The 228,146-nt window shown below is 73.1% G+C and carries 199 protein-coding genes, 3 tRNA genes and 2 pseudogenes (2 of these 204 only partly in view); 87 read left to right on the top strand and 117 right to left on the bottom strand.

From position 1 onward, the window contains the following. Together rsfS and nadD are read right to left on the bottom strand one after the other, a co-directional pair. A protein-coding gene (rsfS, locus tag OUQ99_RS07070) for a ribosome silencing factor (RefSeq protein WP_267948629.1) crosses the window boundary here: on the bottom strand, window positions 1-396 show its 5' portion. It extends 3 nt beyond the left edge of the window; only the first 396 of its 399 coding nucleotides appear in the window; its start codon is at window positions 394-396; its stop codon lies off the left edge, out of view. Window positions 397-413: 17 nt separating this feature from the next. After that, a complete protein-coding gene (gene nadD, locus OUQ99_RS07065; protein ID WP_267948628.1) occupies window positions 414-1,067 on the bottom strand; it encodes a nicotinate-nucleotide adenylyltransferase in 654 nt (217 codons plus the stop codon). 233 nt (window positions 1,068-1,300) lie between these two features. On the opposite strand from nadD, the gene OUQ99_RS07060 reads away from it, so the two are divergent. Further along, window positions 1,301-2,374: a M48 family metallopeptidase gene (locus tag OUQ99_RS07060; protein ID WP_267948627.1), complete on the top strand. Its 1,074-nt coding sequence runs from the start codon at window positions 1,301-1,303 to the stop codon at window positions 2,372-2,374. Window positions 2,375-2,492: 118 nt separating this feature from the next. Here OUQ99_RS07060 and OUQ99_RS07055 read toward each other — a convergent pair whose 3' ends face one another. From OUQ99_RS07055 to OUQ99_RS07045, 3 genes are all read right to left on the bottom strand, one after another. Beyond that, on the bottom strand, window positions 2,493-3,230 hold the full coding sequence (locus tag OUQ99_RS07055) for an alpha/beta hydrolase family protein (RefSeq protein ID WP_267948626.1): 738 nt from the start codon (window positions 3,228-3,230) through the stop codon (window positions 2,493-2,495). Between the two features lie 298 nt (window positions 3,231-3,528). Beyond that, entirely contained in the window at window positions 3,529-4,500 is a 972-nt protein-coding gene (locus OUQ99_RS07050) for a hypothetical protein (RefSeq protein ID WP_267948625.1), read from the bottom strand. 262 nt (window positions 4,501-4,762) lie between these two features. Beyond that, window positions 4,763-6,037 (bottom strand): glutamate-5-semialdehyde dehydrogenase, encoded by a 1,275-nt coding sequence (locus OUQ99_RS07045; RefSeq protein ID WP_267948624.1) that lies wholly within the window; start codon window positions 6,035-6,037, stop codon window positions 4,763-4,765. 550 nt (window positions 6,038-6,587) lie between these two features. On the opposite strand from OUQ99_RS07045, the gene OUQ99_RS07040 reads away from it, so the two are divergent. The 3 genes from OUQ99_RS07040 (at window position 6,588) to OUQ99_RS07030 (ending at window position 9,526) form a co-directional block, all read left to right on the top strand. Next, window positions 6,588-7,880 (top strand): AMP-dependent synthetase, encoded by a 1,293-nt coding sequence (locus OUQ99_RS07040; protein ID WP_267948623.1) that lies wholly within the window; start codon window positions 6,588-6,590, stop codon window positions 7,878-7,880. A 107-nt stretch (window positions 7,881-7,987) separates the two neighbouring features. Further along, on the top strand, window positions 7,988-8,950 hold the full coding sequence (locus OUQ99_RS07035) for an aldo/keto reductase (protein WP_267948622.1): 963 nt from the start codon (window positions 7,988-7,990) through the stop codon (window positions 8,948-8,950). Window positions 8,951-9,061: 111 nt separating this feature from the next. Then, complete coding sequence (locus OUQ99_RS07030) at window positions 9,062-9,526, top strand: MarR family winged helix-turn-helix transcriptional regulator (protein WP_267948621.1); 465 nt, start codon at window positions 9,062-9,064, stop codon at window positions 9,524-9,526. A 367-nt stretch (window positions 9,527-9,893) separates the two neighbouring features. On the opposite strand, the gene OUQ99_RS07025 is transcribed toward OUQ99_RS07030, so the two are convergent. The 4 genes from OUQ99_RS07025 to OUQ99_RS07010 all read right to left on the bottom strand — a co-directional run bounded on the left by OUQ99_RS07025 (window position 9,894) and on the right by OUQ99_RS07010 (window position 14,635). Beyond that, on the bottom strand, window positions 9,894-10,949 hold the full coding sequence (locus OUQ99_RS07025; protein ID WP_267948620.1) for a 3-oxoacyl-ACP synthase III family protein: 1,056 nt from the start codon (window positions 10,947-10,949) through the stop codon (window positions 9,894-9,896). 161 nt (window positions 10,950-11,110) lie between these two features. Then, on the bottom strand, window positions 11,111-11,854 hold the full coding sequence (locus OUQ99_RS07020; protein WP_267948619.1) for an HAD family hydrolase: 744 nt from the start codon (window positions 11,852-11,854) through the stop codon (window positions 11,111-11,113). 37 nt (window positions 11,855-11,891) lie between these two features. Then, window positions 11,892-12,989: a ScbA/BarX family gamma-butyrolactone biosynthesis protein gene (locus OUQ99_RS07015; protein WP_267948618.1), complete on the bottom strand. Its 1,098-nt coding sequence runs from the start codon at window positions 12,987-12,989 to the stop codon at window positions 11,892-11,894. Window positions 12,990-13,162: 173 nt separating this feature from the next. Continuing rightward, the gene (locus OUQ99_RS07010; protein ID WP_267948617.1) at window positions 13,163-14,635 is read right to left on the bottom strand and encodes an MFS transporter; all 1,473 of its coding nucleotides are present in this window, start codon (window positions 14,633-14,635) and stop codon (window positions 13,163-13,165) included. Between the two features lie 223 nt (window positions 14,636-14,858). Here OUQ99_RS07010 and OUQ99_RS07005 point away from each other — a divergent pair, with 223 nt between their 5' ends. The 3 genes from OUQ99_RS07005 (at window position 14,859) to OUQ99_RS06995 (ending at window position 20,022) form a co-directional block, all read left to right on the top strand. Continuing rightward, the gene (locus tag OUQ99_RS07005; RefSeq protein WP_267948616.1) at window positions 14,859-16,541 is read left to right on the top strand and encodes an FAD-dependent monooxygenase; all 1,683 of its coding nucleotides are present in this window, start codon (window positions 14,859-14,861) and stop codon (window positions 16,539-16,541) included. Window positions 16,542-17,343: 802 nt separating this feature from the next. After that, entirely contained in the window at window positions 17,344-18,582 is a 1,239-nt protein-coding gene (locus tag OUQ99_RS07000) for an AMP-dependent synthetase (RefSeq protein ID WP_267948615.1), read from the top strand. Window positions 18,583-19,104: 522 nt separating this feature from the next. Continuing rightward, the gene (locus OUQ99_RS06995; protein WP_267948614.1) at window positions 19,105-20,022 is read left to right on the top strand and encodes a cyclase family protein; all 918 of its coding nucleotides are present in this window, start codon (window positions 19,105-19,107) and stop codon (window positions 20,020-20,022) included. Window positions 20,023-20,157: 135 nt separating this feature from the next. Here OUQ99_RS06995 and OUQ99_RS06990 read toward each other — a convergent pair whose 3' ends face one another. Further along, window positions 20,158-20,769, bottom strand: coding sequence for a TetR/AcrR family transcriptional regulator (locus tag OUQ99_RS06990; RefSeq protein WP_267948613.1), 612 nt, complete (start codon window positions 20,767-20,769; stop codon window positions 20,158-20,160). Window positions 20,770-20,824: 55 nt separating this feature from the next. Here OUQ99_RS06990 and OUQ99_RS06985 point away from each other — a divergent pair, with 55 nt between their 5' ends. After that, window positions 20,825-21,586, top strand: a complete 762-nt coding sequence (locus OUQ99_RS06985) for an SDR family NAD(P)-dependent oxidoreductase (protein ID WP_267948612.1) — start codon at window positions 20,825-20,827, stop codon at window positions 21,584-21,586. A 52-nt stretch (window positions 21,587-21,638) separates the two neighbouring features. Here the strand turns inward: OUQ99_RS06985 and OUQ99_RS06980 are convergent, their stop codons facing one another. Further along, window positions 21,639-22,094, bottom strand: coding sequence for a type II toxin-antitoxin system PemK/MazF family toxin (locus OUQ99_RS06980; RefSeq protein ID WP_431061485.1), 456 nt, complete (start codon window positions 22,092-22,094; stop codon window positions 21,639-21,641). A gap of 258 nt (window positions 22,095-22,352) precedes the next feature. On the opposite strand from OUQ99_RS06980, the gene OUQ99_RS06975 reads away from it, so the two are divergent. Next, window positions 22,353-23,102 carry an SDR family oxidoreductase gene (locus OUQ99_RS06975; RefSeq protein ID WP_267948610.1) on the top strand — a complete coding sequence of 250 codons (750 nt, stop codon included), beginning with the start codon at window positions 22,353-22,355 and terminating at the stop codon, window positions 23,100-23,102. 134 nt (window positions 23,103-23,236) lie between these two features. Here OUQ99_RS06975 and OUQ99_RS06970 read toward each other — a convergent pair whose 3' ends face one another. The 17 genes from OUQ99_RS06970 to OUQ99_RS06890 form a co-directional block, all read right to left on the bottom strand. After that, window positions 23,237-24,127 carry an alpha/beta hydrolase fold domain-containing protein gene (locus OUQ99_RS06970; protein WP_267948609.1) on the bottom strand — a complete coding sequence of 297 codons (891 nt, stop codon included), beginning with the start codon at window positions 24,125-24,127 and terminating at the stop codon, window positions 23,237-23,239. 112 nt (window positions 24,128-24,239) lie between these two features. Beyond that, window positions 24,240-25,397, bottom strand: coding sequence for a glutamate 5-kinase (gene proB, locus OUQ99_RS06965; protein WP_267948608.1), 1,158 nt, complete (start codon window positions 25,395-25,397; stop codon window positions 24,240-24,242). Between the two features lie 87 nt (window positions 25,398-25,484). Continuing rightward, the gene (gene obgE / locus OUQ99_RS06960; RefSeq protein ID WP_267948607.1) at window positions 25,485-26,849 is read right to left on the bottom strand and encodes a GTPase ObgE; all 1,365 of its coding nucleotides are present in this window, start codon (window positions 26,847-26,849) and stop codon (window positions 25,485-25,487) included. A 129-nt stretch (window positions 26,850-26,978) separates the two neighbouring features. Further along, window positions 26,979-27,239 carry a 50S ribosomal protein L27 gene (gene rpmA, locus OUQ99_RS06955; RefSeq protein WP_150253013.1) on the bottom strand — a complete coding sequence of 87 codons (261 nt, stop codon included), beginning with the start codon at window positions 27,237-27,239 and terminating at the stop codon, window positions 26,979-26,981. A 13-nt stretch (window positions 27,240-27,252) separates the two neighbouring features. Continuing rightward, the gene (gene rplU / locus OUQ99_RS06950) at window positions 27,253-27,564 is read right to left on the bottom strand and encodes a 50S ribosomal protein L21 (RefSeq protein ID WP_267950280.1); all 312 of its coding nucleotides are present in this window, start codon (window positions 27,562-27,564) and stop codon (window positions 27,253-27,255) included. Window positions 27,565-27,920: 356 nt separating this feature from the next. Further along, complete coding sequence (locus tag OUQ99_RS06945; protein ID WP_267948606.1) at window positions 27,921-30,971, bottom strand: ribonuclease E/G; 3,051 nt, start codon at window positions 30,969-30,971, stop codon at window positions 27,921-27,923. A 60-nt stretch (window positions 30,972-31,031) separates the two neighbouring features. Continuing rightward, window positions 31,032-31,907 carry a TIGR03936 family radical SAM-associated protein gene (locus OUQ99_RS06940; RefSeq protein ID WP_267950279.1) on the bottom strand — a complete coding sequence of 292 codons (876 nt, stop codon included), beginning with the start codon at window positions 31,905-31,907 and terminating at the stop codon, window positions 31,032-31,034. A gap of 588 nt (window positions 31,908-32,495) precedes the next feature. Next, window positions 32,496-33,044, bottom strand: coding sequence for a TetR/AcrR family transcriptional regulator (locus OUQ99_RS06935; protein WP_267948605.1), 549 nt, complete (start codon window positions 33,042-33,044; stop codon window positions 32,496-32,498). Between the two features lie 124 nt (window positions 33,045-33,168). After that, on the bottom strand, window positions 33,169-35,106 hold the full coding sequence (locus tag OUQ99_RS06930) for a TIGR03960 family B12-binding radical SAM protein (RefSeq protein ID WP_267948604.1): 1,938 nt from the start codon (window positions 35,104-35,106) through the stop codon (window positions 33,169-33,171). Window positions 35,107-35,374: 268 nt separating this feature from the next. Further along, a complete protein-coding gene (rodA, locus tag OUQ99_RS06925) occupies window positions 35,375-36,559 on the bottom strand; it encodes a rod shape-determining protein RodA (protein WP_378553311.1) in 1,185 nt (394 codons plus the stop codon). Between the two features lie 3 nt (window positions 36,560-36,562). After that, on the bottom strand, window positions 36,563-38,698 hold the full coding sequence (gene mrdA / locus OUQ99_RS06920; RefSeq protein ID WP_267948603.1) for a penicillin-binding protein 2: 2,136 nt from the start codon (window positions 38,696-38,698) through the stop codon (window positions 36,563-36,565). A 3-nt stretch (window positions 38,699-38,701) separates the two neighbouring features. Next, entirely contained in the window at window positions 38,702-39,262 is a 561-nt protein-coding gene (gene mreD / locus OUQ99_RS06915) for a rod shape-determining protein MreD (protein ID WP_267948602.1), read from the bottom strand. Then, window positions 39,262-40,182 carry a rod shape-determining protein MreC gene (mreC, locus tag OUQ99_RS06910; RefSeq protein WP_267948601.1) on the bottom strand — a complete coding sequence of 307 codons (921 nt, stop codon included), beginning with the start codon at window positions 40,180-40,182 and terminating at the stop codon, window positions 39,262-39,264. Before mreC ends, mreD begins: the two co-directional genes overlap by 1 nt. A 1-nt stretch (window position 40,183) precedes the next feature. Beyond that, complete coding sequence (locus OUQ99_RS06905; protein WP_267948600.1) at window positions 40,184-41,218, bottom strand: rod shape-determining protein; 1,035 nt, start codon at window positions 41,216-41,218, stop codon at window positions 40,184-40,186. 217 nt (window positions 41,219-41,435) lie between these two features. After that, window positions 41,436-41,840: a nucleoside-diphosphate kinase gene (gene ndk / locus OUQ99_RS06900; RefSeq protein ID WP_267948599.1), complete on the bottom strand. Its 405-nt coding sequence runs from the start codon at window positions 41,838-41,840 to the stop codon at window positions 41,436-41,438. A gap of 159 nt (window positions 41,841-41,999) precedes the next feature. After that, window positions 42,000-42,407: a DUF4233 domain-containing protein gene (locus OUQ99_RS06895; protein WP_267948598.1), complete on the bottom strand. Its 408-nt coding sequence runs from the start codon at window positions 42,405-42,407 to the stop codon at window positions 42,000-42,002. 34 nt (window positions 42,408-42,441) lie between these two features. Further along, complete coding sequence (locus tag OUQ99_RS06890) at window positions 42,442-43,794, bottom strand: bifunctional folylpolyglutamate synthase/dihydrofolate synthase (RefSeq protein ID WP_267948597.1); 1,353 nt, start codon at window positions 43,792-43,794, stop codon at window positions 42,442-42,444. A 111-nt stretch (window positions 43,795-43,905) separates the two neighbouring features. On the opposite strand from OUQ99_RS06890, the gene OUQ99_RS06885 reads away from it, so the two are divergent. Further along, window positions 43,906-45,180: a hypothetical protein gene (locus OUQ99_RS06885; RefSeq protein ID WP_267948596.1), complete on the top strand. Its 1,275-nt coding sequence runs from the start codon at window positions 43,906-43,908 to the stop codon at window positions 45,178-45,180. A 96-nt stretch (window positions 45,181-45,276) separates the two neighbouring features. Here the strand turns inward: OUQ99_RS06885 and OUQ99_RS06880 are convergent, their stop codons facing one another. From OUQ99_RS06880 to OUQ99_RS06870, 3 genes are all read right to left on the bottom strand, one after another. Further along, a complete protein-coding gene (locus OUQ99_RS06880) occupies window positions 45,277-46,659 on the bottom strand; it encodes an LVIVD repeat-containing protein (protein ID WP_267948595.1) in 1,383 nt (460 codons plus the stop codon). Between the two features lie 142 nt (window positions 46,660-46,801). Beyond that, window positions 46,802-48,208, bottom strand: coding sequence for an LVIVD repeat-containing protein (locus OUQ99_RS06875; RefSeq protein WP_267948594.1), 1,407 nt, complete (start codon window positions 48,206-48,208; stop codon window positions 46,802-46,804). A 198-nt stretch (window positions 48,209-48,406) separates the two neighbouring features. After that, window positions 48,407-49,786, bottom strand: a complete 1,380-nt coding sequence (locus OUQ99_RS06870; RefSeq protein ID WP_431061484.1) for an LVIVD repeat-containing protein — start codon at window positions 49,784-49,786, stop codon at window positions 48,407-48,409. 312 nt (window positions 49,787-50,098) lie between these two features. Between OUQ99_RS06870 and OUQ99_RS06865 the strand changes: the two genes are divergently transcribed. Then, entirely contained in the window at window positions 50,099-50,809 is a 711-nt protein-coding gene (locus OUQ99_RS06865; RefSeq protein ID WP_267948593.1) for a DUF305 domain-containing protein, read from the top strand. 129 nt (window positions 50,810-50,938) lie between these two features. Here the strand turns inward: OUQ99_RS06865 and clpX are convergent, their stop codons facing one another. The 5 genes from clpX to OUQ99_RS06840 all read right to left on the bottom strand — a co-directional run bounded on the left by clpX (window position 50,939) and on the right by OUQ99_RS06840 (window position 55,784). After that, complete coding sequence (gene clpX / locus OUQ99_RS06860; RefSeq protein ID WP_267948592.1) at window positions 50,939-52,213, bottom strand: ATP-dependent Clp protease ATP-binding subunit ClpX; 1,275 nt, start codon at window positions 52,211-52,213, stop codon at window positions 50,939-50,941. Window positions 52,214-52,492: 279 nt separating this feature from the next. After that, complete coding sequence (locus tag OUQ99_RS06855; protein ID WP_267948591.1) at window positions 52,493-53,149, bottom strand: ATP-dependent Clp protease proteolytic subunit; 657 nt, start codon at window positions 53,147-53,149, stop codon at window positions 52,493-52,495. Window positions 53,150-53,213: 64 nt separating this feature from the next. After that, window positions 53,214-53,738: a ClpP family protease gene (locus tag OUQ99_RS06850; RefSeq protein WP_267948590.1), complete on the bottom strand. Its 525-nt coding sequence runs from the start codon at window positions 53,736-53,738 to the stop codon at window positions 53,214-53,216. Between the two features lie 298 nt (window positions 53,739-54,036). Further along, window positions 54,037-55,482 carry a trigger factor gene (tig, locus tag OUQ99_RS06845; protein ID WP_267948589.1) on the bottom strand — a complete coding sequence of 482 codons (1,446 nt, stop codon included), beginning with the start codon at window positions 55,480-55,482 and terminating at the stop codon, window positions 54,037-54,039. Between the two features lie 227 nt (window positions 55,483-55,709). Beyond that, window positions 55,710-55,784, bottom strand: a tRNA-Pro gene (locus OUQ99_RS06840). A gap of 117 nt (window positions 55,785-55,901) precedes the next feature. Here OUQ99_RS06840 and OUQ99_RS06835 point away from each other — a divergent pair. From OUQ99_RS06835 to OUQ99_RS06825, 3 genes are all read left to right on the top strand, one after another. Then, window positions 55,902-55,975, top strand: a tRNA-Gly gene (locus tag OUQ99_RS06835). 242 nt (window positions 55,976-56,217) lie between these two features. After that, window positions 56,218-56,721 (top strand): adenylyltransferase/cytidyltransferase family protein, encoded by a 504-nt coding sequence (locus OUQ99_RS06830; RefSeq protein ID WP_267948588.1) that lies wholly within the window; start codon window positions 56,218-56,220, stop codon window positions 56,719-56,721. 158 nt (window positions 56,722-56,879) lie between these two features. Then, complete coding sequence (locus tag OUQ99_RS06825) at window positions 56,880-58,745, top strand: ABC transporter ATP-binding protein (protein ID WP_267950276.1); 1,866 nt, start codon at window positions 56,880-56,882, stop codon at window positions 58,743-58,745. 82 nt (window positions 58,746-58,827) lie between these two features. On the opposite strand, the gene OUQ99_RS06820 is transcribed toward OUQ99_RS06825, so the two are convergent. From OUQ99_RS06820 to OUQ99_RS06775, 10 genes are all read right to left on the bottom strand, one after another. Beyond that, complete coding sequence (locus OUQ99_RS06820; protein WP_267948587.1) at window positions 58,828-59,379, bottom strand: (2Fe-2S) ferredoxin domain-containing protein; 552 nt, start codon at window positions 59,377-59,379, stop codon at window positions 58,828-58,830. Window positions 59,380-59,471: 92 nt separating this feature from the next. Beyond that, complete coding sequence (locus OUQ99_RS06815; RefSeq protein ID WP_267948586.1) at window positions 59,472-60,542, bottom strand: M23 family metallopeptidase; 1,071 nt, start codon at window positions 60,540-60,542, stop codon at window positions 59,472-59,474. 120 nt (window positions 60,543-60,662) lie between these two features. After that, a complete protein-coding gene (locus tag OUQ99_RS06810) occupies window positions 60,663-60,860 on the bottom strand; it encodes an antitoxin (protein WP_267948585.1) in 198 nt (65 codons plus the stop codon). Window positions 60,861-60,955: 95 nt separating this feature from the next. Continuing rightward, window positions 60,956-62,299, bottom strand: a complete 1,344-nt coding sequence (gene mgtE, locus OUQ99_RS06805; protein ID WP_267948584.1) for a magnesium transporter — start codon at window positions 62,297-62,299, stop codon at window positions 60,956-60,958. 289 nt (window positions 62,300-62,588) lie between these two features. Next, the gene (locus OUQ99_RS06800; RefSeq protein WP_267948583.1) at window positions 62,589-63,692 is read right to left on the bottom strand and encodes a PP2C family protein-serine/threonine phosphatase; all 1,104 of its coding nucleotides are present in this window, start codon (window positions 63,690-63,692) and stop codon (window positions 62,589-62,591) included. A gap of 584 nt (window positions 63,693-64,276) precedes the next feature. Further along, window positions 64,277-64,744, bottom strand: a complete 468-nt coding sequence (locus OUQ99_RS06795) for a ribose-5-phosphate isomerase (protein WP_267948582.1) — start codon at window positions 64,742-64,744, stop codon at window positions 64,277-64,279. Window positions 64,745-64,836: 92 nt separating this feature from the next. Next, a complete protein-coding gene (locus OUQ99_RS06790) occupies window positions 64,837-64,986 on the bottom strand; it encodes a hypothetical protein (protein WP_267948581.1) in 150 nt (49 codons plus the stop codon). Window positions 64,987-65,133: 147 nt separating this feature from the next. Beyond that, window positions 65,134-66,555, bottom strand: coding sequence for an aldehyde dehydrogenase family protein (locus OUQ99_RS06785; protein ID WP_267948580.1), 1,422 nt, complete (start codon window positions 66,553-66,555; stop codon window positions 65,134-65,136). Between the two features lie 94 nt (window positions 66,556-66,649). Beyond that, the gene (locus OUQ99_RS06780) at window positions 66,650-66,808 is read right to left on the bottom strand and encodes a hypothetical protein (RefSeq protein WP_267948579.1); all 159 of its coding nucleotides are present in this window, start codon (window positions 66,806-66,808) and stop codon (window positions 66,650-66,652) included. A 193-nt stretch (window positions 66,809-67,001) separates the two neighbouring features. Beyond that, on the bottom strand, window positions 67,002-67,637 hold the full coding sequence (locus OUQ99_RS06775) for a DsbA family protein (protein WP_267948578.1): 636 nt from the start codon (window positions 67,635-67,637) through the stop codon (window positions 67,002-67,004). Between the two features lie 210 nt (window positions 67,638-67,847). On the opposite strand from OUQ99_RS06775, the gene pepN reads away from it, so the two are divergent. Continuing rightward, entirely contained in the window at window positions 67,848-70,394 is a 2,547-nt protein-coding gene (pepN, locus tag OUQ99_RS06770; RefSeq protein ID WP_267948577.1) for an aminopeptidase N, read from the top strand. A gap of 245 nt (window positions 70,395-70,639) precedes the next feature. On the opposite strand, the gene malQ is transcribed toward pepN, so the two are convergent. Continuing rightward, window positions 70,640-72,676 carry a 4-alpha-glucanotransferase gene (malQ, locus tag OUQ99_RS06765; RefSeq protein WP_267948576.1) on the bottom strand — a complete coding sequence of 679 codons (2,037 nt, stop codon included), beginning with the start codon at window positions 72,674-72,676 and terminating at the stop codon, window positions 70,640-70,642. Between the two features lie 186 nt (window positions 72,677-72,862). Here malQ and OUQ99_RS06760 point away from each other — a divergent pair, with 186 nt between their 5' ends. After that, a complete protein-coding gene (locus OUQ99_RS06760) occupies window positions 72,863-74,185 on the top strand; it encodes an MFS transporter (RefSeq protein ID WP_267948575.1) in 1,323 nt (440 codons plus the stop codon). Window positions 74,186-74,200: 15 nt separating this feature from the next. On the opposite strand, the gene OUQ99_RS06755 is transcribed toward OUQ99_RS06760, so the two are convergent. Further along, window positions 74,201-75,634 carry an amidase gene (locus OUQ99_RS06755; RefSeq protein WP_267948574.1) on the bottom strand — a complete coding sequence of 478 codons (1,434 nt, stop codon included), beginning with the start codon at window positions 75,632-75,634 and terminating at the stop codon, window positions 74,201-74,203. 192 nt (window positions 75,635-75,826) lie between these two features. Here OUQ99_RS06755 and OUQ99_RS06750 point away from each other — a divergent pair, with 192 nt between their 5' ends. Both OUQ99_RS06750 and ilvD read left to right on the top strand, forming a co-directional pair. Then, a complete protein-coding gene (locus OUQ99_RS06750; RefSeq protein WP_267948573.1) occupies window positions 75,827-76,630 on the top strand; it encodes a nuclease-related domain-containing protein in 804 nt (267 codons plus the stop codon). Between the two features lie 277 nt (window positions 76,631-76,907). Beyond that, window positions 76,908-78,770 carry a dihydroxy-acid dehydratase gene (ilvD, locus tag OUQ99_RS06745; RefSeq protein WP_267948572.1) on the top strand — a complete coding sequence of 621 codons (1,863 nt, stop codon included), beginning with the start codon at window positions 76,908-76,910 and terminating at the stop codon, window positions 78,768-78,770. Window positions 78,771-78,909: 139 nt separating this feature from the next. Here ilvD and OUQ99_RS06740 read toward each other — a convergent pair whose 3' ends face one another. Then, window positions 78,910-79,116, bottom strand: coding sequence for an FmdB family zinc ribbon protein (locus OUQ99_RS06740; RefSeq protein ID WP_267948571.1), 207 nt, complete (start codon window positions 79,114-79,116; stop codon window positions 78,910-78,912). A 269-nt stretch (window positions 79,117-79,385) separates the two neighbouring features. Further along, entirely contained in the window at window positions 79,386-79,886 is a 501-nt protein-coding gene (locus OUQ99_RS06735; protein ID WP_267950275.1) for an HNH endonuclease, read from the bottom strand. A 375-nt stretch (window positions 79,887-80,261) separates the two neighbouring features. On the opposite strand from OUQ99_RS06735, the gene OUQ99_RS06730 reads away from it, so the two are divergent. Both OUQ99_RS06730 and OUQ99_RS06725 read left to right on the top strand, forming a co-directional pair. After that, window positions 80,262-82,355, top strand: coding sequence for a prolyl oligopeptidase family serine peptidase (locus tag OUQ99_RS06730; protein WP_267948570.1), 2,094 nt, complete (start codon window positions 80,262-80,264; stop codon window positions 82,353-82,355). Window positions 82,356-82,491: 136 nt separating this feature from the next. Further along, window positions 82,492-82,932, top strand: a complete 441-nt coding sequence (locus OUQ99_RS06725; protein WP_267948569.1) for an acyl-CoA thioesterase — start codon at window positions 82,492-82,494, stop codon at window positions 82,930-82,932. Window positions 82,933-83,114: 182 nt separating this feature from the next. Here the strand turns inward: OUQ99_RS06725 and OUQ99_RS06720 are convergent, their stop codons facing one another. The 10 genes from OUQ99_RS06720 to cobT all read right to left on the bottom strand — a co-directional run bounded on the left by OUQ99_RS06720 (window position 83,115) and on the right by cobT (window position 99,012). Beyond that, the gene (locus OUQ99_RS06720; protein ID WP_267948568.1) at window positions 83,115-83,687 is read right to left on the bottom strand and encodes a GNAT family N-acetyltransferase; all 573 of its coding nucleotides are present in this window, start codon (window positions 83,685-83,687) and stop codon (window positions 83,115-83,117) included. A gap of 104 nt (window positions 83,688-83,791) precedes the next feature. Beyond that, complete coding sequence (locus OUQ99_RS06715) at window positions 83,792-84,310, bottom strand: globin (protein WP_267948567.1); 519 nt, start codon at window positions 84,308-84,310, stop codon at window positions 83,792-83,794. 140 nt (window positions 84,311-84,450) lie between these two features. After that, complete coding sequence (gene ettA / locus OUQ99_RS06710) at window positions 84,451-86,115, bottom strand: energy-dependent translational throttle protein EttA (RefSeq protein ID WP_267948566.1); 1,665 nt, start codon at window positions 86,113-86,115, stop codon at window positions 84,451-84,453. Window positions 86,116-86,284: 169 nt separating this feature from the next. Next, window positions 86,285-87,490 carry a DUF4192 domain-containing protein gene (locus OUQ99_RS06705; protein ID WP_267948565.1) on the bottom strand — a complete coding sequence of 402 codons (1,206 nt, stop codon included), beginning with the start codon at window positions 87,488-87,490 and terminating at the stop codon, window positions 86,285-86,287. A gap of 85 nt (window positions 87,491-87,575) precedes the next feature. Next, complete coding sequence (locus OUQ99_RS06700) at window positions 87,576-88,958, bottom strand: GGDEF domain-containing protein (protein WP_267948564.1); 1,383 nt, start codon at window positions 88,956-88,958, stop codon at window positions 87,576-87,578. A gap of 566 nt (window positions 88,959-89,524) precedes the next feature. Further along, window positions 89,525-92,062: a GTPase gene (locus tag OUQ99_RS06695; RefSeq protein ID WP_267948563.1), complete on the bottom strand. Its 2,538-nt coding sequence runs from the start codon at window positions 92,060-92,062 to the stop codon at window positions 89,525-89,527. Next, a complete protein-coding gene (locus tag OUQ99_RS06690; RefSeq protein ID WP_267948562.1) occupies window positions 92,059-93,957 on the bottom strand; it encodes a dynamin family protein in 1,899 nt (632 codons plus the stop codon). Before OUQ99_RS06690 ends, OUQ99_RS06695 begins: the two co-directional genes overlap by 4 nt. Before the next feature lie 72 nt (window positions 93,958-94,029). After that, complete coding sequence (gene cobA / locus OUQ99_RS06685) at window positions 94,030-95,310, bottom strand: uroporphyrinogen-III C-methyltransferase (protein ID WP_267948561.1); 1,281 nt, start codon at window positions 95,308-95,310, stop codon at window positions 94,030-94,032. A 200-nt stretch (window positions 95,311-95,510) separates the two neighbouring features. Next, the gene (gene fabI / locus OUQ99_RS06680; RefSeq protein WP_267948560.1) at window positions 95,511-96,284 is read right to left on the bottom strand and encodes an enoyl-ACP reductase FabI; all 774 of its coding nucleotides are present in this window, start codon (window positions 96,282-96,284) and stop codon (window positions 95,511-95,513) included. Between the two features lie 271 nt (window positions 96,285-96,555). Then, the gene (cobT, locus tag OUQ99_RS06675) at window positions 96,556-99,012 is read right to left on the bottom strand and encodes a nicotinate-nucleotide--dimethylbenzimidazole phosphoribosyltransferase (RefSeq protein ID WP_267948559.1); all 2,457 of its coding nucleotides are present in this window, start codon (window positions 99,010-99,012) and stop codon (window positions 96,556-96,558) included. Window positions 99,013-99,593: 581 nt separating this feature from the next. Between cobT and OUQ99_RS06670 the strand changes: the two genes are divergently transcribed. Both OUQ99_RS06670 and OUQ99_RS06665 read left to right on the top strand, forming a co-directional pair. Continuing rightward, on the top strand, window positions 99,594-100,685 hold the full coding sequence (locus tag OUQ99_RS06670; protein WP_267948558.1) for a peptidoglycan recognition protein family protein: 1,092 nt from the start codon (window positions 99,594-99,596) through the stop codon (window positions 100,683-100,685). A 136-nt stretch (window positions 100,686-100,821) separates the two neighbouring features. Further along, window positions 100,822-101,699 (top strand): IS5 family transposase gene (locus tag OUQ99_RS06665; RefSeq protein ID WP_431061483.1). Its coding sequence is split into 2 segments (ribosomal slippage): window positions 100,822-101,203 and window positions 101,203-101,699, totalling 879 coding nucleotides; the frame shifts between segments, so codons are not numbered across the junction. 99 nt (window positions 101,700-101,798) lie between these two features. On the opposite strand, the gene OUQ99_RS06660 is transcribed toward OUQ99_RS06665, so the two are convergent. After that, complete coding sequence (locus OUQ99_RS06660; RefSeq protein WP_267948557.1) at window positions 101,799-102,407, bottom strand: DinB family protein; 609 nt, start codon at window positions 102,405-102,407, stop codon at window positions 101,799-101,801. A gap of 191 nt (window positions 102,408-102,598) precedes the next feature. Here OUQ99_RS06660 and OUQ99_RS06655 point away from each other — a divergent pair, with 191 nt between their 5' ends. Then, window positions 102,599-103,189, top strand: coding sequence for a GNAT family N-acetyltransferase (locus OUQ99_RS06655; RefSeq protein WP_267948556.1), 591 nt, complete (start codon window positions 102,599-102,601; stop codon window positions 103,187-103,189). 164 nt (window positions 103,190-103,353) lie between these two features. Here OUQ99_RS06655 and OUQ99_RS06650 read toward each other — a convergent pair whose 3' ends face one another. Next, a complete protein-coding gene (locus OUQ99_RS06650) occupies window positions 103,354-103,644 on the bottom strand; it encodes a DUF6504 family protein (RefSeq protein WP_378554889.1) in 291 nt (96 codons plus the stop codon). A gap of 384 nt (window positions 103,645-104,028) precedes the next feature. On the opposite strand from OUQ99_RS06650, the gene OUQ99_RS06645 reads away from it, so the two are divergent. Then, the gene (locus OUQ99_RS06645) at window positions 104,029-106,263 is read left to right on the top strand and encodes a serine/threonine-protein kinase (RefSeq protein WP_267948554.1); all 2,235 of its coding nucleotides are present in this window, start codon (window positions 104,029-104,031) and stop codon (window positions 106,261-106,263) included. Between the two features lie 57 nt (window positions 106,264-106,320). Here OUQ99_RS06645 and OUQ99_RS06640 read toward each other — a convergent pair whose 3' ends face one another. From OUQ99_RS06640 to OUQ99_RS06630, 3 genes are all read right to left on the bottom strand, one after another. Continuing rightward, entirely contained in the window at window positions 106,321-107,403 is a 1,083-nt protein-coding gene (locus tag OUQ99_RS06640) for an SPFH domain-containing protein (protein ID WP_267950274.1), read from the bottom strand. 36 nt (window positions 107,404-107,439) lie between these two features. Beyond that, the gene (locus OUQ99_RS06635; RefSeq protein ID WP_267948553.1) at window positions 107,440-107,904 is read right to left on the bottom strand and encodes an NfeD family protein; all 465 of its coding nucleotides are present in this window, start codon (window positions 107,902-107,904) and stop codon (window positions 107,440-107,442) included. 173 nt (window positions 107,905-108,077) lie between these two features. Beyond that, window positions 108,078-111,008, bottom strand: a complete 2,931-nt coding sequence (locus OUQ99_RS06630) for a penicillin acylase family protein (protein ID WP_267948552.1) — start codon at window positions 111,006-111,008, stop codon at window positions 108,078-108,080. 331 nt (window positions 111,009-111,339) lie between these two features. On the opposite strand from OUQ99_RS06630, the gene OUQ99_RS06625 reads away from it, so the two are divergent. After that, the gene (locus tag OUQ99_RS06625) at window positions 111,340-111,852 is read left to right on the top strand and encodes a hypothetical protein (RefSeq protein ID WP_267948551.1); all 513 of its coding nucleotides are present in this window, start codon (window positions 111,340-111,342) and stop codon (window positions 111,850-111,852) included. Here OUQ99_RS06625 and OUQ99_RS06620 read toward each other — a convergent pair. Beyond that, window positions 111,831-112,730 carry a cobalamin biosynthesis protein gene (locus tag OUQ99_RS06620; RefSeq protein WP_431061519.1) on the bottom strand — a complete coding sequence of 300 codons (900 nt, stop codon included), beginning with the start codon at window positions 112,728-112,730 and terminating at the stop codon, window positions 111,831-111,833. The two genes, OUQ99_RS06625 and OUQ99_RS06620, sit on opposite strands and share 22 nt — an antisense overlap. 596 nt (window positions 112,731-113,326) lie before the next feature. Between OUQ99_RS06620 and OUQ99_RS06615 the strand changes: the two genes are divergently transcribed. Continuing rightward, window positions 113,327-113,402 (top strand) — tRNA-Arg (locus OUQ99_RS06615). Window positions 113,403-113,893: 491 nt separating this feature from the next. Here the strand turns inward: OUQ99_RS06615 and OUQ99_RS06610 are convergent. From OUQ99_RS06610 to OUQ99_RS06595, 4 genes are all read right to left on the bottom strand, one after another. Beyond that, window positions 113,894-114,253: a hypothetical protein gene (locus OUQ99_RS06610; RefSeq protein ID WP_267948549.1), complete on the bottom strand. Its 360-nt coding sequence runs from the start codon at window positions 114,251-114,253 to the stop codon at window positions 113,894-113,896. Window positions 114,254-114,267: 14 nt separating this feature from the next. Further along, complete coding sequence (locus OUQ99_RS06605) at window positions 114,268-114,801, bottom strand: hypothetical protein (protein ID WP_267948548.1); 534 nt, start codon at window positions 114,799-114,801, stop codon at window positions 114,268-114,270. 1,235 nt (window positions 114,802-116,036) lie between these two features. Then, window positions 116,037-116,867, bottom strand: coding sequence for a hypothetical protein (locus OUQ99_RS06600; protein ID WP_267948547.1), 831 nt, complete (start codon window positions 116,865-116,867; stop codon window positions 116,037-116,039). 119 nt (window positions 116,868-116,986) lie between these two features. Continuing rightward, window positions 116,987-117,271: a hypothetical protein gene (locus OUQ99_RS06595; protein WP_267948546.1), complete on the bottom strand. Its 285-nt coding sequence runs from the start codon at window positions 117,269-117,271 to the stop codon at window positions 116,987-116,989. A 98-nt stretch (window positions 117,272-117,369) separates the two neighbouring features. Between OUQ99_RS06595 and OUQ99_RS06590 the strand changes: the two genes are divergently transcribed. From OUQ99_RS06590 to OUQ99_RS06495, 20 genes are all read left to right on the top strand, one after another. Next, window positions 117,370-118,131 carry a helix-turn-helix domain-containing protein gene (locus OUQ99_RS06590; protein WP_267948545.1) on the top strand — a complete coding sequence of 254 codons (762 nt, stop codon included), beginning with the start codon at window positions 117,370-117,372 and terminating at the stop codon, window positions 118,129-118,131. Beyond that, a complete protein-coding gene (locus OUQ99_RS06585) occupies window positions 118,128-118,307 on the top strand; it encodes a DUF397 domain-containing protein (protein WP_267948544.1) in 180 nt (59 codons plus the stop codon). Before OUQ99_RS06590 ends, OUQ99_RS06585 begins: the two co-directional genes overlap by 4 nt. Window positions 118,308-118,635: 328 nt before the next feature. Continuing rightward, window positions 118,636-119,337: an AAA family ATPase gene (locus tag OUQ99_RS06580; protein WP_267948543.1), complete on the top strand. Its 702-nt coding sequence runs from the start codon at window positions 118,636-118,638 to the stop codon at window positions 119,335-119,337. A 387-nt stretch (window positions 119,338-119,724) separates the two neighbouring features. Then, entirely contained in the window at window positions 119,725-119,934 is a 210-nt protein-coding gene (locus OUQ99_RS06575; protein ID WP_267948542.1) for a hypothetical protein, read from the top strand. Window positions 119,935-120,153: 219 nt separating this feature from the next. Next, the gene (locus OUQ99_RS06570) at window positions 120,154-121,053 is read left to right on the top strand and encodes an aminoglycoside phosphotransferase family protein (protein ID WP_267948541.1); all 900 of its coding nucleotides are present in this window, start codon (window positions 120,154-120,156) and stop codon (window positions 121,051-121,053) included. 197 nt (window positions 121,054-121,250) lie between these two features. After that, entirely contained in the window at window positions 121,251-121,559 is a 309-nt protein-coding gene (locus OUQ99_RS06565; protein WP_267948540.1) for a gas vesicle protein, read from the top strand. A gap of 72 nt (window positions 121,560-121,631) precedes the next feature. Next, window positions 121,632-122,048 carry a gas vesicle structural protein GvpA gene (locus OUQ99_RS06560; protein ID WP_267948539.1) on the top strand — a complete coding sequence of 139 codons (417 nt, stop codon included), beginning with the start codon at window positions 121,632-121,634 and terminating at the stop codon, window positions 122,046-122,048. Then, window positions 122,045-122,776, top strand: coding sequence for a GvpL/GvpF family gas vesicle protein (locus tag OUQ99_RS06555; RefSeq protein ID WP_267948538.1), 732 nt, complete (start codon window positions 122,045-122,047; stop codon window positions 122,774-122,776). The genes OUQ99_RS06560 and OUQ99_RS06555 overlap by 4 nt, the downstream gene beginning before the upstream one ends. Window positions 122,777-122,817: 41 nt before the next feature. Next, window positions 122,818-123,066 carry a gas vesicle protein GvpG gene (locus OUQ99_RS06550; protein ID WP_267948537.1) on the top strand — a complete coding sequence of 83 codons (249 nt, stop codon included), beginning with the start codon at window positions 122,818-122,820 and terminating at the stop codon, window positions 123,064-123,066. Window positions 123,067-123,087: 21 nt separating this feature from the next. Next, the gene (locus OUQ99_RS06545; protein ID WP_267948536.1) at window positions 123,088-123,681 is read left to right on the top strand and encodes a hypothetical protein; all 594 of its coding nucleotides are present in this window, start codon (window positions 123,088-123,090) and stop codon (window positions 123,679-123,681) included. Then, window positions 123,668-124,888, top strand: coding sequence for an SRPBCC family protein (locus OUQ99_RS06540; protein ID WP_267948535.1), 1,221 nt, complete (start codon window positions 123,668-123,670; stop codon window positions 124,886-124,888). The genes OUQ99_RS06545 and OUQ99_RS06540 overlap by 14 nt, the downstream gene beginning before the upstream one ends. 106 nt (window positions 124,889-124,994) lie before the next feature. Beyond that, window positions 124,995-125,453 carry a gas vesicle protein gene (locus OUQ99_RS06535; RefSeq protein WP_267948534.1) on the top strand — a complete coding sequence of 153 codons (459 nt, stop codon included), beginning with the start codon at window positions 124,995-124,997 and terminating at the stop codon, window positions 125,451-125,453. Continuing rightward, complete coding sequence (locus OUQ99_RS06530) at window positions 125,440-126,231, top strand: GvpL/GvpF family gas vesicle protein (protein ID WP_267948533.1); 792 nt, start codon at window positions 125,440-125,442, stop codon at window positions 126,229-126,231. The genes OUQ99_RS06535 and OUQ99_RS06530 overlap by 14 nt, the downstream gene beginning before the upstream one ends. Beyond that, window positions 126,228-126,533 carry a gas vesicle protein gene (locus OUQ99_RS06525; RefSeq protein WP_267948532.1) on the top strand — a complete coding sequence of 102 codons (306 nt, stop codon included), beginning with the start codon at window positions 126,228-126,230 and terminating at the stop codon, window positions 126,531-126,533. Before OUQ99_RS06530 ends, OUQ99_RS06525 begins: the two co-directional genes overlap by 4 nt. A gap of 27 nt (window positions 126,534-126,560) precedes the next feature. After that, window positions 126,561-127,019 (top strand): gas vesicle protein K, encoded by a 459-nt coding sequence (locus tag OUQ99_RS06520; protein WP_267948531.1) that lies wholly within the window; start codon window positions 126,561-126,563, stop codon window positions 127,017-127,019. Between the two features lie 342 nt (window positions 127,020-127,361). Continuing rightward, entirely contained in the window at window positions 127,362-128,189 is an 828-nt protein-coding gene (locus tag OUQ99_RS06515; protein ID WP_267948530.1) for a MurR/RpiR family transcriptional regulator, read from the top strand. A gap of 78 nt (window positions 128,190-128,267) precedes the next feature. After that, window positions 128,268-129,434, top strand: a complete 1,167-nt coding sequence (locus tag OUQ99_RS06510; RefSeq protein ID WP_267948529.1) for an extracellular solute-binding protein — start codon at window positions 128,268-128,270, stop codon at window positions 129,432-129,434. A gap of 158 nt (window positions 129,435-129,592) precedes the next feature. Further along, complete coding sequence (locus OUQ99_RS06505; protein WP_267948528.1) at window positions 129,593-131,371, top strand: ABC transporter permease; 1,779 nt, start codon at window positions 129,593-129,595, stop codon at window positions 131,369-131,371. Beyond that, window positions 131,368-132,522, top strand: a complete 1,155-nt coding sequence (locus tag OUQ99_RS06500; RefSeq protein WP_267948527.1) for an ABC transporter ATP-binding protein — start codon at window positions 131,368-131,370, stop codon at window positions 132,520-132,522. The genes OUQ99_RS06505 and OUQ99_RS06500 overlap by 4 nt, the downstream gene beginning before the upstream one ends. Further along, entirely contained in the window at window positions 132,519-133,154 is a 636-nt protein-coding gene (locus OUQ99_RS06495) for a histidine phosphatase family protein (protein ID WP_267948526.1), read from the top strand. The genes OUQ99_RS06500 and OUQ99_RS06495 overlap by 4 nt, the downstream gene beginning before the upstream one ends. 327 nt (window positions 133,155-133,481) lie before the next feature. Here OUQ99_RS06495 and OUQ99_RS06490 read toward each other — a convergent pair whose 3' ends face one another. Continuing rightward, window positions 133,482-134,165, bottom strand: coding sequence for a TetR/AcrR family transcriptional regulator C-terminal domain-containing protein (locus OUQ99_RS06490; RefSeq protein WP_267948525.1), 684 nt, complete (start codon window positions 134,163-134,165; stop codon window positions 133,482-133,484). A 39-nt stretch (window positions 134,166-134,204) separates the two neighbouring features. Here OUQ99_RS06490 and OUQ99_RS06485 point away from each other — a divergent pair, with 39 nt between their 5' ends. Next, entirely contained in the window at window positions 134,205-135,089 is an 885-nt protein-coding gene (locus OUQ99_RS06485) for a CPBP family intramembrane glutamic endopeptidase (RefSeq protein ID WP_267948524.1), read from the top strand. Window positions 135,090-135,170: 81 nt separating this feature from the next. Here OUQ99_RS06485 and OUQ99_RS06480 read toward each other — a convergent pair whose 3' ends face one another. The 6 genes from OUQ99_RS06480 to OUQ99_RS06455 form a co-directional block, all read right to left on the bottom strand. Next, on the bottom strand, window positions 135,171-137,564 hold the full coding sequence (locus OUQ99_RS06480; RefSeq protein WP_267948523.1) for an excinuclease ABC subunit UvrA: 2,394 nt from the start codon (window positions 137,562-137,564) through the stop codon (window positions 135,171-135,173). Between the two features lie 182 nt (window positions 137,565-137,746). Beyond that, window positions 137,747-138,154 (bottom strand): VOC family protein, encoded by a 408-nt coding sequence (locus tag OUQ99_RS06475; RefSeq protein WP_267948522.1) that lies wholly within the window; start codon window positions 138,152-138,154, stop codon window positions 137,747-137,749. 270 nt (window positions 138,155-138,424) lie between these two features. Next, window positions 138,425-139,075 carry a class II aldolase/adducin family protein gene (locus OUQ99_RS06470; protein ID WP_267948521.1) on the bottom strand — a complete coding sequence of 217 codons (651 nt, stop codon included), beginning with the start codon at window positions 139,073-139,075 and terminating at the stop codon, window positions 138,425-138,427. Next, the gene (gene otnK / locus OUQ99_RS06465) at window positions 139,072-140,310 is read right to left on the bottom strand and encodes a 3-oxo-tetronate kinase (protein ID WP_267948520.1); all 1,239 of its coding nucleotides are present in this window, start codon (window positions 140,308-140,310) and stop codon (window positions 139,072-139,074) included. Before otnK ends, OUQ99_RS06470 begins: the two co-directional genes overlap by 4 nt. Window positions 140,311-140,410: 100 nt before the next feature. Next, window positions 140,411-141,799, bottom strand: coding sequence for a GntP family permease (locus OUQ99_RS06460; protein ID WP_267948519.1), 1,389 nt, complete (start codon window positions 141,797-141,799; stop codon window positions 140,411-140,413). 18 nt (window positions 141,800-141,817) lie between these two features. Beyond that, window positions 141,818-143,185, bottom strand: a complete 1,368-nt coding sequence (locus OUQ99_RS06455) for a homoserine dehydrogenase (RefSeq protein WP_267948518.1) — start codon at window positions 143,183-143,185, stop codon at window positions 141,818-141,820. A gap of 167 nt (window positions 143,186-143,352) precedes the next feature. Between OUQ99_RS06455 and OUQ99_RS06450 the strand changes: the two genes are divergently transcribed. Then, the gene (locus OUQ99_RS06450; RefSeq protein ID WP_267948517.1) at window positions 143,353-144,192 is read left to right on the top strand and encodes a DeoR/GlpR family DNA-binding transcription regulator; all 840 of its coding nucleotides are present in this window, start codon (window positions 143,353-143,355) and stop codon (window positions 144,190-144,192) included. Between the two features lie 158 nt (window positions 144,193-144,350). Here OUQ99_RS06450 and OUQ99_RS06445 read toward each other — a convergent pair whose 3' ends face one another. After that, the gene (locus OUQ99_RS06445) at window positions 144,351-145,430 is read right to left on the bottom strand and encodes an RNA ligase (ATP) (protein WP_267948516.1); all 1,080 of its coding nucleotides are present in this window, start codon (window positions 145,428-145,430) and stop codon (window positions 144,351-144,353) included. A 459-nt stretch (window positions 145,431-145,889) separates the two neighbouring features. On the opposite strand from OUQ99_RS06445, the gene OUQ99_RS06440 reads away from it, so the two are divergent. The 5 genes from OUQ99_RS06440 to OUQ99_RS06420 all read left to right on the top strand — a co-directional run bounded on the left by OUQ99_RS06440 (window position 145,890) and on the right by OUQ99_RS06420 (window position 151,702). Next, complete coding sequence (locus tag OUQ99_RS06440) at window positions 145,890-147,167, top strand: MFS transporter (RefSeq protein ID WP_267948515.1); 1,278 nt, start codon at window positions 145,890-145,892, stop codon at window positions 147,165-147,167. A gap of 77 nt (window positions 147,168-147,244) precedes the next feature. After that, a complete protein-coding gene (locus OUQ99_RS06435) occupies window positions 147,245-148,579 on the top strand; it encodes a peptide ligase PGM1-related protein (RefSeq protein WP_267948514.1) in 1,335 nt (444 codons plus the stop codon). A gap of 82 nt (window positions 148,580-148,661) precedes the next feature. Further along, window positions 148,662-149,798 carry a glycine amidinotransferase gene (locus OUQ99_RS06430; protein ID WP_267948513.1) on the top strand — a complete coding sequence of 379 codons (1,137 nt, stop codon included), beginning with the start codon at window positions 148,662-148,664 and terminating at the stop codon, window positions 149,796-149,798. A gap of 108 nt (window positions 149,799-149,906) precedes the next feature. Continuing rightward, window positions 149,907-150,902 (top strand): ABC transporter substrate-binding protein, encoded by a 996-nt coding sequence (locus tag OUQ99_RS06425; RefSeq protein ID WP_267948512.1) that lies wholly within the window; start codon window positions 149,907-149,909, stop codon window positions 150,900-150,902. Window positions 150,903-151,153: 251 nt separating this feature from the next. Then, window positions 151,154-151,702, top strand: coding sequence for a M23 family metallopeptidase (locus OUQ99_RS06420; protein ID WP_267948511.1), 549 nt, complete (start codon window positions 151,154-151,156; stop codon window positions 151,700-151,702). Between the two features lie 85 nt (window positions 151,703-151,787). On the opposite strand, the gene OUQ99_RS06415 is transcribed toward OUQ99_RS06420, so the two are convergent. The 3 genes from OUQ99_RS06415 to OUQ99_RS06405 form a co-directional block, all read right to left on the bottom strand. Beyond that, window positions 151,788-153,443: an ABC transporter permease gene (locus OUQ99_RS06415; protein ID WP_267948510.1), complete on the bottom strand. Its 1,656-nt coding sequence runs from the start codon at window positions 153,441-153,443 to the stop codon at window positions 151,788-151,790. Next, window positions 153,437-154,414, bottom strand: a complete 978-nt coding sequence (locus OUQ99_RS06410) for an ABC transporter ATP-binding protein (RefSeq protein WP_267948509.1) — start codon at window positions 154,412-154,414, stop codon at window positions 153,437-153,439. Before OUQ99_RS06410 ends, OUQ99_RS06415 begins: the two co-directional genes overlap by 7 nt. A 209-nt stretch (window positions 154,415-154,623) precedes the next feature. Beyond that, on the bottom strand, window positions 154,624-155,634 hold the full coding sequence (locus OUQ99_RS06405) for a helix-turn-helix transcriptional regulator (RefSeq protein WP_267948508.1): 1,011 nt from the start codon (window positions 155,632-155,634) through the stop codon (window positions 154,624-154,626). Between the two features lie 436 nt (window positions 155,635-156,070). Here OUQ99_RS06405 and OUQ99_RS06400 point away from each other — a divergent pair, with 436 nt between their 5' ends. Beyond that, the gene (locus OUQ99_RS06400; RefSeq protein ID WP_267948507.1) at window positions 156,071-156,475 is read left to right on the top strand and encodes a hypothetical protein; all 405 of its coding nucleotides are present in this window, start codon (window positions 156,071-156,073) and stop codon (window positions 156,473-156,475) included. A gap of 201 nt (window positions 156,476-156,676) precedes the next feature. On the opposite strand, the gene OUQ99_RS06395 is transcribed toward OUQ99_RS06400, so the two are convergent. Further along, window positions 156,677-158,257, bottom strand: coding sequence for an apolipoprotein N-acyltransferase (locus tag OUQ99_RS06395; protein WP_267948506.1), 1,581 nt, complete (start codon window positions 158,255-158,257; stop codon window positions 156,677-156,679). A gap of 311 nt (window positions 158,258-158,568) precedes the next feature. Here OUQ99_RS06395 and OUQ99_RS06390 point away from each other — a divergent pair, with 311 nt between their 5' ends. Together OUQ99_RS06390 and OUQ99_RS06385 are read left to right on the top strand one after the other, a co-directional pair. Next, the gene (locus OUQ99_RS06390; protein WP_267948505.1) at window positions 158,569-159,741 is read left to right on the top strand and encodes a sensor histidine kinase; all 1,173 of its coding nucleotides are present in this window, start codon (window positions 158,569-158,571) and stop codon (window positions 159,739-159,741) included. Next, window positions 159,732-160,376, top strand: a complete 645-nt coding sequence (locus tag OUQ99_RS06385) for a response regulator transcription factor (RefSeq protein WP_267948504.1) — start codon at window positions 159,732-159,734, stop codon at window positions 160,374-160,376. The genes OUQ99_RS06390 and OUQ99_RS06385 overlap by 10 nt, the downstream gene beginning before the upstream one ends. A gap of 241 nt (window positions 160,377-160,617) precedes the next feature. On the opposite strand, the gene OUQ99_RS06380 is transcribed toward OUQ99_RS06385, so the two are convergent. Further along, entirely contained in the window at window positions 160,618-161,292 is a 675-nt protein-coding gene (locus OUQ99_RS06380; RefSeq protein ID WP_267948503.1) for a lytic polysaccharide monooxygenase auxiliary activity family 9 protein, read from the bottom strand. Window positions 161,293-161,395: 103 nt separating this feature from the next. On the opposite strand from OUQ99_RS06380, the gene OUQ99_RS06375 reads away from it, so the two are divergent. The 7 genes and pseudogenes from OUQ99_RS06375 (at window position 161,396) to OUQ99_RS06345 (ending at window position 167,735) form a co-directional block, all read left to right on the top strand. Continuing rightward, window positions 161,396-162,148 carry an MFS transporter gene (locus tag OUQ99_RS06375; RefSeq protein ID WP_267948502.1) on the top strand — a complete coding sequence of 251 codons (753 nt, stop codon included), beginning with the start codon at window positions 161,396-161,398 and terminating at the stop codon, window positions 162,146-162,148. Further along, window positions 162,067-162,663, top strand: a complete 597-nt coding sequence (locus tag OUQ99_RS06370; protein ID WP_267950273.1) for an MFS transporter — start codon at window positions 162,067-162,069, stop codon at window positions 162,661-162,663. The genes OUQ99_RS06375 and OUQ99_RS06370 overlap by 82 nt, the downstream gene beginning before the upstream one ends. Before the next feature lie 554 nt (window positions 162,664-163,217). Continuing rightward, window positions 163,218-164,483 (top strand): annotated as a pseudogene (locus OUQ99_RS06365) (glycoside hydrolase family 6 protein); the annotation flags it as partial. A 194-nt stretch (window positions 164,484-164,677) separates the two neighbouring features. After that, complete coding sequence (gene solA, locus OUQ99_RS06360) at window positions 164,678-165,802, top strand: N-methyl-L-tryptophan oxidase (RefSeq protein WP_431061518.1); 1,125 nt, start codon at window positions 164,678-164,680, stop codon at window positions 165,800-165,802. A gap of 102 nt (window positions 165,803-165,904) precedes the next feature. Then, entirely contained in the window at window positions 165,905-166,711 is an 807-nt protein-coding gene (locus OUQ99_RS06355) for an SDR family oxidoreductase (protein WP_267948500.1), read from the top strand. A gap of 105 nt (window positions 166,712-166,816) precedes the next feature. Then, the gene (locus OUQ99_RS06350) at window positions 166,817-167,248 is read left to right on the top strand and encodes a VOC family protein (RefSeq protein WP_267948499.1); all 432 of its coding nucleotides are present in this window, start codon (window positions 166,817-166,819) and stop codon (window positions 167,246-167,248) included. 124 nt (window positions 167,249-167,372) lie between these two features. Next, complete coding sequence (locus tag OUQ99_RS06345) at window positions 167,373-167,735, top strand: antibiotic biosynthesis monooxygenase family protein (RefSeq protein WP_267948498.1); 363 nt, start codon at window positions 167,373-167,375, stop codon at window positions 167,733-167,735. A 63-nt stretch (window positions 167,736-167,798) separates the two neighbouring features. Here the strand turns inward: OUQ99_RS06345 and OUQ99_RS06340 are convergent, their stop codons facing one another. After that, a complete protein-coding gene (locus OUQ99_RS06340; RefSeq protein WP_267948497.1) occupies window positions 167,799-168,563 on the bottom strand; it encodes a class I SAM-dependent methyltransferase in 765 nt (254 codons plus the stop codon). Window positions 168,564-168,688: 125 nt separating this feature from the next. Between OUQ99_RS06340 and OUQ99_RS06335 the strand changes: the two genes are divergently transcribed. After that, window positions 168,689-169,912 carry a benzoate/H(+) symporter BenE family transporter gene (locus OUQ99_RS06335; protein ID WP_267948496.1) on the top strand — a complete coding sequence of 408 codons (1,224 nt, stop codon included), beginning with the start codon at window positions 168,689-168,691 and terminating at the stop codon, window positions 169,910-169,912. Between the two features lie 36 nt (window positions 169,913-169,948). Here OUQ99_RS06335 and OUQ99_RS06330 read toward each other — a convergent pair whose 3' ends face one another. Continuing rightward, window positions 169,949-170,704 carry a nucleotidyltransferase domain-containing protein gene (locus OUQ99_RS06330; protein ID WP_267948495.1) on the bottom strand — a complete coding sequence of 252 codons (756 nt, stop codon included), beginning with the start codon at window positions 170,702-170,704 and terminating at the stop codon, window positions 169,949-169,951. Window positions 170,705-170,771: 67 nt separating this feature from the next. Next, entirely contained in the window at window positions 170,772-171,983 is a 1,212-nt protein-coding gene (locus tag OUQ99_RS06325; RefSeq protein WP_267948494.1) for a DUF418 domain-containing protein, read from the bottom strand. 285 nt (window positions 171,984-172,268) lie between these two features. Here OUQ99_RS06325 and OUQ99_RS06320 point away from each other — a divergent pair, with 285 nt between their 5' ends. Beyond that, the gene (locus OUQ99_RS06320) at window positions 172,269-172,838 is read left to right on the top strand and encodes a TetR/AcrR family transcriptional regulator (RefSeq protein ID WP_267950272.1); all 570 of its coding nucleotides are present in this window, start codon (window positions 172,269-172,271) and stop codon (window positions 172,836-172,838) included. A 69-nt stretch (window positions 172,839-172,907) separates the two neighbouring features. Here OUQ99_RS06320 and OUQ99_RS06315 read toward each other — a convergent pair whose 3' ends face one another. The 4 genes from OUQ99_RS06315 to OUQ99_RS06300 form a co-directional block, all read right to left on the bottom strand. Further along, entirely contained in the window at window positions 172,908-174,557 is a 1,650-nt protein-coding gene (locus OUQ99_RS06315; protein WP_267948493.1) for a BCCT family transporter, read from the bottom strand. A 406-nt stretch (window positions 174,558-174,963) separates the two neighbouring features. Continuing rightward, window positions 174,964-175,848, bottom strand: a complete 885-nt coding sequence (locus OUQ99_RS06310) for an alpha/beta fold hydrolase (protein ID WP_267948492.1) — start codon at window positions 175,846-175,848, stop codon at window positions 174,964-174,966. A 350-nt stretch (window positions 175,849-176,198) separates the two neighbouring features. Next, entirely contained in the window at window positions 176,199-177,017 is an 819-nt protein-coding gene (locus tag OUQ99_RS06305) for an aldo/keto reductase (RefSeq protein ID WP_267948491.1), read from the bottom strand. Window positions 177,018-177,105: 88 nt separating this feature from the next. Then, window positions 177,106-178,116, bottom strand: coding sequence for an NADP-dependent oxidoreductase (locus OUQ99_RS06300; RefSeq protein WP_267948490.1), 1,011 nt, complete (start codon window positions 178,114-178,116; stop codon window positions 177,106-177,108). Between the two features lie 98 nt (window positions 178,117-178,214). On the opposite strand from OUQ99_RS06300, the gene OUQ99_RS06295 reads away from it, so the two are divergent. The 3 genes from OUQ99_RS06295 to OUQ99_RS06285 all read left to right on the top strand — a co-directional run bounded on the left by OUQ99_RS06295 (window position 178,215) and on the right by OUQ99_RS06285 (window position 181,499). Further along, complete coding sequence (locus tag OUQ99_RS06295; RefSeq protein ID WP_267948489.1) at window positions 178,215-179,147, top strand: LysR family transcriptional regulator; 933 nt, start codon at window positions 178,215-178,217, stop codon at window positions 179,145-179,147. A gap of 368 nt (window positions 179,148-179,515) precedes the next feature. Further along, window positions 179,516-180,565, top strand: a complete 1,050-nt coding sequence (locus OUQ99_RS06290) for an endonuclease/exonuclease/phosphatase family protein (RefSeq protein ID WP_267948488.1) — start codon at window positions 179,516-179,518, stop codon at window positions 180,563-180,565. A 97-nt stretch (window positions 180,566-180,662) separates the two neighbouring features. After that, the gene (locus OUQ99_RS06285; protein WP_267948487.1) at window positions 180,663-181,499 is read left to right on the top strand and encodes a TIGR03619 family F420-dependent LLM class oxidoreductase; all 837 of its coding nucleotides are present in this window, start codon (window positions 180,663-180,665) and stop codon (window positions 181,497-181,499) included. Window positions 181,500-181,520: 21 nt separating this feature from the next. On the opposite strand, the gene OUQ99_RS06280 is transcribed toward OUQ99_RS06285, so the two are convergent. Further along, complete coding sequence (locus tag OUQ99_RS06280) at window positions 181,521-181,757, bottom strand: hypothetical protein (RefSeq protein ID WP_267948486.1); 237 nt, start codon at window positions 181,755-181,757, stop codon at window positions 181,521-181,523. Window positions 181,758-181,889: 132 nt separating this feature from the next. Between OUQ99_RS06280 and OUQ99_RS06275 the strand changes: the two genes are divergently transcribed. After that, window positions 181,890-182,516, top strand: coding sequence for an HAD-IA family hydrolase (locus OUQ99_RS06275; protein ID WP_267948485.1), 627 nt, complete (start codon window positions 181,890-181,892; stop codon window positions 182,514-182,516). A gap of 142 nt (window positions 182,517-182,658) precedes the next feature. After that, complete coding sequence (locus OUQ99_RS06270; protein WP_267948484.1) at window positions 182,659-183,117, top strand: GNAT family N-acetyltransferase; 459 nt, start codon at window positions 182,659-182,661, stop codon at window positions 183,115-183,117. A 142-nt stretch (window positions 183,118-183,259) separates the two neighbouring features. Here OUQ99_RS06270 and OUQ99_RS06265 read toward each other — a convergent pair whose 3' ends face one another. After that, window positions 183,260-184,048, bottom strand: coding sequence for a class I SAM-dependent methyltransferase (locus OUQ99_RS06265; RefSeq protein WP_267950271.1), 789 nt, complete (start codon window positions 184,046-184,048; stop codon window positions 183,260-183,262). A gap of 119 nt (window positions 184,049-184,167) precedes the next feature. After that, window positions 184,168-185,109 carry an AraC family transcriptional regulator gene (locus OUQ99_RS06260; RefSeq protein WP_267948483.1) on the bottom strand — a complete coding sequence of 314 codons (942 nt, stop codon included), beginning with the start codon at window positions 185,107-185,109 and terminating at the stop codon, window positions 184,168-184,170. A 102-nt stretch (window positions 185,110-185,211) separates the two neighbouring features. Here OUQ99_RS06260 and OUQ99_RS06255 point away from each other — a divergent pair, with 102 nt between their 5' ends. Further along, window positions 185,212-186,039: an NmrA family transcriptional regulator gene (locus OUQ99_RS06255; RefSeq protein ID WP_267948482.1), complete on the top strand. Its 828-nt coding sequence runs from the start codon at window positions 185,212-185,214 to the stop codon at window positions 186,037-186,039. 41 nt (window positions 186,040-186,080) lie between these two features. Here OUQ99_RS06255 and OUQ99_RS06250 read toward each other — a convergent pair whose 3' ends face one another. Continuing rightward, the gene (locus tag OUQ99_RS06250) at window positions 186,081-186,479 is read right to left on the bottom strand and encodes a GNAT family N-acetyltransferase (RefSeq protein ID WP_267948481.1); all 399 of its coding nucleotides are present in this window, start codon (window positions 186,477-186,479) and stop codon (window positions 186,081-186,083) included. 109 nt (window positions 186,480-186,588) lie between these two features. On the opposite strand from OUQ99_RS06250, the gene OUQ99_RS06245 reads away from it, so the two are divergent. The 4 genes from OUQ99_RS06245 to OUQ99_RS06230 all read left to right on the top strand — a co-directional run bounded on the left by OUQ99_RS06245 (window position 186,589) and on the right by OUQ99_RS06230 (window position 191,055). After that, a complete protein-coding gene (locus tag OUQ99_RS06245) occupies window positions 186,589-187,557 on the top strand; it encodes an arsenic resistance protein (RefSeq protein WP_267948480.1) in 969 nt (322 codons plus the stop codon). Between the two features lie 263 nt (window positions 187,558-187,820). Continuing rightward, on the top strand, window positions 187,821-189,344 hold the full coding sequence (gene dctA / locus OUQ99_RS06240; RefSeq protein ID WP_267948479.1) for a C4-dicarboxylate transporter DctA: 1,524 nt from the start codon (window positions 187,821-187,823) through the stop codon (window positions 189,342-189,344). A 359-nt stretch (window positions 189,345-189,703) separates the two neighbouring features. Beyond that, window positions 189,704-190,312 (top strand): hypothetical protein, encoded by a 609-nt coding sequence (locus tag OUQ99_RS06235; RefSeq protein WP_267948478.1) that lies wholly within the window; start codon window positions 189,704-189,706, stop codon window positions 190,310-190,312. A 98-nt stretch (window positions 190,313-190,410) separates the two neighbouring features. Next, window positions 190,411-191,055: a hypothetical protein gene (locus OUQ99_RS06230; protein ID WP_267948477.1), complete on the top strand. Its 645-nt coding sequence runs from the start codon at window positions 190,411-190,413 to the stop codon at window positions 191,053-191,055. Window positions 191,056-191,083: 28 nt separating this feature from the next. On the opposite strand, the gene OUQ99_RS06225 is transcribed toward OUQ99_RS06230, so the two are convergent. The 5 genes from OUQ99_RS06225 to OUQ99_RS06205 form a co-directional block, all read right to left on the bottom strand. Further along, complete coding sequence (locus OUQ99_RS06225) at window positions 191,084-191,866, bottom strand: putative hydro-lyase (RefSeq protein ID WP_267948476.1); 783 nt, start codon at window positions 191,864-191,866, stop codon at window positions 191,084-191,086. Between the two features lie 55 nt (window positions 191,867-191,921). After that, complete coding sequence (locus tag OUQ99_RS06220; protein WP_267948475.1) at window positions 191,922-192,782, bottom strand: biotin-dependent carboxyltransferase family protein; 861 nt, start codon at window positions 192,780-192,782, stop codon at window positions 191,922-191,924. Continuing rightward, window positions 192,779-193,435: a 5-oxoprolinase subunit B family protein gene (locus tag OUQ99_RS06215; protein ID WP_267948474.1), complete on the bottom strand. Its 657-nt coding sequence runs from the start codon at window positions 193,433-193,435 to the stop codon at window positions 192,779-192,781. Before OUQ99_RS06215 ends, OUQ99_RS06220 begins: the two co-directional genes overlap by 4 nt. 106 nt (window positions 193,436-193,541) lie before the next feature. Continuing rightward, entirely contained in the window at window positions 193,542-194,327 is a 786-nt protein-coding gene (locus OUQ99_RS06210) for a LamB/YcsF family protein (protein WP_267948473.1), read from the bottom strand. 213 nt (window positions 194,328-194,540) lie between these two features. After that, on the bottom strand, window positions 194,541-195,791 hold the full coding sequence (locus OUQ99_RS06205) for an NRAMP family divalent metal transporter (RefSeq protein ID WP_267948472.1): 1,251 nt from the start codon (window positions 195,789-195,791) through the stop codon (window positions 194,541-194,543). Window positions 195,792-196,089: 298 nt separating this feature from the next. Between OUQ99_RS06205 and OUQ99_RS06200 the strand changes: the two genes are divergently transcribed. After that, window positions 196,090-196,797: a GntR family transcriptional regulator gene (locus tag OUQ99_RS06200; RefSeq protein ID WP_267948471.1), complete on the top strand. Its 708-nt coding sequence runs from the start codon at window positions 196,090-196,092 to the stop codon at window positions 196,795-196,797. 164 nt (window positions 196,798-196,961) lie between these two features. Further along, window positions 196,962-197,753 carry an aminotransferase class IV family protein gene (locus tag OUQ99_RS06195; protein WP_267948470.1) on the top strand — a complete coding sequence of 264 codons (792 nt, stop codon included), beginning with the start codon at window positions 196,962-196,964 and terminating at the stop codon, window positions 197,751-197,753. A gap of 225 nt (window positions 197,754-197,978) precedes the next feature. Here OUQ99_RS06195 and OUQ99_RS06190 read toward each other — a convergent pair whose 3' ends face one another. Next, window positions 197,979-200,162 (bottom strand): MMPL family transporter, encoded by a 2,184-nt coding sequence (locus OUQ99_RS06190; protein ID WP_267948469.1) that lies wholly within the window; start codon window positions 200,160-200,162, stop codon window positions 197,979-197,981. 417 nt (window positions 200,163-200,579) lie between these two features. On the opposite strand from OUQ99_RS06190, the pseudogene OUQ99_RS31635 reads away from it, so the two are divergent. After that, window positions 200,580-200,828: pseudogene (locus OUQ99_RS31635) on the top strand (hypothetical protein); the annotation flags it as partial. 18 nt (window positions 200,829-200,846) lie between these two features. On the opposite strand, the gene OUQ99_RS06185 reads toward OUQ99_RS31635, so the two are convergent. Both OUQ99_RS06185 and OUQ99_RS06180 read right to left on the bottom strand, forming a co-directional pair. Further along, window positions 200,847-202,328, bottom strand: coding sequence for an SDR family oxidoreductase (locus OUQ99_RS06185; protein WP_267948468.1), 1,482 nt, complete (start codon window positions 202,326-202,328; stop codon window positions 200,847-200,849). Beyond that, window positions 202,325-202,879 carry a DUF4383 domain-containing protein gene (locus OUQ99_RS06180; RefSeq protein WP_267948467.1) on the bottom strand — a complete coding sequence of 185 codons (555 nt, stop codon included), beginning with the start codon at window positions 202,877-202,879 and terminating at the stop codon, window positions 202,325-202,327. Before OUQ99_RS06180 ends, OUQ99_RS06185 begins: the two co-directional genes overlap by 4 nt. Before the next feature lie 91 nt (window positions 202,880-202,970). Between OUQ99_RS06180 and OUQ99_RS06175 the strand changes: the two genes are divergently transcribed. After that, window positions 202,971-204,071, top strand: coding sequence for a MerR family transcriptional regulator (locus OUQ99_RS06175; RefSeq protein WP_267948466.1), 1,101 nt, complete (start codon window positions 202,971-202,973; stop codon window positions 204,069-204,071). A gap of 86 nt (window positions 204,072-204,157) precedes the next feature. Here the strand turns inward: OUQ99_RS06175 and OUQ99_RS06170 are convergent, their stop codons facing one another. After that, a complete protein-coding gene (locus OUQ99_RS06170; protein WP_267948465.1) occupies window positions 204,158-205,351 on the bottom strand; it encodes a lycopene cyclase family protein in 1,194 nt (397 codons plus the stop codon). An 88-nt stretch (window positions 205,352-205,439) separates the two neighbouring features. Between OUQ99_RS06170 and OUQ99_RS06165 the strand changes: the two genes are divergently transcribed. Together OUQ99_RS06165 and OUQ99_RS06160 are read left to right on the top strand one after the other, a co-directional pair. Beyond that, on the top strand, window positions 205,440-206,180 hold the full coding sequence (locus tag OUQ99_RS06165) for a class I SAM-dependent methyltransferase (protein ID WP_431061517.1): 741 nt from the start codon (window positions 205,440-205,442) through the stop codon (window positions 206,178-206,180). Next, on the top strand, window positions 206,170-207,732 hold the full coding sequence (locus OUQ99_RS06160; RefSeq protein WP_267948463.1) for an FAD-dependent oxidoreductase: 1,563 nt from the start codon (window positions 206,170-206,172) through the stop codon (window positions 207,730-207,732). The genes OUQ99_RS06165 and OUQ99_RS06160 overlap by 11 nt, the downstream gene beginning before the upstream one ends. Window positions 207,733-207,891: 159 nt before the next feature. Here the strand turns inward: OUQ99_RS06160 and OUQ99_RS06155 are convergent, their stop codons facing one another. Genes OUQ99_RS06155 through OUQ99_RS06140 form a run of 4 tightly spaced genes read right to left on the bottom strand, consistent with a single transcriptional unit; the run spans window position 207,892 to window position 212,488 of the window. After that, on the bottom strand, window positions 207,892-208,902 hold the full coding sequence (locus OUQ99_RS06155) for a DUF5914 domain-containing protein (RefSeq protein WP_267948462.1): 1,011 nt from the start codon (window positions 208,900-208,902) through the stop codon (window positions 207,892-207,894). Window positions 208,903-208,932: 30 nt separating this feature from the next. Next, window positions 208,933-209,889 carry a phytoene/squalene synthase family protein gene (locus tag OUQ99_RS06150; protein WP_267948461.1) on the bottom strand — a complete coding sequence of 319 codons (957 nt, stop codon included), beginning with the start codon at window positions 209,887-209,889 and terminating at the stop codon, window positions 208,933-208,935. Beyond that, window positions 209,886-211,397, bottom strand: coding sequence for a phytoene desaturase family protein (gene crtI / locus OUQ99_RS06145; RefSeq protein WP_267948460.1), 1,512 nt, complete (start codon window positions 211,395-211,397; stop codon window positions 209,886-209,888). The genes OUQ99_RS06150 and crtI overlap by 4 nt, the downstream gene beginning before the upstream one ends. After that, window positions 211,394-212,488 carry a polyprenyl synthetase family protein gene (locus OUQ99_RS06140; RefSeq protein WP_267950270.1) on the bottom strand — a complete coding sequence of 365 codons (1,095 nt, stop codon included), beginning with the start codon at window positions 212,486-212,488 and terminating at the stop codon, window positions 211,394-211,396. The genes crtI and OUQ99_RS06140 overlap by 4 nt, the downstream gene beginning before the upstream one ends. Window positions 212,489-212,708: 220 nt before the next feature. Here OUQ99_RS06140 and OUQ99_RS06135 point away from each other — a divergent pair, with 220 nt between their 5' ends. From OUQ99_RS06135 to OUQ99_RS06115, 5 genes are all read left to right on the top strand, one after another. After that, a complete protein-coding gene (locus OUQ99_RS06135; protein WP_267948459.1) occupies window positions 212,709-213,224 on the top strand; it encodes a MarR family winged helix-turn-helix transcriptional regulator in 516 nt (171 codons plus the stop codon). A 331-nt stretch (window positions 213,225-213,555) separates the two neighbouring features. Further along, a complete protein-coding gene (locus OUQ99_RS06130) occupies window positions 213,556-215,112 on the top strand; it encodes a BCCT family transporter (protein ID WP_267948458.1) in 1,557 nt (518 codons plus the stop codon). A gap of 33 nt (window positions 215,113-215,145) precedes the next feature. Further along, the gene (locus OUQ99_RS06125) at window positions 215,146-215,619 is read left to right on the top strand and encodes an Hsp20/alpha crystallin family protein (RefSeq protein WP_267948457.1); all 474 of its coding nucleotides are present in this window, start codon (window positions 215,146-215,148) and stop codon (window positions 215,617-215,619) included. A gap of 286 nt (window positions 215,620-215,905) precedes the next feature. Continuing rightward, window positions 215,906-216,460, top strand: a complete 555-nt coding sequence (locus tag OUQ99_RS06120) for a copper chaperone PCu(A)C (RefSeq protein ID WP_267948456.1) — start codon at window positions 215,906-215,908, stop codon at window positions 216,458-216,460. Next, the gene (locus OUQ99_RS06115) at window positions 216,460-217,689 is read left to right on the top strand and encodes a Dyp-type peroxidase (protein WP_267948455.1); all 1,230 of its coding nucleotides are present in this window, start codon (window positions 216,460-216,462) and stop codon (window positions 217,687-217,689) included. The genes OUQ99_RS06120 and OUQ99_RS06115 overlap by 1 nt, the downstream gene beginning before the upstream one ends. 60 nt (window positions 217,690-217,749) lie before the next feature. Here OUQ99_RS06115 and OUQ99_RS06110 read toward each other — a convergent pair whose 3' ends face one another. The 6 genes from OUQ99_RS06110 to OUQ99_RS06085 form a co-directional block, all read right to left on the bottom strand. Then, a complete protein-coding gene (locus OUQ99_RS06110) occupies window positions 217,750-219,084 on the bottom strand; it encodes a M16 family metallopeptidase (RefSeq protein ID WP_267948454.1) in 1,335 nt (444 codons plus the stop codon). 119 nt (window positions 219,085-219,203) lie between these two features. Next, window positions 219,204-221,519 carry a polyribonucleotide nucleotidyltransferase gene (locus OUQ99_RS06105; RefSeq protein ID WP_267948453.1) on the bottom strand — a complete coding sequence of 772 codons (2,316 nt, stop codon included), beginning with the start codon at window positions 221,517-221,519 and terminating at the stop codon, window positions 219,204-219,206. 308 nt (window positions 221,520-221,827) lie between these two features. Then, window positions 221,828-222,097, bottom strand: coding sequence for a 30S ribosomal protein S15 (rpsO, locus tag OUQ99_RS06100; protein ID WP_267948452.1), 270 nt, complete (start codon window positions 222,095-222,097; stop codon window positions 221,828-221,830). A gap of 264 nt (window positions 222,098-222,361) precedes the next feature. Then, window positions 222,362-223,309 carry a bifunctional riboflavin kinase/FAD synthetase gene (locus OUQ99_RS06095; RefSeq protein ID WP_267948451.1) on the bottom strand — a complete coding sequence of 316 codons (948 nt, stop codon included), beginning with the start codon at window positions 223,307-223,309 and terminating at the stop codon, window positions 222,362-222,364. A gap of 162 nt (window positions 223,310-223,471) precedes the next feature. Continuing rightward, complete coding sequence (locus tag OUQ99_RS06090; RefSeq protein WP_267948450.1) at window positions 223,472-223,756, bottom strand: hypothetical protein; 285 nt, start codon at window positions 223,754-223,756, stop codon at window positions 223,472-223,474. Next, window positions 223,753-224,043 (bottom strand): type II toxin-antitoxin system Phd/YefM family antitoxin, encoded by a 291-nt coding sequence (locus OUQ99_RS06085; RefSeq protein ID WP_267948449.1) that lies wholly within the window; start codon window positions 224,041-224,043, stop codon window positions 223,753-223,755. Before OUQ99_RS06085 ends, OUQ99_RS06090 begins: the two co-directional genes overlap by 4 nt. A 230-nt stretch (window positions 224,044-224,273) precedes the next feature. Here OUQ99_RS06085 and OUQ99_RS06080 point away from each other — a divergent pair, with 230 nt between their 5' ends. Continuing rightward, window positions 224,274-225,122, top strand: a complete 849-nt coding sequence (locus OUQ99_RS06080; RefSeq protein ID WP_267948448.1) for an alpha/beta fold hydrolase — start codon at window positions 224,274-224,276, stop codon at window positions 225,120-225,122. A 13-nt stretch (window positions 225,123-225,135) separates the two neighbouring features. Here OUQ99_RS06080 and truB read toward each other — a convergent pair whose 3' ends face one another. The 4 genes from truB to infB form a co-directional block, all read right to left on the bottom strand. Beyond that, on the bottom strand, window positions 225,136-226,023 hold the full coding sequence (truB, locus tag OUQ99_RS06075) for a tRNA pseudouridine(55) synthase TruB (protein ID WP_267948447.1): 888 nt from the start codon (window positions 226,021-226,023) through the stop codon (window positions 225,136-225,138). An 84-nt stretch (window positions 226,024-226,107) separates the two neighbouring features. Then, on the bottom strand, window positions 226,108-226,551 hold the full coding sequence (rbfA, locus tag OUQ99_RS06070) for a 30S ribosome-binding factor RbfA (protein WP_267948446.1): 444 nt from the start codon (window positions 226,549-226,551) through the stop codon (window positions 226,108-226,110). 2 nt (window positions 226,552-226,553) lie between these two features. Beyond that, window positions 226,554-226,850, bottom strand: a complete 297-nt coding sequence (locus OUQ99_RS06065) for a DUF503 domain-containing protein (RefSeq protein ID WP_267948445.1) — start codon at window positions 226,848-226,850, stop codon at window positions 226,554-226,556. Between the two features lie 83 nt (window positions 226,851-226,933). Next, window positions 226,934-228,146 carry the 3' end of a translation initiation factor IF-2 gene (gene infB, locus OUQ99_RS06060; RefSeq protein ID WP_267948444.1) on the bottom strand. The gene runs 1,916 nt beyond the window's last position, so only the last 1,213 of its 3,129 coding nucleotides appear in the window; its start codon lies off the right edge, out of view; its stop codon occupies window positions 226,934-226,936.

The following is a 228,146-nucleotide window of genomic DNA, read 5'->3' as shown; positions in this document are numbered from 1 at the left end:
CTGCTCGTCGAGGGCGGTGCGCTCGGCTCCGCGCGCCCCTTCGGGGAGCTCGATCTCGGGGCAGTCCTTCCACAGCCGTTCGAGGCCGTAGTAGCCGCGCTCCTCCTCGTGCTGGACGTGCACGACGATGTCGGCGTAGTCCAGGAGCACCCAGCGGCCGTCCCGCTCGCCCTCGCGCCGGAGCGGCTTGACGCCGCCCTTCAGGCGGAGCTGGTCCTCGACCTCGTCGACGATCGAGCGCACCTGGCGGTCGTTGGGGGCCGAGCAGAGCACGAACGCCTCGGTGATGACCAGCTGCTCGCTGACGTCGTAGGCGATGATCTCCTGGGCGAGCTTGTCGGAGGCGGCCTCGGCCGCCACCCTGACGAGCTCAAGAGCCCTGTCGGTGGCTGTCACGTTGTACTTGCTGCCTTTCAGCTGTCCCGGTAGAGCCCGGTCTTGTGGATGTAGCGAACGATGCCGTCGGGGACCAGGTACCAGATGGGTTCGCCCTTGCGGACCCGCTCCCGGCACTCGGTCGAGGAGATCGCCAGCGCGGGGACCTCCACCAGGGAGACCTTGCCCTCGGGCAGTCCTGAGTCACTGAGATGGTGACCGGGACGGTTACAGCCTACGAAATGCGCGAGATCGAAAAGTTCGTCGACGTTGTGCCAGCTGAGAATGGCGCCCAGCGCGTCGGCCCCGGTGATGAAGTACAGCTCCACCTCGGGACCGTACTTGCAGCGCATCTCGCGGAGGGTGTCGAGGGTGTAGGTGGGCCCCGAGCGGTCGATCTCGACACGGTCCACGCGGAACTGGGGGTTCTCCGCGGTCGCGATGACCGTCATCAGGTAGCGGTCCTCGGAGGGGGTCACCTTGGCCGGGTCCTTCTGCCAGGGCTGCCCCGTGGGCACGAACACCACCTCGTCGAGGCCGAAGAGGTGGGCGACCTCACTGGCGGCCACGAGGTGCCCGTGGTGGATGGGGTCGAAGGTGCCGCCCATGATGCCGACCTTGGTGGGGCCGGCGCCGCTCCGCCGTGGAGGGAGGCCTTCACCTGGGAGGACGCCTGGAGCCTCGTGCGCCACTGTGCGCTCCGTTTCGCCGTGGACGTGGGTCGTGTTTGCCGGGATCGGCCAACCGAGGTTAGCCGACGACGGGCACCTTCGGCGGCCTCTTCCTCCCGTTTTGTTCCCTTCAACGGAACAACCGCGACCTTCTCGGCCTGCTTCCCGGGCGTGTCGGAGCACCCCGGCAATCGCGTCATATCTCGAAGGTCGAAACCGTGGCCAAGCGCCATCGGGCCGCATAGCATGCCGATATGGCCAACACACCAGACCGCGTCCGCGTCCGGCTCTCCGAGATCTCACCCCGCGCCTACGAGCACCCCGCCGACCGTGGGGCCCTGGTGGCGCTGCGCTCGCTGCGCGGGTTCGACGAGGTGTTCAAGCGCATGTCGGGGCTGTTCAACGAACGCGCCCTCAGACTGATGTTCCTGTCCAGCGCCGTCCGGGTCGGCCCCACCCAGTTCCCCCACGTCCACGACTACGTCCGCGACGCCGCCTACGTCCTGGACATGGACGAGGTCCCCGAGCTCTACATCCAGATGAACCCCAAGCCCAACGCCATGGCGATCGGCAGCCAGCGGCCCTTCATCGTGATGACCACGGGCCTGTTCGACCTGCTGGACGACGAGGAGCAGCGCTTCGTCATCGGCCACGAGGTCGGGCACATCCTCAGCGGCCACGCCGTGTACCGCACCATGCTGCTGGCCCTGATCAGGCTGGCGACCCGCGTGGCGTGGGTGCCCCTGGGCTACATCGGCCTCCAGGCCATCGTCGCCGCGCTGGAGGAGTGGTACCGCAAGTCCGAGCTCTCCTGCGACCGCGCGGGTGTCCTGGCCTCCCAGAACCCCGAGGCCGCCAAGCGCGCGCTGATGAAGCTCGCGGGCGGCTCGACCCTGGTCGAGATGAACCCCGACGCGTTCCTGGAGCAGGCGCGCGAGTACGAGTCCGGCGGCGACGCCCGCGACAGCTTCCTCAAGCTGATCAGCCTGATGGGACAGACCCACCCGTTCGCGGTGGTCCGCCTGGCCGAGCTGCACCGGTGGATCGAGGAGGGCTCCTACCAGCGGATCATCGGCGGCGACTACCCCCGCCGCTCCTCCGACCGCGAGGCGAGGGTCGGCGCGGAGGCCCGCAGCGCCGCCAAGTCCTACAAGGAGTCGTGGGAGCGCTCGGGGGACCCGCTCCTGGGCACCCTGCGCGACGTGGCCGGAAGCGCGGCCAGCGCGGGCGGCAAGATCTTCGACAACGTCGCCGACCGGTGGCGCAACGGCTCCGCCCGGTCCGACCAGGGCACGAGCGGGACGAACGGGGCGAACGGGTCCTCCTGACCCTGTGCCCCGCGCCCGGGACCCGCGCGGGGAGGCGGGACGACGGACGGGAGGGGGCGGTCCGTGCCGGGCCGCCCCCTCCCGCGTCCGCGGGCGGCGGGCCGCCCGCCGGCCCGGATCAGCCCGTCCGCGCCAGGTACGCGCGGACCACCTCCCAGGCGGGCCCCCGCGGGTCGATGACGGCGAAGTGGTCGGCCCCGGCGACCTCGTGGTACTCCACGGTGCCGCCCGCCGCGCGCACCGCGTCCGCGTAGGCGCGGCTGTGCTCGACCGGGACGCGCTGGTCGGCGTCCCCGTGCACCACCAGCTGCGGCAGGCCGGTCAGCGGGCGCCGTACCGGCGAGCTGACCCGGTAGAGCTCCGCGGTGGGGTCCGGCCCGAGGAACGGGACGACGGCGCCCTCGCCGAGCCCCGCCAGGGCGGACCGCTCCAGGTCGGTGACGGGGGCCAGGGCGACCACCGAGGTCACCGGGGTCCCACCCTCCGCGAGGCCGTTGAGCAGGGCGAGATGTGCTCCGGCGGAGTGCCCCACGCACACCACGCGTCCGAGGTCGTACCGCTCGGGCTCGCGTGCGGCCGCGTCGGCGAGGTACGCCAGGGCGTCGCCGACGTCGTCTAGGGTCTGCGGCCAGCCGCCGCCGTCGTCCCCGGTACGCCGGTACTCGATGTTCCACACCGCCCACCCGGCGGAGGCGAGGTCGCGGGCCGGCGGATCCATCAGGGCGGCGTCGTGCCTGTCGCGCCACCAGCCGCCGTGCAGCAGGACGGCGACGGGCGCGGGTCCGCCGGCGCCCTCCGGCTCCCAGCGGTGGACGCTCCGGCTGGGGTGGTCGCCGTAGGACACGGTGGTGGGCACGCGCTGCTCCTCGCTGTCGGGGTGGTCGCTCCCGGACGCCGGCAAACGGGCGTCCTGCCCCGCCCGGCGCACCCGCGCCCCGGGGCCGCCGCGCGTGCGGCCCGGGCCCGGGCCGCCGCCCGCACCCACCGGCTGCGGGCCCCGGGCCTCCGGCGGCGGTGCCGTGCGGCGCCGGCGTCCGGATCGCACAGCGGTTCGGGCAGGTCGAACCCCGCGCGGGACCCGGCCCGGGCACGGGACGGCGCCGACGGCCCTGGGCCGTCGGCGCCGTCGCGGTACCTGCGTGGCGTATGCCGCTCTAGAAGGCGGGTCCGGCCGCCATGGCCTCGTCGATCGTCTCGGCGCGGGCCGTCTCGACCTCCTCGACCAGGTTCTCCTCGTGCGCCTCGAACTCCTCGGTCACGGCTGCGGCGAGGCTGCGCAGGGCGACCTCCTCCGTGACGATGCCGCCGCGGACGCGGTTGTTGTCGCCGACCTGGGCGGTCGGGGAGTTGTCGGAGGTGACCAGGTCGCCGCCGACGATGTTGTTGTCGACGTAGACGCCGCCGCCCACACCGGTGACGCTCAGGTCGCCGTCGATGTAGTTGACCGAGGAGCAGAAGCCCCCGGTCTCACCGGCGCCGACCGCGACGGGGCCGGTCCCGCCGGTGTAGGTGGCCGCGCCGATGACCTCGCTGTCGCAGAGGATGCCGCCGGCGGTCGGGCCGGTGACGGTCAGCGCTCCGCGCACCACCGAGTCGTAGATGTCGGCGTACTCGACGCCGTCGGCCGTGACCGCGCCGCCGATCCGGGAACCGGAGACGTAGACGGCCCCGACCTCGGCGTTGACGCTCTTCACGGAGGAGTCGACGACGAAGGCGAAGCCGTCGGTGTTGCCGCCCTCGACCGGGACGGTGCGCAGGGCGGCGCCCGTGGAGCTCTCCTCGAGGTAGGTGCCGAAGGAACCGCGGTTGACCACGCGGTCGCCGACGGTGGTGTCGGAGGCGTCGAAGTAGGCGTTCTTCTGGACGATCACCTCTCCTTCGACCTCCCCGCCGACGATGTGGAGGTTGGCGCCCTGCCGGACGGTGATGTCGCCCTGGATGACGGTGCCGTCCAGGAAGCAGTTCTTGCCGGCCGGGACCGCGAGGTCCGTCGGCAGGGTGACCGCACCGCCGTGACCCGAGCAGAGGGTGACCAGGTCAGCCTGGGCCGGTGAGGCCATCAGGGTGACGCCGCCGACGGCCAGGGCTGTCGTGGCGAGGACCGCGACCTTGCTCCGGAGCTTCATGCGGGGGATTCCTTTCGTCGTGACCGTGGGGGCGGCGCTCCGTGAGGAGAGCGGGGAGAGCGCCGTGAGACACCACTGTGAAATTACCGACCTGCCGTCGCTTTGGGAATACTTCCTTTGAGAAGATTCGCTTCTGTCCAGGTTTCCAGCGGGAAAACATTCCAGATGCCAATGGGTCCCGGACCATATGCGGTCACGCATGGTTTCCGAGCGAACACGGAAGGGCCGCCCGGTCGCCGGGCGGCCCTTCGGAGTCCCCCGGCTACTTCAGGTGGCCGTCGCCGGTGACCACGTACTTGGTGGAGGTCATCTCGGTCAGGCCCATGGGCCCTCTGGCGTGCAGCTTCTGCGTGGAGATGCCGATCTCGGCGCCGAAGCCGAACTCCCCCCCGTCGGTGAACCGCGTGGAGGCGTTGACCATGACCGCGGCGGAGTCGACCCGGGACACGAAGTACCGGGAGGCCTTCAGCGAGTCGGTGACGATCGCCTCGGTGTGCCGGGTGGAGTACCGGCGGATGTGCGCGATCGCCTCGTCGATGGTGGGCACGACGCGCACGGCGAGGTCCATGGACAGGTACTCGGTGGCCCAGTCCTCCTCCGTGGCCTCGACCACGTCCGCGCCGGCGCCGTGGGCAGCCGCGGCCTCCAGCACCCGCCGGTCGCCGTGCACGGTGACCCCGGCCCCGCCCAGGGCGTCCAGCACCCGGGGCAGGAAGGCGTCGGCCACGGCCTCGTGCACCAGGAGGGTCTCGGCGGAGTTGCACACCGAGCAGCGCTGCGCCTTGGCGTTGGTGGCGATGGCCACCGCCTTGGCGAGGTCGGCGTCGGCGTCCACGTAGACGTGGCACAGTCCCTCGCCGGTCTCGATCACGGGAACGGTGGAGTCGCGGACCACGGCCCGGATCAGGGAGCCGCCGCCGCGCGGGATGAGCACGTCCACCAGCCCGCGCGCCCGCATGAGCGCGGTGGAGGACTCGCGGGTGCGGCCGGGCACCATCTGGACGGCGTCCTGCGGGACCCCGGTCCCCGCCAGGGCGTCACGCAGGACGCCGACGATGGCGGTGTTGGAGGCGTAGGCGGAGGACGAGCCCCTCAGCAGCGCGGCGTTGCCGCTCTTGAGGCACAGGGCCGCGGCGTCCACGGTGACGTTGGGGCGGCCCTCGTAGATGATGCCGATGACACCGAGCGGAACCCTGATCTGGCGCAGGTCGAGGCCGTTGGGCAGCACCCCGCCCCGCACGGACTCGCCCACCGGGTCGGGGAGCTCGACGATCTCGCGGACGGCGTCGGCGATCGCCTCGATCCGCTCCGGTGTGAGGGTGAGCCGGTCGACCATGGCGGGGGAGGTGCCGTCCCGGCGCGCCCGCTCGACGTCCTCGGCGTTGGCCGCCGTGATCTCGCCGGCCCGTTTGACCAGCGCGTCGGCGATCGCCACCAGAGCGGCGTCCTTGACCGCGCGGCTGAGCGGGGCGAGCTCGGCCGCCGCGTCCCCGGCCCGCTCGGCTACCGCGTGGACCTCGCGCTCGATGTCACTCATGGTGCTCTCTCTTGGTTGGGAGACCAGCCCGGGGAGCGCTCCGCCCTGCCGCGTCGAAGGGAGCGTGGGGCGCCGTCCGGGGTGAACCCCTCCAGCGTATAGCGCGGGCCCGCCCTCCGGCGGGCCGTCCACAGGCCGCAGTCGGCCGTGCGGGCCGCGCGCGCCCGGTCCGGTCCGCCACCTCGGCGTGTCCGGGGCGGGGGCCCGGGCCCGGGCCCCCGCCCCGGTCACCGAGGGTGACCCCCACGAGGGGGGCGAGTGACGAAGGTCACCTTGTACGGGAAAGTAATCGTCCGACTCCGGAAACGGCCCCGACGACGCACGATGACCAATGGTGTCCGCCCGGTCACAGGGGTCTCCGGCAGTCCCCGGGATATCGTCGCATTCTCCTGACTGGATGCCCTGCGAAGGTAGCCGTGCCCCGCACCGCCGGCGACTGGACGACAAATCCAGAACACTTCTCACTTCTTCGGGTTCTTCAACGGCACCGCCGCCGCACGGACGCACATGTTCGACCGCACCCGAATACACCAGGAACGCGAGTGCGACAATGACGACGAATTTCGGTTCACGGACGTCTCACGGTGAGGCGCCGTCCCCGGCGCGGGCGCTGGACAAGCTGTCCAGGATCCCGGTGCTGCGGGAGAAGTACCTCGGCCACACCGCGGGGGGCTCCGCGCCGGACCTGTTCGACCTCCCCACCCTGGGCAGGGACGAACTGGGCAGGGCGATCGACACCCTGGTGCGCACCGACCCGTCCGCCCTCACCCGAGCCTCCCTGCACGTCATGGGCGGCACGCGGTCGACCATGCGCATGGGAGCGGTGCCGGCGGACCTGTACCTGGACGAGATCGCGCCGCACGTGCGCCCTTTCGAGCCGGGCGACCTGTTCACCACCCTCGGCACCCCCTTCCACATGCGGGCCTGCCAGGACCTGCACAACGGACTCGCCGCCAGGGCCGAGGTGCCCACCCTCTCCATGGACGCGCCGACCGACCAGATGATCGACGCCTACCTCGAACTGTTCGAGCGCCACGGGGTCAACGCCCTGGGCACCACGCTCGACACCTTCCGGAGTCTGCTGCGCTACTGCGCCGCGTCCGGGCGTGACCTGGGTTTCCTGCACAAGGTGCTGTGGAGCGGACCGGCCATGGACGCGGCCACCCGCTCGCTGATCCGGACGTACTTCCCCCACTTGCGCACGTGGTCGCTCTTCGGCTCATCGGAGACCTGGATCATCGGGCACAGCGGCCCGGACTGCGCCAACGACACCCTCCACCCGCTTCCCCACCAGTTCACGGAGATCGTGGACGGGCGGATGCTGGTGACCGTCGTCCACGAGAAGGCGGTCGTCCCGCTGCTGCGCTACGAGACCGGCGTGGAGGCCGAGTGGGCGGCCTGCGCCTGCGGACTGCCCGGTCCCGCGGTGCGCACCCACAGCCGTATAGACGCTCCGATGGGACCGCTCAGCCGCGTGGTCTCCCCCCTCGACCTCGTGCCGCTGGCCCTGCGGCTCGACTCGGTCGAGGCGGCCCAGGTCGTCCTCGTCGACCCCCACACCGAGGACGAGCGGCTCCACCTGCGCGTCAGGCTCCGCCCGGAGACCCAGCCCGACCTCTACACCGGCGAGTGGATCCGGCAGCACGTGCTGTCCGAGTCCCTGGGCCTCTCCGAGGCCACGGAGGAGGCGCCCGAGTCCTTCGAGGTCATCGTCTCCCGGCACATGCTGCGGGAACGTCCGGACGGCACGGCCCCCGACTTCCTGGTGCGCGAAGGGGGACGCCTCCAGACCCCATCGATATCGATTCACGATCAGGGTTCTTATGATACCTTCTCGACATAGATTCAGGGGGACAGGTCGCACGCGCCGTCCGCGGCACCCCGGTCGTATCCCCGAGTGGCACCGTCCCTGAGTCGCGTCGAGCACGAGCACCGACCACAGGAGTGCGCATGCGGACTGTTCCGCTGACCACCGAGGGACCCACCGTCTCCGCCCAGGGACTGGGCTGCATGGGGATGAGCGAGTTCTACGGACCGGGGGACGAGGCCGACTCCCTCGCCACCCTGCACCACGCCCTCGACCTGGGCCTCAACTTCCTGGACACCGCGGACATGTACGGACACGGTGCCAACGAGGAGCTGGTGGGCAAGGTCGTCCGGGAACGGCGGGAGGAGGTCGTCCTCGCCACCAAGTTCGGGATCGTCCGCGACAGGGCCACCGGCGCGCGCAGCCACCGCGGGGACCCGGAATACGTCCGCGCGGCGTGCGACGCCAGCCTCTCCCGCCTCGGCATCGAGACGATCGACCTCTACTACATGCACCGGCGCGACGCCTCCGTCCCCGTCGAGGAGACGGTCGGAGCCATGGCCGAGCTGGTCGCCCAGGGCAAGGTGCGCCACCTCGGGCTGTCCGAGGTGAGCGCCGACGAGCTGCGCGCCGCCCACGCCGTGCACCCGATCGCCGCGGTGCAGACGGAGTGGTCGCTCTGGAGCCGCGACGTGGAGGAGTCCGTGATCGGCGAGTGCGCGCGGCTCGGCGTGGGCTTCGTCCCCTACTCCCCCCTGGGCAGGGGCTTCCTCACCGGGGCGCTGCCCCCGGTGGACGAGCTGCCCGCCGACGACTTCCGCCGCGGCAAGCCGCGCTTCTCCGGCGAGAACGCCGTGCGCAACCAGGAGCTGCTCGCCATCGTGCGGCGCGTGGCCGACGCGCACGGAGCGACCCCGGGACAGGTGGCCCTGGCCTGGGTCCACGCCCAGGCCGGGCGCTGGGGACTGCCCGTCGTCCCCATCCCGGGGACCAAGAGGCGCGAACGCCTGGACGAGAACGTCGGCGGCGCGGACCTGGTGCTCTCCCCGGAGGACATCGCCGAACTCGACACCATCGCCGACGCCACCGCGGGCGCGCGGTACTGATCCTCCCCCAGCCGGGGGCGGCCCTGAGCCGCTCCCGGCGCCGCCCCGACGCCGACCTGACGAACGGCCGACGAGCACGGAGGGACGAGCGCCCTGAGATACGATTCCCAGATGACCCAGCTTCCCATGGACCAGCGGATCGGTCATCACCTGAAGCGCGCCGAGCAGGAGCTGATCTCTGCGAAGCACGCCGTTCTGCGGCAGTTCAACCTCTCGGTCCCCCAGTACACGGTGCTCCTCGTACTCTCCGAGGAGCCGGGGGCCTCAGGCGCGATCCTGGCCCGCCGGTGCCTGGTGACCCCCCAGACGATGTCCTCCGTGCTCGCGACCCTGAGCAGGCGCGAACTCATCGAGCGCAAGCCCCATCCGCTGCACTCCCACATCCTGGAGACACGGCTCTCGCCCAGCGGGCGGGAGCTGCTCGCCAAGGCGGACGAGGTCGCGATCCGGGTGGAGATGCGTCTGAGCGAGGCCTTCAGCCGCGAGGAGGAGGGCGAGTTCGTACGCTTCCTCAGCCGGTGCGCGGAGGTCTCGGCCGAGAGCCGTACCGAACTGGCGGACCTGGGCGAGGAGTGAGGCCGGTCCCCGCCGGCGCCCCCTGGGCATCCCCTCCGGCGCGGGCCGGGCGTGCGGGAGCCGCCGGCCCCGGGTCGGAGCGGTCCGCCGCCCGCTCCCCGGGAGCTCCCGGCGGGCCGACGCGGCGGGGGTCCGCGTCCCGGAACCCCCGCCCCTGACAGCGCGCCGCCGGAGACGGTGCCGGGCGCGTCCGCCGGCCCCGCGCGCGAAGCGACGCGGTGACGCGGTACCACCGCGGTTCCCGCAGGCCGACCCCCGGGTTCGGCCGCCCACGACGGCGGCCTCCCGCACCCGTCGGGCGCGGAAGGCCGGCCGGTCTCCACCGGCGGGTCGCACGACTCCGTCTCCGCCCCCGGGGGCGACGGCGTCACGCCGGGACGTGCACCGGGACCGCCCCTCCGGAACGGGCCGGAGCCAGGACGGAGGACGCCTGCGCGGCCACGGGGCTCCACCTCACGAGTGCCAGCCCCACGCTCATGCCGCCGCCGAACCCCGCGAGCAGGACGAGGTCGTCCCGTTCGAGCAGGCCCGCCCGGTGCACGGTGTCGAGGGCGACGGGCACCGACCCCGACCCGGTGTTGCCCTGGGTCTCCACCGTGAGGTGGAGGCGGGCGCGGTCCAGGCCCAGGGAAGGCCAGACGTCGGCGAGCATCGCGCCGTTGGCCTGGTGGGGCACGAAGTGGCGGATCTCCTCCCGTCCCACGCCCATCCCGTCGAGCATCCGGTGGATCGCCTCGGGCAGGCGCCGGGTGACGTACTCCCGCACGCCGCGCCCCTCCATCGTGAAGAAGTGCTCGCCCTGCTCCAGGGTCGCCGGGGACGCGGGCAGCCGCGACCCGCCGGCCGGGACCTTGATCAGGTGGTGGTGGTCCCCGTCCGTGAGCAGCTGGGTCCCGACGACCCCGCCGCGGTCCCGGGCGGGCCCCAGGAGGACCGCCCCCGCGCCGTCGCCGAACAGGACCGCCGTCTTGCGGTCGCCGTAGTCGAGGATGCGGGAGTAGATGTCGGCGCCGATGACCAGCGCGTAGGCCTCTCCGTGGGGTCGCAGCAGGTGCTCGGCCACGGAGAGCGCGTAGACGAACCCGCTGCACACGGCGTTGACGTCGAACGCCGCCGCGGAGGAGGCGCCCAGCAGGTGCTGGGTGATGCTCGCCGTGGCGGGCTGGGGGTGGTCCGGGGTGGACGTGGCGACGATGACGTAGGCCAGGCGGTCTGCGGGGACGCCCGCCTGGGCCAGGGCCCGGCGGCCGGCCTCGGCCGCGAGGTCGGAGGTGGCCTGGTCCGGTGCCGCGCGCCTGCGCTCACGGATCCCGGTCTTGCGGCGGATCCACTCGTCGGTGACACCGGCGGTCTGAGCGATCGGGTCGTTGCCGACCACTTCGGCCGGCAGGTACGAGCCCGTGCCGAGGATGGCGATGGTCATCGTGCTGTCTCCTTCTTGCTGGACTGCGGGAGGGGTTCGGGGCCGCCGCCGCTCCGGGCGGAGGCGCTTTCCGGAGTCGCCCGGGGCCGCGGGCCCCGGAGGGGGCGCCGGCCCCTGCCGCGGACTGCGCGCGCCGGGCGCGGTCCGCGGGCTTCGCGCGTTCACCGGCGGGAAGGCCGGGGCTCCTCTCCCCCGGAGGCGGGGACCGGGTGTCCGGAGCCGGCGGTGACGCGCTCCCACCCGTGGGCCTCGGCGTGCGCCGCGAGCACGGAGTCCTCGCCGACGACCACCGGGCTGCCGACGGACGAGAGCAGCGCCAGGTCGCTGGAGTGGTCCCCGTAGGCGGTGCAGTCGGACAGGGGGACGTCCCTCACCGCTGCGGCGGCCCTGGCCGCGACGCCCTTCGTCGCTCCGATCATCGGGACGAGGACCTCGCCCGTCAGGAGCCCGTCGCGCACGACGGGCCTCGTGCCCAGCGCCCAATGGGCTCCGGCCGCCTCGGCGATCGGGTCCAGGCAGGCGAAGAAGGAGCCCGACAGCAGGACGACCAGGTCGCCCCCGGCCCTGTGGCGGCGCAGCCGCTCCAGCACCGGGGTGTGCCAGAAGCCCGGCGCCCTCGCGGCCTCGGAGAACCACTTCCGTCCGGCGGCTCTCAGCCCCTCGACGGACTCCCCCGCCATGAGGCGGTAGTAGAGGCGGTTCACGTCCTGGCGGGGCACTCCCCGGGCCGCCGCCGCCCGCAGGTGGGCGACGGCGCGCTCGTAGGAGCCCGGTTCCCTGGAGCCGTGCCCGAAGTGGAACTCCAGGAACGAGAACATGCTCTTCGGTCCGATGAGCGTCTCGTCCACGTCGAAGAACGCGATGCCGCGTCCCCGGGGGCCGGATTCTTCGCTCGGGGTGGTCATGGGGTCTCCTGCCTGTAGGGGGTCCGTGGGGTCCGCGTCATGCGGGGAGGCGGACCAGGCCGACGTCGATCCGGCAGATCGACGCGCCCCGCTGGAGCACGTCCACCTCGACGGAGGCCGGGGACTGCTCCGGGCCGCCGGTGGGCGCGATGAACTCCACGATCCCGCCCTGCGTGTAGTAGACCCCTTCGCCCTCCTCCGCGGTCGCCGGAGCGGTGCGGGCCCGCACCTCGGTCCGGGGCTCCAGTTCGCCGAAGCTGGTGAAGGTGGCGGTGATCTCGGCCGGGTAGGCCTTGGCGGGCGAGGTCCCCTGGACCTCCATGAGCGTGTTCAGGGCCAGCTGGCGCCCGGCCTCGATCAGGACCATGCCGGGCAGGTGGTCCTGGGCGTGGTCGAACAGGCTCGGGTGCTGCGGGAGCACGCGCAGGGAGGCCGACACCGCGTCCCCGTCCCCCGCGAGCCCGGTCAGGACCACGTTGTCGCCGTTGGACCGGCCGACGAGGTAGGGGGCGGGGACCTCCCCGGTGACGGCGAAGTCGAAGGTCTCCGTGGAGGGGACCGGGGCTCCCGAGCGGTTGCTCAGGCGCAGCGCCCCGTAGCTCGCCGGGGACTTGAAGCGCAGGCCGACGACGGCGTTGCCGACCTCGGTGCCGTCGACGAACAGGCGGAACCTGGCGTCGTAGCCGACGACGCGGCCTTCCTTGACCCTCTTGTCCTCGACCGAGCAGAGCATCCGGAGGGCGCACGGGGCGGTCCCCACCGCCATCCGCTCGGGGCGCGTGATGTTGATGCCCAGGGTGGTGAGCACGAACTTGTGGTCGAAGGGGACCCCGTAGTGGGTGTGGGCGATGGCCAGGCCCACCTGCCGGCACGCCTCGAGCAGCAGCACCGGGTCGTGGAGGCGGGGGCGGAGAAGGTGGTCGCCGTAGTAGGCGTGCGACCGGGGGAGCTGGGCGGCGGCCGCGTGGGCGTCGCCGCCCAGGGGCTGGGTGTCGGTGACGAAGACCTCCGCCAGCGACTCCCGGTGGACGACGGTGCGGTCGAGGGTCCGCTCGTAGTCCAGGTTCGGACCGTCCGGGTGGGCTGTCGCGGTGTCGGTGTCGCCGTTGAGGAGGTGGCGCACGGGCATCTGCATGGTCTGTCTCGCATTCCTCGGGCTCGGGGACCTGATCTGGCGGGGAGGCCGCGGAGCGGGGAGTGCCTCCCGGGGAGCGTCGGCGGACGGGGCGGGGTCCGGTGGTGGGGTCCGGCGGGGGTCTGGTGGCGGGGTCCGGCGGGGACCTCCCGGAGGGGGCGGTCCGGGGTCGGCTAGCGGAGTTCGCGTTCCTTGACGACGAGGAAGGTGACCACCGCGCCGGCCAGGGCGAGGAGCGCCAGTCCGAGGAACGTGGTGTGCATCGCCGAGGTGAGGCTGGTCGACACCGCGTCCAGAGCGGTCTGGCGGTCTCCGGCGGCGAACTGGCCCAGTGCCGTCTCGAGCCGGCCCTGGGTGGCCTCACCCGCCAGGGTCCGCTCCTGCTCGGGACTGGCGAAGGAGAGGTCGAGCGTGCTCAGCGAGAGGGTCGCCAGCACCGATCCGGCGCCGGCGATCGCCACGCTCTCCCCGGTGATGCGCATGGTGTTGAAGATGCCCGAGGCCATTCCGGCCCGCTCGACCTCCACGGAGCTGAGCGCGGCGTTGTCCATGACGCCGAAGGCGCTTCCCACGCCCGTGCCGAACAGCGCCAGGGGCGCGGCCAGCGCCGTCCAGTGCTGACCCGGCTGGAGGGTCATCAGCCACAGGGACCCGCCCGCGATGAGCAGGGAACTGGTGGCGAGCATGACCCGCAGGGGGAGCCTGGCGGCCAGCTGCCCGGCCAGCATCGGCAGGGCGAGCACGGGCAGGGTCAGGGGAAGGAGCAGGGCTCCGGCCTCGGCCGCGCCGAACCCTCCCACGCCCTGGAAGAAGGGCGGCAGGTAGACGAGCAGGACCACGAAGCCGAAGGTGATGGTGAAGGGCTGGCAGACCACCACGACGAACGTGGGCCGCTTGAACAGCGAGAGGTCGAACATCGGGCGCCGGACCCGCGACTCCACCAGGACGAAGGCCGCGAGGAAGACGACGAACCCGACCGCGGAACCGATCGCGCTCAGGCTGAGCCAGCCCGCCTCGGCCCCCTGGACGAAGGCCAGGGAGAGCAGGAACAGGCTGGTGCTGAAGGTCATGACACCGCCCCAGTCCACCGAGGTGGAGTTGGGGTCGCTCGACTCCCGGATCGAGCGCACCAGGAGCAGGACGACTGCGGCGAACGCGATGTTCATCAGGAACACCATGCGCCAGTCCGCGAAGTTGACCATCAGTCCGGCGACGAACGGGCCCATGGCCAGGCCGAAGCCGAACGAGGTGCCCAGGAGGCCGAAGGCCCTGGCCCTGGCCACGCCGCGGAAGGAGTCGGCGAGGATCGCCGACCCGCTGGTCATGATGCCCGCGGCGCCGATGCCCTGGACCGCCCTGGCGATGTCGATGACGACGATGTTGGAGGAGAGGCCGATCACCGTGGCCATGGCGGTGAAGACGACGAGGCCGATGACGAGGACCCGGCGCCTGCCGAACCGGTCGGCGAGCCCGCCCGCGGCGAGCATGAACGCCGCGAAGGTCACGTTGTAGGCGTTCTGGACCCACTGGGCCTCGCCGACCGTGGCGTTCAGGTCGGCCGCGAGCTGGGTGAGCGCCACTGCCGGAGCGGTGACGGCGAGCGGCAGCATCACGCTGGACAGGGCGACGGCGACGAGTGTGGCCACCGCCTGCCCTCTGGTCAACGGGGCGGGAGCGAGCTGTGCGCCCGGCCGATCCGTTGCGTCTATCGCCATTCCCACACCTCATGATTCGGATTCTTATGACTATCCATTCGTGGATGAACATAAGGTATCTTATGCTCATCGTCAATCTTATAGACCTGGCCGGGTACGCGGTGGGCGGACCCGGGACGTACCACCGCAACAGGATCGATCGGAGCTCCCCGAGATGCCGTTGACCAGTGACGACACACCTTCCACCCGCACAGCCGCCCCGCCCGCCGACGTGCTCGTCGTCGGCGCCGGACCCGTCGGCCTGACCGCCGCGTGCGAGCTTCTGAGACGAGGAACACGCGTCCGGCTCATCGACCGCGCCGAGACCGCGTCCCCCTTCCCCAAGGCTCTGCTGCTCTGGCCCCGCACCCTCGACCTGCTGGACGACCTGGGGGCCCTGGAGCCGACCCGGCACGCCGGCATCGACATCCGGAGGTTCCGCTACTTCTCCTCCGGCGAGCCCCTGGCCTCGTTCGCCTTCCCCGAGCACCTGGCCCCCGTGTGCCTGCCCCAGAACGAGACCGAGCGCGTGCTCACCGAGCGGCTGCACGCCCTGGGCGGACGCATCGAACGGGGGGTGCGGCTGCTCGCCCTCGACGGGCTGGACTTCTCCGGCGACATCACCGCGACCGAGGGGGTGACGGCGATCCTCGAACACTCCGACGGGACCGTCGAGCGCTACCACGCGCCCTTCGTCATCGGCGCGGACGGCGCGGGCAGCGCGGTGCGCGCCCAGATCGGCACCGGTTTCGTCGGAAGCACCTACGAGTCGGCGTTCGCCCTCGTGGACTGCCGCATCGAGGGGGAGCTGCCGACCGACGAGGCGCTCTACTACCAGTCGCCCCAGGGCGCCCTGGTGATCGTCGCCCTGCCCGACGGCGTCTTCCGGTTCTTCGCGAGCCTCCCGCCCGGGGAGAAGGCCGGCGTCGACCTGCTCCAGCGGATCACCGACGAGCAGGGGCCGGGCGGCGTGCGCCTGGTCGACCCCGTGTGGGAGTCCGTGTTCCGCGTGCACCGCAGGCACGCGGACGACTTCCAGCGGGGCCGGGTCTTCCTCGCGGGGGACGCCGCGCACGTGCACAGCCCCGCCGGGGGCCAGGGGCTCAACACCGGGATGCAGGACGCGCAGAACCTCGCCTGGAAACTGGCCGCGGTGGTCGGGGGCGAGGCCCCTCCGGAACTGCTCGGCACCTACGGCCCGGAGCGCAAGGACGTGGCGCGCCAGGTCGTGCGGGACACCGACATCCAGACGCGCGGGTGGATGCTCCAGCACCCCCTGCAGACCGCGGGCCGGGACGCGGCCTTCCGGCTCCTGGAGCCGGTCATGGAGCGCGGATACCTGCCCGTCATGGCCGGATACCGGTTCCGGTACACACCCGCACGGCTCACACAGGACCCCGCCTGGCCGTCCCTGTGCCGGCTCACCGGGCGGCTGGCGGGCGCCGTCCGCACCGGGCACGCCCTCCCCCGCTCCCTCGCGGTGTCCCTGGGGGTCACCGCGCCGCGGAACACGGAGACGGGGCACGGGCGGGCCGGCGACGGGCCGGAGCTGCCCGGCTGGACGCTCGCCGTCACCCCGGACCGGTCCCGGGCCCGGCCCGGGGAGCCGTTCTCCGCGCTCGCCTCCGACCGGCCGCAGGTGCGGACGGTGACGCTGTCGGCCGCACAGGCCTCGGAGCACCGCCTGTGCTCGGCCCCGGGGTACCACCTGATCCGCCCGGACGGCTACGTCGCCGCCCACGGCCACGCCGGGGACCACGCCCGGCTCCGCGTGGAACTGGCCGCGCACCTGGGCCGGGCCCGCGGCCGCCTCCGCCCGTCCGAGGACGCCGGACGGGCCGCGCCGAGCCTCGCCTGAGGGCCCTTCCAGCGCGGTCGGCCGGCCGCTCCCCGGCCGACCGCGCACCGGGGGCGTCGGCGGCGCCGGTGCCCCCCCCAGAGCTCCGCCGCCCCGGCGGCGCCTCCCCGCGGGCGCACGGCTCGGTGCTCCCCGGCCGCGTCGAGCATTCGCTGAAGCCGCGGCTCCCCGCGGGCGCGCGGCTCGGTGGTGACGGCCGTGCCCGGGAACGGCCCGCCCCTCCGCGGGCGCGGTGACGCGCGGAGGGCGCGCCCTGTCCCGCCGGGTTCACGCAGAACGCGCGAGCGGCCCCCTCCTCGCTCCGGAGGCCGGCCGACGCATGTGCGGAACCGGCCCGCCGCCCCCTCCCGACCGGATGCGCGGCCCTCGCCGCCCCGGGGAGAAGACCCGGCCTCCGTCGGCGCGCCGCGCCCCCGACCCTCTCCGAGTGGTCCCGGAGGGCGTCCGCCGGCCTCCCGGGAACCGGGCGGCTCCGCACAGGTGTTCCCCTTCCGACCGTTCGCGGTGAGCAAGATCACTCGACCACATCCGGCCACGGAGGGACCACGCTCCGAGACATCTCCCAACAAGTGAACATGACCTGCGGTGATCGCGCGCTCACTATCGGCGGAAATCTTCGCCATGTCCCGCCGTGAAGGAATCTGCTTTACTGTCCGAACGGCCACGAACCAGCCATGCCGCCACCGAAGGCATTCCCCGAGAAGACTTAACAAGAATTTCAGATTCATTTACGTCACCGCAGCTGTCCCCGGCGGGCTGAACGCAATCCCTAACACCCAGAGATGCGAGCACGAGAATGACGATGAATATCGGAGGAATGGTGGAGGGGCCACTCCCCCTGGCCCAGGCGCTGCAGCGCCTCACGAGGATCCCGTCCATGCGGCACAAGTACGGCCGCTACCTCGGCCTGGGCAGGCGGCCCCGCCTGGTCGACCTGCCGCCCCTCACCCGCGAGGAGCTCGGCGAGGCCGTCGACGCGATGATGAGGGAGAACCCGGCCGAGCTCTCCCGCGCCTCGCTCCACCTCATGGGCGGCACGACGTCCACGAGCCGCATGGGCGCTCTCCCCTCCGACCTGCACGTGGACGAGATCTTCCCCCACCTTCGCCCCTTCGCCCCGGGCGACCTGCTCGCGAGCCTGAGCACCCCGTTCCACCTGCGCGCGTCGCACGACCTCCACAACGCGCTCGCCGCGCGGGCCGGGATCCCCACGCTGTCGCTCGACGCCCCGACGGACCAGATGATCGAACCGTGCCTCGACCTCTTCGAGCAGCACGGCGTGACCGCCGTCGCCACCACCCTGGACACGGTCCAGCGCATCCTCCGCTTCTGCGCCGCCTCGGGCCGGCGCCTGGACTTCCTGAGCAAGGTGCTCTGGAGCGGACCCGCGATGGACGCGGAGACGCGTTCACTGATCCGCACGTACTTCCCACACCTGCGCACGTGGTCGCTGTTCGGGTCCGCGGAGACCTGGATCATCGGCCACAGCGGCCCCGACTGCGCGGTCGACACCTTCCACCCGCTCCCCTACCAGCACACGGAGATCGTCGGCGGGCGCATGCTCGTGACCGTCACGCACAGGAAGTCGGTCGTCCCCCTGCTGCGCTACGACACCGGCACCGGGGCCGAGTGGACGTCCTGCTCCTGCGGCCGCCCCGGCCGGGCCCTGCGGACCCACAGCCGCATCGACGCACCCTACGGGCCGCTCAGCAACCTGGTCGACCCCGCCGACCTGGCGTCGCTCGCCCTCCAGCTCGACTCGGTGGAGGCCGCCCAGGTGGTCCTGACCTCCCCCCACACCAAGGACGAACGACTGCGCCTGCGCGTCAGGCTCCGCCCGGGGACGGAGGCGGACCTGTACACCGTCGAGTGGATACGGCACCACGTGGTGTCCGGCTGCCTGGCGCTGTCCGAGGTCCTCGCGGAATCACCCGAGACCTTCGAGGTGACCGTCTCGCGGAGGCTGCTGGACCAGTCCTCGGACGGCTCGGCCCCGGCGACGGTCGTCCGGTCCGCGGACCGGAGCCGTCACTCCGCGTGATCCGCGCCGGGCCGTCCGGCCCGGCGGGCGGGGTCGCACGGGAATTCCGGACGCGGGTCGCGTGAATATCCCGTGAAATACCCCGGGGAACCGGGTGTCCCGCGAGGGGAATTCCCTCATTTCGGCGCGGGGGTCGGACGCCGCGGTCCGGCCCGCACGGTACGAGGTGTTTTTCCGAACGAGAACATGAAAGTCCGGAGAAAACCGCGCAAGGTCCGAGCCCGCGCCCCTCACGCCTTCTCACCCGCCCCTCCCGGGCGGCCCGCGCACGCCCGGACGGGGCTGCGCCCGGCCCGTCGGCCCTCCGTCTGCGTGTCCGCCGGATCACCGCCCGCATCGGGAGCGCCCCGGCCCAGCCCTCCCGCGGAGCGACCCCGTCGGCAGAAAAAGATATCTTATGCAAATCAGTCTTCTCTTTTGCATAAGAGATCGTATACTCCTCCTAGCTCGATCAGCCAGACCTGGAAGAGGAACACTACGATGTGCGGACCCCACGTGATCCACAAGGCCCGAAAGACTTTCATGACCGCCTCGGGACACACCCCGGAAACGCCCGGGGGCACGATCACGGCCGAGCGCCCGGACCCGTCCGCACGCCTGGTGAGCAGCGGGGTGAACCGGCGCCGCATGCTGACCGGATCGGCCGCCGTCGGCGCGGTGCTGACGGGGATCGGGGCCCTCGGGGGTCCGGTGGAGTCCGCCCACGCCCAGACCATCGCGGACATCAGCCCCTCGCGGCTGAGGGTCACGGACCTCACCCACGTCCTCCACAACGACTTCCCGATCTACCGGCCCTACATCCTCGACCCCAACATCTTCCAGTTCGCGTCGATCGCGGAGGACGGGTTCAACGCGCTCAAGCTGGAGATCGACGAGCACACCGGGACGCACTTCGACGCGCCGTGGCACTTCAACGACAGCCCCGACGCCCTGCACACGCACGAGGTCGACCCGCGCGACCTGGTCTGCCCCCTCGTCGTCATCCGCATCTCCGACCGCGCCGCACGGGACTTCGACGCGCAGGTGGGCGTGGCCGACCTGCGCCGCTGGGAACGGCGCCACGGACGCATCCCCCAGGGGGCCCTGGTCGCCATGGACTCCGGCTGGAGCGCGCGGGTCCTCCAGAGCGAGGAGGCGATGCTCAACCGCGGCAGCGACGGCATCGCCCACTTCCCCGGGTTCGAGCTCGAGGCGCTCGCCTGGCTGCTGTCCGAGCGGGACATCGCCGGGGTCGCCGTGGACACCCCGAGCTTCGACTACGGGCCCGACTCCGCGTCCAACCCCGAGGGGCACGTGTTCCTGCTCGGCGAGAACAAGTACGCCGTGGAGATGGTCGCCCACCTGGAGACCGCCCCGGAGAACGGGGCGATGGCGGTCGTGGGCGTCGCCAACATCAGGGGCGGTTCGGGCGGCCCCGTCCGCCTGCTGGCCCTCACCTGACGCGACGGTCCGCGCCGGGGCCCTCCGCGGGCCCCGGCCCCGCTCCCCGCGCGCCGACCCGGGGCGTCCCGTCTCCCCGCGCGTTCCGGCGGCCGGCCCGCCCGCGCGCCGGGGCCGGGTCTCCGCAGGGCGCGCTCACCCCCGGGGCCACGCCTCCATGGCCACCCCGACCAGCGCCTCCAGGTCGGCACGGTCCGCCCCGTCCCCGGCCTGGACGGACATCCCCTGGATGAGGGCGCCGAAGTACCGCGCCAGAGCCGCGGTGTCGGCTCCCCGCGGCAGCTCCCCCGTGTCTTTGGCGCGCCCCAGGTAGGCGGCCACCGCCTCCATCGTCCGGGCCCGTCGCGCGGCGACCGCCCGCCCGACCTCCGCGTGCCGTTCGCCCACGGCCAGGGCCGCGGTGGAGATCATGCACCCGTGCGGCCGGTCCGGCTCGGTGAAGTCACGCGCCGCGTTCGCCAGCAGCCGCCTCATGCCGTCACGGGACGCCTCGGGTTCGTCGAGCACCTTCGCCGTGCCCGCTCCCACGCCCCGGGCGTAGTGGTCCAAGCACGCCTCGTACAGCCCCAGCTTGGACCCGAACGCGTTGTAGAGGCTCGGCGGCGTCAGCCCCGTGGCCCGCTGGAGCTCGCTCAGACTCGCCCCCTCGAAACCGTGCCGCCAGAAGACGGTCATCGCCCGGTCCAGGACCCGCTCCTCGTCGAACTCGCGCGGTCGGCCGCGCCCCTCGGCCCGCCTTTTTTCCATAGTGACCACTATAGTAATCTTCATTCTGTAGCGATCACTATGAAATGAGGACGGGATGAGCCGGACAGCACTGGTCACGGGCGGTACCCGCGGCATCGGACGGGCGATAGCACTGGCCCTCGCGGAGGACGGCGCCGCCCTCGTGGGGGTGCAGTACCGCGGTGACGGGGAGTCCGCCGCCCGTACCGCGGAGCTGATCGAGGAGCGGGGCGCGCGAGCGGTCACGATCCGCGCCGACTTCGGGGCCGACACCCTGGACGCGGTGGAGGCCACCGCGGGCGCGTTCCTGGAAGAGGCCGAGAGAACCACGGGCCGGAGGGAGGTGGACGTGCTGGTCAACAACGCGGGCATCGGCGAACCCCAGGAACTGGGAAGGATCGACGCGCCCACCTACCACCGGGTCATGGACGTCAACCTCACCGCGCCGCTGTTCCTCATCCAGCGGCTGGCCCCGAGCATGGGCCGGAACGGTCGCATCGTGAACATCTCCACCGGATACACCCGTGTCGCCGCCCCGACCCACCCCGTCTACTCCGCGTCCAAGGCGGCCCTCAACGCCCTCACCCTGGCGCTCGCGCCGGCCTTCGGGCCACGCGGGGTCACGGTCAACGCGGTCATGCCCGGGGTGGTCGACACCGACATGAACGCGGGCTGGCTCGGCGAACCCGGGGCCCGGGAGAGGGCGGCCGGCCTCTCCGTCTTCGGCAGGGTCGGCGAGGCGGAGGACATCTCGGCCCTGGTCCGCTACCTGGCCTCGCCCGAGGCCGGGTGGACCACCGGACAGGTCATCGACGCAACGGGGGGAAGCGCCCTCTGAGGGCGCCGCCGGTGCGGGCCGCCCGGGACCGGGCCCCGGGCGGCCCCGCGGGTCAGGTCCAGCCGTAGCGGCTGCGCAAGACGTCCGCGACCAGCCAGAACATCTCCTCGTCCATGACCGCGGCCTCACGCCGGATGTCGTCCTCGTCGAACTCGAAGAGCCGGTCCGCGCGGAGGAACGATTCGCGCCCCTCCCGGTCCCAGGGCCCCGAGCCGATCGGCAGCCAGTCCTGGCGCTCCCACTCCTCGGGGCGCTGCGAGGACAGCATCAGGCCGTGCAGGCGCCTGCCCCTGCGGCCGACGACCAGCAGCGGGCGGTCCTTGCCCTGCTTCGGGTCCTCCTCGTAGGGCACCCACGTCCACACGATCTCGCCCGCGTCGGCGAGGCCGTCGCGCTCGGGGGCGTACGCCAGCCGGGTGGCGTTCTCTGAGGTGGGGATCTCGCGGACCTCGCCCCGGTGGGGGTGGTCGTCGCCGTGTCGCATCGTTCGTTCGCTCACGCCCCGCATCCTAGGACCTCGCGACGGGTGTGTCGGCCCAGGAGGACGGCGCCCCGCGCCGGGGCCGTGCCGCGCGGCGCCCGCCCCCTCCCGTGTGGTCCGCGTCCACCCCGGCGCTCCCACGCCCGCGCCGTCGCACGCCGCCCGACGGGACCGTAGTGTCGACGCGGCCGGTCCCGCCCCCTCCGGCCCCCGCGGCGGCCGGTGCCCGGCCACACCCCGCCGGGCACGGGACACCGGAACGACGAACACCACGGAGAAGCAGGTATGAGCAAGGGAACGATCCTGATCAGCGGCGCCAGCGCCGGTCTGGGAGCCGAGATGGCGCGCCAGTTCGCCGCCCTCGGCTACGACCTGGCCCTGTGCGCGCGGCGCGTCGACCGGATGGAGGCGCTGCGCGAGGAGATCACCGCGGCCCACCCCGGACGGCGGGTCGAACTGCGCGCCCTCGACGTCACCGACGCCGACGCCGTGTTCTCGGTGTTCGGCGACCTGGCCGACGCCTTCGGCGGTATGGACCGCGTGATCGTCAACGCCGGCCTCGGCAAGGGCGCGGCCCTCGGGACGGGGCGCCACGACGCCAACCGCCGGACGGCGGAGACCAACTTCATGGGCGCCCTCGCCCAGACCGAGGCCGCCATGGGGATCTTCCGCGCCCAGGGGCACGGCCACCTGGTGCTCATCTCGTCCATGTCGGCCCTGCGCGGCATGCGCAGGTCCATGACCGTGTACGCCGCCACCAAGGCGGGGGTCTCCGCCATCGCCGAGGGCCTGCGCGCGGAGCGTGTGCCCGGCCTGGACGTGTCCGTCGTCCACCCCGGCTACATCCGCACCGGTATGAACGAGCGCGTGGAGCAGAGGACGCGGTTCATGGTGGACACCGTGCCCGGCGTCCGCTCCATGGTGGCCGCCATCGAGCGGCGGCGCGTGAAGGCGTACGTGCCCGCCTGGCCCTGGGTCCCCATCGGCTTCGCGATGCGGGTGCTGCCGCTCTCGGTCGTCAGCAGGCTGGCCTGAGCGCTCCCCGCGGGGCCGGGGGCGGCGTCCGCGCGCGGGGGGGCGGCTCCACCCCGCCCGAGCCCTCCGGCACGGTCTGCTCCGCGGCGTCCGCGCGGGGTGGCGGCCCTGGGTGTCCGCGCCCGCGGACGGTCTCACAGGTCCTGGACGGTACCGATGATCGCCGCACGCGCCCGGCTGCCCTCGGGCACCGGGACCAGTGGATACACGTGGAAGGCGCCCGCCTCCTCGTGCAGCTCCACCTCGCCGCCCGCCTCGGTGACGAGGTCGCGCAGGCGGCGGGTGTCGGGCAGGAACACGTCACGGGTGCCGATGTAGAGGTCGATGGGGGGAAGCCCGGCCAGCCGCCCGTTGATGGGGCTGAGCCTGGGCACGGAGAGGTCGTCGCCGCCCGCCCACGCCTTGGCGGCCTCCCTGAGGCCGACCGGGCTGAGCCACGGGTCCCTCCCCTCCACCTCGGCGATGTCGGGGTTGGACATGGTGAGGTCCGCCCACGGTGAGACGAGGATCAGCCGGGCGGGCCGAGGCAGGTCCTCCCCGGGCAGCGTCTGGGCGAGGGCCAGTGCCAGCCCGGCGCCCGCCGAGTCGCCCGCGAAGACGGTCCGCCCCGGGTCTGCGTGCTCCAGGAGTTCGCGGTAGACCGCGTGGAGGAACCCGAAGGCCTCGCGGTAGGTGTGCTCCGGCGCCAACCCGTAGACGGGCACCTCGACCCGGCACCCCGTGTCGGCCATGCGGGAGATCAGCACCCAGTGCCACGGGGAGATCTCGCTGATGTACGAGCCCCCGTGCAGGTACAGGACGGCCTTGTCCGGTTCGTCCTCCCGCTCACGGGGCAGGACGGTGTAACTCCGGAACCCCCCCACCTCGCGCAGGGTGATCTCGTGCCGCTTGGCGACCCAGTGCGGCGGCTCGGGGTCGTCCTTGGCCTCCTCGATGCGCTCCCGTGCGCCCTCCACGGTCTCCATCGGGCGCTTGCGCGCCACCCGGAACGCCACCGCGAGCATTCTCGCCACCAGGCTAGGCATGGATGTCTTCGCTTCTCTCCTCGGGGATGTCCCCCGACCTTGCCACAGGGGTCTCACAGAACGTGCGGACGGCGCGGGAGGGCCCTCCGGCCCGGCCCTTCCGCCGCACTCCCTAGAGGACGACGAGGTCGTCCCGGTGCACGAGCTCCCGCTCGTAGGAGGGCCCCAGCTCACGGGCGAGCCAGCGCGTGGACCTGCCCATCAGGTCGGGCACCTCGGCCGCGTCGTAGTTGACCAGCCCGCGCGCGACCACGGTGCCCTGCTCGTCGCACAGGTCGACGGGGTCCCCCGCGCTGAACTCCCCCCTCACCCGCACCACACCGGCCGGGAGCAGTGACGCCTTCTCCCGTACGACCGCCGCGACCGCGCCCGGATCCAGCACCAGGCTGCCCCGTCCGGCGGTCGCGTGCGCCAGCCACAGCTGGCGGGCCGAGGGACGGCGCCCGCCCCCCGCGGCGAACAGGGTGCCGACCCTGTCGCCCGCCAGGGCTGCCCGCGCGTTGGCCGCGGAGGTCAGCATCGTGTGCACGCCGGCCTCCGTGGCGATCCGCGCGGAGGCGACCTTGGTGACCATCCCCCCCGTGCCCACGCCGCGCCTGCCGGAGCTGCCGATGTCGATGCCGTCCAGGTCCTCGGGCCCGCGCACCAGGCTGACCACGGACGCCCCCGGGTCGGACGGGTTCCCGTCGTAGAGGGCGTCCACGTCCGACAGCAGGACCAGCGCGTCTGCGCGCATCAGGTGCGCGACCAGGGCCGCGAGCCGGTCGTTGTCGCCGAACCGCAGTTCGTGGGTGGCCACCGTGTCGTTCTCGTTGACGATGGGGACCGCTCCGATGTCCAGCAGGCGGCGCAGCGTGCGCTGCGCGTTGCGGTGCTGGACCCTGCGCATCATGTCCTCGACCGTGAGCAGGACCTGGGCGGCGTTGAGCCCGTGTCCGGCCAGCTCGGCCGTGTACGCGGCGAGCAGCAGCCCCTGGCCGACGCTCGCCGCGGCCTGCTGGGAGGCGAGGTCGCGGGGCCGGCGGGCCATGCCGAGCGGGGTCATCCCGGCGGCGACCGCGCCGGAGGAGACCAGGATCACCTCCTGGCCGAGGGCCCGGCGGGCCGCCAGCACCTCGACCAGGTCGCGGATGCGCCCGGAGTCGATCCGGCCCTCGGGGGTCGTCAAGGACGACGACCCCACCTTCACCACGACCCTGCGGGCCGAGGCCACCGCCGCCCGTCCTGCGGTTTCCGCCCGGTCGGACTTCTCGAGTTCTGCGCTGTGCACCGTGTGGGGCTTTCCATCCAGGGCGCGGCGCCCGGGTCGGGCGCCGCGCACGTTCCTGTTCGGCCGGGCCGTCGGTCCCCGCGCGGGTCAGCCCAGCCGGGCGTCGCTTCCGCGCGGGCCGGACGGGACGACCTCGGCGTCCATGGACGGGTCCCAGTCGAAGACCACGGAGTCCTCCTCGGTGCCGATGTGCACCTCGGCGCCCTCGGTGGCCCCGGCCTTGGCCAGCTGCTCCTCGATGCCGAGGCGGTTGAGCCGTTCGGCCAGGTAGCCGACCGCCTCGTCGTTGCTGAAGTCCGTCTGGGCCACCCAACGGGCGGGCTTGTCCCCGCGCACCTGGAAGGCGTTGTTGCCCAGCGGCACCACCTCGAAGGGGGTGTCCCCGATCATCTTGGGACGGATCACGATCCGGGTGGGCTCGGCGGCGGGGGCGGCCCCGCGTGCGGCCGCGACCTGCTCGCCCAGGGCGAAGGACAGCTCGCGCAGGCCCTCACGGGAGGCGGCGGAGACCTCCATCACCTTGTACCCGCGCTCGACGAGCATCGGGGTGACGAGCTCGGCGAGCTCGCGGGCCTCGGGCACGTCGACCTTGTTCAGGGCGACGATGCGCGGCCGGTCGGACAGGTCCACCCCGGCGCGCTCGCCGTAGGCGGACAGCTCCGCCTCCAGGGCGTCGAGGTCGCTCACGGGGTCTCGGCCCGGCTCGTAGGTGGCGCAGTCCAGGACGTGCAGGAGGGTCGAGCACCGCTCGATGTGGCGCAGGAACTCCAGGCCCAGGCCCTTGCCGTCGCTCGCCCCGGGGATGAGCCCGGGCACGTCGGCGATCACGTACTGGGTCGTGCCCGCCTCCACCACTCCCAGGTTGGGGACGAGCGTGGTGAAGGGGTAGTCGGCGATCTTGGGCCGGGCCGCCGACATGGCGGCGATCAGCGACGACTTGCCGGCGCTGGGGAAGCCCACCAGGCCGACGTCGGCGATGGTCTTCATCTCCAGGCGCACGTCGAAGGCCTCGCCCTCCTCGCCCTTGAGGGCGAAGCCGGGCGCCTTGCGCTTCTTGGAGGCCAGCGAGGCGTTGCCCAGGCCGCCGTGGCCCCCCTGGGCGAGGACCAGGCGGGTGCCGTGTCCCACGAGGTCGGCGATGAACTCGCCGTCCGCGCGGGTGACCACCGTGCCGTCGGGGACGGTGAGGACCAGGTCGTCCCCGTTGGCCCCGGCCCGGTGTCCGCCCTGGCCGGGCGTGCCGTTCTGGGCGTTGCGGTGCGGGCGGCGCTGGTAGTCCAGCAGGGTGGCGGCCTGCGCGTCGACCTCCAGGACGATGTCGCCGCCCCGGCCGCCGTTGCCGCCGTCCGGGCCGCCCAGAGGTTTGAACTTCTCACGGTGCACGGAGGCGCAGCCATGCCCGCCGTTCCCGGCCTTGACGTGCAAGACCGCCTCGTCGACGAAGTCAGGCATAGCTCTCCCCGTTGCTTGTCGGTCCCCGTGCGGGTGACCTGGTGGAACACGCGTGTCACTCAGTGACAACGCGAGAGGCGGGCCAGTGTTCCCTGGCCCGCCTCGAAACCACAACGTCCGTGCGCGAACCTACTCGGCGGCGACAGGGACGATGTTCACGGCCTTGCGGCCGCGGAAGTTGCCGAACTTGACCTGCCCGGCGACCAGAGCGAACAGCGTGTCGTCGCCACCGCGGCCGACGTTGGCGCCGGGGTGGAACTTGGTGCCGCGCTGACGGATGAGGATCTCGCCGGCCGAGACGGACTGACCGCCGAAACGCTTCACGCCGAGGCGCTGGGCATTCGAGTCACGACCGTTACGGCTGGACGAAGCGCCCTTCTTATGTGCCATTTCTCCAGGCCTCCTACTTCGCCGCGATGCCGGTGACGCGCACCTGGGTGTGCTTCTGGCGGTGCCCCTGGCGCTTCTTGTAACCGGTCTTGTTCTTGTACTTCAGGATGTTGATCTTGGGGCCCTTGGTCTCGCCGAGGATCTCGGCGGTGACCGAGTAGCCGCTCAGCTTGTCCGCGTCGCTGATGACGTTGCCGTCGTCAACGACCAGGATGGGCTGCCACGTGATGGTGGCACCGGTCTCATCGGAGACCTTGTCGATGTTCAGGACGTCATCGACAGACACCTTCTCCTGTCGGCCGCCCGCTCGCACGATCGCGTACACCGGGTAACTCTCTTCCTGCTCGCTCAACGAATAATGCTCGGGACCATCCCCGAGACGTGAGTTCCGGGGTCCGGGTCCGGCTGTACCTGTGCCCAGGCCAGCCGGGAGGATCGCCCCCATGTGGTTGGGGAGAAGCCTCGTTCCACGATCCACTGATCGCCTGTAGCGGGGCGCGGGGATCTGAGGGAAACAAACCCTGCGTGGAGAGCACTTCGGTGTCGGGGCGCGCGATTGTGGTGGAACGCGCCGACGCACCGTCCATCAGATTACCATCGGCCCGCTACAGGCCTGCACACGTGCCGTGGTTCGGACGGGGTCTCCCCCGTCCGGACCACGGCCGGTATGTACCGCCTCGGTCAGCCCGCGTCCACGGCGGACGGCGGGGCCGCCGCCGTCTTGGCCCGCCGGGTGCGGCGCCGCTTGGGCCGCTCCGCGGCCTCCTCGTCGCCGTTCTCCGCCGGGGCGGGCGTCTCGCCGACGGCGGTGTCGGCGTCGCCTGCGGCGTCCGCCCCACCGCCGTCCTGCACCGCGGCCTCACCCTTGTCGGCCGCCGCGCGGGCGGCCTTGGTTCCGGTGCGCCGGGTGCGGGTCCTCTTCGCCGGGGCCTTCTCGGGCTCGGCGTCCGCGGCGGGGGCGGGCGCGGAGTCCGCCCCGTCCTCCGCCTGGGCCGCCGTGCCGGTGTCCGCCTGCTCGGCGTCCGCCGCGTCCGCGGCCTTGCGGGAGCGGGTGGCGCGCTTGCGGGTCTTCTTGGCGGGCTCGGCCTGCTCCTCGGCCTGCTCGGGCTTGTCGGCCTCGGCCTCGGGGGCGTCGGCGGTCCGCTCGGGCTCCTGCTCCGGCTCGGCCTGCCCGGCCGCGTCGTCGCCCTCGCCCTCGTCGGAGGGCTTCTCCGCCTTCTCCGCCTTCTCCGCGGGCTGGTCGGTGTCGCCCTTGCCCTTCTTCTTCTTGCGCCCGCCGCCGTTGCCGCCCGCGCCGGCGCCCTTCTCCAGGAGGTCGCCGGACAGCACCAGACCGCGCCCGCTGCAGTGCTCGCACGTGTGCGAGAACGCCTCCAGAAGGCCCTGGCCGACCCGCTTGCGGGTCATCTGCACCAGGCCCAGCGAGGTGACCTCCGCCACCTGGTGCTTGGTGCGGTCGCGCGACAGGCACTCCAGCATGCGGCGCAGCACCAGGTCCCGGTTGGACTCCAGCACCATGTCGATGAAGTCGATGACGATGATGCCGCCGATGTCGCGCAACCGGAGCTGGCGGACGATCTCCTCCGCCGCCTCCAGGTTGTTCTTGGTGACCGTCTCCTCCAGGTTGCCGCCCTGGCCGGTGAACTTGCCGGTGTTGACGTCGACCACGGTCATGGCCTCGGTCCGGTCGATGACCAGGGAACCGCCGCTGGGCAGCCAGACCTTGCGCTCGAGGGCCTTGTTGATCTGCTCGTCGATGCGGTAGGCGGAGAAGACGTCGCGGTCCTCGGACCAGTGCGAGAGCCGTTCGGCGAGGTTGGGCGCCACGTAGTCCACGTACTCGTGGACGGTGGTCCAGGCCTCCTCGCCGGAGACGACCAGGCTGGAGAAGTCCTCGTTGAAGACGTCGCGCACGACCCGGACGGTGAGGTCCGGCTCGCTGTTGAGCAGCGACGGCGCGTTGGCCGACTTGGACTTGCGCTTGATCGAGTCCCACTGCTTGGCCAGGCGCGTGATGTCGCGCTCCAGCTCCTCCTCGCTGGCCCCCTCGGCCGCGGTGCGCACGATCACCCCGGCGCCGGACGGCATGACCTTCTTGAGGATCTGCTTGAGGCGTGCGCGCTCCTTGTCGGGGAGCTTGCGGCTGATGCCCGTCATGGAACCGCCGGGCACGTACACGAGGTAGCGGCCGGGCAGGCTGATCTGGCTGGTCAGGCGGGCGCCCTTGTGGCCGACCGGGTCCTTGGTGACCTGTACCAGGACCGACTGGCCGGACTTGAGCACCGACTCGATGCGCTTGGGCTGGCCGTCCAGGCCGAACGAGTCCCAGTTGACCTCGCCCGCGTACAGGACGGCGTTGCGGCCCTTGCCGATGTCGACGAACGCGGCCTCCATGGACGGCAGCACGTTCTGGACGCGGCCCAGGTAGACGTTGCCGACGTAGGAGCGGTGGGTGGCCCGGTCGACGTAGTGCTCGACCAGGATGTCGTCCTCCAGGACGGCGATCTGGGTGCGGTCGCCGGTACGGCGGACGACGAGGTCGCGCTTGACCGCCTCGCGGCGGGCCAGGAACTCCGACTCGGTGACGATCGGGGCGCGGCGGCGGCCCTGCTCGCGGCCCTCGCGGCGGCGCTGCTTCTTGGCCTCCAGCCGCGTGGAGCCGCGGACGGACTGGACCTCGTCCTCGATCGGCTTCTCGGCTCGCGGCTCGCGCACCCGGACCACGGTGTTGGGCGGGTCGTCGGCGGTGGTCTCGCCGCCCGAGCCCCCGCCGGACCGGCGCCGACGGCGGCGGCGACGGCGGCTGCTGCCGCGTTCGCCGTCCTCCCCCGTGTCCTCGTCGGACTCGGCGTCGACGTCGTTGTCGTCCTCGGCGGTGTCGGCGGCCTCGACCTCGGCCGCGCGGCTCCTGCGCCGCTCGGGCTTCTCCGCGGCGGGCTCGGGGGCCTCGCCCTCGGCCTCGTCACCGGAGCGGGACCGGCCGCGGCCGCGGCCGCCCCGGCGGCGGCGACGGCGGCTCGGACGGTCGTCGGAGGGGTCGCCGGTCTCCTCTGCGTCGGAGGACCGGTCGGCCGTGTCCTCGGCCTCCTCGTCGTCCTCGTCCTCGTCGTCCTCTTCCGCGGAGGGGTCGGCGACGGGCGCCGGGGAGGCACTGGCCACCGGCGGCTGGAACAGCATGGCGGGCGCCTGGAAGACGCTGCCGCCACCCTGCTCGGCGGTCTCCTCGTCCTCCTGGGCGGGGATCGCCTCGGGCGTCTCGGCGGCCTCGGACGCGCGCGTGCGCGCACGGGACCGGCCGCGGGTCCGGGCGGACCCCGCGGTGTCAGGGGTGTCGGCGGCCTTGTCGCCGCGCTCGGCGGAGTCCTCGGCCGCGGTCCGCGCGGTCGCGGGCTCCGTGTCCGCGGTGGCGCGGGTGCGGCTGCGGCGCGGGGCCGGGTCCTCGTCGGGACGGCCCGCGGCGCGCACGGTGCGCCTGCGGGCGGTGGTGGACACCGCCGTCTTGACCGTGCCCCCCTCGCCGGAACCGGCGAGCGAGGTGACGGGCATCGAGGGCGGGGTGAAGACGTCGTCCGGCTCCGGGGGCGGTCCGGCCGCGCGGCGGACGCCGCGTACCGGCGCCGGCGTGGTCACACGCACCTCACCTCCCCCGCCGGGGGGCGCCGCCTTGCGAGCGCTTGCTTCAGTTGTACCCGCGGTGCTCTCGGCACCGTCGTTGGGCTCGTTGTCGAGCATCCGGGCGGTCTCCCGTCAAAGTCCTCGGGCGCGCTGCGGCCTTTCGGTCGCCGGCGCGGCTCACGAGAACTGTCGTCGCTGTGTCACCGCCGACGGCACCGGGGTGCCGTCGGGGCGAAGTCCTGTGGTTTCGCCCATGTTCCCCGCTTCGGGGCCGCACATCCGCGCGGTCCCGTCCATGGGCGTTGACGGCCGTGGTGCGTCGTCGCGCCGCTCGTCCGCGTTGTCGTTCGCGGGTCCGGGGCTCGTGAGAGCTTCGGGCCGGTCCTCGGTGAGCGGGTCCGCGATCGCGCCTGTCGCCTCGTCCAGCGGCCCCTGCGCCAGCCGGGTCATCACGGGTGATGACGGCGGCGCGAGGTCGGCCACTCGGAGGAGTCCGGTCAGCACGTCGTCTGGTCGGACAGCAGGTGTCGTGTGCCGTACAACCATCCGAAGTATGGCATATGCCGTGTCGTGTTCCCCTGGGACGCGCCCGTGGGATCCGCTGCACACGTCGATACGAACCACTGCCGGTCGTGTGTCGAAGCGGCGACGACCCTTCTTCGTCATCCGCTCCACCTCGACACTGTCGGCGGCCGCGTAGGCGGCCACCGCCCTGGCGGCGTCATCGGGGTCGACGCCGTCCATCTCCACCTGCCAAGCGGAGGCCTGGAGCCGATCCGCGAGCCCGGCATGCCGGGCCTCGACGACCTCGACCACGTCGATGCCCTCGGGCATCGCGGCGTCGATGTCGGCTCGGACCCGTTCGGGTTCGCGTGCCTCGGCCAGGACGAGTTCAAGGTACTCCGCCTCGCTGGCGACCCCGGTGGGGGCCGCTCCCGTGTAGGAGACCTTGGGGTGAGGCGAGAAGCCGGCGGAGAACGCCATGGGCACGGAGGCCCTGCGCAGGGCCCGTTCCAACGCCCGGGCGATGTCGCGGTGACTCGCGAACCTCATGCGCCCGCGCTTGGCGTAGCGGACACGAAGCCGCTGTCCCGGCTTGGCGGTGGAGGGTGAGGTGGTGCCCTCGGGTGCGGGGGGCAGCTCAACTCCTTTCCTCATGCCCCCAGGTGTGGTCGGCGGAGCGACCTCGAAGGGGCTGTTCCTCGTCCTGCTCAGCGTACGGTGCGCCGTGGTGCACATGCGCCAGCAGGACTACGCATACCGGTATCTCCCCCACTGACCTGCGGTCGAAAAGTCCCCGAGGTCTCGGAGCGGACACTGAACCGGTGTTCACCACCTGAACGCGGAGCCGCCGAAAAAAAATCCGAAGAAAATCTTCTGGAGATGGCAACCCCCCGCGCACCCCGCGAGTCTTATTACTCGTACGGCCCGGCGCGAGCGGGGCGCCGGGCCGTACACCTTCTCCCCGGGCCACTCCCCTCCACAGGGTCGAGAGAGCGCCCGGAGCGCGAATCCTACTCCTGTAGCCCTGACGCCACTGTGAGCGACCCCGCTCTCCCGTGCCATGAGCACCCCTGTTCTCCGCCGTCCCCCGGCGGAGCAGGGGTTCCCCCGTTCCCGGGGGCGTGCCCGGTACGGCGGTCAGGCGGGCGGACGCAGCCCCGCCAGCACCACGGCCACGGTGCGGCGCCGCGCGGCCTCGTCGGTCCCCCCGCGCTCCCTGGTCATGCACCCCTCCATCAGCGCCTTGACGTCGGCGGCGTCCACGTCGTCGCGGACCTCCCCCGCCTCCTGCGCCGCGGCGAGGAGTTCGCCGAGCGCCGCCACCACGTCGTGGCCGGTGCCGCGGACCGCGGCGGCGACGTCGAACCCGCCGCCTCGGAGCGCCTCGCCGAGCCCGTGGTCGAGCGCTCCCTCGTCGACCACGAACGCGAAGAAGGAGGCGAGGGCGTCGCCCGGCGCCTCCTCCTGCGCGAAGGCCCTCGCCGCGCCCACGAGGCGCTCCATCCGGCTGAGCACGATGGCCCCGTAGAGGGACTCCTTGGTGGGGAAGTGCCTGCTGACGGTTCCGGCCCCCACGCCGGCGCGCCGGGCGATCTCGTGGACGGTGACGGACAGCCCCTCGGAGGCGAAGGCCTCGAAGGCCGCGCGCAGGACCTTCTCGCGGTTGCGTCTCGCGTCGGCTCGCACTGTCGCCCCCAGGGCCCGCGCACGGGCCGTCGACCAACGGGATGCCCGTCCCGGCGCCGCCATGGCAACCGGGACAGTCGTCCGACTCTAGCCGGGTCCTCCCGGCCGGCGGCGGAGCACGCGGCTACTCGACGGTCAGCGGGAGCAGGGGGCGCCCCTCGGCCGGCGCGTTGATCTGGATATTGGTGCCCATACTCGGACAGACCCCACAGTCGTAGCAGGGGGTCCACCGGCAGTCGTCGACCTCCAGCGACTCCTCTCCGTGCAGGGAGTCCTGCCAGTCCTGCCACAGCCACGACCGGTCGAGGCCCGCGTCCAGGTGGTCCCAGGGCAGGACCTCCTCCTCGTCGCGCTCGCGGGTCGTGAACCAGTCGAGGTCCACCGGGAGGCCGGCCAGTCCGGTTACGGCCGCCCGCTCCCAGCGCTCGTACGAGAAGTGCTCGCTCCAGCCGTCGAACCGGCCTCCGGAGCGCCACACCTCCTCGATGACCCGGCCCACCCGGCGGTCGCCCCGGGACAGCAGGCCCTCCACCACGGACGGGCGGCCCTCGTGGTAGCGCAGACCGATGGACTTGCCGTACCTGCGGTCGCCCCGCAGCGCGTCGCGCAGCTTGCGCAGCCGTGCGTCCACGACCTCGTGCGGCGTCTGGGCTGCCCATTGGAAGGGCGTCTGGGGCTTGGGCACGAACCCGCCGATGGAGACCGTGCACCGGATGTCCTTGCGCCCGGTCACCTCCCGGCCGGTCCGGATGACCTCTGCCGCGAGGTCGGCGATGGCGAGGACGTCCTCGTCCTCCTCGGTGGGCAGACCGCACATGAAGTACAGCTTCACCTGCCGCCACCCGGCCGCGTACGCGGCGGTGACGGTCCGGATCAGGTCCTCCTCGGTGACCATCTTGTTGATCACCCGGCGCATCCGCTCGCTGCCGCCCTCGGGCGCGAAGGTCAGCCCCGACCTGCGCCCGTTGCGGGTCAGCTCGTTGGCGAGGTCGATGTTGAACGCGTCGACCCTCGTGGAGGGCAGGGACAGGCCCGTGTTGGTGCCCTCGTACCGGTCCGCGAGCCCCTTGGCGATGTCGCCGATCTCGCTGTGGTCGGCGCTGGAGAGCGACAGGAGCCCCACCTCCTGGAACCCGGACGCGGCCACGCCCTCCTCGACCATGCTCGTGACGGTCTCCCGGCTGCGCTCGCGCACCGGCCGCGTGATCATCCCGGCCTGGCAGAACCTGCAGCCCCGCGTGCAGCCGCGGAAGATCTCCACGCTGTACCGCTCGTGCACGGACTCCGCCGTGGGCACGATCGGCCTCTTGGGGTAGGGCCACCCGTCCAGGTCCATCACGGTGTGCTTCTGGACCGTGCCGGGGACCCCGGGCCGGTTGGGCGTGTACGAGGCGATCCGCCCGTCCCCGTGGTAGGCCACGTCGAAGAAGCGCGGTACGTACACGCCGCCGGACGCGGCCAGCCGCAGCAGCAGCCCGTCGCGCCCGCCCGGCCGGCCCTCGTCCTTGAAGGCGCGGACGGTCTCGGTGACGGCGAGGCTGATCTCCTCCCCGTCGCCCAGGACCACCGCGTCCAGGAAGTCGGCGATCGGCTCGGGGTTGAACGCCGCGTGCCCCCCGGCGAGCACGATCGGGTGGTCGTCGGTGCGGTCGCGGGAGCGCAGCGGGATCCCGGCCAGGTCCAGCGCGGTGAGCATGTTGGTGTAGCCCATCTCGCTGGCGAAGCTGATCCCGAGCACGTCGAAGGCGGCCAGCGGCCGGTGGGCGTCCACGGTGAAGTGCGGGACGCCGTGCTCGCGCATCAGCTCCTCCAGGTCCGGCCACACCGCGTAGGCGCGCTCGGCGAGCACCCCCTCGCGCTCGTTGAGGACCTCGTACAGGATCTGCACGCCCTGGTTGGGCACGCCCACCTCGTAGGCGTCCGGATACATGAGGGCCCAGCGGACCCTGGCCCCGTCCCACTCCTTGACCACGGAGTTGAGTTCGCCCCCGACGTACTGGATGGGCTTGCCCACCTTGGTCAGGAGGGGTTCCAGGCGCGGAAACAGGCTTTCGACGGACATGGTGCGGGCCTTCGTTCGGCGGACATCGTGTCAGAACGCGTGTTGTCCCCCGCCGGGGCGGGAGCGGGCGGCGGAGCCGCTGGAGCGCGACCGCCCGGAGGTTCCCAGGCTACCGGCCCGGAGGGCTCCGGCCCGGGCCGTCCACAGGGCCGGTCGGCGTTCCCCGAGGGGCCCGCCGGGACGCCCGCGGGGTGCGCCGCCGGCCGGGACGGGCGGGGCCCGGGGAGGGCGGCCCCTCCCCGGGCCCCGGTCGCGGGCCGCACGACCGCTACTCGAACCCCCGGTCCCGGGAGTTGATCCCCAGCACCAGGCCCAGCCCCAGCATGTTCGCCATGATCGCGGTGCCGCCGTAGGACACGAACGGCAGCGGCAGGCCGGTCACGGGCATGACCCCCAGCCCCATGCCGATGTTGATGAAGGTCTGGAAGCCGAACCACGCCGCCACCCCCACGCACAGCAGGCGGGGGTAGGGCTGGTCGCATCCCAGGGCGATCCGCAGGATCCGCCAGAGGACCACGGCGAACAGCGCGATGACCAGGGCCGCCCCCGCGAACCCCAGCTCCTCCCCGGCGACCGTGAAGATGAAGTCCGTGTGCTGCTCCGGCACGAACCTGCCGTGCGTCTGCTCCCCCTGGAACAGCCCGGTCCCGTTGAACCCGCCCGAGCCCACCGCGATGAGCGCCTGGTTGGAGTTGTACCCGGCGCCCTGCGGGTCCGCGGACGGGTCCACCAGGGTGGCGAGGCGGTCCAGCTGGTAGGGCTCCAGGAGGTCGAACCAGAACACGCAGAACACCGCGGCGACGCCGCACGCGAGCATGCCGGCCACCCAGACGAACGGCGCGCCCGAGAGCGTGAGCATCCCCAGGAAGATCGCCCCGAGGACCAGCGTCGTGCCCAGGTCGGGCTGGAGCATCACCAGGGCCAGCGGCACCGCCAGGACCAGCAGGCAGAACAGGACGTCCCTGGTCATCGGCCTGCTCTCGCCGTCGCGCGGCTCGCCCAGGAGCGTGGCCAGGACCAGGACGAGCCCGACCTTGGCCAGCTCGCTCGGCTGGAACTGGAACGCCCCGACCACGATCCACCCGCGCGACCCGTTGATCACCGCACCCAGCGGGGTGAGCACCAGGACCAGGGCGACCGCCGTGGCCACGTAGACGATGGGCGCGTACGCCCGCACGGTCCGGAAGTCCACCGAGGCGACGACCAGGCACGCCACCCACGCCACCGCCAGGTGGGCCAGGTGGCGGCGGAGGTGGCCGGTGGAGTCCATCGGGTCCCCGCCGTCGCCGGGCAGGGTCGCCGACCACACCAGCAGTGAGCCGATGGCGCAGAGCACCGCCACCGAGACGATCAGGACCCAGTCCAGGCGGCGCGCCGCCCCGGCCGCCATGACGGCGCCGGAGCCGAAGCCGGTCCGGCGGCCCGACAGCGGCGCGCCCGTGTGTGTGCTCATGGCCTACCGATCCAACACTTCGATGGAACCGTCGGAACGCACCACGGGCAGCTCCGAGTAGGGCTTGCCGCCCGGGAGCGCGGGCTCGCCGCCGCCGGAGTCGTCGTCCTTGTCCTTCTTCCCGGAGAACCCGTAGATGCCCTCGTAGATCTTGCGGGCGATGGGCGCGGACGTCTCACCGCCCGTTCCGCCCTGGGAGACGAAGACGACCACCGCGAACTGCGGGTCGTCGGCCGGCGCGTAGGAGGCGAACCAGGACGACACCTGGCGCTCCTGCGCGTCGGCGCTGCCGGTCTTGCCCGCGATGGACACGTCGTCCTGCGGGAACTCCGCGAAGGCTCCGCGGCCGGTACCGGACTTGGTGACCTCGGTGAGCGCCTTCTGGAGGTACTCGATCGTCTCGTCCTTGACGGGGACCCGCCCGGCCACGACCGGTTCGATCTCCTCGACGGAGCTGCCGTCCGCGGCGACCAGCGCCTTGGCCACGCGGGGCTCGTACAGCGTGCCCCCGTTCGCGATGGCGGCGTAGGCCCGGGTCAGCTGCAACGGGCTGACCAGGACGTCGCCCTGGCCGATCGCGAAGTTCACCGCCTCGCCCGCACGCCACTCGAAGCCCTCCACGCACTGCTCGTGGGCGAGGCGCTTGAGGTAGGAGGCGTGCGACGGGTTGGTCTCGGCGACCTCCGGGTATCCGTGCTCGCCCCGGTAGCAGTTGTTCTCCCGGGTCTGCGCCCAGAAGGTGCGCTTCCACTCGCGGTCGGGGATGCGGCCGCCGGTCTCGTACGGCAGGTCGATGCCGGTCGGCGCCCCGAAGCCGTAGCCCCGCGCCATGGTGGCCATGGCCTCGGTCGGCTCGCCCTCGGGCCTGAGCCCGCCGTCCTTGAGCCACAGCTGGTAGCCGAAGTTGTAGAAGATGGTGTTGCAGGAGACAACGATGGCCTGGTGCAGCGACAGCGCCCCGTGGCCGCCGCCCGCGTAGTTCTGGTAGTTCTGGCCGGCGATGTTGACCGAGCCGGGGCAGGCGTAGGTGCTGCGCAGCGAGAAGCCGTTCTCCACCGCGGCCGACAGGGACGAGATCTTGAACGTGGACCCTGGCGGGTACTGGCCCTGCACGGCACGGGAGAGCATGGGCTCGCCCGCCTCCTCGCTGAGCATCTCGTCGAAGGTCTCCTGGTCGATGCCGCCCTGCCAGACGCCGGGGTCGTAGGTCGGGAGGCTGGCCATCGCGACGATGCCGCCGTTGCGCACGTCCATGACGATCGCGGCGCCGGAGTCCGCCCTGTACCTGGGCCGGGCGGCCTCCATCCCCTCCTTCAGAGCCTCCTCGGCGATCTTCTGCACGCCGACGTCGAGGTGGGTGACCAGGTGCGAGCCGGCCACGGGCAGGCGGTCGGAGATCACGTCCATCACCTCGCCGTGGTTGTTCACCCCCAGTGTCCGCAGGCCCGCGGTCCCCCGCAGCTCGGCGTCGTAGACCGCTTCCAGGCCGTCGCGTCCCACCTGGTCGATACCGGTGAACTGCGTCCGCAGCTCCTCCCGGGCGTCCAGTTCCTCCTGGGTGACGGGCTGCAGGTAGCCGAGGATCTGTCCGGCGTGCGCGCCGTAGGGGTACTCGCGGACGGCGTGCGCCTGGGCGGTGACACCGGGGAAGTCGTCGGCGCTCTCCATGATCTGGAGGGCGATCGAGGGCTCCACGTCCTCGGCGAGCGTGACCGGCTGGTAGGGCGAGCCCGGCCAGCAGGGGCGCTCAACCTCGGGTCCGCACAGGCGCATGCGCTGATGGAGCTCGCGCACCGGGACGTCGAGGACCTCGGACAGGTCGGTCAGGACCTTCTCGCCGGAGTCCTCCATGCCCATGAGCTCGTGGTAGTCGGCCGAGACCACCAGCTCGGTCCGGTTGTTGACCAGGGGCCTACCGGTGGCGTCGAGGATCTGTCCCCGCGTCGCGGGGACGATCAGCTGCTGGTGGTGGTTGGCCACCGCGAGGTCGCGGTAGTGGTCGGACATGGGCACCTGGAGGTACCACAGGCGCGCGGTCAGCACGGCGAACAGGACCAGGACCAGGACCTGGGCGGTGATCAGACCGGCACGGCCGAGCCTGGGCCCCGGGAGCGTCGGGTCGAACGGCGGCTTGCGCACGGCTCACCACCCTCCCGGGGCCATGGGGCCCTGGACGGTGGCGAACTCGCTGTCCGCGAGTGTCTCGCGCACCCACAGGACGGGGAGGGTGACCAGCGGTGCGACGAGCACCGTGAGGGCCGCGCCCACCCCGACGCCGGTCCCGACGGCCGCCGGGGTCATGTGCTGGTCGCCCATGAGGAGGCCGACGGCCGCGTACCCGGCCCCCACCCCCAGCGCGGTGGCGGCGGTGGCGCCGACGGCCGCCCAGCCGGAGGTGCGCGAACCCACCGCGCCCGGGGCCCCGGTGTTGCGGCGCAGCAGGGCGACGAGGTAGGCGGCCAGGCACAGCACGAGGGCGTAGCGGCCGACGGCGTGCTCGGCGGGCGGCAGCAGGTCCATGGCCAGGCCCGCACCGAAACCGCACGCGGCCGCGGCGGCCGGGCTGGTGGTCAGGGCGACCGCGACGACGGCCGCGACCACCAGATCGGGGCCGGGGCCCCACGCGAACGGGAGCCGGTTGACGATCGTGGCCTGGGCGAGGACGGCGGCGGCCACCATGACCAGGGTCGCTGCGGACCTCATCACTGCTCTCCCTCGGGCTTCTCGGACTTCTCGGGCTTCTTCGGCTTGGGCGGCAGCACCGAGTCCCGCGGGTCGTCGTCGGGACCCGCCACGACGACGCCCACCACGTCCAGGGACGCGAAGTCCACGGCCGGGGTGAGGCGGGCGATACGGCTGAGCGCTCCCGGCGCGACCTGCACCTCGTCGACGGTGCCGATGGGCACTCCGGGGACGAAGGGCGCGCCCTCGTGGGATCCGAGCGTCACGATCCGGTCGCCGGCCTCCACCGGCGCCTCCATGTCGAACAGCTCCAGGGTGAGGTCGGCCTCGGGTCCGCCCGGGACGGAGCCGCCGTTGACCACGCCGATCTTGCGGGTGGATTCCAGGCGGGCCCCGACCGCCGACTTGACGTCGGTGGCGAGCATGACGGTGGCGGTGCGGGGGCCGGCCTCGACCACGCGCCCCACCAGGCCGGATCCGTTGACGACGGTCATGTCCGGGCGGACACCGGACTCCGTGCCGGTGTCGATGGTGACCGTGTGCGCGTAACCGCGTGCGGTGGACCGGGTGACCGCCTGGGCGGGGACCACCTCGTAGGCGCCGAGGCCGGACAGGTGCAGGAGGTCGTCGAGCTGGTCGGACCGGTTGCGGTCGATGCGGGCGGCCTGGAGTTCGGCCTCCAGCGCGGCGTTGGCCTCCTCCAGCTCGGCGACGCGCGCGGCGGCCCGGGGCCCCTCGCGCAGGCCGTCGTAGAGGGTGACCGCGGGCGCGGCGGCCCAGCCGACCCCGGCCGCGGCGGGGGCGAACACGAGTTCGCCTCCCGCCCGGGCCACGGAGGTCACGGGATCGGCGCCGGGCCGGGCGTCCAGGACGAGCAGGACCACGGCCGCCGCGACCAGCAGGGCGAGGACCAGCCGGGATCTCGGTGAGTCGCGGAGCATGTCATCGCCGCCGTTCCGGGACGAGGACCTGGTGCAGCCTCTCGTAGTTCTCGACGCAGGTGCCGGATCCGACCGCGACGGAGTCGAGCGCGTTCTCGGCGACGTGGATGGGCATGCCCGTCTCGTGCAGGAGCCGGTCGTCCAGGCCGCGCAGCAGTGCTCCGCCCCCGGTCACGGCCACGCCCCGGTCCATGATGTCGCCGGACAGCTCCGGGGGGCACTTGTCGAGGCTGGTGCGGACCGCGTCGACGATGGCGGTGACGGGTTCCTCGATGGCCTGGCGGACGTCGCCCTCGGAGAGCACGACGGTCTTGGGGAGCCCGCTGACGAGGTCGCGTCCGCGCACCTCGGCGTGGAGCTCCTCGGGTCCGGTCGGGTAGGCGGAGCCGATGGCGATCTTGAGCTCCTCGGCGGTGCGCTCCCCGATCATCAGGGAGTACTCCTTCTTGACGAAGGTCATGATCGCCTGGTCCAGCTCGTCCCCGCCGACGCGGATGGACTGCGAGGTGACGATGCCGCCCATGGAGATGACGGCCACCTCGGTGGTGCCGCCGCCGATGTCCACGACCATGTTGCCGGTGGGCTCGTGCACGGGGAGCCCGGCGCCGATGGCGGCGGCCATGGGCTCCTCGATGATGTAGACCCTGCGGGCGCCCGCCTGGTAGCCCGCCTCCTTGACGGCGCGGTGCTCGACCGAGGTGATGCCGCTGGGGACCGCGACGATGATGCGCGGTTTCGCGAAGTGGCGTCGCCGGTGGATCTTCTGGATGAAGTAGCGCAGCATCCGCTCGGTGATCTCGAAGTCGGCGATGACGCCGTCCTTGAGGGGGCGGATGGCGGTGATGTTGTTCGGCGTTCGGCCGATCATCTGCTTGGCCTCGATGCCGACCGCGACGATCTTTCCCGTGGACGTGTTGAGTGCGACCACCGATGGTTCGTTCAGAACGATGCCGCGTCCGCGCACGTACACGAGCGTGTTGGCGGTTCCCAGGTCGACGGCCATGTCCCGGCCGAGAAAAGCAAGGTTGTTCGGCATGTAACGTCCTCAGAGGCGCCGTGTCGGACGTGGTTGCACGGGGCGACCATACGTAGTCGTTCCGGCACGATAGGTATTCAGTCCCCCGCATCGTAACGGTCAGCACTTACTCCGTTACGCAAACACACCGAATTGATGCCTCGTCACCGGACGAACCATGAGAAGTCGACTACCGGGCCGCGGACCCCATGCCGTAGGGTCCGCGGCCGCCCGGCCCCTACAGGTCGGGGAAGAACAGCTTGATCTCGCGCTCCGCCGAGTAGGTGGAGTCCGAACCGTGCACGATGTTCTGCTGGACCTCCAGCGCGAAGTCGCCGCGGACGGTGCCGGGCGCGGCGGTCACCGGGTCGGTGGCGCCGGCCAGGGCCCGGAAGGCCTCCACGGCGCGCTCGCCCTCGACCACCAGGGCGACCAGGGGACCGCCGGTGATGAACTCCACGAGGGAGCCGAAGAACGGGCGCTCCGCGTGCTCCTCGTAGTGCGTCCGGGCGGTCTCGGCGTCGAGCGTGCGCAGCTCCATCGCGGCGAGCTTCAGGCCCTTGCGCTCGATGCGCGAGATGACCTCGCCGACGATGCTGCGGCGGACGCCGTCCGGCTTGATGAGAACGAGAGTGCGCTCCACGTGCGTGTCAACTCCTCACTGGGACTCCGCGTGGCGCGTGGGCGATCGCCCACGGCGTAGGCCGCACGCGGAGGTTCGGGTGGTGGGTCACGGAAGCGGGGCCGCGAAGGGGGAGAACCCTCCCGAGGGGACCGGCCGCCTGTCCGGACGTGCGTCACACTATCGCGTTTGCCGCGGCGACGCGGTGGTCGCCGAACCCTCCCCGCCCCCGTCCCCGGAGGCGGCCGCCTCGGCCTCGGCGCGGGCCGCGTGCGCGGCCTTCATCTCGTCGGTGCGGCGGCCCATGACCACTCCGGTCACCCACAGGGACACGAACACGACCGCGATGAGCATCGCCCCGGACACCAGGAAGGAGGTGAACAGGAACGCGGCCTGCAGCGCCCAGGCGGCGTAGTGCGCCCAGGTGCGCTTCTGGAGGCCGGAGAGCACCAGGGCGACGGCGGCCATGCCGCCCCACAGGCTCGCGGCTGTGGCCGGCTCCATCCCCTCCAGGGAGATGGCGACGGGGATGAAGAGGCCGATCACGATGGCCTCGAACAGCAGGACGACGGCGCAGACTACGCGCACAGCGGGTTCCCTTCGTAGTGTGTCGCCCCGCCCGTCACTCGCCGGAACCGCGCAGCAGGTGGACGGTGTCACCCGCGGTGACGACCGACCCGGTGACCAGCACACCGGTACCGCCGAGCTCTCCGCCCTCCTCGGCCAGGCCGACGGCCCGGTCGATGGCGTCGTCGAGTCGGGGAACCACGTGCACACGGTCGTCCCCGAAGACCTGTCGGGCGAGGTGGCCCAACTGCTCCGGTCCGAGGGAACGCGGTGAGGAGTTACGGGTGACGACGATCTCGTCAAGCAGTGGTTCGAGGGGGTCGAGGATCCCCTCGACGTCCTTGTCGGCCATGATCGCGACGACGCCCACCAGGCGGGAGAAGCTGAAGGCCTCCCCCACCGCGGCCGCGGTGGCGGTCATCCCGGCGGGGTTGTGCGCCGCGTCGGCGATGACGGTCGGGCTGGTGCGCACGACCTCCATGCGCCCCGGGGAGTCCACTCCGGCCAGGGCCTCGGCGACCATCGCCGGGTCGAGCCCCTCGGCGTCCTCCCCCGCGGACGCGAACGCCTCCACGGCGGCGACGGCCACGGCCGCGTTCCCCGCCTGGTGGGCGCCGAACAGGGGGAGGAACAGGTCCTCGTAGTCCCGGGTGAGGCCCTTGAGGGCGAGCTGCTGGCCGCCGACGGCCACCTCGCGGGAGGTGACGCCGAACTCCAGCCCCTCGCGGGCCACCTGGGCCCCCACCTCGGCGGCGTTGCGGAGGAGGACCTCCGCCGCGGACACCGGCTGCTGGGCCAGGACCGCCACGGAGCCGGGCTTGATGATGCCGGACTTCTCCTCGGCGATGCCGTGCAGGGTGTCGGGCAGGTAGTCGGTGTGGTCGATGCCGATCGGGGTCACCACGGCCACGTCGCCGTCGACGACGTTGGTGGCGTCCCAGCGGCCGCCCATGCCCACCTCGACCACGGCGACGTCCACGGGGCTGTCCGCGAAGGCCGCGTAGGCCATCACGGTGAGGATCTCGAAGAACGACAGGGGCGCGTCGTTCATCTCGTCGGCCATGTCGATGTAGGGGCGGATGTCGTCGTAGGTCTCGACGAACCGCTCCTGGGAGACGGGCTCCCCGTCGACGACGATGCGCTCGCGCACGGTGCGCAGGTGCGGGCTGGTGTAGCGGCCCACGCGCAGGCCCCTGGCGCGCATGAGCGCGTCGATCATGCGCGCGGTGGACGTCTTGCCGTTCGTCCCCGTGACGTGGATGACCCGGAAGTTGCGATGGGGGTCACCCAGCAGATCCAGCAGGGTGCGGACGCGGTCCAGGCGGGGATCGATGTCGGACTCGGGTGCGCGGGAGAGGATCTCGGCGGTCACCTCGGCGTAGCGCTGCTCGGCGCTCACGCCGCTCACGGTGTCTCAGTGGTCGGGGTGTACACCCGCGCCAGTGTACGCGCCCCCACCTGGGCCCGGACTCCGGGTGAGGGGTCCGGCGGCCGATGTCGCACAGACCATACTTGGGGGATGCCGAGCCTTGACCCCTTCTTCACCGAGTGGGCGGAACGCCGCCCCGGACAGACACGCAGCCTGGGACGCGCCTCGGCGCTCCTGGCCGCCCTCGGCCTGGACGCCGACCGCACCCCCGTGCTGGGGGTCGTCGGCTCCAAGGGCAAGGGCAGTACAGCGACGACGGCGGCGGCCGCCCTGTCGGCGGCCGGCCTGCGCACCGTCCTGGTGACGGGGCCGAGCTTCCGCTCCTACCGCGAACGCGTGCGGGTGGACGGGACGTCGGTGGACGACGCGGTTCTGGACGCCCTGGGCGCGCGGATCGACGCCGCGCGCCGTGACCTGCCGACGGTGGAGGAGTCGGGGGGCTACCTGGCGCCGAGCGGCCTGTTCCTGGTCGCCGGGCTCCTGCGTGCGCGGGAGGCGGGCGCCGACGTGTGCGTCCTCGAGGCCGGTATGGGCGGGCGCCGCGACGAGCTGCGCCTGGCGGGCCCGGAGGTCGTCGCGCTCGGGAAGGTCTTCGCCGAGCACGTGGGCGTCCTCGGCGCCGACGTGGTCGAGATCGCCCGGGAGAAGACCCTGGTCGCCGGGGAGCGGACCCGGGCCCTGGTGCGTCTTCCGCAGACCCCCGAGGTGGCCGCCGAGATCGACGCGGCGCTGGCCGACGCGACCGGTGGGAGGGTGGGGGCCGAGGTCGTCGATCCGGAGGCGGAGGGGACGGAGCCGCCGCCCGCGCTGCGGCCGCCGGGCCTGTCGGCGGCCTCCGGGGTCCTGGGCACGGCCGCCGCCGCGCGGATGCTGGAGCACCTCGGGATCCCGGGACCGGACCGGAGGACCCTGCACGGCGTTCTGGCGACCGTCCGCCTCCCGGGGCGGCTGTCCCGGCACACTGTGCCGCTCCCGGCGGGGAGGGCGCCCGGCGGGGAGGCCCCGGACGCGGAGGTGGTGGTGGACTCGGCCATCGACCGCGTCGGCGTCGCGGCGGCCCTGGCCCACGCGCGCGGCCTGTGGGGCGGGGTGGACCACGTGCTGCTGTGCCTGCCGGACCACAAGGACGTCTCCGGCGCCGTGGAGGTCCTGGGCGGCCTGCCCGTGACGGCCGTGCGCCTGCCCGAGGCCCACTTGCGCTTCGAGCACGCCCTGCCCCCGCACTGGGGCCGCATGGACGCCGCGGACCTGACCGCGGCGGCCCTGGCGGCGCTCGGCCGCCGGGTCCTGGCCCTGGGCACGGTGTACTTCACCGGCCGCGTCCTGGAGGCGGTGGACGCCCCCACCGACCGGCTGTTCGGCTGACGCGTCCGGGGGACCCGGCCGGGTCCCCCGGACGCGGAACGGGGGCGGTGCCGGGCACCGCCCCCGCCCGGGGAGCCTCCTCCCAGTCCGGACCGGTCAGCCCCGGCCGGGCCTGTACTCGGGCTGGGACTGCGGGTTGAACTCGTCCATGCGCACGCGCTCGGCGGCCCGCAGGCGCGGGTCGTCCAGCTTCAGCACGTCGATGCCCCGCTCGATGTCGGAGGAGTAGACGTAGCCGTTGTAGTAGTACGCGGACCAGCTGTCGTTGTCCTGGACGCCGTCCTCGACACGGGAGTCGATGTCGAAGTAGCCGATCTCCTCGGGGTTCGCCGCGTCGTTGAAGTCGATGACCGAGACTCCGCCCGTGTACCAGGACTGCACGAAGAAGTCCTGCCCGGGCACCGGGATCAGCGAGCCGTTGTGGGCGACGCAGACCTCCCCGCCCTGGTGGCGGTCGATCTTGAAGTAGCTCTGGAACGACAGGTCGGCTTCGGCTCCGTCACCGTCGAGGGAGTAGACGGCGTCGGCGCCGCGCTCCGGGCCGATCTCCTCGGTGCAGGTGGGGGCCCCGCCTCCGCCGAGCTCGTCGGTGAAGACCACGTTCCTGCCGTCGTTGGTGAACGTCGCCGAGTGCCAGAACGCGAAGTTGGTGTCCTGCACGACCTCGGTCACGACCGGGGCGGCCGGGTCCGAGATGTCCATCAGGATGCCGTCGCCCATGCACGCGCCCGCGGCGATGTCCCTGCTCGGGAAGACCGTGATGTCGTGGCAGCCGGAGGTCCCGGTGTTGCCGCCCTCGGGGAAGAGCACGGGGGCGTCGACGAGCTCCGCCGAGGCCGGGTCGTCGACCGGCACCTCGATGATCGAGATCTTGTCGTGCGGCGGCTGACAGTTGGGGAAGCGCTCGGAGGGCGAGTACGACGACACGTAGACGTACTCGTGCTCGCCGTCCTCGCCGGGCACCAGCGTGTTGGTGTGCGAGCCGCAGTCGGTCGCCACGGCCGCCACGTACTGCGGGTTCGCCTTGTCCGAGATGTCGAAGATCCGAATGCCCTCGAAGCCCTCCGGGTCGGTCGTGGGCACCGAGGCCGCACCGCACTCCGTACCGGCGCGCGGGTAGTCGACCGAGAAGTACAGCAGGTCGCCGCTCACCGACACGTCGCCCTGCCCACCGGGGCAGAGCACCTCGGACACGACCTTCGGGTCCTCGGGCTCGGAGATGTCGTAGACGACGAATCCGTCGTAGTTGCCGCCGATGGCGTAGTCGCCCGTGAACGCCAGGTCCGAGTTGGTGCTGCGCACCGCGTCGGGCTTGGGCACGTGGGCGACATGGGTGACGTTGCTGCTGATCTCGTCGGCGGGCGCCTCGTCCGCGTACGCGGAGGCCGGGCTCAGCAGGCCGACGAGGAGCGTCCCCGCGGCGGCGGAGAGGGCGGCCGTGCGCGCGAGGCGCCGACCGGGGGTGGGTGGTGCGGACATGGGGGTTCTCCTGTGCGCTAGGGGGTTGGCGGGGGCTTGTCCCGGGGCCGCGGCGCGCGCCACGCCGCGGCCCCGACGTCCGTGCGCCGGACCCTCCCGGGGACCGGGAGGGTCGCGCGGCGCTGCCGGACCCGGGGGAGGGTCAGCGCCCCTCGCCCCGGCCGGGCCTGTACTCGGGCTGGGACTGCGGGTTGAACTCGTCCATGCGCACGCGCTCGGCGGCCCGCAGGCGCGGGTCGTCCAGCTTCAGCACGTCGAGTCCGCGGGAGATGTCGGAGGAGTAGACGTAGCCGTTGTAGTAGTACGCCGACCAGGAGCCGCCCAGGACGAGCCGGTCGTCGTCGATCGGGTCGCGGTCGAAGTGGCCGATCTCCCTCGGGTTCTCCGGGTCGTTGAAGTCGATGACCGAGACGCCGCCCTGGTACCAGGACTGCACGAAGAAGTCCTGCCCGGGCACCGGGATCAGCGAGCCGTTGTGGGCGACGCAGTTCTCGGTGGCGGTCTGGTGGCGGTCGATCTTGTAGTAGCTCTGGAATTCGAGCGCGTCGTCGCCGATGGCGTAGATGGCGTTCGCCCCCCGCTCGGGGCCGATGGCCTCGCTGCAGGTGGCCGCGCCCCCGCCGCCGAGCTCGTCGGTGAACGTGACCGTCTCGCCGTTGTTGGTGAACGTCGCCGAGTGCCAGAACGCGAAGTTGGTGTCGCGGACGACCTCGGTCACGACCGGGGCGGCCGGGTCGGAGATGTCCATCAGGATGCCGTCGCCCATGCACGCGCCGGCCGCGATGTCCTTGGTCGGGTAGACCGTGATGTCGTGGCAGCCGGAGGTGCCGGTGTTGCCGCCGTCGGGGAAGAGCACGGGGGCGTCGACGAGCTCGGCCGAGGCCGGGTCGTCGACCGGCACCTCGATGATCGAGATCTTGTCGTGCGGCGGCTGACAGTTGGGGAAGCGCTCGGAGGGCGAGTACGACGACACGTAGACGTACTCGTGCTCGCCGTCCTTGCCGGGGACGAGGGTGTTGGTGTGCGAGCCGCAGTCGGTGGGCACGGCCGCCACGTACTGCGGGTTCGCCTTGTCCGAGATGTCGAAGATCCGGATGCCCTCGAAGCCCTCCGGGTCGGTCGTGGGCACCGAGGCCGCACCGCACTCCGTACCGGCGCGCGGGTAGTCGACCGAGAAGTACAGCAGGTCGCCGCTCACCGACACGTCGCCCTGCCCACCGGGGCAGAGCACCTCGGACACGATCTGCGGGTCCTCGGGCTCGGAGATGTCGTAGACGACGAAGCCGTTGTAGTTGCCGCCGATGGCGTAGTCGCCGGTGAACGCCAGGTCCGAGTTGAAGTCGCTCATCGACTCCGTCTTCGGGACGTTGGTCACATGAGTCACGTTGGAGCTGGTATCGGCGTCGCTGACGAACGCGTCGTCGGCGGAGGCGGAGGCGGGACCGAGGAGTCCGGCCACGAGGGCGGCCGCTCCGGCCAGGGTGAGGCCGGTCAGCCCTCTTCGGGCCGAGGCGTATCTGGGGCGGGGGGTCGGGGGGGATGACGCCATACGAACTCCTGATTCTGATTGGAGCGAAACAGGAAGAACGTACACAGTTCAACATCAACATGTATAGGGGGATACAAAAGAAACATGGTTGTTAACACGGTGTCGGCCTGACCCGATCTGGCTGCACAACGCGACTAGCCGCAGGCGGCTGCGGGGCCCGCCAGGTGGACCCGGCGCGCCCCGCAGCCGTCCGTTCTGTCATCGCGGGGACGGAAAAGACGGTTGTGACTGCGGGTTGAACTCGTCCATCCGCACGTTCTCCGCCTCGGACAAACGCGGGTCCGTCAGTTTGAGCACGTCGAGGCCCCGCTGAATATCGGACGAGTAGACGTGGCCCCTGTAGTAGTACGCCGACCAGGAGCCGGCGGTGCTCAGCGTGTCCGGTTTCCAGGGGCCGCGGTCGAAGTGGCCGATCTCCACGGGCCGGTCGGGATCGGTCAGGTCGATGACCGAGACGCCGCCCTGGTACCAGGACTGCACGAAGAAGTCCTGCCCGGGCACGGGAATGAGAGAACCGTTGTGCGCCACACAGTTCTCGGTTTCGGTCTGATGGCGCGGCAATTTGTAGTAGCTCCTGAACCCGAGTTCGGGGGACGCGCCACCGAGGTCCAGCGAGTAGACGGCGTCGGCGCCCCGCTCGGGGCCGATCTCCTCCGTGCAGGTGGCCGCGCTTCCGCCGCCGAGCTCGTCGGTGAAGACCACGTTCCTGGCGTCGTTGGTGAACGTCGCCGAGTGCCAGAACGCGAAGTTCGGGTCCTGGACGCGGTCCACCACCCGCGGCTCGGCCGGGTCCGACGTGTCGAGCAGCAGGCCGTCGCCCAGGCAGGCCGCCGCGGCGATGTCCCGTTCCGGGTAGACGGTGATGTCGTGGCAGCCCGTGGTCCTCCGGTGCCCGCCGTCCGGGAACAGTTCGGGCTCGTTGACCACCGAGGCAGCGGCGGGATCGGCCAGCGGCACCTCGATGATCGAGACCTTGTCGTGCGGCGGCTGACAGTTGGGGAAGCGCTCGGAGGGCGAGTACGACGACACGTAGACGTACTCGTGCTCGCCGTCCTTGCCGGGCACCAGCGTGTTGGTGTGCGAGCCGCAGTCGGTCGCCACGGCCGCCACGTACTGCGGGTTCGCCTTGTCCGAGATGTCGAAGATCCGAATGCCCTCGAAGCCCTCCGGGTCGGTCGTGGGCACCGACGCCGCACCGCACTCCGTACCGGCGCGCGGGTAGTCGACCGAGAAGTACAGCAGGTCGCCGCTCACCGACACGTCGCCCTGCCCACCGGGACACACGACGGTGGACACCAGCCGGGGCCGGGCCGGGACGGAGATGTCGTAGACGCCGAACCCGTCGTAGTTGCCGCCGATGGCGTAGTCGCCGGTGAACGCCAGGTCCGAGTTGTAGGCGGCGTCGCTGTGCAGCCCCTCGGGCTTGGGCAGGTTGGCCAGGTGCACCACCCCGCCTCCCGTGCTCACGCCGTCGGCGGCGCGCGCCCCGGGGACGGCCAGGAGGCCGACGGCCACCAGGAACCCCGCCCCGATGGCCCCCCAGCGGACCCGGCCACCGCGTCCTCGTCCACGCACCACAGCCCACACCCCCAGGAATTACACAAAGATGCCAATTGACTACTTTGTGTTGTACTCCCTTGAGTCACCACACTCCAGACGAAACGCCGAGACCGGACATCTACTGACCAATCCCCAGGAGGCCGCCCTACAGGCACCGCCCGGCGCGGACCGGACGCGTACCGAAGGAAACCCTGTCCTGCCGACACACCCTCAGGGCTGGACAAAACACCCACCGAGTGAGTAGAAAACCCGCAGGACGTTGCCTCAGGGGCACCGGGCCCCACGACACCGCGGATCCGTCCGCGCCACACCCCCATCGGAGGACACCTCGTGCGTCGCCTGGCACTCGCGACCGGAGCAGCTCTCGCGCTGCTCGGAGCCACAGCCTGTACCGGTGACGAGGAAGGCCGGGAGTCGGCCAACGTCATCGCCCCCGGAGCGCCCGGCGAGTCCTCGTCGCCCGCGACCGCCGACCAGATCGCCGCCCTGGCCGAGGAGCAGGGGCACAACGAGGCCGACGTCACCTACCTGGTGATGATGATCGAGCACCACTCCCAGGCCCTGGAGATGACCGACCTGGTCCCGGAGCGCCACGAGCGCGACGGCATCGAGCGCATCGCCGACCGCATCGCCGCCGCCCAGGGGCCGGAGATCACCGCCATGGAGAGCTGGTTGGAGGAGAACGTCTTCGGCCCCGCCCGGGAGAACCCCGCGCACCAGAACTTCTGCGGCCTGGAGGGGGACGGCACCCACCACGGCGAGGACGCCGACGTGCCCGCCTGCGAGCTGGACGTCGACCACGCCGACATGCCGGGCATGGCCACGCCGGAGGAACTGGAGCAGTTGGCGGAGGCCGAGGGCGACGCGTTCGACCGGCTCTTCGTGGAACTGATGACCACCCACCACGAGGGCGCGGTCACCATGGCCGAGGACGCGATGGCCGAGGGCAGGGACCAGACCGTGCTCAGGATGGCCAACGACGTGATCGCGGAGCAGAACGCGGAGATCGGCCGCATGGCGGAGGTGCTGGAGGACGCGTGACGCCCACCCTCCGGCGCGAATGCCCGGCGGCCCGTCCGAGGACGCGAGAGGGGCGCCCCCGGGCCGGGGGCGCCCCTCTCGCGCGTACCGCCGCCGGCGCGGGCCCCGGGGGGCCGCACCGCGGCGGGATCAGGCGGACTTCTCCTGGTGGTCGGAGTCCAGCTGGGCCCGCGGCACGATCGTGGGGTTCACGTTGTCGATCACCGTCTCCCGACTGATGATCACCTGCCCCACATCCTCACGCGAAGGCACCTCGTACATCACCGACAACAACACCTCCTCGATGATCGCCCGCAACCCACGCGCACCCGTCCCCCGAATAATCCCCTGCTCAGCAATCGCCTCCAAAGCCTCCGGCGTGAACTCCAACCCCACACCGTCCAACTCGAACAACCGCTGATACTGCTTCACCAACGCATTACGCGGCTCCGTCAAAATCCGGATCAACGCCCCACGATCCAGATCATCCACACTCGTGATCACCGGCAACCGACCGATGAACTCCGGAATCATCCCGAACTTCAACAGATCCTCCGGCATCACCTCACCGAACAACCCCGACTCCGCCACCTCACCCCGAGGCCGCAGAACCGCATTGAACCCCATCCCCTGCTGACCCGTCCGCGACTCGATGATCTTCTCCAGACCCGCGAACGCCCCACCACAGATGAACAACACATTCGTCGTATCGATCTGAATGAACTCCTGGTGCGGATGCTTGCGCCCACCCTGGGGCGGCACACTCGCCGTCGTCCCCTCCAAGATCTTCAACAACGCCTGCTGCACACCCTCACCCGACACATCACGCGTGATCGAGGGATTCTCACTCTTACGCGCGACCTTGTCGACCTCATCGATATAGATGATCCCCGTCTCGGCCTTCTTCACATCGTAATCAGCCGCCTGGATCAACTTGAGCAGGATGTTCTCCACATCCTCCCCCACATACCCCGCCTCCGTCAGCGCCGTCGCGTCCGCGATCGCGAACGGCACATTCAGGATCCGCGCCAACGTCTGCGCCAACAGCGTCTTGCCCGACCCCGTCGGACCCAACAGCAAGATGTTGGACTTCGCGATCTCCACGCCCTCCGACCCCGGACGCTCACCCTCCGACCGCACACGCTTGTAGTGGTTGTACACCGCCACCGACAAGGCCTTCTTCGCCTGGTCCTGACCGATCACGTACGAGTCCAGGAACTCGTAGATCTCCCGCGGCTTCGGCAACGAGTCCCACGACAGCTCGGTGGCGTCGGCGAGTTCCTCTTCGATGATCTCGTTGCACAGATCGATGCACTCATCGCAGATGTACACGCCGGGGCCGGCGATGAGCTTCTTCACCTGCTTCTGGCTCTTACCGCAGAATGAGCACTTCAGCAGGTCCCCGCCGTCGCCGATGCGTGCCACCCAGCCACTCCTCAAAACTAAGGCCGCCCCGCCGGTGCCGCTCTGACGCGAAACCGCACGGAAGTCGAATCTCCCGTACCCGTCCACGAAGGTCACGGACGGGGCGATCTGTGTGTCGCTCTCCGCCAGACTAAGCGAAAAACCGGACCGGCTTCACCACCGGGCTCCCCCAGGCGGGTCAAGGGCCGGTCCGGCCCACGCTTCACCACTGCCGAGAATCCCCGGCGGAACACCCCGTTCCCAGGGGGCCGCGGAAGGACTTTCGGCTCCGTCACACCCCTACTTGAGGGAGGCCTTGCGGTACGGCAGCACGAAGTCGATGATGCCGTACTCCTTGGCCTCCTCCGCCGTGAGGATCTTGTCCCGCTCGATGTCCTTGGAGACCTGCTCCGGCGTACGACCGGTGTGGCGGGCCAGGGTGGTCTCCAGCTGCGTACGGATACGGGTGATCTCGTTCGCCTGGATCTCGATGTCGCTGGCCTGGCCGTGCATGCCCTCGGTCGCGGGCTGGTGGATCAGGATCCGGGCGTTGGGGAGCGCGCCGCGCTTCCCGGCCGTGCCTCCCGCGAGCAGGATCGCGGCTGCCGACGCGGCCTGGCCGATGCACACCGTCTGGATGTCGGGGCGCACGAACTGCATCGTGTCGTAGATCGCCATGAGGGACGTGAAAGACCCTCCGGGCGAGTTGATGTACATCTGGATGTCCCGCTCGGAGTCGAGCTGCTCAAGGGTGATGAGCTGGGCCATCAGGTCGTTGGCCGACGTGTCGTCGATCTGCACGCCGACGAAGATGATCCGCTCCTCGAAGAGCTTGTTGTACGGATTCATCTCCTTGACGCCGTACGACGTCCGCTCCACGTAGGACGGCAGGACGTAGCGGCTCTGGGGAGCCATCGAGGCCGCGCCGCCGATGAGACTGGGGTTGTACTCGGTCATTTCACGCCTTCCACGCACTGCGCCGTTCCTGGGACCAGGTCCGACGGGTCAACTCTGGGTACGGTCACCTGGTCACGTCGAGGGTGCCCTCGAGCACCTCGTCGATGAAGCCGTACTCCTTGGCCGCCTGAGCGGTGAACCAGCGGTCGCGGTCGGCGTCCTTCTCGATCTGCTCGACCGTCTGCCCCGTGTGCTCGGAGATCTTCTCGATGAACATCTTCTTCACGTACAGCAGCTGGTCTGCCAGGATCCGGATGTCGGAGGCGGTGCCCCCGATACCACCGGACGGCTGGTGCATCATGACGCGGGTGTGCGGCAGCGCGTAGCGCTTGCCGGGGGCGCCGGCGCACAGGAGCATCTGGCCCATGGACGCGGCCATGCCGATGCCGACGGTACGGACATCGTTGGGGATGTACTGCATGACGTCGTAGATCGCCATGCCCGCGGTCACGGACCCACCCGGCGAGTTGATGTACAGGGTGATGTCCCGCTGGCGGTCCTCGGCGGACAGCAGCAGGAGCTCACCAACCAGGCGGTTGGCGATCTCGTCGTCGACCTGCTGGCCGAGGAAAACGATTCGCTGGCGCAACAGGCGCTGAGGCGTCTGCTCAATAAAAGGGGAAATCTGCGACTCGGACGTACGAGCGTCGAATCGCGGGGACTCATCAAAGGTCGGCGGCACTCTCGTCACCTGCTCCGGAATCGAAACGGTTGCGATACAGCGACACTAACGCCGACGGAAGCCGGGCTCGTCCGGATACCGTCCCTGTTCGCTTTGAGCGCAGGGTGGCGCAGGGCCCGTACAGCACTTTCTTCCACCAGCGAACACATCGGGCCCCGACCGGCCCGAGGGGTCGGTCGGGGCCCGTGCACGCCGGGCGCGAAGCCTACTTGGCTTCCTCGGACTTGTCGTCGCCGGCCTCGTCGGCCGCGGCCGCGGGGGCCCCGGTCTCCTCGGCGTCGTCCTCGATGACCTCGAGGGACTCCTCGGCGGCGACCGCGGCGGCCTTGGCCGCGGTCTCCTCGGCGTTCTCCTGCTCGATGACGTTGCCGTCCTCGTCGGTGACCCGGGCGCCGGCCAGGACCAGGTCCATGGCCTTGCCGCGGACGACCTCGGTGAAGGCGACGCGGATCTGGTTGGACTCGACCAGGTGCTGGGCCAGCTGGTCCGGGCTCACGCCCATGCGCTGGGCCTGCTCGAACACGTACTGGCTGAGCTCGCCCTGGTCGGCGCTCAGGTCTTCCTGGATCGCCAGCTGGTCGAGGATGAACCCGGCCTTGACGGCCGAGCGGGCGCCCGTGGTGAGCTCTTCGTCGAACTCCTCCTCGGTCTTCTCCTGCGACTCCAGGTAGGCCTCCTTGGTGAGACCGCCCTGGGCGAGCTGCTGCTCCAGGCTCTGGCGACGGCGGGTGATCTCCTCGTCGACGACCGCGTCGGGCAGCGGCACGTCGACGGACTCGATCAGCTGCTCCAGGGCCTTGTCACGGGCCGCGGAGAGCTGCTGGAGGCGGCGGACCTCCGACATGCGCTTGCGCACGTCGTCGCGCAGCTCCTCGATCGTGTCGAACTCGGAGGCCAGCTGGGCGAACTCGTCGTCCAGCTCGGGCAGCTCCTTGACCTTCACACTGTGCACGGTGACGGTGACGTCCGCCTCCTTGCCCTCGTGCTCACCACCGACGAGGGTGGTCTTGAAGGTGGCCTCGCCACCGGCCTCCATGCCCACGAGGGTCTCGTCGAGGCCCTCCAGCATGGCGTTGGTGCCGACCTCGTAGGAGTAGCCGCTGACCGCCACGTCGTCGAGCTTCTCGCCGTCGATCGCGGCGGAGAGGTCGATGGACAGGTGGTCACCGGTCTCGACGGGGCGGTCGGCCCCCACGAGGGTGGAGAAGCGCTCGCGCAGCGTGCCGATCTGCTCGTCGATCTGCTCGTCGGTGACCTCGGCGCTGTCGACGGTCACCTCGATGCCCTTGTAGTTCTCGACCTCGAACTTGGGGCGGACGTCGACCTCGGCGGTGAACGCGAGCTCCTCGTTGTCCTCCAGCTTGGTGACCTCCACGTCGGGCTGGCCGAGCGCGAAGAGCTCCTCCTTCTGGATGGCTTCGTTGTAGAGCTCCGGGACGGCGTGGTTGACCGCTTCGCTGATCACCGCGCCGCGGCCGACGTAGCGGTCGATCAGCCGCGCCGGCGCCTTGCCCGGGCGGAAGCCCTTGATCCGGACCTGCTTGGCGAGCGACTTGTACGTCACGTCGAAAGCGTGATCGAGCTCCTCGAAGGGCACCTCGATGGTCAGCTTGACCCGGGTGGGGCTCAGCTCCTCGACATCGGTCTTCACGGGGCGGTACTCCTAGGTTTGCCGGCTGGTGTCCGCGTCGGCCCGCAGGCGCACCACACACAACGGCGAAATGCACGAGCGCACCCCGGGGCCATGACGACCACGTTCACACGGGGTGCCCTGCGACGGGCTGGGACTTACAGTTTCCTGCTGATCGCACCAAGTCTAGGGCAGATACACAGGGGGCCACGGCGTACGGCCGGAGGCCGATGCCACGGATGGTTTCGTCGGGGTGGCGGGATTCGAACCCGCGGCCTCATGCTCCCAAAGCATGCGCGCTAACCAAGCTGCGCTACACCCCGTACACCGCACCAAGGATCGCACTCCCGGGATGGGGGTGCGACCACGGCTCGGGAGACTGTACTCTTGTCTCCGTCGGCTCCACGAGTCTAGAGGAAACTCGAAGGCTCCGGCGCCACGCGGGCGTAGTTCAATGGTAGAACCCCAGCCTTCCAAGCTGGTCATGCGAGTTCGATTCTCGTCGCCCGCTCCACCGCTCCACCCCGGGCCCCGGCCCCTCCTGCCGGGCCCTCGCACCGGGGCGCCCCGTCTCCACGGCACGGCACACCCCCGCGCGAACGCCCCGGCCGTCCCACGGACCCGGCGGACCGGGGAGCCCGGCCCTGCTCCCCGGAGGCGGAATACCCGCCCCGAACGGGTACGTTGACCTTTCGGGCGAACCCGTCGGCGCGGATCGGACACGGGGGCCCTCGCTTCGTTGGGACGGGTGGCTGAATGACGGACACGGACGCGACGCACGGCGCCGACACTCCCCTCGGCGCCCACTGGTTCGAGCGGCCCGAGCTCCTGGAGCGGCCCGCCGTCGTCACCGGAGCCTTCGACGTCCTGCACGTCGGACACGTCCGCTTCCTCCGGTCCATCGCCGAACGCGGCCTGCCCCTCGTCGTCGGCATCGAGTCCGACCGCAGGGTGGGCGCCTGGAAGGGGCCCGGACGCCCCGTGAACCCCGCCGAGGAGCGCGCCGAGACGGTGGCCGCGCTCGCCTGCGTCAGCGGCGCCTTCGTCATCGAGGGCCCGCCCGGGGTCGCCGACTGGTCCGCCTACGCCGAACTCCTGCGCCCGCTCGACCCCGCCGCCCTGGCGTACACCGCCGGGGACCGGTACACGCAGGCCAAGATCCGCGGAGCCGACGCCCTCGGCGCCCAGGCGTGGGAGCTGCCGTTCACCCCCGGCCGCTCCACCACGGCCGCACTGGGCCGGCTCGCCCACTCCCTCTGACCCCCCGAGCCGCCGGAGAGCCCCCTGGCACGGCGGCTTCGGGCGGCCCCGCACCGGCCGCCGGCCGGGCGGCGCGCTCTCCCCGGGAAGCCGTGCACGGGCGCGGGCGTTGACGCATGCGTGGCGAAGCAGCGAGAAGAACGGGGCCGCCCATGTCCATGATGTCGGGAAGACCTTCCTACAGGTCCCTGGTCAACGACGGGAGCGCGAAGGGCAAGCAACTGCCCCCCGGCCTCACCCGCCGGATCGTCTCCTACGCCCGCCCCCACTGGCGGGCGATCCTGTGGTTCCTCCTGGTGACATCGGTCGGCTCCGCCATCGTGGTCGCCAACCCCCTCCTGCTCAGGGCCATCATCGACGAGGGCATCCTCCCGGGGGACACCTCCCTCGTGGTGTGGCTGGCCGTCGCCGCGGCGGGGCTGGCCGTCCTGGAGGGCGGGCTGACGCTGCTCGGCCGGTGGCTGTCCGCGCGGATCGGCGAGGGCGTCATCTACCTGCTGCGCACCCAGGTCTTCACCCACGTGCAGCGGATGCCGCTGTCGTTCTTCACGCGCACCCAGACGGGTTCGCTGATCAGCAGGCTCAACACGGACGTGGTGGGCGCGCAGCGCGCGATCACCTCCGTGCTCCAGTCGGTGCTGTCCAACCTGATCAGCGTGGTGGCGGTGCTCGTCACGATGCTCGCCCTGTCGTGGCAGGTGACACTGCTCGCCCTCGTCCTGGTCCCGCTGTTCGTGGTCCCCGCGAAGCTCATCGGGCGCAGGCTCGCCCACATCTCCCGCGACGCGATGGACAACAACGCGGACATGAGCTCCCTCATGACCGAGCGGTTCAACGTCGGCGGCGCGATGCTGGTCAAGCTGTACGGCCGCCCGGACGAGGAGTCGGCCGGGTTCGCGGACCGGGCGGGCCGGGTCCGCGACCTGGGCGTCCGCCAGGCCGTCCTCGGCTCCCTGCTCTTCAGCATGCTGGGCCTGATCACGGCCCTGGCGATGGCGATGGTGTACGGGGTCGGCGGGGTGCTGGCGATCGGCGGGGCGTTCGAGGTGGGCACCCTGGTCGCGCTCACCACCCTGCTCACACGGCTCTACGGGCCGGTGACGACGCTGTCCAACGTGCACGTGGAGATCATGACCGCGCTGGTCTCCTTCGACCGGGTCTTCGAGGTGCTGGACCTGGAACCGGGCCTCAAGGAGGACCCGGACGCGCGGGACCTCCCCCCGGGGCCCCTGGGCGTCGAGTTCGACCAGGTGTCCTTCCGCTACCCGGGGGCCCGCGAGTCCTCGGTCGCGTCGCTGGAGCTGGCCCCGCACGCCGAGGTCGACGACGACACCCAGGTGCTGAGCGGGGTGTCGTTCCGGGCCGCGCCGGGCACGATGGTGGCCCTCGTGGGGCCGTCCGGCGCCGGCAAGACGACGCTGACCCACCTGGTCTCCCGCCTGTACGACCCCACCGAGGGCGCGGTGCGCGTCGGCGGGCTGGACCTGCGCGGGGTGACCGGGGACTCGCTGCGCGAGGCGGTGGGCGTGGTCACACAGGACGCCCAGCTGTTCCACGACACGGTGGGCGCGAACCTCCGCTACGCGCGCCCCGGGGCGACCGACGCCGAACTGGAGGAGGCGCTGCGCATGGCCCGCCTCGGGACGCTCCTGGACCAGCTGCCGAACGGCCTGGACACGATGGTCGGCGACCGGGGTTACCGGCTCTCCGGCGGTGAGAAGCAGAGGCTGGCGATCGCCCGCCTGTTGTTGAAGGCTCCGTCGGTGGTGGTGCTGGACGAGGCCACCGCGCACCTGGACTCGGAGTCCGAGGCCGCCGTGCAGGAGGCCCTGGCGGTCGCGCTGGAGGGACGGACGTCCCTGGTGATCGCGCACCGGCTGGCCACCGTCCGCGAGGCCGACCAGATCCTGGTGCTGGAGGACGGGCGCATCCTGGAGCGCGGCACGCACGACGAGCTGCTGGGGCGCGAGGGGCTCTACACGGCCCTCTACCGGACCCAGTTCGCGCCGCAGTCGAGGGCCTGAGGCCGGGGCGGGGCCGCGTTCCCGGATCCCCTGCGGGTCCCGGCAGGAGCGCGGGTCCGCGCGACGGCCCGCGGGACACGCCCTAACCGCGTGCGGCCCTCTCGGCCTCCTTGCGGGCCTTCTTCGCCTTCTTCTCGGCCTTCTCGGCCTTGTCCGCCTTCTTCTTGGCCTTCTTGGCCTTCTTCTTCGCCTTGTCGGACTTCTCGGGCCCCGTCCGGCCCTCGTCCGACCCCTTCTCCGGCCGGGACGCCCCCTCGGGCCCCTTCCCCCCGGAACCCTTCCCGGCCTTCCTGCGCTCCTTCTTGGCGGCCTTGGAATGCTTGGGCTTCTTGCCCTTCTTCGGCTTCTTGGCGTCCTTGGAGGTGACGTGGTCGGCCAGGACCGCGGGCAGGGGCGCGAGGCCGGGACCGCCGTCGAAGATCCAGTCGTCGATGGCCTCGAGCAGCTCGTCCTCGGTGACCCGCCCCAGCCAGACGGGCCGGCCCCCGGCTGCGCGCCCCTCCCGGGACGGCTGCACGACCACCACGTCGGCCTCGAAGCAGATGCCCAGGCACTTGCTGGTGCGGACGGGGACGGTACGGCCGGAGTGGTCCTCGATGGCGCCGAGGCGGGCGAGCTGGGCCCTGTGGTCCACGCCGGGGACCTTCTTCCGGGTCCCGCAGCAGCACCCCCGGCAGACCGTCAACTGACAGGGCCGCCCCTCCGCAGCGCTCACACCCACCCCTCTCACCGGTTTCGTGAGGTTCGCCTTACCTCACCAGCGTAATCGTCTCCCCCGGACTCCTGACCAGCGGGTACCTCCTCGACCCCGGGGCCCTCGACCACGACGGGCCGCCAGGTCTCCGGCAGCCCCGCCCCGTCGCCCCGCCCGTTCCAGCCCGGGGCCCACACGATCGGCAGGCCCGCCGCGAACAGGGGTCGCCTGTGGTCCATGAGCTGCACCCGCACCTGCGGTTCGGTGCACGCCCCCGAGTTGCCGCACCTGGCCACCACCTGCCCCGCCCGCACCCTGTCCCCGCGGCCGACCGCCAGGGAGCCCCGCGCCAGGTGGCCGAGGAGCAGGTGGTCGCCGCCCCCGACGTCGATCACGAGGTGGTTGCCGAGCATCCCCGAGGGGCCGCGCAGCTCCCGCAGGGCGTTCTCCACCACCGCTCCGAAGAGCCACGGCCAGGAGTTGCGGCTGCGGTGGTCGCGCCGCCCGTCGTGCGCGGTGACCACCGTGCCGTCGGCGGGGGCGTACACGGCCCTGCCGAACGCCGGGAAGTCCTCCGGCGGGCGGCTGAGCGGACGCCAGGCGATGTCGGGCCGGGCCCCTCCCCCCGGCTCGGCGACCAGGCCGAGCGCATAGGTCTGCCCGTAGGCGTGGCTGCCCTGGCTCGGGGTCCCGTCAACGGGGCTCGTGAGCGCCATCCACCTGCCGCGCACCGGCGGCAGCACCGCCCTGGGCTCGCGCCGCACCGTGCCGAGCCGCAGGTACACGGCCAGGGCCGCGACGAGCAGCCCCGTGCCCGCCCACCACGGCACGCCGGCGTAGGCCGCGAGCAGGAGGAGGGTGGCGGCCCACATCAGCGGCATGCGGACCCTGGCGGCCAGGACCGGCAGGCGTCCGCCTCCCCGTCCCGCCCCGGATCCGACCGGGCGCCGGGGGCCGCCGGAAGCCCTCGGGCCCCCTCCGCGCACCGGTGTGTTCGAGGCGTCCGAAACCACGGTGGGCACACGGCTGTCGGCGGGGTCCTGCTCGGTCTCCCGGTCCGTCGCGCCGGGTTCGGCGGAGAGGGTCGCCGGGGGCCGCGGCACGGTCGGCGCCCCCTTCGGGGCGGCCGGCCCGTCCGGGCCGGGGAAGGGGAACGGGGCGGGTGAGGGCATCCTCCATTGTGGACGCACCCCGCCCGCCCCGCTCACGCACGGCGGCCGGCGCTACTTCCTGTCCTCCCGTGCACGCTTGCGCAGGTACTCCGTCGCGGCTCCGGCCCCCTTGTCGATCCTGTCGTCGTGGGCACCTCCCGTAGCCCTCTTCGCGGCGTCGGCTGCCTTGCCGACCAGCCCCTGGGCCTTCTCGGCGTTGTCGTCGACGGCCTTCTTCAGCCGCTTGAACGCATCTCCGGTACCGGACATGGAATCCCCCCTAGATCCGTCCTGCTCCTGACGCGATACCCGGTTCACACCCTCTTCATGCGGATTGTGCAGTCCGGGCGGTCGGTCCCGGCGGATCAGATGCCCAGGACGAGACGGGCGATGGAGAAGTAGATGATCAGGCCGGTGGCGTCCACGAGGGTCGCCACCATCGGTGAGGACACCACGGCGGGGTCCACGCCGACCTTGCGCGCGAGCAGCGGCATGGCCGATCCGATGACCGCCGCCCACGTGCACACCGCGACCACCGAGCACGCCACCACCGCGGCGACGGCGAACCCGACGAGCAGGGAGCCGATGGCCAGGGCGAGGCCCGCGAGCATGACGCCCAGGAGCAGCCCGACCCGCGCCTCCTTCCAGATGACCCGGGGGAGGTCGCGCACCCGCACCTCGCCCACGGCCAGGGCGCGCACGATGGCGGTGGCCGACTGGGCGCCGACGTTCCCGCCGGTGCCGATGAGCATCGGCACGAACATCGCCAGGGCCGTGACCTCCTCCAGGGTGGCCTCGAACGCCTGCATGACGTTGACCGTCAGCGTGGCCGCGACGATGAGCAGCATCAGCCAGACCGACCTCGCGCCCACGAGCCGCAGCACGCTGACGGAGACGTAGTGGTCGCCGACGGGGCTGGCGCCGGACTGCCGGGCCATGTCCTCGGAGTCGGCGGCCTCGATGACCTCCAGGGCGTCGTCGAAGGTCAGCAGGCCCACGAACCGGTCCTCGGAGTCCACCACGGCCAGGGAGACCAGGTTGGCCTCCTGCATCAGGCGTGCGGCGTCCTCCGCGGACTCCGAGGCGCCGACGCGGGGGGCGAACACGTCGACGATGTCCTTGAGCAGCCGGTCGTCTTCGCTGACGACCAGGTCCCCCAGGGTCACCGTGCCGACCAGTCGGCGGCCGTCGCTCACCACCGGCAGGGTGTAGATGGTCTCGGCGTCCGCCCCCCGGGCGCGCACGACCTCCAGGGCGCGGTGCACCGTCAGGTCACGGTGCAGGATGACGGTCTCCGGGGTCATGAACCGGCCGACGGCGTCCTCGGGATACCCCAGGAGGGCGGCGGTCATCTTGCGCTCGGCGGGACTGAGGCCGGCCAGGGCCCGGGTGGCGATCTTCGCCGGCGCCTCCCCGATGAGGCGGGCCCGGTCGTCCGGGTCCATCTCCTCCAGGATCTCGTGGAAGGCGCTGTCGCGGAGGCCGAGCAGGATGGCCTGCTGCTGGCTGGGGTCGAGTTCCTCGAAGACCTCCAGCTCGCGGTCCTTGTCCAGGAGCCGGAACGGGATGATCGCCTCGCCTCCGGCCATGCGTGAGAGTTCGTCGGCGATCTCGTAGGGCCTGTGCTCGGCCAACCAGAGCCGGATGCCGGTCAGGTCGTTGTTCTCGACCAGATCGGTCAGTTCTTCAGCGCGCTCGCCTTCTGACATGCGAAGCACCCCCTCGCGTCTCCTACGCCCTGCGGGAGGACCCGCGGGCGGCACCAGTCTTCGGATAGCGGTGGGCCTGTGGAGGGGCCCCGCTCCGGTCCCGTCGTCACTGGTGTGGTGGGCCGTGGGAGTTGGCGCCCGGGGGCTGCGGGGGCGGGCACGGCGATCCGGGGACGTGTACGGACTGACCGCCGTACGCGGGGACGGGGAGCATTCCGACCCTACCCTCAGGCCGGCTCGGACGCCGCACCGCACACCCCCGCGGCGCGGCACGCGGGGCCCGGGCGGCTCAGTCGCGCCAGAGGACGACGAGGGCGCAGTCGTCGTTCTTGTCCTTGGACAGGGTGTCGACGAGCTCCCCGGCCCCGGTGGCGAACCCGTGGGGGACGAGTCGCTCGGCCTCGCCGAGGAGCCGGTCGATCCCCGCGTCGAGGTCTTCACCAGGGGTTTCGATGAGGCCGTCGGTGCAGAGCATGATGGCGTCACCGGGGCGGAGCTTGCCCTGGACGGACGTGTAGGTCATCTCGGGGATGACCCCGAGGACCACGCCCTTGGCCTCGGTGGTGCTCCAGAGCCCGCCGCCGCTGTCGTAGTGCAGCGCGGGCGGGTGACCCGCGGAGGCGATCTGGTACTCGCCTGTGTCGAGGTCCACACTGAGGTGCACGGCGGTCACGAAGCCCTCGCCGCCGCTGTTGCGCATCAGGTAGTCGTTGCAGTGGGAGAGGAAGTCTCCCGTGGGCACCGCGCCGATGAGTCCGCTGAAGGCCCCGGAGAGCATGAGCGCCCGGGTCCCCGCGTCCACGCCCTTGCCGGAGACGTCCACCACGGCCACGTCCAGCCGGTCCTCCCTGCGGATGGAGACGACGAAGTCCCCTCCGAAGGAGGAGCCGCCGGCCTGGCGGAGGACGGCGGTCCGCCCCCACCCCTCGGGGAGCCGGGGCATGCGGCCCTGGTGCCGGATCCGGTCGCGCAGGTCCAGCAGCATCATCTCGCCGCTGAGGCCCTGCACCCCCAGGCGTTCGCGCACGCCCGACAGCAGGTAGGAGAGGACCGCGGTGACGCCGATCGTGACCAGCAGGCCGGGGCCGACCTGGCCGAAGTCGAGCATGTAGGCGACGAAGACCAGGACGGCGGCGACCACGCCGAGCAGGAAGGCCAGGCTCTTGCGCTTGAGGAGGAGACCGCCCGCGAGGACGGTGAGGATCGTGGAACTGGGCGGGAACCACCCGGAGGGGCCCCACACGGCGCCGACGCCGATCCCCACGGCCAGGGTGACGAGGGTGATGAGGACGAGCCTGTAGCGGAACAGCACCTTGCGCCGGAGCACCGCGACGAGCCTCTGCGCGGAGGAGCGCAGGAGCCGGGTGGTCTTGGCGGTCGGTGTGGGCTTCATGGATCCTCATCATCGGCGCACCCGCTTCACCAGCGGGGTCGCCCTCTCGGGCGGCGCGGTCGGACGGCACGGTCGGACGGCCGCGGGGGCCGCGTCGCCACCGGGCACCTGTTCGGCGGGCCGGGGCGGTGTGGGGCACTCCCCGGTCGTGGTGGCTGGAGACGCCGATCGACGGGCACCACCGTGCCGCGGACAACGAGGGCCCGCCACTGTGCACGAACTGTAGCGCGCGGAATGTCGCCCTGGCACGTGCAACCAGCGGTGTTCTCCCCCAAACCGAGGGTTTGGGTTCAGCCGATAACCGAGCGTGCGGAGTCGGGCACTTCCCCGGTCCCGGGGAACGGCTCTGTTTTCCGGGGATGTACACCCTTCTCGGACACTGTGCGGTGACCGGACCCGCCCGCGTCCGGGTGGCGGGGCGCGGCGCGCGTCCCGGGGGCGCGGCCGGACCCCAGGGTCTCACAGCGCTCGGCGCCCCACCATGGCCGTGCGGCCCGCGGGCGGGCGGCCGGGGCGGACGCGGCCCGGACGGCGGAACGCCCCCGCGCGGGACCGTGGCGGCCGGGCGGGGGCGTGGGACGGGGTTACGGGAGGGGCGGCAGTTCGCCGGTCTGCTCGTAGCCGGTCAGCATCGCGATGCGGCGGGTGTGCCGCTCCTCGTCGCTGTACGGGGTGGCGAGGAAGACCTCCACGAAGCGGGTCGCCTCCTCCGGGGAGTGCATCCGTCCGCCGATGCCGAGCACGTTGGCGTCGTTGTGCTCGCGCGCCAGGCGGGCGGTCTGCTCGCTCCAGGCCAGGGCGGCGCGGACGCCCCTGACCTTGTTGGCGGCGATCTGCTCGCCGTTCCCGGAACCGCCGATGACGACGCCCAGCGAGCCGGGGTCCGCGGCGACGCCCTCGGCGGCGCGCAGGACGAAGGGCGGGTAGTCGTCGACCGCGTCGTAGACGCGGGGTCCCGCGTCGACCACGTCGTGGCCCCGCTCCTTCAGCCAGGAGACGAGGTGTTCTTTGAGCTCGAAGCCCGCATGATCTGATCCAAGGTAAACACGCACGTGTCCAGTCTGGCAGGTCACGGGGGTGACGGGCACGGCGCCCCGCCCCGCGTCCGGGGACGCGGGCGGGGCGCCGTCGTGCACGGGTCCGCTCAGACCGCGCCGGAGGCGGCGGCGGCCACGCTCAGGCCCAGGACGGCGAAGAGCGCCATCGAGATGACGGCGACGGCGTTGTAGACGATCATCGACTTGATGTCCTTGCCGATGGGGCCTGCCTTGGAGACCGCGGGCTTGCTGCTCAACTCACACCTCATTGGGTTCGACCAGGGATGACCAGACGGAATTTTTCCACACCCCACAACGCGGCCGTCACCGGGGCCGATTCCTCGGAAGGGCGGCCGGGGGCCGTGAGACCGCGCACACCGGACGCGGCCCCGGCACCCCGGGGGTCACATCTGGACGGCCTTGACCTCGCAGAACTCCTCCAGGCCCGCCAGCCCCCACTCACGGCCGTTCCCCGAGCGCTTGTAGCCGCCGAAGGGCGCCCGGGGGTTGAGCGCGCCGCCGTTGAGCTCGACCTGCCCCGCCCTCAGTCTGCGGGCGACGGCCAGCCCGCTCTCGCGGTCGGCGGACCACACGGCGGCGTTGAGCCCGTACACGGTGTCGTTGGCGACGGCGACGGCCTCCTCCAACGTGTCGTAGGGGATCATGACCAGCACCGGGCCGAAGATCTCCTCCTGGGCGATGCGCATGTCGTTGCGCACGTCCGCGAAGACCGTGGGCCTGGCGTAGTAGCCCCGGTCCCGGCCCTCGACGGGCTCGGGACCCCCCGTGACCAGGCGGGCGCCCTCCTCCACGCCGAGCCGGACGTAGCCGCGGACCTTCTCCAGCTGGGCGGCGGAGACGAGCGGGCCCAGGCGGGTGGCCTCGTCCTCCGGGTCGCCGGGCACGTACTTGGCGGCGGACTCGGCCGCGAGGGAGACCGCCTCCTCGTAGCTGTCGCGGTGGACCAGCATGCGGGTGAGCGCGTTGCAGCTCTGGCCCGTGTTGCGCATGACGTCGGCGACGCCGCGCTTGACCGCCTTGGCGAGGTCGGCGCCGGGCAGGATGACGTTCGGCGACTTGCCGCCCAGTTCGAGCGCGACCCTCTTGACGGTCTCGGCGGCCACCTGGCTGACCCGGGTCCCCGCGCGGGTCGAGCCGGTGAAGGACACCATGTCCACGCGCGGGTGGGCTGCGATGGCCTCCCCCACGACCGGTCCGGTGCCGGACACGAGGTTGAACACCCCGGCGGGCAGCCCGGCGTCGTGGAACACCTCGGCGAGGGCGTAGGCGCCGAGCGGGGCGATCTCGCTGGGCTTGAGGACGACGGTGTTGCCCGCCAGGAGGGCGGGGACGACCTTGAGGACGATCTGGTGGAGCGGGTAGTTCCACGGCGTGATGGCGCCGACGACGCCGACCGGCTCGCGCACGACCAGGGAGTTGCCGACGGTCTCACCGCCGAAGTAGCGCTCCCCGGCCTCCTCGACCAGGTCGATGTAGGTCCGGAACATGAGCTCGGGCAGGCCCGCCTGCACCCTGCGTGAGAACACCGCGGGCGCGCCCATGTCCCGGGTGAGCCCGGCGGCGATGTCGTCGATGCGGGCGCCGAACAGCTCGTGGGCCTTGGCCAGGTGGGTGACGCGCTGCCCCGGGGTCAGCGCGGACCAGGCCGGGAAGGCGGCGGCCGCGGCCTCGACCGCGGCCCCGACGTCCTCGGCTGTTCCGGCCGGAACGGTGTCGATGACCTGCTCTGTCGCCGGGTTCACCACGTCCAGGGCCTCGTCGGAGGCGGAGTCGCGCCAGGCGCCGTCGATGTAGAGGGATCGCATGGCCCCACTGTGGCAGAACGTGATTCGGGTTGGCCAGGGCGGGACGGGGGCGGGGCCGCGCACCCGTGGTTCCACGGACGGCTCCGGCCCCGGGTCAGCCCCAGTGCGGGGGGCGGTCGGCGATGAGCCGCGCGGTGGAGTCCTCCTCGGAGTCCTCGCCCCAGCCCACTCCGCGTTCGTCGCTGGTGGTGTCGGGCAGGATGTCGAGGTCGTCGAGGAACTCGACCCTGCGGTCGTCGTCGGGTCCGGGCATGTGCGGTCCTTCGCTCTGCGGTGGGTCCGGGCCCCGGCGTCCGGGGACCGGCGGCGCGGACGGGCGTCCGGAGCCGGGCCGGCCCCCGCCGGGCCCGCTTCCAGTGTGCCGTGTCGCCCCGGCCCCCGGGACCGCTCCCCGCCGCTCCGGGCGGCGGCCCGGAGCGCCCCCCGGCTCACCGGGGCCGGGGCGCTCAGTCGAAGACGGGGTTGCGGGTGCGGGTGCGCTTGAGCTCGAAGAACCCGTCGGTCCCGGCGACCAGGCGGACGCCGTCCCACAGTTTCCCGGCCTCCTCGCCGCGGGGCACGGGCGTGACGACCGGGCCGAAGAAGGCCACGTCCTCCACCCGGACGACGGGGGTGCCGACGTCCTCGCCGACCAGCTTCATGGCCTCCGCGTGCGAGGCGCGCAGGGCCTCGTCGTACCCGGTGCCCTCCGCGGCCTCCACCAGGTCCTCGGGCAGGCCCGCGTCCGCGAGCGCGGCGCGGATCGTGTCGGCGGTCCGCGGTTCGGCGCCGTTGTGGAACCGGGTGCCCAGTGCGGTGTACAGGCCTCCGAGGACCTCCGGGCCGAAGCGCTGCTCGGCCGCGACGCACACGCGCACGGCGGCCCACGCCCCGTCCAAGGACGTCCTGTAGTCCTCCGGCAGGTCCCTGCCCTCGTTGAGGACGCTGAGGCTCATCACGTGCCAGCGGACCCTCACCGGACGGACGCGCTCCACCTCGAGCAGCCAGCGCGACGTGATCCACGCCCACGGGCACGCGGGGTCGAACCACATGTCGGCGTACACGGTCTCGGGCCCGCTGCTCGGGTCGGCGGTCTGCGTCATCGCTGCTCCTCGGATCGGTCGGGGGGACGGAACTTCACGTCGTAGGTAGGCAACCCCGGCCATCGGTTGCGCATTCCGCCCGTGCGCGTGGCAGGATCGATGCCGAGTGAAGACGACCCCCGGCCCGACGACGCTCCACCCACGCGGCGGACTCGCCGTGGTCGGCAACGATCCGGCCGGCGGGGACGGCGGCCGTGGAGGGAGCGTGGCGTGGCAGGGAACCTGACACGGGACGAGGCTCAGGAGCGGGCGCGGATTCTCAGCGTCGACTCCTACGCCGTGGAGCTCGACCTGACCACCGGTGACGAGACCTTCCGGTCCACCACCGTGGTCCGCTTCTCCAGCTCGGAGCCGGGTGCTCGGACGTTCGTCGAGCTGGCCGCCCCGAAGGTGCTCACGGCGACGCTGAACGGCGCCGAGCTCGACCCGGCCGAACTGTTCGACGGCGAGCGCCTCGTGCTTCCCGAGGTGGCGGCCGAGAACGAGCTGACCGTCGTCGCCGACGCGGCGTACATGCGCACGGGCGAGGGCCTGCACCGCTTCGTCGACCCCGTGGACGACTCGGTGTACCTGTACACCCAGTTCGAGACGGCGGACGCGCACCGCATGTTCACGTGCTTCGACCAGCCCGACCTGAAGGCCACCTTCGAGCTGACGGTGTTCGCGCCCCCGTCGTGGGAGGTCGTGTCGAACAGCGCCCCCGACGTGGTGCGCGAGGCCGCCGGCGGGGAGCGGGTGCGCTGGCACTTCCCCGCCACGCCGGTGGTGTCCACCTACATCACCGCGCTCATCGCGGGCCCGTACCACGTGGTGCGCGACGAGCACGACGGCATCCCGCTGGGGCTGTACTGCCGCGCCTCGCTCGCCGAGCACCTGGACTCCGAGGCCCTGTTCGAGGTCACCAAGCAGGGGTTCGACTTCTTCCACGGCCTGTTCGACCTGCGGTACCCGTTCGGCAAGTACGACCAGCTGTTCGTCCCGGAGTTCAACGCGGGCGCCATGGAGAACGCGGGCGCGGTCACCTTCCTGGAGGACTACGTCTTCCGGTCCCGGGTCACCGACGCGCGCTACGAGCGCCGCGCGGAGACGATCCTGCACGAGATGGCGCACATGTGGTTCGGCGACCTGGTCACCATGCGCTGGTGGGACGACCTGTGGCTGAACGAGTCGTTCGCGACCTACGCCAGCGTGTACTGCCAGGCCAACGCCACCAAGTGGACCGACGCCTGGACGACGTTCGCGAACGTGGAGAAGTCCTGGGCGCTGCGCCAGGACCAGCTTCCCTCCACGCACCCGATCGCCGCCGACATGGTCGACATCCAGGCGGTCGAGGTCAACTTCGACGGCATCACGTACGCCAAGGGCGCCTCGGTGCTCAAGCAGCTCGCCGCGTACGTGGGCGTGGACGCGTTCTTCGCCGGAGTGCGCGCCTACTTCAAGGAGAACGCGTTCGGCAACACCGAGCTGAAGGACCTCCTCAAGCACCTGGAGGCCGCCTCCGGGCGGGACCTGTCCGGCTGGTCGCGCGAGTGGCTGGAGACCACGGGCGTCAACACGATGCGCCCGGAGTTCGAGGTGGACGCCGACGGGGCCTTCACGTCGTTCGCCGTGCTCCAGGAGGCCGACCCCGGGCACCCGACGCTGCGCTCGCACCGCCTCGCGATCGGGCTGTACGACCGCACCCCCGAGGGCATCGTGCGGCGCGAACGCGTGGAGCTGGACGTCAGCGGCGCGCGCACCGAGGTCCCCGAGCTGATCGGCAAGGCCCAGCCGGACCTGGTGCTGATCAACGACGACGACCTCACCTTCACCAAGCTGCGCCTCGACGAGCGCTCCCTGCGCACGGTGGTGGAGGGCGCCGGCGAGATCCGCGAGTCGCTGCCGCGGGCCCTGGCCTTCGGCGCCGCCTGGGACATGACCCGTGACGGCGAGATGGCCGCCCGCGACTACGTGGCCCTGGTGATCTCCGGGATCAGCGGCGTCGACGACGTGATGGTGGCCCAGACCCTGCTGCGCCAGGCGTCCTCCGCCCTGCACATGTACGCCGACCCCGCGTGGCGCCCGTTCGGCTTCGAGCAGCTCTCCGACCGGCTGCGCGAGCTGCTGACCTCGGCCGAGCCCGGAGGGGACCTCCAGCTCGCCTACGCCAACGCGCTGGCGGGCACGGCCGCGAGCGACGCCCACCTGTCCCTGGTCCGGGGCCTGCTGGACGGCGCGATCACCGTGGACGGGCTGACCGTGGACACGGACCTGCGGTGGACGCTGCTGCGCCGCCTGGTCGCCGCCGGGGAGGCCGGCGAGGCGGAGATCGCCGCCGAGCTGGAGTCCGACCCGACCGCGGCGGGCCAGCGGCACGCCGCCGGGGCCCGCGCCGCGATCCCCACGGCCGCGGCCAAGGCCGCCGCGTGGGAGCGGATCGTGGGCGAGGAGCTGGCCAACGCCGAGTTCCGCGCGGTCCTGATGGGCTTCACCGAGCCCGGCCAGGCCGAGCTGTACCGGCCCTACACGGAGAAGTACTTCGCGCAGCTGGCCCCGGCGTGGGAGAAGTGGACGGGCGAGTTCGCCCAGACCTTCGCCGAGGTGATGTACCCGAGCGGGCTGGTGGAGGAGGCGACCCTGGAGCGCACGGACGCCTACATCGCGGAGGCCTCCCCCGCCCCGGCGCTCCGCCGGCTGCTGATCGAGGGCCGCGCGGGCGTGGAGCGCGCGCTGCGCGCCCGCGCCGTCGACATCGCCGCGGGCCGGGCCCGCGCCTAGGACGTGGTCCGCGGGTCATTCCGGGCTCGCGTCCGCCGGGCTGCCTCTCGCCGCGCCGACTGCGCTCGGACAGCCAACACCGGGCTGACCTTCGCCACTCGTCTTGCGAGAGATGGCCCGGCGACCGCTCGCGGTGGTCGGCGCAAGCGCCGAGCCGACCGAAAGCACCCACGTACCACGCCCTAGAAGCGGACACAACGGCGGCCCCGGGGGTTCCCCCGGGGCCGCCGCCGCGTCCGGTCCGCCTACAGCGCGCGGCCGTGCCCTCCCCCGACCGGTCCGAGGGTGCGGCGTATGCGCGCCACCATGCGGGGGTCGGCCAGCAGCTCGTCCACGAGCACCGGCTCCCCCTCGGCACTGGTGAGCGGGATGCGCCAGTTCGGGTACTCGGTGGTGGTGCCGGGCTGGTTCTGCATCCGCCGCTCCCCCACCACGTCGGTCAGCGCCACCCCGATCATGCGGGCCGGGGTCGCCACCAGGTAGGCGTGCATGGCCGCCACCACCGCGGCCGGGTCGGCCACGGGGTCCACGTCCTCGTCGAGCAGGCCCAGGTCCACCAGCAGCCGCCGCCAGCGCTCGACCCGGGCCTCCGCCCCGGCCCGCTCCTCCTCCACCGGCCGTCCGAGGAGGCCGAGCCGGTCGCGCAGCTCCACGTGCTCGGCGGAGAGGAACGACGCCACCGGGGGCAGGTCGTGCGTGGCCACCGTGGCGAGGCAGTCGGCGCGCCAGTCCCCGGGCCGGCGCGGCTCCCCGTCGCCGTCCTGCTCGGACCACAGGACGGACGTGCCCAGCACGCCGCGGTCGGCGAGGTGGTCCCGCACCCACGGTTCGACGGTGCCCAGGTCCTCCCCGACGACGACGGCGTCCGCCAGGTGCGCGGCCAGGACGAGCGTTCCCACCATGCCCTCGTGGTCGAACCTGAGGTAGGTGCCCTGGTCGGCGGAGGCGCCCTCGGGCACGCACCACAGCCGGAACATGCCCATGACGTGGTCCATCCGGACCCCGCCCGCGTGGCGCAGGGCCTGGTCGAGGATCTGCCGGAACGGCCCGTAGCCGCGTTCGGCGAGCCGCACCGGGTTCCAGGGCGGCCCGCCCCGGTCCTGGCCCAGCCGGTTGAACTCGTCCGGCGGCGCACCGACGCGCAGCCCGGGGACCAGGGCGTCGCCGTACATCCACGCGTCCGCTCCGCCCGCCTGCACGCCGATGGCGAGGTCGTGCACGATGCCGACGCCCATCCCGCCGGCCCTGGCCGTGGCCTGGGCCTGGGAGAGCTGCTCGTCGAGGACCCACTGGAGCCAGCGGTGGAACTCCACGGCGGGCCAGCGGCGCAGGGCCTCCGCGCCCACGGCGCGGGAGCCCGCGTCGCGCAGGTCCCCGGGCCAGGCCCGGTAGTCGCTCCCGTACTCCTCCGCCAGCGCCGACCAGGTCGCGAACTCGACGAGGGGGCGCCCCTCGCGTTCGAGGTAGGCGCGTAGGGCCGCCTCCCGGCCGGGGGCGCGGGGGACCTCGAAGAGCACCTCCAGTGCGGTGCGCTTGGCCTTCCAGACCTCGTCGCGGTCGAGCAGGTCCGCGGTCCGGCCCCGCTCGCGCAGGGGGCGGGCCAGGCGCTGGACCCCCTCCCTCCGGGCGGGGTCGAGCCGGGCGTACTCGGGGACGTCCTCCACCCGGATGTAGAGGGGGCTGGCGTAGCGGCGGCTGACCGGCAGGTAGGGCGAGGGCTCGACCGGCGGCAGCGGCTCGGTGGCGTGCACCGGGTTGACCAGGGTGAAGTCGGCGCCCAGGTCGCGGGCGCTCCAGTCGGCGAGCTCGGCCAGGTCGCGCAGGTCCCCGGTCCCCCAGGAAGCGCGGGACCTGACGCTGTAGATCTGTGCCATGACCCCCCACAGCCGGGGGTGGTCCCTCAGCGCGCCGGGGTCGAGCCGGTCGGGGACGACGAGCAGGGGCGCGTCGTGCTCGACGCCGCCGTCCGTGACGCGGAGCACGTGGGAGCCGAGCGGCAGGCCGGGGTCGAAGGGCAGCAGGGAGCCGTCGGCGGTCTCGACGACGCCGCGCGCGCTGCCCGGGAGCACCAGATCGGGCGCCTTCCCCTCGCGGACGACGACCGCCGGGGGCAGCAGCCCGCGAGGCGCGGCGGCGTCGGGCGCCTCCGGGTCCACCCCCAGGGCCCGCAGTACATGGCGGATGGTGTCGGGGCCGACCGGGACCCGCCGTCCCCGCCAGTCCTCGTAGCTCGTCGCGACCCCGTACTGCTCGGCCACGCGGGCCAGCTGAACGTCCCTCACAGAACCCGATCATGCCCTACCCGGCGCTTCGTACACCGGAGGCCGTCCCGGCGTGGGGCCAGAACGTGTCCGCGGCCCGGGTCGGCGGACACGGCGCGACGAGACTCCGCGCAACGTGACGGCACCGGCCCTGAGCAGGACGCTTATCGAATGGCCCAAAGGGCGATACGTCTGCATAATCGTGGTGTGCTCGCTAACTACCGGCGGCTCTTCGCCGTGCCCCACGTCCTGTCCCTCCTCTCCTGGTCCCTGGCCGCCCGCTTCTACACCCCGGGCCTGATGATCGCGGTCACGTTCCTGGTCGAGGGCTGGACGGGCTCCTACACCCTCGCGGGGCTGGTGGCGGGCGCCTTCACGCTCGGCATGGCCCTCGTGGGGCCGCTGCGCGGGCGCATGGCTGACCGGGGAGGGACCGACCGGCTGGTGCTGGTGTGCGGCCTGGTGTTCAGCGTGGGACTCGTGGCGCTGGCCCTGCTCCCGGGGTCGCTGTGGTGGCTGTCGCTCCCGCTGTCCCTGGTGACGGGGTTGTTCGGCACGCCCGCCAACCAGATCGTGCGGGCCCTGTGGCCGCGCCTGACGCGCGGGCCCGAGAGGCAGGCCGTCTACGCGGCCGAGGCGACCACCCAGGAGCTGCTCTTCATCTTCTCCCCCGTGCTCATCGCCGGCGTGGTGGCGGCGGCCGGTCCGCGCTGGGCGCTGTTCCTCCTCGCCGCGCTGGGCTTCCTCGGCTCCGTGGGCTTCGCGTGGTCGCTGCGCAGGGCCGGGGTGACCGGCCCCGCCCCCGCCGAAACGGACGGGGGCGGGGCAGCGGAGGACACGCGCTCCCGCAGGAGCCTGCTGTTCCACCCCGCCCTGTGCGCGGTCTTCGCGATGTGCCTGCTCATGGTCTCCGGCGTCATCGGCATGGACCTGGTCATCGTGGCCTGGGCCAACGAGCTCGACGCCCCCCAGTACGTGATGGTGATGGCCTCGGTCTGGGCTGCGGGGTCGCTCGTGGGCGGCGTGGTCGCGGGGGCCCTGCGCGGGCGTCCCCGCCTGGCGCTGCGCAGCTTCGCGGCGGCCTTCGGACTGGCGATCCTGATCCCCTTCGTGCCGCCGGTCACGCACCTGCCCAGCCCGCTGTTCATCACGCCGCTGCTCTTCGTGTCCGGGCTGGCCCTCGCGCCGACCCTGGCGGCGGTGATGGGGCGCGTCGGGGACATGGCGCCGTCCCACCGCAGGGCGGAGGCCTTCGGCTGGACGGCCACGGCGATGGGGACCGGCGGCGCCATCGCCGGCCCGCTCAGCGGTGCGCTGATCGACGGCAACGGCATCGTCGGCGGCGTGATCGGCGCGGCGGGCCTGGTCATGGTCGCCGCGGTTCTCAGCCTGTTCCTGCCCCGGCCCGCCCCCGGGTCGGACGACGGCCCGTCGGCGGCCGAGGTCGCCCCCGTCCTGGACGCGCCCCCGGTCCACGGGGCGGCCCCGGGCGCCGGGGCCGCGGCCGCCCCGCACGACGGGCGCCGCTGACACCGCGTCGCGCGCTCAGCCGTTCCAGCCCGGCGGGACCCGGTGGGCCCAGGGCCTGGCCCGCTCGAGCTGGGCCGACAGCGCCAGCAGAACGCCCTCGCCGCCCATCCGGCCGGTGAGCATGGAACCGATCGGCAGGCCGTCCGCCGTCCGGTGCAGGGGGACGCTCACCGAGGGCTGGCCCGAGACGTTGTACACCGACGTGAACGGGGTGAAGGCGGTCATCCTCCCGAACTCCTCCTCCGGCCCGTCCGCGGAGAAGTGGCCCAGCGGGACCGGGGGCAGTGCCAGGGTGGGCGTGAGCACCGCGTCGTAGGGAGCGGTCGCCGCGGCCAGGGAGCGGACCCCGCGCTGGAGCCGGGCGCAGGCCGCGATGTAGACGGGGACCGGCGTGGACCGGGCCCGCTCGCGCAGCCAGCGGTTGAGGGGGCCGAGTTCCCCCTCCCGTTCGGGGGGTACCGGGGACGCCGAGGCCATGGCGGCCCACACCACCTGGAAGTCGTCGGCGAAGGCGCCCCCGAAATGGGCGTCGCCGGGCTCGGAAACCTCCTCGACGTCGTGGCCGAGGTCCTCCAGCAGGCGGACCGCCTCCCCGTGGGCGGCCAGGACCTCCGGGTGGACGGGGATGCCCGAGGACCCCGTGGAAGAGTAGGCGCCGATGCGCAGGCGGCCCGGATCGCGGTCCACGTGGTCGGTGAACGGCCCGTCCGCCGGCGGAGCGGGGTAGAGGTCCCCCGGCCGGGAGAACGCCATGGCGTCCAGGAGGAGCGCGGCGTCCCGGACGCCGCGGGTGAGGGGGCCCGCGGTGGACAGGCCCAGGAGGTCGGGTTTGAACGGCGCCCCCGAGATCCGGCCCCTGGTGGGCTTGAGCCCGAAGAGCCCGCAGGCCGAGGCCGGGATGCGGATCGAGCCGCCGCCGTCGCTGCCCTGCGCGGCCGGGGCCAGACCCGCGGCGACGGCCGCGGCTGCGCCGCCGCTGGAGCCTCCGGGCGAGAGGTCGGTGTTCCACGGGTTGCGGGCGGGCGGCGCGACGTCGTTCTCCGTGTAGCAGCTGGAGCCGAACTCGGGGGTGTTGGTCTTCCCCACCATGACGGTGCCGGCCGCGCGGAGCCTCGCGACGAGGTCCGAGTCGGCGGGCGCCACGGTGTCGCGGTGGACGGCGGAACCCTGCGTGAAGCGGACCCCGGCGACGGGGTCGAGGTCCTTGACGGGGAGGGGGACGCCGAGGAGCGGCGGGAGGGTGTCCGGCGTGTCGCCCATCTGACGCTTCTCCGCGTACCGGGCTTGTTCTAGCGCCATTTCTGACGCGACCGTAATGTACGCGCCATAGTGCGGTTCGTACCGTTCGATCCGGTGCAGATAGTGCTCAGTTATCTCAGGAGGGGACAGTTCGCGACTGCGGACCATCGCCGCGAGCCGGTGCGCCGGAAGGTCGTGGATCTGGGTCATGCCGACCCAGATTAGTGGGCACTACACCGGGCACCACGAAGGAGGACGACAGTTCTCCAGAGAGATCGACGAACCCCTGACCATTCCCTGGTCCGGTGCATTCGACACCTGTCGACACCGAACCGTAAGGGAACAAAAGTGTGAGAAGTAATGCACTAGGACTCGGATATGGATCCAACTAACCTGTCCGACGTGGAATCGGCAACCAGAGCGAAAGACCAGGGCCAAGCCCCCCGGGAAGCGGCGAAGGAGGGGCCCGAAGCCCTCTTCTTCCCCAATCAGCGCAAGAACAAGGAAGCCTCCGGCACCAGAGCCGTGTACGGCGCCCTCAAGGAGAACCAGTCCGCGCGCAAGTGGATCGTCCGCGGGGGCTCCGCGACCGCGGTCACCGTGGTCTTCGGGCTCCTCACCTCCGACTGGCGCCTCGGCGCCACGCTCGGGCTCCTGACCCTGGTCGGCACGATGGTGTACTACTCCCGGCGCGAGTCGGAGATTCCCCATTGGCGCAAGCCCTCGGCCGCGCAGCGGCGCACCGAGGTCCAGCTCAAGGTCATGAAGCAGCTCGGCTACCGGGTGCTCCACGCCCGCGCCGTACCGGGCGGCAACGGCCAGATCGACCACTTCATCGTGGGCCGGCGCGGAGCCTTCGCGATCGACTCCGAGTCGTGGGACAAGCGCCTCCCGCTGCGCAACAAGCTGGAGAAGCTCTACCACGGCAGGTTCAGCAAGAACGAGCGCATCGACGAGGCGCTGGAGGAGGCCAAACGGGCGGAGGAGCTGATCAGCACCGAGCTCGGGCGCGAGATCAAGGTGCGCGCCTCGCTGGCCATCTACGGCCCCGGCATGCCCTGGGACAGCCACCGGCTGCGGGGCGTGGACATCATCACCGGAACGAAGGTCCGCAAGTGGCTGCGCAGCGGCCGGGACCGACTGACGGAGACCGAGATCGAGGAGATCTACAGGGCCGCGGAGAAGGCCCTGCCCCCCCGGTACTGAGCGGGGGGCGCCTCCCCTCGGCGCCCCGGCACCCCTGACGCCGTACGGGCCCGGGACCGACCACGACGCCGTGGCGCCCGGGCCTCCCGTGTGCCCGGACCCGCGCCCGCGGAGCCGCTCCCCCTGCTCCGGACCCGACCGCTCCGGCCTCCCTCCCGCTCGCGGGACCAGGCTCGTCTCACGATCCGGAATACGAGTCTTCCACTCCGAGACCGAAGCCGCTCTCACGAGGGACTACCATCGAGGGGAAACACCCGTAACGATGGGAGCCCACCCCATGCCAGTCCTACGCTCACGCACGGTCACTCACGGCAGGAACATGGCAGGCGCGCGTGCACTCATGCGCGCGACCGGCGTGGAGCGCGAGGACTTCGGCAAGCCCATCGTGGCCGTGGCCAACAGCTTCACCGAGTTCGTGCCCGGCCACGTCCACCTGCGCGAGGTCGCGGACGTGGTCGCCAAGGCGATCCGCGAGGCGGGCGGCGTGCCCCGCGAGTTCAACTCCATCGCCGTGGACGACGGCATCGCCATGGGCCACGGCGGCATGCTGTACTCGCTGCCCAGCCGCGAGCTGATCGCCGACTCCCTCGAGTACATGGTCAACGCCCACTGCGCCGACGCCCTGGTGTGCGTGTCCAACTGCGACAAGATCACCCCCGGCATGCTGCTGGCCGCGCTGCGCCTCAACATCCCGACGGTGTTCGTCTCCGGCGGTCCCATGGAGGCCGGCAAGGTCACGGTCGTCAACGGCACCGCCACGACCGTCCGCAAGCTCGACCTGATCAACCCCATGATCGCCGCCGCCGACGAGAGCGTCTCCCAGGCGGAGCTGGACGAGCTGGAGGAGGCCGCCTGCCCCACCTGCGGCTCCTGCTCCGGCATGTTCACCGCCAACTCGATGAACTGCCTCACCGAGGCGATGGGCCTGGCCCTGCCCGGCAACGGCACCGTGCTCGCCACCCACACCGCGCGCCGCGCCCTGTACGAGGACGCCGGACGCCTGGTCGTGGAGGCCGCCAAGCGCTACTACGAGGACGACGACGAGTCCGTCCTGCCCCTGTCCATCGCCACCCCCGCGGCCTTCGGCAACGCGATGGCCCTGGACGTGGCCATGGGCGGCTCCACCAACACGATCCTGCACCTGCTGGCCGCGGCCACCGAGGCCCGCGTCGGATTCGGCCTGGACGAGATCGACGCCGTCTCACGGCGGGTCCCGTGCCTGTGCAAGGTCGCGCCCAACACCGAGAAGTACCACATCGAGGACGTCCACCGGGCGGGCGGCATCCCCTCCATCCTGGGCGAACTCGCCCGCGGCGGGCTGCTCGACACCTCCCTGCCCACGGTGCACGGCAAGACCGTCGGCGAGTTCATCGCCGAGTGGGACATCACCTCCGACACCGTCCTGCCGGAGGCGGTGGAGCTGTTCCACGCCGCCCCCGGGGGCCGGCGCACCACCAAGGCGTACTCCCAGGACACCCGGTGGGACACCCTGGACACCGACCGGGAGAACGGCTGCATCCGCTCCGTCGAGCACGCCTACACCAAGGACGGCGGCCTGGCCGTGCTGTTCGGCAACCTCGCCCCGGACGGCGCCATCGTCAAGACGGCGGGTGTGGAGGAGGAGCTGTGGACCTTCTCCGGCCCCGCCAAGGTGTTCGAGTCCCAGGAGGACGCCGTCGACGGCATCCTCAACAAGCGGATCGTGCCCGGTGACGTGGTGGTCATCCGCTACGAGGGCCCCAAGGGCGGCCCCGGCATGCAGGAGATGCTGTACCCGACGAGCTTCCTCAAGGGACGCGGCCTGGGCAAGGCCTGCGCCCTGATCACGGACGGCCGCTTCTCCGGCGGCACGTCGGGCCTGTCCATCGGCCACGCCTCCCCCGAGGCGGCCGCGGGCGGGGACATCGCCCTGGTCGAGGACGGCGACACCGTGACGATCGACATCCCCAACCGGGGCATCACCCTGGAGGTCTCCGACGAGGAGCTCGCCACCCGGCGCGAGCGCCTGCTCAAGGAGCTGGGCCGGTTCCGGCCGCGTGACCGTCAGCGGCCGGTGACGGCCGCGCTGCGCGCCTACGCGGCGATGGCCACCTCGGCCTCGACCGGCGCGGCGCGCGACGTGTCCCAGATCGAGGGGTAGGGGCCGGAGCCGGTCCGGGAGCAGTGAGCAGGGGCGGTCCCGTCGGGGCCGCCCCTGCTCGCGCGGCCCTGTCCGCGTCGTCGCTGCGGGCGGACCGGTCGCCGCCGGCCCCGCGGGCGCGGGGCCGGCGCGTGCGGGCTCAGGAGCAGCAACCGCCCCCGCAGCAGCCCCCGCCCCCGGACGGCGCGGGGGCGGAGGCGCGCCCGCCCACCGCCACGGTGGACAGCAGCCGCACGGTGTCGCCGTGCCCCACGGGGCAGGGGGCCGGGTCGCCCGCCTCTGCCATCGGACGGGAGAGCTCGAAGGTGTCACCGCACTCGCGGCAGCGGAAGTCGTATCTCGGCATGCCGCCAGAATACGGCCGCCGCGCCCTCACGTCACCGCCCGCCCCTTCGCCGGGCGGGCGCCTGCGGGGACCGCCGCGGGACGGGCCCCACCGCGCGGGACCGGTGGGGGCGCACCCGGAGGCGCCCCGGGGACGCACGGCCGCCCCCCGACCGCCCGTGGGGGCCGCGCCGGAGGGCGGAAGGACGGCAGGGGCCGGGTGGGACGCCCGGTTCCGGCCCCGCCGGACCGCTGGAGCCCGTTGGCCGGCCCGTGCGTCCGGCCGGGCGCCTACGCCGCGAGGTGGGCCATGTACGGCTCCCACTGGGGGTCGCCGTGCAGGTCACCGTTGATCAGCCGCCAGTGGGGTCCCTTGGGCACCTTGGGGGTGATGTGCAGCTCCCAGCCGAGCTCGTCCAGGAACTTGTCCGCCTTGCGGTGGTTGCACGGCTTGCAGGCCGCGACCACGTTCTCCCACACGTGCGCGCCGCCGCGGCTGCGCGGGATGACGTGGTCGATGGTCTCGGCCTTCTTCCCGCAGTAGCCGCACACGTGCCGGTCCCGTCTCATCAGCGCCACCCGGGTGAGGGGCACCCTGCGACTGTACGGAACGCTGATGTAGCGCCTGAGCCGGATGACCGACGGCACGTCGTAGGAGCGCGTCGCCGAGTGCAGCACCGTCCCCGTGTCGTCCTGGTGGACGACTTCGGCCTTCTCCCGCAGGACGAGGAGAATCGCCCTGCGCAGGGGCAGTGTCGTCAGTGGTTCGAAGCTGGCGTTGAGCAGCAGCACGTGGCGGCGGGCGGTCCCTGTGCCACCCTCCCGGCTGCTTGGGGCGCTCATCGCGTCGCCCCGGTCGCGGTGAACGACCGTGTCTCTTCCCCGGCCAGCCGTTCGGCCAGCCAGGAGACCTCCCTGTGCACCGATCCGAGGATCGGTGTTTCCGTACGCCTTGCCACACGGACCTCCCGGTGGTCCCGCCGAGTTGCGTCCCGCATTCAGTTTGCGTGTTCGGACCGCCCCGGCGCCACCCCAATTTACGCCGGGCCGCACAGAAACCGCGTGTTGACGCTTTTCGTGGTCCTATTGTGCGCCCGACAAACCACGTTTCATCCTGACGCCGCGCCGAACACCCAGTGGTTGATAGCGGTGGATAGAGTGCGAAGTATGCGTGAACTCCGCTACCCCCCGGCCGAACGGCTCGACGTCACAGAGAACCTGCACGGCCACGAGGTCGGCGACCCCTACAGGTGGTTGGAGGACTGCGGATCCACCGCCACGAAGGCGTGGGCGGCGGCCCAGGACGCCCTGTACACCGAGGCCTCCGAGCGCTACACCGCTCGCGAGCGGTTCGCCGACCGGATCCGGTCCCTCCTCGGCGCGGGAGCCGTCGGGGCCCCCGTCTGGCGCGGCGACCGCAGCTTCTTCGTCCGCCGGACCGCCGAGCAGGAGCACGCGGTGCTCTACGTCCGCGACGGCGACGGCCCCGAGCGCGTCCTGGTCGACCCCGGCGCGCTCGACCCCGGGGGCCTGACCACCCTGGACGCGTGGAAGCCCGGCCCCGACGGGCGCCTGCTCGCCTACCAGCTCTCCGAGGGCGGGGACGAGGAGTCCGTCCTGCGGGTCGTGGACGTCGACAGCGGCGACCTGGTGGACGGCCCCGTGGACCGGGCCCGCTACAGCCCGATCGCGTGGCTGCCGGACTCCTCCGCCTTCTACTACGTGCGGCGGCTGCCCCCGGAGGAGGTCCCCGACGGCGAGGAGGCCTACCACCGGCGCGTCTACCTGCACCGGCTGGGGCGCCCGGCCGAGGAGGACGTCCTCGTCTTCGGCTCCGGCAGGGACAAGACGGAGTACTTCAGCCCCTCCGTGAGCCGGGACGGCCGCTGGCTGATCCTCCAGGCGGTCCGGGGGACCTCCTCGGCCACCGACATGTGGATCGCCGACCTGTCCGACGGGGACCTGGAGCGGCCCCGCCTGGTGCCCGTCCAGGAGGGCGTCGACGCCGACCTGGAGGGGCACGTGGGCCGGGACGGGCGCCTGTACCTGCGGACGGACCGGGACGCCCCGCGCGGGCGCGTGTGCGTGACCGATCCGGCCGACCCCCGCTACGAGAACTGGACCACCCTGGTCCCCGAGGAGCCCGAGGCGGTGCTGGAGGACTACGCCGTCCTGGACGGCCCCGCCCTCGAACGCCCCGAACTCCTGGTCTCCCACAGCCGCCACGCGATCAGCGAGGTCACCCAGCGCGACCTGCTCACCGGGGAGCTCCTCGGCGTCGTGGACATGCCCGGGCTGGGCACGGTCGGCGGCCTCTCGGAACGCCCCGAGGGAGGCCACGAGGCCTGGTTCGGCTACACCGACAACACCCACCCGTCCTCGGTGTACCGCTACGACGCGCTCGCCGGGCGGGTGTCCGTGTGGGCCGACGCACCGGGGGACATCGACCTGCCGGACGTGAACGTCGAACAGGTCACCTACACGTCCGGCGACGGCACGCCCGTGCGCATGCTCGTCGTGTCGCCCTCGGCTCCCGCCGAGGGCCCGCGGCCCACCATCCTCTACGGGTACGGGGGCTTCCGGATCTCCCTCACCCCCGCCTACTCCGCGGTGGCCCTGGCCTGGGCCCGCGCGGGCGGCGTGTACGCCGTCGCCAACCTGCGCGGCGGCCTGGAGGAGGGCGAGGAGTGGCACCGCTCGGGGATGCTGGCCCGCAAGCAGAACGTCTTCGACGACTGCGCGGCCGCGGCCGAGCACCTGATCGCCACCGGGGTCACCGCCCCGGACCGGCTGGCCGTGATGGGCGGCAGCAACGGCGGGCTGCTGGTCGGCGCCATGGTCACCCAGCGGCCGGACCTGTTCGCGGCCGCGGTCTGCTCCGCGCCCCTCCTGGACATGGTCCGCTACGAGAGGTTCGGCCTCGGCCAGCTGTGGAACGTCGAGTACGGCACCGCGGACGACCCCGAGCAGCTCGGATGGCTCCTGGGCTACTCGCCCTACCACAACGTCCGCGAAGGCACCCGCTACCCGGCCACCCTGTTCACCGTGTTCGACAACGACACGCGCGTGGACCCCCTGCACGCCCGCAAACTGTGCGCGGCGCTGCAGGACGCCACGTCCGCCCCTGCGGAGGAACGGCCCGTCCTGCTGCGCAGGGAGGCCGAGGTCGGCCACAGCTCGCGGTCGGTGAGCCGCAGTGTGTCACTGAACTCCGAGCAGCTGGCCTTCCTCGCCCACCACCTGGGCCTCTCCGCGGACTGACGTCCTCCTCCCGCGGGTCCGGGAGAGCAACGACACAGGAATCGGACACCCGGGGAGGGGTCCCGCCCCGGGGGGCGTTGAGACAATCGGAGGAGTCGTACGCCCCCCGGGGAGAGCAGCACGAGAGGACCCAGACGTGACACAGATCGACGCCGGAGCCGTCGGCACCGGGTCGGCCCCCGCGCGGCACGTGCACCTCGCACAGGTCCGCTACGCCGACCTCGACCCGCAGCACCACGTGAACAACGTCCGGATGCTCACCTACCTGGAGGACGCCCGGGTCTCGTTCCTGCGCTACGGCGGCGCGGTCGAGGGCGACGAGGTGTTCGGTGCCATGGTCGTGGCCCGCCAGGAGGCGGACTACGTGGCCCCCCTGCTCCCCCGGACCGACCCGGTGCGCGTGGAGCTGTGGGTGACCGAGGTGCGCAACGCCAGTTTCACCCTCGCCTACGAGATCCTGGACGACGACCGCGTGTACCTGCGCGCGAAGACCGTGCTCGTGGGCTTCGACGTGGCCACGCAGAGCGCCCGCCGGCTCGACGCCACCGAGCGCGCCTTCCTCGCCGCCTACGCCTAGGACGTGTTCCGCGGGTCGTTCCGGGCCCGCATCCGCGGGGCCGCCTCCCGCCGCGCCGACCGCGCTCGGACAGCCGACCCCGGGCCGACCCTCGCCACTCGTCCTGCGAGAGACGGCCCGGCGACCGCTCGCGGCGACCGGCGCGAGCGCCGAGCCCGCCGAAGGCACCCGCGGACCACGCCCTAGTCCCGGTCCGCGGCGCCGTCCGCGATGCGGTACAGCACGTTCGGGCGCAGGGGCCCCTCGGGCGCCCGCGGGTCGTCGAAGTCGCCCTCCGGGTCCCGGGTCATGCCGATCCTGCGCATCACCGCCTGTGAGCGAATGTTCGTGACCGTGGCCACGGCGAGGATCTCGGGGAGGGCGAGGGTGTCGAAGCCGTAGGCCAGTACCGCCAGCGCGGCCTCGGTGGCATAGCCGCGTCCCCAGGCCGGCCGGGCGAGCCTCCAGCCGATCTCCGTCCCGCCGAAGGGCAGGCCGTCCTCCACCCGGTCCAGGCCCGCGGACCCGACGAAGTCGCCCGTGTCCCGCTCCTCGACCGCCCACCAGCCGTAGCCCCGCAGGTCGAACCCGTCCCGGAAGCGGGCGACGGAGGCATCGCTCTGATCGCGGGTCAGCGGCTCGCCCAGGTGCTCCCGGACCTCGGGGTCGGCGTTCACGGCCGCCCAGGGTTCGAGGTCGCGCTCCTGCCAGCGCCGGAGGATCAGGCGGTCGGTACGCAGTTCGGTCCGGCTGACCCACGCGGTCCCTGGCCTCAAGGCAGCACCCTCTTCTCCGGTCCGACTCCGCCGAGCGGGGAGTCCTCACGGCCCGAGCACGGGCCGGACGCGCCGGCGCCGGGCCCGTGCGTCCGGGGCTCCCCCTACTTCAGGGAGATGGTAACGGCATCGCCGTCGTCGCCCTCGTCATCCGAGGCCACCGACACGCGTGTCGGACGGGGGACCTCCGGGGGGACGGCGTCCTCCTGGACGTTGACCATGCTGTGCGCGGCCATGACCATGTACTCCCACAGCTGGCGCTCCAGCGCCTCGTGCAGGTCGAGGGAGTCCACGGCGGCGCGCATGTGCTTGAGCCACAGGTCGCGCTCGGCTGCGCCGATGCGGAACGGAACGTGCCGCATCCGCAGGCGGGGGTGGCCGCGCTGCTCGTTGTAGGTGCGCGGGCCGCCCCAGTACTGGATGAGGAACAGGCGCAGGCGCTCCTCGGCCGGGCCGAGGTCCTCCTCCGGATACATGGGGCGGAGCACAGGGTCGTCGGCCACACCCTCGTAGAAGCGGCGAACCAGGCGGGTGAAGGTCTCCTCACCGCCCACGGCCTCGTAGAACGTCATTCGCACGGGCTGCTCGCCCACGCTCTGCTGGTCATCACGCGCGGAAGTCATCGGGTCCAGGGTACGCGACGTTGCACGGACCCCCCATGGGTCCCGGCGCCGGGGAATATCCGCGCGTGCGCCGCTGCGGGAACGCCCGCGGGGGCACCGGTCGTCCGGTGCCCCGCGGGCGCGTGCCAGGTCCCGCGAGGCTAGTCGCGGGTGAGCTTGCGGTGGGTCACCGCGTGCGGACGCGCGGCGTCCGGGCCCAGGCGCTCGATCTTGTTCTTCTCGTAGGACTCGAAGTTGCCCTCGAACCAGAACCAGTTGGCGTCGCCCTCCCACGCGAGGATGTGCGTGGCGACGCGGTCGAGGAACCAGCGGTCGTGGGACGTGATCACGGCGCAGCCGGGGAAGTCCAGCAGCGCGTTCTCCAGGGAGCCGAGGGTCTCCACGTCCAGGTCGTTCGTGGGCTCGTCCAGGAGCAGCAGGTTGCCGCCCTGCTTGAGGGTGAGCGCCAGGTTGACCCGGTTGCGCTCGCCGCCCGAGAGCACCCCGGACTGCTTCTGCTGGTCGGAGCCCTTGAAGCCGAAGGCGGCGACGTAGGCGCGGCTCGGGATCTCGACCTTGCCGACCGTGATGAACGTTTCGCCGTCGGAGATGGTCTCCCACACGTTCTTGCTGTCGTCGATGCGGCCCCGGTACTGGTCGACGTAGGAGATCTCCACCGTGTCGCCGACGGTGATCTTGCCCTGGTCGGGGGTCTCCTCGCCGACGATCATCTTGAACAGGGTCGTCTTGCCGACACCGTTGGGGCCGATGACGCCGACGATGCCGTTGGGCGGCAGGGAGAAGCTGAGGTTCTCGATGAGGACGCGGTCGTCGAAGCCCTTGGTGAGGTTCTTGACCTCGACCACGGTGTTGCCCAGGCGCGGACCCGGCGGGATCTGGATCTCCTCGAAGTCCAGCTTGCGGGTCTTGTCGGCCTCCGCCGCCATCTCCTCGTAGCGGGCCAGACGGGACTTGCTCTTGGTCTGGCGGGCCTTGGCGTTGGAGCGGACCCACTCCAGCTCGTCCTTGAGGCGCTTGGCCTTCTTGGCGTCCTTCTGCCCCTCGACCTTCAGGCGGGCCTGCTTGGTCTCCAGGTAGGTGGAGTAGTTGCCCTCGTAGGGGTAGAACTGGCCGCGGTCCAGCTCCAGGATCCACGTGGCGACGTGGTCGAGGAAGTACCTGTCGTGTGTGATCGCGATGATGGTGCCGGGGTACTTGGCCAGGTGCTGCTCCAACCAGTTCACGCTCTCGGCGTCGAGGTGGTTGGTGGGCTCGTCGAGCAGGAGGAGGTCGGGCTGTTCGAGGAGGAGCTTGCACAGGGCGACCCGGCGCTTCTCACCACCCGAGAGCTGGGTGACGGAGGCGTCCCCGGGCGGGCAGCGCAGGGCGTCCATCGCCTGCTCCAGCTGGCTGTCCAGGTCCCAGGCGTTGCGGTGGTCGAGCTGCTCCTGGAGCTTGCCCATCTCCTCGAGCAGTTCGTCGGAGTAGTCCGTCGCCATCTGCTCGGCGATCTCGTTGAAGCGGGTCAGCATCGCCTTGGTCTCGGCGACACCGTCCTCGACGTTCTCCAGGACCGTCTTGTCCGCGTCGAGCCGGGGTTCCTGCGCGAGCAGCCCGACGCTGAACCCGGGCATGAGACGCGCCTCGCCGTTGGACGGCTGTTCGATGCCGGCCATGATCTTCAGAAGCGTCGACTTACCCGAACCGTTGGGGCCCACGACGCCGATCTTGGCTCCGGGCAGGAACGACCCCGAAACGTTGTCAAGGACGACCTTGTCGCCGTGCGCTTTGCGCACGTTGTTCATGGTGAAAATGTACTCCGGCATGCCTCCAAGCCTAGGGCGTCGCAGCCCATGCCCCCGCCATCGGAGCGCACCCGGGGGCCCGGCGGGGACGGAGTCCGGCGCCGGCCCGGGCCCGTCCCCACCGGACCCGCGCGGCGGCCGTGGCGCTGCGCCCCGGGTCACCCCCTCCGGTCGCCGCCGGCCCCTGCGGTCAGTCCTGTGCCGGGTCCCTCCCCCGGCTCAACCAGCGGGGCGTGAACTCCCGCCAGCGCTCCACCGGCAGCCCCCAGGCCAGGGCCCGGCTCATGAGCACCGCCATGGAGTAGCCGGGATCGGTGGTGAGGGCGACGTCCAGCGCCGCCGCCGCGAGCGCCTCGTCACCGCGCTGCCACGCGGCGACGGCGAGCAGGGAGGCGGGGGCGGCCCTGAGCTCCGAGGGCAGGCAGCGGGTGGCCCGGCTCCACAGCGCCTGGTGGACGGGGGCCGCCTCGGCGGTGATCCTCGCCCACACCTCGTCCCGCACGCCGGTCCCGGTCAGGTGCACGCCCAGCCGGGCCAGTCCGTCCGGGTCGGTGACCGCCCGCCCCGCGTGCTCGGCCCGGACCGCAGCCAGGACCTCGGTGAGGCCGCGGTCGGAGGGACCGCCGCCCTCCGCCCGCGCGGCGCGGGTCCGCGCACGGTCCGCGGCGGCCTCCATCTCGGCCCGCTCCTCCCCGCGGACGGGGGCGAGGAGCGCGCGTATCCGGGCGATGTCGGCCATGGTCGCGTGGAACGGCGGCGCGGGGACGATCCCGTGCAGGACCGCGCTCGCCGGGACAGTGGACCCGTCGACGTTGACGACCGTGCCCTCGGCCGGGCAGCACCCGGCCGATCCGCAGGTGTAGGACCAGTACCGGCCGCCGGTGACCCGGATGGCGTCGACGACCGCGAGGCCGTGTGTCCGGGCGGCGGCGAGGAGGGCGTCGACGTAGGGGGTCACCCGCCCGGGCGGCCCGTACGCCACGACGGCCAGGGCCGTGCAGCCCTCGGAGGCCGCCGCGGCGGCGGGGGCCGCGGCCCGCCCTGCCGGGTCGGGGGCGCCGTCCATCCTGTCCAGGTCGCCGCAGTACACGGAGTGCACGCCGCGGTCCCTGATGGCGAGGACCACGATCCCGGGGTCGGGCGGCTCCCCCACCAGGTACGGGAGGGTGGCGATGATGTCGGTCGGGTTGGTCAGCGTGAGGACGCCGGGGGAGGCGCCCGGCGCGGGGGATCCGCCGGGCGGTCGCGGCCGGGGGGCCGGGTCCGTCGGGCCCGGCCCCCCGCGGGGGGAGCCGGGGTGCCCCGGCCGGTCCGGCCGCTCCGTCCGGTCGGGCGAACGGGCGGGGTCCTGGGGGTCCTGGGGGTCGCGCGGGTGGTGCGGCTGGTCGGGGTGCATATCTTCACGGTGCGTGATCATCCGGTGCCGGACAAGGGGCTTCCGGAGCCTGTGGACGACCGCGCGTTCTCCGTGGGGCCGCGGTTCAGGAGACCTCTCTGGGATCGGTGGGTTCCGCGGGCCCGCCGCGGTCGGTCAGCTCCGCCTCGCGCGGGCCGGGGATCGTGCCGCCGGCGCCGGGGCGCCCCGCCGGCAGGCACACGCGGTTGCGGCCGGTCTCCTTGGCCCGGTAGAGCGCGAGATCGGCCGCGGTGAGCAGTTCGACCAGGTCGTTGCCGTGGTCGCCGATGACCGCCACCCCGATCGAGATGGTGATGCGCACCGGGACGCCGTCGACCGCGATCTCCATGCCCCCGACCTGCGTGCGCAGGCGTTCGGCCGCGCGCCAGGCCTCGGTGGTGTCGGACCCGGGCAGCAGCACCACGAACTCCTCGCCGCCGAACCTCCCGAGCAGGTCGGACTGGCGCAGCTGCTGGGCGATGGTGGTGGCCACCCCCAGGAGGACCTGGTCCCCGAACAGGTGGCCGTGGCTGTCGTTGACCCGCTTGAAGTGGTCGATGTCGACGATGAGCACGGCGGCGCGCCCCCGGGAGGAGCGGGCCCTGGCGATCTCGATCGACGCCTCCTGCTCCCAGGTGGGCGCGTTGAGGAGCCCCGTCTTGGGGTCGGTCCGCGCGGCCATCTGCAACTGCTGGTAGAGGAGGCTGCGCTGGAGGAGGAGGACCGGCGGGACCGCGATGACCAGGAGGAAGAGGGACAGCTGGGCGAGGATGGCGACCGTGACGCCGACACATAATTCGACGGCGTCCACGATGAGCGCCTCGCGGTCCCACATGGGGCGCAGGCTGTTGCCCGGGCCGCTGCTGATCCTCGCGGCCAGGGCGACGAGGAGGGTGTTGAGGACGGTGAACCCCGCGCAGCACAGTACCGCCACGAGCACGCCGGGCCCCGTGGTGAGGGGCTCGCCGGACTCGACGACGCCGCCCAGGCCGCCGACGAGGTCGTCCCCCCACACGCCGTGCCAGACCACCGACACCAGGAACCCCGAGAGCCCCACCGAGGTCGCGTTGAACACCCGGCGGTGCACCAGGGTGCGCCTCGTGCGCTGCTGGACCATCAGGTACACGGGGATGGGGATGAGCAGGGAGTACACCGGCGGGAGGAGGAGCACGACCGGGAACCACCAGGCCCCCAGCAGGTCGCGGTTGAACCCGGCGGGCGTGGGCGTGCCCAGCCGGCGGCTCCCCTCGACCGAGATCGCCGCGCCGGCGACCAGCGCGGTGAAGGTGACCAGGTCCTTCAGTGAGAACACGGTCAGGGCGAACGCCACCCCGAACAGGAACAGCGCGGCGACCAGGAGCAGGCACATGTAGACGATCAGGCCCTGGGGCTCCTGGAGGACCGGCCACGAGGACCGGCCCCCGGGGGCACGGCCGACCGGCGCCGCCGGTTTCTCCGAGATGCTCACGGCTCCCGCCTCCCTTCTGTGTCACGCTCTGCCATTCATCCCCCACACCCGACTCTGATGGGTCCGCCGCCTCCTGCGGTTCTCCGTTCGACGGGATGGATTCGCCCCGCGTTCCCCTACCATGCCACTCGGTGACGACGGCCGGGTAGCCGAACGCCCGAAGTCCGCTCGCCGGACGGGCCCACTCGACACCCCAACACTTTACATCACTTTGGGTAATAACTTAATCGCTTATTGTATCGAGAGTCGCGAGGCCCCCCGTTCCGGGGTGTGCGGAGACCCAGGGGGGTTGGTCGTGCACCGGTTCTGGGGCATTCTTCTGTGGGGCGCGGCGTCAGCCGCTCCGGCACGGACCGCCGACCTCCCGGGGGCCCGGCCGATTCCGCCTCGGCAGCACTCGACACGAAGGAGCACTCACCATGGCGATCGACGGCGCGAGCTGGGTCTGATACCCACGCCTACGCAACACACCCGGGGGCGGGCGGCATGATGCCGCCCGCCCCCGGGCCCCTGGTCCGGCGGACGGACGCGGTCGCGCACCGACCGCGCCGTCGCCGGCCGTCCGCTCAGGTCCCGGTCGCCGCCACGGCCACCTCGTAGGCGGAGCGGAACGCCCTGTACCTCGCCAGCTCGGCCTCCATCGGCTCCACGACCCGCAGCGCGGTGATCTCCCGGACCCGGCCCAGGGCCTTGCGCTCCACGTCCTCGCGGCGCTGGACCGCCGCCACCTCGACGAGGTTGCCGCAGCCCACCCCGGTCAGCCAGCCGACCAGCAGCGCCGCGACCACCAGCGCGCCCGAGTAGGCGGCGAAGACCGGGTCGTCGAACATCGCCAGGCCGGTGATGCCGCCGCCGAGCCGGCTGAGCACGGAGACGACCGTCCAGGCCAGACCGATGCCGACCGCCGTGAGCAGGGCGAACTGCGCGGTGCGGGCGAGCTTCCACCACCCGGGGCTCAGCTCCGGGTCGCCGACGGCCGCCGAGACGGCCTCCCCCAGCTCGGCCGGGAGCTCGGGCACCGCGCTGCGCGCGGCGGTGCGCATCCGGCGCCGCCAGGGCGCCGGCATGCCCTCGGAGACGGTGTCGGCCGCCTCCCCGAGGACGGTCTCCAACTCGGCCACGTGCGCGTCGACGGGGCCCCGGACGCCGTTCTCGCTGTCGCGGCGCAGGAAGTCGAGCTGCACGGCGGCCAGGGGGTCCTTGCGGAGCCTGGCCGCGCGGCGTGCCACGGGCCAACCGACCTTGCGCTTGCCGCGCCTGACGTCGTTGGTCTCGGTGACGTCGGCGACGGCGGTCACCCCCGCGGCGCCGGCCAGCCCCTCCTGGATCCGGGTCCGCACGTCGGCGGGGACCGTCTCGGGGACGTCCCCCTCGCCGTGGAAGTCGGCGAAGGGCTCGACGACCTGGTCGAGGTCGGCGACCAGGCGGTCCACCAGCGCGCGGCGCTCGCGCACCGTCTCCGCGAGGAACTCGCGCACGTCGCGGATGCCCTGGCCGGTGAGCGTGGACGTGGTGATGACGCGCGGGTACACGCCGGACTCCGACTCCAGCAGGCGGCGCAGGTCGGTGAGCAGCTCCTCCAGCTCGTCGGGCTCCACCTTGTCCACCTGGTTGAGGACGGCGACGGTGACCGCCCCGTGGCCGGCCATCCTGGCCAGGTAGCGGTGGTGGACGGCGGCGTCGGCGTACTTCTGCGGGTCCAGGACCCACACCAGCAGGTCGACCGAGCCGATCAGCCGGTCGGCCTCGGCGGTGTGCATGCTGCGCACGGAGTCGTGGTCGGGCAGGTCGAGCAGGACCAGTCCGGTCAGCTCGGAGTTGCCGGCGTCCAGGACGCTGGAGCGCGAGTGCCGGTAGCGGTTGGGGACGCCCAGCCAGCTCAGGAGGGCGTCGGCCCCCTCGTGCCCCCACACGCAGGCGTGCGCCTTGGAGGTGGTGGGCCGGGTGACCCCGGTCTGCGAGAGTTCGAGTCCGCACAGGGCGTTGAACAGGGAGGACTTGCCGCTGCCGGTGCCGCCGGCGAGCGCGACGACGGTGTGCTCGGCGGACAGCCTCAGCCGGGCTCCGGCGTGGTCGAGCAGCTGGGCGGCCCGGGCGGTGATCTCCTGGGGCAGGTCGCCCTGGCCCAGCTCGGTCAGCGTGGACAGGGCGTCCAGGCGCTCGATGAGCTCGGCCCTGCTCGTCGACGGGGTGGTCTCCCACTCGTCGTGGGTGGTGGGGCGGTACTCCTCCTCGTCCTCCTCCCCGGCGCCGCCGTCCGCCGGCTCGGACGCGGTGTCGGGGCCGATCGCGCGGAAGGCGCCGGAGACCGCCGAGGGCCCGGGGACGCGGCGCGGCAGCGGTTCGGGCTCCTCCGGCGCCGGTGCGCCGGACACGTCCGCGGAGGGCGTGCCGCCGTCCGCCGCGGCGCCGTCCTCCCGGTCGGCGGGCGTCCCGGCGCCGGGGGGCTCCTGCGGCTCCGCGCCGCGGCGGGCGCGGGCGGGTTCGCCGGTCCCGCCGCCGGAGCCCGCGCGCTGTCCCACGATAGGGAAGGCGCCGGTGGTGCGCCCGGCGATACGGGTGTCGTCGGCGGCCTCGGCGAGGCTCCCCACCCACCCGGCGAGCCCGTCGGGGTCCTCCGGGGTGATGTCGTCCGGTTCGGCGGCGGGCGCCTCCCCCGCCGGCCGGGCGCTCCTGGCGGACCGGGGGGGACCGTCCCCCCCGGGCGCGGCGGAGTGCCTGGCGTGCCGCCCCGAGCGCCGCGGAGGCGCCTCCTGGGGGCCTGGCCCGGCCTGGGCCCCGCCTCCCTCGTCCGGCGCGCTCCCGGCGCGCTCGGGGGCCTCCCTCGGCGCGGCGGCGCCGGACGGGTCCGGGTAGCCGGTGATGCCGTCGTAGGAGGGTTCCTCCGTGCCGTCCTCCGAGGGGTCGGCGTGCTCGGGGTGCTCGGGAACGGGCATGGTGTACCCGCGCCACGGCCCGCCTCCGGACCGCACCGGTTCGTCCTGCGGGGCGTGCCCGCGGGCGCCGGGGCCGGGGTGCCCGCTCTCGCGGTCCTCGGCCTCGGCGCGGCCGTCGGCCGCGCCGTAGTCCCCTTGCGCCTGCGCGGGGTTCCACTGAGTCGTCATCGTGCTATCTCAAGGTTGTACGTGGCCTGATAGAGCTGGACGGCGCTGTCCTCGGACGGGATCCCGGCCGACGCGAGCGCGCTGTCGAAGGGCACTCGCTCGCGATCGAGCAGCCCGAGGACGCGCCTGCGCAGGTTGTCCCGTGCGGTTTCGCCAATGCTTCGCAGTGACTGGGCGCCGAACAGCCCCTTGAGCAGGCGCTGCGGAGAGGGGCCGGAGGTGTCGGCCGCGTGTGCGCCGCCTCCGGATCGGGACCGCTCGTAGCCGAGCAGGTCGATGATCAGGACCAGGGCGACGATGTCGCGGTCGAAGGTGACGAACCGGGCCACGGAGCGCTTGGTGGCACCGCTGACCGTGGTCATCTCGGCCACGTCGTCCTGCCACTCGGCGATCTCCTGGCGGATCTGCTGTGACAGCAGGCCGGTGCCGGGCTGGTCCAGGGCCTTGCCCGCGAGGTCCCCGCCGCCGGGCACCTCGCGCCACTTCTGTTCGATCTCGTCGGAGGCGTGCTCGCAGGCGGAGACCACCACGGCCTCCAGCGCGTCGCGGAGCGCGCGCTCCAGGGCGCTCACCCGCTGGCCGCGCTCGGCCTGCTCGGCGCGGCCGCTCCGGCGGGTGCGCCTGCCGCGCATGCGCAGGCTCTTGGCCAGCTCGCCGCTCGCGGCGACCTCCTGCCAGCGGGCGAGCAGCGACCCGCGCAGGAGGGACCCGTCGACCAGGCTCGTGTCCACACGGCGGTGGGCGCCCGCGTAGGCGTCGTCCACCACCGTGGAGAGCGTGCGCCCGGTCTCGATCTGGGCCTCCACCTGGCGCGCGAGTTCGGGCACGCGCGTGCGGAAGCTGTCGATGACGCCGATGAACGTGCGCCGGGAGACCCGGTCCCGCTGCTCGGCCTCCCCCGCCACCTCCGCGAGGTAGTCGCGGATGTGGTCGGCGACGTTGGCGGTGAAGCGCTCCCCCTTGACCTGGTCGGTCTCGGGGATCGCGAACCTGGCGGCGTTGCCCAGCCCGTTGGCCTCCAGCATCGCCCCGAAGTGGTCGAGGAGCCGGCGGCGGCCGCGGCGCGGCACCCGGGAGAGCACGACTGCCAGCGAGGTGTCGCGGTCGCGCGCCACCTGGAGGAACTCCCACACACGGGCGTCCGCGTAGCGGGTGCTCGTGGTGACGAACACCCACAGGTCCGCGGCGTCCAGGAACTTGGCGGCGAACTCGTGGTGGGCGGCGACGGCGGAGTCGACGTCGGGGGTGTCCAGCAGGGCCACCCCCGGGGGCATGGCCTCGGTGGCGGCGAGCACCAGCATGCCGTCCTTGCCCGGCATCGCCAGGCCCTGCTGGCGCACACGCGGCAGGGACGGGATGAACGAGGCCTCGCTGAACCAGTCGACGTCGGCGGGGTTGCAGGCCAGGACCGGGCTGTTGGTGGTCGGGCGGCGCACGCCGGTGGTGGTGACCTGTTCGCCGACGAGGCTGTTGACCAGGGTCGACTTGCCCGCACCGGTGGATCCCGCGACCGCGATCAGCAGGGGGATGTCGGGGCGGCGGACCCGGGGCAGGACGTAGTCGGACAGCTGGGCGAGGACGTCGGCCTGGAGGGTGCGGCCCTCCTCGGCGTTGGGCAGCCCCTCGGCGAACTCCAGGTCGCGGATCTGCTTGCGCAGCTCTTCCAGGACCTGGTCGAAACGGTTGTCGTCGGGTGCGGGGGCCCGGTGCTTGGCCGGGCCCGCGGCAACGGGGACCGTGGGGCCTCTGCGTGCCTCGGCGATGCCCTGGGGGTCCGCCCCGGGCACGGCCGCGGAACCCTCGGCGGTCTGGTCTGAGGTGGCGGCCGGTCCGGTTCCGAACCGGTCCGAGGCACCGTCACCCGTGGTGTCCGGTGCGGCCGACGGCCGGGTCATGATCGGTATGCCCTCCTCATCGGTAGTGGCGGTCCCCCACCGGGCGGGCGACGAACGCCGTCGGCGAGGGCCTCACTGGGGATCGCGCCCGGTCGCCAGCCGATGGGACTCGAGCTGGGTTCCCGTGTGCAGTATGTCAAGATCCCGCGCTGTTTTGACCACTTCTCCGATGATCACCACCGCGGGCGGCCGCACTTCGGCCGAACGGGCCGCGGCGGCGATGGTGGCCAGCGTACCCGTCACCGTTCGCTGCCCCGGCAGCGTGGCCTCCTGTACGACGGCGACGGGCGTGTCGGCGGGGCGGCCGTGGGCGACGAGGGCCTCGGCGATCGCCCGGATGCGCTCGACCCCCATGAGGACGATGACGGTGCCGCCCGCCGCGGCCAGGCCCTTCCAGTCGACCGTCGACCGGCTGTCGCCCGGGGCGACGTGCGCGGAGACGATGTGCACGTCCTGCGCGACACCGCGGTGGGTGGCGGGGATCCCGGCGCTCGCGGGGGCGGCCAGGGCGCTGGTGACCCCGGGGACGGCGATGACGGGGATCCCGGCCGCCGCGCAGGCGGCGGCCTCCTCGCCTCCCCGTCCGAACAGGAAGGAGTCGCCGCCCTTGAGCCGGACCACGAACTTCCCCTGCGCGGCACGGGTGACCAGGACCTCGTTGATCTCCTCCTGGGTCATGGACCGGCCGTAGGGGATCTTGGCGGCGTCGACGATCTCCACGTCGGCCGGCAGCCGGTCCAGGAGGGAGGTCGGGGCGAGCCGGTCGACGACCACGACGTCGGCCTGGGAGAGCAGCTGCCGGCCCCGGACCGTGATCAGGCCGGGGTCGCCGGGCCCCCCTCCGACCAGCGCGACGCCGCGCAGGGGCTCGCGTCCGCGCCGGGCGTCGAGGGTGCCGTCGGCGAGGCCCTCCGTGATCGCGTCGCGCAGCCCGGCCGACCTGCGGGGGTCCCCCGAGGCGACGACGCCGACGGTGATGCCGTTCACGGTGCCGCTGGCGGGGGTCCAGGCCGAGGACTCGTGGCGGTCGTCGGCGCGCACGCACCACACCCGGGCGTCCTCCGCCTCCTCCGCGACGGCGGCGTTGACCGCCGGGTCGTCCGTGGCGGCGTGGACGAGCCAGTACGCGGGCGCGTCCGGGCCGGCGACGTCGCCCGGGGCGTAGGCCCTGCGGAGCCAGGTGAGGCGTCCGGCGGCGGCCAGGTCCTCCAGCGCCGCGGACACCTCGGGCGCCACCATGGTCACCCGGGCGCCCGCCTCGACCAGCACGGGGATCCGGCGCTGGGCGACTCTGCCGCCGCCGACGACGAGCACGTCACGGCCTCGTATGCGCAAACCAAGGAGATAGGTCACGGATCGCGCCCCTTCGGTCGTCCTTACCGGCCCCCGGCGACGACGGCGGGGTGCTGGCGGGAAGCTGCGCCAGCCGCCGGCGATGTGCGGCGATTGCTCCGGCTCACCTTGTCAAAGCGGTATTACGCATTGGTAAACCCTCGCGCTCCGGGGGTGTGAGCCGCCACGCACCGCGCGGTGCGCCCCGCGCCGTCCGGTGCTCAGGCGAGGGGCGCGCCCATGGCGTGGTAGCCGCCGTCGACGTGCATGACCGTCCCCGTGATGGCCCGCGCGGCCGGGGACATGAGGAACAGTGCGGGACCGGCGACCACGGAGGCGTCCTTGGTGTCCCAGCCCAGCGGGGCGTTGTCGCCCCAGGAGTCGGCGATCTGGGAGAACCCGGGGATGGAGCCCCCGGCCAGGGACTTGATCGGACCCGCCGAGATGGCGTTGACCCGGATGCCGTCGCCGCCGAGGTCGCGGGCCAGGTACTTCGTGCTGTTCTCCAGGACGGCCTTGGCGGAGCCCATCCAGTCGTAGACGGGCCAGGCGACGCTCGCGTCGAAGGTCAGGGAGACCACCCCGGAGCCGTCGGGGGCGGCCGCCATCAGCTCGCGGAACCCGACGGCGAGGGCCTTGAGCGAGAACCCGGAGACGTGGACCGCGGTGGCGACGTCCTCCCAGGCGGTGTTGAGGAAGTTGCCGCCCAGCGCGGACTCGGGAGCGTAGGCGATGGCGTGCAGGACGCCGTCCACGTGGTCCCAGTGCTCGGCCACGGCCTTCGCGGTGGCGCTGATCTGCTCGGGGTCGGTGACGTCCATGGGAAGGATGTCGACGGGCTCGGCGGGCAGCCGCTTGGCGACCCGTTCCAGGATCGACAGGGGCCGCCCCGGCGGGTTGGTGAGGATCACCGAGTGCCCCTGGCGCATGGCCTCCTCCGTGATCGCGTACGCGATGGAGGACTGGGTGGTGATTCCGGTGATGAGCAAGTTCACGACGTCTCCCTGGCTGGATGTACTCGCTGCCAGTGGAAACGTATCGGCGGCGGGGCCCCGCGTCGCCTGTGGACCGGCACAAGAAATCCGCGGAGACTTTGAAGCCGTGCGCCGCCTCGGCCTCCTCCGGGCCGCTCCGGCCTCCCCGGGAGGCACCGCCGGGCGTCGCGGAGCGGCGGCGCGCGCTCCGGGGACGCCCGCGCGGGCGTCCCCGGAGCAGCGGCCGGTCCGCCGAGGGGCGGGCCCCTCGGCGGACCGGCCCCTCGGCACCCTAGGCGTGGGCGGTGGAGACGCCCGCGTCGTCGAAGGTGGCGACGTCGCGCAGGACCCGCGCGGCGCCCTGGAGCAGGGGGAGTGCCAGCAGTGCGCCGGAGCCCTCGCCCAGGCGCAGCTCCAGGTCGACCAGGGGGCGCAGCCCCAGGTGGTCCAGGGCCAGCGAGTGGCCGGGCTCGCTCGAGCGGTGCCCGGCGAAGCACGCGCCGAGGGCCTCGGGCGAGATGGCCGCGGCGGCGAGGGCGGCCGACCCGGCGATGACCCCGTCCAACAGGACCGGAACGCGCAGCGCGGCGCCGCCCAGCACGAACCCGGCCAGGGCCGCGTGCTCCAGCCCGCCCAGCGCGGCGAGGGTGCCGATGGGGTCGGCGGGGTCGACCGGGTTGGCGGCCAGGGCCCGGCGCACCACGTCGACCTTGTGCTCGAACGTGGCGTCGTCCACGCCGGTGCCCCGGCCGGTGGCCCGCGCCGGGTCGGCCCCGGTGAAGGCGCAGACCAGGGCCGCCGCCGGAGTCGTGTTGGCGATCCCCATGTCACCGGTGACGAGGCACCTGTTGCCTGCCGACACCAGGTCGCGGGCGACCTCGATGCCGCCCTCCAGGGCCTGGAGGGCCTGCTCGCGTGTCATCGCGGGCCCCCGGGTGAAGTCCGCGGTGCCGCGCGCGACCTTGCGGGGCAGCAGCCCGGCGGCTCCGGGCAGGTCGCCGACGACGCCGACGTCCACCACCGTGACTCCTGCCCCCACCTGCCTGGCGAGGGCGTTGACGACCGCTCCCCCCTCCAGGAAGTTGTGCACCATCTGGGCGGTGACCTCCTGGGGCCAGGGGGTCACCCCCTGGGCGTGCACCCCGTGGTCGCCCGCGAAGACGGCGACCGCGGCGGGCTCGGGGATCGGCGGGGGGCACTCCCCGGCCAGCCCGGCGAGCTGCACCGAGATGTCCTCCAGGACCCCGAGGGAGCCCGGCGGCTTGGTCATCCGGTCCTGCCGGTCCCGGGCCTCCTCCAGCACCCGGGTGTCCAGCGCTCCGATGGCGGTGATGGTCTCCTCCAGCAGGCTCGTCGGCTCCTGGCCGGGCAGACCTCGGCGGCCGTAGCGGTCGTGGTGCACCGCCCAGGACAGGGGGCGTTCGTCCGCCCAGCCGGCGGGGGCGGGCTCGGACTCGGCGGGGAACTCCTCGACGAGCCCGACACAGAGGTAGGCGACCACGCCGAGGTACGAGGGGAGTTCGAGGGCGCGGGCGATGTCGGATGCGTCGACGTGGCCCACCCAGGCGACGCCGAGGCCCTCCGCCCGGGCGGCGATCCGGAGGTTCTCCACCGCGAGCGCCGCGGCGTGGGACGCGCTCTCGGGCCTGGCGTGGCGGCCTCGGACGTGGCGGGCGCCGCGGGCGGGGTCGACGGTGACGGCGATGTTGACCGGCGCCTCGAGGACGGCCTCGACCTCGGCCCCGTCGAGGGCGCGGGTTCCGTGCGGTGCGTCCGCCAGGGCCTCGCGCCCGGCGAGGGCGAGGTCGCGCACGCGTGAGCGCAGGGCGGGGTCCTGGACGACGACGAAGTCCCAGGGCTGCGAGTGGCCCACGCTCGGCGCCTGGTGGGCCGCTTCGAGGACCCGGGTGAGCACGCCGTGGGGGACGGGGTCGGGTCGGAAGCGCGTCCGGGCGTCGTGCCGCCCGCGGAGGGCGCGGTAGACCGCGGCGCGCTCGGCGTCGTCGAAGGCGGGGGCCGGCCGGGGGTCGGCCCCCGCCCCCTCGGGTTCCGGGTGCGCCCGCGGGTCCCGGGGCTCCCCGGTCCCGGCGGACGCCGGTGCGGGGGCCGATCGGGCCCGGGCCGGGTCGGAGGCGGGCCGTGACGGCCCGGTGTGCTGCGGCCCGGGAGGGGGCGCGGCTGCTTCGTGTGCGTACATGCCCTGTTCCGGCTCGGTGGTCGCGGGGTGCTGGTCCGCGTGTCCGTGGTTCGTGGTCGGCCCGTCGGGGTCGTGCGGTCCGGTGACGGCCGGCTCCGCGGCCCGGTCGCCCCGGAGGGGGATCACGTTGGGCCGGAGCGGGGGTCCCGAGGGCGGGGGCATGTCCGGGGAGGGCTCGCTCGCGGCGGGAGCCTCCCGGGGCGCGGTGGCGTGCCGGTCCGCCGCGTCCTCGGTTGGGGCTCCCGGCTGCGGCTCCGCCGGGTCCTCGGCCCCGGGCTCCTCCGGTGGCGGGCCCTGCGGCACCGGCTCCCCCGCCTCCGGTCGCGGCGGGGGCTGCGGGGGCGCGGGCTCCCGGAGCCGGAACGGGTTGGCCGGCCCTCCCGCCGCGTGCGGCGCACGCGCCTGGGTGCCGCGTCCGCTCTCCGGGAGCCCGTCCAGCAGGCCGCCGACGCGGGAACCGAGCCCTGGAGCGGGTTTTCCGCTCCTCCAGCGGGACGGCTCGTGTTCGCCGTCCCCGCCGCTCCGGGCGTCCCCGCGGTCATCGTTGGTCATGATCGCTCCCCGAGAGAGGTGTGTCGACTGCCCGTTCCGCTTGCTCCGGCGCAGACCGGTAAGCGTAGTCCGCGGTGTTCGTCCCCCGCGAACGGGTTCCCCGGACCCGGACGGTCGGCCCCGGCTCCGTCGCCGGGGTCCCCAAGTCACCACCAACTGTGCCAGAGACCGCGCGGGCACGCGGGGGGTACGGAGTCCCTCTCCCCTTCCGTCCCGGGCCGGGGCGTGTGCGCCCGGGCCGGTCCGGTGGAGCGCCGCCGCGGGCGTCCACGGCGAAGTCGGGGGCCCGTCGCCGACCTCGGCGTCACCGTGGGTGGCGCAGCTCCGCGCGGGGCGGGGCGCCGCCGGCGGTCCGGCGCCCGGGGCCGCCCGCCCTCTTCACGGCCGCCGCGTTCCGCCACGTCCGAGAACCACGCACATGACGACATGTCAGACATCCTGCCCGCCGAAGACGTCCTCAGCCCCGCCCTCCGTCCTGTCGCGCGTGCCGCGGGAAGCCGTCTGTGCCAGGGTGTGCGCACTCCCCCTGCCCCCGGCGGGCGCGATCCGGAACCGACCGATCCGAACGGAATGGACACACGATGCACAGGCGCACCTTCCTCACCGGGGCCACCGCCGCCGCCGGCCTGGCCGCGCTGGGGACCGCTCTGCCCTCACCCCGCCCCGCCCTCGCCGGGACCGCGTCCGACGGCACGGCCCCGCGGGTCCTGGCCGAGCGCTCCTCCTCCACCGGGCTGGTCAGGCCGGAGAGGCGCTTCGACATGGTGGCGGTCACCGGCGCCCCCGGCGGCAGGGACACGGCGATCCGCTTCGAGACCGCCGACGGCCTCGGGCCGTGGCGCCCCGTCCACCTGCACACCGGGGGGCGTGACGACCGCGAGCCGTCCGCCGTCGCGCTGGTGCGCGCGCCGGAGGGCGCCACCGGCTACGAGGCCGGGCCCAGCGGGCGCACCGCCGCCGTGAACCTCACCGACGGCGAGGAGCTGCGCCTCGGCGGGCCCGGGCGGGTGACGCTGTCCCCCGGCTCCTCCGCCGCCCGCGCCGGTATCCCCTTCCGTACCCGGGCCGGCTGGGGCGCCGACGAGTCGTGGCGCTTCGGCGAGGAGGGTGAGGACCTGTGGGCCCCCGAGTTCCACCCCGTGCAGGCGCTGACCGTGCACCACACCGCCATGCCCACGGGCGACGACCCCGCGGCGGACGTGCGGGCGGTCCACTACCTGCACGCGGTCGAGCAGGCGTGGGGCGACATCGGCTACCACGTGCTCATCGACCCGGAGGGGACGGTCTACGAGGGGCGCCACTCGGGCGGGGACGGTGTGCCCGTCTTCTCCGGGGTCCCGTCCCCGGGCCGGGCGCGCGCGGTGACCGCAGGGCACGCGTTCGGCTTCAACCACGGCAACGTGGGGGTGTGCCTGCTCGGCGACTTCACCGAGGAGCTGCCCACGGACGCGGCCCAGGACTCCCTCGTGGCCGTGCTGCGCCTGCTGTGCGCCGTGACCGGCGTCGACCCGTCGGAGAGGATCGGGTACGTGAACCCCGTCACGGGCGCCGTCACGCCGGGCGACGCGATCTCGCGGCACCGGGACTGGCTGGACACCGAGTGCCCGGGCAACGCGTTCGCCGAGGCCTTCGACACCGCGATCCGCGACCGCGTCGTCGGCGGCCCCTCCTAGGGCCTGTTTGGTAACTGGTGTGATCAGGGATCAAAGCACCGATCCGGTCACGCCAGGCGTGTCACCCCGCACAGCAGCGAAGCCTTCGGTAGACGAGTCAACGACCAAGAAGACCGAGCCCACCGAAGGCTTCGCTGTGACTCTACCCAAACCGGGGCGCGGTGACCTCACCGACGCCCAGTGGGCGCTGCTGTGCCCCCTGCTGCCCGCCCCGACCACGGGCCGCCCGCCCTCGCGGTCCAAACGCCAACTGATCAACGGCATCCGCTGGCGTGTGCGGGCCGGGGCGCCCTGGCGGGACGTGCCCGAACGGTACGGGCCCTGGCAGAGCGTCTACGACCTGTTCCGCCGCTGGTCCCTGGACGGCACCTGGGCCCGGCTCCTGGACTCGCTGCAGTCGGTGGCCGATGCGGCGGGACTGATCACCTGGCAGCTCAACGTGGACTCCACCATCGTGCGCGCCCACCAGCACGCCGCCGGGGCCCAGAAAAAGGGGAAGGTTCAGATCACGAAACGGTGGAGCCCGACGACCACGCCCTGGGGCGCTCGCGCGGCGGGTGGACCACCAAGATCCACCTGGCCTGCGAGCAGGGCCACAAGCCGATGTCGGTGGTGCTCACGGCGGGGCAGCGGGGAGACGCCCCGCAGTTCGAGCCGGTCATGGAGCACGTGCGCGTGGCGGGACGGGGCCGGTCGGGGCCGGCGCGCACCCGCCCGGTGCGGGTGCGCGCCGATAAGGCCTACAGCTCGAAGAGAATCCGCTCCTACCTGCGCAGACGCAAGGTCAAAGCGACGATTCCCGAACCCTTGGACCGGGTGCGCAACCGGGAGCGCAAGGGGCGGGCCGGTGGGCGCCCGCCGGGCTTTGACAAGGTCGACTACCGGGCCCGGCACGCGGTGGAGTGCGGGATCAACCGGCTCAAACGCAACCGGGCGGTGGCCACGCGCTACGACAAGCTCGCCCTTCGCTACGAGGCCACCGTCCGGATCGCTGCCATCAACGAATGGCTCTGACTTACCAAACAGGCCCTAGGCCGGGGTCCGCGGCGGCGGGGAACGCCAGCCGGGCGGTGCGGCCCCTCCGGCGCGTTCCGGTGGACCGCGCCGCCCGCCTCACCCCAGGGGCGGGCCGTCCGCGGCGCCGGCCTCGCGCGCCGCGCGTTCCAGGCGGTCCCGGTACCCCTCCCACCAGGCGCGGTCCACGGCGGGCAGGTTGTCCCCTCCGGCCGCCAGCCCGGCGGCGCCGTCGATGAGCTCCCGGAGGATGTCGGCGTGCCCCGCGTGCCGGTCGGTCTCCGCGATCAGGTGGACCAGGACCAGCCGCACCGTCACCTCGGCCCGGTCCTGCGGCCACCAGGGGACGCGGCCGACCGCGTCCGCCCCCAGCTCGGCGACCGTGGCGTCCCCATGGGCCCACACCCGCCTGTACAGGCCCACGATGTACTCGCGCGACTCGTCGGGGGTGGCCCACATGTCCGTGTTGGGCTCCGCGCCGGGGTCGGCCCAGGGCACCGGCTCCCCGAAGGGGCGGCCGAACACCGTCCCCAGGTAGTCCGACTCGACGGCGACCAGGTGCTTGACCAGGCCCAACAGGTTGGTCCCGGTCGGTGTCACCGGTCGGCGGACGTCGTACTCCGAGAGCCCGTCCAGCTTCCACAGGACGGCTTCCCTGGCTCCCCGGAGGTAGCGCAGGAGCTCGGGGCAGGGGTCTGTCGCGGTCATTCGGCAACGCCTTTCATGAGGGGCGCCCCGCCCGGACGGGCGGGGCCGAGGACTGTTCTGCGCACCACCGGCCCGCGCGGGGGAGCCCGCACCCGGCGCGCGGGCGTGACCGGCACGGACCGGTCCCGGGTGCTCCTCGCGGGCGCGTATCGTGAGCGCACTCCGCACCGATGTCGAGGGGGAACAGCGGCATGTCCACCGTCCAGCAGCACCCGATCCTGCCGTCCGTGATCCTGGAGACCGAACGCCTGCGCCTGCGCGCGTTCGTCGAGGCCGACATCGACGACGTGCACACGAGCTGCACCGACCCCGAGCTCCAGCGGTGGATCCCGATCCCCGGCCCCGGGCGGCCCTACACCCGCGAGGACGCCGAGCAGTGGTGCCGCGAGGTCGCCCCGGGGATGCGCACCGGCGGCGAGGGCCAGCAGTGGGCCGTCGTGGAGAAGGGGACGGGCCGCCTGGTGGGCGCCATCGGCCTGGTCCGCACCCTGTGGCCCGCCATGAACACCGAGGTCGGATACTGGGTGTCCCCCTGGGGCCGCGGCCGGGGGTACGCGACCGAGGCGGCCGTGGCCGTCTCCCGCTGGGCGGTCGACCAGGGCTTCCTCCGCGTGGAGATCAAGGCGGGCACCGGGAACACCGGCTCCCGCCGGGTCGCGGAGCAGGCCGGATTCACCTTCGAGGGCGTCGAGCGGAGCGCGATGCCGCTGCACGAGGGCCGGACGGACCTGGCCGTGTACAGCCTCCTGCCCTCCGACCTGGTCCGCGCCGACGGCCTGTAGCCCCGGGCACGCGGGCGTCGGGCCGCCTCCCGCCGCGCGGACCGCGCCCGGGCGGACGCCCACGGGCCTGCCCGCACCGACCGCCCCCGGGCGGACGGCCGCGGGGCCGCCCGTCCGGTTCCGCGCGGGCGCCGGGCCGGCCGGGAGCGTCCGCGTGAGAGGCCCTAGCCCCACACGCGGGAGAGCAGCCAGGTCCCGCTGGCCGTGTCGTGGCGCAGTTCGTACACGCCCTGGGACCGGGACGTTCCCGCCTCCACCCTCCAGTGCCTGCGCTCGGGCACCTGGGACCCGCTCACCGGTGTCCAGTCCATACGCAGCGTGACCCAGTGGTCGAGGATCCTGCGCACGCCGTACACCCTGCCGTTCCACGTGAACCGGGCCGGGCGCCCGTCATCCTCGACGACGGTGACCTCCGCCCCGTAGTAGCGTCCCACGACACTTCCCCTCAGCATCATCCGCCTCCTGAGCCCCAACGCATGTCGCCGGGACACCCACCCGTGGGGAAGTCGCGGACGAGTGTCGAACATGTGTTCTAATCCTAGCGAAATCAGCGGCCCCGTGGAACTGTTTCGGGAAGTTCCGCATCCCCCCATGTGACGACCGGTCCGGCCCCGCGCGGAACCCCGGCGCGAGCACCGGGCCGTCGGCGCACTGTTCGAGGGCCGCCACCCGCACGGGACACACCCCGGTCGACCTCCGGCCCTCCCCACCACCGCGTTCGGCGTCCGGCCCCGCCCCGGAGCGGCCGAGCGCCGAACCAGTTCAGAACGCGTCGGCGTGTCGGCATCGGTACGCTGTCAGGCGCGCAACACACGAGCCACTACGAGGGACCCCCCACTGTGACGTCGAACGGACACGAGAGCGGCAAACCCCTGCGTGCGGGGGACCCGCGCGAACTGGACGGCCACCGCATCGTGAGCCGCCTGGGGCGCGGCGGCATGGGCACCGTGTACCTCGCCGAGGACCCCTCCGGCCGGTCCGTGGCCGTCAAGCTCATCCATCCCGACCTGGCCGACGACGAGTCCTTCCGCCTCCGCTTCGCACGCGAGGTCGAGTCCGCCCGCCGCGTCGCCCGCTTCTCCACCGCCGGGGTCCTCGGCGCCCGGCTGGAGGGCGAACCCCTCTACATCGTCACCGAGTACGTGCCGGGGCCGAACCTGGACGAGGCGATCCGCTCGGGCGGGCCCATGGGCGGCGGCACCCTCGAGGGGCTCGCCCTGGGCGTGGCCGCCGCCCTCACCGCCATCCACGGGTCGGGGGTGGTCCACCGCGACCTCAAACCCGCCAACGTCCTGCTCTCCCCCGTGGGCCCCAAGGTCATCGACTTCGGCATCGCCCGCGCCCTGGACGAGGCGGGCGGCGGGGTCACCCGCTCCAGCCAGCTCATGGGCACCCCGTCCTACACGGCCCCCGAACTCCTCCTGGGGGAGCAGGCCACCGCGGCCGCCGACATCTTCGCCTGGGGCTGCCTCGTCGCCTTCTCCGGCACGGGCAGGGCCCCCTTCGACGCGGCCACCGTGCCCGCCGTCCTCCACAACATCTCCTCCGCGCCGCCCCGCCTCGACGGCCTCGACCCGGCCCTGCTGGACCTGGTCCGGGCGACCCTGGACAAGAACCCCGCCAACCGGCCGTCCTCCCAGCAGATCCTGGCGCGCCTGACCGGTCAGGCGGAACCGGAGGAGGCGGAGGTCCGCCGCACCATCACGGACTCCTGGGCCCCGCCCAGCGGTGTGCCCGTGGTCGGAGCGCCGCCGCAGGAGACCGGCGCCGGGCTCGCGCACAACGGACCGGCCGGAGGCGGGGCCGCCCCCCGGGGCCCCGCCACACCCCCCGGCGGACAGCCCTCCGAGGCCGGGGATCCCCTGCGGCCGGGGACCGCCGGCGCCCACCCCTTCCAGGACCCCCGCGCGCAGCAGCCGCCGGTTCGACCGGTGCCGCCCACCCAGCAGGTCCCCCCGGACCGGACCCCGCCGACCCGGCAGATGCCCGACGGGCGCGGGCACCCGCCGTCCGGCCCCCAGCCGGCCCAGGGACACCGGGCCGTGTACCCGAACCAGCCCCCGGGCCGGGGGCAGAACCTCCCCGGCCGCTACCCGCCGCCGGGCCAGGGAGGCCCTTCCCTCCCTCCGCACGACCGGCGCCCCGGCACGCAGCAGGCGAACTTCAGCGGCCCCGGCGGCCCGGGAGGCCCCGTGGGCCCGGTGGCGGCCGGCGCACGCCCGAACCCGGGCAGGCGCCGCAGGACGGTCGCGATCGGCGCCGCCGCGGCCGCGGTCGTCCTCGTCGCCGCCGTCGGCGGGGCCGTCCTGCTGAACGGCTCCGAGGAGGTGCCGCCCACCGTCTCCCTCTACGAGATCGACTTCACCACCGACCCGGACTGGGGCTCGGTCTACGACCCCGGCACGGAGGACGGCTACTGGCAGGAGGAGCGCGGCTACCTCCTCCAGCACGACCCCGGGACCAGCACCTACGTCAGCCGCGGCACGAAAGCGGCGATCACCACCGAGAGCGTGCTCCCCGACAGGGTCGTGGTCAGCTCCACCGCCTACGTCGTCGAGGGCCCCGAGCAGGCCGTGTTCGGGGTGCGGTGCTGGGACAACGACGGCGAGGAGTACCGCACCCACTACGAGGCCCTGCTCCGCTACGACGGCAGGCGCGCGGAGATCCGCCGGATGAACGAGGAGGACGGCGACCGCACCCTCGCCGAGACCACCGAGGTCTCCGGGTTCGAGCCCTACCCCCTCTTCGACGAGGAGGTGCGGGACGGTGACTACGACCCGGACCGCCCCTACGTCTTCGAGGCCGACACGGTGCCGACCAACACGGTGACGCTCTCCTGCCAGTACTACGGCGAGGACGCGGAGGACGGGGAGGGGGAGCGCATGGAGCTGTCGATGTGGGTCAACGACGAACACGTGCTGACCACCGTCGACGACACCCCGCTGCCCGACGACGGGGAGGAGGCGGGGGACCGCCGCCAGGTCGGCGTCGTCACCCGCCCCGGGCCCGGCAACGAGCCCCTCGGCGTGCTCTTCACCGACTTCTACCTCGGCGAGGTCACCGAGGAGGGGTAGGGGCGCGCCGCCGGGCGGCGCGCCCCCGCACCGGGGCCCTCGGCCGGGGACCCGGGTTCAGTCCTCCCCGCGCGGCTCCGGCGGCGATCCCGCCAGGCCCGCGCCGGCCCTGCGCACGTCGTCGCGGGCGTCCGCCACGGCCCGTTCGGCGGCCTCCGCCGCGTCCATGGCGGCCTGGGCGGACGAGGACCGGGCCGGGTCGGGAGCCCCGATCCGGGCGGGCCCGCCCTCCTCGCCGCCGTGGCCCTTCTCCGTGGACGGCTTGCGGTCGGCCGCGTCGCCGGCGAAGGCGTGGCTGACGTTCTTGACCGCCTCGGTGAACTCACCGGGGATGACCCAGAACGTGTTCCCCTCGCCCTGCGCCAGGCTCGGCAGGGTCTCCAGGTACTTGTAGGCGAGCAGCTTGGCGTCGGCGTCGTTGGCGTGCACCGCCTGGAACACGCGCTCGATCGCCTTGGCCTCGCCGTCGGCCCGCAGTATGGCGGCCTGCTGTTCGCCCTGCGCCTCCAGGATGGCCTGCTGCCGCGCCCCCTCCGCCTTGAGGATGCGGGACTGCCGCTCGCCCTCGGCGTGCAGGATGGCCGCCCGCTTGTCGCGGTCGGCGCGCATCTGCTTCTCCATCGCCTCCTTGATGGTGGGAGGCGGGTCGATCGCCTTGATCTCGACCCTGTTGACGCGGATGCCCCACTTGCCGGTGGTGTCGTCCAGGACCCCGCGCAGGCGGGTGTTGATCTCCTCGCGGGAGGTGAGCGTCTGCTCGAGGTCCATGGAGCCGATGACGTTGCGCAGGGTGGTGACCGTGAGCTGGTCGATGGCCTGGATGTAGTTGGCGACCTCGTACGCCGCCGCCTTGGGCGCGGTGATCTGGTAGTAGAGGACGGTGTCGATGTTGACCACCAGGTTGTCCTGCGTGATCACCGGTTGGGGGCGCGAGCTGAACACGTGCTCGCGCAGGTCGAACTTGGAGTTGACGCGGTCGACGCCCGGGATGATGAAGTTCAGGCCGGGGCCGAGCGTGCGGATGTAGCGGCCGAAGCGTTCGATGTTGTACGCCCTCGCCTGAGGGACGATGCGGATCGCGGTCAGGGCGATCGCGACGAACAGGACCGCGAGAATGATGAGGGGGATGGCCGGATCGATCATGTCAGCACCTGACCTCGGGGTCGTGGCTGCGGTTCAGGACGTGTGCTCGGGTGCGCCCCCTGGCAGGGCCTCGCGCGGATAGACCACAGCTGTGGCTCCGTCGATCTCCACGACGTCGACGCGTGCGCCGACCGGGATCACCAGGTCCTCGTCGATGCACCGTGCCGACCACTCCTCTCCGGAGAGCTTGATCCTGCCGCTGTCGCCGTCGACCTCCTGGAGGACGACGGCGGAGCGCCCGACGAGGGCCTCCGCGCCCGACCGGGCGTCGGGCCCCCTGTTCAGCTGGCGCCGCATGAGCGGGCGCACGAGGTAGATGCCCGCCGCCGCGGTCGCGGTGAACCCGATGATCTGCGCGGCCACCGGGAGCCCGATGGCGCCGAGCAGGGCCGCGACCAGCGCCGCGACCGCCAGGAGCCCCAGGACGAAGGTCAGTGTGAGGATCTCGACGATTCCCAGGCCGACGGCGAGGACGAGCCAGATCAACCAGGCATCCATTCCTGAGATCCTCCCCCTTCGTTCCGGGTATTCCTTACGCTACCCATACAAGCCCGGCGAAGCACGCGATCCGGCCCGGGTATCCGTGGCGGCGGTCCCGTCACGGACACGCGAACGCGGCCCCCGGTGACACCCGCTCAGGGTCACCGCGGACCGCGTCCGCCCCGCCCGTCCTACCGTCCGCCGGAGAACTGGTAGACGAGCTGGTACGTCGGCCGGTTCTGCCAGGCGATCGGCCACATGCCGATACCGCCCACCGCCTGGTGGATCACCGTGTCGGCGCAGAGCTGGTCGCCCGCCGGGCAGTGGTCGTCGCCCGGGTAGACCTCTCCCGCCGGGGTGGCCGCCGCCTCGGCGAGGGTGTCCAGCAGGACCGTCCGGCAGGCGTCCAGGTCGCCGCCGCCGCAGTAGGCGCCGCCCAGCGACCCCTCGACCTCCTGTCCGAGGACGGACCGCAGGTCCTTGTCGACGTACGACCACCAGCCGTACTGGAACGAGGAGCCCTTGTGCGGCTGCCCCTGGTTGACGCTTCCCGGGGTTCCTCCGCCGGTGGCGCCCGAGGGGGACTCGTCGGTCTGGGCGGCCCTGGTCAGCTGCGTGTACAGGTCCTCGCCCAGCTCCGGCTCGAACTGCGCCCGGACCAGCAGGGGCCACCACGCGTCGAGCGTGCGGATGGAGTCGGCGTACGAGTAGTACCCCGCGTCGCGATGGGGCTCGCGGCGCAGCGAGCCCGCCTCGTTCCACAGCCGCAGCTCCTCCACGGCGGCGGCCAGCTCCGGGTCCTCCACCGGGGCCGAGTCGATGACCTCCAGCATCAGCGGGAGGACCTCCTGCGCGCGCAGGTCGGCCACCCCGGCCTCCATCATGACGCCGGTGAGGGAGGCGGTGGTGAACTCGTGCCCGCTGCCGACCAGCGCCGCCACCCGGCTGTCGAGCAGGTCGCCGCGGTGGACCGATCCGGTCGACCAGCCGGAGGTGTAGCCCTGCGCGGGCTTGTTGTTCCAGTTGACGATGTAGTCCGGGTCGACGGCCTGCGGGTGGTCCTCCTGGGGGTGGTAGTCGGCGCTGTTCGTGGCCGGGTCCCAGCCCGACCAGCCCGCGGCCGAGTAGGCGTCGATGGGCAGGTTGGGGTTGGTGCCCTCGACGCGCACCGGGTTCGCGCCCGAGTTGATGAACGCGATGTCCTCGTCGTCGACGTAGTGCCAGTTGAAGGCGTAGCCGATGTCGCCGGCGGCCTCCGTGAAGGTCTCGGCCGAGGTGACCTCGCCCGGGTCGTTGAACCGCTGGAAACCGATGATGGAGTCGACCTCGCGCATGTACGTGGAGCGCAGGGACGTGAACGCCACCGGGGCCCCGTCCACGGTGGCGAACGACTGCACGAGCCCGTACTCGGAGCGCAGCGACGTCATCGTGTACCCGCCCGCCGGGGTGCCGTCGGCGACGGTGGGCGACCACTCGTTGGTGACGCTCAGCTCCTCGAACGCGGTGCACTCCCCCGAGGTGTCCACGTAGGCGCGCGAGGCGGTGCTCGGGGCGGAGCCGTCCGTCTCGCAGAGCTCGACCGCGAACGTGTCCGTGATGTCCTGGCCCGCCGAGGTGGCGCTCCAGGCGTAGTCGACGCCGCGGCCCATCTGGACGTAGAAGCTCACTCCCGCGAACGACGCGCCGCGCGCGCTGATGCCCGGCCCCTGGAGCTCCTGGAGCATGAGCAGCTGCGGTGAGAAGTAGCCGGTCTGGGGGCCCATCACGGCCACCGGGTTGCCGCTCTCGGTGTGCTCGCCCGAGACGAGCAGCGCGTTGGACATGCCGCGCGGGTCCATGAAGCCCTCGGGGAGCACCCCCTCGTTGAACACGCCCTCCGCGGCCGACAGGTCGCCGTCCTCGACCATCTGCTCCAGCTCGTCCCGCTGTTCCCGGGGCAGGTCCTCGACGGTGGGGGCGTCGGCCCCGTCCTCGGGCCCCCCGACCGCGTCCGCGAGCGGCGCGGGCGCCTCCGCGGTCTCACCGCTCGCCGCCGATCCGTGCTCGTCGTGGACGATGTCGTAGGGCTCGACGGAGCCCGGGTCCGGCGCGACCTCGCCGACCGGGGACTCGGGGGTGCCGGTGTACGGGAACTCCCCCTCCACGCTGACCACGGCCTCGGGGTCGTTCTCCATCCGCCAGGCCCGCCAGAGCTCGGCGCCCTCCTCCGCCCCGTAGCGGTCCTGGAAGTTGGCGAGGACGACGGCCGCCTGGACCTCGCCGCCGCCACCGCCGCCGAAGATCCCGCCGACCATGGCGGCGATGCCGACCACGTCGGTGGGGGTGAAGGGCTCGATCTCCCCGCGGTTGGTGATCGCGTCCTTGTGCCCGGTCAGGACGTACTCGCCGGGGAAGTAGCGGCCGTTGTCGGCCTCCTCGATGTAGGAGTTCACCCCTTCGAGATAGGCGTCGACGTCGGCGAGCGCCTGCTCTCCCCGCTCTCCCCCGGCGGCGACCCGGTCGATCTGGGCCTGCTTGTCCTCCTCGGTGTAGGGGGCGGTGCGCCACAGGTCCTGCTCGAGTCCGCGGTTGCCCTCCGCCCCGCCCGCGAAGGAGGTCAGCTCCCCCCGGCCGACCCTGCGCAGCACGTCCATGAGGAAGAGCCGGTCCTCCGCCGCGGCGTACCCGGCGCCGTACATGGTGCCCTCGCGGGTGGTGCCCTCGATGTGGGGGATGCCGTGGCTCTTGTCCCGGGTGATGGTGACGTCCTCGCGCGGCTGGTACCGCCGGTCCACGTCGCCGGGGTCGACCCCGAAGGAGGCGTCGACGAAGAAGTCGTCCAGTCCCTCCTCCGTGAGTCCGTCGTAGTGGTGGACGAGGTTGTCGTACATGTCCAGCTGGCTGGAGGAGTGCTCGGGCCGCGTCCCGAAGACCTGGTGACCGAGGATCTCGACCAGTGTGGCGCTGCCGTTCTGGCCGGGGGGAAGGATGTCTCGGCATCCCTGCGGAGCGCAGTAGTCGGCGAGGGGTTCGGGTTCGGCCAGGGCCGGGGACGCGGGGAGGGCGGCCGCGGTGGCGGCCGTCACCGCCAGCGCGAGGCCCGAGGCGCCGGTGCGTAGCCGTCGGCGGAGTGAGGGGAACAAGAGCTGTCACCACCTGGGGGTGCGGGCGATGGATCAGCGAATGTTACGCGCGGGTAAGGAAATCGCGAAAGAGTTTCATGTTTGGCGCGCGGGCCGGCCGGCGGAGCGAGCACATCCGGGGTTTGGAGTGACCGGCGACACACGCAGGGCAAACCCCCGGGGGGATCCGCCCCGACGGGCGGACCGGGCGCCGCGGCGTGGCCACAACCGGCCACCGGCCGCCGCGGGTTCCCGTGCCCACCCGGTTGTCGGCGCGCGGGACGGGGAACGGGAGCACACCGGATCCGCCGTCCCCGTCCTCGTCCCCCACGGGCTTTGACACAATCGCGGCATGAACCAGTACCCCGACCCCGGCCCGGGCGAGCCCTGGCACCAGCCCGACGGTCAGACCCCCGGCTGGGGGCTTCCCCCCGAACAGCACCACGGCGGGGTGATCGAGCCGTACGGCGCCCCCACCGGCGGCTACCAGCCCATGGGGCAGCAGCCCCCGCCCGGAGCCGAGGTCCCGCTCGGCACCGTCGGCGAGATCGCGTTCTCCCAGAGCACCGTGATCACCCCGATCGGGCGCTTCCCGATCAGGGGGACGGTGTGGACGGTGAACGACATGAGCCGCACCGAGAGGACCACCCCCACCTGGGCCGTCGTCGTGGCGATCCTCGTGTTCTGGTGGACCTGCCTGCTGGGCCTCCTCTTCCTGCTCGTCAAGGAGCAGAAGACCACCGGCCACGTCCAGGTGAGCGTGCAGGGGCACGACAAGCACTACACGACGTCGATCCTGGTGACCCATCCGGCGGTGGTGGGCCAGATCCACCAACAGGTGAACTACGCCCGCAACCTCGCCTGAGCGCCGCGGCCCCGACCGGCGCGGTCCGTGGCGGCCGCCGTCGCGGCCGCCACGGCGAGCGCGCCCAGGCCGACCGCCTCCGCCAGCCGGACCGCCCGCCGGATGTCCCCGACCCCCGGCGGGGGGCCGTCCCCCATCGTGGGCCGCCGGTCCTCGCGTCCCGCGTAGACGTTGGCCCCGCCCAGCGTCCTCCCCAGCGCCCCGGCGAACGCGGCCTCGCACTGCCCCGCGTTGGGGCTCGGGTGCCGGCCGCCGTCCCGCCGCCATACGCGCCACGCCTCGCGCACGCTGCCCCCGACCACGGGCGCCGCCAGCGCGGCCAGCACCGCGGTCAGCCTGGCGGGTCCCCACCCGGCCACGTCGTCCAGGCGGGCCGAGGCCGCGCCGAACCGCTCGTAGCGCGGGCTCCGGTGGCCGACCATGGCGTCGAGCGTGTTCACGGAGCGGAAGCCGGCCACCCCGGCCACCCCTCCCAGCGCGCCCCACACCAGGGGGCCCACGACGGCGTCGGAGGTGTTCTCCGCGACCGACTCCACGACCGCCCGCGCGACCCCGGCCGCGTCGAGCCCCGAGGGGTCCCGTCCGCACAGGTTCGGGAGCAGTGCACGCGCGCGCTCCAGGTCTCCACTCTCCAGGGCGTCGGCGATCCGCCCGGCCTCGCGCCCCAGCATGCTCCCGCCCAGGGAGGCCCAGGTCGCGGCCGCCGTCGCCGGCGCTCCCTCCAGGAGGAGCCCCGCACCCACGACGGGGGTCACCGCCCCGGCCGCGAACAGAGCGCCGGAGGCGACCGAGTCCCGGTAGACCGCCCTCTCCCACCGCCCCGCCGCACGCCCGTACAGGGCGACCGGATGCCCCCGCCGCGGGTCGGGCACCACCATGTCGAGCAGGAACCCCGCCGTCAGTCCAAGAGATCGCACCCGACCACGTTAGCCGCGTCAGCAGCAACCCCAACGGACACCAAACCGAGGCAAACATGTGTTTGCCACGCAATGTATTCGCCCATACACCCAGGGCACCTTACAGTCGACGGCGAGGGAGACTCCGGTGCTTGTCGGCTGGGTATCGCTGTCGGTCCTGCTGGGACAGTGGTGGATCTTCTGAACCGCCACAGCCGCCGCACGGCGGCACACACCCCGCAGGACTTCGCGAAACGCCAGCAGCGCAGCACCGCACCCGGAGTTAATCACCGGTAACGTGGTGCACGAGGCCCATAGCAACCGATTTGGTGGAACCCGCGTGGTAACGAGAAGCAACTACGAATCACCGTAGTTGGTCAGACTTTGACCAGGTGTGGGCGACATCGCACGTATACCCTAGAATGTCTGCCCAGGACGCCAGCGGCACCACGACACGGGCCCAGCCCGACCGTAGGTCCACCGGCCGTCCCCGCCCCCGCCCCGGCGCGCAGCATCCCACCGGAACCACGGGTCACAACGTGGTCTCGACCTGCCCTGGCGGGCGACAATTGAATCGAGCACCCGTAGCTCAGTGGATAGAGCACCGGACTTCTAATCCGATGGCCGCAGGTTCGAATCCTGCCGGGTGCGCCACAAAACCCCAGGTCATACGGGGTGTTCGAGGACTCCGCGAGGGGTCCTCGTCGTGTTCGGGGCCCATGCGTGCTCCTGGTGTGCTCCGCAGTACAAGGTGAGTGCAGGTGGGGATCCACCTCCCGGAGCACTTTGCCGTCCCGTGACTGTGTGGAGCCGGCCTGGGGCGGCCCTGTGTCCGCCCACCAGCGCCCTGGTAGTGCCCTGACACCGCACGGGGGCGAACATAGCCCACCGGCCATGTCCGCCCCAAACACCACACGTCAAGGGGTTCCCGAGCGTGCCAACCCAAGGGCCCCGGCATGGGCACCGCTCCGGACATAACTTGCGGTCGTTCACACCACCGCTTCTGTCACCTCAGGGAGCATCGGCCTGTAGGTGTCCTGAAAGCGTGGTCGTGTGCATCAACTCGTTCGCACCACCTTCACGCCCGGCTCCGCGGCCAGCGCGAGACACCGCCGTAACGCAGAACGGAAGATGCCAGCCCTGCGTTAAACGCCGCGATCGGTCCGCGGGGGAGCATCTGGCTGCGCGTACACCCCGGCCGGACCGATCACCAAGTGCTGATGGCCCTGCGGAGCGGTCTCGACGGCCTCCTCGATGTGGACGAGAAACAGCCGCAGCGCACCGATCTCAGGAGCAGCGCCGGGGAATAGTTCACTGATGCCCTCCATGGACCGCAGGTGCTCTCCCAGCGTCGGCGGGTCCACATGCAGCATGTACGGCGGGTTCAGGTCACGGCCCTGCCACCGGCGAAGCAGAACACCTCTCCGGTGGGTGGCCTCATCGGCTGAGCCGTCATCCAGGTTGAGACGGTGCACGAGTTCGGTGAACAGGTATGTGTCGTCCATAAGCCCTCCAGCGCCTACCCGCGCCGGGGGTAGGCAGTGATGATGTTGCGTGACTCGTTGGCAACGGAGACCAAAGGCCGGTAAGTACTGACAACGTTTCCGTCACTGTCTCGGATCTGCACTGGCGCCGTGAAAGCATAGGTGTCGTTCCCGGACTTGTAGGTAGCGGATTCAGGCGCGATCAGAATTTGCTCGATCGCGAAGTCAGCGAACGACCTCCAGTTGTCGCCTATCTGAACGGCGATGTTGTTCCAGTCACCCATATGCCTGTCCTGAATGTGTCGATAACCCCAACCCGACGACCCGCACTTGAGATAAGCGCTTTGCCCGGATGGACCACCGTTTTTAGTGAAAGTACGGACAAGCTTGTGGTTGTCGTCCTGCACCCCACAGGCCGCCCATGTCTGAGAACGCTCCTGCGATGGCCGGTACTCGACCCCGTTGATCTCCGCATAGTAGCCCTCGGCCGCGACCAGCGGCAGAACATGTTCGGCATGAGCCTGCGGCATTGGGCCAAGGAGAATGAGTACCATCAGGGCAGCAAGCACACCGGGGACCTTCTTGAGAATTTTGGACGAACTCCTCATATCCCGCATCCGACTAACGAAAGCACACCAATTTCATTCCACAATCCGACGACAAGAAAACCAGCTTCGCGAGACGTGCAACCTTGCGTGCATGACAGCATTTTTCCTTCATAGGGTTTATTCCCACCCCAGAGACACATGACCAGACCACCTGAAAGGCGACCTCGCCACCGCTTTCAGAAGAAAACGGAGTGGTGGCGACCGCAGAACACGGAACAGCCCAGCGGACCTTTGATCCGATGGTCGACCGGCTCCGCCCACGAGAAAGCCCCAGGCCAGGACGGGTCGACCCGTCGCGTGGCCCGGGGCTCAGGGTGTTCAGGTGTTCCTGATGTGCTCCCCCGTCCCACTACCCGGCCGGAACCGGCGCCCTCCCTCCCGCAGGAGAGAATGCCCCCGGCTGTTCGCGGTTTCCTCAGCTCCGCAGCGCCAGATAGGCGCGGATGCGGTCGGTCAGCTCAGCGAACTCGTCCTCAGCCACTTCCGGGACTGCGATTGATGGTGAGGCCGGACAGTCCTCTGGGCCAGTCGGACGGGGGCTCGGAACACCCGTGAGGTCGAGGTAGGGGCGCACCAAGGCTCCAGCGATCAGGTCGGGATCGGCGTCCAACCTGCCCCCCTCCTGGAACGAAGCCGAGTGGTCGCGGTAGGCCTGCTCCTGGCGGGCCGACGCAGTCAAGGCTCCAGTGGTCCAGGTGTCCGGGACAGGGAAGCCGGAACGTTCGGCGAGCAGATCACCTTGCCTGGAGGTGATGGCGGGCGGGGGAGCTGTCGGCAGCGCGCGCGGGACCCGGCGAGGCAACGGGGCCGGCCGAGGGCTGAAGAGTGCGGCCAAGGCAGTGGCCAGAAGCGCGGCGGTCAGTGCCCACACTCGCCCCGCCATGCTGTCGCAGGGCCGCCGGTGACGGCCGGTAGTAGGGTGTTCCACGGTCTCCTCCTGGTTGGTTCAGGTGGTGATCACGCCCCGGTCCGGTGTTCCAGCACCGGTCGGGGCACCTGTTGTTCTTTCCGTTCTCGAAGCGGCTTCTCCTGCGGGTGCTTCTGGCCCGAAGGGCTGCGCTCCCCGCCCGGGCCCGCTCAGGGTTCTCCTGCTGTCGCCAGTGGTCAGGCGCGGTTCCCTGGGCTGGTCGATGGTCGCTCTGCCTCGCGAGGTGGTTCAACCCTCGGCCGAAATCCGGCGTACGCGCAGGTTTTCGTCATCCGTGGGCCGACACCCCGGGCCCACCACCAGCGGTCTGTTCCTCCATCCGGGCTCGGGTCTTGGTCACCCGGGACGCGATCAGCGCACGGCTGGCACCGAAGGACTCCGCCAGAGCCGCGTAGCTCTCCCCCTCCTCGTGCCGCGCCAGCAGTTCGGCGTCGGGCACCCCCAGATCCCGGGGCGGGCGGTGCCCGTAGCGGCGGACATGCCCATCGGCCTTACGCTGCAACGCTCGGCGCTTGCGCAACCGGACCAGGTACATCACGTTCTGGTGCCGCGCCCCGGAGCGGTCGTAGCCCCACAGCGGGGACGGGGTCTCACCCTCGTGCCACAGCGCCAAAAACGCCCGCCGGGCCCGGCCCAGCACCCGCGTGAACGTGACCGGGTCCATGTTCAGGGAGCGTTCGGCGCGGCGCCGGTCGTCGTGTTCGGCCAGGGCGGTGAGCACCTCCCTGTGCGCGGGTTTCAGCGCGGTCCAGATCTGCGCCAGGGCGAGGCGGTCGACGATCTGGTCCTCGTGGGAGTGCGCCGGCGCCGAGGCGCTGGTCCAGTAGCGCACGAACGCCCGGGACAGCAGGGCCTTGTCCTTGCCGCCCAGGCCGCGGACCTTCAGGTCCTGGTAGTGCTGGGCCTTCATCGCCTTCCACCCGACGGCGATCAACTCCGTCTCCTGGGGCCGCTCGGGGGCAAGGTGGAGGTGCTCGGCGATGGCCTCCCACGCGGTCTCCGCACGGTGCACCGGATCCATGGCATCCACCCAGCGGCACTCCCGGGCCGCCCACACCGCCAACCGCACCACCTGGAAGGCCGTGTACCCGTGCCCCACCGGGTCATCGGCGCGCGGCGGCGGCAGCAACGGACCGAACTCACTCGACCCGTGCGGGGCGGTGCTCCTTCGGAACCGGTCCCCCCGCCGTGGGTGGAGGGTGCTGAGGTCGGACCTACTCATGACGACCCGCTGATGCGCCCGGCACGTTCCCCGACCAGCCGGTCGACGCACTCCGCCGGTTCGGTGACGGGCACCTGTACCCGGGGGGTGGTGATGCCGAGGAACGTGTACTGCTCGTCCTGGACCCGCACGGCGGCCTGACCCAAGTACGGGTCACAGCACAGGGTCGGGGTCAACTCGCCCCGGTACACGGTGACGGCGAGCCTGCTGTCCAGTTGCCGGGCGGCCAAGGCGTTCTGAAGGTCCCGCAGAGAGATGACGCGTTCGTCTTCAAGTTCCATGACGCCAGCGTGGCCCGAACAGGCTCCCTTACCTCAGCACGTGCGCCTTTCTCGTAACTTCCTGACAGCATGCGGGAGCCGTGCGTAATATCACGCGTATGAGCGAACCCCTCTTTCATGAAGTGCTCACCACCTATCGCGAACTTGCGGGGCTGACCCAGCAACAGCTGGCCGGCCACCTGGGGTGCTCGGCCGCATCGGTGTCCCGGTGGGTGTGCGGGCACGCGCTGCCGTTCCGGGAGACCGCCGAGCAGTTGGACCGGCTCCTGGACGCCGAGGGCAAGGTCATCTCCGCGTGGCGGATGGCCAAGTCCGGCAAGTCCACACCGGAGTGGGCACGGCCGCTCATGAACATCGAGCCACGGGCCCGGCATGTCCAGGCCGCCTCCCCTGCCCTGGTGCCCGGGTACCTGCAAAGTTCCCTGTACGCGGGGGCGGTGTTCCGGGCCTGGCACCCGGCCGCCTCGGATGCGGAGATCGCGCGGCTGGCGCAGATCCGCACGCAGCGGCTGGGCCAACTGCCCGAGCTGCGCATCACCGCGGTCTTCCCCGTGTACGGGATCACCGGCTTCGACGATGCGGCACGCGCCGAGCAGGCGCGCCACCTGGTCGAGCTGGTCGAACAGGGGCGGGTCCGTATCCACCTGGTCCCGGAGGGGTCGATCCTGCTGAGTGTCACGTCGCCGGTGCTGGTGTTCCGTCTGGATTCGGGGGAGACCGTTATTTCCAGCGATCACATGGACGGTAACGTCATCTACGACGCCGACCGCAATGACAGACTCGCCGCACTGGTCACGGCGGCGATGGCGGAGGCACTCCCCGCCCGGCTCTCCCTCCAAGCCTTGAAGGAACTCGCATGAACACCGACTGGCACAAGAGCACCTACAGCAACACCGGGGGCAACTGCGTAGAGGTCCGCGAGCTGGCCACGGGCGCCCTGGTACGAGACACCCAGAACCGGGAAGCGGGCCACCTGGAATTCCCCGCCGACCAGTGGGCCGGACTGCTGGCCGGGGTACGTGCCGACCAGCTTTGAGCTGAGGTGTCTAACCCTCCTAGGCCGACTCCGTCCAAGCGGAAATCAAGCACAAGCGCGCACTAACCGGAACAAGCGGTCCCGGAAACCTCTTCAGAGCGTCTCCGGGGCTTCTTCATGTGTCGGCTGGTCAGGCCTCCAGGCCTGGACCGAGTGTCCAAGGCAATCGCAAACGCCATGAGTGACGGGAGGCGATCCCGGCACGCGCCGCAGTGGGGAGTTCTGCGTTGTTCGGATTCGTCGATGCCCGGTAGCGTCAATGACATAGGTGACGCTGCCGCTGCGGAGCCGCGCCTCACCGGCGCGAAGGTCGGAGGAGCTGCCGAAGATGTTCCAAGGGCTGGCGCGGTACGTATCTGCGGTGAATGACGCGACGGTGCGCGGCATGGTCTATCCCCGGCGGTCGCTCGTCCTGGTCTCCGGGGTGCCCGGGGCCGGGAAGAGCACCCTGCTGCGGCGGCTGTTCGGACTCCGCGAGAACGAGGAGCGGACCGTGCTCACCGCGGAGGGTGTGCGGGTGATCGACTCGCTGCAGTCGCGGTACCGGCTGGGACCTTTGCTCGGCCGGATTCCCTACCCGCTGTGGCGCTGGGTGGTGCACGTACTGCACCTGGTCCGGGTGGCCGCGGCGCTGCGCGGCGGCCCGGTGGTGCTGCACGAGTGCGGGACCCGCACCCCGGTCCGCGTGCTGCTCGCCCTGCTCTGCCGGCTCCGCCGGTACGAGATGCACGTGGTGATGATCGACGCCACCCCGCAGGAGGCCCGGCACGGGCAAGACGCCCGGGGGCGGCGGGTGACCGAGCGCAGCCACCGGGCGCATTCGCGGCGCTGGCGACGGCTGCGCGCGGCCACCCGGCGCAGGCCGGCGGCGTTCGCGCCGGGCGTGCGCAGTCTGCTCGCACTCGACCGTCGCCGGGCGCAGGAGCTGGCCTGGATCCGTTTCGGTCCCTGCGCGGATATCCGTGGTCCCCTGTACACCGCGAGGGAGTCGCCCCCTGGCGAGCTGGAACTCGTGATGTCCGATACCTAGCGGCACCGGTCGGTCGAACTCACCCCGAGCCGGGATTGCTCGCAGCAGTACGCCGGTGACCTCGGCCACGTCCGGGAACACCGTCCGGCGGGCGTCCCAGGCGAAGGCGTCGTCACACGGTCCAGCCCGGCCGGGCGCACCTTCACGTCCGACCTCGCGGCCGGAACGGGACGCCGCCGCAGCGCGGCCCGGGAGATGTCGTCCCCGTGTCAGACGCCGGGCCCGGGGCGAGGCCCCGTGTAGGGCGGGCCGACCGGGAGGGCGAAAAGCGGGCGGATACGCTGCTGAGCGGGGAAGGCCGCGGATCTTCGCGGTGATGGGTTCTCTGCTCGACTGCACTCTCGCGGCGTACGTCCGCGATCCCGGCGAACGGTGAGGTGGACGGCCATGGACAAGCCGCGTGGGAAGGACTCGTTCTCGTTGCTGTACAGGACGGGATTCCGTATCAACTACGCGCTCCTGCACGTCATGGGCCCGGCGTCCCAGACCCTCGAAACCGATCCGCAGCACCGGGCGAAGAAGGAGTACGAGCGCCGGCGCGGACTCCACCGGGCGTGGAAGGCGCACCGGCGGTCGGAGCAGCACGACCGCGCCTGAGGCGTCCGCCGCCCCCGGCCCCCTGTGAACAGGCAGGGCCGGGCGCCCGGCCGGGCCGAGGTCCGGGATGCGTCCTGTGTCCCCGGTCGGCTCGTCGAACCCACCGGGGGTTCCGGCGTTCGGCGGACGGCGGAGCGGCCCAGGAGGACATCCGCGGGACGGTCGGACCTGCCGGAAAACGGGGTGCGCCGCCGGGCGGGGGGCGGCCAGACTGGGTCGATGGACATGCACGAGGGCCAGGTCGCGGTGTCCGCGGAGGCGGCTGCCCGCATCGTCGCCGCCGAGTTCCCGGAGTGGGCCGGGCTGCCGCTCGCGCCCGTGCTCCCCGGGGGCACGGACAACGCCGTGTTCCGCCTGGGCGAGGGGTTCTCGGTGCGCTTCCCGCTGCGGCCGGGTGACCCCGGGGAGGTCGGCCGCCGGCTGCGGGCGGAGGCCTCGGCCGCACGCGAGCTGTTCGGGCGCACACGGTTCGCCACCCCCGCGCCCGTGGCGGTCGGGGGGCCGCGGGAGGGGTACCCGCTGCCGTGGGCGGTGCAGACCTGGCTGCCGGGGACCCCGGCCGACCGGCTCGACCCGGGCGGGAGCACGGGGTTCGCCCTGGACCTGGCCGAGTTCGTCCGCGGGGCACGGGCCGTGGACACACGCGGCCGGACGTTCCGGGGAGCGGGTCGCGGCGGCCGGATCGCCGACCACGACGCGTGGATGCGCACGTGCCTGGAGCGCAGCGAGGAGCTGCTGGACGTACCGCGCCTGCGCGGGCTCTGGGAGGGGATGCGCGAGCTGCCCCGGGGCGGGGAGCCCGACCTCATGTGCCACGGCGACCTGATCCCCGGCAACCTGCTGGTACGGGACGGGCGCCTGGCCGGGGGCCTCGACGTCGGCGGTCTGGGGCCTGCGGACCCGGCACTGGACCTGGTCTGTGCCTGGCACATGCTCGACGACGGGCCGAGGCACGCGTTCAGGGAGGCCCTGGACAGCGGCGACCAGGAGTGGGAGCGAGGCCGGGCCTGGGCCTTCCAGCAGGCGATGGGGCTGGTCTGGTACTACCGGTACAGCAATCCGGCCATGAGCCGCACGGGGCGGCGGACCCTGGAACGGATCACCGGCGCGACCCGGTGAGCGTGCCGGGCCGGACCGTCTCGCGCCCCGCTCCCGGCGGCGCCTCCCAAAACCGGCTCCGCGCCCCTGCCTGGTGGAACACGCCCTTCTCCCCCGCCTCTGACCAGCGGGACGTTTTGCCTGGATTTTTCGTGGTAGTGGTTAGTCCTGAGGGCAGGAAGAACGAATTCGGACAATGGCCATTGGACAGGAGATCCATGAGCCAAGACAATGGAAGCGAAGGCCGTCCCCCGCCTCGCTCCCCAGGCAGAAAATCAATGATGGAACGCTTGCGGGAGGCCCGGGAACAGTTCGAGGAGATCACCGGGATCGAAGTCGAGAGCGTTTCCAGTTTCGAGCGGGACGGCGAAGGATGGAGCCTGAACCTGGAGACACTCGAGTTACGACGCGTCCCGGACACGGTGAGCATGCTGGCCACCTATTCCGTGGAACTCGACTCGGACGGTGAAATCCAGGGCTACCGGCGCGTGAAACGCTACACGCGAGGCCGTTCCGACGGGACATGACCCCATTTTCTGCGCACTGGACAGGAGTATCTGCCCTTCGGTTCTTCACTGACGAAAAGGAGCACGATTCCGATGACCGTGATGCAGCAGTCCTCCGGCGGGGGCCGGAGTTCCGGCAACCTCTACGAGGTCCTGGAACTCATCCTCGACAAGGGGCTGGTGGTCGACGTGTTCGCGAGGGTCTCGCTCGTGGGCATCGAACTCCTCACCGTCGACGTCCGTATCGTGATCGCGAGCGTCGACACCTACCTGCGCTTCGCCGAGGCGTGCAACCGCCTGGACCTGACCAGCAGCGGCGGAGCCGGGCTCCCCGACCTGGTGAACGGCGGCATGGAGAAGGGCGCGCGCAGCAAGTCCAAGGGCGCGCTCTCCGGCGCCGCCGAGGCCATCTCCGAGTCCTTCTCCAAGGGGCAGGACGACGAGAGGGGTGAGGAGAAGGCCCCGGCCCGCTCCCGCCGCCGCGCCTCCGCCAAGAAGGAGGACGAATGAGCACGTACGTCTACGGCATCGTCCGCGACGACGAGTCGCTCGACCGCCTGAAGCTCACCGGGGTCGGCGAGAGCCCCGCCCCCCTGCGCTTCGTCCGCGCCGGCGGCCTGGCCGCGGCGGCGAGCGACGCACCCGAGGGGCTCCGCGCCAAGCGGCGCGACCTGACGGCCCACCAGGACGTGCTCCAGACCCTGGCCCAGGGGCACGGCGTCCTGCCACTGCGCTTCGGCGCGGTGAGCGCGGACGACGAGGCGGTCGCGGCCGAGCTCGACCGCGGGGCCGACCACTACTCCGAGCTGCTCGCCCGGCTGGCCGAGCGGGTGGAGTTCAACGTCAAGGCCACGCACATCGAGGAGGCGGCGCTGCGGCTGGTGCTCCTCGAAGACGAGTCGCTCCGGGCCAGGAACGAGGCCCTGCGCGCCTCGGGCGGCGGCACGCCCGCCGAGCAGATGGAGTTCGGCGAGCAGGTCTCCCAGGCCCTGGAGGCCCTGAGGCAGCGCGACGCCGAGGCCGTCACCCGGCCCCTGGCCGAGCACGCCGAGCGCGTGGCCATGGGCCCCCTCGTGGGCGGCTGCCTGGCCAACGTCTCGCTCCTGGTCCGGAAGGACCGGACCGAGGACCTCCTCCGCGTCGCGGGTGAGCTCCAGCAGAAGTGGGGGACCCTCCTGGAGATCCGGGTCAACGGCCCGCTTCCCCCCTACAGCTTCGTGACGGCTCCGCCGCGCTGAACCGGGGCACGACCGCCCCGGCCCGAACGAGAGGAGGGCGCATGGGCCTTCTCCGCACGATCCTCACCGCTCCCGCCGTCGCTCCGGTCCGGTTCGCGGACTGGACTGCGCGCCAGGTCCTGGAGGCCGCCGAGCGGGAGGTGTACGACCCCTCGCGGATCCGGCAGCGCCTGGCCGAACTGTCGGAGCGGTTCGACCGGGGCGAGCTGTCCGCGGACGAGTTCGACAGGCTCGAGGACGAGCTGCTGGACGAGCTGGAGGAAGCCGAGAGGTACCAGGGTCTCCGATAGACGACATTGAGGTGTGAACCCGTGAGTGACACGGCGAAAATCGTGGCCGCCGCCGTAGGCGGTTACATCCTCGGCCGGAAGAAGAAGCTGAAGCTCGCCCTGGGGCTCGGCCTCTACCTCGGCGCGAAGAAACTCGACATCAAGCCCCAGATGCTCGCCCAGGGCCTGCTGAAGGAGGTCTCCTCCCTGCCTCTGGTGGGCGAGCTGAGGAACCAGTCGCGGGAGCAGCTGCTCGACGTGGGCAAGGCCGCCGCGGGCAACCTGGCCGGCAAGTGGGCGGGGTCCCTGGCCGACTCCCTCAACGAACGGACCGAGAGCCTCCGGTCCGGCGCCGGGAAGGGCGCGGCGGACACCGTCACCGGCGGGTCGGAGCGGTCCGAGGACGGGGACGGGGCCCGCGAGGACGACGAGGACACCGGCGCGCCCTCCTCCGAGAAGGACTCCGAGGGGGCCTCCCCCGACAAGGGCGGGCGCAAGGCCAAGGTGAGGAAGACGGCGCCGGGGCGGGCCGCGGCGGGCGCCGCCGGGAAGGCGGGCAGCGGTACGCGCAAGGCCGCCCAGCGCAAGCGCCCGGCACGCAAGGGCGGCGAGGAGGACGGTGATGGGCGTGGCTGAGTCCGAGGGCCCCCTGGCCCGCCTGCGCTCCGCCGCCGACAGGAACGAGGGCACCTCCAAGCTCGCCGACGCGGTCCAGGACTACGTCGGCGCCAAGGCGAGCAGTGTGGTGACCGGCGCCGCCCGCAAGCTCGGCAGCACGGTCGGGCGGTTGTCCGGCGAAGGTGTCGCCGGCGCCCCCGTGGTGGGCGAGGTCGGCCGCAAGCTCGTCCAGGGCAAGGGCCCGGCCAAGGCCGTGGTCACCGGCGGGGCCAAGGGCCTCAAGAACAAGGCCGGGAAGGCCTTCGGCAAGGGGGGCGGGGGCGGCAGGCCCTCGAAGAGCGTCAACATCGTCGAGGACATCGACGTCGGCGTCCCCGTGCGTGTGGCCTACAACCAGTGGACCCGCTTCCCCGACTTCGGCTCCTTCGCCGAGGGCGTGCAGAGCGTGGAGAAGACCGGCGACACCACCTCGCACTGGAAGGGCAAGGTCTTCTGGTCGAGCCGGAGCTGGAAGGCCGCCGTCACCGAGCAGGTGCAGGACCACCGGATCGCCTGGTCGACGGAGGCCGCCAAGGGCACCATGAAGGGGGCGGTGACCTTCCACCCCCTGGGGGAGAACCTCACACGGGTCCTGCTGGTGGTGGAGTACTACCCCAAGGGCCTCTTCGAGCGCACCGGCAACCTCTGGAGGGCCCAGGGCCGACGCCTTCGGCTGGACCTCAAGCACTATCGGCGCCAGGTCATGATGATGGCCCTGTCCGAGGCGGAGGAGATGCAGGGCTGGCGCGGGGAGGTGCGCGAGGGCGAGGTCGTCCTCTCCCACGAGGACGCCCTGGAGCTCGAGGAGGCCGGCCTCTCCGAGGAGCAGTGGGACGAGCTGGCGCGGCTGGACGAGGACGAGGCCGCCGAACTCGCGGAGCTGGACCCGGAGGAGCGGGAGCGGCTCGCGGAGCTGGACCCCGGCCCCCCGCACGAGGAGGACCCCGACGACGGGGACGAGCCCGAGGGGGACGAGCCCCGGGACGAGGACTCGGAGGAGCTGGAGGAGGACCCGGAGGAGACCGACGGGGAACTCCTCGACGAGGAGGACGAGGAGTTCGAGGACGAGGAGCCCGTTGATGAAGAGCCTGCGGACGAGGATTCTGATGAGGCGGACGAACAGGACCTGGACGACGACGAGGAGTACGTCGACGAGGACGAGCCCCGCGCCGACGAGCGCTCCTGAGCCGGGCGGCCCCGCAGGTCCGGGGGCCGGGGCGCCGAAGCCGACGGGGGCGTGCCCGTGACCCGCACCCGTGCGCCCCGGCCCGGTGCGGAGGAAGGGGGGACCCGTGAGTGAACCGACACCGTGGCGCGGCGAGCCCCGGCAGATCCGCTCCTCCGGAGGCTCCTCGTCCGCCAACCTCGCCGACGTCCTGGAGCGCGTGCTCGACAAGGGCGTGGTCATCGCCGGCGACATCAAGATCAACCTCCTCGACATCGAGCTCCTCACCGTCAAGCTCCGACTCCTCGTCGCCTCGGTGGACAAGGCCAAGGAGATGGGCATCGACTGGTGGGAGCACGACCCCGCGCTGTCCTCCCGCGCGATGAAGCGGGGGGACGAGGAGCTGGAGGAGGAGAACCGGCTCCTGCGCGAGCGCATCGCCGCGCTGGAGGAGGGGCGGGCGCCCCAGGTCGCCGCGGACGGGCGGGCGGACGCCTCCCCCGAGGACGCGGCCGGCGCCGCCGCGCGGGGAGGCGGGGTCTCCGGGACCGGGGCCGACGGCGAGGAGGAGCATGGACAGGGCTGAGTACGCGAGCTACGTCTACGCCGTGTGCCGTCCCCCCGGGGCCGGTGCGCTCGACGGGGCGACCGGGGTCGGGGGGCATCCGGTGCACCTCGTGGCCGAGGGCGACCTCGCCGCCGTGGTCAGCGCCGTCCCCCTGGACGAGTTCGACGAGGCGGCCCTCCAGGCCAACCTCGAGGACCTGCGCTGGTTGGAGGCGGTGGCCAGGGCGCACCACGGCGTCGTCGACAGGACCGCCCGCCGGACCGTGGCCGTGCCGCTGAGGCTGGCGACGGTCTACCGCGGGGACGGGCGCGTGCGCCAGGTGCTCCGGGAGGAGCACGCGTCCTTCGACGCCGTCCTGCGGCGGCTGGAGGGCTGCGTCGAGCTGGGGGTCAAGGTCTACGCGGAGACCGGCGCGCGCCGTCCCGAGGACGCGCCGCGGGCCGAGGCGGCGCCTCCGGGCGAGAGCCCGGGCAAGGCCTACCTCCGCAGGCGCAGGCAGCAGCGCGAGAGCCGCGATGACGCCTGGCAGCGGGCCGCGCGGCTGTGCGAGGAGGCCGACGAGGCGCTGGGAGCGCTGTCCCGGGCCCGCGAGCACCACCGGCCCCAGGACTCGGCGCTCTCGGAGGCCCCCGGCGAGAACGTCATGAACACCGCCTACCTGGTGGAGGACGCCCGTGTGGAGGCCTTCCTCGACACGGTGCGCGAGCTGGACTCCCGGGCGTCGGCGGGTACGCGGGTCGAGGTCTCCGGGCCGTGGGCGCCCTACTCCTTCGCCTCCCCGGGGGTGGGCGTATGAGCCCGGCGGAGGGCCCGGACGCCCGTGACGGGTCCGCGTCCGGCTCCGCCCCGGGCCCCTACTCGCTCACGCGCATGCTGGACGAGGACCACCCCCTGGCCAACCGCGAGATCTCCCTGGTCGACCTGCTCGACCGCGTCCTGGCCAAGGGGGTGGTGATCACGGGGGACCTGACCGTCTCCATCGCCGACGTCGACCTGGTCCGGGTGTCCCTGCGTGCGCTGGTGTCCTCCATCAACGAGGACGTGCCCTCGCCGTGGGAGCACGGCCATCCCCTGGCCGGATGGATCCGTCAGGACTGACACCCGACCTCACCGAAGGGGGACAGCATGGCAGGAGGGACCGGGGACTCCCGGCAGCACACGGCGGGGGCGGTCGTCCGCGACCTGGACGGGGCCTCCGAAGCCGGTGGAGGGCGCGACCTCCTGGGCGAGCTCCAGAACGCGCTGGACGGCACGGCGCGGGGCGGGGAGGCCGCCTCCGAACCGCGGACGGAGCAGCAGAGGCTGCGCCACAGGATCGAGACCGAACCCGACACGGTGGAACGCGACCTGATCAAACTGGTGCTCACGGTGGTGGAGCTGGTGCGCCAGCTCATGGAGCGGCAGGCCCTGCGCCGGGTGGACCAGGGCGACCTCACCGAGGAGCAGGAGGAGCGCATCGGCATGACCCTGATGCTGCTCGACGAGCGGATGACCGAGCTGCGCGAGCGCTACGGCCTGTCCGCCGCCGACCTCAACCTCGACCTGGGTCCGCTGGGATCCCTGCTCCCCGGCGGAGACGGCTGACCGCCGACCGCCCCGGGGCCCGCCGCAGGCGTCCGCGGACACGCCCCGGGACCGTCCCCCGGGACCGCGACCGCCGGGCCCCGGGGCCCCTCCCACCGCGCCGCCCCGCCCGTGGAACCCGACCGGGCGGGGCGGCGCGCCGTCTGCACGGGAGTCCCGTGCCCCCGCCGTCCGGAGGGCGGCCCCCCCGTGTCCGGGGTCGCGGACGCATCGGGCCTGGCAGAGGCCCCTCCTCCGCGGGACCGGGCGCCCGTCCGACCTGGGGGTGAAGACCCCATGAACCGCAACTTAAATTGCAGAAGGTCATACTCGCGCAATTAAAATTGCTGTAGCGTCACTGTCGTGAACTTCCACGAGCGTGTGAACGAGTACCGCGACCGGCTGACCAGGTCGGACCGCGTCCTCCTCGACGAACTCCTGGCCCACCCGGCGGAGGCCCCGCTGTGGCGGGGCGGGGACGTCGCCCAGCGCGCGGGGGTGCACCCCGCCGCCGCCACCCGCCTGGCGCAGCGCCTGGGGTACCAGGGGTACCTGGAGCTGCGGGACGACCTGCGGGAGGACCGCGAGGCCCACCTCAACGGCGCCGGCGACCGGTTCCGCGCGGAGCTCCGGGGAGAGGGCCGCGTCCTGGACACGCTCCTGGCCACCGAGCTCGAATCGCTGGCGGCCGTCGGAAGGCACGTGGACCAGTCGCAGATCGACGAGGTCGCCGACCTCCTGGTCGGCGCGCGCGTGGTCCACCTCTTCGCACGGGGCAACGCGGGGATCCTGGCCGAGCTCCTCGACGGACGGCTGCGGCGGTTCGGGATGCACTCGGTCAACCTCGTCGGCCCCGGGCGCGAGGTCGCCGAACGGGTGCTGGCGATGTCGGAGTCCGACGTCGTCGTGTCCTTCGCCTTCCGCCGCGCCCCGCGCAACCTCACGGACCTCTACGCCCGGGCCTCCGCCGTGGGCGCCCGCTCCGTCCTGATCACGGACACCCTCCACACCCTCGACCCCGCCCCGACCACCGTCCTGTCCGCCCCGCGCGGACACCAGGAGGGCTTCTCCTCCCTGAGCGTCCCGATGATGATCGCGAACGCCATCGTGCTCACCGTCGCCCAGCGGCACCCCGACGTCATCCTCCCCGCCCTCGACCGGCTGGACGGCCTGCTCACGGACTTCGGCTGACGCCACCGGCCGCAGTCCCACGGCGTCCGTGCCCGCCCCCTCCCCCACCTGCGCGAGAACTGACACAAAGGACCTGTCATGCGCTTTTCGAGAATGCTCTCCGCCTCCGTCGCCCTCCCCCTCGCCGTCTCCCTCGCCGCCTGCGGCGGCGGCGCCCCCCAGACCCCCGCCGCCGACGGGGGCGCGGACCCCCACGAACTCGACGACGCCACCCACGAGGAACTCGTCGAACTGGCCACCGAGGAGGGCGAGGTCACCGTCTACTCCTTCACCTCGCGCATCGCCTCGGTCGAGGAGGCGTTCGAGGCGGAGTACCCCGGCATCGACCTGATCGGCCACGACATCTCCTCCTCCGAGCAGATCACCCGGCTGCGGTCCGAGTCGCAGGCCGGCACCCCGTCGGCCGACGTCGCCTACATCTCCGACGCCCCGGTCGTCATCACCGAGCTCGTCGCGGGCGGCATCCTCCAGAACTACGTCCCGCCGCGGGTCGCGGAGACCGTTCCCGAGGAGTACCGGCAGCCGCTGCTGGCCAACCGCCTCTCGACCAAGGTCCTCATGTACAACGAGGAGGCCCATCCCGACGGCTCCCCGGTCGGGAACCTGTGGCAGCTGACCGAGGAGGAGTGGAACGGCAGGGTCGTCATGGTCGACCCCGCGGTCCGCGGGGACTACCTCGACCTCGTGGCCGAGATCGTGCGGCAGTCCGAGGCGATGGCGCAGGCGCACCTGGACCACTTCGGGACCGAGGTCGTCCTCGACGACGGCGTCGAGAACGCCGGTCAGCAGTTCGTCAAGGACCTGTACGGCAACGGGCTGGTCCTGGTCGACGACACCGACAACGTCAACGCGGCGGTGGGCGCGGCGGGCCAGGACGACCCGCCGGTCGGCTTCACCTCGTACTCCGACCGCCGGGACAACGAGGAGGAGGGGTGGGCGCTCCAGGCCTCCCTGGGGACCGCGCCCTCGCCGGGGATCACCTTCCCGGCCTACATCGGCATGGTGCGCGACTCCGACAGCCCGGCCGCCGCCCGGCTGGTCGCGGACTTCCTCATGGGCGACGACTCGGAGACGGGCGGCCCCGCCTTCGACCCCTTCTACGTCCCCGGCGACTACCCGGTGCGCACCGACATGGCGGCCCCCGGGGGCGCGGTCTCCCTCGACGAGCTCGGCGCCTGGGACATCTCCCCCGAGGAGACGGCGCAGATCCGCGACGACGTGGCCGACTTCCTGCTGACCCTGTAGGCCGCGTTCCGCGGACCGTTCCGGGCCTCGCGAGCGCCGGGCCGGCCGGGAGCGTCCGCGGGACACGTCCGCGGGCGCGCACCGCGAGCGACCTCACCGCTGCACGTCACCGCAGAACACGCCCCGGGACAGGTCCCCCGTCCCGGAGAGAGGACACCATGAAGAGGGCACCCGCCCCCCGCCGCACGACGGTCGGCAGCACGGTGGCACGTGCGCGGACCGCCCTCGGGCAGCCGACCGCCGTACTGGGAGCCGGCACCCTGCTCGTCCTCGCCGTCCTCGTGGTCGCACCGCTCCTCGGGCTGGTCAACACGACCCTGACGGCCGGCAACCGCGAGGCGTGGACGGACGTCTTCGCCAGCCCGATGTCGGAGAACCTCCTGTGGAGGCCGATGGGCAACTCGGTCCTCATGGGGGTCGCCACCGCCGCCGGCTCCACGGTGATCGGCGGCTTCCTCGCCTGGGTGGTCGTGATGACCCGGCTCCCGGGGCGCGGGATCCTCGGCCTCCTGGCGACGATCCCGTTCGCCCTGCCGAGCTTCGCCCTGGCACTGGCGTGGGAGTCGGTCTTCCGCAACGACCTGATCGGCGGTTCCACCGGCATCCTCATGAACCTGGGGATCCCCGTCCCCGACTGGCTGGCCTGGGGGCCGGTTCCGATCGCCGCGACCCTGACGGCCCACTACTTCTCGCTGTCGTTCATGCTCGTCGCCGCCGCCCTGGCGAGCGTCAACGGCGACCTCATGGAGGCCGCGGAGCTGACGGGCGCCCCGACGATGCGCGTGGCCCGCGACATCGCGCTGCCCGTCGTGGCCCCGGCGATGGTCTCGGGCGCCCTGCTCGCCTTCGCCGAGGGCGTCTCCAACTTCGTCACACCCGCGCTCCTCGGCCTGCCCGTCCGGTTCCACACGCTCTCGACCCGCCTGTACGGGGCGATCTCCACGGGCGACGTCTCACGCGGATACGTGCTGTCCATCGTGCTCATCCTCGTGGCCGCGATGATCATGTACGCCTCGACGAGGATCACCGGCGGCAGGCGCAGTTTCGCGACGATCACCGGCAAGGGCGGCCGCCGCCGGGGCGTCGACCTGGGGCCGTGGGCGCGGCCGGTGGCCGCGGTCGCGTGGCTGCTGGTCACCTGCACCACCGTCGTCCCCGGCCTGGTGCTCGTGTTCAGCTCGCTGACCCTGCGCACCAACGACTTCTCGTCGGGGCTGACCCTCCACTACTGGATCGGCGGCTCCGACCCCGCCCTCGCCCAGGGGCAGCGGGGCATCCTGAACAACCCGCAGATCCTCCAGGCCACCTGGAACACCGTGCTCCTCGGGGTGTGCGTCGCGATCTGCGCGGGCGTCCTCGGCCTACTCGTCTCCTACGTCATCACCCGCTCCGGCGGGCCGAGGTGGCTGACGGGGACCATGGGCGTCCTCTCGTTCGTGCCGTTCCTCATCCCCGGCATCGCGCTGGGCGCCGCGTTCATCGCGCAGTTCGGTGCGCCCATCGGTCCGATCCCGAGCCTGTACGGGACGTTCGCGATCCTCGTGCTGGCCGGGATCGCGGCGACGATCCCGTTCGCGGTCCGGTCGGGCACCTCGGCGCTGGGCCAGGTGTCCAAGGACGTCGAGGAGTCGGCGGTGATGGCGGGGGCGGGGCTGTTCCGCAGGATCGGCTCCGTCATCGCTCCCCTGACGGCGCGCGGCCTGTTCACGGGAGGGGTGCTCGTGTTCGTCCAGATGGTGCGCGACCTCTCCCTCGTCGTGCTGCTGGCGACCCCCGCGATGCCCGTCCTGGCCGTCCTCACCTACCAGTACTCGTCGGAGAACTTCACGCAGTCGGCCAACGCGGTCACCGTCGTCATCGCGGTGATATCGGTTGCGGCGACCATCATCGCGCGGCGCTTCGAGGGCGCCGCCCAGCCCTGGAACTCGAACTCATGACCTCCACGATCGGCACCGATCGGGCGGAAAGGACCGGCATGCGCTCCGAGGCGTCTTCGGCCTCCCTGACCATCACCGACCTCCGGAAGGACTTCGGCGGCACCGCGGCCGTCGACGGCATCTCGGTCGACGTCCCGGCGGGCTCCTTCCTCGTCCTCCTCGGCCCGTCCGGCTGCGGGAAGACGACGACCCTGCGGATGCTCGCGGGGCTGGAGAACCCCACCGGCGGCGAGATCCGGTTCGGGGACCGCGTCATCGCCCGGGGCGACGGCACCGCGCTCGTGGCTCCCGCCGAGCGGGGGGCCGGGCTGGTCTTCCAGTCCTACGCGCTGTGGCCGCACAAGACGGTGCGGCAGAACATCGAATGGCCGCTGACCGTCGCGAGGTGGCCGAAGGAGGAGCGCCGCTCCCGGGGCGACCGGGTGCTGTCGATGCTGGCGATCTCCGACCTCGCCGACCGGTACCCGGGGGAGATCAGCGGCGGGCAGCAGCAGCGCGTGGCGATCGCCCGCATGATCGCGCCGCAGCCCGAGGTGCTGCTCTTCGACGAACCGCTGTCCAACCTCGACGCGAGGCTGCGGGTCGAGACCCGCGGGGAGCTCATGCGCGTCCACCGCTCCAGCGGCGCCACGAGCGTCTACGTCACCCACGACCAGGTCGAGGCGATGACCATGGCCACGCACATCGCGCTCATGAAGGACGGCCGGATCGAGCAGTTCGGCACGCCGCGGGAACTGCTGGAGTCGCCGCGCACGGCGTTCGCCGCCACGTTCATCGGCACTCCCCCGGCCAACATCGTCGAGTGCCGGGTCCACGGGGGGAGGCTGCGGGCGTTCGGCGTCGACTGCGGCGCCGCCCCGCCCCCGTCCGGGGGCGGGACCGTCAGGGCGATGTACCGGGCCGGTTCGGTCGGGATCGCCGCCGACGCGTCGGAACCGGGGTGTGTGGAGGCGACGTTCGCCGACCAGGTGCCGATGGCCGACAGGTGGGTCATCGGCGTCGACCTCCCCGACGGGACGCGGATGCACGTCTCCCGCGACACGCCGGTCGGACTGCTGCCCGGTGAGGCGCTCGGCGTGCGCCTGCCGTCGGCGCCGGACGCGTACTTCGACGCCTCCGGTGAGCTCCTGGACGCCGAGGTGTCCGGATGATGCGGCTTCTCCTGGTCCGCCACGGCGAGACCGCGTGGAACGAGGAGCGCCGCCTCCAGGGGCAGCGGGACGTCGGGCTGTCCGAGGCCGGGCGGCGGCAGGTCTCCGCCCTGGCGGAGACGGTCGGGTACCTGGCCCCCGGGTACGTCGTCACCTCGGGCCTGCGCCGCACGCGGGAGACCGCGGAGGTGCTCGGCGTACGTCCGGACGCGCGCGACCCCCGGTTGAACGAGGCGTACCTGGCCGGCTGGGAGGGGCGCTACTCGGCGGAGGTCAGGGCGGAGGACGGCGGCGTGTACGCCGCGTGGCGCGCGGGGCGGTTCCACCCGCCGGGGGCCGAGAGCTTCGGCGAGCTGACCGAGCGGGTGGTCGCCGGGCTCGACGCCGCCGTGCGGCGGGCCGCGGACGGCGGGCACGAGCTGCTCATGGCGGTCACCCACGGCGGGCCGGCGCGGGCCTTCCTGACGGCCGCCGTCGGGCTCGACCCCGCCCGCACGGTCCCGAGCCACCCGGCCAGCCTCAGCATCGTCGACGTCGACCCCGGGGCCGCGTCCCTCCTCGAACCGGGGGCGGCCAGGCTCCGGCTGTTCAACTACTCGCCGGCGATGTCGCCGCTGGACCCGCCGGACTGACGGCCGCGGGACGGGGACCGGTCGGGAGCCCCCCGCCGGGGCGGCCTCCGGTCCGCGCCCCAGGGGCGCGCGGCCCCGACGGCACGGCCGCCGCCGGCGGTGGTGCCGGCCCCGCCGGGCCGGCCCCGCCGCCGTGCCCGGCGGACTCCCCGACAGGCTCCGCGACGGAGAGGTCCTCCCGTCGTGTACGGGGCCCGGCCTCCGGGGATGCAGGCCGGGATTCACGCGGCAGGCCCTCCCGTCGTGTACGGGGCCCGCCCCGTCGGGCGTGCGCCCCGTCGGGCGTGCGCCCCGGAACGGCCCGCGACCCCGGCGGGACGGGGCCGCCTACCCCGCCCGGCGGGCCCTGACCCCGTCCAGCACCAGGTCCAGCACCTGGTCGAAGTAGTCGTTCTCCACGGCGAGGGCGTCCGGCTCCGACACGGCGGCGGCGACCGCCCCGTCGTGCTCGCCCGAGTCCCTGGAGCGCATCGCGCGCACCGCGACCGCGGACGTGGCCGCGCCGAGCATCTGGTTGGACACCGCCCGGATGGCGACCGCCTGCTCCTCCTCGCTCCCCCCGCACTGCTGGAGCGCGGCGATGATCCTCCTCGAGAGCGCGACCGCGTTGGGCCCGACCAGGGGCCGGGCCCCGGCGAACTCCGCGGCCCAGGCGTGCGCGGTCAGAGCCGCGTAGAACCGGTACGCGGTCTCCTTCACCGCGGCGTCCCAGGGGGCGTCGGGGCCCGGCAGGACGGCCGCGGCGTCGGCCAGGATGCCGTCCACCGCCAGGTCGACGAGGTCCTCCCTCCGCTCCACGTACCAGTAGAGGCTCGTCGCGTGCACGCCGAGTTCGGCGGCGACCTTGCGCATCGTCAGCGCCGAGGAGCCCTCCCGGTCCAGCAGCCCGATCGTCGCGGTGACGATGCGCTCCCGGGTGAGCGCCGGCTGGGTGCGGCGGCGGCGCTCGGGGCGGCTGAAGACGCTGTCGAACTGCTGGTCGGATCGTGGTTCTGCCATGTCCGACAGCATACAACGGAACCTACGTTGTATGTCTTTCTCAAACAGTGTATGTTTCTCGGCATGAAGAACGAGCACCTCTCCACGCACCCCCGTCCCTCCGCCCCCACCGCCCCCGCGGTGGACCCGGCGCGGACGACCGTCCTCGCACCGCGCGGCCTCACCGCCTTCCTGGTGATCGCCTTCGCCTTCTCCTGGATCGCCTGGTGGGGAGGCACGCTCCTGCTCGACGGCGCCAACCCGATGCCGGCCGTGCTCGTCGGCAGTTTCGGCCCGATGGTGGCGGCGGTCCTCGTCACCGCCGCGACCGAGGGCAGGTCCGGGGTGGGCGCCCTCTTCCGGCGGTACTCGCCGCTGCGCAGGGGCGGCGTCACGCCCTACGCGATCGCGGTGCTCGCGGTCCTGGCCATCGCGGCCTCGGGCGTGATCGCCGTCCGCCTGCAGGGGGCGACGGTGGACGAGGCCGCGCTCGACGCCGCGCTGATGGCGGTCCCCGTGCAATTCCTGCTCATCGCCCTGGTCGGCGGCGGCAACGAGGAGCTGGGCTGGCGCGGATTCGCGCTGCCGCGGCTCCAGGGCTCGCTGCCCCCGCTCGCGGCGAACGCGGTCCTCGGCGCGGTCTGGGCGGTGTGGCACGCCCCCCTGTTCTCCATGGCCGGCACGGTCCAGGCGCAGATGTACTTCCCCGCCTACGCCCTGCTGTGCGTCGGACTGACGGTCGTCCTCGGCCACGTCTTCAACTCCTCCCGCGGCGGCGTGCTCGCCGCGGTGATCGCCCACACCGCGATCAACGTCGTCTCGGGCCTCAAGGGGGCCGCGGTGGGAGACCCCGCCGGAGCCCCCGAGGTCGCACTGGTCGCCCTCGTCGCGGTGTTCCTCGTGGTGGTCACCCGCGGCCGCCTGGGACTGCGCGGGACCGACGCCCCCCAGCGCTAGAGCCCTCCCGACCGCCCGTGCCGGCGCCCCCGGCCGTCGATCCCGACGGCCGGGGGCGCCCGTGTCCGCCCGGGGGCGGGATCAGCCGCCGACGTAGTCCGCGAGGTGCTCGCCGGTGAGGGTGGACCGGGCGGCGACGAGGTCGGCGGGGGTGCCCTCGAAGACGATCCGGCCGCCGTCGTGCCCGGCGCCCGGCCCGAGGTCGATGATCCAGTCGGCGTGCGCCATGACCGCCTGGTGGTGCTCGATGACGACGACCGTCTTCCCGGAGTCGACGAGCCGGTCGAGCAGGCCGAGCAGGTGCTCGACGTCGGCGAGGTGGAGCCCCGCGGTCGGCTCGTCGAGGATGTAGACGCCGCCCTTCTCCGCCATGCGCGCGGCCAGCCGGATCCGCTGCCGCTCGCCCCCCGACAGGGTGGTGAGCGGCTGGCCGAGCGTGAGGTAGCCGAGGCCGACGTCGGAGAGGCGTCGCAGGACGGCGTGCGCGGCGGGCGTGCGCGCCTCCCCCGAGCCGAAGAACTCCTCGGCCTCGGCCACCGGCATCGCGAGCACCTGGCCGATGTCGCGTCCGCCGAGGCGGTACTCCAGCACCGAGGCCTGGAACCTCCTGCCCTCGCACTCCTCGCAGACGGTGGCGACGCCGGCCATCATCGCCAGGTCGGTGTAGACCACGCCCGCACCCTTGCAGGCGGGGCAGGCGCCCTCGGAGTTGGCGCTGAACAGCGCCGGCTTCACGCCGTTGGCCTTCGCGAACGCCTTGCGGACCGGGTCGAGCAGCCCGGTGTACGTCGCCGGGTTGCTCCGCCGCGAACCGCGGATCGGACTCTGGTCGACGGACACCACGCCCTCACGGCCGCGGAGCGAGCCGTGCACGAGGGAGCTCTTGCCCGATCCGGCGACGCCGGTGACGACGGTGAGCACCCCGAGCGGGATGTCGGCGTCGACGTCGCGCAGGTTGTTGGCGCTCGCCCCGCGGATCTCCAGCGCGCCGGAGGGCTCGCGCACCGCCTCCTTGAGGGAGGCCCGGTCGTCGAGGTGGCGGCCGGTGAGGGTGCCGCCGGCCCGCAGGCCCCCGACGGTGCCCTCGAAGCAGACGGTCCCGCCCCCCGTCCCGGCGCCCGGGCCGAGGTCCACGACGTGGTCGGCGATCGCGATCGTCTCCGGCTTGTGCTCGACGACGAGGACCGTGTTGCCCTTGTCGCGCAGCCGCAGCAGGAGGTCGTTCATCCTCTGGATGTCGTGGGGGTGCAGGCCGATGGTGGGCTCGTCGAAGACGTAGGTGGTGTCGGTGAGCGAGGAGCCGAGGTGGCGGATCATCTTGACCCGCTGCGCCTCACCCCCCGAGAGCGTGCCCGAGGGCCGGTCGAGCGCGAGGTAGCCGAGCCCGATCTCCACGAACGAGTCGAGGGTCCTGCCCAGGGAGGTGAGCAGGGGGGCCGCCGACGGCTCGTCCAGCCCGCGCACCCACGCGGCGAGGTCGCTGATCTGCATGGCGCACGCGTCGGCGATGTTGATCCCGCCGATCTTCGAGGAGCGCGCCGCCTCGTTGAGGCGCGTGCCCCCGCAGTCGGGGCAGGCGGCGAACGTCACCGCGCGTTCCACGAAGGCGCGGACGTGCGGTTGGAGCGAGTCGACGTCCTTGGACAGGAACGACTTCCGGACCTTGGGGATCAGCCCCTCGTAGGTGAGGTTCACGCCCTCGACCTTCACCTTGACCGGATCCCGGTGGAGGAAGTCCCGCATCTCCCGCTCGGTGAAGTCGCGGATCGGCTTGTGGGGGTCGAGGAAGCCGGACTCGGCGTAGGTCCGCACCGTCCACCAGCTGTCCGACTTCCAGCCGGGGATGGTGAACGCGCCCTCCGCGATCGACTTGGAGTCGTCGTAGAGCTGGGTGAGGTCGATGTCGGAGACCGTGCCCCTGCCCTCGCAGCGGGGGCACATGCCGCCGGTGATGCTGAAGTCGCGGCGCTCCTTCACGGTCCGGCCGGCGCGTTCCAGCGTGACCGCACCCGCCCCGCTGATCGAGGCGACGTTGAAGGAGAACGCCTGGGGGGATCCGATGTGGGGGCGCCCGAGTCTGCTGAAGAGGATGCGCAGCATCGCGCTGGCGTCGGTCGCGGTGCCGACGGTGGAGCGCGGGTCGGCCCCGAGCCTCTGCTGGTCGACGATGATCGCGGTGGTCAGCCCTTCGAGGACGTCGACGTCGGGCCGGGCCAGGGCGGGCATGAACCCCTGCACGAAGGCGCTGTAGGTCTCGTTGATCATCCGCTGCGACTCGGCGGCGATCGTGCCGAACACCAGCGAGCTCTTGCCCGAACCGGAGACGCCGGTGAACACGGTCAGCCGGCGCTTCGGGATCTCGAGGCTGACGTCGCGGAGGTTGTTCACGCGCGCGCCCTGCACGCGGATCAGGTCGTGGCTGTCGGCGGCGTGCTGCGCGGGCGGCTGCGTGCTCGCCCTCGGGGCGGTGGTCATCGTCTCTCCATCGTCGTCCGGACCGCCTGCGCGGTCCTCCTCGGCGTCTTCCGGCACGGTCGGGCCGGTGTTTCACGGCGCGTCCGGCCCTTCGGGGCGGCGCGGGGGTGTCGGTCCTGCGCGGGCGCAGGACCTCGTGGCGCGCGTCCGGCCCTTCGGGGCGGTGCGGTGCGGCCGCCGGCTCAGCGCTGCTGGATGCGGATCAGGTTGCCGGCGGGGTCGCGGAAGGCGCAGTCGCGGATGCCGTAGGGCTGGAGTGTGGGTTCCTGGACGACCTCGGTGTCGGTGGCCTGGACCCTGTCGAAGACCTGGTCGAGGTCGGACGCGGCCAGGAGGATCCACCCGTAGGTGCCCTTGGCCATCATCTCGGCGATGGCGGTGCGCTCGGCGTCGGTGATGCCGGGATCGGTGGCGGGCGGTGCGAGCAGGATGCCGGTGTCGGGCTGTCCGGTGGGGCCCACGGTGATCCAGCGCATGTTCCCCTGCCCGACGTCGTTGCGGACCTCGAAGCCCAGGACGTCGCGGTAGAAGGCCAGGGAGGCCTCGGGGTCCTCGTGCGGCAGGACGCTGGTGTGAATGGTGATGTCCATGGCCACCACGCTAGTTCCGGGCCGGTGAAGGGCGCTTCTCGATTCCTGACCGGTCGGGTCACCTGTTCCCCGGGGCCCGGGGGGAGGCGCGGCTCCGCTCCGGCCTCCCGGCGGGCGCCGGGGTGGGCCGGGGAGCCCGGCGCACGGGCCCGTGCGCCGGAGGCACGGGCGTGCCCGTGTTCCGGGCCGCGGGCCGAACGCCTCCGGGCCGGGGCCGACCGTGCGGTCGGCCCCGGCCCGGGCCGTGCCCTCACCCCCGCGGAGGACGGGTCACAGGTCCCACGCGGTCCCGTAGCGCTCCGTCAGCTCGCGCACGTCCTCCGCCGAGAGCACGGAGAACCCGCCTCCCCGCAGCGAGACGACGATGCGCGAGGCCTCCTCCAGTTCCACGGCCCCGTCCAGGGCGGCCGCCGGGTCGGCCGCCGCCATGAGCGAACCGTGGTTGGCGAGGAGGGCGGCGCGGAAGGACCCGGGCAGGTCGGCGAGGTTGCGGGCGAGCCGCTCGCTGCCCGGAGCCGCGTACGGCACCAGGGGCGCCTGGCCGACACGCATCACCAGGTAGGGCGTGACGGGCGGCAGCGCCGACGAGGCCGACCAGGCGGGCAGGCACGAGGCCGCGGTCGCGTGGGGCGAGTGCAGGTGGACGACGGACCCGGCGCCCTCGACCCGCCGGTACATCGCCAGGTGGAGCGGGTACTCCTTGGAGGGCGGCGGGCCGGAGACGTGCTCCCCCTCCGGGCCCAGGACGGACAGGCCGTCGGGGTCCAGGTCCCGGAGGGACACCCCGGTGGGGCTCATCAGGGTGTGGTCCCCGGCGCGCACGGACACGTTGCCCGACGCGCCGGGGCTCAGCCCGAGGTCGACGGCGCGGCGTCCCGCCCGGCACAGCTCCCGCGCGGCCTCGCGTGGTGTGCGGTTCACAGGCCCCCCTCCCAGGCGCGGACGAAGAGGTCCTCGCGGCCGAAGTTCCCGGACTTGAGCATGAGGTGGATGTCCTCGCCGTCCCGGCGCCCGCGCATCCACGCGACGCCGGGGTCGATCTCGGGGCCGAGCGCGAGCGCGCCCACGCCGAGGCGCTGCACGACGGCTCCGCTGGTCTCGCCGCCCGCCACGAGGAGCGCCCGCGTCCCCGCGGCCACCAGGCGCTCGGCGGTCTCGGCCAGCGCCTCCTCGATGAGCGGGGCGTCCGCGGTGTCCACGACGTCCTCGGGGGAGGCGGTCGCGTACACGACGAAGGGGGCGTCCGCGGCCTCCAGCGCGGCGGACACCGCGGCGGACACGGCCGCCTCGAAGTCCTCCCGCAGGTCGGCGGGGCGCAGCTGCCGCCCCCCGCCGACCGCGAGCGCGTGGCGGACCTGGCCCTGGGTGGCCCGCGAGGCGCTGCCGGAGAGCACGACGCGCGGCCCCTCGGGCAGGGCGACCGGCGTGCGCGCGAGCGTCCGGGGACCCCTGAGCCCCTGGGCGAGGGCGCTGCCGCCGGTCAGCAGGCGCAGGTCCTCCGTCGCCCGGGCGAGGGTGGCGAGGTCCGCGTCGGTGAGCGCGTCGACGACCACGAACCGGGCCCCGGCGCGGCCCGCGCGCGCGATGGCCTCGCGCACCGCCTCGTCGCCCCGGGCGACGGTCGGCCACGGCACCAGGGCGACGTCGTCCTCGCCACCGCTGACCTGGGGTGCGAGCAGGCGCAGGAGGTTCGAGTCGGTCATGGGCGTGAGGGGGTGGTGGCGCATCGGGGACTCGTCGAGGGGCTCGTCCCCCACGAACAGGTGGCCGCGGTAGACGGTGCGCCCGTTGGCGGGGAAGGCCGGCGCGACCACGGTGACGGTCTCGCCGAGGGCTTCGAGGACGGCCTCGGCCACCGGGCCGATGTTGCCCGCCGGCGTGGAGTCGAAGGTCGAGCAGTACTTGAGGTAGAAGCGCTCGCAGCCCGCCCGCCGCAGCCTCGCGAGGGCGTCCAGCGAGGCGGCGACCGCCTCGCCGGCGGGCATGGTGCGCGACTTCAGGGCGACGACGACGGCGTCGGCCCCGTCCGCGGCCCCGTCGCCGTCGGGGGCGTCGGAGCCCAGCACGACGGCGGTCCGGTATCCGGCGGACGTGAGGGCGATAGCGACGTCGGTCGCTCCGGTGAGGTCGTCGGCGATCGCGCCGAGGGTCGCCATGGGTTCTCCTGTGGTCGGGTCGGATGGGCGGGGCCGGTCCCGGGCCCGCGGCCCGCGGGCCGTGGGCGCGGGGACCGGCCGCGCGTGGGGTGCGAGCGGTCTAGACGACGCCGGTCGCGATCATGATGTTGAGGACGGCGAACCCGGTGAGGCCGGAGATGACCGAGGCCACCCCGATCGAGCGGATCCCCTGGCCCACCGTCATGTTGGACAGCGTCGTGGTCACCCAGAAGCCCGAGGAGTTCGCGTGCTTCATGAGCTGGGCCCCGGTCGCGCAGGCCAGGTACACCACGATCGGTTCGAGTCCGAGCGCGGGCAGCAGGGGCTGCATGATGGCCGCCGAGGTCATGACGCCGAGGATGTTGGAACCGGTGATGGTGCACACCGCGGCGGCGATGAGGAACGGGATGATGACCGGGGACATCCCGGTGCTCTCGATGCTCGTCGCGATGTTCTCCGCGACGCCCGTCTCCCGGATGATGGTGGCGAGGGCGCCGCCGACGCCGGTCAGTGCCAGGGGCATGGCGGCGATCCTCAGCCCGGCCTCGAACAGGTCGTTCAGGGTGGACTTGTCGCGCCAGCGCCCGCGGAACAGCGGCAGGGCCAGCAGGCAGGCGAGGAACAGCGCCATCGTCGGCTCGCCGGCGAAGAGCACGGTGTCGGTGAACCACGCCCCCTCGGGGAGCGCGGGGCCGGCCAGGGAGGCGAAGACGATGAGGACGATGGGCGCCAGGATGGGCACCAGGGAGCCGAACAGGCCGACCGTGTGCGGCGCGGCCTCCTCGGCGGCCCCGTCCGCGTTCCCGGAGCCGGCGCCGGCGGACGCGGGCGCGTCGGGGCCGCCGACCAGGTGCTCGACGAACTCCGGCTTCGGCGGCACGTGCGTCTTGATCCGCGACAGGTAGATCGTCGCGGCGACCACGCCGGGGACGCCCACCATCAGTCCGTAGAGGATGGCGTCGCCCATGCCGACCTCGAGCAGGGCCGCGGAGGCGAGCGGTCCGGGGCCCGGAGGGACCACCGAGGTCATGACGTAGGCGCCGATGTACAGGATCGGGCCGAGCTTCATCATCGAGATGCCCGTGCGGTAGGCGAGGGCGGAGACGATGGGGATGAGCATGACGACGGCGGTGTCGGCGATGAGGGGGATGCCGAGGACGGTCGAGGCGAGCGCGATCGCCCAGGGCACCTTGTTCCTGGAGAACAGGCTGAGCGCGGATTCGGTGATCTTCAGGGCGGCGCCGCTCAGTTCGAGCATCTTGCCGAGGACGCAGCCGAAGATGATCAGCAGGCCGACGCTGGCGAGGGTGTTCCCGAAGCCGGTCGTGATGAGCTCGACGGTCCCGGTGCCGCCCATGCCCAGGACGAGCCCCAGCGCCACGACCACGATGAACAGCGTGGCCACGGGGTGGACCTTGAACCGCGCGATGAACAGCACGAGGACGACGATGGCGGCGAGGAACGCCAGCAGGGTATAGATGTCCGACATGTCACTGGGTCCTAACGGTCACAGGTGGGTGCGTGTGTGACGCCAGGCGTCCAGGAGGGATTCGGCGGGGTCGGCCAGGTCGCCGAGGCGTACCAGCTCCCCGGCGGCGACGTCCCGGGCCAGAGTGGCGTGGGCGGCCAGGTACAGCGGGGCCACGTCGTCGGGGGCGCTCGCGGCGTCCAGCAGGACGGGGGCCACGCCCCGGACGTCGTGGTGGTGCCCGCCCATGTCGAGGCGGGTCCCCCGGGGGAGGTCCTCCCCGGCCCGGCCCGCGAGGACCGCGTGCGGGGCGGGAGGGCGCGAGGTCACCGCGCGTCGGCGGTCGACCGCGTCGAGCAGGCTCAGGGGCGTCTCGACGCCCATGAGGTGGTAGGGCAGGTAGAGGCAGGCGTAGCGTCCCGAGCGGGAGACCACGTGCCCCTTCTGGGCGAGCAGGTCCCAGGAGACGGGGTCCCCGGTGCGGACGACCACGAACACCCCTCCGGCGAAGGAGGCCTCCTCCGGGAGGCGGAGCACGCTGAAGACGTCCACGGCGCCGGACCGGGAGAGGATGCCCCCGTCCTCGGCGAGGGAGTAGACGTCGGCGAGCTCGGCGACGCGGGCGACCGGGTAGTGCAGTGCCTCCACGTCCGGGACGAGGCCGGTGTGGTTGGCGACGACGCCCATCTCGCAGTAGTCGGCGGCGGCCGAGCGCTTGAGCGCCCCGACGGCCCGGGCGCGGGCGGCGAGCGTGGCGGGCACGTCCTCCCCCAGGGTCAGCAGGCCGGCCAGCTCCGGGGCGTCGACCTCCTGGTCGAGCTGGCGGACGCGCCCCGTCGAGGGGTCGAACACCAGGTCGTACTCGCCGGACTTGCCGATCGCGACGACGTCGAGCCCGAGGACGCGTGCGCGCTCGTACCACTCGATGAGGTTCGCGGGCTGGTCCCCGATCCCCGGCGTGTACACGACGCCCTTCGCCCGGGCCTCGTCGGCGAGGGCGACCCCGGCCACCGAGTCGACCTCCTTGGAGACCATGACCACGTGGCGGCCGGTCCCGATGGCGGTCCGCGCGGCCGCCGCACCCGCCTCGGGGCTGCCGGTGGCCTCGACGAGCACGTCGTAGCCGGCCCCCGCGAGGAGGGCCGCGTCGGCGACGACGGCGATCTGCCCGCCGGTCAGCGCGGACACCTCGTCGGGGCCGGTGCACACCTTGAGGTCCTCGGGCGCGTAACCGAGCTCGGCGCACAGCGCGACCGTTCCCTCGGCGTCCAGGTCGCACAGGACCGAGGGGCGCAGGCGGTCCATCCGCAGCGTCTGGGCGAGCAGTGTCCGGGCGAAGCCGCCCCGCGCCCCGGTGAGGGCGTAGCGCACGGGTGGCGGTGTGGCGGTGGCGTCGGTGCCTTGCATGGTTTCTCCTTCTTCCGCCTCTGAGCGGCGCGTATACGACGAAGCCGCGGCGGCGACCCGCCATGTTTAACACTTACGGAACATATGAGTCAACAATTTTCACGCTTGGGATCATCTGGTAACTATCGGTACCATGGTTCCTCTGGGTGACCCCCCGAAGGAGGACGATGATTCCGGCGCAACGGCGTGACATGCTCCTGCGAGAGCTGCGAGGCACGGGAGTGCTGAGCGTGAAGGAGCTGTGCGACATCCTCGACGTCTCGCACATGACGGTGCGCCGCGACATCACGACGCTGGAGGAGGAGGGGCGGGTACGCTCCGTGCCCGGCGGCGTCGAGCTGGCCTCCCAGGTGCGCTCGGAGCCGTCCTACCGCGACAAGTCGCGCGTGGACGTGGACGAGAAGCGGGCGATGGCCCGTGCCGCGGCCTCCCTCGTGAGCGAGGGGCAGACCGTCTACCTGGACGCGGGCACGACCCTGGGGCACCTCGTGCCGTCGCTGTGGAGCGTCACCGGCCTCACCGTCATCACGAACGACATCACCACCGCGGCCTCCCTCACCGACCACCCCGACGTGACGCTCTTCCTCATCGGAGGGCAGGTCGACCGCGAGAACCGCTCCTCCGTCGGTGACATCGCGGCGGCCACCATCGCCGAGTTCAACATCGACGTCGCCTTCGTATCGACGAGCTCCTGGGACCTCGGCAGGGGGTCGACCACACCGTCGCGGGCGAAGGTGGCGGTCAAGCGCGCGGCCATGGCCGCGGCCTCGTCGTCGGTGCTCGTGGCGGGCGCGGACAAGTACGGCGCGTTCGGCACCTTCAAGGTCGCCGCGCTCACGAGCTTCGCGTCGGTGATCACCGACGACCGGCTCTCCGAGGCGTCCGTGCGCGCGATCCGGGACCTGGGGGTCGACCTGGAGGTCGTGACGCCCCGGGGGGAGGCGGTCGGGGACGCGGAGCCCGCCCCCGGCGCGGAGGAGGCGCCGGCCCCGACGGCCTCCGCCTGACCTCCCCGGGGGCGGACGCGGGGGCCGCCCGGGCAGGACGGCCCACCCCGGGCCGACGGCGCTCCACGCGCCCCGCGCGGCGGCGTGGTCCGGCGCGTCCTCCGGCTCCGCGACCGCGCCCGGACGCACGGAACAGGGCCGCGGGAGCCCCCGCCCGGCTACTCGTACTCCGTGCCGCCCTTGCGCGTGAGGTAGGCCTCGGACACGAACTTCGCGATCGCCCTCCCTCCCAGGACCCCGGACGCGCGTTCGCGCGCCGGACGGACGACGACCCCCTCCCGCATGTGCAGCCCCGAGCCGCTCCAGGTCTCCGCCCCCTGCGCGACCGCCGTGAGCGCGGCCTCGTCGTAGGGGCCGTCGTGGAGCACGGGCACGGCGGGCAGGCCCACCGCGTCCAGGACCCCGGGCAGGTCGACCGCGTCGATCCAGGTGCGGGCGCCGCCGATGTCGAGCGCGATGTCGAACACCGCGTAACCGGGGCGCGCGCCGCGGCCGGACTCGCCGTAGACGAGGTCCTGGACCCCCGCCCCGAAGACCTCTCCGAACACGCCCACCCTGGCCGCGCCGAACCGGTCGGCCACCTCGCGCGCCGCCTCCGGGACCCCGTAGGCGGCCACCGCCCTCCAGTACAGGTTGTCGTCGGCGGGCGCCAACGCGAAGTTGCGCGACCCGTGGCCCTTGGAGGAGACGAACTCCTCCCCCGTCCCCGCGACCAGGGTGAAGAGGCACGCGGTGCCGTGGATCTTCTCCGTCGCCACGACCCGCTCCCCCGGCTCGAAGGCGTCGGGGTAGCGCTTGGCGTTCTCCACCTCGATCCACCGCATCAGGTCGGGCGCGGCCACGAGCTCCCCGCTCATGTGCAGGGGCACCTCCGGCACCCACTTGGTGATGCCCAGGTCCGCCGCGAAGTCCGTCCCCTCGCCGTGCGCCGAGGCCAGGTCCACGCCGGCCAGCCGTCCGGGCCGGCAGACGATGCCCTGCGACAGCTCCCCCCGCAGGCGGACGGCCTTCACCCTGTTGCGCCCGGAACCCGCGAGCCTGCCCGTGAGCCCCAGTTCACCGATGAGGTCGTCGGGCAGCAGGGCGTTCTCGGGGATGTACACCGCCCAGTCCCCGGTCCGGTACGCCCCCTTCGCGACGACCGCCCGGAACAGGCCGACCTGGGCCAGCTCCAGCGCGTCGGCGTCGGGGTGCGGGTGGATCGTGAGGCGCTCGGCGGTGACCCGCAGGGTGGACATGCTGTTCCTCCGTGGTGGTGGGGCGCCCTCGGACGGCGCCCCCGCGACCGGTTCACCATGCCCGGTCCGCCGACGGGCCGACAACGCCTTTTCGGGACGGCCCGGCGGCGCTTGTCACCGCACCGGCCCGTGACCTGGCCCTTCGGCGTCGCAATTGGCAGGAAAAATGATCATTCGCCACCCACCGGGCCACCTGGAAAAAAAGGACCCTTGTCAGGGGGTGCGGGGGGACTTATATTCTTCACGTCGCACCACCGGCGCGGCTTCCGGGAATCCCAGGGAGGACGACACCATGAAGATGCCCTACTAGGACACGCCTTCTTCCTCCGCGAATACGCGGAATGAGCGACTGCCCGGGCCGGGCGGCATTCCATCTCCGCCGCCCGGCCCCTTTCGGCGCGAAGAGCGCGGTGGAGCGCCCGAGGAACGCGCGGCTCGAAGAGGAATCGGAGGACACCCGTGAAGTCCCTCGTGGCGCGCGCGGTCAAGGGCTCCCCCTACTGGCCCGTGCTCACCCATCCGCTCCTGCGGCGCGTCCTCCCCGGCATCGGCGTGTCCGCGCTCGGCGGCGGGATGAGCTCCCTCGCCGTGAGCTGGCTCGCCATGGAGCTGGCCCCGGCCGACCACCGCGCCGCCTGGGTGGCCGCCGCCGTCGCGGCGTACACCCTGCCCGGAGCGGTGGGCGCCTTCCTCCTCGGCGGTCTGCTGAACGGTCGCAGCGGCGCCCAGCTGGCCGGCTGGGACGCCCTCCTCCGCGCCGGAGCGCTGGCGCTGATCCCGCTGGTCCACGTGCTGGGCTCGCTGGACATCCTGCTCTACGTCGCCCTGCTCGGCCTGTCCTCGGTGCTGAGCGCGTGGGGCAAGGCCGGCCGCTACACGATGCTCTCCGAGCTCCTGGACAAGAAGGACCACCTCGCCGGGAACTCCGTCGTCAACGTGATGCTGGAGCTGTCCACGGTCGTCGGGCCGCTCCTCGCCGCGATCGTCATCGACAGGGGAGGGCCCGAGTACGTCCTGGCCCTCGTCGCGCTCTCCTTCGCCGTCCTCGCCGCGACCTACCGGTTCGCGATCCCCCGGGGCTCCGGGCAGGACGGGGTCAGGGCGGGCGCGTCGCGCTCGGAGGGCTTCAGGGCCATCGGCCGCGACCCCGGCCTCCTCGGCCTGCTGGCGCTCTCGTTCGGCTTCTTCCTCTTCTTCGGCCCGTCGAGCGTGGCGATCCCCCTGTACGTGGTGGAGGACCTCCAGGCCTCGGCGGCCACCCTCGCGGGCTTCTACACGGCCTTCGGCATCGGCGCCGTCACGGGAGCGCTGCTCACCGGCTACCTGCGCGACCTGCCGCTGATGCCGACCACGATCTGCATCGTCCTGGGCTTCGGCCTCGCGCTGGTCCCGCTGGGCCTCGGCCTGCCCGTGGCCGTCTCCTGGATCTCCTTCGGCGTGTGCGGGCTCTTCTGGGGACCGTTCCCCTCGACCACGACGGCGCTCTTCCAGAACTCCGCGCCCGCGGCCGCGCTTCCGCAGGTCCTGGCTGCGCGCGGCGCGGTCACCGGGGTCGCCGTCCCCCTCGGAGCCATGGCGGGGGCCCCGATCGTCCTCGCGGTCGGCGCGCAGGGCACACTGCTCGCCTCCGCGGTGTGCCTGACCGCCCTCGGCGCGGCCGCCCTGCTTTTCCGGTTGGTTCCGCGGCGTTCCGTAAAGCGTTCCCCCGAAGAGGCGGGACAGGATATGCGTCCCTGACCCGGACGTCCGATCGCGCTTTCCGCCGGGCCCGCCCTTTCCCGGCCCGGAAACGCCCCCCGGAAGAGGAGAATTCCATGACCGCAATGATCATTGTCAACGTCCCCGAGGAAATGGTCGGCGACATCGGCAGGATTCCCGTGGAGAAGAGGCGGGCCTTCGGCCTCGGCGCGCAGCGCATGCTGTGGTACGCCGAGGACGGGGACGTCCTGGTCCTGCCCTCGCCGCCGAGCACGGACTTCATGGACTACGTGACCGGGCTGACCGGCACCCGCGCCTCGACCCTGCGGTTCGTCATCCCCCCTCCCGGCCGCTTCGGGCCCGACATCCTCACCGCCGACCGGCTGGTCGACCCGGTCTTCCTCCGGGACCTGGGCAAGGCCCTGGCGGACCGGCCGGTCGACCGGATCACCTGCACCTACAGCGACCTCGCCGTGACGGCCATGGCGTCGGCGGTCGGCGTCGAGGACGCCCTGCCGGGGCACGCCTTCAGCGCCCAGGGCGGGGACGCGCTCGTCAACAGCAAGGCGGTCTTCCGCGCCGTGGCCGCGGGGAACGGGATCCCCATCGCTCCCGGCGTGATCACCGACAGGCCCGACCACGCGGAGGGCACGATCGAGTCCCTGCTGGCCGACGGGGCCGCCGTGATGGTCAAGCAGCAGTTCGCCGGCGGGGGCCTGGGGAACGAGATCCTCAGCCGTGCCGAGGGGGTCCGTGCGGCGGGCGCGGGCAGCGTCGTCGTCCTGGCGGACCGGGACGCCGTCCGGCGCTACGTCAGCGACCGGTGGGAGTGGCTCACGGGACACAAGGGGCACAGCCTGATCATCGAGCGCTACTTCCCCGACTCCACGACGGTGTACGCGGAGTTCGTCGCCGACGACGACGGCTGCGTGCTCCGCGGGGCCGGGGAGATCCTGATGGAGCCCGTGGCCACCGGCGAGGTGATCCCGCCCCAGTCGGTCGGACCCGAGGAGGTCGCGGAACTGGTCGAGACCGGCCGGCGCGCGTGCGAGCCCTTCCGGCTGATGGGGTACCGGGGGACGCTGTGCGCCGACGCCATCCGGACCCCCGGGGGCGATCTCGTCTTCACCGAGGTCAACGGCAGGCTCACGGCCTCCTCCCACCTGCACGTCAACCTGATCGACAGGGTCGTCGGCCGCGACCGCCGCGACGACCGCGTGTTCCTGGAGCGCGGGGGCCGGTGGGCGGTCCCCTCCTTCGCGGAGGCGCTCAGCCGGCTCGCCGGGTCCGGGCTCGGCTACGACCCGCACTCGGGACTGGGGGTGGTCGTCACCGCCGACTACACGCCGGTCACGGGCCGGGTGACCTACTGCGCCGTCGCCGAGAACCTGGACGCCGCGCGCGCCCTGGAGGAGCGCGTCGCGAACCTGTTGAGCGACCCGACGGCCTGAGGACCGCGGAACCGACGCCCTCGCGGTACCGGCCCCGGCGGCCGGGCCCCGCGGACGAGAGCCCCGCCCCCGGAAGGAACACATGAGCACTGGAACCGCGGACGCGCCGACGGAGCGTCCGGCACCGCCTCCCCCGCCGGCCGGCGGGCCGAGGCCCGCCCTGCCGGCCGTCCACTCGTGGGACGAGTTCACCAGGCTGAGGGAGGTGGTCGTCGGCGACGCGACCCATTCCCGGGTCCCCCCGCTGTCGGACCCGTCGGCCTGGCTCAACTGCTACCCGGAGCTGACCCCCGCCGAGCTGCGCGGCATCGGCGCGGGGCTCTTCCCCCGGCACGTCATCGAGGAGTCGAACGAGGACCTCGCCGTCCTGGCCGACACGCTGCGCGGCCTCGGTGTCACCGTCCACCAGCCGCCCGCGGTCGACCACGGCGTGGAGTACGGAGGGCCGGGCTGGCGGACGACCGGCCGCAGCTCCTACTGCCCGCGGGACCTCACCCTCGTCGTGGGGTCCGCCCTCATCGAGAGCCCCAGCCCCATGCGGGCCCGCTACTTCGAGGCCTTCGGCTGGCGCCCCCTGTTCCAGGACTACCTCCTGCGGGGCGCCCACTGGATCTGCGCCCCGCGGCCCCGGCTCGACGACTCCCTGTTCGGGACCGACGAGGACGGCTTCCCCGTGCTGGGCGAGGCGGAGCCCGCGTTCGAGGCGGCGAACTGCCTCAGGCTCGGCCGCGACGTCTTCTACCAGGTCTCCCGCAGCGGCAACGAACTCGGGCTGCGCTGGCTGGAATCGACCCTGGGGCTGCTCGGCGACGTGCGGGTGCACCCGCTGCGCGGCGTCTACGAGGGCACCCACATCGACAGCACCGTCTGCCTGCTGCGTCCCGGCCTGGTGCTGCTCAACCCCGAGCGCATCGGCCCGGACACCGTGCCCGAGCCCCTGAAGGGGTGGGACGTGCTGTGGTGTCCGCCCATGACGGGCGGCCCGACCGCGGTCCCGCACACGCTCAGCACCCCCTGGGTCGGCATGAACCTCCTGATGGTGGACGAGGGGACGGCGATCGTGGACGGCGACCAGACCGAGCTCGTCCGCCTCCTGGAGGGACGCGGCATCACGGTGGTCCCGCTCCGCCTCCGGCACTCCCGGGTCCTGGGCGGCGGGTTCCACTGCGTCACCCTCGACACGGTGCGCGAGGGGGGCCCGGAGGACTACCTGGGATGAGCGGCCGTGCGCGGACCCCCCGGGCGGCCGGGGAGGATCCGCGCACCGCCCCCCGCACACCGGGACTCTTGAGGATAGGCTCGCCTAACCCGAACCGAACGGAGTCCCATGTCCCCCGGTCCCGCGCCGCGCGCCCTCGTGTGCGCCTCGCTCTCCCTCGTCCTCCTCTCCGCCTGCGGGGCCGGCGACGGCTCCCCCGAGCCCGAAGCCGCTCCCGCGTCCGACACGGGGGCCTTCCCCGTGACGGTCGACCACGAGTTCGGCTCCACGACCGTCGAGGAGGCGCCCGAGCGGATCGTCACCCTCGGGGTCACCGACGCCGACGCCGTCCTCGCCCTCGGCGCCGTCCCGGTGGGCAACACGGGCTTCTCCTTCTTCGAGACCGGCCTCGGGCCCTGGACCGACGACCTGGTCGGGGACGCCGAGCTGACGCACATCGCGTCCGACTCCGAGCCCAACATCGAGCAGGTCGCGAACCTCGCCCCCGACCTCATCGTCGGCGTCTCCGCGGGGTTCGACCGGGCCGTCTACGAGGACCTGTCGCAGATCGCCCCCGTCGTCGCCCGCCCGGCCGGCGTCGCCGCCTACACCGTGCCCCGGGACGAGGCCACGGAGCTCATCGCCACCGCGCTCGGCCGGCCCGAGGAGGGTGCCGCCCTCAACGAGGCCACCGACGAGCTCCTGGCCGAGACGCGCGCCGCGCACCCGGAGTTCGAGGGACGCGTCGGCGCCGCGGTCCTGCCCTTCGACGGCAAGTACGGCGCCTACCTGCCCGGGGACGCGCGCGGGCAGTTCCTCGCCTCCCTCGGCTTCGGCCTCCCGGAGCCCGTGACGGAGCAGGACACGGGTGAGAGCTTCTTCGTCGAGCTCTCCCCGGAACGGGTGGACATGCTCGACGGGGACCTGCTGCTGGTCTTCGGCGACGACGAGTCCTTCGACATCACCGAGGGCTCCACCGCCTTCGACTCGCTCGACGTGGTGCGCGACGACGCGGTCGTCACGACGTCGCTCGACCAGAGGGGGGCGGTCACCTACAACTCGGTCCTGTCCATCCCCTACGCGGTCCGGACCCTGGTCCCGCGCCTCTCGGACGCCCTGGCCTGACGCCCCCGGCCCCGCCGCAGGGCCGGGGCCCCGCGTCCCCCCGGCCCGTCGGCCCGCGCCGCCCGGCGGCGGGTCGCCCCCGGCCACGGCGGCGGGGAGCGCCCCGGCGGGGGCGGCGGGGAGCGCCCCGGCGGGGGCGGGAGCGACCGCAGCGGTTTCTTTCCGTACGGGGACACGAATCGAAACTTCCCTACGGGGTATCTGTTCCTCTGGCATCTCGCAGCCCCCGCTGTGCAAGGAAAGGACCCCCCGTGAAGACCCCCCGCTTCCTGACGACCCTCAAGAGGCTCGGCGCCGCCGTGGCCGCCGGAGCGCTCCTGACCGTGCTCGCCCCGGTCGGCGCCGCGGCCGACGACCTGGCCGTCACCGCCGTCAACCTGCGCACCCCGTTCGACTGCGGCCAGGTCTGGAACGCCAACACCCGCAGCAACCACAACCCCCAGCTGGCCGTGGACTTCCAACGCGGCAACGCCCAGGGGCAGAACGTCCGCTCCAGCGCGTCGGGCACCGTGACCACGGTCGCCGACCGCGGCAGCACCAGCTACGGCAAGTACATCGTGGTCAGCCACGGCAGCGGCATCACCACCCTCTACGCGCACCTGAGCTCCCAGTCGGTCTCGGTCGGCGACAGCGTCGGCACCGGCACCGTGATCGGCCGGGTCGGCAGCACCGGCGGCTCGACCGGCCCGCACCTGCACTACGAGCAGCGGGTCAACGGCACCGTGGTCCGGGCCGTGCTCAACGGTGTGCGCATCGCCTACTACGGCAACACCACCATCACCAGCAGCACCGGCTGCTGACGCCTCCCGGGCGCCCGACCCGCGCCCTCGCGGTGCGGGCCCGCGGCTCCGCGGGCCCGCACCGCCTCCCCGTCCGCGCCGGCCCTCAGCGGGACGAGCGCTCCCGGAGGGCGCCGGCCGCCGCGCGCAGCGCCCCCGGGCGGGAGCGGGCGGCCGCCACGGCCGCCGCCGTCCCGAGGAGCCCCAGAGCGACCGCCGCGACCAGCAGCGGCGGGGGGCCGGTGAGGTGTCCGTCCGCCCGCACCGCTCCGAGGAAGTCCACCGGCGACACCCCGTTGAGGACCAGGTACCACAGCAGCGGGTAGACCGCCTGGAACGGGCGGCCGACCCGGCTCACCACTCCCAGGGCCAGCGCCAGTCCGGGGACGAACAGCGCCCCGGCCGCCCAGGCCGAGGCCCCGGCGGCGTCCCCGGACGCGACCATGCGGACCAGGGGCCCGGCGCCGACCAGCGCGGCGACGGCCACCCCCGCCGTCCACTCGGCCAGGAAGCGCGCGGCGGCACGGGGGTAGGAGGCGAACAGGACGTCGAGGCCGACCAGCCGGGCCCGGGTCCCCAGGCCCGACCAGACCAGGACGGGCCAGATCCAGGCGAGGAGGAGGACCATGGGCGCCGACCGCGCGGGCAGCAGGAGCGCCGCCGCGGTGATCGCGGCCACCCCGCCCCACCACCAGCGGCTCCGGCCGCCGAGCAGCATCCGCAGCTCTCCCGCGACCAGACGCGGGAACACGGCCCACGCGCCGGGGGAGCGGGTCGGAGAGGGCAGGGGCTCCAGCCGCGGCGGAGCGGTCGCGGAACCTCCCTCCCCGTCCGGGGAGGCGTCCTCCGGCCCCGGAGGGGTGTGCGGCGCGGCTCCCCGCGGGCGGGGCGCCCCGCCCGTGGCGCCCCGTGCGGGGTCGAAACGGTCGAACCACAGTGCGGGCAGCACGGCCAGCGCGACCGCGGCGGCCAGGATCACCAGGCGCGTCGCCATCAGCTCGCCGGACGGCTCCCACCCCGGCCACTCGATCGCGCGCAGCGGCTCGTCCACGTAGGTCAGGCCGAGGCTGAACTCGCCGGCGGACGCGTCGACGCCCTGGGCGGCGAGAGACGTGCGGAAGGACTCCGCCACGCTCGCCGCCCCCAGTCCGCCGAGCGGGGCCCGGGGCGACAGCCCGCCGAGGAGCAGGGTGAGCGCCGCCACCGACCACACGACGTTGCCCGCCCCGCCGCGCAGCACGGGCGCGGTCTCGAAGACGACCGCCGCGGCGGCGGTGAGGGCCATCAGCGGCAGGGCCAGCACGAGGTAGGGGGTGAGCAGCCGGACCGGGTCCACCCACACGGCCTCGCCCCGGGCGATCTGCATCACCGCGGCCGTCGCGGCGAGCACGCCGAGCATCGACACCAGGACGGTGAGGTTGCCGCCGAACTTGGCCAGCAGGTAGGCGGGGGAACGCAGCCGCGTGGCGGCCAGCAGCTCCCCCACCCCGGTCTCCCTGTCCCTGGCGACGGTGTTCCGCACGACGTAGAAGCCCGCCAGGGTCAGCCACAGGGCGCCCGCCAGCGCGGTGACGGTTCCGACGTAGGCGCTGTCGTACACGCCCCGGTACCCCGCGACGTCCACCACCGTCCAGTGGGAGTCGACGGCCGGGACCGCGACGTAGCCCAGGCCGACGGTGGCCAGCAGGGTCACCAGGTAGACCGGCCGACGGACCCGCTCGCGGACGTCGCCCAGCACGAGGCGCGCGTACCCCCTCACCACGACGACCCCCGCAGCGCCCCGGCGGGGCCGCCGGAGGTCCCGGCCCGGCCGGGCGGGACGACGAGGAGGTAGAGGTCCTCCAGGTCGGGCCGCACGCCGACGGCGCCGGCCAGCGGGGCGTGCGGGGAGAGGATCCGGACGCGCACCCCGTCCCCGGTGCGCACCATGCGGCTGACGTGGTGGCGCTCCCGCAGGTCCGCCGCGGCGTCGGGGGCGACGACGGCCTCCCACACCCGGCCCTCGGCCTCGCCCAGCAGGTCCTCGGGGGCACCGTGCCGCAGGAGTCGGCCGCCCGCCATCACGGCCAGGCTGGAGGCGGAGGACCCGACGTCGGAGACGATGTGCGTGGACAGGACCACGATCCGGTCCCGGGCCAGGTCCGTGAGGAGGTTGCGGAAGCGCGCCCGCTCCTCCGGGTCCAGTCCGGCCGTCGGCTCGTCGGCGATGAGCACCCGGGGGTCGGTGAGCAGGGCCTGGGCGATGCCGACGCGGCGCAGCATACCTCCGGAGTACCCGCCCAGTGGGCGCCGGACGGCGCCCGTGAGGTTGACCAGTTGGAGGAGGTCGTCGATCCGGGCCCGCGCGACGCGCGCGGGGAGCCCCCGGGCCGCGGCAAGGTAGCCGAGGAACTCACGGGACGTCAGGTGGGGGTAGGCGCCGAAGTCCTGGGGGAGGTAGCCCAGGCCCGCCCGCAGCGGCCCGGGGCGTGCCACGGCGTCCGCGCCGTCCAGGAGCATCCGGCCCGAGGTCGGCCGGGTCACGGTCGCCATGATGCGCATCAGGGTGGACTTTCCCGCCCCGTTGGGCCCGAGGAGCCCGATCACGCCGGGGGTCAGCCTCAGGGTGAGGTCCTCGACGGCGGCGTGGCCGCCCCGGTAGACCTTGCCCACGCCGATGAGGTCGAGCACGGGCCCCGCGTCCGGCGCACGGCCCTGCGGCGCGGTCGCGGGGAAGGTTCGGTCGTCACTCATGGGGCGTCTCCCCGGTGCGGCGTGCGTGCTGGGGCCCGGGGCCGGTCCCCGTCGTCGGTCTCGTCATGGCACCAGCCTGGCCGTGCCGGAGCCGCCTTCCCATCCCGCTGCGCCCCCTACCGGGGGTGGGGTGCGCCCCACCCCCGGGAGGGTCCCGGTGCGTCGACCGGTCGGCCGGGGGCTCCCCGCACGTGTGGAGGGCCCGCCCGCTACGGGCGCGGGTCCGCGGGGCGCGGCCCTCGGAGCGCCGGGTCCGCGGACCGGTGCAGGAGGTCCGCGAGGGCCGCGGTCCGGCGGGCGAACTCCTCGGGGCCCTCGACCGTGAACGGCAGACCGGTGAGGGCGAGCACGACGGCGATCCACTCGAAGGAGTCCACCCGGGCGGTGTAGCGGGACCGGTCCGCGCCGACCTGCGCGAGGTCGCCGTCCACGCGTGCGATCCGTGCGGCGACCTCCCGGGCGGGGGCGTCGAACAGCACCGACACGGCGTGCCCGGCCCCGCCCTCCCGGAAGTCCCGTTCCAGGAGGGCGGCGAGCCCCTCCCCCGGCTCCCCGCCCGGCATCTCCCTCGGGACGAAGGGGACCCGGGCCGGGACGACCTCGCCGACCCGGTCCAGCCGGAAGGTCCGCCAGCCCTCCGCGTCGCGGTCCCAGGCGTACAGGTACCAGCGCCGCCCCGACATCACCAACCGGTACGGGTCCGCCCTGCGGCGGCGCTCCTCCCCGTCCCGTCCCCGGTGGAGGAACCGCACCCAGTGCCCGGCCGCGACGGCCTCGCCCAGGGCCGTGAGGACGTCCGGCCGGACCCCGGGCCAGGAACGGCGCTCCGGCTCGACCGCCGCCCCCAGTGCCTCGGCCCGGCGCGCCGGCCGGGAGGGCAGGACCTGGCCGAGCTTGGCCAGCGCGCGTTCGGCGCTCTCCTCGACCCCCTCCACACCGCCGGGCCCGCCCGCGACGATCCGCAGGCCGAGGGTCGCGGCGACGACCTCGTCGTCCTCGAGCAGCAGCGGCGGCACCGCCCGCCCCGCGGCGAGGCGGTAGTGTCCGCCGGGTCCCCTGAGGCTCTCCACGGCGTATCCCAGCTCGCGCAGCCTGTCGATGTCGCGGCGCAGCGAGCGGGGGCTCGTGCCGAGGGCTTCGGCGAGGTCCGCCCCGGGCCACGCCCGTCCGGTCCCGAGGAGGGACAGCAGGCGCAGGATCCGCTGACTGGTGTCGGCCATGTCCCCATACTGCCCGCCGCCAGGGAGTTCCCGTGCGGGGGCGGCCACGCCCGGGAGCGCGGACGGCGGCGCCCCGGGGGGCGCGCCCGGACGTCCTGCACGACCCGGGGCCCGGTCCCCGCGGTGTCCGCGTTCCGGCGCGACACGCGCCTCGACCTCGGCGGAAGGGGCTTCGGCCCCGCTGCCGCCGACCGCCTCCGGGCGCACACCGCCGGGCTGCCGGGGACGTCGCGGGGTGGCGGCCCCGAGGCGTCCGCCGACGGCCGGTTCGCGTCCGGCAGGATGGGGGGACCCGGGAGGGCGGTGGACCCGTGCGGAGCGCAGGCGTCGCAGCAGAAAACCGTGCCCCAGGACGACCATCCAGCACTCGATCCCCTTACCAAGGCCTTATCCGTCCTGGGTAAGGGGCCGGGGCAACCTATGAAGTGAGAGAGCGATGTTCGACGACCTGATCGGTTGGTTCAAGGGACTCTTCGGCGGCGCCGCCGAGGAGGTGACCCAGGGGGTGACCGACACCCTGGAGGGCGCGGGCGTGGGCACCGCCGTCGAGTCCGCGCAGGGCTTCGGTGAAGAGGCCTACGGCGGCGCGGTCGAGTCCGCGCAGGCCTTCGGCGAGGAGACCTACGGCGGCGCGGTCGAATCGGCGCAGGCCTTCGGCGAGGAGGCCTACGGCGGCGTGGCGGAGGAGGCCCAGGCCTACGGCCAGGAGGCGCTCGGCGGGGTCACCGAGACCGTCGAGGGGGTCCAGGGACAGGCCGACGCGATCGGCGGCGTCATCGAGGACCCGGGCGCCGCCGCGGCCGACGCCGCCCGCGACCAGTTCTACGGCAACAACGGCTAGCCCCGTGCCCTCCCGCCCCGGGAGGGCGCACGTACAGGCCACCCGTGTCCCGGGGCCCGATGCCCGGGTCCCGGGACACGGTGCGTGCGCGGTGGCGTGCCGCCGGGCGCCGCCGGTCCGGCTCCGCGCACGCGGGCCCGTCTGCCGGTGGCGGCCGGAGCACCCGCCCGGCCGGCGGGCTCCCCGCCCTCCACCGACAGCTCACCGTGACCGGCCGGTGCCCCGAGGCGCGGCCCCGCGCCCGTCCCGTGCTCCGTCCTCCGGGGCCTCCGACGGCCCCCGCCTGCCTCCGTGACGCCTCCGGCCGGTGGCGGCCAGCGCCAGCAGCGCCGCCAGGCACGACCACGCGAAGGCGTCACCGATCCGGGAGTAGAGCGTGGTCACCCCCTCCCGGGGCACGTACGCCACCATGGTCTGCTGCCCGGTGGTGAAGTAGTCGGTCGTGGCCAGTGTCCGGCCCTGGTGGTCGGTCGCGTTCGACCGCCCCCTGCTCGCCTGCCGGAACAGGGACGCCCCGTTCTCCACTGCTCGGAACACGGCGTTGCGGGCGTGCATCTCCTTGATCCCCTCCCAGGTGTTGGCGCCCACGAGGAGGACGTCCGCGTCGGCGGCGCCGGCCTGCCGGACGAGTGCCGGGAAGTCGCCGTCGTAGCAGATGGCGGTGGCCAGCCGACCCGCGGGCGTGTCGGCGACCGGGATGACGCCGTCGCCGGCCTCGTAGGGTTCGAGCACCGGAATGGGACGGCTCTTGTCGTAGGTCCACGCGACGTCGCCCTCGGGGGTGACCATGACCATCTGGTTGCGAAGGTGCGGTGCGTCCTCGGTGTAGACCGACATCCCCGCGTTGACGTACACACCGTGCTCCTCGGCGACCGCGCGCACGCGGTCCACCAGGTGCTCCTTGTCGGCCTCCAGGGTGAAGGCGGCGGACTCCGGCCACAGGACGACTTCCGCGCCGGCCACGGCCTCGCGCTCGGTCCCGGCGAGGAGGTCGTCGTTGACGGGGGCGAAGCGCCCGCGCATCTCCTCGGGATCGGCCGCGACGATCGCCTCCAGCGAGTCGTACTCGCGGAAGGTCGGGACGACCTCCTCCCACGCGTCCTCGGAGGCGGTGACCCCGGCGATCCGCACCGTGTCCGACGAGGGCGGCGCGAACACCAGGCGGGCCCCTCCCACGGTCGCGACCAGCACGACCGTGCCGACCGCCCCGGCGGCGACCGAGCGGGCCGCCCGGTCGGAGAGGCCCCGCTCCCAGAGCAGCACTGCGGCCGACGCGGCCCAGGCGACCAGGAAGCTCACCCCGAAGACGCCGGTCACCGACGCCACCTGGACGAGGGGGAGGTTCGAGGCCTGTGTGGCGCCGAGGACCCCGTGGACGGTCCCGAAGGGGGTGCCGACGGAGACCGCGAACTCCACGGCGACCGTGGCCAGCGGGAAGACCAGGGAGGCCCGCCACGGGCGGTGCTCCCCCAGCCGGGGGGTCAGGAGCCGGTCCAGGGCGAACGGAAGCGCCCCGGCCAACGCGAGCGGAAGCGCGAGCAGGATCAGCGACGGGGAGAGCAGGTCGGCGAGGGCGAGCCAGACGAGGGTTGCGGCGGTGGTGGAGCCCAGCACCCCGAGAAGGGCGGGAAGCGGTCGGCCGGTGCGCGCGAACCTCAGCAGCAGCACCGGGTGGACCCATGCCAGCAGGGCGATGTCCCATGCGGCCTGCATGGCGAAGAGGGAGAGGACGGTGCCGGCGAGGAGCCAGGCGGGGCGGAGGAGGGGAGGGCGGGGGTTCACTGGTTCCACCGTTCGGTACGGAGCGACAGGGGTCGGATTGCTGTGGTGGGTCTGCGCCCGGCCGGGGCCCCACGAACGCTACGGAACCGCGGGGCCCCGGCCCATGGGTGGTTCCGCCCGGTCGCCTGGGCGACCCGCCACCCCCGGTCATGCGGTGTCCCGCAGTACCCGCGCGCCCCACCGGCCGCTACTCTCCGAACGGGCTCCCGGCGCTCCGGGCGCCCGTGGAGAACCGCGTTCCCGGACCGCGGCGCCGCGGTCCGGGACGCCGCTCCCGAGGGCCGGAGCCGGCGGGGAGAGGGAGGACGGACGTGACCACGGACGACGGGACGCGGCCCGACGGGCACGGCGCCCGGCGGCACGGTTGGGCCCGGGCCCTCGCGGGCGCCGCCGCCGGCACGGCGACGGCCGGGGCCGCCGCGGTCCTCCTCGCCCTCCTCCTCGCGGCCTCCGTCGCTGTCCTGCCGTTCCTCGCGCGGCCCGCGGCCCGGACCCGATCGGCCGGCGCCCTCGGCGCGGCCGTCCGGCCGCTGGTCGCCCTGGAGCGGCGGCGCCTGGCGGCGCTGTTCGGCGTCGAGATCGTCGGCCGGCCCGGGACGGCCCGCTCCCTGGCCTATCTGGCGGCCCGCTGCCCCGTGGGACTCTTCGGCGGACTGGTGCTGGCGTTCCTCCCCGCGGGCCTCTACCTGGCGGCGTCCCCGCTGGAGGTGCTCGACGGGAACGATCCGGGGATCGTGCCCGTCGGCCTGGCGCTCGTCTACCTGAGCGCGCAGGGGACCGTGGGCCTGGTGGGCACGGAGGGCTGGCTGGCACGCCGGCTGCTCGGCCCCAGCCGCCAGGACCTCATGGAGGAGCGGATCGGGGTGCTGGTCGCGACCCGGGCCGGGGTCGTCACGGCCGTGGACGAGGAGCGCCGCCGGATCGAACGCGATCTGCACGACGGCGTCCAGCAGCGGCTGGTCCTTCTGGGCATGGCCCTGGGCCGCGCGCGGCGCGACCCGGGCTCGGAGAAGGGCCGGGCCCTGGTCGAGCAGGCGTACGAGGAGACCCGGAACGCGCTGCGCGACCTGAAGGAGGTCGCCTGGCGGGTCTATCCGGCCGCCCTGGCGGAGGAGGGACTGCGTGCGGCGCTCCACGGCCTGGTGGGACGGTCGGCCCTGCCGATCGACCTGGAGTACCGCCTGTCGGCGGCCCCGCCCCCGGCGGTGGAGACGGCGGCCTACTTCGTGGTCGCCGAGGCGGTGACCAACGCGGTCAAGCACGCCGGGGCGCGGCGCGTGGACATACGGGTGTGGGAGAGGGACGACGGGGGGACGAGGTCGGTGGTGGTGCGGGTGAGGGACGACGGGGCGGGTGGGGCCGACCCCTCGGGGACGGGGCTGACGGGCCTGGCCGGCCGTGTGGAGGCGCTCGACGGCAGGCTGTCCGTGGACAGCCCGGCCGGCGGGCCGACGACGGTCACCGCGGAGGTCCCGTGCGGGTGATCGTGGCCGAGGACTCGGCCCTGCTGCGTGAGGGACTCGTGCGGCTCCTGGAGGACGAGGGGCACCGGGTCATCGCGTCGGTCGGCGACGCGGACTCCCTGCTGGCCGCTGTCGCGGAGGAGGCCCCCGACGTCGCGGTGGTGGACGTGCGCATGCCGCCCACCCATACCGACGAGGGGCTGCGCGCGGCGGTGCGCATCCGGCGGGAACGGCCCGGCGTGGGCGTGCTCGTGCTCTCGCAGTACGTGGAGAAGCGCTACGCCACCCGCCTGTTCAGCGAGAACACCACCGGGGTGGGGTACCTGCTCAAGGACCGGGTGGTGGAGGTGGACGAGTTCCTGGAGGCCCTGGTCAGGGTGGGCGGGGGCGGCGCCGCCTTCGACCCGGAGGTCGTACGGCAGCTGCTGGCGGGAAGCAGCCGCCAGGACCCCCAGGGGCGCCTGACCGGCCGTGAGCGGGACGTGATGGACCTGATGGCGCAGGGGCACACCAATCCGGCGATCGCCGCGCGGCTGTTCGTGTCGCAGAGCGCGGTCGAGAAGCACGCGAACGCGATCTTCGACAAGCTGGACCTCGGTGACACCGCGGGGTACAGCCGCCGCGTCCTGGCGGTGCTCCGCTACATCGGCGCTTGAGGCCCCGCGCCGCGGGCCGGACCGCCGGGCGGCCGAGTGCCGGAGAGGCCGCCCGGCGGGGCCGGGCGCCCGGCCCCGGTCGGAGGCGGGTACGACGGGCCCGGGCGGTCGGGGGTCCCACGGTGGTCGGGCCCCGTCCGGCGCGGGGGGACGACCTCCGGGGACGGCGGCCGCGGGCCGGAGCGCCGGGGGCCGACGGCCCCCGGGCCCCGACCGGCCGCCGCCCCCGGCGCGGGAGCGGTCAGCCGAAGGTGACGTCACTGCACAGGTAGTACACCTGGTCGGCGTGCGAGGCCTTCCAGATCGTGAAGACGACGTGGTCGCCGGTGCGGCCCGACGTGCTGACGTCGATCAGGTAGTCGTTTCCGGGCGGGTAGGACCCGGTCTCCTCCACCAGTTCGAGGTCGTCCCATGCCAGGGACTGCGTGGCCGGGTCGAAGCCCTGCTCGGTGACGTAGACCTGGAAGTAGTCCGCGCCGTGCGAGGCCTGGTCGTACAGGTGGATGGTGAAGTCGTCGGCGACGTCGGTGGTCCGCCACGCCCCGGGGGTGTCCATCGAGTCGTAGCGACCCCCCTCGGTGTTCCCGCCGCTGCACAGGGTCCCGTCCGGGACCTGGCCCTGGTGGTCCCCGCCGACGTTGTCGCGGTAGAGGCCGTTCCAGTTCCACATGGCGTTGGGGTTGTCCTGCCACGCCTGCCAGCACATGGGGTCTTCCTGCTCCATGGCGGGGTTCTGGAAGTCGTCCCCCCAGCGCTCGAAGCAGCCGTAGTTGCGGGAGGCGGGGTCGACGACCGAGCCGTGCGCCGACGCGGGCGCGGCCAGCGCGGTCAGCCCGAGCAGGGGGACGGACGCCAGCACGAGTGCGCGTCCGAACCAGCGGGAGTTGCCGTTGGTCTCGTGGGTCTTGCCGTTCATTGCGTTCTCCATCGTTGTCGGCTGGACCAGCCGATCGACGGGAGCGCTCCCAATCGGTGTGTTACCCACCGGAGCAGACCCGAAACGGAGCGCCGGAAAACCTGTGGATCCGAGCTCCTCCGGGGGTTGCGGTGGCGCGGAACGAGGCCGCCCGGACCGACCCCGCCTCGGCCCCGCGTTCACGCGCCTGTGGTGGGCCTCGGCCCTGACCAACCTCGGGGACGGCGCCCTCGCCGCCGCGGGACCGCTGCTCGTCGCGTCCCTGACCTCCTCCCCGGTCGCCGTCGCCGCCTCGGCGGCCCAGCTCCTGCCCCACCTCCTCTTCTCACCGGCCTCGGGCGCCCTGGTCGACCGGTGGCCCCGCCGCAGCGTGCTCCTCGCGGCGAACCTCGCCCGCTGCACCGTGCTCGCCCTGCTCGCCGCCGCACTCCTCTCCGGCGGCACGAGTGTGTGGCCGCTCTACCCGGCCCTGTTCGCCCTGGGTGTCGGCGAGTCCCTCGCCGACACCGCGTACGGCTCCCTGGTGCCGTCCGTTGTCCACCGCGACTCGCTGGGCAGGGCCAACGCGCGGCTCGCCCTGACGTTCTCGCTCAACAACCAGCTGCTCGGCCCGCCCCTGGGCGCACTGATGTTCGCCGTGGCGTGGTCGCTCCCCTTCGGCTTCGACGCCCTCGCCCACCTGCTGGCGGTGGTGGTCCTCCTGCGGATGGCACCGGTCCTGCCACCGCCTCCGGACGGGGCCGCCCCGGCTCCCCTCCCCCGCCGCGGACCACGCTGCGGCAGGAGGTCCGCGAGGGCCTGTCGTTCGTCCTCGGCTCACCCGGGCTCCGCGTACTGTGCGGCTGCATCCTGGTGATGAACCTGGCGGGTGTCGGCGCCTTCGCGGTCTGGGTGCTCTACGCACGGGAGCACCTGGGGCTGTCCGAAGCGGGCTTCGGGCTGTTCGTGGCGGCGGGAGCCGTGGGCGGCATCGCGGGCTCCCGGGCGTACGGGTGGCTGGAGCGCCGAGTGGGCCGGACCTCCCTGCTCCGCTGGGGCCTCGCGGTGGAGGCCCTCACCTACCCGGCCCTGGCACTCACCACGAACCCCCTGGCGGCCGGCGCCGTCATGGTCGTGTTCGGGGTCCACGCCGTGGTGTGGGGGACGGCCGCCACGACCGTCCGCCAGCTGCTCATCCCGGACCGCCTGCTGGGCCGTGTGGGAGGCGTGTACCGGCTGGCCGACCTCGGCGGGGCCGCCCTGGGCGCGGTGCTGGGCGGGCTCGTCGCGGAGGGTGTGGGCCTGTTGGCCCCGTTCTGGCTCGCGGCGGCAGCCGTCGGCCTGCTCTGCGTGATCTCCTGGAAACCCCTGGTTATTACTGAACAGTTGTGAACCAGATCACCACCTGGCCATTCACCGAACGGGGACAGCGTCCCAGAAACCCCGTGGACATTTGGTGTTTACATATCACCATTGGAGAGCTACGGTTCTGAAAAGCGTTCCGAAATAGTCACCCCCCGTAACCACATACGGAACGCCCTTCGCACCCCTTGTCCAGACAACGCCACCCACCATTCCCGCTTACGACTGGGAGCGCTCCCACCCCCCTTCCGGTCACCATCCCCCCGTTTCTCCCACCTTTTCCCAGGAGAAACACGGACGATCAACCGCCAGCCTTACCCCGGATCTCAGGCCCGCCCATGCCCCGCTCACCACCATGAACACCACCTCTCCCCACCCGCCGGTCCGCCGGGCGCCGTGACGCGCCCGGCGAGCCGCACACTCCTTCTGGTCACCCGCTCCCCATGAGGAAGAAAAACACCATGAGAAATTCCCCCCGCGACAAGCAACGAACTCCGTGGGCACGGCGCGGCCTCGCCACCGCTGCCGGACTGGCACTTACCGCCTCTCTCACGGTCGCCGCCACCAGTGCCTCCTCCGCCGCCGAACGCGTGGACAATCCGTATGAGGGCGCGGATGTGTACGTGAACCCGATCTGGTCGGCCAACGCCGCCGCCGAGCCCGGCGGGGACGCGATCTCCGACCAGCCCACGGGTGTGTGGCTGGACCAGATCAGCGCGATCGAGGGCAACGACAGCCCCACCACCGGGTCGATGGGCCTGCGCGAGCACCTGGACGAGGCGGTGGCCCAGGCCGCGGGCGAGCCGATGGTCTTCCAGGTGGTGATCTACAACCTGCCCGGCCGCGACTGCGCGGCGCTGGCCTCCAACGGCGAGCTGGGCCCGGACGAGATCGACCGCTACAAGCACGAGTACATCGACCCGATCGCGGAGATCCTGGCCGACCCGGCCTACGCGGACCTGCGGATCGTGACGACGGTGGAGATCGACTCGCTGCCCAACCTGGTCACGAACGTGTCCCCGCGCGAGACGGCCACGCCCGAGTGCGACGAGATGCTGGCCAACGGCAACTACGTGGAGGGCGTGGGCTACGCCCTGGCGCAGCTGGGCGCGATCGACAACGTCTACAACTACGTGGACGCGGGCCACCACGGGTGGATCGGCTGGGCCGACAACTTCTCGGCCTCGGCGGCGCTGTTCTACGAGGCGGCCAACACCGCCGGCGCTTCGCCGGACGACGTGCACGGGTTCATCGCGAACACGGCCAACTACTCGGCGCTGGTCGAGGACAACTTCTCGATCGGCCAGACGGTGGCCGGAACGCCGGTGCGCCAGTCGCAGTGGGTGGACTGGAACCAGTTCACCGACGAGCTGTCCTTCTCCCAGGCGCTGCGCGAGGAGCTGGTCTCGCAGGGGTTCGCCTCCGACATCGGGATGCTGATCGACACCTCCCGCAACGGCTGGGGCGGACCGGACCGCCCCACGGGCCCCGGCCCCGAGACCAGTGTGGACGCCTACGTGGACGGGGGCCGCTACGACCGGCGGATCCAGTCGGGCAACTGGTGCAACCAGTCGGGCGCGGGGCTGGGCGAGCGCCCGCAGGCCTCCCCCGAGCCGGGCATCGACGCCTATGTGTGGATGAAGCCCCCGGGCGAGTCCGACGGCTCCAGCGAGTTCATCCCCAACCCCGAGGGCAAGGGCTTCGACCGCATGTGCGACCCGACCTATGAGGGCAACCCCCGCAACGGGTACAACATGAGCGGCGCGCTGGCCGACGCCCCGATCTCGGGCCACTGGTTCTCGGCCCAGTTCCAGGAGCTGCTGGACAACGCCTACCCGCCGCTGAACTGATCCCGCCCCTCTCCCCCGGCGCGCCGAGGGGGACCGCCGAACAGGGCGCCCGTCCACCCAGGGGGTGGGCGGGCGTCCGCCACGGCCTGGGATCATGGGCCGGGGCCTTCCCCTGGAGGCCAGGAACCGGATCGGGGAGGAACCGCGTGGCGAACCTGCTGGAGACCGACACCGTCGTGGTCGGCCTGGGGGCGATGGGGGCGCAGGCCCTGTGGCGCCTGGCCCGGTCCGGCGTCGACGCCGTCGGGGTGGAGCAGTTCTCCCCCGGCCACGACCGGGGTTCCAGCCACGGGGAGTCCCGCATCATCCGCACCGCCTACCTGGAGGGCGCCGAGTACGTGCCGTTCGTCCGAGCGGCCTGGCGTGCCTGGTCGGAGCTGGAGGAGGCGTCCGGGGAACGGCTCGTGCTGCGCACCGGGGCACTGATGGCCGGCGCGCCGGACAGTGCCGCCGTCGCCGGGTCGCTGGCCGCGGCCCGGCACCACGGACTCTCCTGCGAGCTGCTCTCCGCCGACGAGGTCCGCACCCGCTTCCCCGGCCACCGGCTGCGCACGGGCGAGGTCGGCGTGTTCGAGGAGGACGCCGGCGTGGTCCTGCCCGAGGCGTCGATCCTGGCGGCCGTCCGGCTCGCCGGGGCGGCGGGGGCACGGGTGCTCACCGGGGCCGTGGCGACCCGGATCGAACCGGATCCGGACCGGCCCCGCGTGGTGGTGGGCGACACGGTGATCCGCGCCCGGAGGGTCGTCGTCACCGCCGGCGCGTGGCTCCCCTCACTGGTGCCCGAGGTGGCCGGCCTGGGCGGGGGGATCACGGTCGAGCGGCGGGTGCTGGGCTGGTTCCGCACCACGGGCGACCCAGCCGCGCACGTGGCCGGTCCGGTGTTCGCCCGGGACGGGGACGACTGCACCTGGTACGGGTTCCCCAGCCTGGACGGGGGCCGGACCGTCAAGATCGGCGTGCACGCCGAGGCCCCCGGCCCGAGGCGCGAGGGGGCGCAGTGGGGTGAGCCGGTGGACCCGGACGCGGGGCCGCGCGAGCCCGGCCCCGCCGACGCCCGCAGGCTCGGCGAGCTGACCTCGGGGCTGCACGGCGTCGAGGCCCTTCCCGAGCGCATGGCCTCCTGCATGTACACGATGACGTCGGACGAGCACTTCGTCATCGGCCACCGCAGGGAGCTTCCCGGGCTGGTGCTCGCCGGGGGCTTCTCCGGGCACGGCTACAAGTTCGCGTCCGCCGTCGGCGAGGCCCTGGCCGACCTGGCCGGGGACGGCCGGACCGACCTGCCGATCGGCCTGTTCGACCCGCACCGCTGGGACTGACGCGGGCGCCGGGGAGGGCTGGACCGGCCGGTCGCGGTGCTCCGTGCGATCATCGCTCACACGCGCGGCGCGAGCGCGCCGACCCCTCCCGGAAGGACCACCATGAACCGTCCCACCGTCCAGCGGACCGCGCTCGTCACCGGCGCGTCGTCGGGTATCGGCGCGGCCGTGGCCGCCGCACTGGTCCGGCGCGGCTACCGCGTGTACGGCACCAGCCGCAGACCCGGGTCGGTGGCCGAGCCGGTGCCGGGCGTGGAGTACCTGGCCCTGGACCTGGCCGACGAGGCGTCGGTCGAGGCGTGCGCCTCCGCCGCCGGCGACGTGGACGTGCTGGTCAACAACGCCGGTGAGAGCCAGAGCGGCCCGTTCGAGGAGTTGCCCCCGGACGCCGTGGAGAGGCTGTTCCGGATCAACGTGTTCGGGGCCGTGCGGCTCACCCAGCTCCTCCTCCCGGGGATGCGCGGGCGCGGGTACGGCCGGGTGGTCATGGTGGGGTCGATGCTGGCGAGCTTCCCCCTGGCGTACCGGTCGTCCTACGTCGCGTCGAAGGCGGCGGTCAAGGGGTTCGCCGACGCCCTGCGCCGCGAGGTGTCCCCGTTCGGGGTGGGGGTGGCCACGGTGGAACCGGGGTCGATCAACACCGGTATCAGCGAGCGGCGGACCCAGTACCTGCGCGACGGTTCCCCGTTCGCGGGCGAGTACCGCACCATGCTCACCGCACTCGACGCCAACGAGTCGGCCGGGATCTCCGCGGGCCGGGTCGCCCGGACCGTCGTGCGGGCGATCGAGGCGGACCCGCCGCGGCCCCTGTACGCGGTCGGCAGCAACGCGCCGGTGGTGTTCGCGCTGCGCAGGCTCTTCCCCCGCTCGCTCGTCCTCGCCGTGGTCGCCCGCAAGCACGGACTGTAGGCGGTCGTCCCGCCGTACCGGAGCGCGACCGGGCGGGGCGCACGGGACGCGGCGCCGGCATCCGCGAGGATGGGGAGCCCGCGACCGAGATCCGAGGAGCACGCCATGAGGCAGCAGGTCCACTTCGTCACGCTCGCCACCCCCGACCTGGACGCGGCCCGCCGCTTCTACCGTGACGGACTCGGCTGGGAGCCGCTCATGGACGTCCCGGACGAGATCGTCTTCTTCCAGGTCGCGCCCGGGCAGGTGCTGGGCCTCTTCGACGCGGAGAAGTTCGACCGGGACCTGGGACTGCCGCCCGGGACGTCGGGGCTGTCGGGGGTGACCCTGTCGCACAACGTCGACGGCCCCGAGGAGGTCGGGCGGACCGTGGACGCGATGGCCGCGGCGGGCGGGACCGTGCTCAAGAGCCCGCGGCGGGGCGAGTTCGGGGGCATCTTCCACGCGCACGTCCGGGACCCCAACGGGGTGGTGTGGGAGGTCGCGCACAACCCGGGGTGGAGCGTGGACGCCTCGGGGCGGGTGGTTCTCGGCTGACCCGCTCCGGGTGTCCGGGGGGGCGGGACGCGGTCGGCTGTTGCCGCGGGGCCGACCGGCGCCGGGGAGGGGGGTGCCCTAGGTTGGGCGGTGAAGGTCGAAGTCAACGGTGGAGAGGTGCCGCGTGAGCAGCGTCGTCAAGTTCAACGTCCTGACCGTCCCCGAGGGTGCCGGGGCCACACTGGAGGAGCGCTTCGCCAAGCGGGCCGGGCTGGTGGAGAACCAGCCGGGGTTCGAGGAGTTCCAGCTCCTGCGCCCGGTCGAGGGCACCGACAAGTACCTGGTGTACACCCGTTGGCGCTCCGAGGAGGACTTCCAGAACTGGGTGGGCGGCCAGGCGTTCAAGCACGGGCACGCCCAGGCCGCCGCCGACGCGGGTCGGAGCGGCGAGGCGAAAGGACACGGGCACGGGCAGGGCGGACCGGCCGCGACCGGCAGCGAGATCTGGGGGTTCGAGGTCGTCCAGCACGTCAGGGCCGGCGCCTGAGTCCCCGGACCGGCCCTCCGCGCCGGACCGCGGTCGCGGGGGCCGGTCCGCCGGCGGGCGGCCTCAGCCCCGGGGCTTTCGGGCCTCGACGAGGAAGCGGGTCGTGGTCGCCGTGAACGCCCTCTCGCGCCGGATGTGCTCGTGCATGTCCAGGAGCCGTTCCCGGTAGGCGTCGACGGTGAACCCCGGCACCATCCAGATCACCTTGCGCAGGAAGTAGACGACCGCGCCGACGTCGAAGAACTCCGTGCGCAGCCGTTCCAGGCGCAGGTCGACGACGTCGAGCCCGGCCGCCCTGGCCGCCTCGCGCGCGTCGTCCGGGTGCCGGGACCGGCGGTCCTCCTCCGGGCGCGGTCCCAGGAAGAACTCCACCACCTCGAACACGCTCTCCGGCCCCACCTGCTGGGAGAGGTAGGTGCCGCCGGGGGCGAGCACGCGGGCGATCTCCTCCCACCACGTGGCGACGGGGTGCCGGGAGACCACCAGGTCGAACGCGCCGTCCGCGAACGGCAGCGGGCGGCCGTCCTCGGTCGCGACCACCGCGACGCCCCGCGGGTGGAGCAGCCGGGTGGCCGCGGCGACGTTGGGCGGCCAGGACTCGGTCGCCACCGCCGTCCTGGGGAGTTCGGGGACACCGGCCAGCACCTCGCCTCCCCCGGTATCGATGTCGAGGGCGGCGGAGGCGCAGGCCATGCGCTCCCCCATCGTGCGCTGATAGCCCCAGGAGGGGCGCTGTTCGGTGGCCCGGCCGTCCAGCCACGAGAAGTCCCAGCCCTCCGTGGGCTCGGCCTCGGCCTCGGCCACGAGTTCGTCGAATGATCGTTCCATGGGTCCATCGTCCCCGGCGGCCCCGTCCGCGGCCACCCGGTTTCGGTCGCCGCCCGGCGGCGGGCCCCGCCCTCCTCCCGCCCCGGAGTCAGCCCCGGGACGGCGGCCGGGCAGGATGGTCGACCATGAGAACCCTCGCCCGCCGCATCGGAAGCGTCGCCCCCGTCCCCGCGGTCGCCGCCGGTCTGATCGCCGTCCTGGTCGGGGTGACCAGCTCGGCGGCGATCGTGTTCACCGCCGCCGAGGCCGCCGGGGCGTCCTCCGGGGAGATCGCCTCGTGGATGCTCGCCCTGGGCGTGGGCATGGCGGTGACCTGTGTGGGGCTGTCGCTGCGCTACCGGGCCCCCGTGGTCACCGCGTGGTCCACGCCGGGCGCGGCGCTGCTGGCGGTGGGCCTGGACGGGGTGACGATGGCGCAGGCCGTCGGGGCGTTCCTGTTCTCGGCCGCCCTGATCACCCTGAGCGGGGTCACCGGCTGGTTCGAGAGGGTGATGGACCGGGTCCCCGTCCCGCTCGCGGCGGGGCTGCTGGCCGGGGTCCTGCTCCAGTTCGGGGTCGGCCTCTTCACGAGCATGGAGGACGACTTCGCGGTGGTGGCCGCGATGTTCGCGGCGTACCTGCTGTCCCGGCGGTGGCTGCCGCGCTACGCCGTGATCCTGTCCCTGGCCGCGGGCGCGGCGGCCGCCGCCGCACGGGGGACCCTGGACCTGGGCGGGGTGCGGCCCGCGCTCGCCGCTCCGGTGTTCGTGGTGCCCGAGTTCTCGTGGCAGGTGCTGGTGAGCGTGGGAGTGCCGCTGTTCGTGGTGACCATGGCGTCCCAGAACCTGCCCGGGGTGGCGGTCCTGCGCGGCGACGGCTACCGGGTACCGGTCTCCCCCGTGATCGGATGGACCGGGGCCACCAACATGGTGCTGGCCCCGTTCGGGTGCTTCGGGATGAACCTGGCGGCGATCACCGCGGCCATCTGCACCGGTCCGCAGGCCCATCCCGACCCGGAACGCCGCTACCTCGCGGGGGTGTGGGCGGGGGTCTTCTACCTGTGCGTCGGCGTGTTCGGGGCGACGGTGGCGTCCCTGCTGGCCGCCCTGCCCGCCACCCTGGTCCTGGGGATCGCGGGGATCGGCCTGCTCGGGACGATCGGGGGGTCCCTGGCGTCCGCGCTGTCGGACGAACGGTCCCGGGAGGCGGCGGTGGTGACGTTCCTGGCGACGGCGTCCGGGTTCACGCTGCTCGGGGTGGGGTCGGCGTTCTGGGGCCTGGTCGCGGGCGTGCTGACGCTGGTGGTGACCGCCTCCCGGCGCGGAGCGCGCGGCGGGGAGGCCTCCCCCGGGCGGAGGCCGGGCGCGTGACCCCGCGGCGGGGGCCGGCCGCGGCCGCCCCCCGCCTCAGGCCGTCGCGAGGATCCGGCCGGCCTCCGCCACCCCCGCGACGAGGTCCTGGGGGTCGGCCGTCATCCCCGCCACCACGAGGTCCACCTCCTCCAGACCCGCCCGGGCCAGGAGCTCCTTGTCGTTGGTGACCCACTCCCCCCGGCCGGCCAGTACCGCGTGCGCCGTGTGGGAGGCCGCCTGGGCGACCAGGCCCGCGGTCTGGGCGACCCTGCCGCGGGGCGCGTGGTTGCGCTCGGCGTAGGCCAGGGTGGCGGAGGCCAGACCGCGCCAGACCGGTGGCGCGGACCGGCGCAGCGCCTCGGGGTAGTCGGGCCGGGGCAGGTCCCCGACGAGGACGCGGCCGATCGCGAGTTCGGCGACGACGAGGTAGCTGGGGATGCCGACCAGGTGGAACATGAGCGGCTCCACCCGGAACCGGCCCGCGCCCGCCTCGGCGAGCTCGTGTTCGACGACGTCGAGGTCGCGGTAGTGCACGTCCACGGCCCGTCCGTCGATCCGCAGCCAGGCTCCGCCGTTGAAGACGCCGCCGCCCCAGTCCCCGAGCTCCGAGACCTCGCCGGGCCAGCCCGTGTCCCGCAGGTCCTGCGGGTCGAACCGGCCCCGGTAGTAGAGGGCCAGGTCCCAGTCGCTGTCGGGCCGGTGGGAGCCCTGGGCCCTGGAGCCTCCGAGGGCGACGGCCCGCACGGCGGGGAGGGAGGCGAGCCGGTCGGCGGTGGCGGCGAGGAAGCGCTCGTCGTCGGAAGTGGTCATCGGACCATCATCGTGCACCCCGACCGGCGGCCTCCACGGGTTTTCCCGCGGCGGACGCGAGCCGTGCTCAGCCGCCGGAGCGCGCCTGCGCCGTCACGGTCGCGGAGCCGGAGCGGGGCTCCCGGTAGGTGCCCCACCGCAGGAGGCGTTCTGCGGGTCCGCGCGCCCCCGTGCGCCGCATGACGTCGGCGATCACCACGGTGGCCAGCCAGACGGCCGCGCCGACCAGGACCGAGCCGAGCTCGGAGAGATCCGACGCCAGGCCGAGCGCGTACGGCGCGAACAGCACGGACCACCCCACCGACTGCAGGAGGTAGCACGTCATCGAGCGCTGGCCGGTGGCCGCCAGTGCCCGGACCACCGGGCCCCGCCGGTCTCCGAGGCGGACCGCGAGCAGGGCGATGAGCGCCGCGTAGCCGAAGCCGCCCGCGTAGCCGGTGAGCAGGTGCAGCCAGGCGAGAGCGGTCTCGGCCGCGCCGGCGGTCTCCCACAGCCCGGCCGAGGCCAGGCCGTACGGCAGTCCCCCCAGAACGGCGACGGGGATGCCGGCGAAGGCGCTCCGGCGCAGCAGGCCGAGGTGGAGACCGGGCTCCTCCATGACGCGGCGGCGGGCCGCCCACACCCCCACGGCGAACGGGAACACCGACGTCATCAGGAGCATCGGGGTCATGACCGGCCACGTGAACAGCCGTGTCACCATGTCCGCCAGCGGGCTCCCGGTGAGGACCCCTCCCCCGGCGGCGGGGTCGGTGAAGGAGGGGAGGGTGTTGAGGAAGGCGTAGACCAGCGTGCCGAGGGCCATCCAGGTGAACCCGTGGGCGAGCAGCCTCCGGTCGCCGACGTGGAGGAGCCCGGCGAACATGAGGGCGATGAGCCCGTAGACGGCGATGATGTCACCGAAGAAGAGCAGGACGGTGTGCAGGACCCCGATGAGGACCAGCCAGCGCCCCCTTCTGCGGACCAGGGAGCGCACCCGCGGCCAGGGCTGCCCCTCGGCCACGCGGCGCAGGTGGATCCGGGCGAGCCCGTAGCCGAACAGCGCGGCGAACATGGGGTAGCCGCGCCCCTCGGCGAACGTCATCACGAAGACCGTGGTGGCGGCGTCGAACGCCGCACCCGGCGCCTGCGGGTCGCCGCCGACCATCTCCTGGAAGATGTGGGCGTGCACGATGGCGATCACCAGCAGCATCACGCCGCGGGACAGGTCGGGCGCCAGGGACCGCCGGCTGAGCGGGACGCCGCCGGAGGCGGTGGTTCCGGGGGGAGGTGGGAGGGACACGGGAAGCTCCGTTCACGCCGCACGGGGCAGGGCGGGGCAAGGTGGATGGGGATTGGATACGATGGCGTATCCAACGACGTTTTTAAGATACGACACCGTTTCTTGTTTGGGAAACCGATTCCCGGCCGGAAGCGGCCAGGGGAGGCAGGGTTGGCGGACGACGCGGCGCGGGACCGGGCCGGGGAGCGCCCCGGCGGACACAAGGAGGCCCCCTCCGGGGGCGGGGGCGCGCGGGACCGCACGCGGCCGGACGCGCCCCGGGCCACGCGCAGGCGCGGGAGGGAACTGCTCGACGCCATCCACGAGGCGGTCCTCGCCGAGGCCGCCGAGGTCGGCCTCTCCCGGCTGTCCATGGAGGGCGTCGCCCGCCGCGCCGGTACCGCGAAGACCTCCCTGTACCGGCGCTGGCCCACCCCCGGCGACATCCTGATCGACGCGATGTACCACACCCTCCCGCAGGAGGTGCCCACGCCCGGGGCCGACGACCTGCGGGGCGACCTCGTCCGCGCCCTCATGCTCCTGCGGGGCGTCATGGTCGACGGCACCCGCGGCCAGGCGATGTTCGCCGTGGTCGCCGAGGCGCAGCACCACCCCGACCTGTACAGGCGGTTCACGGAGGAGGTGTTCGACGCGCGCGGCGGTCGCTTCACCCGCACCGTGCTCGAGCACTACGCCGGGCGGGGCCGGATCGACCCCGCACGGGTCACACCCCTCACCGTCGACATCGGCGAGGCCATGATGATCAAGTACGGCATGGACCACCAGGCCTTCCCCGACGAGGAGTACGTGGCCCGGATCGTGGACGAGGTGATCCTGCCGGCCGTCGGCCAGGACCCGCGCGACGACCCGTCGTAGGTTCCGGCCGACCGCGACCCCGGGGCGCGGCGGCCGGCCCGCCGGGGCGGGACCCCCGCCCGGATCCGCTCACCCGCCGCGCCGCGCCCCGGTCCCCCCGCGGCGCACCCGGGCGCGGACGGCCCCCCTCGTGTCGCGCCGGGCCATCCGGCGGGCCCGGGTGGCGAGCGGGATGTCGCGCGCCCGCCGGACCCCCTCCCCCTCCTCCGCCCGGAGGGAGCGCACGAGCCCGGCCATCATGAAGAAGCCGATCGCGAAGAACGGCAGGCCGAACACGATGATCGTCTGCTGCAGGGCGTCCAGGCCGCCCACGCCCGTCGCGGTGAGGACCGTCGCGGCGACCACGCCCTCGGTGACACCCCAGAACACCCGCTGCCGGACCGGGGTGACGGCGTCGCCCGAGCACAGCATGTCCACGACCAGGGACGCCGAGTCCGAGGACGTGGTGAAGAAGATGACCACGATGAGGATCGAGGCGGCCGAGACGAACGTGGCCATCGGGAAGTGCTCCAGGAACGCGAACAGAGCGCCCGGTATGTCCTGCTCCACGGCCACCTCCCGCACCAGCCCGCCGCCCCGGTTCATCTCGATGTCGAAGGCCGACAGGCCGAAGACGCCGAACCACACGATGCTGAAGGCCGTGGGCAGGACGAGCACGCCGAGCACGAACTCGCGGATGGTGCGGCCCTTGGAGATACGGGCGATGAAGATCCCGACGAACGGCGACCAGGTGATGGTCCACGCCCAGTAGAAGACCGTCCAGGCGCCCTGCCAGCCGGTGTTGCCGAAGGTGTCGTTCCAGAACGACAGCGGGACCAGCCGCTCCAGGTACACGCCGACGGTCTCGATGGTGCCCTTCGCCAGGTAGAGCGGGGAGGACGCCAGGAAGACGAACACCAGCAGGGCGACGGCGAGGACGACGTTGAGCAGCGAGAGCCACTTGATCCCGACGTCGAGCCCCGAGGCCACCGAGGCGACCGCGACGGCCGTGACCACGGCGATCAGGACCAGCTGCGTGAGTCGGCTCTCCTCGATGCCGAACAGCGTGTTGAGGCCGCTGTTGATCTGCATGGTCCCCAGGCCGATGGTGACGGCCACGCCGAACAGCGTGCCGAGGACCGCGACGATGTCGACGGTCCTTCCCAGCGGACCGTCGATCCGGTCGCCGATGAACGGGTGGAAGACCGAACTGACCCGGAACGGCAGGCCCTTGCGGTACACGAAGTAGGCGAAGGCCAGCGCCGGCAGGCAGAAGATCGTCCAGGTGTGCAGGCCGAAGTGGTACAGCGTGAACCCCATGGCCTGCCTGGCCGCCTCCACCGACTCCGGCTCGACGTCGCCCTGAGGCGGGTCCGCGTAGTGGCTGATGGACTCGGCCACGCCCCAGAACATGAGGATGCTGCCGATCCCGGCCGCGAAGAGCATGCAGAACCAGGCGAGGTTGCCGTACTCCGGCGCACTGCCCGGGGGGCCGAGCCGCACACCGCCGTAGCGGCTGCACGCGATCCACACGAGAAAGGCGAGAAAGGACGTCACCCCGAGGATGTAGAGCCATCCGAGATGGGTCAGGATCCATTGCGAGGCGGCGCCGAAGACGGTGTCCACCGTGTCGGTGAAGACGATGGCGCACACCACGAAGACGACGGTCAGTGCGGCGGAGGTGAAGAAGATCGTCGGGTTCGTGTCGAGCCCGAGCACGTGTGCCAGTTTTTTCGACATGCACTGCCCTCTGGTGTTTCGGGTGCTTTCGGCGCGCGGGCGGGACCGGGGTTCTCGGAGCGGCCCCGGGCAAGGATACGCATCGGGAAAGACAGATTCACCCACGTCCATTTCATAGGAAATGACGTCAATCCCGTTTTAAATAAATATCCCTGCCACACTGTGCTCTTTTAGATCAAAAACACCAGAAAAACCTGAAAGGACGGCGCCGCGCAGGTCGGCCGGGAGCACGGCGGAGGCACGCGGAGGGGCCGTCCGTTCGGCGGCGCGGCGCCGGAGGACGGGCGGACGGAACCGGGGGACGCGGAAGCGGCTCACACGTCCGGCCCGCCGCGTTGGCGCGGGGGGCGGGAGCGCGGCGGCGGGGCCGCGCCCGTGTGCGGCGGAAGGCCGCCACGGGGGCGGGTCAGGCGTCGAGCCCGCGCAGCAGCTCGCACACCCTCTCGGGCTGCTCGTACAGCGACAGGTGGCCCGCGCCCTCGATCGTGTGGACCCCGGTGTTCAGGAACCGGCGGGCCGGCCCGTGCAGGCGCGCGGGGGAGAAGAAGGGATCGTGCGATCCGGTCGCCACGGCGACCGGCGTGTCCGCCCAGGCGCGGAACTGCTCGCCGTGGAGCGGGTTGGGCGTGGTGCCCGTGCGGCAGTAGCGGGCCACCATGGTCAGCCACTCGGCCTCGGCGCGGCGCTCGGCGCACTCCTCCGCGGACGGGCCGCTGAGGAACTCGACGAGGCGACCGCTGGTCTGCTCGTTGGGGTGGATCATCCAGGGCAGCGTCGCGCGCATCGACTCCGAGCTGACACCGGCGGCGGTGAGCCCCGCGGGGTTGAGCAGCAGCATCCCCGCGACCAGCGGGGACGGGGTCGAGGCGAGCGCGATGGCGGCGCCGCGCGAGTGTCCCAGCACCAGGACGGGCCCGTCGGTGATCCGGGGCAGGAGCTCGTCCAGCCACGCGCCGTAGGTCTCGATCCTGGTCCCGCCGACCCGCTGGCTGCAGCTGAGGCCGGGCTGTCCGGGGACGTCGACCAGCAGCACCGGCCGGTCCGCGGACAGGGCGCGGGCGGCGGGGACCGTGGTGGCGGCGTTGAAGTTGGTGCCGGACAGGACCAGTACCGGGGTGCCGGCACCGCCTTCGGCGCGAAAGGCCTGAGTGCTCCCCAGACGGGTCTCCACAGGCGGAAGGGGCCCGAGTTCGGGCCACTGGCTCAGGGCTTTGTGGCACCAGGCGTGGACGGAGCGCTCGGCGTTCTCCGAGCGGTACACGCGTGCGGCACGAAGGGGGACGACGGTCATGGATCTGGTTTCGCGTAGAGGAGAGCTGGTGTCCGCCGTCGTATGTTTCCCGGCGCACCAGAGGGACTGTACGCCTCTGTTCGGCACCACGCCACTCGGGGGCGGCGAAGGTCCTGACCCGAGACGTCCAGCAGGTCCATACCCCTTGCGGACCGGCCCTTGGGAAGGGTGTGGGCCGTGGTGCGCGCGCGTACCGTTTCGTCCGGTTCCGGCCATGCGCAGGGCGAGACGTTTGCTTCACGCCCCAGCCGTTTCGTCCCGCGAAAGACGCTCCCGGGCTGTTTCCACAGCCCGAGAGCGTCGGATGATCCCATCCCCGGGCCCGGTCACGGCCCCGGAGGAGACGGCTCTCAGCCGAGGGTGTCGGGGTCCGGACCGATCCGGCCGTCACGGTTCAGCGACCCGATCTTGTCCATGTCGTCACCGGACAGCTCGAAGTCGAAGACGTCGAAGTTCTCCCGGATCCGCGACGGGGTCACGGACTTGGGGATCACGACGTTGCCGCTCTGGATGTGCCAGCGCAGCACCGCCTGCGCGGCGGACTTGCCGTGCGCGGCGCCGATCGCGCCGAGCACGGGGTCCTGCAGCAGGTCCTTGCCCTGGCCCAGGGGGCTCCACGCCTCGGTGACGACGCCGTGCCGGGCGTTGGCCGCCCGCATGGCCTCCTGGGAGAAGTAGGGGTGCAGCTCGATCTGGTTGACGGCCGGGACCACGTCTCCCTCCTCCACGACGCGGTCCAGGGTCGCGGCGGTGAAGTTGGACACCCCGACGGCCTTGGCCCGCCCCTCGGAGTGGATGCGCTCCAGGGCCTTCCAGGTCTCGACGTAGGCGCCCCTCGCCGGCGCCGGCCAGTGGATGAGGTACAGGTCGACGTAGTCCAGGCCGAGCCGGTCGAGGCTGGCGTCGAAGGCCTTGAGCGCGTTGTCGTACCCCTGGTCGTCGTTCCACAGCTTGGTGGTGACGAACAACTCCTCCCGGGGGAGGCCCGACGCCGCGAGCGCACGGCCCGTACCGGCCTCGTTCTCGTACAGCTTGGCCGTGTCGATGCTGCGGTAGCCGCTCTCCAGGGCGGTCTCGACGGCGGCCTGGGCCGCGTCGTCGGCGACCTGCCAGACACCGAACCCGAGTTGCGGCATCGTGAGGCCGTTGTTCAGCGTGACGTACTGCATGGAAGCCTTTCCGTGGTCACGGAGGTCCGTGGTGGCTGCGGGGCGTGTCACCCATGATGGCAACCTGGAGTGCACTCCAGGCAAGGGCTCAGTCGGCGAGGCGGACCAGCATCTTGCCGGTGTTCGCCCCCCGCATCATGTCGAGGAAGGCCCGGACGGCGTTGTCGATGCCGTCGACCACGGTCTCCTCGGTGCGCAGCTCCCCGTCCGCGATCCAGCCCGCCGCCAGCCGGGCGTACTCGGCCGCCAGGTGGGCGTGGTCGCCGACGATGAACCCGCGCAGGTTGAGCCGCTTGCCGACCGCGAGGAACAGGTTGTCCGGCCCCGGGACGGGCTCGGTGGCGTTGTACTGGGAGATCGCGCCGCACAGGGCGATCCGCCCGTGGTCGCGCATCGCCGCGATGGCCGCCCGCAGGTGGGCGCCTCCGACGTTGTCGAAGTAGACGTCGATCCCGTCGGGCGCGGCCTCGGCGAGCTGCCCCTCCAGGTCGCCCTCGCGGTAGTCGATGGCGGCGTCGAAGCCGAACTGCTCGACGACCCGGCGCCGCTTCTCCGGGCCGCCCGCCGATCCGACCACGCGGGAGGCCCCGAGCTTGCGGGCGATCTGGCCGGCGATCGAGCCGACCGCTCCCGCGGCTCCCGAGACGAACACCACGTCGCCCTCCTTCACGGGGGCGACCTCGACGAGCCCGGCGTAGGCGGTGAGGCCGATCATGCCGAGGACGTTGAGGTAGTTCTCGACGGGGGCGAGGCCGGGGTCGACCACGCGCGCAGCCCCGGCGGGCAGGAGTGCGTACTCGCGCCACCCGGCGGAGTGCAGGACCGTGGCGCCGACCGGGACGTCGTCGCTGCCGGAGGCGACCACGGTGCCCACCGCACCGCCGTCCATCGCCTCGCCGAGGCGGTAGGGCGGGACGTAGGACTTGGCGTCGTTCATGCGGCCCCGCATGTAGGGGTCCACGGAGATCCACGAGTTGCGCACGAGGACCTCCCCGGCTCCGGGGTCGCCGACCTCGGTCTCGACGAGGGAGAAGTCGGCGGGCTCGGGCTCGCCGGAGGGGCGGGCGACGAGATGGACTTCCCTGCTGGTGACTGGCATGGCGCAACCTCCGGACGTCGTGTGCGGTGGACCGGGCTGCCCCGGTCCAGGCAGACACTAGTGCGGCAACGTATTCGTCCACCAATAAAATCGGCAAGGTGACCTATAGAGATTCCAATGGATCGGTTGCCGGGTCGCTGGACCTCCAGCAGCTGCGCACCTTCCTGGCCGTGCACAGGTCGGGCTCCTTCACCGCGGCCGCCCAGCTGTTGCGGCTGTCACAGCCGACGGTGACCACGCAGATCCGCTCGCTGGAGCGGAGGCTGGGCCACGAACTGTTCGACCGGCTGCCCCGGGGCGTGGCCCCCACCGCCGAGGCCAACGACCTGGCCGCCCGGATCGCCGAGCCGCTGGACGCCCTGGAGGCGGTGGCCGGGGAGAACGGCGGCGACGCGGCCTCCCCGCCCGTGCCGCTGCGGCTGGCGGGGCCCGCCGAGGCGCTCCACTGCCTGGTCCTGCCCGCCCTCGCCCCGCTGGTGGAGGAGGGGGTGCGGCTGCGGGCCCGGACCGGACCGGCCGACGACCTCCTGGACGGACTCCGCTCGGGCAGGCACGACCTGGTGCTGTCGACGGTGCGGCCGCGCGGTCGCACGCTGGTCGCCGATCCGCTGGCGGACACGGAGTCCGTCCTGGTGGCGTCGCCCGGGTGGGCGCGGCGGATCCACCGCGAACGGCTGGGCCGCCAGGGCTCCTCGGCGCTGTGCGCGACCCCCCTGGTGGCGTACGACGACGACCTGCCCCTCCTGCGCCGGTACTGGCGCCACGTGTTCGGCGTGCGGCTGACCTGCACGCCCGCGGTCACCGTGCCCGACCTGCGCGGGGTGCTGGCGGCGGTGGTCGGCGGCGCCGGGGTGACGGTGCTGCCGCGGTACCTGTGCCAGTCGGCGCTGGAGGACGGCCGCCTGGTCACGCTCCTGGACCCGGCGGATCCGCCCGTCGACACGGCCTACCTGGTGCGGCGCCCGGGAGCGGGCCATCCGCACCTGGAGAAGGCGTGGAAGCGGTTGACGGAGGCCGCCGCCCGGCCGTGAGTGCGGCCGGAGGGGTCGGCCGTGCGCCGCACCGCGCGGTCTCCGCCCCGTCGGCGAGGGGACCGGGCCGCGCGGCTGCCGGACGCCGCGTCGGCGGCGCGGGAGTCGGCGGGCGCGGGGACGCGGGCCGCGTCGCGCCCGGGCCCGCGAGGGTCCGGGCGGGGCCGGGTCCGAGCGGCGTTCCGCGAGGGGTACGCCGAGGGCCTGCGGTGCGGGACCGCCTGCCCCCGGCGGGCCCCGGGGCCGGTGGGATCGCGCCCCGGCGCTCCTGGCGCGGCTCCCGCCGGAAACCGCCCGAACCCGCCACCCCCGGGGGGAGTCCTATCCGGGGCGGGCGCGACCGTCCGCGGGACACGGAGGTCGGGGTCATGGATCAGGTGGGGACACGGGGAACGGCTCCTGCGGCTCCGGCCGCCCGCCGCCGCTCGGCGGCCGTGACCGTCCTGGTCGCGCTGGCGGCGGCGGGCTTCGCGGTGTTCGCCGCGCTGCGGGGGCTCGGCCTGGAGCGGGGATGGCCGCTGGTGCCCGTGCTGGCCTACACCCCGTACGTGCTGGGGGCCGCGCTCCTGGCGGCGACGGCCGCGGGCCTGCTGCGGCGGTGGGTGCCGCTGGCCGTGCTGGTCGCGGCGGCGGCCGTCCTCGCGGCGGCCGTCGTACCGCGCGCGATCCCCTTCGGGATCTCCGGGGCCGGCGGCCCGGAGCTGCGGGTCATGAGCCTGAACGCCCTCGGCGGCGGCGCCGACGTCGCCGAGGTGGTCGCACTGGTGCGCGACCGCGAGGTGACGGTCCTCGCCCTCCAGGAGGTCACACCTGACCTGTTGGAGGCCCTGTCCGAGGCCGGGCTCGACGACCTCCTCCCCCACACCGTCGACCACTCGGCCGCGGGTGTGCACGGCAGCAGCGTCCACGCGGCCCTCCCCCTCACCGACCTGGGCGACGCGGCGGCGGGGACCGGGGCGTTCGCGATGCCCCGCGCCGGCATGGAGGTGCCCGGGTACTCCTTCCCCGTGGAGGTGGTGTCGGTGCACCCCCTGCCTCCCCTGGCCCCCGGGACCATGGACGGGTGGCGGGACGGGCTGCGCGCCCTGTCCGGTCCCGGGGACGCGGAACCCGCGGCCGCGGACCCCGGGAACCGCCTCCACCGGCCGGGTCTCAGGATCCTGGCCGGCGACTTCAACGCCACCCTGGACCACGCCGAGCTGCGCCGCGTCCTGGACGAGGGCTACGTGAGCGCCGCGACCGTCCACGGCCGGGGGCTGGAGCCCACATGGCCGACGGGGGGCGGGCTGCCCGGCGTCACCATCGACCACGTGCTGGTCGACGAGTCGATGGGCGTCGGCGCGTTCGAGGTCGTGGAGGTCACGGGCAGCGACCACCGGGCGGTCCTCGCCCGGGTGACGCTGCCCGAGGGGCGGTGAGGGCCCGGCGCCGGAACGGGCGTGTCCACGGGGCCGGGGGCCTGGCCCGCCGGAGAGGGTCTCCCCGGGAGCCGGCGACACGGTCTACCGTCGGCTCATGAGCGAGCTGACCGAACCGATCACCGGCACCCGCCTCCAGGTGGTGCTCCCCGACGAGTCCCCGGAGATGCCCCCGGGGACCCTGACCGACCTGGGCGTCCGGGCGGAGGAGCTGGGGGTGGACGCCGTGTGGCTTCCGGACCACCTGCTGCCGCCCGCCCCGTACGGGACCACGTTCGGCGGCGTGTACGAGCCGCTGGTGACCCTGGCGCACCTGGCCGCCCGCACCACGCGGATCCGGCTGGGCACGTCGGTGCTGGTGGCGCCGTTGCGGGACCCCCTGGTCCTCGCGAAGCAGGCGGCGACCCTGGACGCCCTGTCGGGAGGGAGGTTCGTGCTGGGGGTGGGCGTCGGCTGGTCCGAGGAGGAGTTCGCCGCGGTGGGGGCCGACTTCGCCACACGCGGGGCCCGGACGGACGAGACGCTGCGGCTGCTGCGGCACCTGTTCGGGGGCGGCGGCCCGTTCGAGGGCCGGTTCCACTCCTACGGGAGCGGCGTGTTCGAGCCCCGCCCGGCGCGTCCCGTGCCGGTGATGGTCGGCGGCGCCTCCGACCGGGCGCTGCGGCGCGCGGCCGAGTGGGGCGACGAGTGGCAGGGCGTCGGACTGACCGCGGAGAAGTTCGTGGCGGCGCGCAACCGGCTGCGGTGCCTGACCGACCGCCCCGTCCGGTCGGGCACCCGGATCGCCTGGTCCGGGGACGAGGAGGGCTTCGGCCGCGCCGTGGAGCTGTTCCGGGAGCTGACGGCCGCCGGGGCGGACTCGGTGGCGGTGTGGTTCGGCGACGCGGAGGGGTTCGGCGGGCGCATGGAGAGGTTCGTGGCGGCGCTGCGCTGACCGAGCCGCGCGGGGCGGTCCCTACTTCTGGGAGCCGAGGACCCCCCGCCCCCCGTACTTCTTGTGGACGGCCTGCTTGGAGACGCCGAGGGCCTCCGCGACCTCGGCCCAGGTGGAGCCCCGGTTGCGCGCCCGGCGCACGAGTACGGCCTCGACCCGCTCCATCTCCCTGCGGACGCGCATCGTGGCGTCGAGACCGGCCAGGGGGTCGTCGCCGTCGGTGGCGCGGGCGAGGGCGATCAGCTGTTCGGTGTCCATGGGTCAACTGTAATTGACCGCCCTCCGGCGGCCGACCGCGGGCGGGGCGCGTCCCGCCCGTTCCGACCGCCGCGCGCCGCACCGGGTTCTGGCACCCTGGAGGAGCGACCGATCCGGAACCGAGGGGGCGACGTGGGCGGCTACGACGGGGCGACGGTGCTGTTCGACCTGGACGGCGTGCTGGTGGACTCCATGGAGAGCGTCCGCGCCGGCCTCACGGCGTGGGCCGCCGAACGCGGCCTCGACGTGGACGAGGTCCTGGAGCACAGCCACGGGCGCACCGACATCGGACTGGCGCGCCTGGTCGCCCCGCACCTGGACCCGGTCGAGGAGGCCCGGCGGATCGAGGCCCACGAGGCCGCCGCGGGCGACGGGGTCCGGGCCCTGCCCGCGGCCCTGGGCCTGCTCACCGAACTCGACGCCCGCGGGCGCCCCTGGGCGGTCGTCACGTCCGGGGGCGACAGGATCGCCCGCTCCCGCCTCGGGACGGCCGGGCTGCCGTTCCCCCGGGTGCTGGTGACCGCCGACGACGTCACCGAGGGCAAGCCCGACCCCGAGCCGTACCTGCTGGGCGCCGAGCGCATGGGGGTCTCCCCGCAGAGGTGCGTGGTGGTGGAGGACTCCCCCAACGGGGCGAGCGCCGGGATCGCCGCCGGGATGCCCGTGCTCGCGGTGGCGACCACGAGCCCTCCGGCGGAGCTCGCGCACGCGACCACGGTGGTGGCGGACCTCGCGGCCGTCGCCCGGCTGCTGCTCTGACGGTGCGGCGCGGGTCCGACCGGTCGGGCGCCCGTGCGGCGGGCCCCGCGGGGGTGCGCACCGGCGGACCCTGTATCCATGGACCGGACGGACCCGTGCCGGTTCGGGGGTGCCGTACCCCCTTGTCCTCCGAGGAGAGCCCATGCCCACCACCCTCGTCATCGACCGCGCCCGCGCCGAGGACGTGGCGGCGATCGTCGCCCTGCTCGCCGACGACGTGCTCGGCTCGCGACGCGAGGACCCGGACGACCACGCCTCCTACCTCGCGGCGTTCGAGGCGGTCGACGCCGACCCCCGGCACGTCCTCGCCGTGGCGCGCCGCGACGGGAGGGTGGTCGCGACCCTGCAGCTGACGATCCTTCCCGGTCTCTCCCACCGCGGCGCGACACGCGCACAGGTGGAGGGGGTCCGCGTGCACGCGGACGAGCGGGGCAGCGGTGTGGGCTCGGAGATGATGGCCTGGGCCGAGGCGGAGGCGCGCGGACGCGGGGCGAAGGTGCTCCAGCTGACCTCGGACTCCACGCGCGGTGACGCGCACCGCTTCTACGCCGGCCTGGGGTACGCCGCCTCCCACGTCGGCTTCAAGAAGCGGCTCGCCTGACCCGTGCCGCCGGCGCGGCCCGTGACCGGTTCCGTCCGGCGGTGGCCGCGCCCGCCCCGCGCGGGCCCGCCACGGGTCGACGAAACCGGGGCGGCAGCGGGCCGGGGCGCGCCCCGGCCCGCGCGGACCGGCCCCTCCGGGCTCAGCCCTCGCGGCGGGCGAGGAAGAGCCTGGACGTGTAGGGGATCCGCACCTCCCCCTCCGGGAAGTGCTCGGCGACGAGCGCGGCGAGGGCGTCGCGGGTGCGCCGCTCCCCGATGTTGCGGACCACCGCGGCCACCTTGCTGGAGGACAGGGCCGTGCCGACGAACCCCTCGGGGTCGAGGACGCGCGTCCAGGAGGCGCTGCTCTCCACCGCGTCGGCCAGGCCGTCGGCGGCGTTCATCTCGCCCGCGGTGTCGTAGGCCCGGTAGTCGCGGCGGTGGTCGTCCCCGTACTCCTCCAGGAGGCCCTCGTAGGCGTCCACGAACGCGCCGGCGGTCCAGTCGCGGTCGTTGTTGAGGACCGCGACGGTCCCGCCGGGCGCGAGCAGCCGCGCGGCCTCGGCGTAGAACGCGGGCCGGTCGAACCAGTGCACGGCCTGCGCCGCGAGCACGAGGACGGCCGAGGAGTCCGGGAAGGGGACCTCCTCGGCCCTGCCCTCGACGAACTCGACCCCCTCGGGGGCGCCCGCCTCGGCCGTGCGCCGCATGGCCCGGCCGGGTTCGACCCCGACGATCCGGGGCGCGGGACCGAACACGCGGCGCAGGGCCCGTGTGGAGATCCCGGTCCCCGCGCCCACATCGAGCATCAGCCACGGCGCGGGCCAGGACCCCCGCTCCCCGGCGCGGACGTGCCCGTCGAGCCGTTCGAGGAGCACCGCGGGGTAGTCGGGGCGGTAGCGGCGGTAGTCGTCGGTGAGCTGGTCGAACGCCTGGGTCCTGTCGGCCACGGGGGTCCTCTCCGTCATGGGCTTCCTGTGCGGAACCTACCGGACACACACCGTGGCGGCCCCGGCGGACGTTCCGCCGCGGCCGGGACCACGCGGGCGAGGACGGGGCTCCGGGGGTCTCAGGACCCGGACGCGGCCCGGCGGTAGGACGACGGGCTCGCACCCGTGTGGTTCTTGAAGGCCGCGCTGAAGGCGAACGCGCTCCCGTACCCGACACGGGCGGCCACCGCCTCCAGGCCCAGCTCGGGCCGGGCCGTGAGCAGGTCCCCCGCGACGGTGAGCCGCCAGGTGCGCAGGTAGGTCATGGGCGGGGTCCCCACCGCCTTCTGGAACCTGGCCGCGAGGGTCGCGCGGGAGACCGCGCACTCCCCCGCCAGGGTGTCCAGGGTCCAGGGGTCGGCGACGCGTTCGTGCAGCGCCTCCAGCGCCCGGGCGACGACGGGGTCGTGCTGGGCGCTCAGCCAGTTCGGCGCGCTGTCCGGGTTGTCCTCCAGCCAGGCCCGTACCGCCATGACCAGCAAGCAGTCGAGGAGCCGGTCGTTGAGGCTCGCCTGGGCGACCCGGCCGGTGGTGATCTCGCGGGCCAGCAGGTCCACCAGCGCGGGGTCGACCCGCCCCGCGGGGAGGAGCGCCAGCGGCGGCAGCGCGGCCAGCGCCAGCCGCCCGACCTCGCTGTCGTCCTCGTACGCCCCGACCACCATCGTGTCCGCGCCGCCGGGGTCGTTGCCCCAGGTCCCGACGCCGTGGCTCATGGCCAGGCGGACCTCCTGCCCGTCCCCGGCGACACAGCGCTGCCCCGGGAGGACGGTGATGGACGGGGCGCGACCGCTCCGGTCCGCGACCGTGTAGGGGGCGGGTCCTCGCACGAGCACGACGTCTCCGGGCCCGGCCTCGGCCTCGGTCCCGGGCCTGCCCACCCAGGCGCGCCCCGAGGTGACCACCACCAGGGCCAGGGCGGCGCCGTCCCGCACGTCGATCGCCCACGGCGGGCTCATCACCGCGCGCAGCGTGAAGGCGCCGCGCGCGCGGGGGCCGTCCAGGAGGTGCACGAGGGGGTCCATACCGGCATCCTAGTCCCACGGATTGCAGTTTCTGGACGTTCTCTTATGAAAATCAGCAGAACCATCATGTTCCATCCGAGTTTGCCGTGGTGGACTGGGGCCATGAACACGAACGACACCGTCCTCGTCACCGGCGGCACCGGCATGACCGGCCGCCGCGTCACCTCCCTCCTCCGCCGCCTCGGCGCACACGTCCGGGTCGGCTCCCGCGCGGGCGCCCCCGCCTTCGACTGGCACGACGCCGCCACCTGGGACGCCGTCCTCGACGACGTCACGTCCGTCTACCTGTGCTTCCACCCCGACCTCGCCTTCCCGGGGGCGGAGCGGGCCGTCTCCGCGTTCGCCGCCCGCGCGGCGGAGCGGGGGGCGCGACGCATGGTCCTGCTCTCCGGCCGAGGGGAGGAGGGGGCCCGGGCCGCGGAGGAGGCCGTCCGCCGGGTGTTCCCCGGGCTGACGGTGCTGCGCTGCTCGGTGTTCGCCCAGGACTTCTCCGAGAGCTTCCTGCTGGGGCCGGTCATGGACGGCACCCTGGCGCTGCCCGTCCCCGACGTGCCCGAGCCCTTCGTCGACCTCGACGACGTCGCGGAGGTCGCGGTGCGGGCGCTGGTCTCGGACGGCCACGCGGGGGTGCTGTACGAGCTGACCGGCCCGGAGGCCGTCACGTTCACCGAGGCCGCCCGGATCGTGGGCGGGGCCTCCGGACGCCCCGTCGCCTACCTCGAGGTCACGGAGGAGGAGTTCGTCGCCGGAGCCGTCGGAGCCGGGGTACCCGTCGAGGTGGCACGGGGCCTGGCGGCCCTCTTCGGGGAGATCCTGGACGGCCGCAACTCCAGTCCGGCGGACGGCGTGGAGCGGGCGCTGGGCCGACCGGCCACGGGGTTCGACGCATACGCCCGCCGTGCCGCGCGCGCCGGGGCGTGGAGCGGGTGACGCCTGCCCCCGGGCGCGGCCCGGCGTCGTCCGCCCCCCGTTCACAGGGCGATGAGGCCCGCCCGGGTGGGGGCGAACCCGCACGCCCGGAGGTAGAAGGGCTCCAGGTGCGGCTCGAAGTCCACGTGCAGCCACCGGCACCCGGCGTCCCGGGCCCGCTCGGTGGCGAGGCGCACCAGCCCGGCGCCGATCCCGGCGCGTCGCAGGCGCGGGTCGGTCACGGTGTCCAGGACGAACGCGTGGACGCCCCCGTCCCAGACCACGTTGACGAAGCCGACGAGCTCGTCCCCCCGGCGGGCGCACACCCAGCCCAGGCTGTGGTCGTTGACGCGCCCCCACACGTCCGCCGCGTCCCCGGGCGCGTACCCGAACCCTCGTGCGTGGAGGGCGTCGACCTCGGCGTTGTCGAAGGCTCCGCGCCAGATGTGCTCCACGGTCATCCGCGTGATCCTAGCGGAGGGGCGTCGCGCCGCAGGGGGCGGGAAACCCCTGGGAGGCGTGCGGCGACTAGCGTGGACACGCCCGTCCCGCCCACCAGGAAGCCGCCGCGTGTCCACGTCAGAGAAGTTCCAGAGTGTGTTCGTGGCGATGGCCGCACTGGGCGGGCTGGGCCTGGGCCTGCTGCTGCCGGTCGGCGGGGCGGCCGGGCACCTCGTGCTGCCCGCCCTGATGCTGATGCTGACAGCGGTGTTCGTGCAGGTCGACGCCGGCCAGGTGCGGGAGGCGCGCTCCGCGCGCTCCGCCGTCGCCGCCGGCCTCGTGCTCAACTTCGTGTTCACGCCGCTGCTCGCGGGCGCCCTGGGCGCCGGGCTGCTCGGCGACTCGCCCGACCTGCGGATCGGCCTCCTCCTGCTGCTGGTCACCCCGTGCACGGACTGGTACCTGGTGTTCACCGGCCTGGCCCGGGGCCACATGGGCATGGCCGCGGCGGTGCTGCCGGTGAACCTGGTCCTCCAACTCCTGCTGCTGCCCGTGTACGTGCTGCTCCTCGGCGGCGACGCGGCGATGGTGGACACGGGGACCCTGGTGGAGGCGGTCCTGCTGGTCCTGGTGGTCCCCCTGGTCCTGGCGGTGGCCGCCCGGTGGGCGGCCCGCAGGTGGAGGGGCGCCGCCTGGCGGGACGGCGTCATGGCGCCCCGGGCCTCCCGCGCGGTGCTCCCGCTGCTGTACGCGGCGGTGCTCGCCATGTTCGCCTGGCAGGCGCGCACGGTCGCCTCCCACCTGGGCGACCTGGCGGGCCTGGTCCCTCCCCTGGTCCTGTTCTTCGTCGTCGCGCCGTCGGCGGCCCTGCTCGCGTCGCGCCTGCTGCGCCTTCCCCCCGACCAGCGGGTCACGCTGGTCATGACGACCGCGGCGCGCAACTCGCCGATCGCGCTGGCGATCGCCGTGGCGGCCTTCCCCGACCGGCCCCTCGTCGCGGTGGCGCTGGTGGCCGGCCCGCTCCTGGAACTGCCGGTGCTGGCCCTGCTCTCCCAGCTCGTGCGGGTGCGCCCGCGAGCCGACGCGCCCGGAACCTGAGCCCCGGGCCGCCTCCCCACCGCGGCCGCCCCGTCCTCGCAGGTGAACGGGGCGCGCACCGGCCGACACCCCGGAACGGGGCACGCCCGCGCCCAGGAACCGACCCGCGTCGGCAACGCAAAGTTAACCAAGGCGTCGCAAAGCACGACAGAGCGTGATCGAATGTCAGGTAAATCTTAAGTTTCCCCCGCGTGACTTGGCCCCCGAACACACCTCGGCGAAAGTTCCTGTGACCCGCCACACAGGACCCTGAAGGAGAGGCCATGCCGAGTTTCGGACGCGCCGCCACAGCAGGGCAGGGCGCCGACAAGGCACCGGCCCCGCCCAAGAAGCCCATCTACCGCCACCTCTACTTCTGGGTGCTCGTCGGCATCGCCCTCGGCATCGCCGTCGGCCTGCTCTTCCCGGCCCAGGGCGCCGAGATGCGCTGGCTCGCGGACCTGTTCATCAAGCTCGTCAAGGTCGTCATCGCGCCGACGATCTTCTGTACCGTCGTGGTCGGCATCGCCAGCCTCGGCAACCTCGCCAAGGCCGGCGGGCTCGCCCTGCGCACGCTCGTGTACTTCACCGCGCTGACCGTGATCGCCCTCGCCATCGGCCTGGTCACCGTCAACATCATGCGTCCGGGCGCCGGCCTGAACATGTCGTTCGACGAGGCCGACGCGGCCGACACCATCGCCGCCGCGGAGGGCGCCGAGGGCGGCATCTCCGGCTTCATCCTGCACATGGTGCCCGAATCCTTCTTCGGGGCCTTCGTCGACGGCCAGCTCATCCAGGTCCTCGTCCTGGCCGTGCTGGTCGCCTGCGCCCTCACCATGCTGGGCAAGCGCGGCCAGACCGCGGTCCGCGCCCTGGACACGATGTCGCACGTCATGTTCGGCGTCATCAAGATCGTCATGTACACCGCGCCGCTCGGCGCGTTCGGCGGCATGGCCTTCACGATCGGCGAGTACGGCGGCCAGGTGCTCGGCAGCCTCGCCTACTTCATGATCAGCTTCTACATCACCTGTGTGCTGTTCATCGTGGTGGTCCTCGGGATCGTCAGCCGCCTGGCCGGGTTCAGCCTGTTCAAGGTGCTGCGCCTCATCCGCGACGAGCTGCTGATCGTGCTGGGCACCTCCTCCAGCGAGTCGGTCCTGCCGCGCATGCTGGTCAAGCTGGAGGCCGCGGGCGTCAAGAAGTCCGTGGTCGGCCTGACCATCCCGACCGGGTACTCGTTCAACCTGGACGGCACCGCGATCTACATGACCATGGGCGCCATCTTCATCGCCCAGGCGACCGGTTCCGACATCTCCGTGTGGACGCAGATCGGCCTCCTGCTGTTCATGCTGCTCTCCAGCAAGGGCGCGGCGGGCGTCAGCGGCGCCGGCCTGGTCACCCTGGCCGCCTCGCTGGCCGCCTTCGGCGACGTCATCCCGCTCGCGGGCATCGCGCTCATCGTCGGCATCGACCGCTTCATGTCCGAGGCCCGCTCGCTGACCAACCTGATCGGCAACGCCGTCGGCACCCTGGTCATCGCCCGCTGGACCGGCGGCCTGGACCGCGACCGCCTGCGGGAGGTCCTGGACAGGCCGAACACCATCGACATGGACGCCCTGATGAGCTACGACGCCGAGGAGGGGGCCGCGGCCCGCGCCCGGGAGGACGGCTCCACGGCGACCGGGTCCGCCGACGCCGACGCCGAGGGGGCCGACGCGGCGCCCGCCGCCGAGGCGACCGCCACGGGCGGGGCGGCCGTGGGCGGCGAGGGCGGGGACCGCACCCCCGCGGAGGTCAAGGGCGGCTAGCCACAGGGCGGGCCGGCCCTCCCGGGACCGCAACCGGCCCGCCGCGGTGTCGCGGCGCCTCCCGAGCCCTCGCTCCGACACCGTTTCCCACCGCCCCGGGCGGGACCCCGTGACCACACGGGTCCGCCCGGGGCGGACCCGTGTCCTGACCGGGGGCGAGCCGCTGCGACCGCCCCCGGTCCGGCGCGTCTGCGCACCGGCCCGGGGCGTCCTGCCGCCCCTCAGGGCCGGGACCGTCCACCGGGAGGGCGGCCGGCGCACGGGGAATCGGCGCCGACCGGTGCGAACGGCCCCGGAAGCGGGTAACGCGCAACCGTGGGTCCCGACCCGCGACCGCCCCCTACCCCCCGGGAGTCCCCGTGAAGCTGTACGCCGACCACCCCGTGCGCGCGTTCGTCCAGATCGCCTCCGACGTGCTCGTCCTGGCCTGGGTCTACGTCTGGGTCCGCGCGGCGCTGTCGCTGCGCGAGACCGTCCTGGCCCTGGACCGTCCCGGCGAACTGCTGGAGGACACCGGCCGGGGGTTCACCGAGCACATGGCCGGCGCCGCCGAGCAGGCCCGGAGGGTGCCCGTCGCCGGGGAGGCGCTCGCCGCCCCGTTCACCGGCATGAGCGGGACCGGGGAGTCCCTGGCCTCCGCGGGCGACTCCTTCCGGGAGTCGGTGGCGTCGCTGGCGCTGACCCTTCCGCTGCTCACCGTCTCGCTCCCCCTGCTGCTGGTCGCGGCGACGTGGCTGCCCGCCCGGGTCCGCTGGGTGCGCCAGGCCGGCGCCACCCGGCGGCTGCGCGGACTCGCCCCTGAGGCCCGCTCGCGGCTCCTGGCCCTGCGCGCCCTGGCGTCGGTGGCGCCGTCGAGGCTCGTCGGCGTGCACGAGGACCCGGCGGGCGCGTGGCACGCCGACGACCGGAGGGCCGTCGACGCGCTGGCCGGCCTGGAGCTGCGGCGTCTGGGGCTGCGCGGGTTCTGACCCGCCCGCCCCGGCCCCGGCCGCGTGCCACGGCGGGCCGGGCGGACACCGGCGCCCGTGCCTACGCTGGGGACGCCACCGACCCACCGGGAGCCGACATGCGCCTCTCCGCCCTTCTGGACCCCGACTCCGTCCCCCTGGACTCCGACGCCACCGTGTCCGTCCTGCTCGACATCACCGCGCCCGGGCGCGCGGAGGACCCCGACACGGCGTGCGCCTCCGTCGCCCGGGAGGCCGGGTACCCCCCGGCCGGGACCGCCCGGGCCGTGTCCCTGCGCGTACCGGTCGGCCCCCGCCTGAACGGCGCCCGGGTCGTCGGGGGGACGCCGTCCCGCCGGTTGCCCGACGGGTCGCTCGTGGTCGAGCTCGGCGACTTCCGCTCGGGGGAGGGCCGGCGCCTCCTCCTGCGCCTGGAGGTCCCCGGCCTGTCCTGCCCGGGACCCGCCACCGTCACCGCCCTCGAAGCCGCCTACGTGGACCCGGCGACCCTCGCCGCGCACACCGCGGTCCTGCCGGTCACCGTCGACGTGGTGCCCGGTGGACGGACGTCCTCGCGGGCGAACCGGTCCGACAGCACCCGCGAGCGGGGACGCGACGGCGCGCCCCCGCGCGAGGGCGTCATCCGCGGTGAGCAGACCGACCGCGGCCGCCCCACGCCGGACCGGGCGCCCCCGGCTCCGGGCGGGGGCGGCAGGCGCGGGCCCGGGACGCCACGGGACCCCGGGCCTCCCCCGAACCGCTGACCCCGCCGGCCCCGGAACGGCCGGCGGACTACGGGACCTGGTAGGAGGAGTCCCTGACGTCGGTGATCGCCATGTGGCCGGGAGCGTGCCCGATCGCGAACTCGGGCGCGGACGCGGTCACCGCGGCCTGCGGGGTCACCCCGCAGGCCCAGAAGACGGGGATCTCGCCCGGGCGCACCTCGACCGCGTCGCCGTAGTCGGGCCTGTCCAGGTCCGTGATCCCCAGCGCCGCCGGGTCGCCGACGTGCACAGGCGCGCCGTGCACCGCCGGGTACCGCGAGGTGATGCGGACCGCGTCGGCGACCTGGTGGGCGGGGATCGGCCGCATGGAGACGACGAGCGGGCCCCGGAAGCGACCGGCCGGGCGGCACTCCCGGTTGGTCGCGTACATGGCCACGTTGCTGCCCGCCTCGATGTGGCGGACCGGGACCCCGGCCTCCAGAAGCGGCGTCTCGAACGTGAAGCTGCACCCGATGAGGAAGGCGACGAGGTCGTCCCGCCACAGGTCGGTGACGTCGGTGCGCTCCTCCACCAGCGCGCCGTCGCGGTACACGCGGTAGGCGGGCAGGTCGGTGCGCAGGTCGCCGTCGAACACCGACGCGTCCACCTGCCCCGGCTCCGTGACGTCCAGGATCGGGCAGGACTTCGGGTTGCGCTGCGCGAACAGCAGGAAGTCGAACGCGTCCTCGCGCGGCAGCGCGATGAGGTTGGCCTGCGCGTACCCCGGGCTGTACCCGGAGGTGGGCGCCTTCAGCCCGCCCCTGAAGAGGGCGCGCGCCCGGCTCGGTGAGAGTTCCGCCGGTGAAGTCATGGTGTCTCCTGCCTCTCGTTCTGGCCTGTGGGAGTACCGCGGTCCCGGACCCGCCTCACATGGCGAACCGGATCCGGCTTCCGGGGCGGGCCTGCGCGGCCTTGGGCAGGTCCGCCGTGCGCACGACGGCCACCACCGGGTAGCCGCCCGTGACGGGGTGGTCGGCGAGGAACAGCACCGGCTCCCCGCCGGGCGGTACCTGGAGGGAGCCCACGACCATGCCCTCGCTCGGGAGCTCGCCGGAGCGCGAGGGCGCGCGTTCGAGGACGGGGCCGGACAGCCGGGCCCCCACCCGGTCGCTGCGGGAGGTCACCTCGTACTCGCCGGAGAGGAGCGTGGCGATCGCGTCGTCGGTGAACCAGTCCTCGCGGGGGCCCAGGTCGACCCGGAGGGTCGCCTCGGGCCCGCCGACGGGTGCGACGGCCGCATGGTCGACGCGGGGGAAGCCGGAGGGGGCCGGTCCCACCGGCAGCACCGCGCCCGGCACGGGCGCCTCCGGTCCGAGCCCGGCGAGCACGTCGGTGCTGCGCGAGCCGAGGACCGGCGGGACGTCCACGCCGCCGCGCACGGCCAGGTAGGTGCGCAGGCCCCGGGAGGGCATGCCCATGGTGAGCTCCGCGCCGTCGGGCAGGTGCAGGACCGTGTTCGCGGCGGCGCCGCGCCCGTCCACCGACAGCGGCGCCTCGGCGCCCGTGACGGCGACCGTCACCGCTCCCCGGGCCCGCACGCGCAGCCCGCCCAGGGTCGCCTCCAGCGCCGCGGCGCCCTCCGGGTTGGCGAGCAGCCTGTTGGCGAGGGCGTAGGAGGCCGCGTCGGCGGCGCCGGAGCGGCCCACGCCCAGGTCGGCGTGGCCGAACCGGCCCGTGTCCTGCACCGTGGTCAGGGGCCCGGTGGCGATGATCTCCAGAGCGCTCATGACGCCGTCGCCCCCGTCCGCGCGTCCGCGCCGGCGTCCGGGGATCCCGCGTCCGTGAAGCGTACGCGGACCCCGGGCCGGAGCAGGCCGGGCGGTTCGCGGTCCAGGTCCCAGACCCTGGCCCCGGTCCTGCCGAGCAGCTGCCAGCCCCCCGGGGAGCTCCGCGGGTACACCCCGGTGAACTCGCCGGCGAGCGCGACCGAGCCGGCCGGGACCCGGGTGCGGGCCTCGCTCCTGCGGGGGACGTGGAGGCGCGGGTCGTCGCAGACCATGTAGCCGAACCCCGGCGCGAAACCGCAGAAGGCGACGGTCCATGTGGCCGCGGTGTGCGCCCTGACCACGCCGTCCCGGGTGAGCCCGGTCAGCTCGGCGACGTCGTCGAGGTCCTCGCCGTCGTAGACGACGGGGATGGTGACCGCGTCACCGGCCGCCCGCTCCGCCCCCGGCGCCGGGGACAGCGCGCGGACCGCCGAGGCGATCCCCTCCGGAGGTGTGCCGGGTTCGATCCGCAGCAGCACGGTGCGGGCGGCCGGGACGACGTCGGTGACGCCGGGGACGGGGTGCGCCTCGAGCGCGGAGCGCAGGGCCATCACCTCGGCCAGGTCCCCGACCTCCACGAGCACCCCGCTGTCGGCACACTTCAGGACACGCAACAAGACTCCTCAACCTGGTGGTGGCGGACCTGCCGGCGGCAGCAGGCCGTCTTCGCGCGAAGAGGTGCGCACGCCCCCGCGTGCGCACCTCCCCGGACGGGAACGGTCACGCGTCCTCCGGGGCGGCCGGGGCCTCCCGGGTGAACGGCGCGACGGCGACCCCGGCGGAGCGGAGCCGGTCCGCGACGGCGCGGGCGATCTCCACCGCGCCGGGGCTGTCGCCGTGCACGCACAGGGAGTCGGCGGCGATCACGATCTCCGTCCCGTCAATCGCCTCGACCGGCAGGCCGCGGGCGATCCGCAGGCAGCGCTCGGCGATCGCGGCGGGGTCGTGGAGCACGGCTCCGGGTTCGCGACGGGACACCAGGACGCCCTCGGGGGTGTACGCGCGGTCGGCGAAAGCCTCCCGGTAGGTGCGCAGCCCGGCCTCCTCCGCCAGGGCGAGGAAGCGGGACCCGGGCAGGCCGAGCACGGGCAGGCCGGGGTCGAAGGCGCGGACGGCCTCGACGACGGCGGCGGCCTGCTGCTCGTGGTGCACGATCGTGTTGTAGAGGGCGCCGTGCGGTTTGACGTAGCGGATGCGGTCGTCGGCCAGCCGGGTGAACGCCGCCAGGGCGCCCAGCTGGTAGACGACGTCGTTGGTGAGGTCGGCGGGCGGGACGTCGACGAAGCGGCGGCCGAACCCGGCGAGGTCCCGGTAGCCGACGTGCGCGCCGACGGCCACGTTCCGCTCCTTGGCGTCGGCCGTGGTGCGGCGCAGCACGCTCGGGTCCCCGGCGTGGAAGCCGCAGGCGACGTTGGCGCTGGTCACGACGGACAGCAGGGCCCGGTCGTCACCGAGCTCCCAGCGGCCGAAGCTCTCGCCGAGGTCGGAGTTGAGGTCGATGCGCAACGTCGGTGCTCCTCGTTCTTCTTCGTGCCTGCCGGGGCGTCCGGACCGCGCGCCTCCGCGCCCGCGGCGCCCGCCGCCCCTCGGCACTGCCGTACTGTGCGGGCCCCTCACGGGGCTCCTACCCCGTCCGGTCCGCGAGTCCCGGACCTGACGGCGCAGGGGGGTGGAACGGGGGGCGCGGCGGGCCCTCGCCGCGCCGCGCCCCCCGGGTCTCTACTGCCAGAGGGCGGCGATGCCGCCCAGGGAGTTGACGGCCATGTACACGGTGAGCAGCCAGGCGGCCGCGCCGATCGCGATCAGCCAGCGCGGGTAGCGGTAACCGCCCAGGAGGTCGTGGGAGCGGCGGGCCGCGACCCACAGCATGATGCCGAGGCCGACCGGGAGGATGACGCCGTTGAGCGCGCCGGCGAGGATCAGCAGCGTGTTCGGGGCCTGGCCCGACAGCAGGAAGATCGCCAGCGAGATGCCGATGAACACCGTGACCAGGACACCGCGGCGCTTCTCCAGCCAGGGGTGGAAGGTCGTCACGAAGGAGATCGAGGTGTAGGAGGCGCCGATGACGGAGCTGACCGCGGCGGCCCACATGATCATGCCGAACAGGCGCATGCCGACCTCGCCCGCGGCCTGGTAGAAGGCCTCGGCCGAGGGGTTGGGGGCCTCCATGATGGCGGCGCCGCCGCTGACGACGCCGAGGATGGCGAGGAAGAGCAGGACCCGCATGACGCCGGTGACGATGATGCCGGTGACGGAGGTCTTGGTGATGGCGCCGGCGTTCTCCTGGCCGCCCTGGCCCGCCTCGACGAGGCGGTGGACGCCCGCGTAGGTGATGTAGCCGCCGACGGTGCCGCCGATGATGGTGACGGCGGCGAGGAAGACGTCCGTGCCGAGCTGGTCCGGCATGACGGACTGGCGCAGGGCCTCGCCGACCGGGGGCCGGGAGACGATCGCGACGTACAGGGTCAGGGCGATCATCCCGACGCCGAGGACGATCAGGATGCGGTCGAGGGCGACGCCCAGCTTCTTCACGCCGAGGATGACGACGGCCAGGAGCGCGGAGAGGACGGCGCCGATCCTCGGGTCGAACCCGAGCATGGCGTCCAGGCCGAGGCCCGTGCCCGCGAGGTTGCCGACGTTGAAGATCAGGCCGCCGAAGACGATCAGGGCGGCCAGGAGGTAGCCCGCGCCGGGCAGCACCTTGTTGGCCAGGTCCTGCGCGCGCATGTCGGCGACGCCGATGACCCTCCAGATGTTCAGCTGGACGGCGATGTCGACGAGGATCGACAGGAGGATCGCGAACGCGAAGGTCGCGCCGAGCTGCGCGGTGAAGGTCGTGGTCTGGGTGATGAAACCGGGGCCGATGGCGCTGGTGGCCATGAGGAACATCGCACCGAGCAGGGTGCTGCTCACCGTGATCCGCCCGAGCCGGGGGCGCACCTTGGGGGGCGCGGGGGGCATGTCGCCCATGGGACTCTCCAGGGAGTGCGAGAAGCGTGCCGTGGCGCGATGATCGACCACGCCGTCGTTGGATTGTTGAACAATACTTCAATCCTACGAGACGAGTAAAGGTGGCGTAAGCAAAAATCCCAGGTCACTGCTGTTACCGAGGACCACACTCAGCCCTCTACGCCCCAGGGGTGTTCCACAAGCCCGCCAGTAATAGGTCCATTCATCCGACGAACGGATGCCTTGGAAGACCCGCCTCCCCAGAGGACCGGCGGGTCGGTCACAATGGAGTAACCGAACGCACCCCCGAGGAGCACATGTGACGGCCACGGACGCCCACACCGACCGGACCCCCGGCCGCAGGCGCCCCCTGCCACCGCTGCCCACCCAGGCCGAGCGTGTCGCCGAACTGCTCCGCGAGTCCCTCATCGACGGCGCCTACCCCCCGCGGCAGCGCCTCTCCGAGGAGAGGCTGTGCGAGGAGCTGGGCGTCTCCCGCAACACCCTCCGCGAGGCCTTCCGGCTGCTGGTCCGCGAGCGCCTGCTCGTGCACCAGATGCACCGGGGAGTGTTCGTCGCCCACCCCACCAGCGAAGACGTCCGCGACCTGTTCAGGACGCGCCGCGTCCTCGAACTCCCCGCACTGCGGGGCGCGGTACGCCCCGGGGAGGAGGCCGTGCGCGCGGTCGGCTCCGCCGTGGACGAGGGCGAGGCCGCCCGCGACCGGGAGCGGTGGAAGGAGATGGGCACCGCCAACATGCGCTTCCACCAGGCCCTGGCCGGGCTCGCCGGGAGCGCCCGGGTCAACGAGTTCATGAGCCAGGTGCTCGCCGAGACCCGCCTCGTCTTCCACGTCATGGACGCCCCCCGCGAGTTCCACGCCCCCTACCTGGACTGGAACCGGCGCATCCACACCCTGCTGGCCGCGGGGGACGTGACGGGGGCCGCCGACGAGCTGGCCGCCTACCTCGACACCTCCGAGCACCAGCTCGTCACGGCCTTCACCGCCCGGGAGCGGGACGCCTGAACCACTGAACCACGCCCCGGCGCCGCCCGCCCCCGGCGCCTCCGGGGGCGGGGGATCCGAGTCCCCCCGGACAGCCTCGGACCGCCGCCGACTTGGGATGAATTGTCCACAGGTCTCGGGAAAGCCGCGTGACGGAGGTCCCGAAGTGCCAGAATGAGGACCCGATGGAACTGAACGGACGCCCCGTCGGCATCGGGGAAATCGCGGGCCTCGCCCTGTACGGGTACGGCCACTTCACGACCATGCTCGTCACCGACCTGCGGGTGCGCGGCCTCGACCTGCACATGGAGCGGCTGACCCGGGACTGCCGGACCCTGTTCGGCACCGAGCTGGACGTCCTCCGGGTCCGCGAACTGGCCCGGAGGTCGGCACGCGCGCACCCGTCGCCCTCCGTGGTACGGGTGACGGTGTTCGACCCCGGCATGGACCTCGCCCGCCCGGCCTCGCGGCGGCCTCCGCAGATCCTGGTCACCACCCGGCCGGCCCCGGCCCCGGACGGGCCCCCGGCGCCGCTCCGCCTGGGCACCCGGCTGTTCGCCCGGGACACCCCCCGGGTCAAGGGCACCGGGATGTTCGGGGCGATCCGCCAGCGGCGCTCGGCCCAGCTGGACGGGTTCGACGACGCCCTCTTCACCGGGGTCGACGGGCGCGTGTCGGAGGGCCCCACCTGGAACATCGCGTTCCTGGACGGCGGCGGCGTGGTGTGGCCCCAGGCCCCCTGCCTGCCCGGGGTGACGGCCCGCCTGGTGGACCGCGCCGCCGACTCCCTGCGGATCCCCGTGTCCACCCGGCCCGTCGCCGGGGCCGCGAGCACCCGCGTGTCGGGGGCCTTCGTCACCAACGCCGCCACGGGCGTGCGGCCGGTCACCTCCATCGACGGGGTCCACCTGCCGCAGTCGGCCCTGATCCGCAGACTGGCCGACGCCTACCGCGCCATCCCCGGCGACGCCCTCTAGCCGTCGGGGACCGAGGGGCGCGCGGCCCCTCCCCCGCGGTCCTGCGCCGCAGGCGAGGCCGGGCTCCGACACCGGCCAGGGGTACAGGACCGTCCGGGCCGGGGTCCCCCACGCCCGACCGGCACCGGTTCCGGCCGGCCACGAGCCGGCGGGGACCTCCGGCGGCCGTCCGCCCCCACCGGTCTCCGGGCCCCGGGGAGCCCCGGGGCCCGGAGACCGCGGACCCTATCCCCGCCGGTCCGCCGGGGCGGTCCCGGCGGCCACGGCCGGCCTGCCGGCCCGCCCCGGCCACCACACACGCGGTCCCACGTCCAGGGACAGCGCGGGCACCAGCAGGGTGCGGACGATCAGGGCGTCCACGAGCACGCCGAACGCCACCAGGAACGCGAGCTGGAGCAGGAACAGCAGCGGGATCACCGCCAGCGCCGCGAAGGTCACGGCCAGGACCACCCCGGCCGACGTGATCACGCCCCCCGTGACGGTGAGCGCCCTCAGCACGCCCTCCCGGTGCCCGTGGACCAGGGTCTCCTCCCTGGCCCGGGACATCAGGAAGATGCTGTAGTCGATGCCCAGCGCGACGAGGAACACGAACGCGAACAGCGGGACCACCGGGTCCGCTCCGGGCAGGCCGAGCAGGTGCTCGAAGACCAGCGTGCCCACGCCGAGCGCGGCGGCGAAGGAGAGCACGTTGGCCGCCATCAGCAGCAGCGGAGCCACCAGGGAGCGCAGCAGCGGGATCAGGACGAGGAAGACCACGACCAGGACGAGGGGGACGACCACGGCGAAGTCGCGCTGGGCGGTCTCCAGGGTGTCCAGGTCGGTGGCGGTCACACCGCCGACCAGGGTGTCGGCGCCCTCGACCCCCCGCAGGGCGTCGCGGAGGCCGCCGACGGCGGAGACCGCCTCGGACGACTCCGGGGGAACGGAGAGGGTCACCTCGACCAGGACGCGCCCGTCCTCCACCAGCGGCGGGGCGTCGGCCCCGGGCGGTCCGGGCTCGGTCACCGCGACCGCCTCCTCCACCTCGGGGAGGTCCTCCGCAGCGGCGACGACCTCGTCGAGCCGGTCGGCGTCGGCGACCACGAGGGCGGGGGCCGCCCCACTGGTGGGACCGAAGCCCCGGGTGAGCTCCTCCTGGGCCTCTACCGCCTCGACCTGCGTGCGGAACACCTCGGACTGGCCGGTTCCCCCGGCGTCGAACTGGGGGGCGAACACGGCCGCCGCCGCCAGCAGGACGGTGGTACCGATCCAGTAGGCGCGGGGACGGCGCGAGACCGTTCCGGCGATCCGGCCCCAGAAGCGGTGCCTCGCGATGACCGCGTCGAGGCCCTCCTCCCCCGGCCCGTCCCCGGCCGCCGCGCCGTCACCGGGCCGGCGCGGGGCGGACGGCCAGAAGACCGCCCTTCCGCAGAGGGCGAGCACGGCGGGCAGGAAGGTCATGGCGGAGAACAGGGCCGCGGCGACGCCGATGGCCACGACCGGGCCCAGGCTGCGGGTGGACGCCAGGTCGGCCGCGAGCAGGCAGAGCAGGCCGAGGATGACGGTCCCCCCGGAGGCCAGGACCGGCCCGGTCACTCCGCGCACCGCGGCCAGGACGGCCTCGGGGACGCGTTCGCGCGTGGTGAGCTCCTCCCGGTAGCGGGCCACGAGGAGGAGCGCGTAGTCGGTGCACGCACCGACGACCAGGATGAACAGGATGCCCTGGCTCTGCCCGTTGAGGCTGACCAGCCCGGTGTCCGCGGCCAGGTAGACGAGCGCCCCGGACAGGCCGAGGGCCAGCAGGGAGGCGAGGACGACCAGGACCGGCAGCAGGGGCGACCGGTAGACGGCCACGAGGATGACCAGGACGGCGGAGACCGCCACGACGAGCAGGGTCGAGTCGATGCCGCCGAAGGCCGCGGTGAGGTCGGCCGCGTACCCGGCCGGGCCGGTGACCTGTGCCTGGAGCCCGGGGACCGGGTCGTCGGCGAGGAGCGCGCGGAGCTCGGCGACCGCGTCGCCGGTGTCGTGCCCCGGGTCGATCGCCACGGTGAACTGGGCGACGGAGGGGTCCTCCGTTCCGGGGAAGGGTCCGATCACCGGGCCGGCGGCCCAGGGTTCGCCGGCCACCCGCTCCCCGACCCCGGCGATGGCGGCCAGGTCGTCCTCGGCGATGTCACCGCCCCCCGAGTAGACGACCACCGCCGGGACGGCCTCCTCGCGGTCGAACCCCTCGGCGATCTCGGAGACCTCGGTGGACTCGGCGCCCACCGGCAGGAACGCCCCGGGGTCGTTGGTCTGCACCTCGCCGAGCCTGCCCAGGAACATGCCGAGGGGGCCTGCGCCGAACAGCCACACGAGGGTGATCAGCAGTGCCGCGCCGGCCCACCAGCGGGTGCGTCGGGGTGGTCGGCCGTTGTCCTTGCGCACGGGTGGCGTCCTTCCGTTGCCATCGATTTTTCACTCGCAATAAGAGTATCTTGGATTTCGAGTTACTTGCGACGCGGGTCCGCTCCGAACGGCCGTGCGGTGGGCCCGGGGAAGGGACAGGAGAGAAGGAGGGACGGGGTGAAGCCCCCGGTTCCACGAGGGGAGGCGGGTGGGCCGCGGCGGCCCGGTAGGGCGAACCCCCGGACCGCCGCGGTCACCCTCGGCGGTAGCCGCACTCGTGGCGGGGGTAGCGCCAGATCGACATCGAGACCCGCTCATCTGGGCCTTCTCCCCGCCGGAGAACGTCACCGGGCCCCCGTCGGGGCGGTGATCTGGGTGTACTCCAGCGTCAGGTCGGTCAGGAGCCGCAGGAGGGTCTTCTCGGGGTGGTTCATTCCTGGCAGCGGCTGCCGCCGCGTGGACCCGGTCGGGTCGGGAGGCCAGCTCGTCCAGCATGCGCTCCCGGGTGGCCAGTTCCTGGGCGATCTGGTCCGGGGTCGGCCCCTTGAACTCGTCCGCGTCTTTGGCCTGTGCGCCGGTGTGGTCGCGCCAGGTGCCGTCGGCGTCCTGGGGGTACTCCACGACCGCGCTGGCCGCGACGACTGGGTGTGGTCGGTGGTGTTCGACCCTGACGGGCAGAGGCTGGCCAGCGCGGGCGACGACGGGACGGTACGGGTGTGCGGTTCAGCCGACGCCCTTCCGTCCAGCGGTCCGCTCGGCTTGGGCGGCGATGTTGGCCGCCATGGACCCGAACACGATCCCGTGGAACGGGGTGACGGCCTTCCAATACAGGTGACCGAGGAGACCCCGGGGATGGAAGAGCGCCCGCTGGTGGTAGACCGTGCGGTCCCCCACCCGCGCCACGCCCATCTCCAGCCAGGCCGGGCCGGGGAGCCGCATCTCCGCCCTGAGCCGGAGCAGCCTGCCCGGCACGACCTCCTCGACCCTCCAGAAGTCCAGGGAGTCGCCCACCCTCAGCCGGAACGGGTCGCGCCGTCCCCTTCGCGGTCCCACCCCCCCGACCGCGAGGTCGATCCACCCGCGCGCCGCCCAGGCCAGCGGCCAGGAGTACCACCCGTGATCGCCGCCGATCCCCTCGACCACCCGCCACAGGTCCTCGGGCGCGGCGTCGACGTACCGGGCGCGGACGTCCGTGTACAGGCTGCCGCCGGTCCAGTCGGGGTCCGTGGGCAGCGGGTCCGACGGCGCGCTCGGCCAGGCGGCCGACGACCACCGCGTGTCCACCCTCGACTCGTTCACCCGCCGCAGTGCGAGCCGCACCGCGCCGTCGAAAGCGATCCGCTGGTGGTCGTCCAGCTGGTCCGACAGGTCGTCCTCCCCAGCGACCGCGTCGTGGCGCAGCGAGTTCACCAGCGGTCGGGCGATCGCGGGCGGCACCGGCGTGATGAGGCCGACCCACAGGCTGGAGAGCCCCGGGGAGAGCACCGGCACCGGGACGATCACGCGCTTGGCGATGCCCGCGGCCCCGGCGTAGCGCTGGATCATCTGCGCGTAGGTCAGGACCTCCGGACCCCCGATGTCGAAGACGCGGTTGGTCCCCTCGGGCAGCTCCGCGGCCCCCACCAGTAGCCTGAGCACGTCCCGGACCGCGATCGGCTGGACACGGCTGCGCACCCATCGGGGCGTGGTCATGACCGGCAGTCGCTCGGTGAGGTGGCGCAACATCTCGAAGGACGCCGAGCCCGATCCGATGATCACCGCCGCGCGGAGCACGACGGCGGGCACCGCCGACTCCAGGAAGATGTCGCCGACCTGCGTGCGCGACGCCATGTGCGCGGACAGGCGGCCCTCCTCGGGAACGAGTCCGCCCAGGTAGACCAGCCGACGCACGCCCGCCCTCTCGGCCGCGCGGGCGAAGTTCGTGGCTCCCTGCGCGTCGACGCTCTCGAAGTCGCGTCCCCCCGACATCGAGTGGACCAGGTAGTAGGCCGTGTCGACGCCCCTCAGCGCCTCGTCCAGCCCGTCGCCGGAGACGACGTCTGCCCGTGCCACCTCGACATCGCTCCTCCAGTCGACGTCGCGGAGCTTCTCCGGGGTGCGCACGAGGCAGCGGACGGCGTGCCCTGCCGCCAGCAGCTCGGGCACGAGCCGTCCGCCGATGTACCCGGTCGCCCCGGTCACCACGGTGCGGCGGTCCCCCGTCATCCGTTCGCCCCGATCGCGCCGGGGCGGTGCGCCCCGCCGCCGTCCCGGCCGTGGTCCCGGCCTTGGTCACGGCCGTGGCGGCGGCGCTCGCGCCGCTCCGCGCGGATCCTGCGGTACGGGTTGTCGCCGGGGAGGTTGCCGCCGACGCGGCCGTACATGCCGAAGGTCATCACCATGATCCCGACCACGAAGCTGAAGATGACGTTGGGCATCGAGAACGCCAGGATGTTGGGTCCCGCGCTCATGAGGTAGAGGTTGACCAGTCCGCTGGCCACGAACGCCAGGCCCACCACCGTGCAGACGGTCGAGGCGAACGAGCCGCCCAGTACGGCCGCGCCGAGCAGCAGCGAGCCGATCGCGATCGAGAGGAAACTGAGCGCGCCGTTGGTGGACAGACCCGCGATCACCTCCCCCCGGGTGTCGAACAGCGGGAGGCGGACCAGCAGGCCCGCGATCCCGAAACCGATGAGTACCAGGCCCGTGAGTCCCGCCCCGACTCTGTAGACCACGCCGAGACGGCGGTCGGCCGGACGTCCGGTGTCCAGATCCATGGTGCTGCCCCTTTCGGTGTCCTCCCAGCTAGAGTCGTGTGTGAGTGGCGCACACCACAAGTCGCGTCGCTTTCGCAACGCTTGGGGCGCCATGTCCGACGCACTCACTCCAGGGGCGACCGCCCGCCTGCTCGGGGTCGCCCCCTCCACGCTGCGCAGTTGGGACCACAGGTACGGGATCGGCCCCCGCGAGCGCAGTCCGGGCGGCCACCGCCGCTACTCGCCCTCCGACGTCGCGCGCCTGCGCGAGCTGTGCCGACTGGTCGGGGAGGGCCTTCCGCCCGCCTCGGCCGCCCGGCTGGCACTCGACCGGGGCCCGAGCGTCCCGGCTCCGAGAGGCGAGGGGCAGGGGAGCGCGGGCTCCGCCGACGCGGCGGCCGGCCCCGCGAGAGTCGGCAGCGCGCGGGGCCAAGGCGACGGGGGCCGCCGTGCGGGTCCCACGGGTCCGGCCCCCCGCCCCGGCGGGGACACCCTCCCGCTCGGCCACGCCGTGCCCACCCTCCAGGGGATCGCGCGCGCCGCCATGCGCCTGGACGCCGACCTGGTCGAATCGCTCCTGGAGGAGGCCCTTCTGCACCACGGCGTGGTGGCGGCCTGGGAGGAACTCGCCATGCCGCTGCTGTACGGGATGGGGCGCAAGTGGGAGGACACCCTGCGCTACGTGGAGGTCGAGCACCTGCTCTCGTGGTGCGTGTCCTCGGCCCTGCGCCGCGTCCCCCCTCCCTGCCGCGCCCGCGCCCCCGGCGGATCGGGCACGGGCCCCGCCACGGAGACCGACCCGGGGTCCGGCTCGGGAACGGGCACGGATCCCGGCACGTGGACGAGCGCCCGGCCCACCGTCCTCGCCTGCGGTCCGCACGAGATGCACGGCCTGCCGGTGGAGGCCCTGGCCGCGGCCCTCCGGGAGCGCGGTGTGCCCCACCGGATGCTCGGTCCGTGCACCCCGGTCGAGGCGACCGTGCGCACGGTGCGCCGCATCGGACCGCGCGCCGTCGTGCTCTGGTGCCACGCGGGCGACCCGGCCGACGCCGCCGCCCTGCGGGGCACGGTGCGCGCGGTGGCCGAATCGCCGCAGTCCACCGCCGTGTACACGGCCGGGCCGGGATGGCGTTCGGTGAACGGGGGCGCGGTCCTCGCGGACGCGCATCTGAACTCCCTGGCCGACGCCGTGCGGGTGCTCGCCACGGGCTGAGCCCCGGCCCGCGCTCCCCGGCTGGAACGCTGACGAGGGCGAGGAAGGGGGCGGGGACGAGGACGGCGACGGCTCGCGGTCCCGGCTCAGGGGCGGCGGACCAGGCCTGTGCGCAACGCGTGCCAGGCGTGCTCGGCCGAGGTCAGCGACATCGCCGCGACGGGCGTGCTCAGCCCCATGGCCAACTCCCTGTGCAGGGGCGATCCCCCGTCCAGGAAGGCCAGCACGTCCCCGAGGCGGTTGGCCGCGAACAGCCCCGAGAAGAACTCCGCGCCCCGCACCCGGCCCGTGTCCAGAGCCCGCAGCATGACCGCGTCCATCACCAGGTGGCGGCGCCGGTGCGGCACCGGCGGAACGGGGACCCGGCCCCGCGCCAGGGCGCGGGCCACCGCGTCCGCCTGGCGGCCCACCCCGCTGAACGTGTACCCGGTCGAGGGCCGGGTCGCGCCCCCCGCCGTGCCCACCCGAAACACGCGGCGCCCCGCCCGGGTCCGGACCGGCGCGTCGGTCATGGGGATGACCCCCTGCTCGGCCGCCGTGACCTCCAACCCGGACAGCCCGAGTAGGTCGCAGTACCGGACTAGGGCGCTCTCGTACTCGGCGGTGGTGAGCGCCTCCCGGCCGAACTCGGTGTACTCCACCAGGGCCTCGCGCGCGGACAGCGGGAGCACGTAGCCGAACGCGACCCCGTTCACGGGCTGGGCCGGGCGCAGGTCCATCAGCACCGCCGAGCCCGGGTCGAAGGCGTCGTGGCCCGCGCGCACGAACCAGCCGCGGAAGTGTTGGAGGAGATGGGTCCGCCCGCGCGGGAAGGGCCGCGGAGGTCGCGAGTCGAACACCCACGAGGCGGTGAGCGCCGACCGCTCGCCGCCGGGCCCGGTCCCCTCGACCTCGGCGTGGTCCTCACCGTCACGGACACCGGTCACCAGGAGCGGGAGCTGGTCCACGTGCCCGCCCGCCGAGGCGCGCACGTGCGCGTCCACGTCGGCCGACCTGAGCATCTTGTACACGTACGGAGCTGCGGAGGACGCGTGGACGGCCCCGTCCGCCCCGACCACGGACAGCCGGTCCCACCGGGCTGCCAGCAGCGCGTCCCAGGGCCCGCCGTCGGGTTCCCAGAAGCACCACGTGCGTGGCGGAGGGGTGTGCGGCCCCGGCGGCGGCTCCACGAGCGCGACACGCAGCGGGCGTCCCCGTCGGTCGTTGATACCACCGAGCCGGTGGGTCAGGGTGAGCCCAGCGGCTCCCCCGCCGATGATCGCCACGTCGTAGTCGGCCATGCGTCCAGCATGCCCCCGGGAGGCCGCCGCGAGCACGCGAACACCCAGCCATCACCGGGAGGGATCCGTGGACACCACCACGCGGACGATGAAGGACGGCCCGGTCACCCGGGAGTTCGACCACGCCGCAGGAGCCTACGACCGACTGGTCGCCGCCAACCCCGGCTACCACGCCCATCTGCGGATCTCGGCGCGGCGGCTGGGACTGCCCGACCGGGGCCGGGGCCTGCGCCTGATCGACCTGGGATGCGGCACGGGGGCGTCGACCGCGGCCCTGCTGCGCGAGGCCCCGGCCGCCCGGATCGCGGGCGTGGACGCCTCCCGGGGGATGCTGGACGCCGCCCGGGGCAAGCCCTGGCCGGACTCGGTGTCCTTCCACCGGGGGCGGGCCGAGGAGCTGACGCCCGCGTGGGCGGAGAAACACCTGGGAGGCCCCGCCGACGCGGTGTTCGGCGCGTACCTGGTCCGCAACTGCCCCGACCCCGACGCCCTGCTGGCCACGGCGCGCTCCCTGCTGAGGCCGGGCGGCAGGCTCGTCCTGCACGAGTACTCCGTGGCCGACTCGGCGTCGGCACGGGCCGTGTGGACCGCGGTGTGCTGGGGGGTCGTGATCCCGGCGGGCCGGATCATGACCGGACGCGCCGACCTGTTCCGCTACCTGTGGCGGAGCGTGCTGGAGTTCGACGGCCGAACCGCGCTCCTGGACCGCATGCGCCGCGCGGGCCTGGAGTCGGTGGCCGACGCCCCGCTGCCGGGCTGGCAGTACGGGCTCACGCACACGTTCGCGGGCGGGCGCCCCCTGACGGAGGGTGCGGCCGATGGGCGCTGACCGCCCGGTGGACGTCCGGGACCCGCTGGCGGAGTCCCTCGCCCCCGCGCCCGCGTCCGGGCCCCGTCCGGAGGAGACGCCCCGCGTGGCCGTGGTCGGCGGCGGCATCGCCGGGCTGGCCGCGGCGTGCGCCCTGGCCGAGCGCGACACGGACGTGGTGGTGTACGAGCGGGAGGACACCCTGGGCGGGCGGCTGAGGGGGTGGGGGACCACGCTGCGCGACGGGTCGCCGGCCACCATGACCCGGGGCTTCCACGCGTTCTTCCGCCAGTACTACAACCTGCGCGGGCTGCTGCGGCGCGCGGATCCGGCGCTGGAGGGGCTGGTGCCGCTCGACGACTACCCGCTGGTGCACCGCGACGGACCGCGCGACCGCTTCTCGGGGCTGCCCCCGACCCCTCCGTGGAACGCGGCGGTCCTCGCCGCGACCAGCCCGAGCTTTCCGCCGCGCGACCTGGCCCGGGTCAACGTGCCCGCCGCCCTGCAGCTGCTGGACGTCGACGTGCCGGGCGTGTACGAGCGCCTCGACCACCTGAGCGCACGGGACCTGCTGACGGCGGTCCGCTTCCCGCCGAGGGCGCGGCACCTCGCGTTCGAGGTGTTCACCCGGAGCTTCTTCGCCGATCCGGGCCGGCTGTCGGCCGCCGAGCTGGCGGTGATGTTCCACCTGTACTTCCTCGGCTCGTCCGAGGGCCTGGTGTTCGACGTGCCGGGATCGCCGTTCCCGCAGGCCCTGTGGGATCCGCTGGAGCGCCGCCTGGCGAAGCTGGGCGTGCGCTTCCGGACCGGCGCCCCCGTCGAGGGGGTGCGGCCCGGCCGGGGGCGCAGGTTCGCTGTGCGGTGCGGGCCGGACGGCGGACCGGACGCGGAGTTCGACGGGGTGGTGCTGGCGGCCGACCCCCCCGGGGTCCGCCGCCTGGTCGCGGGGTCCCCGGACCTGGGGGACCCGCGGTGGCGGGACCGGCTGGCACGCCTGGAGTCCGCTCCCCCGTTCCTGGTGTCGCGCTACTGGCTCGACCGTCCCGTGCGCCCGCACCGGCCCGCGTTCCTGGGCACGGCGGGGTATCCGACCCTGGACAACGTGAGCGTGCTCGAACGCTACGAGGACGAGGCCCGCGCGTGGGCGCGGCGCACCGGCGGCTCCGTGGTGGAGCTGCACGCCTACGCCCTGCCCGAGGACGCCGATCCGGAGCGCGAGCGGGTGCGGCTGTGGGAGCAGGCCGCCGCCGTCTACCCGGAGCTGGGGGCGGCCGGCGTGGTGGACGACCGGCACGAACTGCGCGCGGACTGCCCGCTGTTCGCCCCCGGGAGCCACCGCGACCGGTGCGGGGTGGCCACCCTCGACCCGTTCCTGGTCCTGGCCGGGGACCACGTGCGCACGGACCTGCCCGTGGCCCTGATGGAGCGCGCGGCGACCAGCGGCCTGCTGGCGGCCAACGCCCTGCTGGCCCGCTGGGGGCGGGAGGGGCACACCGTGTGGACGGTGCCCCGGCAGGGCCGTTCGGCTCCGCTGCGCTCCCTCGCGCGGTGGGCCCGGCACACCCCGCGCTGATCCGGGCCGGGGGCGGACCGGAGCTCCGGGACCGGGGACGGACCGGGAACCGCAGGTGGGGGACGGACGCCCGGGGCAGGGGCCTCGCCGCCTCCGGACCGGAGGCGGCGCCCGCACGCCGGTCGCCACCGCCGCGCGGGGAACCGGGGCCGGGAGGGCTCAGCCTGGCCAGCGGCCGGAGGAGCGCAGGAGGTACCGGCGCTCCGCGTAGGCGAGGTCCTCGCGCCACAGGCGGCGCGCGGCCATGCGCATGGCGGGCCGCACGACCGCCCCCGCCACCCTGCGGGCCAGGGCGAACCCGACCCGGTCGGACGTGGCGACGGTGGCCTCGACGACCGCCGTGCGCGGTACGCCGCGGTCGTCGACGCCGAGCGGGGTGGCGTGGGTCTCCACCACGCTCCCCAGCCCCTCCCCCTCGATGACGCGCATGACCACGGTGCGCGGCTCGGGGCACGTGAACTCGGCGCGCACCGGCACCCCGAGTCGGCCCGCCACGCGGAACCCCACGTCGACCACCATGCGGTCCGGTTCCGGGTCGGGCCCCTCCGGCACCTCGGTCACCGTCAGTCCCACGAACGAGTACGGGTGGAACCAGGAGCCGTGCCAGGGGTCCAGCCGGTTGGCCACCACGTCCTCCGGTTCGCACCTCCCCGCCAGGCTCTCCACCGCCGTGATCGAGGCGGCCGCCCCCGGACGCTCGGGGACGACCGGCGCGTCGAGGGGCTCCTCCCCGCCCTCCCGGTCCAGGCGCACCCACACGAGGACCCCGTCGTCGTGCACCGGGTAGGGGCTCCACCCCGGAAAGCCCTCGGCCCCCAGGGAGAGACCGTGCCAGCGGCACACCAGGTTCCCCCCGGTCACAGCGCCCCGGCAGAGCGGGGCCCCCAGGTGCGGGCACGCCCCCGGCCCAACGTGGGCGGCGCCGTCCGGGGTGCGCCAGGCCACGAGTTCGGCGCCGGCGACGACGCGGCCGAAGGGCCGGTCGGCCCGCACCTCACTGCTGGCGGCCAGCACGAACCAGTTGCCGGACGGCCTGGCCAGGGCGCGCTTGAGAGCCGCACCGATGACGGCGGGCGACCCCTCCCGCCAGGTGGGCCTCTGACGGCTCCAGTCGAAGGCGGGCATCCTGCGCAGCGGAAGCCGCCGCGGTTCGGGGTCGGGCAGCGTCACGGAATCTCCTCCAGGGCGTGTGCGCCGCGCTCAGCCGGAGCGGGGGCGCGGCACCGAGCGGGCGAGCAGGGATCGTGCGAGGGCGGGTACGGCCGCGGCGACCTTGCGGGCGTCGGAGACCCGGTGGCGGGTGCTCCACACGTCGAAGTCGGCCGCGCTGATCTCGTCCAGGATCGCCCGGTAGAGCCGGAAGGCGGTGGCGACACACGGGCGGGACACCGGGGAGAGCATCGCGATGCCGGGTTCGGCCTCCCGGTAGATCCCCCTGTTGACCTCGACGAGGTCGGCCACGGCGGCACGGGCGCGCCGGTCGGGCGCCCGTACCCGCGCGCAGTGCTCCAGGAGTTCCCGGTCCACCCCGTGCGCCCCCAGGACGTCCGCGGGCAGGTAGACCCTGCCCCGTCCCAGGTCGTCCGCCACGTCGCGGAGGAAGTTGGTGAGCTGGAAGGCCTCGCCCAGCGCCGCCGCGTGCGGGGCGGCCTCCGCCCGGGGCGCCACCGTCCCCAGGACCGGCAGGACCTGGAGCCCGATGACCGCGGCCGAGCCGTACATGTACTCGCGCAGGTGCTCCAGGTCGCGGTAGCCGGTGACGTCCAGGTCCATGCGCATGGAGTCCATGAACGCGGTGAAGTAGCCGGCGGGCAGTCCGTAGCCCTCGACGGTGTGCGCCAGGGCGCGCAGCACGGGCTCCCGGGGCTCCCGGCCCGACAGCGCGCGCCCCAGGTCCGCGCCGACGGCGTCGAGCCGTTCGCGCACGTCGGCGGCGGTCTCACCCGGCTCCGGCTCGTCGACGATGTCGTCCACCCAGCGCGCGAACCCGTACAGCGCGTGTACTCCGGGGCGCCGTTCCGGCGGCAGGACGCGCGTCGCCGTGAAGTACGTCCGCCCGTGGCGGGCGTGGAGTTCGCGGCAGAGCAGGTAGTCCCCGCGCAGCCGGTCCGGGCCGATGCCGGCGGCGTCGAGTTCGGCGGTCGCGGTCCCCCTCATCGCCGCCCTCCCCCCGCCAGCACCCGCGCGGCGGCGAGCTTCCCGGAGATCAGCACGGTCGGCAGGCCCACGCCCGGTCTGGTCCCGCAGCCCGCCAGCACCGCGTTGGAGGTGCCGGGGACGGTGTTGCCCGGGCGGAAGGGCCCCGTCTGCGCGAAGGTGTGCGAGAGGGAGAACGGGGTGCCGTGGGCCAGCCCCTGGCGCGCCCAGTCCGCCGGGGTGACGAGGTGCTCGGTCCGGACCGAGGCGTCCAGGCCGTCGAGGCCCCGCTCCTCCAGCGTCCGCACCAGGCTGTCCCGGTAGCGCGGCCCCTCCCGGTCCCAGTCGACGTCCCCCGCGGCGAGGTTCGGGGCCGGGGCGAGCACGTAGAGCAGGTGCCGCCCCTCCGGCGCCAGCGCGGGGTCGGTGCGGGTGGGCTGGGTGACGAGCAGGGAGGGGTCGCTCATGGTGCGCCCCTCCCGGATGATCTCCGAGAAGGTGCTCTCCCAGGCCGCGCCGAAGGAGATGGTGTGGTGTCCCAGGGCGTCCCAGGTGCGGTCGGTGCCCAGGTGGAGCACGACGGCGGAGGGCGAGTGGCGGATCCGGACCGGGCGGCGGGGCTCGTGGCCGAGAAGGCGGTGGGCGGCCGGCAGGTCGGCGGTGAGCACGACGTGGTCGCAGGCCAGGCGGTCGCCCCCCTCGGTGATCACGGCGGTGACCCGGTCGCCGCTCCGCTCCAGCCGGGTGACGGCCTCCCCGTAGCGGACGGCGCCCCCGGCCTTCGTGAACGCCCCGGCCAGGGCGTCCCCGAGCGCGCGCATCCCTCCCCGGGGGAAGTACACCCCGGCGACCGTGTCCATGTAGGCGATGACGGCGTAGGCCGCCAGGGCGCGCTCCGGCGCCACCCCCGCGTACAGGGACTGGAAGGAGAAGATCCGCCGCAGGCGCTCGTCCCGGACGCGGCGCCCGACCGCCGGGGCCAGCCGGCCGAAGCCGCCCAGCGCCGCGAGCCGGAACAGGTCGGGCCGGACCAGGTCGAGCGGCGAGTCGCACCGCGCGTCGATGAACGAGCGCATCTCCACCCGGTACAGCCTCGTGAGCCAGTCCCGCAGCCGGAGGTAGCCCTCGGCCTCGCGCTCCCCGGCCACGCGCGCCACCTCGGCGGCCATGGCCTCGCGGTCGGTGTGCACGTCGATCACGGAGCCGTCGGCGAAGGCCGCCCGGTAGGCGGGGCTGAGCGGCACGAGGTCGAGCCTGTCCGCGGTGCTCTCGCCGACGGCGGCGAGCGCCTCGTCGAGGAGTTCGGGCATGGTGAGCACGGTGGGGCCGGTGTCGAGGCGGAAGCCGTCCAGGTCGAGCCGTCCGGCGCGCCCGCCCGGGTGCGGTTCGCGCTCCACGACGACGACCTCGCGCCCCGCCCCCCGCAGGTGCAGGGCGCAGGCCAGGCCGGAGAGCCCCGCGCCGACGACGACCACGCGTCCGGCCCCGGGGGCCGGTCCGCGTCCCGCCGCCCGGGTGCGGCCGCTCATACCGGGTCCGTCCCGGTCCGGGCGGCGAGTCCGCGCAGGCCCTCCAGGACGGCGGGGTCCAGGTCGAGCCCGTCCAGCCTGCCGACCCCCCGTGCCGCCAGCTCCCGGCACCGGCCCCGCACCAGGTCGCGGGCGCCGAGCCGATCCAGGGCGTCGGCGACCTCGGCGGGGTCGGCTCCGGCTCCGACACGGGAGAGCAGGTCGCTCGCGGCTGCGTCCCCCCGCTCCCCGGCCAGCCGCACGCCGGCCGCGAGGAGGAGCGTGCACTTGCCCTCGCTGATGTCCTCGCCCACGGGTTTGCCCGTCCGGGCGGTGTCGCCGTAGACGCCCAGGAGGTCGTCCCTGAGCTGGAAGGCGGTTCCGACGTCCCGTCCGTAGCCGCGCAGGGCGTCCACCGTGGCCCCGTCCGCCCCGGCCATGGCCGCGCCGAGGTGGAGGGGGCGCTCGACGCTGTAGGACGCCGTCTTGAGCAGGTTCACGCGCAGCGCGGTCCCCTCGGAGCGGTCGCGTCCGGCCTGGGCGCGGACGTCGAGGAACTGGCCCGCCATGATCTCGGTGCGCAGGCCCCGCCAGACCGCCCGTGCCCCGCGCGGCCGGGACAGGCCGTCCAGCGCCTCCTCGAACATGTCGTCGGCCCAGACCAGCGCCAGGTCCCCCACCAGGACGGCGAGCGCCTCGCCGTACCGCCGGGGCTCTCCGCTGTGCCCGTTCTCCTCGTGCTCCGCCATGTGGCGGGCGTGGACCGAGGGCCGGCCCCGGCGGGTCGGCGACCCGTCCATCACGTCGTCGTGGACGAGGGCGCAGGTCTGGATGAGCTCCAGGGCCCCGCAGGCCTGGAGGGCGGAGCGGGCCCGCTCCCCGCCGGGGTTCCCGCCGCCGGCCGTCCACCCCCACCAGGCCAGCAGGGACCGCATCCGCTTGCCCCCTGCGAGGGTGAAGCGGACGGTCTCGCCCGCCAGGTCGCGGCCGAACCCCGCGTCGATGCCCTCCGACTCGCGGAGCCGCCGGTGGAGGTAGCGGCGCAGGGCGTCCTCCAGCGCCGCGCGGTGTCCCCCGACCGCGGCGTCGTGGCCTTCTCTGTGGGTGTTCAGGAGCGGATTGACGGCTTCCTCCCGGGGTCGTGCCTCCGGACTTCCCGAAATGACTCGTATTCTGTGAATCTTGTTAAACGAAACACTTCCCGAAGTGCGGCGTCCCAACCATGTCCGCCCCCGGGAACACGGCCGCCGACCGGGAGGGCCCCGGCACCGCGCCCCGTAGACTCACAGGGGAGATCGGACGAACCGATCACGCCAGCGCGAGAGAGAGACCATGGACGCCGTTCCGGCCGCACACTCCGACGGGCTCCTGGACGCCCGCGACGGGGATGCCGAGAGCCGGTCGCGAGGTGAACTCTACGAGTCCCTCCAGAGCGACGGGCAGCGACTCGCCGTGCGGCTGATCCGCCTGCTGCACCGCATGGCGGACAGCTCGGGCATGAACCCCACGGACTTCCAGTGCTACACGCTGCTGCGGGTCAGCGGTTCCATGACCCCCGGCGAGATCGCCGAGAGCCTCTGCCTGTCCACCGGCTCGGTGACCGGGGTCGTCGACCGGCTGGAGGCGCACGGGCTCGTGGAGCGCACCCGCCATCCGCGGGACCGACGCAAGGTCGCCGTCCGGCTGACCGCGGGAGCCGAGCGCCTGGCCGCCTCCACCGCCCCCGGCATGCGCGCCGCGATGACCGACCTGCACGCCGACTACACGCTGGAGGAGCTGACCGTGATCACGGGCTGGCTGGACCGCGTGGGCACCACCCTGGACGACCTCACCGAGAGCCGCGGGTAGCCGCCTCCCCCGGGCACCGCACACGACATGCCGAGGATGTCGTGGACCCCGGTGCCCCGGAAGCCTCCCCGAGCACCGCAGGATGACATGGGGTGACATATCACCTCACCATGCGCGATGACGCTCAAAACACCAACACTCCGCGTTCACGCGGTTCCTTTGCGCCGGTGCGCTCCGCCCCTACCATCCCACGGAAACACGTCCGTGGCCGGAGGAGCTGCAGAGACCGGCCAGTCAACGGCGCACCCGTCCCACCGGGGCCGGGAAGGAGCCACCCATCTCATCCCTACGCCAGTACATCCGACAACACACCAACCCCACCGTCTTCGGTGTGTCCGGCCTCGTCATCATCGCCTTCGTCGTCGCGGGCATCGTGGCCACCGACCCCCTCCTGTCAGCGGCGACGGCCACGCGCGACTGGATCGGCGAGAAGCTCGGCTGGATCTACGTCCTCGCGACGTCGCTCTTCCTCGGCATCGCGATCGTCCTCATGCTGAGCCGGTTCGGCTCCGTCCGGCTCGGCCCCGACGACTCCCGGCCCGAGTTCAACACCCTGGCGTGGTTCGCCATGCTCTTCACCACCGGCATGGGCATCGGCCTGGTGTTCTGGGGGGTCTCCGAGCCCATCCACCACCTGCACTCGCCCCGTGACGCGGAGTTCGTCACCCCGGAGGGGAGCCCCCCGCCCCCGGAGGCCGCGGGCGAGGCACTCGCCCTCAGCTACTTCCACTGGAGCTTCCACCCGTGGGCGATCTACATCGCCCTCGGCCTCTCCCTCGGCTACTTCGCCTTCCGCAAGGGCCTGCCGCTGCGCCCCGCGTCCGCCCTGTACCCCCTCCTGGGGGACAGGGCCTTCGGCTGGCCCGGCAACCTCGTGGACATCCTGGCCGTGTTCGGCACGATCTTCGGACTGGCCACCTCCCTGGGCCTGGGCACCCTCCAGATCAACGGCGGCCTCAACCACGTCTTCGGCATCCCCTCGAACTCCCTGGTCCAGTCGGTGATCATCGTCGTGATCACGGGCATCGCCCTGCTGAGCGTGCTCTCCGGCATCGACAAGGGCATCCGCAGGCTCTCCGTCATCAACCTGTGGCTCGCGTTCGCGCTGCTGGTGATCGTCTTCCTGTTCGGGCCGAAGTTGTGGATCATCAGCATCACGACCACCGGGGCCGGGGAGTACCTCGGCAACCTCGTCCCCTGGAGCCTGTCCTTCCCCAGCCCCCTCGTGGACGAGCAGGCGGCGTCCTGGACGACGACCTGGCCCATCTTCTACTGGGGGTGGTGGATCTCCTGGGCCCCCTTCGTCGGCATCTTCCTCGCGCGCATCTCCTACGGGCGCACCATCCGCGAGTTCGTCCTGGGCGCGCTGTTCGCCCCCGTCCTCGTGTCCATCCTGTGGTTCGGCGTGTTCGGCGGGTCCGGGCTCTACTACGAACTGTTCGGCGACGGCGGGCTCAACGAACTCGCGGAGGAGGACCGGGCCTTCCGCCTGATGGACCTGCTGCCCATGGGGGAGACCGTCGGGCTGGTCGTCTCCGTCCTCCTGATCCTCGTGGTGGCGGTCTTCTTCATCACCTCGTCCGACTCGGGATCGCTGGTCGTGGACACCCTCACCAGCGGCGGAGACCTGCACCCGGTCAAGGCCCAGCGCGCCTTCTGGGCCATCAGCGAGGGCGCGGTCACGCTGATCCTGCTGGTCCTGGGCGGCACCAACGCCCTGTCCGCCCTCCAGGCGGCCTCGGTCGTGACGGGGCTGCCCTTCGCGGTCATCCTGCTGTTCATGGTCTGGGGCCTGGTCAAGGGGCTGGCCTCCGAACCGAAACCGGGGGCTCCGAAACAGTCCCGGGCGGAGGACCGGGGCTCCCAGAGCCCCGCCCGCCCCGACTGACCCCCTCACCGCAAGCGAAGAGAGGAGGCCCCTGTGGCTCCCCGAAAGTTCAACAACCCGTTCCACGGCGTGGTGGACATGATCAGCGAGATGAACCGGATCTCCGACAGCATGTCCTCGCTGGAGAGCGGGCAGGCGGGCGACAAGGAGCGCGGCTACTCGGACGCGTGGAGTCCCCCGACCGACATCCTGGCCCGGGGGAACGACCTCGTGCTCCGGTGCGAGATCGCCGGGGTGCACGAGGAGGGCGTGTCGGTGAGCTTCAACGACGGCATCCTCAGCATCAGCGGGGAGCGCCACCGCGACGAGGACGACGTCGTCTACTACACGTCCGAGCGCTTCATGGGCACGTTCCGCAGGAGGATCAGCCTGCCGGAGGGCGTCAAGGAGGAGGACATCGAGGCCTCCTACGCCGAGGGCCTGCTGGAGATCACGGTGCGCGGCGGGGCGAACGCCCGGGGCCCCAAGCGCATCACGGTGCGCAAGAGGGCGCCGAAGCGCCCCTGAGGCGGCGTCCGCGGCTCTTTCCGGGCCCGCGTCCGACGGGCTCCCGCGGCTCCGCCCGCCGGTCCTGCCCCGCCGTGGCGGGGCGGGACCGCGCCGGCCGCCCCTACGGGAGGCGGCACGGCGGGGAACCGCAGGCGGCGTCCGCGGCCGGCCGCCCTTCCCTGCGGGCCCGGGCGCCGGACGGGCGGCGGGGAACGCGCAGACTCCGGGAACCGAACGGCCCGCGGATCCGACACCAGGGGTGGACGGCCGCGGGAGCGCGGCCCGGAACCTGGAGCGAACACCCGTGAACCCGACCCGTACGTGGGCCGCCACCGCCCTCCTCGCCCTCTCCCTGACCGCCTGCGGAGGTCCCGCGGCCTCTCCCGACGCCACCGGCGCCGCCGACGAGGACGCCCCCTCCACGGCCGCCGCCACCGCCGCCGACTCCTTCGGGGTCACCGACCCCTGGGTCAAGGCCGCCACCGCCGACGACGGCATGACCGCCGTCTTCGGTGAGATCACCAACGGCTCGGACGCGGAGGTCACCATCGTCTCCGCCTCCCACGACGCCGCCGACACCGTCGAACTGCACGAGGTCGTCACCGAGGGCGCGGACTCCACCATGCGCGAGAAGGACGGCGGGTTCGTCGTCCCCGCCGGGGGCGGTCTCCCCCTGGAGCCCGGCGCCGACCACATCATGCTCATGGACCTCACCCGTGACCTGGAGCCGGGCGACGAGACCACCGTGACCGTGGAGTTCTCCGACGGCTCCACCGCCGAGTTCACCGCGCCCGTGAAGGAGTACGCCGGGGCGAACGAGGAGTACGAGGGCGGCGGTCACGGGGACGGGGGCCACTGATGCCGGAACGCGGTGCGGGCGCGGGGCCGCTGAGCCGCCGCCGCCTGATCCTGGGCGGGGCGGCGGGCCTCGGCGCGGCGGGGATCGCCGGAGCCGCGGCCGCCACGTGGGCCGGCCGGTCGGAGGGCGGCCCCGACCCGGCCGCGGACCCCCCGCTCCACGGCTCCAGGACCGTGCCCTTCCACGGCCCCCACCAGGCGGGGGTGGAGACCCCGCCCCAGGCGCACGGCACGTTCGTGGCGCTGGACCTGGGTCCGGAGGTCGACGTGGAGGGGGTCCGGCGGCTCATGCGGCTGCTCAGCGACGACGCCGCCCGCCTGGCCCGGGGCGAGCCCGCCCTGGCCGACACCGAGCCCGAGCTGGCGGAGGTCCCGGCCCGGCTCACCACCACGTTCGGGTTCGGACGGGGCCTGGTCGAACGCGTGGACCCCGGCGCCGTGCCGGACTGGCTGGAACCGCTGCCGGAGTTCGGCCACGACCGGCTCGACGCGGCGTGGGGCGAGGCGGACCTGCTGGTACAGGTGTGCGCGGACGATCCCCTCACGGTCTCGCACGCGGTGCGGATGCTCCTCAAGGACGCGCGGGCCTTCACCCGGCCCCGGTGGACCCAGAGCGGGTTCCGCCGGGCCCACGGGTCCCAGCCCGACGGCACGACCATGCGCAACCTGATGGGCCAGGTCGACGGCACCGTCAACCCCGAACCGGGGACGGCGGACTTCGAGCACCTGGTGTGGGGCGGCGGCGGACCGGCATGGCTGGAGGGCGGCACGGGGCTGGTGATCCGGCGTATCGCCACCCACCTGGACACGTGGGACGAACTGGACCGGCCGGCCCGCGAGGCCGTCATCGGCCGCCGGCTGGACAGCGGCGCGCCCCTGACGGGCGCGTCCGAGCACGACGAGGTGGACCTGGCGGCCGTCGACGCCACCGGGCTGACGGTCGTCCCGGCGTTCGCCCACGTGCGCAGGGCGGTCACCGGCGACCCGGAGGAGCGGATCTTCCGCCGCGCCTACAACTACGACATGCGCGGAACGGGCGGGGAGGAGGCCGGTCTGCTGTTCGCGGCGTTCCAGGCCGATCCCGTGCGCCAGTTCGTGCCCATCCAGCGGAGCCTGGACGAACTCGACCTGCTCAACGAGTGGGTGACCGCTGTGGGCTCGGCCGTGTTCGCCGTCCCGCCCGGCTGCGAGGAGGGGGGATACGTGGGGCAGTCCCTGCTGGAGGGCTGACCGGCGCCCCCCGCCCCCCGTCCGCGGACGGGGGGCGGGGGGCGGGGGACGGGGCGCTCCCTAGAAGACCCGGTCCGCCTCGTACGGGCCGATCACGGCGAGGGCCCGCGGCCGCGACAGCAGCTCGGCCGCCACCTCGGCCACGTCCGTGCCGGACACCGCGTCGAACAGCGCCAGGTCCTCGTCGATCGAGTAGTGGCGCGGCTTGTTGAGCTCGTGCGAGAGCAGCCGCCCCATCCGCGCGTTGGTGCCCTCGCTGCCGAGGACCAGGGAGCCCTGGATCTGGCCCTTGGCCCGGGTCAGCTCCTCGGCGGTGATCCCCGAGGCCGCCACCTTCTCCAGCTCGTCGCGGCACACGCCGATGACCTCGTCGGCCTTCTCCGGCAGGCAGCCCGCGTAGATCTGGAACATGCCGGTGTCGGCGTAGCCGGTCTGGTACGCGTGCACCGAGTACGCCAGGCCGCGCTTCTCCCGCACCTCCTGGAACAGGCGGGACGACATGCCGCCGCCCAGGGCGGCGCTGAGCAGCCGCAGCGCGTGCCAGCGCGGGTCGGTCCGGGTGATGCCCTCCGAACCCAGGATGATGTGCGCCTGCTCGGTGTCGCGCGGCTGCACCACGGTGCCGCCGTTCGTGGCGACCGGACCGGCCCCCGCACGCGGGCGGGCGGGGCGGGCGTCGCCCGCCGCGGCCAGCTGGTCGGCGAACATCGCCCGGACCTGCTCCACCACCTGGTCGTGGTCCAGGCTCCCGGCCGCCGTCACGATCAGCTCCCCGGGCACGTACACGTCCCGGTACTGCTCGGCGATCCGGTCCCGGGGCAGGGCGCGGATGGTGTCGGTGGTGCCCAGGATCGGGCGGCCCAGCGGGGTGTCCCCGTAGAAGTGCGCCGCGAAGACGTCGTCCACCAGGTCGGCGGGCTCGTCCTCGTACATGGCGATCTCCTCCAGGATCACGCCCCGCTCCGTCTCCACCTCCCCCTCGTCCAGCACCGAGTTCGCGACCATGTCACCGACGACGTCGATGGCCAGCGGAAGGTCGCGGTCCAGCACCTTGGCGTAGTAGCAGGTGTGCTCCTTCGTGGTGTAGGCGTTGTGGTCGGCGCCCACACCGTCCAGCAGCGCGGAGATCTCCAGCGCCGACCGGGTCCGCGTCCCCTTGAACAGCAGGTGCTCCAGGAAGTGCGCCGACCCCGCGTGCGCGGAGTCCTCGTCGCGGGAGCCGGTGGTGGCCGAGATCCCGAACGCCGCGGACCGGCCACCCGGGATGTTCTCGGTGACCACGCGCAGGCCGCCGGGCAGGACCGTGCGGCGCACCAGGCCGGAACCGCCGTCGGGCTCCAGCAGCGTCACGGTCGTGCCCGGATCCTGCTCGGCGGCGATGGGGACAGAGCTCATGAATCCTTCTTCTTCGCGTCGGAACATCGGCGGCCGGGCCGCCGGGGGCCCAGCCGAGGATACGCGCCGGGGGCGGCCGCACCCGTGGTGCGACCGCCCCCGACACGCGTCAGTCAGGATCAGGTGTTCTCGGAACGCCCGCCCGAGCTGCGGCGGCGACGGCGACGGGGGGCGTCCCCGTCCTTGTCACCACCGTTGTCCTCGCCCTCGGGGGCCGTGTCGGCCTCGACCTCGGCCTCGACCGCCGGGGCGGCGGAGGCGGCCTCGGCCTCGACGACCTCGACCGGGACGAGCGAGAGCTTGCCGCGGTCGTCGATCTCGCGGATCTCGACCTGGATCTTCTCGCCGATGCCCATGACGTCGTCGAGGTTCTCGATCCGCTTGCCGCCGTGCAGCTTGCGGATCTGCGAGATGTGCAGCAGGCCGTCCTTGCCGGGCAGCAGCGACACGAACGCGCCGAACGTCGTGGTCTTGACGACGGTACCCAGGTACCGGTCGCCCACCTCGGGCATCGTCGGGTTCGCGATCTGGTTGATCGTGTCCCGGGCGGCCTCGGCGGACGGGCCGTCGGTGGCACCGATGTAGATGGTGCCGTCGTCCTCGATCGTGATCTCGGCGCCGGTGTCGTCCTGGATCGAGTTGATCATCTTGCCCTTCGGGCCGATGACCTCTCCGATCTTGTCCACCGGGACCTTGACGGTGAGGATGCGCGGAGCGTTCGGGCTCATCTCGGCCGGACGCTCGATCGCCTCCTGCATCACGTCGAGGATGGCCAGGCGGGCGCCGCGGGCCTGCTGGAGCGCGAGCGCCAGCTGCTCGGCGGGGATGCCGTCGAGCTTGGTGTCCAGCTGCAGGGCCGTGATGAGGTCACGGGTGCCGGCGACCTTGAAGTCCATGTCGCCCATGGCGTCCTCGGCGCCCAGGATGTCGGTGAGGGTGACGTACTCGTCGCCCTCGCTGATCAGTCCCATGGCGATGCCCGACACCATCTCCTTGAGGGGCACGCCGGCCGCCATCAGGGACATGGTGGACGCGCAGACCGAGCCCATCGAGGTGGAGCCGTTGGACCCGAGGGCCTCGGACACCTGGCGGATGGCGTAGGGAAACTCCTCGCGCGCCGGCAGCACCGGGAGCAGGGCGCGCTCGGCGAGGGCGCCGTGCCCGATCTCGCGCCGCTTGGGCGAGCCCACCCGGCCGGTCTCACCGGTGGAGTAGGGCGGGAAGTTGTAGTTGTGCATGTAGCGCTTGGTCTTGTCCGGGTTGAGCGTGTCAACCATCTGCTCCATGCGCAGCATGTTGAGCGTGGTGACACCCAGGATCTGGGTCTCGCCGCGCTCGAAGAGGGCGGAGCCGTGCACCCGCGGGAGGACGCCGACCTCGGCGCTCAGCCCGCGGATGTCCTTGGGGCCGCGGCCGTCGATGCGGACCTTCTCGCGCAGGACGCGCTCGCGCATGACCTGCTTGCTGAGCGAGCGGAAGGCGGCGCCGACCTCCTTCTCGCGACCCTCGAAGTCCTCCGCCAGCTTCTCGCCGGCGATGGCCTTGACGCGGTCCAGCTCGGCCTCGCGGTCCTGCTTGTCCGCGATGGTGAGCGCCTTGGAGAGCTCGTCGCGGACGGCGGCCTCGACGGCCGCGTACGCGTCGTCCTCGTAGTCGAGGAAGATCGGGAACTCGGTGACCTCGCGGCTCGCCTGGTCGGCGACGGCCTGCTGGGCCTTGCACAGCACCTTGATGAAGGGCTTGGCGGCCTCGAGGCCCTCGGAGACGGACTGCTCGTTGGGGCCGACGGCGCCCTCGGCGACCAGCTTCAGCGTCCGGGTGGTGGACTCGGCCTCCACCATCATGATCGCCACGTCGCCGTCCTCCAGGACGCGACCGGCGACCACCATGTCGAAGGTGGCGCCCTCCAGCTCGGCGTGGGTCGGGAAGCCCACCCACTGGCCGTCGATCAGGGCGACGCGCACGCCGCCGATCGGGCCCGAGAAGGGGATGCCGGAGATCTGCGTGGACATCGAGGCCGCGTTGATGGCGACGACGTCGTACAGGTGCTCGGGGTGCAGGGCCAGGATCGTCTCGACGATCTGGATCTCGTTGCGCAGGCCCTTGCGGAACGACGGGCGCAGCGGCCGGTCGATCAGGCGGCAGGTGAGGATGGCGTCCTCGGAGGGACGTCCCTCGCGCCGGAAGAACGAGCCGGGGATGCGGCCCGCGGCGTACATGCGCTCCTCGACGTCCACCGTCAGGGGGAAGAAGTCGAGGTTCTCCTTGGGACGCTTCGAGGCGGTGGTGGCCGACAGGACGACGGTCTCGTCGTCCAGGTAGACCGTCGCCGATCCGGCGGCCTGGCGGGCCAGGCGACCGGTCTCGAAGCGGATGGTACGGGAGCCGAACTTGCCGTTGTCGATGACGGCCTCGGCCGAGTAAACGCCCTCCATGGGCGACCTCCTACTACTACACGTGTTCGCGTTCGTCGCGCCGGGCACGGGCGTGCCCCGGGCGCTTCGTTGTTCGTTTCCCGCGTCCGTGCCCCGGAGTTGATGACGGCCGGTCATCGATCGAAGCCCACGGCACGCCTGGGAGGCGCTGTCCGGGGACCACTACCGAGGACCGGCCTCGACTCTGGTGCCGAGGGAGGGGCGCGGGTGATCTCTGTGAAATTAGGCGGGCGGCGGTCTGTGACCGCCGTCGCGTCACACCTTACTAACAAAGCGGGAGCGGCCGAAGCCACTCCCGCCGTTCACACCTAGCGGCGCAGGCCCAGACGCTCGATCAGCGAGCGGTAGCGGGTGATGTCCTGCTTGGCGATGTACTTGAGGAGGCGGCGGCGACGACCGACCATCAGGAGCAGGCCACGACGGCTGTGGTGGTCGTGCTTGTGGTCCTTGAGGTGCTCGGTCAGCTCGGTGATGCGGTGCGTGAGCAGCGCGACCTGGACCTCGGGGGAACCGGTGTCACCCTCGGTGGTGGCGTACTCGGCGATGATCTTCTCTTTGGTGGCGGTGTCGATCGACACGTCGCTCCTTCGCTGGAAAGTCGGCACGCAGGGCGGATCCCGATACGTGACGGGGATCAGACGCGGTGACCGCGCGTGCGAACAGTCACCGTCGCGTGTGGTGCGCGCGGCCCTCCGCCGACGGCGTGGGCGCACCGCGCTCCCCACGGGTCGGTTCACCGGATCGTGACCGTCCGCGAGGCACACGTGGACGAACCCACCCTACCGCAGAGCACGAGGTGACGGGGCTGACCCGCGGGTGCGCCCCGTCTCCCCGCGCCCCGGTCAGGCCGCGCCGAGGACCTCGCGGCAACGGTCCACGTCCCGGCGCATGGCCACGATGAGCTCCTCGATGCTGTCGAAGCGCTCCTGGCCGCGGATGCGCGCGGTGAAGTCCACGGTCATCCGGACCCCGTACAGCTCCAGGTCGTCGCGGTCCAGGGCGTAGGACTCCACGGTCCGCTCCGCGCCGTCGAACGTGGGGTTGGTGCCCACGGAGATCGCGGCCGGCCAGCGCGTCTCGTGGCCGGCCACCGGCGTGACACGGCTCAGCCAGCCCGCGTAGACACCGTCCCCGGGGACCGCCGTGCCGGGCAGCAGGTCCATGTTGGCGGTGGGGAACCCCAGCAGCTCGCGTCCGCGCGCCGCCCCGTGGACGATCTCCCCCTCGACCCGGTGCGGGCGGCCGAGCAGCCCGGCCGCCTCGGCCACGGCCCCCTCGGCGAGCAGTGCGCGCACCCGCGTCGAGGTGATCGCCTCGCCGTCCGCGACGAGGGCGACCCCGTACGCGGTGAAGCCGAACCCGGCCCCGAGCGCGGCCAGCGCGGCGACGTCGCCCGCGGCGCGGTGCCCGAACCGGAAGTCCTCCCCCACGACCACGGCCGCGGCGTGCAGCCGGTCGACCAGCACCCGGCGCACGAACTCCTCGGGGGCGAGCGAGGACAGGTCCTTGGTGAACCCCAGGACGCACACGGCGTCGGCGCCGTACTCCCCGAGCAGCTCCACCCTCCGCTCCAGCGGGGTCAGCACCGGCGGGGCGGTCCCCGTCAGCACGGCCCGGGGGTGCGGGTCGAAGGTGACCACGACGACCGGGAGCCCGAGCTCGCGGCCGCGACCGACGGCGGCCTCCAGGATGGCCCGGTGGCCCCGGTGCACCCCGTCGAACACGCCGACCGCCACCACGGAGCGCCCCTGCCCGGAGGGGATGCCCTCCAGCCCGTCCCATCGCCGCACGTCCGGCTCCCCTGCTCGTCGTTCCTCATGGCTCCGCGCCGGGCCCCGCCGCCGGGGGCCGCGGGGCTTTCCGGAACCAAGGGTGCCACGCCGGGCGCACCGGCACCGACAGACCGGGGGTGTGGCCCGGCACACGTCCCCGCCGCGGAGGCGCCGCCCTTCTCAGCGACCGCCCGAGTAGTGGTACGCGTCGGCCCTGCCCTGGATGTCGAGCACGGTGACCCGGCGCGCGGCCTCGTCGATCCGGTACCGCACGCGGTAGGAGGAGCGCCTGGCCACCCATTGCCCGGTGAAGGGGGCGTTCAGGGGTTTTCCCACGGCGCGGGGTTTCGTTCCGAGGTCACCGTCGATCAGCTCCCAGACCGCCGAGGCGATCTTGAGGGGGAGTTCGTCGGTGAGCGCCCGTCGCGCCGGTCGCGCGAGCACGAAGGCGTAGCGATCGCTCACCCGTTGTCCTCCCGACGGACCCTCTCGCGCATCAGGTCAGCCATCTCCGCCGCCGTCGTCACGTCCCCGGCCTCCAGGGACTCCTCGGCCTCCTTCAGCCTCCGCTGCTCCTCGGGGCTGTCCAGGAGGGCGAAGGTCTCCGTCATCGACTCGTAGTCGTCCACGGAGATCACCACGACGCTGGGCCTGCCGTTGCGGGTGATGGTGACGGCGTCGTGGGTTCTCTCGACCTCGTCGACGATCTTGGACAGGTGGTTCCTGGCTTCCGCCAGCGGCATCGTCGTCATGGCGTCAATGCTAGCCAACAGGCCATGAGCTGTACATGATTCACGCCAGAATTCCCTCTTTCGTGCCTTCCTGCTGTCCCAGCCGATGCACCGGGTGGTGCGCGGGGAACTGGAGGAAGCGGGGCTGCGGCGGACGTGAGGGCCCGTGCGCGGCGCGTCCGCGCGGTGCGCCGCCCCGCCGTCGGCAGAGCGGGGTTGGCACACGCCTTCGCCACCGCTAACGTGCCCGGATGGCGATGATCGACACGGGAGACACCCGGCTCGCGTACGACGAGGCCGGCTCCGGGCCGGCGATCGTGTTCGTGCACGCCGGGGTCGGTGACCGGCGCATGTGGGACCACCAGTTCGCCGCCTTCTCGCGAACCCACCGGGTGGTCCGGTACGACTGGCGGGGCCACGGCGGTTCGGCCGACCACGAGGGGCCCGTCACCCACCACGAGGACCTGCTCGCCCTCATGGACGGGCTCGGCATCGGGCGCGCGACCCTCGTGGGCGCCTCCTACGGCGGCGCCTGCTGCGCGGACGCCGCGCTGGCCGCGCCCGACCGGGTCGAGTCCCTGGCCCTGGTGTGTCCGGGCCTGTCGGGGCACGAGTGGCCCGAGGTGTTCGTCCGCGAGTCGCGGAAGATGGTCCTGGCCGCCGTCCCCCACGAGCGCCTGGAGGTGTACGCCGCCGGACGCGCGGAGCCCGACCCCGCGGACGTCGCCGCGATGGCGCAGGCCCAGGCCCGCTTCATGGTGCTGGGCCCCGGACGGGACCCCGAGGACATGCCGCCCGAGGCGTGGGACACGGTCCTCCTGATGCTGCGGGAGCTGTTCGCCCGCCGGTGGTCCGGGCCCGCCCTCACCACCCGTTGGCCCGGCAGGCCGTCCAAGGAGCGGCTCGGCGAGATCGCCGCGCCCGCGCTCGTGGTGAAGGGCCTGTCGGAGCCCGGCCCCGTCCGGGAGGTGGCCGACCTGTACGCCGAGGGGGTCCCCGGGGCACGCCTGCTGGAGATGCCGGAGACCGGACACCTTCCGTCCGTCGAGCGCCCGGCGGAGCTGACCGCCGCCCTCGCGGACTTCCTCGGCGTGTCCTGAGGCGCCCGGAGGGTCAGGCCGGCTCGAACACCACCAGGGGCTTCATGTGGTCCCTGCGGTTCTCCCCCAGCGCGATCACCCGGCCGTCGGGGGCGAACATGCCGACCGGCCCGGGGCCGAGCGAGCTCGGCCCGATCCGGTTCCCGTTCCGGACCAGGCGGGTCTCGTCGTCGGTGAGCATGCGCACCGGGAAGGCCACCGCGACCGCGCGGGCCAGCGGCACCTGCGTGAACTCCGCGGCCAGCTGGTCGAGCGTGCGGGCCTGCGACAGGTCGTAGGGCCCCACCCGCGTACGGCGCAGCGCGGTCAGGTGGCCTCCCACGCCCAGGTCCTCGCCCATGTCCCGGGCGAGTGCGCGGATGTAGGTGCCGCTGGAGCACGTGACGGAGGCGTCCACGTCCACGAAGACGCCGTCGGCGTCCTCCACCCTGCGGACGGCGGTGACCTCGAACCGAGCCACGGTGACCGTGCGGGGCCGGAGCACGACCTCCTTGCCCTCACGCGCCGACTTGTAGGCGCGCTTGCCGTCCACCTTGATCGCGCTGACCTGCGGCGGGACCTGCTGGATCTCACCGGTCAGCCGGGCGACCGCCGCGTGCACGGCCTCGTCCCCGACCTCCGAGGCGTCGACCCGCGCACCGGGCTCCCCCTCCGCGTCGTCGGTGTTGGTCACCAGCCCCAGCCGGATGGTCGCCGCGTACTCCTTCTCGGTCAGCGTCAGGTGGCCGAGGAGCTTGGTGCCCTTCTCGATCCCCAGCACGAGGACCCCCGTGGCCATCGGGTCGAGGGTGCCCGCGTGGCCGACCCGGCGCGTGCGTGCCAGCCCGCGCGTCTTGGCGACCACGTCGTGCGAGGTCCAGTCGGCGGGCTTGTCGACGACGACGACGCCGCTCTCGGCCATGGCTCTCCTCGGAGCTTCTGGAGGGAAGGGGACGGCGGCGGCGCGACCGCGCCGCCGCCGGTGGTGCTGGAACGGGGAGGGAGGCTACTCGTCCTCGTCCTCGTCGTCCTCGCGGGGCGCCTTGTACGGGTCGGCCTCTCCCGCGTGCTTGGCGCCGGTCGCCTTCTCGGCCACCTCGGCGTCGGACTGGCGCGCCTTGACCAGCAGTTCCTCGATGTGCTGGGCGTTCTCCTGGACCTCGTCGATGACGAAGGCCAGGCTCGGCGTGTGCCGGATACCGGTCTGGCGCCCCACCTCGCTGCGGATGACGCCCTTGGCGCTCTCCAGAGCGGCGGCGGAGGCGGCCTTCTCCTCCGGGCTGCCGAACACCGTGTAGTACACCGTGGCGTCCCGCAGGTCGGCGGTGATGCGCGCGTCGGTCACGGTGACGAATCCCAGGCGCGGGTCCTTGATCCTCCGGTCCAGCATCTCGGCGACGATGCGCTGGATGCGGTCGGCGATCTTCCGCGCGCGTGCGGCGTCAACCATCGTCAGTCTTCCTCTTCGTTGAAGAGCCGCTGCCTGGCGGAGAGCAGCTCCAGTTCGGGACGTCCCGCGACGAAACGTTCGCAGGTGTCCATCAGGTCACGGGCGTGCGCCGCCGTCGGCGCGACCACCGCCACGCCGACCTTGGCCCGTCGGTACAGGTCGTGGTCCCCGACCTCGGCCACCGAGACGGAGAACTTGCGGCGCAGTTCGGCGATCACCGGCCGGACCAGCGAGCGCTTCTGTTTGAGCGAGTGGACGTCACCGAGAAGGACGTCCAGGGTCAGCGACCCGACGTACAAATGATCACCTGTGGTGTTGTGGGGAAAGAGTGTGGGACCCCGGCCACACGGCCGGGGCCCCTTCGGATCAGACTCCGCGAGGGTCAGTCGCGGGACTTCTCCTGCATCTCGTAGGTCTCGATGACGTCAGCGATACGGATGTCGTTGTAGCCGACACCGATACCGCACTCGAAGCCCTCGCGGACCTCGGTCGCGTCGTCCTTGAACCGTCGCAGGGACTCCACGGTGAGGTTCTCGGAGATGACAACCCCTTCGCGGATGATCCGTGCCTTGGTGTTGCGGCGGATGAGGCCGCTACGGACGATCGAGCCCGCGATGTTGCCGATCTTCGGAACCTTGAAGACCTCGCGGACCTCGGCGCTGCCGAGCTGGACTTCCTCGTAGACCGGCTTGAGGAGGCCCTTGACCGCGGCCTCGACCTCGTCGATGGCCTGGTAGATCACCGAGTAGTACCGGATGTCGACGCCCATGCGATCGGCCAGCTCGCTGTTCTTGCCCTCGGGCCGAACGTTGAAGCCGATGATGATCGCGTCGGCGGACGACGCCAGGTTGATGTCGTTCTGCGTGATCGCACCGACACCGCGGCCGATGACGCGGATGTTGACCTCGTCGCCACCCGAGTCGATCTTGAGGAGCGACTCCTCCAGCGCCTCGACCGAACCGGACATGTCGCCCTTGATGAGGAGGAGCAGCTCGGAGCGCTCACCCTCCTTGAGGGCGTCCTGCCAGGTCTCGAACGTGACGCGGCGGGCCGAACGCGCCTGCTGGGCGAAGCGCTCGCGCGCCTCGCGCTGCTGGGCGATCTGACGTGCCACCCGGTCGTCCTTGACGACCAGGAAGCTGTCGCCGGCGCTGGGAACGTTGGTCAGACCCACCACCTGCACCGGACGGGACGGCTCGGCGCTCTGCACGTTGTTGCCGTGCTCGTCGAGCATGGCGCGCACGCGGCCGTAGGCGTCGCCGCAGACGATCGAGTCGCCGACGTTGAGCGTGCCCCTCTGGACCAGCACCGTGGCCATGGAACCGCGACCGCGGTCCAGGTAGGCCTCGATGGCCAGACCCTGGGCGTCCATGTCCGGGTTGGCGGTCAGGTCGAGCGAGGCGTCGGAGGTCAGCACGATCGACTCGAGCAGGCCGTCGATGTTGTCGCCCTTGAGCGCGGAGATGTCCACGAACTGGACGTCGCCGCCGTACTCCTCGGCGACCAGGCCGTACTCGGTGAGCTGCGCACGGACCCGCTGCGGGTCGGCGCCCTCGACGTCGATCTTGTTGACCGCGACCACGATCGGCACCTCG

It is taken from the genome of Streptomonospora nanhaiensis, from assembly GCF_026642255.1.
In the GTDB taxonomy this organism is placed as follows: domain Bacteria; phylum Actinomycetota; class Actinomycetes; order Streptosporangiales; family Streptosporangiaceae; genus Nocardiopsis; species Nocardiopsis tropica.
This window is presented reverse-complemented; position numbering and strand designations above follow the sequence as displayed.

Bases quoted from the DNA above. Each gene is read 5' to 3' on its own strand.
- OUQ99_RS06425 (WP_267948512.1), top strand. From the start codon at position 149,907: ATGTCCCCCGGTCCCGCGCCGCGCGCCCTCGTGTGCGCCTCGCTCTCC.
- dctA (WP_267948479.1), top strand. From the start codon at position 187,821: ATGCCGAGTTTCGGACGCGCCGCCACAGCAGGGCAGGGCGCCGACAAG.
- OUQ99_RS07050 (WP_267948625.1), bottom strand. From the start codon at position 4,500: ATGAAGCTCCGGAGCAAGGTCGCGGTCCTCGCCACGACAGCCCTGGCC.
- OUQ99_RS06590 (WP_267948545.1), top strand. From the start codon at position 117,370: ATGAGCGAACCCCTCTTTCATGAAGTGCTCACCACCTATCGCGAACTT.
- OUQ99_RS06635 (WP_267948553.1), bottom strand. From the start codon at position 107,904: ATGGATGCCTGGTTGATCTGGCTCGTCCTCGCCGTCGGCCTGGGAATC.
- OUQ99_RS06290 (WP_267948488.1), top strand. From the start codon at position 179,516: ATGGATCAGGTGGGGACACGGGGAACGGCTCCTGCGGCTCCGGCCGCC.
- OUQ99_RS06625 (WP_267948551.1), top strand. From the start codon at position 111,340: ATGAACCAGTACCCCGACCCCGGCCCGGGCGAGCCCTGGCACCAGCCC.
- OUQ99_RS06270 (WP_267948484.1), top strand. From the start codon at position 182,659: ATGCCCACCACCCTCGTCATCGACCGCGCCCGCGCCGAGGACGTGGCG.
- OUQ99_RS07030 (WP_267948621.1), top strand. From the start codon at position 9,062: ATGACCCAGCTTCCCATGGACCAGCGGATCGGTCATCACCTGAAGCGC.
- OUQ99_RS07040 (WP_267948623.1), top strand. From the start codon at position 6,588: ATGACGACGAATTTCGGTTCACGGACGTCTCACGGTGAGGCGCCGTCC.
- OUQ99_RS06785 (WP_267948580.1), bottom strand. From the start codon at position 66,555: ATGCGATCCCTCTACATCGACGGCGCCTGGCGCGACTCCGCCTCCGAC.
- OUQ99_RS06490 (WP_267948525.1), bottom strand. From the start codon at position 134,165: ATGCTGTCGGACATGGCAGAACCACGATCCGACCAGCAGTTCGACAGC.
- OUQ99_RS06905 (WP_267948600.1), bottom strand. From the start codon at position 41,218: ATGCCGAACAACCTTGCTTTTCTCGGCCGGGACATGGCCGTCGACCTG.
- OUQ99_RS06435 (WP_267948514.1), top strand. From the start codon at position 147,245: ATGACCGCAATGATCATTGTCAACGTCCCCGAGGAAATGGTCGGCGAC.
- OUQ99_RS06405 (WP_267948508.1), bottom strand. From the start codon at position 155,634: ATGGCCGACACCAGTCAGCGGATCCTGCGCCTGCTGTCCCTCCTCGGG.
- OUQ99_RS06660 (WP_267948557.1), bottom strand. From the start codon at position 102,407: ATGACCGCGACAGACCCCTGCCCCGAGCTCCTGCGCTACCTCCGGGGA.
- cobT (WP_267948559.1), bottom strand. From the start codon at position 99,012: ATGACCAACGATGACCGCGGGGACGCCCGGAGCGGCGGGGACGGCGAA.
- OUQ99_RS06135 (WP_267948459.1), top strand. From the start codon at position 212,709: ATGGACGCCGTTCCGGCCGCACACTCCGACGGGCTCCTGGACGCCCGC.
- OUQ99_RS06800 (WP_267948583.1), bottom strand. From the start codon at position 63,692: ATGAAGCCCACACCGACCGCCAAGACCACCCGGCTCCTGCGCTCCTCC.
- OUQ99_RS06940 (WP_267950279.1), bottom strand. From the start codon at position 31,907: ATGAGGTTCGCGAGTCACCGCGACATCGCCCGGGCGTTGGAACGGGCC.
- OUQ99_RS06480 (WP_267948523.1), bottom strand. From the start codon at position 137,564: ATGACCACCGCCCCGAGGGCGAGCACGCAGCCGCCCGCGCAGCACGCC.
- OUQ99_RS06670 (WP_267948558.1), top strand. From the start codon at position 99,594: ATGCACAGGCGCACCTTCCTCACCGGGGCCACCGCCGCCGCCGGCCTG.
- OUQ99_RS06575 (WP_267948542.1), top strand. From the start codon at position 119,725: ATGGACAAGCCGCGTGGGAAGGACTCGTTCTCGTTGCTGTACAGGACG.
- OUQ99_RS06500 (WP_267948527.1), top strand. From the start codon at position 131,368: ATGACCTCCACGATCGGCACCGATCGGGCGGAAAGGACCGGCATGCGC.
- OUQ99_RS06505 (WP_267948528.1), top strand. From the start codon at position 129,593: ATGAAGAGGGCACCCGCCCCCCGCCGCACGACGGTCGGCAGCACGGTG.
- mreD (WP_267948602.1), bottom strand. From the start codon at position 39,262: ATGAGGTCCGCAGCGACCCTGGTCATGGTGGCCGCCGCCGTCCTCGCC.
- OUQ99_RS06080 (WP_267948448.1), top strand. From the start codon at position 224,274: ATGGCGATGATCGACACGGGAGACACCCGGCTCGCGTACGACGAGGCC.
- OUQ99_RS06550 (WP_267948537.1), top strand. From the start codon at position 122,818: ATGGGCCTTCTCCGCACGATCCTCACCGCTCCCGCCGTCGCTCCGGTC.
- OUQ99_RS07060 (WP_267948627.1), top strand. From the start codon at position 1,301: ATGGCCAACACACCAGACCGCGTCCGCGTCCGGCTCTCCGAGATCTCA.
- OUQ99_RS06310 (WP_267948492.1), bottom strand. From the start codon at position 175,848: ATGACCGTCGTCCCCCTTCGTGCCGCACGCGTGTACCGCTCGGAGAAC.
- OUQ99_RS06220 (WP_267948475.1), bottom strand. From the start codon at position 192,782: ATGAGCGCTCTGGAGATCATCGCCACCGGGCCCCTGACCACGGTGCAG.
- OUQ99_RS06400 (WP_267948507.1), top strand. From the start codon at position 156,071: ATGTTCGACGACCTGATCGGTTGGTTCAAGGGACTCTTCGGCGGCGCC.
- OUQ99_RS06160 (WP_267948463.1), top strand. From the start codon at position 206,170: ATGGGCGCTGACCGCCCGGTGGACGTCCGGGACCCGCTGGCGGAGTCC.
- OUQ99_RS06980 (WP_431061485.1), bottom strand. From the start codon at position 22,094: ATGCGGGGCGTGAGCGAACGAACGATGCGACACGGCGACGACCACCCC.
- OUQ99_RS06225 (WP_267948476.1), bottom strand. From the start codon at position 191,866: ATGACTTCACCGGCGGAACTCTCACCGAGCCGGGCGCGCGCCCTCTTC.
- OUQ99_RS06755 (WP_267948574.1), bottom strand. From the start codon at position 75,634: ATGACCCAGATCCACGACCTTCCGGCGCACCGGCTCGCGGCGATGGTC.
- OUQ99_RS06255 (WP_267948482.1), top strand. From the start codon at position 185,212: ATGAACACGAACGACACCGTCCTCGTCACCGGCGGCACCGGCATGACC.
- OUQ99_RS06580 (WP_267948543.1), top strand. From the start codon at position 118,636: ATGTTCCAAGGGCTGGCGCGGTACGTATCTGCGGTGAATGACGCGACG.
- OUQ99_RS07035 (WP_267948622.1), top strand. From the start codon at position 7,988: ATGCGGACTGTTCCGCTGACCACCGAGGGACCCACCGTCTCCGCCCAG.
- OUQ99_RS06975 (WP_267948610.1), top strand. From the start codon at position 22,353: ATGAGCAAGGGAACGATCCTGATCAGCGGCGCCAGCGCCGGTCTGGGA.
- OUQ99_RS06855 (WP_267948591.1), bottom strand. From the start codon at position 53,149: ATGACCGAGTACAACCCCAGTCTCATCGGCGGCGCGGCCTCGATGGCT.
- OUQ99_RS06520 (WP_267948531.1), top strand. From the start codon at position 126,561: ATGGCAGGAGGGACCGGGGACTCCCGGCAGCACACGGCGGGGGCGGTC.
- OUQ99_RS06620 (WP_431061519.1), bottom strand. From the start codon at position 112,730: ATGGTGGTGCCCGACCCGCGGCGGGGGCATCCGGTCGCCCTGTACGGG.
- OUQ99_RS06495 (WP_267948526.1), top strand. From the start codon at position 132,519: ATGATGCGGCTTCTCCTGGTCCGCCACGGCGAGACCGCGTGGAACGAG.
- OUQ99_RS06740 (WP_267948571.1), bottom strand. From the start codon at position 79,116: ATGCCGAGATACGACTTCCGCTGCCGCGAGTGCGGTGACACCTTCGAG.
- OUQ99_RS06350 (WP_267948499.1), top strand. From the start codon at position 166,817: ATGAGGCAGCAGGTCCACTTCGTCACGCTCGCCACCCCCGACCTGGAC.
- OUQ99_RS06560 (WP_267948539.1), top strand. From the start codon at position 121,632: ATGACCGTGATGCAGCAGTCCTCCGGCGGGGGCCGGAGTTCCGGCAAC.
- OUQ99_RS06175 (WP_267948466.1), top strand. From the start codon at position 202,971: ATGTCCGACGCACTCACTCCAGGGGCGACCGCCCGCCTGCTCGGGGTC.
- rpmA (WP_150253013.1), bottom strand. From the start codon at position 27,239: ATGGCACATAAGAAGGGCGCTTCGTCCAGCCGTAACGGTCGTGACTCG.
- solA (WP_431061518.1), top strand. From the start codon at position 164,678: ATGGGGGCGCAGGCCCTGTGGCGCCTGGCCCGGTCCGGCGTCGACGCC.
- OUQ99_RS06555 (WP_267948538.1), top strand. From the start codon at position 122,045: ATGAGCACGTACGTCTACGGCATCGTCCGCGACGACGAGTCGCTCGAC.
- OUQ99_RS06300 (WP_267948490.1), bottom strand. From the start codon at position 178,116: ATGCCAGTCACCAGCAGGGAAGTCCATCTCGTCGCCCGCCCCTCCGGC.
- OUQ99_RS07025 (WP_267948620.1), bottom strand. From the start codon at position 10,949: ATGACCATCGCCATCCTCGGCACGGGCTCGTACCTGCCGGCCGAAGTG.
- crtI (WP_267948460.1), bottom strand. From the start codon at position 211,397: ATGAGCGGCCGCACCCGGGCGGCGGGACGCGGACCGGCCCCCGGGGCC.
- OUQ99_RS06970 (WP_267948609.1), bottom strand. From the start codon at position 24,127: ATGCCTAGCCTGGTGGCGAGAATGCTCGCGGTGGCGTTCCGGGTGGCG.
- OUQ99_RS07005 (WP_267948616.1), top strand. From the start codon at position 14,859: ATGCCGTTGACCAGTGACGACACACCTTCCACCCGCACAGCCGCCCCG.
- OUQ99_RS06205 (WP_267948472.1), bottom strand. From the start codon at position 195,791: ATGGGCGACATGCCCCCCGCGCCCCCCAAGGTGCGCCCCCGGCTCGGG.
- mreC (WP_267948601.1), bottom strand. From the start codon at position 40,182: ATGCTCCGCGACTCACCGAGATCCCGGCTGGTCCTCGCCCTGCTGGTC.
- OUQ99_RS06335 (WP_267948496.1), top strand. From the start codon at position 168,689: ATGAGAACCCTCGCCCGCCGCATCGGAAGCGTCGCCCCCGTCCCCGCG.
- OUQ99_RS06450 (WP_267948517.1), top strand. From the start codon at position 143,353: ATGATTCCGGCGCAACGGCGTGACATGCTCCTGCGAGAGCTGCGAGGC.
- OUQ99_RS06810 (WP_267948585.1), bottom strand. From the start codon at position 60,860: ATGTCCGGTACCGGAGATGCGTTCAAGCGGCTGAAGAAGGCCGTCGAC.
- OUQ99_RS06875 (WP_267948594.1), bottom strand. From the start codon at position 48,208: ATGGCGTCATCCCCCCCGACCCCCCGCCCCAGATACGCCTCGGCCCGA.
- OUQ99_RS06195 (WP_267948470.1), top strand. From the start codon at position 196,962: ATGGAACTGAACGGACGCCCCGTCGGCATCGGGGAAATCGCGGGCCTC.
- OUQ99_RS06510 (WP_267948529.1), top strand. From the start codon at position 128,268: ATGCGCTTTTCGAGAATGCTCTCCGCCTCCGTCGCCCTCCCCCTCGCC.
- OUQ99_RS06885 (WP_267948596.1), top strand. From the start codon at position 43,906: ATGCCGAGCCTTGACCCCTTCTTCACCGAGTGGGCGGAACGCCGCCCC.
- OUQ99_RS06180 (WP_267948467.1), bottom strand. From the start codon at position 202,879: ATGGATCTGGACACCGGACGTCCGGCCGACCGCCGTCTCGGCGTGGTC.
- rodA (WP_378553311.1), bottom strand. From the start codon at position 36,559: ATGAGCACACACACGGGCGCGCCGCTGTCGGGCCGCCGGACCGGCTTC.
- OUQ99_RS06565 (WP_267948540.1), top strand. From the start codon at position 121,251: ATGAGCCAAGACAATGGAAGCGAAGGCCGTCCCCCGCCTCGCTCCCCA.
- truB (WP_267948447.1), bottom strand. From the start codon at position 226,023: ATGGCCGAGAGCGGCGTCGTCGTCGTCGACAAGCCCGCCGACTGGACC.
- OUQ99_RS06260 (WP_267948483.1), bottom strand. From the start codon at position 185,109: ATGGACCCCCTCGTGCACCTCCTGGACGGCCCCCGCGCGCGCGGCGCC.
- OUQ99_RS06650 (WP_378554889.1), bottom strand. From the start codon at position 103,644: ATGATGCTGAGGGGAAGTGTCGTGGGACGCTACTACGGGGCGGAGGTC.
- OUQ99_RS07000 (WP_267948615.1), top strand. From the start codon at position 17,344: ATGAATATCGGAGGAATGGTGGAGGGGCCACTCCCCCTGGCCCAGGCG.
- OUQ99_RS06945 (WP_267948606.1), bottom strand. From the start codon at position 30,971: ATGCTCGACAACGAGCCCAACGACGGTGCCGAGAGCACCGCGGGTACA.
- OUQ99_RS06595 (WP_267948546.1), bottom strand. From the start codon at position 117,271: ATGGAACTTGAAGACGAACGCGTCATCTCTCTGCGGGACCTTCAGAAC.
- OUQ99_RS06655 (WP_267948556.1), top strand. From the start codon at position 102,599: ATGTCCACCGTCCAGCAGCACCCGATCCTGCCGTCCGTGATCCTGGAG.
- rbfA (WP_267948446.1), bottom strand. From the start codon at position 226,551: ATGGTTGACGCCGCACGCGCGCGGAAGATCGCCGACCGCATCCAGCGC.
- OUQ99_RS06305 (WP_267948491.1), bottom strand. From the start codon at position 177,017: ATGCAGTACGTCACGCTGAACAACGGCCTCACGATGCCGCAACTCGGG.
- ilvD (WP_267948572.1), top strand. From the start codon at position 76,908: ATGCCAGTCCTACGCTCACGCACGGTCACTCACGGCAGGAACATGGCA.
- OUQ99_RS06715 (WP_267948567.1), bottom strand. From the start codon at position 84,310: ATGACTTCCGCGCGTGATGACCAGCAGAGCGTGGGCGAGCAGCCCGTG.
- obgE (WP_267948607.1), bottom strand. From the start codon at position 26,849: ATGCCTGACTTCGTCGACGAGGCGGTCTTGCACGTCAAGGCCGGGAAC.
- mgtE (WP_267948584.1), bottom strand. From the start codon at position 62,299: ATGTCAGAAGGCGAGCGCGCTGAAGAACTGACCGATCTGGTCGAGAAC.
- OUQ99_RS06990 (WP_267948613.1), bottom strand. From the start codon at position 20,769: ATGGAAAAAAGGCGGGCCGAGGGGCGCGGCCGACCGCGCGAGTTCGAC.
- OUQ99_RS06830 (WP_267948588.1), top strand. From the start codon at position 56,218: ATGACGGACACGGACGCGACGCACGGCGCCGACACTCCCCTCGGCGCC.
- OUQ99_RS06085 (WP_267948449.1), bottom strand. From the start codon at position 224,043: ATGACGACGATGCCGCTGGCGGAAGCCAGGAACCACCTGTCCAAGATC.
- OUQ99_RS06475 (WP_267948522.1), bottom strand. From the start codon at position 138,154: ATGGACATCACCATTCACACCAGCGTCCTGCCGCACGAGGACCCCGAG.
- OUQ99_RS07015 (WP_267948618.1), bottom strand. From the start codon at position 12,989: ATGCAGATGCCCGTGCGCCACCTCCTCAACGGCGACACCGACACCGCG.
- OUQ99_RS06585 (WP_267948544.1), top strand. From the start codon at position 118,128: ATGAACACCGACTGGCACAAGAGCACCTACAGCAACACCGGGGGCAAC.
- OUQ99_RS07020 (WP_267948619.1), bottom strand. From the start codon at position 11,854: ATGACCACCCCGAGCGAAGAATCCGGCCCCCGGGGACGCGGCATCGCG.
- OUQ99_RS06445 (WP_267948516.1), bottom strand. From the start codon at position 145,430: ATGTCCACCCTGCGGGTCACCGCCGAGCGCCTCACGATCCACCCGCAC.
- otnK (WP_267948520.1), bottom strand. From the start codon at position 140,310: ATGGCGACCCTCGGCGCGATCGCCGACGACCTCACCGGAGCGACCGAC.
- OUQ99_RS06105 (WP_267948453.1), bottom strand. From the start codon at position 221,519: ATGGAGGGCGTTTACTCGGCCGAGGCCGTCATCGACAACGGCAAGTTC.
- OUQ99_RS06780 (WP_267948579.1), bottom strand. From the start codon at position 66,808: ATGCCCGGACCCGACGACGACCGCAGGGTCGAGTTCCTCGACGACCTC.
- OUQ99_RS06995 (WP_267948614.1), top strand. From the start codon at position 19,105: ATGACCGCCTCGGGACACACCCCGGAAACGCCCGGGGGCACGATCACG.
- OUQ99_RS06540 (WP_267948535.1), top strand. From the start codon at position 123,668: ATGGGCGTGGCTGAGTCCGAGGGCCCCCTGGCCCGCCTGCGCTCCGCC.
- OUQ99_RS06610 (WP_267948549.1), bottom strand. From the start codon at position 114,253: ATGGACGACACATACCTGTTCACCGAACTCGTGCACCGTCTCAACCTG.
- OUQ99_RS06110 (WP_267948454.1), bottom strand. From the start codon at position 219,084: ATGAGCTCTGTCCCCATCGCCGCCGAGCAGGATCCGGGCACGACCGTG.
- OUQ99_RS06825 (WP_267950276.1), top strand. From the start codon at position 56,880: ATGATGTCGGGAAGACCTTCCTACAGGTCCCTGGTCAACGACGGGAGC.
- OUQ99_RS06430 (WP_267948513.1), top strand. From the start codon at position 148,662: ATGAGCACTGGAACCGCGGACGCGCCGACGGAGCGTCCGGCACCGCCT.
- OUQ99_RS06570 (WP_267948541.1), top strand. From the start codon at position 120,154: ATGGACATGCACGAGGGCCAGGTCGCGGTGTCCGCGGAGGCGGCTGCC.
- OUQ99_RS06690 (WP_267948562.1), bottom strand. From the start codon at position 93,957: ATGACCCGGCCGTCGGCCGCACCGGACACCACGGGTGACGGTGCCTCG.
- OUQ99_RS06410 (WP_267948509.1), bottom strand. From the start codon at position 154,414: ATGAGTGACGACCGAACCTTCCCCGCGACCGCGCCGCAGGGCCGTGCG.
- OUQ99_RS06330 (WP_267948495.1), bottom strand. From the start codon at position 170,704: ATGACCACTTCCGACGACGAGCGCTTCCTCGCCGCCACCGCCGACCGG.
- OUQ99_RS06115 (WP_267948455.1), top strand. From the start codon at position 216,460: ATGCCGGAACGCGGTGCGGGCGCGGGGCCGCTGAGCCGCCGCCGCCTG.
- OUQ99_RS06165 (WP_431061517.1), top strand. From the start codon at position 205,440: ATGAAGGACGGCCCGGTCACCCGGGAGTTCGACCACGCCGCAGGAGCC.
- OUQ99_RS06285 (WP_267948487.1), top strand. From the start codon at position 180,663: ATGAGCGAGCTGACCGAACCGATCACCGGCACCCGCCTCCAGGTGGTG.
- OUQ99_RS06340 (WP_267948497.1), bottom strand. From the start codon at position 168,563: ATGGAACGATCATTCGACGAACTCGTGGCCGAGGCCGAGGCCGAGCCC.
- OUQ99_RS06525 (WP_267948532.1), top strand. From the start codon at position 126,228: ATGAGCCCGGCGGAGGGCCCGGACGCCCGTGACGGGTCCGCGTCCGGC.
- OUQ99_RS06985 (WP_267948612.1), top strand. From the start codon at position 20,825: ATGAGCCGGACAGCACTGGTCACGGGCGGTACCCGCGGCATCGGACGG.
- OUQ99_RS06315 (WP_267948493.1), bottom strand. From the start codon at position 174,557: ATGTCGAAAAAACTGGCACACGTGCTCGGGCTCGACACGAACCCGACG.
- OUQ99_RS06730 (WP_267948570.1), top strand. From the start codon at position 80,262: ATGCGTGAACTCCGCTACCCCCCGGCCGAACGGCTCGACGTCACAGAG.
- OUQ99_RS06380 (WP_267948503.1), bottom strand. From the start codon at position 161,292: ATGAACGGCAAGACCCACGAGACCAACGGCAACTCCCGCTGGTTCGGA.
- OUQ99_RS06455 (WP_267948518.1), bottom strand. From the start codon at position 143,185: ATGCAAGGCACCGACGCCACCGCCACACCGCCACCCGTGCGCTACGCC.
- ettA (WP_267948566.1), bottom strand. From the start codon at position 86,115: ATGCCGGAGTACATTTTCACCATGAACAACGTGCGCAAAGCGCACGGC.
- OUQ99_RS07045 (WP_267948624.1), bottom strand. From the start codon at position 6,037: ATGAGTGACATCGAGCGCGAGGTCCACGCGGTAGCCGAGCGGGCCGGG.
- OUQ99_RS06150 (WP_267948461.1), bottom strand. From the start codon at position 209,889: ATGAGGGGGACCGCGACCGCCGAACTCGACGCCGCCGGCATCGGCCCG.
- OUQ99_RS06880 (WP_267948595.1), bottom strand. From the start codon at position 46,659: ATGTCCGCACCACCCACCCCCGGTCGGCGCCTCGCGCGCACGGCCGCC.
- OUQ99_RS06170 (WP_267948465.1), bottom strand. From the start codon at position 205,351: ATGGCCGACTACGACGTGGCGATCATCGGCGGGGGAGCCGCTGGGCTC.
- OUQ99_RS06280 (WP_267948486.1), bottom strand. From the start codon at position 181,757: ATGGACACCGAACAGCTGATCGCCCTCGCCCGCGCCACCGACGGCGAC.
- OUQ99_RS06705 (WP_267948565.1), bottom strand. From the start codon at position 87,490: ATGCACCCCGACCAGCCGCACCACCCGCGCGACCCCCAGGACCCCCAG.
- OUQ99_RS06485 (WP_267948524.1), top strand. From the start codon at position 134,205: ATGTTTCTCGGCATGAAGAACGAGCACCTCTCCACGCACCCCCGTCCC.
- OUQ99_RS06775 (WP_267948578.1), bottom strand. From the start codon at position 67,637: ATGACGCAGACCGCCGACCCGAGCAGCGGGCCCGAGACCGTGTACGCC.
- OUQ99_RS06460 (WP_267948519.1), bottom strand. From the start codon at position 141,799: ATGTCGGACATCTATACCCTGCTGGCGTTCCTCGCCGCCATCGTCGTC.
- OUQ99_RS06695 (WP_267948563.1), bottom strand. From the start codon at position 92,062: ATGACGACTCAGTGGAACCCCGCGCAGGCGCAAGGGGACTACGGCGCG.
- OUQ99_RS06355 (WP_267948500.1), top strand. From the start codon at position 165,905: ATGAACCGTCCCACCGTCCAGCGGACCGCGCTCGTCACCGGCGCGTCG.
- OUQ99_RS06185 (WP_267948468.1), bottom strand. From the start codon at position 202,328: ATGACGGGGGACCGCCGCACCGTGGTGACCGGGGCGACCGGGTACATC.
- OUQ99_RS06250 (WP_267948481.1), bottom strand. From the start codon at position 186,479: ATGACCGTGGAGCACATCTGGCGCGGAGCCTTCGACAACGCCGAGGTC.
- OUQ99_RS06230 (WP_267948477.1), top strand. From the start codon at position 190,411: ATGCGCCTCTCCGCCCTTCTGGACCCCGACTCCGTCCCCCTGGACTCC.
- OUQ99_RS06530 (WP_267948533.1), top strand. From the start codon at position 125,440: ATGGACAGGGCTGAGTACGCGAGCTACGTCTACGCCGTGTGCCGTCCC.
- OUQ99_RS06930 (WP_267948604.1), bottom strand. From the start codon at position 35,106: ATGTCCGTCGAAAGCCTGTTTCCGCGCCTGGAACCCCTCCTGACCAAG.